This is a genomic window from Streptomyces diversicolor (genome assembly GCF_057537855.1).
The window spans coordinates 57,215-256,817 of the sequence record NZ_BAAJXA010000011.1 but is presented as its reverse complement, the minus strand read 5'-3'; the positions used below and the strand labels follow the sequence as shown (position 1 = coordinate 256,817).

Here is a 199,603-nt window from a genome sequence, read left to right as displayed (position 1 = left end):
CAAACCAAGCAATGACGCTCGTGATCATCCTGACGTAACATCGTCCAGAATAAGCGAAATCCTCAACCATTCCACCCCGGGAATTTTTATGTCGGCATTCTTGCAGTCCGCGATGGCGACAAACTCCCATCCTGCCGTGAAAGGCTCGCCCACACTCAACACGGTCCAAGGTCCTGCCATCGACCAACCGGCGGCGAGTACTCGGCACAGCATTTCACCTGGATGCTCCACCTGGCCCAGCAGAATCGGGAACCGCACATCCTGAAGCTTGGTGTCCTTCCAGTATTCTTTGCTGTTTCCCTCGCCGAGTCCCAGTGGAAACTCACGAACGATCCTTGAAATCAACCGGCTCAGCGCTCGTTCGTTTGAAACCCGAAGAAGAGCTTGAAGCTCGGCTACTCCACGCATTTACGCCCTCCATGGCCGTTCCATGCCTTGACCCGATGAGGGCAGCAGTCTATCCGCAGGCGTACGACTGCTGCCCTCATTGTGAGAATGGTCAGCTCACATGGGTGATGATCCCCTTAAGCGACACATTCAGGTGCCTGAGGGGCTTTCCACTCCCGGGTTTGAGCCACGCGTACTGGGTACGACCGTGCTTGCTCAATTGCACGTCCCACTCGAATGCCTCACCAGCAGTCCGAGACGGACCGCGTTCCCAGACATTCCCAAACTTGTCGATATAACCGCCGCCACTCGTTCGCGGCAGGCCGGAACCGACACTCACGCCACTCGGCGGCACATAACGGACACCGCCTTGCGTCGGCAGCTTGGCCTTCTTGATCAGACCCTTGAGCCCGGTCGTGGTGATGTCCTTGAGCCCTGCTACCGCCACATCCTCTGCGAGCCTCTTCCCGCCACCGGATACGGGAAAGGGCACCATGCTGGCATAAAGACCCACGTTGTAGGCGGGTGGGCAGGTGATCTGGGCGCCGGTCAGGTAGCCGAAGGCTCCGAAGGTCAGACCGTCAAGGAGCCCGATACCAGCGTTACCGAATGCCTCAGCGCCTGCTTTGGTGAGGTTGTCGGAGAGGGCTTTGGCCGACTGGACGGCCGGGGGTTTGGTGGCGGTTTCGCGGTCTTCCTGGGCGCAGTTGTTGTTCCAGCCGAAGTTGCCGGTGAAGAGGTCTTTCATCTGTGTCGTGATGCTGCACATGCCGCTGGGGTCGGTGCGGTTGGTCGGCATGTTCTCGACGTAGGCGTACGGCTGCGTGTAGGGGGTGGTCTCGTCCGGGACGTACGGGTCGCGGCTGGTGAAGCGGCCGGTGTCCGGGTCGTAGTTGCGGGCGCGGAGGTTGATGCTCGTGGCGACCGCGTCGTAGTCGTTCTTGATGGTCTGGTCGGTGTACTCACCGGTGAAACCGAAGTGATTGACTGGTGCGTCCGAGTCACCGATGTTCAGGTTTGTGGGGTTCTCGCCGAAGGGGCCGAAGGTGTACTCGGCCACGGTCCCGCCGGAGGAGTTGGTGATGTCGGTGACGGAACCCACGAGGTCGTGGTGGTGGTAGAAGGTGCCTTTGGGCTGTTTGGTGGACTCGATCTGGCCGAGTTCGTTGTAGGTGTAGTCGGCTGTCGACGTGGTGCCGGGGAAGGTTTCTGCGGCCAGCAGGGGCAGTTCGTTGTTGATGTCCCAGGTGTATGACGTGGTGCTGGTGCCCTTGACGGCGCTGGTGCGGTTGCCGTCGGCGTCGTAGCTGTAGGTGGTCGTCCCTTTCGACTTCAGCCGGTTCTCGGCGTCGTAGGTGAGGGTCTCGACTCCGTTAGCGGTCTGGTTGCCGTCGGTGTCGTAGGTGTAGGTCGTGGTGCCGGCGCCGGTGACTGTCTTGGTGAGTTGGTCCGCGGCGTCGTAGGAGTAATTCGTGGTGCCGCTCGGAGCGGTCCGGGTGAGGCGGTTGCCGACCTTGTCGTACGAGTAGGTGGTGGTGGGTGATCCGGCCGGGCAGGTGTCGGCTTGGGTGGACGAGGAGCAGTCGCTCTTCAGCCTTCCGGCGCTGTCGTAGGCGTAGTACTCGGACTGCGTCGCGGCCGTGCCGGTGTGGTCGACGCGTTGGGGCTGGCCGTCGGGGTTCAGGACGGCGTGCCAGGCGGCCAGCGTCGTGGTGCTGTTGGAAGTCTTGACGTCGGTGAGCCGGAGGCTGCGGTCGTAGGTCCTGGATTCGGTGTACCCGTTGGGCTGGGTGGTGCCGGTCAGCAGGCCCGGGAACGCGTGGCTGTATGTCGTTTTCAGCCCGTTGGTGGTGGCTGTGGCGCGGTCACCGTCGGAGTTGTAGGTGTACTTGGTCTGCTGGCCGTCCGGATAGGTGCGGCTGGTCAGTTGTCCGGCGTCGTCGTAGCCGTAGGCGAACTTCTTGCCGGCTGGCAGGCTTATGCTCGTCAGCCTGTCGTCGGCGTCATAGCCGAAGGTGCGTGTGCCCGTGGCGTCCGTGATCTGGTGGCGGTTGCCGACCGCGTCGTAGCCGATGGATATCGCCGGGGTGGAGTCGCTGTAGCGTGTGCCTGTGAGCCGGTTCAGGGCGTCGAAGGTGCTCGTGACAACCGTGCCGCGGGCGTTGGTCGTCTTGTCGAGGTTGCCGTCGGCGTCGTAGTGGTAGCCGACGGTGCGGTCGAGTGGATCGGTGACCGATGTCAGACGGTGCCCGGGATCGTAGGTGTAGATGGTGGTGTGCTGGTTGTCGTCGGTGCGGGTGTGTACATTGCCGGCCGTGTCGTAGCTGTAACTGGTGGTGCCGTTGTCCGGGGCGGTGACGGTCTTGACGCGTCCGAGGGAGTCATAGGCGTAGACCGTGCGACGACCACGCTCGTCCTGCGAAGCGGTCACCTGGTTGAGGTTGTTGTACTCGCGGATCTGCTGCTTGCCGTAGGGGTCGGTGACGCTGGTCTGGTTGCCCGCGGCGTCATAGTCGAATGTGGTGGTGTAGTCCGACGGCGTGTTGTTGGAGAAGTAGCCGCGCGGATCGGTCTCCGTTTCCAGCAGTCCGTCGTCGTTGTAGGACCACGTGGTCTTGCGTGAGAGATGGGACGCCTGTGAGGTGCGGTTGCCGTCGGCGTCGTAACCGTACGTGGTGACCTTGCCCAGCGGGTTGGTGATCGTCTCAAGGAGATCGGCGCGCGTATAGGTGTACTTGGTGACCTTGTTCAGCGCGTCGGTGACCTGGCTGACGTTGCCGTTCTCGTCGTAGTCCGTCGTCGTGACGTGGTTCAGCGCGTCGGTGACCTTGGTGGGCCGGTTGAAGTCGTCGTACGCAGTGGTGGTCAGCGCTCCGGTGGGATCGACGGTTTCGGTCAGGTTGCCATTGTCGTCATAGCCGTACGTGGTCGTGTACTTGCCCGAATCAGCCCCGTCGACGTTGCCGCGTGGGCTCGTCACAGATTGCAGACGGTTCTCACCGTCGTAGTCGTAGGTGGTGCGGCGGCCGGTTTCGTCCACTGCCGCTTTCTGATTTCCGCGGTCGTCATATTCCAGAGTGGCGAATTTTCCGTCCGGGTCTGTGGTCTTGCTCAGTTGGTTGGCTGCGTTGTACTCGTACGCTGTGACCCGGCCGAGCGCGTCCGTAACGCTCTTGACGTTCCCGTTGTCGTCGTACCCGTAGGTGGTCGTGTGCTGGGCCGGGTCGGTCACCTTCCACAGGCGTCCACGGGCGTCGTAGTCATAGGTAGTGGTGTACTTGTCCGGGTCGGCTCCCTGTACGTTGCCCCGGGGATCCGTCACCGTCTTCACGCGGCCGGCGTCGTCATAGCCATAGGTGGTCGTGTGGCCTTCGGGGCTCGTCTCCGCTTTCACCAGGCCCGCGTCGGTGTAACCGTAATGAGTGACGCCGCCGCCGGGTGCGGTTATGGTTTCGACCTGGCCGCCCGTCGTATAGGTGTAGTCCGTCTCGCCGGCCGGCCCGGTGATGGTCTTTACCCGGTCACTGCTGCCGTCGTAGCTGTATGCCGTGGTGTAGCCGCGGCCGTTCGTGTAGGACTTGAGGCGATCTGCGGAGTCGAAGTCGAAGGCCTGCGTGACACCGTCCGTGACCTGCGTCTTCAGGTTGCCGCGGTCATCGAATGTGCGTGAGGTCTCGTTTGCGTTGCCGTCGTACTCCGAGGTGAGGTTGAGTTTCCCGTCGTAGCCGCGGTCCGTTCCTCCGCCTTCGGGGCGGTAGGTCCGCATCAGAACGCCCGCCTCATAGACGTCCGTCCAAATGCCTTTTGCGGGGTCAGTCATACTGGACGCGCCGGAACCCTCAGGCGCACCGGTGGTGGGAGTCCATGTGAAGCTGTACTTGCCACCCAGGGCGTCAATCTGCTCGCGGATCCGACCGGTTGCCGCGTCGTAGGTGTTCCGGGTGACGGTGTTCCCGTTGGGGTCGATGACCGTGGTGAGGCGTCCGTCTAGGTAGCCGTACTGAATGGCCCCGCCGTCGAGACCGGTCACCGACGTGAGCTGGCCGCCGGTGTAGCCGTATGACACCTTCCTGCCATCAGCCAGCGTGACCGAGTCCAGACGCCCCGTCGCCGTGCCGACATCGAATTTCGCGGTCCGCCCCGCCGCATCGCTGATGGTCGCCAGTCTCCCACCGGAATAGCCCAAGGACAGCCCCCTGTCCGCTCCGTCCACCCACCCCGTCATACGACCGGAGGTGTCGAAGATGCGGCTCGTGTGATCGGAGTTGGTCACCGAGAACCCGTCACTGGTCGCAGCTAGTTCATAACGGACAGGGACAGGGGCCTCGTACGAGCCTTCGCTGTTCTTCGTGAACTTGACAGAAGCCCCGTCCGGTTCGACGAGCGTGACCGAATCCGCAGCCACGGTCAGGTGCGACTCGAAGGGGAGCTTCCACCCCCGCCCCAACAAGCCATCCGTGTCCGTGTCAGCCGACGAGTAGGAACGCGACAACGTCAGCGGCATTCCCTTGCCGGGTACGACCGCGTCAGTCACGGTCTCCGTGACGACACCCGTCGCGGTATTCACCGGATCGGCGATGAGCGTCTGGTAGAAACAGGTGCACCGGCCGGAGAGATCACCGTCGATGCCGGGGGTATGGACGGCAGGTGCCGCAGGGCTGGTGACAGCCGTCGTCCATGCGGTCGGAAGCCAGTACTCCCGGTATGTCAGCTTCTGCTGGTTGGGAACCTTGTACCAGTGATTGGTCATCTTCGTGGCAAAGGAGACCTTGGCGTAGTACGCCGTCCCGTCATTACCGGCCAGCACGCCGTCAGCCAGGGACCAGGTACAGGTCTTTGGAGCACTGCCGCCCAGCCAACTCAGGCAAAGGCTCGAAGTCTCCGCGCTTCGAGAGGTATCCCTGCTGGTCAGTCGTGTGGCCACCAACTTGTTGTCCGATGCCTGGTACAGATCCAGGCGCAGCATCTGCGGTATGGATGTCGTCCAGCCCGTCTCCAGATACCAGGTGGTGCGCCCAGGCCGGTAGTTCGGATACACATGGGGGTTGACCGGCAGGCTGGACGGCAGTGTTGTGACAACGCCGGCAGGATCGAGTTGGGACTCGTCGGCGACAATGTAGGTATCGCCCCACAACGCACCCTCGAAGGCGTCGTCGGCTTCAGTACTCCGAGGTGCCGGTTCGTCTGAAACCCCGAGGCTTTCAGCAGAAACTGCTGCCGGGTTCCCATGCCTTTCCGCCGTCGCCGTTGCCTTCTCGCTTGCCTGCAGCGCTTTGCGTACACGCCCGTCGTTGCGTAACTCCGGGCGTAATGCCGCGAGTTGGTCATCGCGTTGCACCTGCGCCTTACGCTGCTTGGCGGTCATCACCCTGGCAGGTTCCAGAGGAGCCGACGTTCTCTTGGCGATCGGCGTCTGCGCCCCGACATCAACTTCACCAGACCGACTTGGTACAGCACGCAGTGCACCGCTACACACCAGTGCCACCAGTAACGCATTGGTGACGACCAGACGAACTCCCCGCGCACGCTTCCGCACGAGCCCCTCCCTCGGCTGACGACCACGCCCCGACATAAGGCAATCCACCCCACCCGTCAGGGACACAACAAGAGAGGTCATAGCCTCATGTTGGAGCGGCCACACGTGACTATTGTCACGACAAAAACTGCGCAACCTTCACGCCACCCACACGGATGGCCTTCGATTTACGCGACTCAGAACGCGTAAGCGCAGCACCGCCTACTGACGTTGTAGGCATGGTGTCGTCAGGGTGAGGCCGGTGCCGGCAAGGCAACCATCGAGGAGATCGGGCCGGTACTGGACCTGCTGCAGTCCCCGCCGGAGGATGCGCATCAGCCGGGCGGGGTCGGTGATGGCGGTGTTGGCCTGGCAGTGCCTGCGGAGCAGGGCCCAGATGCTCTCGACCGTATTGGCCTGCGGCGCGAACGGAGGCAAGTAGTGGACCACGATCCAGTCCTGAGCGTTGATGAACGCACGTAAGTGGCGGTCGCATTGGAGGTCGGACAGACACCCCGTCCGCCGCCGCTCGCCTCCGAACGGCCCCGCTGGGCCCCCCCGGTGGGGCTGGTCAGGGGTTTTGCCAGGAGGCTGGGTCCGCTGCCAGGTGGTTCACCAGGGGTGGGAGGCGGGATGTGGCGAGGTCGGTCAGGGTGACGCCCTCCAGGATCTTGCGGACGTTCGCGCGCAGCGCGATCCACAGCGGCAGCAGGGGTTCGGCGGTGCCCGTGTAGGTGAGGCTCGACGGGCGTTCTCCGCGTACCGAGACGATCGGGCCGTCCACCGCCCGGATGACGTCCGCGACCGTGATCTCCGCCGGCTGCCTGGCCAGCCGGTACCCGCCGCCACCGCCGCGCCGGCTGGACACGATCCCGGCGCGCCGCAGATCGCCCAGGATGCCCTCAAGGAACTTGTGGGGGATGTCCTGTACAGAGGCGATTTCCTCTGCCTTCACCGGGCCGTTACCCTGCCGTACGGCCAACTCCAGCGCCGCCCGCACCGCGTAGTCCGCCCGTGCCGAGATCCTCATGGGTCCATTGTGGGGCGTACCGCCGGGGAGAATGGCCGGACCGCGCCCCCGTAGGACCGCCCGGGAGGAACCCCTTGGCGCTCAGCAGACGTACCTTCAGTGCCCTCGCGGGCTCCGCCGCGCTCGGCTTCGCCCTGGGCGGCAGCGGCGGCCCGGGGGCGCTCTCGGCGTACGCGGCGCGCAGTGTGCCGACCGGCCCCGCACCGGCCCCGCCGAGCGCGGACCGGCGCCGGCACACGGTCGGCTACGACCGTCACTCCCTGCTCGTGGACGGCAGACGCCTCGTGGTCTGGTCCGGCGAGATGCACCCGTTCCGGCTGCCGAGCCCGTCCCTGTGGCGGGACGTGCTGCAGAAGATGCGGGCGCACGGCCACAACACGGTGAGCGTCCCCGTCGCCTGGAACCACCACTCCCCCGCCCCCGGACGCTACGACTTCAGCGGCGTCCGCGACCTGGACCTGTTCCTGCGCACGGCCGCCGAGACCGGGCTGTACGTCATCCTGCGCCCCGGCCCGTACATCGACGCGGAGGTGGACGGCGGCGGCTTCCCCGGCTGGCTCACGGTCACCGACGGAACGGCGCGGACGGCGGATCCCGTCTATCTGTCGCATGTCGACGCGTGGTTCACGGCGGTGAACCGGATCGCCCGCCGGCACCAGTTCACCGACGGCGGCGGCACGGTCCTGCTGTACCAGATCGAGAACGAGTACGACGCCCGCGCGGACCAGCCGACCGCCCGCGCGTACATGTCCCACCTGTACCGGAAGGTGCGGGCGGACGGCATCGACGTACCGCTGTTCCACAACGACAGGGGCCCGAGCGGCCACTGGGTGGCGGGGTCGTTCGACACCGGCGGGGACAAGGGCGGCTGGCTGTACGGCTTCGACGACTTTGCCGAGCCGTCCGGGACCCCGCAGGACCGGGGGCGGTTCGGCACCGGCGGCAGGGCGGCCCGCGCCGGTGCGAGCCCGCGCACGCCGGGTTTCGTCGCGGGGTTCGGCGACGGCCGGTACGACCCGTGGGGCGGGGCCGCCTTCGACGGCAAGGGGTACGCCGAGGCGCGGCGCACCCGGGACGCGGCCTTCGAACGCCGCTTCCACCTCACGAACGTGGCCAACGGTCTGACCCTGCACAACGTCCGCATGGCGTTCGGCGGCACCTCGTGGGGCTGGCTGCCCGCACCGGTCGTCTACACGTCGTACGACTACGGGGCGGCCATCGACGAGGCCCGCAACGTCACCCCCAAGATCGCCCCGATGCACCAGCTGGGTCATCTCCTGCAACGGGTGCCGGACTTCGCCAGGCTGGACCGGGCGGCGGATGTGACCGCGAAGGGCCTCAAGGTCTACCACCTCACCAATCCGGACACCGGGTCCCATGTGTATGTGGCGCGCAACGACGGCGCCGAGGCGGTCACCACGACGCTGCCGACCGCGGCGGGCGGCGTGGAGGTCACCGTCCCGGCCCGGGACGCCCGGCTGCTGACCACCGGACTCTCCCTCGGCAGACGGACCTTGCGGTACAGCACCGTGCAGCCCATGTTCCGGCTCACCGCCGGCCGCCTGGACATCGCGCTGTTCACCGGGCCGCGCGGCGAGATGGCCCGCCTGGTGCTGGACTGCCCGAGCGAGCCGCTGGTCAACCGCCTGGACCCGGACGGCGCCTGGGTGTACGAGCGGGGCGCCCTGCATGTGTCCGTGCCGCTCGGCGAGGGCGGGCTCACCCGGGTGCTGGTCGAGCACGGCGAGAGCGAGACGCCGCTGCTGCTGCTGTTCGCCGACGAGGCGACCGCGCTGCGGCTGTTTCCGTACGACACCCCGTCCGGGACGGTGCTGGTGTACGGCCCCGCGCTGCTGCGCGAGGCCGTCCTGGACGGCTCCACGGTCCGGCTGACCGGCGACACCGTGCAGGAGACCGGCCTTGAGGTGTGGGGGCCGCGCGGGATCGACGCCGTGGAGTGGAACGGGCGCCCGGTGAGCACGCGCGTCACGCTGTCCGGCAGCCTGACGGCCGAGGCGCTGCTGCCGGGGGTGCCGGAGGTCACGCTGCCCGCGCTGGGCGGCTGGCGCCGGGCGGCGGAGAACCCCGAGTCCGCGCCGGAGTTCGACGACTCGGCGTGGCGGGTGGCCGACAAGCGGACGTCGCACAGCACGACGCCGGTGCCGAAGGGCGGGCCGGTCCTGTTCGCCGACGACTACGGCTTCCACTACGGCGACGTCTGGTACCGGGGGCACCTGACCGGCACGGCCGGCCTGGAGAAGGTGACCCTCGGCTACAGCACCGGCACCCAGGGCATGCTGATGGCCTGGCTGGACGGCGAGCCGCTGGGTGTGCACCGGATGCCGGTGCCGGACGAGAGCACGTCCGGCCGGGGCACCTGGACGGACACGGCGGTGTTCGCGCTGTCGGCGCTGCCCCGCCACCGGCGCGAGCGGCTGCGCCGCGGCCTTGCGGCGCCCGGCGGGCATGTGCTGTCCGTGCTGGTCCGGCGCATGCAGCACGACCGGGACGGCGGAGCCGCGGACACGCACAAGGCGGCACGCGGGCTGACCGGGGCGGGCTTCCAAGGGGCCGCGCCGACGGTGCGGTGGCGCATCCAGGGTGCGCCGGCGCCGGACGCGGCGCGCGGGCCGATGAACAACGGCGGGCTGTACGGGGAGCGGGAGGGCTGGCATCTGCCGGGGTTCGCGGACGGCGGCTGGCGTCCGGTCGAACTGCCGTACCGCGGCCGGGAGCAGGGCGTGGCCTGGTACCGGACCACGTTCCGGCTGACGGTGCCCGGCGGCGTCGACGCCTCGGTCGGTCTTGTCCTGGACGACGACCCGGCCCGCGCCTACCGCGTGCAGGTCTTCCTGAACGGCTGGAATCTGGGCCAGTACATCAACGACGTGGGCCCGCAGCACACCTTCGTGCTGCCGAACGGCATCCTGAACACCCGTGGCACCAACACCCTGGCACTGGCCGTGCTGTCCGACGGCACCACGGAATCGGGACCGGGCGAGGCACGCCTGACCCTCCTGGGCAGCGCGTCCGGCGGCACCCCGGTCACCCAGGTGGCCTCCCCGGGGAGCTGAGGTTCAGGCGATCAGCAGCCAAGTACACCCTCCCGCGCGGCACGTGACCAGAGGGCCTGTTGGCGGGCGTTGAAGCCCATGCGATTCCAGTGGAAGAGGACGTGCCGGGCCAGGACGCCACGGAGTCCCAGCCCTAGGCGCCCCTCACGCGCAGCGTCCGCGAGGGCGCGGCCTCCGTGTTCCATGCCGGTCACCCAGTTGCCCAGCGGTGTGAGCGGCCCGTCGGCGAGTGCGGGGCCGGTGTCGCGCAGGAGCAGTTGCCGCACTGCGTCCGCCAGGGCGCTGACCTTGTCGAGGGGTACGTCGTCGGCCAGTGGTCGTCTGGCCTCGACTTGTCCCCAGACATCGCCCTGTTCACCCCATTCCAGCCCCGCGGCCCGCAGGAACAGGGTGGTGACGAGCAGTGAGGTCGCCTTGGCATCGAGGCCGGTGGCCCCCACAGCAGCGTCCTGCTGGTAGTCGAGCACGCCGACGCTGTCCGTGTGGAAAATGGAGTGAGCGATCGTCATGCCGTCCACGCCGCCGAACGCGAGAGTCTCCGGCTCGTACAGCGACGGCCACCAGTCCTTCACGACGCCCCAGGACACGGCGCTGTCGAGGGCTTCGCCGACGTGGGTGATGGCGTCCTCGGCCGGCGTGTCCGGGCTGTGTTGAAGGCGTAACCGCCAACAGGGGTGCTTGCGCAGGAACCACCACGCTCCGACGTGCGCCCCGCGCAGGGACGGCAAGAGGTAGGCACGGAAGGCCCGTTCTGCGGTGGGATAGTCCGCGAACTGGATATACACCTGGTGCCAGTCCGCAGGGCACGTATCGAGTGCCGCCCGGCCGGCGGCGCGGTATCGCTCGACCGCATCGGCCAGCCGGCCGGAGGACATCCGTGCCTGGCGGGCCGCATCCGCGATCGGTTCTCCGCCGAGAACCGACAGGACGGCGTCCTCCACTGGACTGGCGTCGTAGGGATCCACCATGTCGTGTCCTCAGCTCAGGAGCAGGCAGGCGTCCCAGTCGGTCACTGGCTCGGCTCCTGGTTCGACGCTCTGGAAGGCCAGCATCGCCCCGGCCGCTCCTTCGAGAAGTCCGGGCTCATCCGGCGGGTCGACGGCGAGGAAACGCTGACGCAGCGACGGAAGCCGATCGGTGAACAGGTAGGGAACCTCTGCATCCTCGGCGACTCGCTGGACGGTTCGGAGGAGCCCACCGATGCCGTGGCACAGGCCACGGTTCGTGAGCTGGTCGAGCTGGGTCGGATCGTCCAAGCAGTACAGCAGGGCTCGCTCGGCCATCCGCTTCCGGTCCTCATCGCCCAGAGCGATGGCGGCGAGCTGCTGCGCGCGAACCAGGCCGGGCGTGCCGTAGCACCAGGATGGCGCGGCCGGGAGGGCGGGCGCAGGGCCCGCCGCGCTGATCCACCGGGGCCAGCGGGTCCCCCGGTGGTCGTTCAGCCGTATCCGGTCGAGCCAGCGGCAGATCCTCGCCATGGCGATGTCGTGGGCCTCGATGGCGATGCCGCGCCGTTTCGCCAGAGCGAGCAGGGCGAGGGGGCCGGCGATGCCGTGCGCGAGACCTGCGTTGGCGTGACCGCTGGGTGTGGCTGCCTCGTCGCTGGCAGGGGCGTGGCCGACCCACCAGCCCGGCCGCTGTTGCCCGTCGAGGCCGGTGACCGGTTCGGTGAGCCGGACCAGGTATTCCAGCACGCGCCTGAGTTCGTAGCCTTCCGGCTGTCGGCGCAGGAGAAGCGCGCCCAGGCCGGTCAGCCCCCGGAACAGGTCGTACTCGGCGAAGGAGGTGTAGCCGCCCCGGTCGATGCGTGCGTGGGCAGCGGCCAGACTGCGGCGTGTGTGCGCGGCCACGGTGCCATCAAGAGTGTGCAGGGCGCCGGCATACCGACCGCTGTCGGCGGCGGCCAGGTGCAGAACGTATGTCATCGCTGGGGCGCCCAAGAACAGGCTCGCCTCATCTCCGTCGATCAGCGGGCGGACGACGGCGAGTTCCCGGTGGACTGCCTGCCATGGGGTGAGGCCGCGGTGGGCGCGTTCGATGTGAAGGAGAGCAGTTCCGAGGGGGCCGTGCGCGAGGGACTGCCGGGCGGCGACGGCCGTATCGGTGATGGAAGGGGCGGCCGTCACCGTTCGGCTCCTTGGGTGCGAATGGTCCAGGACAGGGCGGCGGTACGAGCGAGGCGACGGCAGGCGGCTTCGGCGGCGGGGTCGATTCCGGCCGCACGGTTGTGGTGCATGTGCAGCAGGGACGGCAGCACCGTGGCCGGATCGGTGCGGGCCGCTTCGAGCTCCTGGCGGTAGTCAGCCAGGGCGCTGCGGCGCAGCGCCCATACCGCGGCCAAGTGATCACCGCGCGGGAGGTCCCGGACAGCGAGGTGGGTAGAGCCTGCATCAGCAAGCCGTACGGCCATGGCTTGCACGTCGCGAGGGACGGCGCCGCCCTCGCCCTTCAGGAAGTTGTTCGTCAGCCACGCCCATCCCGCTGCCGCAGACCCCAGGAAGGCGGTGGCAATGTCCACGATGCTGGCCGCGGTCAGGGCTGGACGGTAGCTGTCCGGGAGTGGGATGACGAGCTGCGCGAGCGCGGCGGCGGAGTCGGCTGCGAAGAACCGCTCTGCGGCCTCCAGAGTGGACCCGATGCCATAGCGCCCGGTCTCCGGGGTGTCGGTGTCCCACTGCACCCGCTGGATCAGGCCCTCGCTGCGCAGCTCGGCTGCCCAGGCGGCGATGCGCGAGGCGGCGTCGCCGAAGGCGTCCGGGGACGACATGCGCATGCGCAGCCGCAGGTGGCTGTCGGGGTCGGCATAGCGGACGAACCAGAAGTCCGGCCTCTCGGCTCCCCAGTTGATCAGCAACCGGGGGAGGTGGGTGGTCAAGACGTCCGCTGCGCGGTCGGCGTTGCCGTACAGCTTCACGTACACCCGCTCGGAGGCGCCCGGGAGGAGGTCGGTGTTCCGGCCTACGACGGCCGTCGGGCGGAAGCGCGGAGCGGGGGTGGCCTGCTGGTCGGAAGTGAACGGCATGGTGACCTCGTGGGCGCGCCCTATCCAACCGAACTCGCTCTCGGGGGGCGCTTCGTGCAGCACTACGGTTTTGTGGCGGTCCATCTCGGCCCGAAGAAGTTGTTGGTGGGCGGGGATGTCCAGGTCCAGGCGGAGCCGCTGGTCGTCGCTGCCGACGTACACGGTGCGGGGCACGCCGTAGCGGATCCGCCAGTCAGTGAACCGGAACACCCAGTTGCCATCACTCAAGTCGCGGGTGCGGAGCCGCCAGCGGGCGGCGGACAGGATGGTGCGGCCGACGCGCACTTCGGGCAGGAACGGCAGTCGTTCCGCAGCGCCCCAGGCGAAAGGGAGCAGGACGGCAGTGTGCGAGCGGTGCAGCTCACACACGAAACGGACCAGTGGGTGAGTGGCGCTGCTGAGTTCGACGGCGTTCATGACCGACGGCTCGATGAACTGGCCCGTGCTCAGCGACACCAGGTAGAGGCGTTGTGAGTCGGTGAGAACGCCGAGATCGTCCAGGTCGAGCGTGGCTCCGGGGTTGTTCTCGCCTACGGACAGGGCTTTCGCCACGACAGCCGGAGCCCGGCCGACGTTACGGGTCCGGAGCCGCAGCGGCGGGCTGGAGACCTGACCGCGAGCGGCGCCTGCGGTGAGCGACGGCAGGCTGGCGTACGCGGCAGTCATTCGGTCCCGGTCGGACTGCTCCAGCATGGTCAGGAAGCGGCCCGTGGTGGTGCCGGCCGCCAGGGACAGGCCGGCTGCGGTCAGCCTGAACCGGCCTTGGTCCAGGTCCTCGGTGGAGCGCGCCAACACGGTGAAGCACAGCTCGACGTGTGCGGGGACTTGGGTGGGATCGCCGAGGGAAAGGGCCTCCAGGTCCTCTTCGGTGAGGACGATCTCACGCTGATCGCCCAGGGCTGCGCCCTGGGCGAGGGCGAGCAGGTGTTCGTCACGGAGGCTCGTGGCCACCACTGGGCGCTTCAAGACCGTGCCTCGGTAGCTGCTGGGAAAGCCGATGCCCGTGTCCGGGTCGGTGAGGTCGCGCACGGGGACGATGGCGCCCATGCTGTAGCGCTCCAGGAATCGTGTCCGGTAGTCCTGCCACGCCGGCGTGCCGTTCGGGAACGGGGTGATGCGGGCGATGGTCTCCAGAGCGTGCACCGCCTCCTGGGGCACGGCCGCCGGCAGCACGACCTCGCAGTCCGGGCGCAGGTTGACCATCAGGCTGCGCCCGGTGGTGCCCGTGACGGCGTTCATCCGCGCGGTGGCCTGGGCGCGAAGAGCCCGTTGCTCTTGCTGCGGAGCGACGTCGTGGTGGGAAAGGAGGCCGTGAATGTGCCGCAGTTCCTCAGCTGTCTCGGACGCGACGCGGGCGTCGTCGAGTTGCGCGATCAGGTGTCCGAGTGGGTCATCGCACGTCATGGGGGCGTCGAGACTGGTCAACAGCACGCGATGCTCAACGAGGTTGCGCAGCATGCCGTCGACCACGGCGAGCGGGGCATCCGGGTACTCACTGTGCAGCTTGACCGCGATGTCCCCGACCGCGATCGGGGTACGGGCGAGGGCAAGTACCGCCTCAACGGCCGGTGTGCGCCGCAGCGTCGTCTCGGTGGGACCATCCGTGCCCGGCTGGTTGTGCACGCTGACCCGGGCGCCTCGCACGGTGCAGGTGGGATCGGCCACGACGATGAGGTGCCGCAGCACGTCCGGATCGCGTTCGAGGCTCGTGACGACGTCGTGAAGCCACACGGCGTCGGCCTGTGCGAAGGCCCGGTGGTCAGTTCCCCACCGCACGTGGGCGTTGCCGGCTATGCGTATGGGGGCGGGTCCGGCAAACAGCCCGAACGGCGTCGCTCGGTATCGCATCCGCAGCAGGTAGCGGGCCAGGGATGCGGCGGTGCGCTGGAGCGACTTCGGCCGCTGCCCCTCGTCGCTCAGCACCCTTCGGACGGAGTCGGCGAGGTGAGGTGCGGCAAACTCGATCGCTGCTGCTCGGGCATCGTCGGCCCAGACCTGGGTGATCCACTCGCGCCACTGTTCGATGTCCGTAGTGCTGTCACCGGCCGGCGAGGGCCAGGGAGGCAGCGGTGCTGCCAGCGGAAACACCGACGCCCTAATCATGCTCGCGTCAACTCCGTGATACATGGCCAAGCCTCCTTCTTGGTCTCGGTGGTGCGGGGCCGGGCCGACCGTCATGGGCTCGGCCCCGCACCTGGTGCGTCAGCCGCCGACGCAAGTGCTGTTGGAGCAGGCGGACTGGCAGGTGGAGCCGCAGCCATCGCCGGTGTCGTTCAGCAATGCGCCGACGATCGGGGCGGAGGCGACGGTCTCGATGTCGAGGTCGAAGTCCGAGTCTCCAACGACCGTGAAGTCCGTGGCGGCCTGCAGGGTGGTGCCGTTGATCTGCGGTGCCATCTCGTTCTCCTCGCTACAGGGGTGGGTGGATGTGCGTTGCTGACCTGGACGGGGTGCTGGAGGCGTCACGGCCAGGCGATCGTGACCCGCGTGTGCGGCCGGTCGATGATCCGCCCCGCGGGAAGCTGGTCGTCCGGGGTTCCGGCCGGATAGACCTCGATGCGCGCCCTGTCCTCGCGGTGGTCGCGGTCCCAAGACTGGATCTCCGAGAGCAGGCGCTCGGCGACCTTCTGACCCTGAGGTCCGTGGCCGACCGCGCCCAGCTCGAACCGGTCGGGATCGTCGGTGGCGCGGACGGTCCGGTAGGCGAAGCTGCCGCCGTCGACGAGGGTCGGCACGCCGAGCGGTGAGGCGGAGGCGACCAGGCCGCGCTGCCGGGCAGCGGGCTTCGCGGCCATCAGGGGGAGGTTGTCCAGGGCGGTCGTCAGCCACAGGTCCAGGTGCTCGTTGGACTCGTCACCCGCAAGGGTCACGCCGGACCAGGCCGTGGTGCGGGGCGTTTGCAGGGCGGCGCTCAGGGCTTCGGTGTCGGGTTCGGGGTGGCCGTCCAGCCGCAGGCCGATCTCTTCGCCCTCGGTGTCGTGGATGAGGGCCACGCGCATGCGGTTCTCGCCGGCGCCCTGCATCGGTACGAAGCCGCACAGCTCGAACCCGTCGCTGACCAGGCGCTCGCCGTCGCGTACGAGGGCGATGGTCCGGGTCATGCCGCGCATGCGCAGCGGGACGACGAGCCGGCCGCCTTCGGTGAGCTGGTGAATCCAGGCGGGCGGGATGTCGGCGGCCTGCACGGTGACGATGATCCGGTCGTACGGGGCGTGGGCCCCGTCGCCGTTCTCGCCGTCGGCGGTGACGACGGTGACGTTCCGGTAGCCGGTCGTCTTCAGGAAGTCCTTCGCGCGCTGGGTGACATCGGGGTCGATGTCCATCGTGACGACGTGGCCCTGCTCACCCACCAGCTCGGCGAGGTAGGCCGCGTTCACACCGCCGGAGCCGATCTCCAGGACGCTCATCCCCGACCGGATGTCGGCCTGTTCGATCTGCACGGCCTGGATGCGCGGGGCCGACACCGAGCTGATGTGTGCCGTTGGCGTCGGTCTTGGTGATCGCGGCCTGTTCGGGCTCGTAGACCTTGGCCATGTCCTGATCGGGAGTGGCCAGGTGGCGGGGAACCGAGCGGAACGCAGCCACGACGCGGGCGCTGCGCGCGGCGCGGAGTGCAATGAGCTGTTCCACCATCCTGTCGCGCAACTCCTGCTCGGACGCAGAGGGCTTGTTGCTGTTGTCAGTCGCCATGCTGGGGACGCTATCCACGAACGATCTCCTTCTCGGCGCCGTGCCGAGGCGGTTGGGGGGTGATGTTGACGCAGGCCGACGGGCCGGGGCGTGACAGACCTGCCTCGGGGCGGCATGGGCCTACGCGGCCATCAGGCGACCGCCGTCAGCTCCGCGACCCGGGTGAACTCCTCCTCCAGGCGGTCGCGTCCGAGGGCGGCGAACTCGCGGTCCAGGTCCGCCGGTGTCACGTCATGGAGTTCCACCATCGTGCGGGCGGCGCGGACCCAGGGAGCCCACTCCGACCCGTACTTCACCTGCTCCATGTGGCAGCCGGGGATGGGCTGGAGCGTCACGGGATGGTGAAGGGGACCGACGACTCCCCACGCGGGCACGCGTCTCGCCCAGGCCGCCACGAAGCGCCCACCCCGCAGGGCACGGCAGAGCTGGATGGAGATCCCGGCGCACGGTACGCAGACCGGCGGGCTCGTCGTACGCTCCCCCTCCCGGACCGCACCACAGGAGTCCCGCAGGAGAAACAGATGCGGACCGTGCGGGTCCGGCGGCATCCGAGCGCAGACCTGGCACATCATGTTCAGCATCGCGCGGCGCTGCCGGTACGGATGGACGTTCCGCAGCTGCGGGCTGCCCCGGCGCCGCTTCGGCCGCAGCGCGTACCGGGCCCACAGCACACCGAAACTGTCCCGGTCGTACGGGGTTTCATCCGCGTACGCGATCCCCGGGACCACGCGGCGGCGGACGATCGGACACGACAGCAGCCTTTCCTCACTCCATCCGGCGATGTACGGGACAACACCTGGCGGTGCCGGAGGCAACACGATCGAGAACCTTCCTTCGTCGGGATGCAAGTGACGGCCGGCACACCGCAGGGCATCACGGGGCCGGGAGCGCCGGACCGGGCCTGCCGGCGCCCGCGGGGAGAGCCGGGAACGGGAAACCGGCGGGCACCGGCCCTCCCCGGTCAGCTCTGCACCTAACGGGTCGTGGCTCCTCATGCGATCACCCGCGGGGTGCCCGTCAGGGCGTCCTGCTGCTTCACCGACGGCACCCGGTGCAGGTGCTGGGGATCGGTGAGGTGACCGGTGCCGTGCGGGAGCGTCACCCAGTACGGGCCCGGAGGGGAATTCAGGTCCAGGCGCGGCACTCCCACATAGTGGGCGTACGGGCGGGTACCGCCCAGGCACTCCGCTCCCGCCGCGGCGAGGTCGCCGGGCCACTCGCGGTCAGTACCGGGCGGCACCAGGACGTACAGGAACGGCCGGTAAGGGTCACAGAACATCGGACCCGTCACCCGCAGTTCGGCCAGTCGGCGGCGCAGCTGGGCGTGGCGGTCCGGGTCCACGCCGAGCGGTGTGTACGGCACGCGTGCGGCGTCCCACACGATGCCCGCGGTCAGCAGGGCGATGCCCTGCGTCGTCCACTCTTCACACGCCGCTTCGTGGAACGTGGCCGCCTGGTACAGCCAGGCTTCGGCCACCGCGCGGCGCTCCCGGTCCTCCCCGCGCAGTACGAGTACCGGGACCCGCGGCGCCGGGCTCCCGGTGGGCTTCACTGCGCCACTCCTTCGGCTGTGGACGGCGCAGTAGCCACCTCGGAAAGGAACGCCTGGTTGTCGCGCAGCCAATCCTCCAGATCCGAGGCGACGGGCGTCTGGGGGCACGCGGTGGCGACGATGCCCTTGGCCTGGCCGCTGGTGACCGCGTTCCTGGCAGCGGGCCAACCGCGGCGCTCCTGGAACGGGATGGTGGCCGGGCTCGGGTCGGTTACCTCCCCTATCACCACCCAGTCACGCGCGTCGGCGTAGCGGCGCAGCTGGGTCATGACGTCCCGCTCGTCCTGGCCGGGCTCGGGGCAGCCGTAGAGCACGACGGTTGCTCGGGAGGGAAAGCCACTCGCCGCGTCGGCGATGTTGCGGCGCCGGGAGAGGTCGCCGGGTGTCCTCGTCATGCCGGTAACCGTGCCGCTACACGCCGTGTTGGTACAGAAAGGAGGCGGACGACTATGAGAACCCGTCAGATTCCAAGTCGTCTGCCTCGCACCACACTTGACGGACGATCAGCCGCAAGTCGTCCGCTACATACCAATCAGTGGCTCACAGGGCTGTCTTCGACGTCGCCGGCAGGAAACCCTGGATGCCCGGAGACACCCCGATCAGCTCCGACACCCGCCGCAGCCTCGCCGTGGAAGCCTTCCCGACTTTCTGCACGATCACCCCCGGCAGGGTCTGGTGGCGTGCCCACTGCGGGGCGCTGCGCAGCGTCTCTTCCAGCGTGTCGAGGGACGCGTCCCACTGCTTCGCGTCGGCCTGCGCCATCGCTTTGTCCATCGCGTACCGGTTCCGTGCGGCTTCCGTCAGCGCCGACACGTCGGCGATGGAGTCGATGAGTTCCAGGGCCTTACCCGTCTGTCCAAGCGCGACGTTGATACCGACGGCCTGCGTCGTCGCGGACACCGGCCCGAACAGGGTTCCGTGCGCACGCACCTCCCGGCCCATCCGGGCGCCGGTGGCGTGGGACTGAGACAGGAAGTCCGCTGCCCGCGCCTTGTCACCCATCCGGGAGGCGACCACCGCGGCGAAGTTCACATGGCTGCCGTACGCCGTCAGTTCCTCCGGTGTCGCCTTGGAGAACCGGGGCTCAATGTCCGCCGCAGACTTCTCCGCCAGTGCCAGTGCCTCCGGCAGGCGGGCGTCCCGCAGGTACACCCACGACCGGCCCGACCCGACCAGGGCCACCCGCAGGTCGTCCGCGCCCCGCTCGGCCGCCTGCTGGGCGTGCCCGATCGCCGCGTACGCCAGGTCGCGAGCACCCATGAGGTTCGCCACGTACCCGGCGATGCGGTAGGCGTCGGAGAGCACCCCCCACGCCTGGGCTTGCTCCCCGTCGGGCTGCTGGTGCAGTCGGGCGGCGACCGCCGTCAGGAACGGTGCGACAAGCGCACCGGCCTGCACGTAACGGCCCCGCCAGTACAGGTCCCAGCACCGGTCGGTGGTCTCTTGCAGTTCCTCGAACGTGGCGGGCTCGGCCGTGTCAGGGAGGATGCCGGCGGCCGTGTCGTGGACGGCCCGCGACAGGTCGCGGATCACCGTGCGATCGCCCTGGTCCAACGCCCGGCGGGGTGCCTGCTGGCCGAGAATGACGGAGGTGTCCACGCTGAGCGCGTCGGCGATGGCAAGGAGAGTGGGCAGGGACAGTGCCTTGTCCTGCTCTGCTTTCTGAATGGTGACGATTGACAGGTCCGTCATCTCGGCAAGGTCGGACTGCCGGATCTCGCGGCCTCGGAGGATCTTGATTCGTTCACCCGTGCTGTAGTCGCTCCATTGGGGCATACCGGCTCCATTCCTAGCGTCCACTAGGTACGGTACCCCCGCTTTGCCGGGGGGAGACTGCGAAGCCCCTTACGCACGCATTACGTAAGGGGCTTTCGCATGCCCGGAGTTGGGCACGGCACGGAGCAGACCGGCGTGCCTGTGCGCATCGCCTGGCCGGACGGCGCCAGCCGCTGACCGGGCAAGAGCCGCGCGAGCAGCGCGTCGAGGTCGGATGCGTCCACACGGACCGACATGACTGAGCCGCACCCCGGGAGCGGTTGAAGGGCGACGCTCAGTCTCGGGACGGCAGCACGAGGACACTTCGGGAACGTTTGAGGTCGGGGCTTTCGCGCCGCGGCGGAATCCGCGATCGTTCCAGGTTGAACCACGCTCGTCCGATCACCTGACGCGAACACATCCGGGCGCGTAATCTCGGACGAGCCGCCGTCCGGCGGTGTGAAGGGGGAGGCGATGGACATCGCGGGCGCGCGGCAGCGGGCGGCCCGGATCGCCACGCGGCTGCGGAGCCTTCGGCCCGGCTCGGCCGAGCGCACGCTCGCCGCCGCGCTGGCCCGAGCGGTGCGCGCCAGACCCCGTCCGCCCTCCGACATCGGCGAGTTGTGCCGGGCCCTGTGCGAGGAGATGAGCGCACGGCGCGGCGGCCGGCCCGTCGAGCTGCGCTTCGAGCGGTTCCCCGACGAGATCGAAGTCACCGGCCTGTGGGTGGAGTTCGCCGACTTCGACCTGGTCATCGTCGAGGAGCGCGCCGAAGCCGTGCAGCAACTCGTCATCCTTGGGCATGAGTTGTGGCACATGCACGCCGGGCACCGGCACCACCGGCTGCCCGGCGCACAGGCGGCCCGCGCCCTCGCCGAGACACCGGGGCTGCGCGACGCGGCCCTGACGGTGGCCGCGCGCAACGGCTCCCGGGAGTCCGACGAGGCCGAGGCCGACGACTTCGGACACCGGCTGGCCGCCCTGTGCCGTCCCTGCGTCGCCGGCACCGGCGCCGTCCCGGACCCGCTCCAGCGGTCCCTCGGCTACCGCGGCCGCCGCGGAGCGCCCCGATGACCCCGCTGGCGCTGAACCCCTCGGGAATCCTCGGCGAGTTCTACATCTCCTTCTGGATTCCCACCGCGGTGCTGACCGCCGCCCTGCTGATCAAGCTGCCCACGATCATCCGGCTGTGGCGGGACCCGCTGCTGCGTGCCGTCGGCGGTCTGCTGCTGCTCGCCTGCGCGGTGTTCGTCTTCGTGACCCCGTCCACGATCGCCTGGACCAACCGGGTCACCGGCGTGCCCAACATCTCGGCGCCCTGGTGCTATTCGCTGCTCACCGCGTTCTGCGGCTCCTGCCTGCTGCTGATCATCGTCTGGCGGGGCGGCCTGTCGGAACGCTCGGCCGCCACGCGCCGCGCGATGCGCTGGGTGATCCGCGCCTACTGCGGGGTGATCGTGGCCCTGTGGGTGCTCTTCGCGCTCGCCGACGCGCCCGAGGAGCGGCTGCGGGACCTGGACACCTACTACGCCACCACCCCGTTCATGCGTGAGGAGATCCTGCTCTATCTGCTCGCGCACTTCGTGGCCTGCCTCATCACGTCCAGGCTGATCTGGAACTGGGTGCGCACCGAGGGCCTGGACGCCTGGCTGCGCTGGGGACTGAAGCTGCTCGGCGCCGGCTACGTACTGAACCTGATCTTCGACGGGTCCAAGCTGACCGCGGTCGCCGCCCGCTGGTTCGGGCACGACCTGGACTGGCTGAGCACCGACCTGGCGCCGCCGGTCGCCGCCCTGTCCGCCATCCTGATCGCGGTCGGCTTCATCCTGCCGCACGCCGGCCAGTATCTGCACGACCGCTGGCGGGTCCGGCTCGCCCACCATGAACTGCGCCCGCTGTACCAGCTGATGCGGACCGTCAGCGGCGACGGCGTGCGCTACGCCCTGCGCGCCACGCCCGAACTCAGGCTGACACGCCGGGAGACGTTCATCCGGGACGTACTGCTGCAACTGGCCCGGCGCATCGACGTGGACCTGGGCGCGCGGGCGTACGACACCGCCCTGGAGCTGGGCCACCCGCCCGCCCGGGCCAGGGCGCTGGCCTCCGCGGTGAGCATCCTGGACGCCGTCGGCCGGCAGCGCGCGCCCGACCCGTACGACACGGCCGCCGGGCCCGACACCACCCGTCTGCTCCAGGAGATCGGAGCGGTCTCCCGGGCCCTCCGCCACCCCGACCTGATCGAGGCGGTGCGCACGCGTGCCTCCGCCCCAGCAGAGAGCGTTCCCGCACATGAGTGATCGCAGCACCGCCGCCGTCGTCCTCGGCGGCTCCCTCGCCGGACTGCTCGCCGCCCGTGCGCTGACCTCGTTCGCCGACCGGGTCGTGGTGATCGAACGGGACACGCTGCCCGCCGGGCCCGAGCCGCGCAAGGGGCTGCCGCAGGCCCGGCATGTGCACCAGCTGTGGTCGGGCGGGGCCCGGGCGCTGGAGCGGCTGGTGCCGGGTGTCGGCGAACGGCTGCGGGCGGCCGGGGTGACCCGGCTGCCGGTGACCACGGACATGGTCGTGCTGTCGCCGCACGGCTGGTTCCGGCGCTGGGCCGAGTCGGCGTTCCTGCTGCCCGCGAGCCGCGACCTGCTGGACTGGGTGGTGCGTACCCGGATCCTCGCCGACCCGCGGATCGAACTGATCGAACGGGCCGAGGCGCTGGGTCCTGTGGGCACCGACACGGCCGTCACCGGGGCACGGATCCGGGACCGGGACGGAACCGAGCGCACCCTGCCCGCCGACCTCGTCGTCGACGCCACCGGGCGCGGCTCCCGCGCCACCCGGTGGCTGGCCTCGCTCGGCCTGCCCGCGCCCGAACGACGCGAGGTCAACCCCGGACTGGCGTACGCGACCCGCCTGTTCCGGGCGCCGGAACAGGCACGCGACGGCTTCCCGATCGTCAACGTGCAGGCGGATCCCCGGGGCCCGCGGCCCGGCCGGGGCGGTGTCCTCATGCCGATCGAGGACGGCAGGTGGATGGTCACCCTCCATGGCTGCCGGGGCCACGAACCCACCACCGACGCCGCCGACTTCCTCCGGTACGCCCGGGAAGAGCTGCGGCACCCGATCATCGCCGAGCTGCTGGCGCGGGCCGAACCGCTCGGCGAGGAGGTCGCGTTCACCAGGACCACGGCCAACCGCCGGCACTACTTCGAGCGGATGCCGATGTGGCCGGAGAACTTCGTGGTGCTCGGCGACGCGGTGTGCGCGCTCAACCCGGTGTACGGGCACGGCATGTCGGTGGCGGCCCAAGGGGCCCTCGCCCTGCGCGAAGTGATGGGCCGTCACGGACTGGGCACGCCCGGGCTCGCCCGGCGCGTCCAGCGGGCGGTGAGCCGGCCCGTGCGGGCGGCCTGGGACCTGTCGACCGGGGCGGACGTCTTCTACCCGGGGGCCACCGAGACCGGACCGACGCTGCGGGAGCGGATCACCGCGGCCTACGTGGGACGGCTGCTGCACACCGCGACGGGCAACGGGCGTATCGCGCGCCGGGTGACGGATGTGACGTCGCTGTCCCGCCAAGCGGGGGTGCTGCTGGCGCCTGGCGTGGTGGTCGCGGCGGTGGTGGGTCCCTTGAAACCGGCGTTGGGCGGGCCGCCGCTTACGGTGGACGAGTTGAAAGCGGTTGGGCTTCGCTGAGGGGGGCGTCATGCGTTGTCGGTCGTCTGCGGGTTTGTTGTGGCTTGTCGCGCCCACGCGGCGGAGCCGCATATCGACACAGCCCCGCGCCCCTTACGGGGCGTTGCGGCTGACGGACGTTTTAACCGTGAACGCGGGATGTGTGTCGGTCGTCTGCCGGTTTGTTGTGGCTTGTCGCGCCCACGCGGCGGAGCCGCATAGTGATACAGCCCCGCGCCCCTTTCGGGGCGCCTGGTGTCAACCGGCGAAGGAGGGTTGGGGCAGGCCCTCGCCTGCTGTCGGGATCACCAGGAGTGAACCCGACAGAGGGTGGGGGCTGTTCAGGCCCGTGCGGGCTGTGGTGATGTACAGGTCCGTCAGGGTCGTGCCGCCGAAGGCGCACGCCGTGGGGCGCGCCGTCGGTACGGTGAGTACGCGGTCCAGGACGCCGCCGGGCGTGTAGCGGCGTACCGCCGCGCCGTCCCACAGCGCCACCCACACACAGCCGTCGGCGTCGACCGTGAGGCCGTCGGGGAAGCCGGCGCCCTCCTCGATCTGCGCCAACGGGCGCCGGTCGACGGCCTGTTCGCCGTCGAAGTCGAAGACGTCGATGCGGCGCGTGGGACTGTCGACGTAGTACATCAGACGCCCGTCGGGGCTCCAGCCCGTGCCGTTGCTCACCGTGACGGACGGCAGGACCGTGCGGACCTCACCGGCGCCGGTGACCCGGGACAGCGTGCCGCCGCCCGCCGTCTCGTCGTAGCGCATCGTGCCCGCCCACAGCGCGCCGTCGGGCGCGACGGCGGCGTCGTTCGCGCGGCGGCCGGGCACCGGCTCGTGGTGCAGCCAGCGGAAGGCGCCGTCCGGGTCCAGCAGGCCGATACCGTCCCGGAGGTTCAGCACCAGGCCGCCGCCCGCGCGCGGCTTCACGGCGCCGACGTGCTGCTCGGTCGTGCGGACCGTACGGCGGCCGGATGCCGGATCGTAGCCGTGCACCCGCATGCCGAGGACGTCGATCCACAGCAGCCGGCCCGTCACCGGGTCCCAGGTCGGCCCCTCGCCGAGCGCCGCCTCGGCTTGCACCGCCACCTCGTACCCCGTCATGCCACGCTCCGATGTCCCAGGCGCTCCGACAGTTCGACCGCGCCCTTGGCGGCCAGGTGCGCCAGTTCGGCCAACCGCTCGTCGCTCCAGCGGATCATGGGCACGGAGATGGACAGCGCGGCGACCACCTGGCCGGTGCGGTCGCGGACCGGGGCCGCGACACAGCTGACGTCCGGATTGGACTCGCGGCTCTCCACCGCGATGCCGCGCTCCCGGATTCCCGCCAGTGCCGCGCGCAGCGCGCCGGGGTCCGTGATGCTGTTGGGGGTCATGGCGGCCAGCTCGGCGCCGTCCGGGATGCGCGCGGCCAGCTCCGGCTCGGGCAGCGAGGCCAGCAGCATCTTGCCGACCGAGGTGCAGTGGGCGGGCAGCCTGCGGCCGGCCGCGGACACCATGCGCACCGCGTGTGTGGAGTCGACCTTGGCGATGTAGATGACGTCCGTGCCGTCCAGGATCGCCACGTGCACGGTCTCGTCGCAGGTCTCGGCGACCGAGCGGGCGACCTGCTGGCCCTCGGCGGCCAGGTCCAGCTGCTCGGCGTAGCGGCTGCCGAGCTGGTAGGGCCGCACCCCGAGCCGGTACCGTCCGGGCTGTCCGGGTACGGGCACGATGTACTGGCGGGCGGCGAGCGTGGTGACCAGCTCGTGCACGGTGGTGCGCGGCAGCTGGAGCCTGCGCACGATGTCGGGGGCGGAGAGCGTGCCGTCCCCGTCGAGGAAGAGCTCAAGTATGTCGAGAGCCCGGGTCACGGCGGGTACGAGGCGTCCCATCCTCCGGCCCCCTCCCTTGTTCAGCGCCTGCGTTCGATATTTCAACAGACGATCGGCATGACGAACACAGGCTAGTCATGGAGGATTGCCCCGGCAATGGGTGCGTACCGGGCCGGTGGGCGACGATGGTGCCCATGCCGTCCTCCGCCAAGCGCCCCGCCGCCCCCTTCGGCCCGCTCGACTTCCAGCTGGTGCTGCTGCGCCGCATGGCCGACCACAACCCCGACCTGGTCGAGGACGCCCGGCGCGAGCTGGGCGTGTCCCTCGCGGACATGCGCGAGGCCAACAAGCGCTGGCAGGCGATGGTCCGCTCCCCCAGGGCACGCCCGGCGGCCTCCCGGTACCGCTCGGTGCTCGGCGCGCCCGAGTCGGAGGGCAAGCGCACCATCGGCGACCTGGAGTGCGCGGTGTGGCAGTGGCCCGTCCCGCTCTGGCCCGACCTGCGCTTCGAGGTGCTGGTCGCCGGCACGGGCGCGGTCTGGAACGAGTGGCTGGTCCGCGCGCCGGGCGCCGCGGCGCCGCGCCTCGCCCGCCTCGAAGACCTCACCCTCTGGTCGTGCACGGTCGACGAGGTGGCCCGCGCCTTCGCCCCGGCCCGGCCGCTGGAGGGCACGGCCCCCACCCGCTGGGGCCTCGCCTTCACGGCCCCCGACACGAGCGGAGCCCGCCGGGAGGTTGTCGCCGAGTTCACGTGGGGCTTGTTGCAGCGGGTTGCCGGCGGCGCCTTAGGGGAGACGCGCCGGTAATCGGTCGAGTGCGGGTGCGATGTGGCTGGTCGCGCCGTTCCCCGCGCCCCTTTCGGGGCGCGGGGAACGAGGCGGTGTTGTTCAGTTGCCCGCCGCCGCCAGGATCGCCGATGTCACCGTGGGCGTCGATGTTGGGTGCAGGAAGAGGAACAGGTTGGGTTCTATCAGCTCCAGTTCCATGACCTGGGGTGTCCCGTCCTCGGCGTCGACCAGGTCCACGCGCGCGTACAGCAGTTCGGGCGCGTCGGGTACGGCGGCCAACGCGCGCCCGGCGACGGCGAGTTCGGCCGGTGTCGGCTGCCACGGCTCCAGGTCGGGGTGGGCCACCTTCTCCGCGTCGTACGCGGTGCCGGGCGCCAGCACGGCCCGCTTGCGGCTGGCGTGCAGCAGCCGGCCGCCGAAGAACTGCAGGGCCCGCTCGCCGCCGACGTCGATGCCGCGGACGTAGGGCTGCACCATCGCGGTCAGTCCCTCCTCGTGCATGCGGGCCAGTTGCCGCAGCGCCGTGCCGCGCTCGCCGGGCGCGTACCGAGCGGCGTACCGGGCGCCCGCGCCGAAGGTCGGCTTGACGACGAAGTCCTGGTCGTCCGGGAGTTCGGCCGCCGATCCGGGCGCGACATAACGGGTCGGCACGACGGGCACGCCCGCCGCCGCGAGATCCCCCAGGTACCGCTTGTCGGTGTTCCAGCGCACGACGGCGGCCGGATTGGCCAGCCGTGTCGCCTTGCCGGCCCGCTCCGCCCACGCCACGAACTCCTCGGCCCGCCACGCGTAGTCCCAGGTGGACCGGATGACGACGAGGTCGAACCCGCTCCAGTCGACGCCGGGATCGTCCCAGTGCACGGCGGCGGCCTCGACGCCGGCGTCCGTCAGGGCGCGCAGCAGGACCGGCAGGTCGCGGTCCCGGTTCGGCTCGGTTCCGGGGTCGTAGGTGGCGAGTGCGATACGGGGCACGGCGGGCTCCCTCGGCGTACGTATGCGGCGGATGATCGGATCGCAGGCTAACCATCACGACACCGACCACGGCAACCGGTTTGACCTTCACCCTCGGTGAAGCCGCAGCATCGGTGGCGGGACGACGAGCACGGCGGCACCCGGGGGTGGGGCATGGAGATGCTGACGATCGGCGCCTTCGCGAGGGCCAGCCGGCTCTCGCCGAAGGCGCTGCGGCTCTACGACGAGCTGGACCTGCTGCGGCCCGCGCGGGTCGACCCGGACACCGGGTACCGGTACTACGCCGTCGAGCAGTTGGAGCGGGCCCGGCTGGTGGCCTGGCTGCGCCGGCTGGGCATGCCGCTCGCCGGGATCCGCGCGGTGTGCGCGCTGGAACCTGCCGCCGCCGCACGGGAGATCCGCGCCCACTGGGCGCGGGTGGAGGCCGAGACGGCCGCGCGCCGGGACCTCGCCGCGTTCCTCGTCGACCATCTGAGCGCAGCCCCGAGGAAGGACACCGTCATGCTGGAACTGCGTCATTGCGCCCGCTCCGACACCGGCCGGGTGCGGCCCGCCAACCAGGACACGGCGTACGCGGGCGCGCGTCTGCTCGCCGTGGCCGACGGGTACGGGCCCGCCGGGGCGCCGGCGAGCAGCGCCGCGGTGGAGGCGCTGAAGGTCCTGGAGAGCGCGGACGCGTCCGCGGGCAGCGTCCTGAACCTGCTGGAGGACGCCGTTCTGGGCGCGCACCAGGCCGTGCGGGACGCGGCCGGCGGCGCGGCGGAGGCCGGCACCACGCTGACCGCGCTGCTGCTGACCGGTTCACGGCTGGCCCTGGTGCACATCGGGGACTCACGCGCCTATCTGCTGCGCGACGGCGCCCTGTTCCGGATCACCCACGACCACACGGTGGTCCAGTCGCTGCTCGACGAGGGCCGGCTGACCCCTCAGGAGGCCACCGCGCATCCGCAGCGCGCCCTGCTCCTGAAGTCGCTCGGCGGTGACGCCGGCACCGCCCCCGATCTGAAGCTGCGCGACGCGCTGCCCGGCGACCGGTATCTGCTGTGCTCGGACGGCCTGTCCGGGGTCGTGGCGGACGAGCGGATCGCGTACGTGCTGGCCACGGCCGCGGCCCCCGACGCGGCGGTCGGCGCCCTGATCGGCGAGGCGAACGCCACCGGCGGCCCGGACAACGTCAGCTGCGTGGTCGCCGACGTGGTCGAGACGGCGGCCTGAGCCCGCCGCCGTGTCCCGCCGCGTTCCGCCGTGTCCCGCCGCTCCCGCCGCTCCCGCACCGCCCGCGTCTGCACCGGCGGTCCCATCCTCTACCGTCGGTGGCACAGGAACGTGCGGAGCGCTGTGCCGGTGCTCCCCGACGGGTAAGGAGTGCGCCGCGTGTCCCTTCTCTTTCCGGCCCTGGCGGGCGGTCCGGGCGAGCGCGTCGCCCTGCGGTTCGGCGAGCGGTCGCTGACGTACGCGCACCTGGGCGCCGCCGCGGGTGCCGTGGCCGCCCGTCTCCGGGGCGCGGGCCGGGTCGCCGTCTGGGCGACGCCGGAGCCGGAGACGGCCGTCGGGGTGGTGGGCGCGCTGCTCGCCGGGGTGGCCGCCGTACCGCTCAACCCGAAGTCCGGGGAGGGCGAACTCTCCCACATCCTCTCCGACAGCTCCCCTTCCCTGGTGCTGGCCGCGCCCGGCGTCCGGCTCCCCGCGCCCCTGGACGCGCTGACCCGGCTCGATGTGGACGCGCACGGCTGCGGCGAGGTTCCCGAGGACCGTGCGGCGGACGGCGACCCCGCGCTGGTCGTCTACACCTCCGGCACCACCGGCCCGCCCAAGGGCGCGGTGCTGCCCCGGCGCGCGCTCGCCGCCACCCTGGACGCGCTGGCCGACGCCTGGCGGTGGACCGCCGACGACGTCCTGGTGCACGGGCTGCCGCTGTTCCATGTGCACGGGCTGGTGCTGGGCGTCCTCGGCCCGCTGCGGCGCGGCGGCTCGGTGCGGCACCTGGGGCGGTTCGACACCCAGGGGGTGACCCGGGAGCTGAACGACGGCGCGACCATGCTCTTCGGGGTGCCGACCATGTACCACCGCATCGCCGAGGCACTGCCCGAGGACCCCGGGCTGGCCAAGGCGCTGGGCCGGGCCCGGCTGCTGGTCTCCGGCTCGGCCCCGCTGCCGGTGCACGACCACGAGCGGATCACGGCCGCGACCGGGCAGCGGGTGATCGAGCGGTACGGCATGACGGAGACGCTGATGAACACGAGCGTACGGGCCGACGGTGAGCGCCGCGCGGGCACGGTCGGGGTGCCGCTGCCGGGCGTGCAGCTGCGGCTGGTGGAGGAGGACGGCACGGTCCTCGCGGCGTACGACGGCGAGACCATCGGCGAGATCCAGGTGCGCGGCCCGAACCTGTTCACCGGGTACCTCAACCGGCCCGACGCCACCGCCGCCGCGTTCACCGCGGACGGCTGGTTCCGCACCGGCGACATGGCGGTGCGCGAGGCCGACGGCTATGTCCGCATCGTCGGCCGGAAGGCCACCGATCTGATCAAGAGCGGGGGTTACAAGATCGGCGCCGGGGAGGTCGAGAACGCGCTGCTGGAACATCCGGGGGTGAGCGAGGCGGCCGTCACCGGGGAGCCGGACGCGGATCTGGGCGAGCGGATCGTGGCCTGGATCGTGCCCGTGGATCCCCAGGCCCCGCCCGGAGCGGAGGAGTTGGCCGACCATGTGGCGCGTCGTCTGGCCCCGCACAAGCGGCCGCGGGTCGTCCGCCATCTGGACGCGCTGCCCCGCAACGAGCTGGGCAAGATCATGAAGCGTTCGCTTTAGCACCGTGCGCTCCGCGGGGAGGGCGGGGCTGTGGCGGCACCGTCGGCTACAGCACCGTTGCAGCGCCATGGTGGCTTCGGCGCCATCCTCGGCTGCCGCGCCGTCGTGGCTTGTCGCGCAGTTCCCCGCGCCCCTACGGGACGCGTGCCGCTCGGATGATCTCCTGCGTCACCGAGGCGCCTCGGTCGTCGTGGGCCGAGGCTCGTAGGGACACGTGGGTGGCTTTGCGGGGTACGGTCAGCGTGCCGTGCCAGGTGGGGCCGCGGTCCGCGGTGAGCCCGACCCGTTGCCAGGACGCGCCGTCGTCGTACGACACGTCGAGCGTGCCGCCGCCGAGACTCCCGGTGCCGGCCGCGTCCGCCACGTACGCGGCGCCGAGCCGCACCGGCACCCGGCCGGCGCGCACCCGCCCCGCGAGGTCGGTGTCGATGTCGAAGGAGAGGTTGATCAGCGGGAGGCGGGTCCAGCGGTCCTCGGGGGTGGCCGCCGACCGGAAGGTCCACTCGGCGTGGCCCCGGGTGGCCGGCATCCAGCGGTCCGCGTCCAGGGCGGTGTCGGTGACCACCCGGTAGGTGTGCTCGTCGGCGGGCGCGTCCCACACGTACGCGGCGGAGCCGTTGCGCCGGTCCACCCGGGTGCCGTCCAGGTACACCTCGGTGTACTGGGTCATGCCGGTGCCGTCGCTCCACACGTCGCCGAAGCCGGTGTGGTCGGGCCCGGAGTCGCCCCAGCCGGGGGTGTTGAACTGGAGCTGGTTGCCGGAGCGCTGCTGTCCGAAGCCAAGCCCGGTGCCCAGCCACGGATGCCACACCGGGCGGAACCAGTTCAGCGTGGGATGCGATCCGCCCGAGTAGCGGACGAGCCCGCTGCGTTCCTCCAGTGCCCCGCCGTCGACGGTCACCGACTCGTGCCACCGCTGTCCCGGCCCGGTGGACACGTAGTCCGTGCGCTCGGCCGGCAGGTCGACGCGCTCCTGGAAGCCGAGGCCGATCGGAAAGGCGTCGGTGAGCGAGTACCGGTACTCGCTGCCGTCGAGGGGCCTGACGGCATGGAACTTCACGTCCAGCGTGGCGAGTTGGCGGCGGGTCGGCGCGTAGGTCAGGTCCCGGTCCGGGACCGCGTCCCGGTGGCCCTCCGAAAGGTCGTACACATACGGCGAGTTGCGCGTCCCCGTCATGTCGACGCGGCCCGCCCGGCGCAGCTTCGCCGCGTCGGCGGCGTTCACCGTGGCGATCTGCAGCGGACGGTCGGCGTTGTCGTCCGTGCCCCACCAGGCCATCAGCCGTCCGGGCGCGTCGTCGGTGACGAACAGCGCCTCGGCGCCCGCGTCCTGGGCGGCCCGGGCTAGCGCGGCCGGGTCGGCGCCGTCGGCGAGCCGGGCGAGCACCGCCTTGCCGGCGACCCCGGTGACCGGGCCGTCGCCGACGTCCACCAGCGGCAGTCGGGTGCGGCCCTCGATCAGGGTGCCGCCGGACTGGACGGTGGCCTCCCCGATCCCCTTGACGTCGAGCTGCGGCTTGGCGAGCCGCCACACCGTGCGGTACTCGAAGCCGCCCTCGGTGACCGGGTCGGTGGGCGCGGCGAAGACGCTGTCGTACGTCAGCGGCACCTGGACCGCGCCGAACAGGTCGGCGCCGTTCGCCTGCCGGTCGTACTCCATGATCAGCTGGCGAATCTCGGCGCGCCGCGGGACCTTCGTGCGCAGCTCGCGCAATCTCCGTCCGTCCAGGGTGATTTCACGGTCCCGGTCCAGGACGACCTCGGGCGCGGCGAGGAAGCCGAGTCCGAGCGAGTCGGCGCCGTGGCCGCCGCGTACGTCCAGGAAGGAGGCCAGGGCGTACGTGCCCGGCTGGAGCCGCAGCTTCAGGGTGCCGGAGTCGCCGACGGAGGCGGGGAGGGCGTCGGCGCCCGCGGCGAGCCGCTGCACGGTGAGGTCGGCGGCGGCCGGCGCGCCGTCCCGATCCTTGACGTGCACGGTGAGCGTGTACCGCTCCTCCTCCTTGACCAGCCCGAACACGGTGTGCGCGACCGTGGTGCCGGCCGCGTCGACGGCCACGATCTGTCCGCTGGTGGTGCCGACCGGCGCGCCCGCGCCGTCACCGGTCACGGTGGTGGACGCGGTGCCGTGCGCGGGAACGGTGAGCGCGGTGTCGGCGAGCGAGACCACACCGTCCGGCGCGCCCCGCACGGAGAGCGTCAACTCGGCGTCGGTGTCGGCGGAGTTGGTGTAGGTCACCGTCTTGGTGACGGGTTCGTTCGCCGGGTACGGCCAGGCGTAGAAGCCGAGGTCGGCGCTGCCGGTGGCGGTCACCTCGGCCGTCACCGCGGCGGGCGCGCTGACCCGGCCCGCGCCCAGCACATAGGCGGACGCGTCGAGTTGCCGCGAGGTCGACATCAGCACGTCCTTGATCCGGGCGCCGCTCCAGTCGGGGTGCTCCTGCGCGAGCAGGGCGGCCACCCCGGCGACGTGCGGGGTCGCCATCGACGTACCGCTCATCGTGGTGTACGGGCCGCTGCCGGGGGCGAGCCCGGAGCGGGCGGCGAGGATGTCGACACCGGGCGCCGACAGGTCGGGCTTGAGGGCGTTGTCGCCGTACCGGGGTCCGGCGCTGGTGAAGTAGGCCGCCTGGTCGGCGGAGTCGACCGCGCCGACGGTCAGGGCCGCGTCGGCGGCGCCGGGCGATCCGATGGAGGAGGGCGCGCCGGTGTTGCCGGCCGCGACGACGAACAGGGCGCCGGTCTCCTTCGACAGGGTGTCGACGGCCTGGGACATCGGGTCGGTGCCGTCGGCGGGCTCGGTGGAGCCGAGGCTCATCGAGACGATCCTTGCGTCGACGTCCCGGGCCGCCCACTCCATGCCGGCGATGATCTGGGACTCGCTGCCCGAGCCCTGATCGCTGAGCACCTTGCCGACCGCCAGGGCGGCGTCGGGGGCGACGCCCTTCTCCCGGCCGCCCGAGGCCGCTCCGCTGCCGCCGACGGTGGAGGCGACGTGGGTGCCGTGGCCGTCGCGGTCGGCGACCTCCTGGCCGTCGACGAAGCTCTTGGCGGCGGTGACCCGGTCCTTGAGGTCGGGGTGGCTCAGATCGGCCCCGGTGTCCAGGACGGCGACGGTGACGCCCTTGCCGGTCAGCCCGGCGTCCCAGGCGGCCGGCGTGCCGATCTGGGCGTTGCTCTCGGCCATGTCGGCGGTGACCCGGCCGTCCAGCCAGACCTTGTCGATGCCGTCGCGCGCGGTGAACTCCCGCCAGAAAGTACGGCCCTTGCCGGCCCGGACGGCGGCGCCGCGCAGGCTCGGCAGGTCACGGGTCCGCTCGGTGCCGCGCGGTGTGGCCGCCCGTACGCCCTTGTCGTAGGTGACGATCAGCGGCAGCGCGTCGGTGCCGGCGTCGCCGAGCCCCTGCCGGATCAGCCCGCTGACGTCGAACAGCCGCCGGTCCAGGGTGCCGGCCCGCAGATAGGGCAGGGCCTCGTCGGGTACGACGGTGATGTCGCCGCCGCTGCGCTGGGTCCGTACCGCCCCGGTGGCGCCGGCCGGCCGCCGCACGGTGACCGTCTTCTTCCCCTGCCCTACGTCGGTGACGGTCACCCGGTCGCCGGTGACCAGGGTGACGGTGGTGGTGGCGTGCGGGGAACGCGGGGCCGCGGTGGCGGGGTTCGCGACCGCCGGTGCCGCCGGCAGCAGGGCGATCACGAGCCCGGCCGCCAGGAGGGTCGCCCCGCGTCTGACTGGTCCTCTGGTCATCCACGCCTCTTCTCGTTCGCGTGCGTCGAGTACGTACGTGCATGTCGAGCGCTGCCCAGCAGTGTCACGGACCGTGTGCCGCCTAGGAGTTACCCAAGCCGGGCGGAAACCTGCCCCGACACAAACCCGCCAACCCCTCGGGCAACCCCCGAACTCCGTTGCCCCGCCGACACGAACAGACCAAGCGGCCCAACTCCGGCGCCCCGCACACCCATCCCCCGAACCGGGACCAACTCCCCTGATTCTGCACGCCGATGACCCCGCACCACCCACGGCCACGGGGACACGGCCAAGGGGGCCCGGTAGGCGGCCCGGTAGGCACCACGCCCAACCCGACGGCCTCCCCAACCCACCCCATCCCCAAAAAAGCCCTCACCGGGAACGCACTCCCGGCCCGCCCCGCGCCACAGATCCTCTCGGGGGTGACCACCGGCCGGATCCCACCGACTGCCCCCCACCGGCAGCCCCTCCCCCTCGGGCCGCCCGCACGGACCACCTCCCGGAGCCCAGCACCGCCCCTCCCTCTCCTGTCACCCGATCGGCGCAATGTCACCCGTCCGGGCCCGTCGGCCGGTTACGGGTCGCGGGGTGGGGGGCCGTTCGGGGGTGACCCGGTTGGCCCTGTTCGGGAGGCGTGGGGGGCGCCGGGGGCGGAGGATACGTAAGAGGCCCGCCAACCGGCGGCACCGCCACGGCCTGCGCACTCGGGAGGATCTGCCGTGACCGTCAGTCTGGAGCAGTTGCGCCGCTGCCACTTCGCCGTCGATCTGGGCGCGGCCCGCACCCGCGTCTATGTGAAGGGCGCCGGCCTCGTCGTGGACCAGCCGTCCGCCGCCGCGGTGAACACCCGCACCGGCGCGCTCATCGCCGTGGGTGAGCTGGCGGAGAGGATGACGGGCCGTACCCCCGGTTACATCCGCGTCGTGCGGCCGGTCTCCGGCGGCACCGTCGTCGACATCGAGATGGCGCAGCGGATGCTGCGCCATCTCCTCGGCGACAAGATCCGCCGCGCGCTGCGCCGCAAGGCGCGGCTGCGCGCCGCCGCCTGCACCCCGCACGACGCCGATCCGCTGGCCCAGCGGGCGACGATCGAGACGCTCGCCGGCCTCGGCGCCCGCCGCGTCGAACTCGTGGACACCCTGATCGCCGCCGCCGTCGGCTGCGGTCTGCCCGTGGAACGCGCCCAGGGCACGATGATCGTCGTATGCGGTGCCGCCGCCACCCAGGTCGCCGTCCTCTCGCTGGGCTCGATCGTCACGGCGGAACGTATCCCGGTCGGCGGCGAGGCCGTCGACCATGCGATCGTGCAACACCTGCGGCACGCGCATGAGTTGGTGCTGCCCAGCCAGTCCGTACGACCGCTGCAACTGGCCCTGTCCGGCAACGGCCTGACCCCGCACGGCCCGGTGTCCACCGTGATCCACGGCCGGGACGTGGCCACCGGTCTCGCGCGCAGCGTGCGGATCGACACCGCCGCCGTGCGCGAGGCCATCCACACCCCGCTGACGGCCGTGCTCGACGGCATCGGCAAGGTGCTGCGGGACTGCCCGCCCGACCTGGTCGCCGACCTCGCCGACGTCGGGATCGTCATGGTCGGCGGTTCGGCGCTGCTGCCCGGCCTGGACGAGATGCTGCGGGAGGCGACCGGGATGCCGGTGAACATCGCCGAACGGCCCGACGTGTGCGCCGTCCAGGGCATCGGCGCGATGCTGGAGGGCAAGATCGAGCCGCTGGTCCTGGACCCGCTGGCCGCTTGAGCCGGGCCCGCGCCACGGCCGTATGACGGGCCGAGCATGATGCTGCCGCTCCAGGCGGAGGGGCGGCTCATCGGCACGCCGGCCCTCCCCCGCCGCCGCGGGGACCGTGCCTGCACGCCCGTGGAACGGCTGCTCGCCACCCGGTCCGCCGCGCACGCGGCCCTCGCCCCGGTGCCACCGCCCTGCGCCGGGCCCTGACCGCGGCGTCGAAACGCCGTGGCGTCACCCGCGTCGAGGTCACGGTGGCCGCGCGGGCGGCCCTGCCGTACGGCCGTGCCGCGGTACGGCTGACCGTCCACGACGACGGAGAGCCGACGGACGGCGAGAAAACGCACGGCGTGGAAACGCACCTCGGGGAAACGCACGGCGCGGAAACGCACGGCGGGGAGACGCACGGCGGGGAGACGGACGGTGCCGGGGGCACGACGGTGCCCTGGCAGTCACCGCTGTGAAGCGCCGGGCCGCTGCACTGTTCAGTACTGTTCAGTACGGCAGGATCCGCCCCGAAGGGGTCCTGCGGTCGATCTCCTGGCCGCGGGGGGCGGCGGGCCGACGGCTGACACGAACACGGATCCGGCGGTCCATGGCGCCCTCCTCATGCTTCCCAGTGCCTCGTCCTGATCGTCCTGCCCAGCCCGGCCCGTGCCCAAGCCCGTCGGACCCGAGATCGACGTGCGAGGGGGGAGCGCGCCGCGCACACGGGGGTGTGGAGGACGGCGCGGCCGACAGGGAAACACCTGGGGCACGACCACGCCCGTTCACCGGGGTGTCTGCCATGCCCCCCGCACTCCACACGGGAGACGCAGGGGGCACATCACGCCCACCCGCCTCCACACCGGCCCCCCGCCTTGGTCGCGACACGGCCGCGGAGGCCACACGGCACCGCCACCCGACGGGGGATGCCCCTTCAGCGACGGCTGGGGGGAACCATGAAGATCCGTACCGTCCCGTGCGCTGTCCTGCTCGCGCTCACCACCCTGACCACTACGAGGACAGCGGGGCCGGTGCCTCAGCCCAGGAGATGGGGAGTTGGATCCACGCCTACCGCGACACCCGTGCCTGGTCACGCATGTTCGGCCAGCAGGAGCGCGGCCACGCTCCCGGCCTCGGTGATCCTGCCGGATCGAACCGCCTCGACGGCATCTTCCAGCTTCCACCGCTGCACCGTCATACCGATCTCGGTCGCGTCACGCTGCGTGTGCCCCGGCCTGAGGCCCGAGGCAAGGACGAGATGGGTCCGTGCGGCCGTGGTCGCGGGAAGCGGGTCGATCACGCCGAGCAGTCGCGTCCGGCCCGCGACCAGTCCGGTCTCCTCTTCCAGTTCCCGAACAGCCGCCGCCCGCGGATCCTGGCCCCCGACACCGCCTCCGGGAAGGTGCAGGACCCGACGCTCCTGGAGATAGAAGTCGTCCTCGACCAGGACGACTTGGCCGTCGTCGTCAAGGGCGACCACCCGCACGGCGTCCTCGACGGCAACGTGCTCGTACGTGTCGGCAACACCGTCCGGTCGGAGCACCGAGTCGCGGTAGAGAGCCAGGAACGGTCCCTGATGCAACAGCTCCCTCGCCGCCCGCACCCACCCCATGCCATCCCTCCAGACACCAGACCGGCCACCACGCCCTGCCCCAGTATGCGAACCGCACGCTTCGGACGAGGGACCAGCCCGGGACCGTACGACGCGGCCGACGGGGGCCGGGGATGACCGCACGGGTGACTACCAGACGGGGGCTGTGCTCGTGGTGCGAGCGGTTCGCCGACGGCATCCAACTGATCCGGACAGACGACGCAGGCTCGGACTCGGCCACGCGTGGCCGGTACACCTGCGGCCCGTGCCGGACGAGGCACCACCCGGCCCCGCTCGCCGACCGCCCCGCCCCCACGCCCCGAGCCGCCGCCTGCGTTCAGGGGTCAGTGCAGGGCGTCGATGGCCTTCACGATCAGCGCGCGCGCCTCGGCCCCGTACACGGCCATGCTGCGCAGTTGCTCGAACGCCTTCAGGTAGAGGGCGATCTCCGACGGCTGGGTGACGTTCACCTCGGCGGAGAGCAGTTCGACGGATACCAGCGTGTCGTCGTGCACGTCGAACGTCTCCTGCGGCCACAGCACCCGCTCGCGCGTCCCTGTGGGGACGATGCCGAACGACACCTGCGGCAGGGCCCCGGCGGTCAGCAGGTAGCCCAGCTGGGCGGCCATCGCGTCCGCGTCGCCGAGCCGGTAGTGGAGCACGGACTCCTCGACGACGAACACGAAGCGATGCCCGGGTTCGTGAATGACCTGCGACCGTTCCAGACGCGCCGCTGCGGCCTCTGCCCCGTCGTCGGGAACTTCCAGGAAGCGGGCGTTCATAGACAGGAGTGCCTTTGCGTAGCCCTCTGTCTGAAGCAGGCCGGGAACCAGGACAGGGGAATAGACGCGCAGTAGTTCCGTCGTCCGGTACAGCTCGGTGTAGCTGTCCTGGAGTTTGGCGAGGCCCGTGCGGACCCGCTGCCGCCACTCACGGTAGAGAGATTCTGCGTGCTGGGAAGCTGCGATGAGATCTGCCGCCTGATCGACGGCCCCGGTGGCGCGGCACCACAGACGGATGTCTGTGGGCGAGGGCGGGGTGCGGGCGTTCTCGATCCGGGACGTCTTGGCGTGGTGCCAGCCGCATTGGGAGGCCAGCTCGGTGACCGTCAGACCGGCGTTTCGTCTCAGGTCCCGCAGCCGTCGCGCCACGTTCTCGCGGGCGCCCTGAGCTGAGGATGACGGAGAGATGGGCATGAGCTGGCCGTAGTGCTTTCTGTCAGTGGATCTCGTAGTGGTCGTGCGGGATGGCGCGCTCCCATACCGTTTCGAACGCGTCGGCGCACTGCTTGACGATGCTGGGTTCCGTCCGCAACTCCATGCCCGGATCTGCCCAGTTGCCGTCACCGGTGAAGTGGTTGAACAGGACGTGCGTCCCGTCGAAGATCCACAGGTCGACGCCGGGCAGCAGCAGGTCGACGGCCTGGCGGCGGGGCAGCCAGCGGACCTGTTCGCCGGCCGTGACGTTGACGACGGTCCCGGCGTGCTCGTAGCGGATGTAGTCGGTGACCGGCTCGGAGACGATCCGGGCGCGGCGCACGACGACGCCTCGGGCCACAGCACGGGAGATCATGTCGACCCAGGGCGCCCAGTACTCCGAGGCGGGGTCAGCGTCCCGCAGGCCGGTGGCCAGCCAGGCGTTGTAGTCGTCGGCCTCATCGCCGACGGCGTACTGGTCGCGCATCTCAAGGTGTACAGCGGAATGCTGTGCAGCCTCCATCAGGTCGTCAAAGCTGGGCACCTTCTGCGGCATTGCATGCCTCCCTCAGAATCTGGATCGCGCGGGCGGGGATGCGGATGACCGTCTCGTGGTCGGGGATACCAGGTGCGTGCCCCGGCGCCGGCGTCTGGACGCACTGGGCGCGGGTGGCGTCGTCGGCGATGTAGCTCTGGATCACGATGTCCGCGGTCTCCAGGTCCACCCAGGCGGTGGGTGACCCGTTCTTTCCGGTTTCGGGGTCGATCCCGACGAACTGTAGGGGCATGGTCCTCTCCGGATCGTCTTGGTGCGTCGCTGTGCACCAACTTCGTGCCGCGCCTGGACACCGTCAAGGGCGCGAACGAGCCACACAGCACGGTGAAGGCGTGTGCGCACATCCATGCACATCGCTGGCTGTGCCGCTGTGCACGCTCCTACCGTCGGCAGGCACGACGAAACCCCGGCGAGGCGGCGGAGCCTCCCGGGGCATGGCCAACGCCGCTGAGGAGCGTCGACATGGCAGAGACTACGCAGACCGAGGCCACCCCCGATAAGCCCACCGCCTACGGCTGGTGCACCTGGCACGAGGGCGCCGCCGACGGCATCCGGCTGATCAGCGCGATCGAGCAGGGCTCCGGGCCCGGGGTGAGCCTGTTCGCCTGCGGTCCGTGCCGCGACCTGTACGGCCTGGTCCCGCTCACCGACCGGTGAACCCCGGCTTCGCCAGCGCGGTCGAGATGCTGCCCATGCCCCGCCGGGAGTTCACGGCCGCGCAACTCGACGGCACCGCCTGCCCCTGGTGCGCACGACCATCCGAGATACCGCTGGGGCCACGGCTGCGGGTAGCCGAGGGGCGCCTGGACCGCTGGTTCCCGCACGCCTGCCTGCCATGCGCTCAGCGGGAGGCCGCACGCGTGCACGCGGTCCACGTGACCGTGTGCCCGCGCTGCACGCACCGCGACTACTGCCCCGACGCGCGCGCCCTACGCCGCCTCGCGCTGGCGTGAGACCGCCGCCCGCCCCTGGCCTGCGGGCGGCACCAGGCCCCGGCCGGACGCCGACCCGGCCGGGGCCGCTCCATGTCCGGCACCCAGAGAAGCCCCCCGCGCCCGCCGCTCGCCCATTGGAGCGGTACTCCCCCGACACGTCGGCGAGTTGCTTGGGGAGCCCCGGCCGTCGTGATCGTCTACGTCTCGGTTGAGCTTCGGCTGAGCTAGCGATCGTGAAGGCCGACGAAAGCCCCTCCAGCACGGAGGGGCCGGCGCTCTGCCGCAGGTGAAAACGTTCCTGCCTCGGTGGGGCGGGTGGGACTCGAACCCACGGCCGACGGATTATGAGTCCGCTGCTCTAACCGGCTGAGCTACCGCCCCATAGCGGCGTGTCGCGTACAAGTGTGCGCGCCGTCTGCCGCAGCATAGCCGCTCATACGATCTCCTGCCTCGGATGGTCGGCTCCGCATGACCTTGAGGACTCCACCCCGCGCCGGGTGGTTCCCGGGATGCGGCACGGACATGAAAAAGGACCCCTGCGGGGTCCTCGTTCAGCATGCTCCCCCGACTGGACTCGAACCAGTAACCTGCCGGTTAACAGCCGGCTGCTCTGCCAATTGAGCTACGGAGGACCGAGCTCCCCCGACTGGACTCGAACCAGTAACCTGCCGGTTAACAGCCGGCTGCTCTGCCAATTGAGCTACGGAGGAATGCCTCAGTGCATCGGACGTACCTCCCTGGGTATCCGCCAGGGGGCGCGCGCTCGCTGCGACACATACATTAGCGCAAGCAGGGGGGTGCTCCGCCAATCGGTACTCTCCTCGCGCCGATGTCGTACCAGCAGACCTACGCAAGGAAAGGGTGGCCGTCATGCGCTACCGGCTCACGTTCGTCGCCGGACTCGCCCTGGGCTACGTACTGGGGACGAGGGCCGGACGCGAGCGTTACGAGCAGCTGAAGAAGTCCGCTCTGCAGTTCGCGCAGAACCCGGCCGTCCGCAACACCGCGGAGACGGCGGCCCAGCAGGGGCGGCAGTTCGCCGGCCGGGCGCTGCACACCGTGAGCGACAAGGTCGGGGACCGCATGCCCGACTCGGTGGCCCACCGGGTGCGCACCCTGCGGGAGCGCACGGCCGGCGGCTCCGGCGGGGACGACTGGGGCACCAGCGCCCCGTAGTCGGCGCAGCCGGCGTGGCCGGCCGCTTCTCGGGTGCCCGGCCGGGCACCCGAGAAGCGATGAACCGCCCACGGCCAAAGCAGACGCCGCGATACGGCAGAATTTCGGTCATGGGGATAGTCGCCGGGTTGGACAGCTCGCCCGATTTCACTCGCATCGTCGTCTGCGACACGGACACGGGGGCCGTGCTCCGGCAGGGCTATGCGCCGCACCCCGTGGAGAGTCCCGGCGGCGGGCGCCCCTCCGACATCGACCCGCAGGCATGGCTGCTGTCCCTGGGCGAGGCGGCCGGCGGCGGATTGCTGGAGGGCGTGCAGGCGATCGGCGTCTCCGCGCAGCAGAACGCTCTGATCCCGCTCGACGGGCAGGGCAACACGGTGCGCCCGGCGCTGGTGGGCGGCGACAAGCGGGCGCAGGTCGCGGCGGCCGACCTGATCGACGCGCTCGGCGGCCGTGAGGCGTGGGCGCAGGCGGTGGGCTCGGTGCCGCAGGCCGCGCACCCGGTGACCAAGCTGCGCTGGCTCGCCCGCAGCGAACCCGAGAACGCGCTGCGCACGGCCCTGCTGCTACAGGCCCACGACTGGCTGGTGTGGCAGCTGCTCGGCCGGCCGGTGCGGCGGACCACCGACCGGGGCGGGGCCTCCGGGACCGGGTACTGGTCGGCGGCCACCGGCGCCTGGCGGCCCGATCTGATCGAGCTGGCGCTCGGTCACCAGGCCGTGCTGCCCGAGGTGATCGGCCCGGCCGACGCGGCCGGTACGACGCCGGAGGGGCTGCTGATCTCCGCCGGGACCGGGGAGACGATGGCCGCGGCCTTCGGGCTCGGTATCGGTCTCGGGGACGCCGTGGTGTCGCTGGGCGCGTCGGGCTCCGTGATGGCGGTGCACCCGGAGGCGCTGACCGACCAGTCCGGGATGATCACCTCGCTCGCCGACGCCACCGGCCTGCACCTGCCGGTCGTCACCACCCTGAACGCCGTACGGGCCCTGCGCGGCACCGCCGAGCTGCTCGGCCTGCCCGATCTGGAGGGGCTGTCCGAGCTGGCGATGAAGTCGACGCCGGGGTCGCACGGTCTGGTGCTGCTGCCCTATCTGGAGGGCGAGCGGACCCCGAACCTGCCGCACACCGCCGGGACCCTGGCGGGGCTGCGGCGCGAGTCGATGCGGCCGGAGCATCTGGCGCGGGCCGCCTTCGAGGGGATGCTGTGCTCTCTCGCGGACGCGCTGGACGTGCTGCGCGGGCGGGGCGTGGAGGTGCGCCGGATTTTTCTGCTGGGTCCCGCGGCCGAGCTGCCCGCGGTGCAGGCAGCGGCGCCCTCGCTGTTCGGCGCACAGGTCGTGGTGCCGCAGCCCGCCGACTACGCCGCGATCGGTGCCGCCCGGCAGGCCGCCTGGGCGCTGGGTGTCTCGCAGGGCTCGCTCGACCCGCGCACCCCGCCCGCCTGGCAGGGCGCGGCGGCGCAGGTGCTGGAGCCGGGGGACGATCTGGCCGTGGGTCAGGCGGTACGCCAGCAGTTCGTGTCGGTACGGGAACAGACCCATCCCGGGGCGTTCCAGGCATAGCGCTCCGCGGGAAGGGCGGTGGAACGTCGTCGGCCGGCTGTGGCACCATCGTGGCCGGTCGCGCAGTTCCCCGCGCCCCCTGTGGGGCGCTGCCCCACCGACGGGTTAATCAGTTGAGGTAACGCGGGTGGAGTGTCCGACGATAGGGGCCAAGGGCGCATCGACCGGCCCCCACTCGCCGACCCGAAGAGACCCAGCGTGCTCATACGACTTCTACGGACCTTTCTGAGGCCCTACAAGAAACCCATAGTTCTCCTGGTGCTGCTGCAACTCCTGCAGACGAGCGCCACTCTTTATCTGCCCACGCTCAACGCGGACATCATCGACAACGGCGTCGTGAAGGGTGACACGGGTTACATCCTGTCCTTCGGCGCGCTGATGATCGGCGTCTCCCTCGCCCAGGTCGTGTGCAACATCGGTGCCGTGTACTACGGCGCGAAGACCGCGTCCGCGCTCGGCCGGGACGTGCGGTCCGCCGTCTTCGACCGGGTGCAGTCCTTCTCCGCCCGTGAGGTGGGCCACTTCGGAGCGCCCTCGCTGATCACCCGTACGACCAATGACGTGCAGCAGGTCCAGATGCTGGTCCTGATGTCGTTCACGCTGATGGTGTCCGCGCCCATCATGTGTGTGGGCGGCATCATCCTCGCCCTCGGCCTGGACGTCCCGCTGTCCGCGGTACTGGTCGCGGTCGTACCGGTGCTGGGCATCAGCGTGACGCTGATCGTGCGCCGGCTGCGTCCGCTGTTCCGGTCCATGCAGGAGCGCCTCGACACGGTGAACCGGGTGCTGCGCGAGCAGATCACCGGCAACCGGGTCATCCGCGCCTTCGTCCGGGACACCTACGAGCAGGACCGGTTCCGCAAGGCCAACGGCGAGCTGACCGACATGCAGCTGGCCACCGGGCGGATGCTCGCGCTGATGTTCCCGATCGTGATGACCGTGGTGAACGTCTCCTCCATCGCGGTCGTGTGGTTCGGCGCCCACCGCATCGACAGCGGCGGCATGGCGATCGGCGACCTGACCGCGTTCCTCGCCTATCTGATGCAGATCGTGATGTCCGTGATGATGGCCACCTTCATGTTCATGATGGTGCCGCGCGCCGAGGTGTGCGCCGAGCGCATCCAGGACGTGCTGGGGACCGAGTCGTCCGTCGTGCCGCCGGCCGCGCCGGTCACCGAGCTGCGCCGGCACGGGCACCTGGAGATCCGCGGGGCCGGGTTCCGCTACCCGGGTGCCGAGGAGCCGGTGCTGAGGTCGGTCGACCTGGTGGCCCGGCCGGGCGAGACGACCGCCGTGATCGGCTCCACGGGCAGCGGCAAGTCGACGCTGCTCGGGCTGGTGCCGCGGCTGTTCGACGCCACCGAGGGCGAGGTGCTCGTGGACGGCGTGTCCGTGGCGAGCGTCGATCCGGCGCTGCTCGCCAGGACGGTCGGTCTGGTGCCGCAGAAGCCGTATCTGTTCGCCGGCACGGTCGCCACCAACCTTCGGTACGGCAATCCGGACGCCAGCGACGAGGAACTGTGGCAGGCGCTGGAGGTGGCGCAGGCCAAGGAGTTCGTGCGGCAGCTGGAGGGCGGCCTGGACGCGCCGATCGCGCAGGGCGGCACCAATGTCTCCGGCGGTCAGCGCCAGCGGCTGGCCATCGCCCGTACGCTCGTCCAGCGCCCGGAGATCTATCTCTTCGACGACTCCTTCTCCGCCCTCGACTACGCCACCGACGCGGCCCTGCGCGGCGCGCTCGCCCGGGAGACCGCCGAGGCCACCGTGGTGATCGTCGCCCAGCGGGTGGCGACCATCCGGGACGCCGACCGGATCGTGGTCCTGGACGAGGGCCGGGTCGTCGGCACCGGCCGGCACAACGAGCTGATGGCGGGCAACGAGACCTACCGGGAGATCGTGCTCTCCCAGCTCACGGAAGCGGAGGCTGCCTGATGGCCGGTCCCATGGGACGCATGATGGGCGGGGCCGGCCCGGACCAGCGGTCGATGGAGTTCACGAAGTCGGGCAAGCGGCTCATCGCCCAGTTCCGGCCCGAACGCCTCACGATCTACGGACTGCTGCTGTGCGTGGTCGTGAGCGTGGGCCTCAGCGTGATCGGCCCGAAGATCCTCGGCAGGGCCACCGACCTGGTGTTCGCGGGCATCATCGGCCGCCAGATGCCGGCCGGGGCCACCAAGGAGCAGGTGCTCCAGTCCATGCGCGAGCGCGGCGAGGGCGCCGTCGCGGACATGCTGAAGAGCACCGACTTCACCCCGGGCCAGGGCATCGACTTCGGCGCCGTCGGCAATGTCCTGCTGTTCGCGCTGGGCACCTTCCTGGTGGCCGGTCTGCTGATGGCGGTGGCGACCCGGCTGGTGAACCGGTCCGTCAACCGCACGATGTACCGGATGCGCGAGGACGTGCAGACGAAGCTGTCCCGGCTTCCGCTGTCGTACTTCGACAAGCGGCAGCGCGGCGAGGTGCTGTCCCGGGCCACCAACGACATCGACAACATCGGGCAGACGCTCCAGCAGTCGATGGGGCAGCTGATCAACTCGCTGCTCACCATCATCGGCGTGCTGGCGATGATGTTCTGGGTGTCGTGGCTGCTGGCACTGGTCGCGCTCGTCACGGTGCCGCTGTCGTTCGTCGTCGCCACCCGGGTCGGCAAGCGCTCCCAGCCGCACTTCGTGCAGCAGTGGCGCTCGACGGGCAAACTGAACGCGCACGTCGAGGAGATGTACACCGGGCACACCCTGGTGAAGGTGTTCGGCCGGCAGGAGGAGTCGGCGCGGCAGTTCGCCGAGCAGAACGAGGCGCTGTACGAGGCGGGGTTCAAGGCGCAGTTCAACAGCGGGATCATGCAGCCGCTGATGATGTTCGTCTCGAACCTCAACTATGTGCTGGTGGCGGTCGTCGGCGGTCTGCGGGTCGCCTCGGGCTCGCTGTCCATCGGTGATGTGCAGGCGTTCATCCAGTACTCGCGGCAGTTCTCGATGCCGCTGACCCAGGTCGCCTCGATGGCGAACCTGGTGCAGTCGGGTGTCGCCTCGGCCGAGCGGATCTTCGAACTCCTGGACGCGGAGGAGCAGGAGGCGGATCCGGTGCCCGGCGAGCGGCCGGCCAAGCTGCGCGGCCGGGTGGCGCTGGAGGGCGTGTCCTTCCGTTACGACCCGGACAAGCCGCTGATCGAGGACCTGTCGCTGAAGGTGGAGCCCGGCCATACGGTCGCGATCGTCGGCCCGACCGGTGCGGGCAAGACCACGCTGGTCAATCTGCTCATGCGGTTCTACGACGTGTCCGGCGGGCGCATCACCCTGGACGGCGTCGACATCGCGCGGATGTCCCGGGACGAACTGCGCTCCGGCATCGGCATGGTGCTCCAGGACACCTGGCTGTTCGGCGGCACGATCGCGGAGAACATCGCCTACGGCGCCGCGCGCGAGGTCACCCGGGGCGAGATCGAGGAGGCGGCGCGGGCGGCCCACGCCGACCGGTTCATCCGTACCCTGCCGGACGGGTACGACACGGTGATCGACGACGAGGGCAGCGGGGTCAGCGCCGGTGAGAAGCAGCTCATCACCATCGCGCGGGCGTTCCTGTCCGACCCGGTGATCCTGGTGCTCGACGAGGCGACCAGCTCCGTCGACACCCGCACCGAGGTGCTGATCCAGAAGGCGATGGCGAAGCTCCAGCACGGCAGGACCTCGTTCGTCATCGCCCACCGGCTCTCCACCATCCGGGACGCGGACACGATCCTCGTCATGGAGAACGGCGCGATCGTCGAACAGGGCGCGCACGCCGACCTGCTGGCGTCCGACGGCGCCTACGCCCGCCTGTACAAGGCCCAGTTCGCCCAGGCGGTCGCCGAGGTCGACTGACCGAGGCCGCCGCTCGGGACGCCGCCTGCGGATTCGGGATCCCGACCACGTCGCCCCGCCGGGCAGCCGCCCGGCGGGGCGACGTGCTGCCCGGTGCGGGCCCCGGGGTCCAGGCGCCGAGACGGACGAGGCCGATCGGCTGCCGTGAGCCGGTCCTGGGGGCGGGTCCCCGCGGGTCCGCGGTGCCGGCATCGGCGCAGGCCGGCGGCGTGGGTGGCGGGAGGGGGCGGGTTCCCTCGACGCCGTGGCGGGCCGCGTGTCGTCCCCGCCGACGGCCTCCCTTGAGGTGGATGGCCCCGGCGTCAGTCGAGGTAGCCGCGTAGTTGGTCGGCGAAGGCGTGGTCGCGGAGTTTGTTGAGGGTCTTGGACTCGATCTGCCGGATCCGTTCCCGGGTGACGCCGAAGATGCGCCCTATCTCCTCCAGCGTGCGGGGCCGCCCGTCGTCCAGCCCGTAGCGAAGCTGGACGACCTTGCGTTCGCGCTCCCCCAGCGTCGACAGCACCGCCTCCAGATGCTCCCTGAGCAGCAGGAACGCGGCCGACTCCACGGGGCTCGCGGCATCGCCGTCCTCGATGAGGTCACCGAGGGCGACATCGTCCTCCTCACCGACCGGCGCGTGCAGCGACACCGGCTCCTGGGCGAGCCGCAGCACCTCGCCGACCCGCTCGGGCGGCAGGTCGAGGTGGGCGGCGACCTCTTCCGCGGTGGGCTCGTGGCCGCGCTCCTGGAGCATGCGGCGCTGCACCCGCACGACCCGGTTGATGAGTTCCACTACATGCACGGGCACCCGGATGGTGCGGGCCTGGTCGGCGAGCGCACGGGACATGGCCTGCCGGATCCACCAGGTGGCGTACGTGGAGAACTTGTAGCCGCGGGCGTAGTCGAACTTCTCCACGGCCCGGATCAGACCGAGGTTGCCCTCCTGCACGAGGTCCAGCATGGTCAGTCCGCGGCCCACGTACCGCTTGGCGACGGACACCACGAGGCGCAGGTTGGCCTCGATGAGCCGGCGCTTGGCCATCCGGCCCAGCACGACCAGCCGGTCCAGGTCGAGGGCGAGCTGGCTGTCCAGGTCGGGGGTGCTGCCCAGCTTCTCCTCGGCGAAGAGTCCGGCCTCGACCCGGCGGGCGAGTTCGACCTCCTCGGCCGCGGTGAGCAGCGGGATACGGCCGATCTCGCGCAGGTACTGGCGGAACAGGTCCGAGGTGGGGCCGCCGGTCTCGGCGCGCGCGGCGGGCGGTTCGACGGGCTCCGGTGCCTCGACGGCAAGCGCCTCGGCGGGCGGCTCGGCGGGCCCGTCCGGCTCTGTCTCGGAGTGCGGCGCGACGCGGCTCCGCGGGGGCACGGCCACGATGACATCGGTCTCGGCGTCCGGCGCGTCCGGCGCGCTGATGTCGGTCTGGGCGAGGGTCTGGGTCTGCACGGGGGCGACCTCCAGGATGATCGCTGCCCGGGTGTGCGGCAGCGGTACGTCGGGGGCGGAGTCGACGGCCTCGCCGCTGTCCGTCCCGTACGAGATGAGCGGAACCGCGGGGACAGGGGACCCGTGGGGGACGGATCTGCCGCGCTCCGAGGACTCAGGCACCGCACCCCAGTGTGGGGTAAGACACATCACCGCCACGAGAGTCGTGCGATGACTTTTTGCGTCCGTTCCGTGACCACCCGATTACTCAGCTCGTTTGACCATCGGACTGACGGCCGGGGACACTGGGACCCGCTGAGTTAGGGCAGGATGAGGGCATGGGCGAGATCGAGGAACTGCGGCGGCGGCTTGAGGCGCTGGAGGCGCAGATGCACGATGTCGTGGAGCAGCAGGCCGCGACGCGGCACCTGGCCGTGAACTCGGATCGCGACGTGGCCGCGCTGCAGGAGCAGCGGCGGGCCGATGTCCAGTTGATGCAGGCTCTGCGGCAGACGCAGTTGGAGCACAGCAAGACGCTCACAGAGCACACCAAGACGCTCACGGAGCACAGCAAGTTGCTCGGTGCCCTGGTGTCCGGTCAGGTCGCGATGATGGAACAGATCGGGACGCTGACCGAGCAGGTCGGGGCCATCGCCGCGCACCTTGGCATCGAACCGCCCGAGGCGCCGCAGGGCTGACGGTCACAGCGCTGCCGCGCCGTGCACCTTCAGGGCCTGGTCGTACTGCTGGAGGACCCATAGTTCGTTGCGGGCGGCGGCCAGTTGGGCGGGGTCGCCGCCGGCCTCCAGGCGGCGCACGGTGATCTGGATCTCCTGGATCCGCCGCGCGACGGCCCGGCGGCGGACGGTCACGAGCTGTTCGCCCGCGTACGTCTCGTCGACCGTGCGGCGCATGATGGCCTCGACGGCCAGCTCCGTGACCATCGCGCGGACGGTGTCGTCCGGGGCCGCCTCCCGCACCCGGACCAGGAACTCCTGCGGGTCCTGTACGCCGTACTCGGCGCCGCCCGCCTCGATGACGGCCTCGCGGACGGCCGCGTACGGGGCGGCGGTGAACTCGTCGACGCCGTACGCGTCGAACGCCGGGGAGACCAACTCCGGGCGCTGGAGGGCGAGTTTCAGCAGTTCACGTTCCGTGGCGTACACCGGGTTACGGAGGTTGAGGGCGGGGCCGGCCCCGGTACGGCGCGGGGCCGCCGCCTCGTACTGCTGCGGGCCACGGGCCGGCGCCGGGGCCCGCCCGCCGCCGCCTCGCTCGCGCGCCCAACGCGCCAGCTGGGCCACCCGCTTGACCACGAACTGGGTGTCCAGGATGCCGAGCAGACCGGCCAGTTCGACCGCGACCTCGTGCTGCGCGCCGCTGTTCTTGATGCGGGCGACGACGGGCGCGGCCTCGTCCAGGGCGGCCGCGCGGCCCGCCGGCGTGTCCAGGTCGTAGCGGCCGACGATCTGGCGCAGCGCGAACTCGAAGAGCGGCGTGCGGGGTTCGGCCAGGTCGGCCACCGCCTCGTCGCCCTTGGCCAGGCGCAGCTCACAGGGGTCCATGCCGTCGGGCGCGATGGCGATGTATGTCTCGGCGGCGAACTTCTGGTCGTCCTCGAAGGCGCGCAGCGCGGCCTTCTGGCCCGCCGCGTCCCCGTCGAACGTGAAGATCACCCGTGCCGAGCCGTTGTCCATCAGCAGCCGGCGCAGGATCTTGATGTGGTCGCCGCCGAAGGCCGTACCGCAGGTGGCGATGGCCGTGGTGACCCCGGCCAGATGGCAGGCCATCACATCGGTGTAGCCCTCGACGACCACCGCGCGGCTGCTCTTGGCGATCTCCTTCTTCGCCAGGTCGATGCCGTAGAGGACCTGGCTCTTCTTGTAGATCGCCGTCTCGGGGGTGTTGAGGTACTTGGGGCCGTTGTCCGCCTCGTACAGCTTGCGCGCGCCGAAGCCGACGACCTCGCCGCCGATGTCCCGGATCGGCCACATCAGACGGCCCCGGAACCGGTCGATGGGGCCGCGGCGGCCCTCCTGGGAGAGGCCGGAGAGGATCAGTTCCTTGTCGGTGAAGCCCTTGCCGCGCAGATAGCGGGTGAGGTGGTCCCAGCCCTGGGGGCTGTAGCCGACGCCGAAGTGCACGGCCGCGGCCTGGTCGAAGCCGCGCTCGGCGAGGAAGATGCGGCCGGTCTCGGCCTCGGGGCTGGTGGCGAGCTGTTCCGCGTACCACTGCGCGGCGATCTTGTGGGCCTCGACCAGGCGGATGCGCTCGCCGCGCTGGTGCGCCGGGTTGTAGCCGCCCTCCTCGTAGCGCAGGGTGATGCCCGCCTGGGCGGCGAGGCGTTCGACCGCCTCGGAGAAGGAGAGGTGGTCGACCTTCATCACGAACGTGATGGTGTCGCCGCCCTCCTGGCAGCCGAAGCAGTGGAAGAGTCCCTTGCTCGGGCTGACCTGGAAGGACGGCGACTTCTCGTCGTGGAAGGGGCACAGTCCCTTGAGGTTGCCGCCGCCGGCGTTGCGCAACTGGAGGTACTCGGACACCACGGCGTCAATCGGGACAGCGTCCCGCACCGCCTTCACGTCCTCATCATTGATCCGCCCAGCCACGAGGTGATTCTACGGGGACTGTCACGCCCCAAAGGGGCGCGGGACTGTGCTCGACATGCGGCTCCGCCGCGCGGGCGCGACCAGCCACAGACAACCCGCACCCGCCGGACAACAGACGAAGGCAGACGCTTAGGCGAGCGGTCAAGCCAGCGCGGACAGCGCCACGCGCGGATCAGCCAACCGCTCCGTATCCACCCGCACCCCGGAGCGGATCAGCCGCTGGATCGGCCCTGTGACATCCCACACGTTCACATTCATCCCGGCCAGCACCCTCCCCTCCTTGACCCAGAACGCGATGAACTCCCGCTTGCCCGCGTCCCCGCGGATCACGACCTGGTCGTACGAGCCGGGCGGCGCCCAGCCGCTGTACTCCATGCCCAGGTCGTACTGGTCGGTGAAGAAGTAGGGCACGCGGTCGTAGACCTCGTCCCTGCCGAGCATCGAGCGGGCCGCGGCGGGGCCGCCGCCCAGCGCGTTGGCCCAGTGCTCCACCCGCAGCCGGGTGCCGAACAGCGCGAGCGGGAAGGACGCCACGTCACCGGCCGCGTAGATGTCGGGGTCGGAGGTGCGCAGCCGCTCGTCCACCACGATGCCGCCGCCGTGCGCCCGGTCGGCGATCTCCAGGCCCGCCGACTCGGCCAGCGCGGTGCGCGGGGCCGCGCCGATCGCGGCGAGGACGTCGTGCGCGGGGTGCTCCTCGCCGTCGTCGGTGCGGGCGGCGAGGACCATGCCGTCCTGGCCGACGATCTCGGTGAGGCGCACGCCGAAGCGGAAGCGGACCCCGTGTTCCCGGTGCAGCTCGGCGAAGAGGTTGCCCAGCTCGGGTCCGAGCACCCCGTGCAGCGGGGTCGGCGCGGTCTGTACGACGGTGACCTCGGCGCCGTACTGGCGGGCCGCCGCCGCGACCTCAAGGCCGATCCAGCCGGCGCCCGCGATCACGAGGTGGCCGTTGTCCCGGCCGAGCGCGGCGAGCACCCCCTTGAGCCGCTCGGCGTGCGCGATGCGGCGCAGGTGGTGGACGCCCGCGAGGTCGGTGCCGGGGATGTCGAGGCGGCGGGGCTCGGCGCCGGTGGCGAGGAGCAGCTTGTCGTAGTGGACGAGGGTGCCGTCGTCGCCGAAGCGGACGGTCTTGGCGGCGCGGTCGATCGCGTCGACCGTCTGGCCGAGGTGGAGTTCGACGTCGTTCTGCGCGTACCAGGCGGGTTCGTGCACGAAGACGCTGTCGCGCTCCTCCTTGCCGAGCAGATAGCCCTTGGACAGCGGCGGGCGCTCATAGGGGCGGTCCCGTTCGTCGCAGATCAGTATCACCCGGCCGGTGAAGCCCTCCGACCGCAGCGTCTCCGCCGCCTTGGCCCCGGCCAGGCCCCCTCCGACGATGACGAATGTCTGGTCCGCGTCGACCACGTGATGCCTCCTCGTAAGCGTGCCGCCACATGAGCCTCCCGCACGGAGCGTGGCGCGGGAAGGGGGAGTGACCCGATCAGGCCACGGAGGGTCACGTTCGTGTCACATGCGTCACATCAGTCTCACGTGTTCGTCACGTCCGTCCCGTCAGGCGCGCGTGCAACGAGCGCGCGGAGGCGTCGGTGAGCGAGGCGATCTGGTCGACGATCACCCGCTTGCGGGCGCTGTCGTCCGCCGCCGCCTCGAACAGGGCCCGGAACTGCGGGTCCAGGCCGTCGGGGGCCCGCGCGGTCAGCGCCTCGGCCAGTTCGGCGACCACGACGCGCTGGTCCGCGCGCAGCCGCTCCTGCTCGGCGCGCTGCATCACATACCGGTCGGCGACCGCCTTGAGGACCGCGCACTCCATCCGGGTCGGCCGGGGCACGACGAGTTCGGCGCCGTACCGGGTCAGCCGCCCGCTGCCGTGGGCCGCCCGGGTGGCGCCCTCGGCGGCCAGGCAGAACCGGCCGATGAGCTGGCTGGTGGCGTCCTTGAGCCGGGCCTGGGCGACCGCGGTGCCGTCGTAGCCGTGCGGCCACCACTCCTGGTCCTGGAGCCGGTCGAGGGCGGCGGCCAGTTCGGCGTGGTCGGTGTCCGCGGGTACGTACCGGCCGACGGCGACCTCGAACACCGACCGGCGTTCCGGTCCCGCCCGCAGACTGCCGGGGTCGATGTGGCCGGCGTGCAGGCCGTCCTCGACGTCGTGCACCGAGTACGCCACGTCGTCGGACCAGTCCATGACCTGGGCCTCGAAGCAGGTGCGGGTGCCGGGGGCCTCCTTGCGGACCCAGTCGAAGACCGGCCGGTCGTCCTCGTACACGCCGAACTTGGGCGAGGCGGGGTCGCTGGGGTGGGCGCCGCGCGGCCAGGGGTACTTGGTCGCCGCGTCGAGGACCGCGCGGGTGAGGTTCAGCCCGACGGAGCCCTCCGGGGTGAAGCGTTTGGGTTCGATGCGGGTGAGCAGTCGGAGGGACTGGGCGTTGCCCTCGAAGCCGCCGCAGTCCCGTGCGAACTCGTTGAGCGCCTGCTCCCCGTTGTGGCCGAACGGCGGGTGGCCCAGGTCGTGGGAGAGGCAGGCCGCCTCGACCAGATCGGGGTCGCAGCCGAGGGCGGCGCCCAGCTCGCGGCCGACCTGGGCGCACTCCAGGGAGTGGGTGAGCCGGGTGCGTGGGCTGGCGTCCCAGGCCGGGCCCATGGTGCCGGGCGTCACCACCTGGGTCTTGCCGGCCAGGCGGCGCAGCGCGGCGGAGTGCAGCACGCGCGCGCGGTCGCGCTGGAACGCGGTGCGGCCCGGGCGTTTGTCGGGTTCGGGGGCCCAGCGGTCGGCCGACGCCGGGTCGTAGCCGGCAGGGGGTGCGGGTGCCATGGTTAGACCGTAAGCGCCGACCGGCACATCCGGACGACGACGGGGCGCCCGCGCGTCTGCCGGGGAGTGTCGGGGCGGGTGCGTCATGGGCCCCGCCGGGTACCTCTGGATGCCGCTGGGTACCTCCGGGTCACCTCCCGCTGGGTACCTCCGCGTGACCCCCCGCCGGGTACCTCCGGGTGACCCCCTGAGGGGTAGCTCCGCGTGACCTCCCGCGGGGTAGCTCCACCGGCTGCCCCCCGAGGGGCACCTCCGGGCGACCCCCGCCGGGTAACTCCGGGTGACCTCCCGCGGGGTAGCTCCACCGGCTACCCCCCGAGAGGTAGCTCCTCCGGCTGACCTCCCGAGGGGTGCCTCCGGGCGACCCTCCGAGGGGTAGCTCCGGGTGACCCCCCGCCGGGTAGCTCCACCGGCTGCCCCCGAGGGGTAGCTCCTCCGGCTGACCTCCCGAGGGGTACCTCCGGGCGACCCTCCGAGGGGTAGCTCCGGTTGACCACCCGCCGGGTACCACCGGGTGACCACCCGAGGGGTACGTCTACGGTGTTACGCCGAGGCCAGTTCCGGGGTTGTGGTCGTCGGGGTCGCCAATGCCCGGTCGTAGCGGTGCAGGATCAGGTGGGCCAGCGCGGGATGGGCGCCGAGCGGGGCGGAGGCGATCCAGGGGGCCTGTCCGGCGCACTGGGTGGCGAACCGGCCGGGGGCCGTGAAGCAGGAGGCCACCGCGATCCGGTGCCGGCCGCGGTCGGCCAGCGCGCGCAGCGCCGCGGGCACGGTCGGTGCCGCGGCGGACGCGTAGGCGGGGACGACGGGCACGCCCAGGCGGTCGGCGAGGAGGCGGGCCGTACGACGGGTGTCGGCCGCCGAGTCGGGGTCCCGGGAACCGGCGGCGGCGAGCACGATCCCGCTGCGGCGGCGGACGGCCTCGGTCGTCCGGGTGCGCCAGCCTGCCTCGGCGAGCCGGGCGCACAGGGTGTCCACGAGCAGCGGGTGCGGGCCGAGCGGGTCGGCCACGCGCGCGTGCGGGGCCGCGGCGGCGACCGCCTCCGGGATGTCCCGCTTGACGTGGTGGCCGCGGGTGAGCAGCAGCGGGACGAGCACCGCCGGGGCGCCGCCGAGAGCGGCGAGGGTGTCGGGCAGCAGCGGCTCGTTCAGCTCGATGTGGCCGAGCCGGACCGGCACGGCGGGACGCAGCCGCCGTACCCGCTCCATGATCGCGCGTACGGTGTGCAGCGCGCGCGGGTCGCGGCTGCCGTGCGCCACGAGGACCAGGGCGGGCGGCCCCGGGCGGCGGCTGCCGCCGAGCGCGGTACGGCCGAGCCGACCGGCCAGTCGACCGCTGACGCTGTCCATGAGGTGCGCCGTGCTGTCGAGGCGGACACGGGACTCGTCGCGAGGGTGGTTCGACGCCGTCATGAACCGATCGTGACGGCAGCAGGTTGCGTGCCCGTTGCCTGCCGGTCACGGACGTTTTCCGGCGGATCACGCCACCGGGCCGCGCGCCGTGAGGCGAACCGGACCACCGCGTGCCGCGTCCTCCAGAGCGGGAACCGACCGGGGCGAGACTCCCCGGGGAGAAACGGGGGCACCGCATGAGGATCCGTCGGCCGCGTCTGCCGCGCACCCGGGCCGGGCAGCGGCGGCTGGTGCAGGCCGTGGTGGCCGGGTGCGTGCTGGCCCTGTCCCCGGCGACCTGGCTGCATCTGTCCACGGCCGACCGGCTGCGCGGCACCGCGGACGCGCCGCGCGCCGAGGTCGCGGTCGTCTTCGGCGCCGGCCTGTGGAACGGTGAGCCGTCGCCGTACCTGGCGCACCGGCTGGACGAGGCGACACGGCTGTACCGGGCGGGCCGGATCGAGGTCGTCCTCGTCACCGGCGACAACAGCCGGGAGGACTACGACGAGCCGGACGCGATGCGTACGTATCTGACGCGGCACGGCGTGCCCGACGGGCGCATCGTCAGCGACTACGCGGGCTTCGACACCTGGGACTCCTGCGTCCGGGCGAAGAAGATCTTCGGCGTCGACCGGGCCCTGCTGATCAGCCAGGACTTCCACATCCGGCGCGCGGTGGCGCTGTGCGAGGCGGCGGGCATCGACTCCTACGGCGTCGGCGTGGCCGACGAGCGCGACGTCACCTGGTACTACGGCGGCGTCCGCGAGATCTTCGCGGCGGGCAAGGCGGCCCTGGAGACGGCGTTCCGACCTGACCCCCACTTCCTCGGCCCGAAGGAACCCGGAGTGCACGAGGCACTGGCGAGCCGGCGGTGACACGAGCGGCCCAGGGCCTGAAGCAGCCCTTGCTACTCCCCCTCCCCGAAGGGCGCGGTCGGGTCCACGTCGAATCCGTCCGTGATCCGGAACATCAACTCCAGGGCATCGGACGGCTGGTTCCCGCGGTGGTCCGGGCCGGGCAGGGCCTGCTCGGTCCAGATGCACTTTCCTTTCGCCGTGTAGCGGCTGCCCCAGCGTTGCGAGAGCGCCGTGATCAGTTGCAGCCCGCGGCCGCCTTCGTCGGTGTCCGCGGCGCGGCGCATACGGGGCATCGTGAGGCTGCCGTCGAAGACCTCGCAGATCAGTTCGGCTCCGTGCAGCAGCCGCAGGCCGACCGGGCCCTTGGCGTGCCGTACGACGTTGCCCACCAGTTCGCTGGCCAGCAGTTCCGTGGTGAATGTCAGGTCGTCCAGGCCCCAGGCGGAAAGCTGCTCACGGACGTGGCGGCGGGCCAGACCGGCCGCCTTCGGGTCCTCGGTGAGCGGCCAGGAGGCCATCCTGTCCGCGTTCAGGGCGTGGAGGCGGGCGACGAGGAGCGCTGTGTCATCGGCCGCTTGGTGCTCGGCGGGGAGCAGGCCGGCCGTCAGACTGTCGCAGAGGCGCTCCAGATCCGCGTCGCTGCCATCCTCGTGGGCGGTACGCAGGAGCCTGGCCAGGTCCGCCATGCCCGCGTCCATGTCACGTTTCGCCGACTCGACGAGGCCGTCGGTGTAGAGCACGACCAGGGTGCCTTCGGGCAGCGTCAGCTCGACTGTCTGGAACGGCGGCTCGGCCGCACCCAGAGGCGGGTCGGGGCCCAGTTCCGGGAACCGCACGGTGCCGTCGGGGTGTACCAGGGCCGGGGGCGGGTGCCCGGCGTGGGTGATGGAGCAGACCTGGGTGGTGGAGTCGTAGAGCACGTACAGGCAGGTCACATACGACTCCTCGCCCATGCCGCCGACGATTTCGTTGAGGTGCCCCATGATTTCGTCGGGAGGCAGTTCGAGACCGGCCAGGGTGTGGACGGCCGTGCGCAGGCGGCCCATGGCGGCCGCCTCGGGCAGCCCGTGGCCCATGACGTCACCGACGACGAGGGCGACCTGGCCGCTGGAGAGCGGGATGACGTCGTACCAGTCGCCGCCCACGTCCATGCCCTGCCCTGCGGGGAGGTAACGGGCGGCGGTCACGCATGCGGGCAACTCGGGCAGGCCGGTGGGAAGCAGGCTGCGCTGGAGTTCGCGGGACCGGATGCGCTCGGCGTCGTAGAGCCGGGCCCGCTCCAGGGCCTGCGCGACGAGGGCGCTGATCGTGGTCAGCAATGAGCGCTCGTCGTCGCTGAGCCGATGCGGACGGTCCCAGGACACGACGCACACTCCGAAGGTGTAACCGGACGCCGTCAGCGGCAGGAACGCCCAGGCCTGCTTGTGGGCGATGCCGGGCAGGTCGGTGTGATCAGGCGAGTACGCGGCGTATTCCTGCGGCGAGGACAGGAACGCCGGTGTTCCGGACCGGATCACATTCCAGGCCGGGCTGGTGCTCGCTGTGGTGCGGCTGTTCAGGAGGTCGAGGAAGTCGTCCGCGTAGCCGACGGCTCCGACACCGATGAGCCGCTTTCCTTCGATGGCCTGCACCATGAGTCCGGCGGCGTCGAACGGTGGCAGTACCCACTGTGCGACCGCGTCCACCACGTCCTGTGATGTCGTCGCCTTGGAGAGCGCCGCGGTCAGCTCCGTGATCCGGGCCGCTCGCTCGGACGCGGCACGCTCGGCCGCCCGGCGCTCCTCCTGCATACGCAGTTTCTCGGTGACGTCCGTCAGGTAGAGGACGCAGCCTACGGGCCCCGGGACCAGCCGCAGCCGGTAGCGACGCCCCGTGTCCCGCAGGCGTACGTCAAAGCTGGCGGGCTGCTCCCCGGCGGCGGCCTTCCGACAGCGACGCTCCAGGCCCTTGATCCACCGCGCGGGCAGATCCCACAGCACACGCCCGAAAAGCTCCTCCTGGGAGAACCCCAGCACATGTTCCGCTTCCAGGTTGGTGAAGATGATGCGCCATTCGGCGTCCACCGCCAGGAAACCGTCGCTCATCTGACGAAGGGCCCGGCTGAGCGCGTCCCGAGCGGAAGGCGACTCGCTGCTCTCCCATCGCACGCCGACCATCCGGAACGGCCGGCCCCGGTCGTCGTACGTGGGCAGACCGCGGGCCCGCGACCAGGCGTACGTGCCGTCCAGACGCCGTACCCGGTAAGCGGCCTCGTACACCGAGTGGTCGCGGATCGCCCGCTGCGCCTCCGCCAGTGTGGGTGCCAGGTCGTCGGGGTGGAGAACGTGCATCCAGTCCTGGACCTCTACGGTGTAATCGGCAGGTCTGCTGCCGTAGAACTCCATCATCGCCGCGTCCCAGATCAGCTCACCGGTCTGGAGGTTCCAGTCCCACCAGCCGACCCTGAGCCCTGGCACTCCCTGCCAGGGCTGCTCGCTGTCGGGCTCCTTCGGCGCGGATTCGGCCATCTTCGGAGCCTGGGACATGCGCTCCTCGGCCCATGCGACGACGGTCCGGAGGAAGTCCCAGTGCTCCGGGGTGGGCTCGCTCCGGTCGCCGGTCAGAACGGAGAGGGTGCCCACGATCTGGCCCCCGCCGGACACCGGCAGGGCGGCCAGGCCTGTGCCGGACCCTGGGGCGTCGGCGGCTTCGCCGGGGGGCAGCGGCAGCCATACAGCGGTGCCCCGGCGCAGGGCACGCGCCGGGGCAAGCGGGCTCTGCTGGTCGATGATCTCCCAGGGGCGGGTGAGGGCGGGTGGCAGACCGACGGCCGACGCCAGACACAAAGAGGACGCAGGAACACAGAGATGGACCATTCCACCCAGAGCGCGCAGCTCACCCACGGCGTGCTGGAGCGCCAGCCGGAAGACTTCGTTCTCCGGAACTCCGAGAGCCACCGTACTGAGCAAAGTCAGTCGCGGGTTCACACCGCAAACTTTACGCTCGGCTCCGGCGCCCGGGCGCCCCGTGAGCCGGGGCCCGGCGAGTGCTCCGGGGCCCCGCGTGGCCTGCGTACTCCCCGTGCGGTCAGGTGAGGGCTCCGGGGTGAGCGCCATCGGCACGATGGCGGCGGCGCACCAGTCGGCGCCGGGCCGGCGGCGGGTGTGACGCGGCGGAAACGGCCGGTCCCTCCCCGTGGTGTCGGGGAGGGACCGGCCGGTGTGTCCAGAGAGGCTGTGCCGGGGCGGGCTAGAGAACGGCTCCCGCGCTGTTCCGGCGGCGGATCAGGAGGAAGCCGCCGAGGGCCGCCGCGGCGGCCGCGCCACCGATGGCCGGGTCGATGACCGGGATCCCGGGGACCTCGGTCTTGACGCAGGAGTCGTTGTTGTCGGGGTTGGGGTCGGGCTCCGTACCCGTGACCTTGACGCAGTTGTTCAGCACGACCGTCTGCGCGGGGAAGGGAGCCTTGGCACGGACGGTGATGGTGTGGCTCTCACCGACGGCCAGCGGCCCGCCGGAGCAGGTCAGTTTGCCGGCGGCGATACCGCAGTCCGCGTTGGAGGTCTTGGCGTCGGTGATCCCCTCGGGCAGCGGGTCCGTCACCGTCCAGCGCGTGGCGGTGTTCGGCCCGTTGTTGGTGACCATGATCTGGTACTCGATGTCCTCGCCCGGACCCACCTTGGCCGGGCCGATCTTGATCACGGACAGGTCGGCCTGCGGGTTCACGAAGCCGAAGTCGGCGCCGTGGTCGTTCTGGCCCGCGCCCTTCGGGGTGACCTGGACGGCCGGGAAGGGGTTGCCGGACGTCTCACCGCTGGAGTCGATCTGGTCGTTGCCGCCCTGGTTCGGGCGGGTCGGCTTCCAGCCGTCCAGGACGCCACCGGCCTGGTAGTCGGCCGGGTTGTCCATCTTCACGGTGTACGTCTTGCCGTACTGGAAGTCCTCCGGCTTGACGTTCTTGGTCACGGTCGAGTCGAAGTAGTACTCGCCCCGCTCGTTGGTGACCGCCGTACCGATCTTGTTGCCGGCCGCGTCGTACAGGTTGACCGTGGCACCCACCACCGGTTCCTCACCGGGGTCCTGGATACCGTCCTGGTCAGCGTCCTTCCAGACCCGGTTGCCGATCTGCAGCGGCGCCTCGTCGCAGAGGACTTCCAGGTCGCCCATACCGCGCGCCTTGCCGAAGTCGTCGTTCAAGAAGAGGCCGTCCCCGTTGATGGCGCTGGTGCCGTTGTCCCGGTCCACCCACCGCACACCGCTGCCCGTCTTCTGGATCGGGTCCATCGCGGTGAACGGGAGCCTGTCCTCCACCGCGGAGAACGCCACACCACCCGTGCTGATCTCCTGGTGGCCACCGTCTACGGTGGCCATGTAGTCACCGGGGTAGAACTCCAGGACGTTCAAGCCCTCTCCGCCCGAGACCTCGGGGCCGGTGTTGTTGCTCTTGCAGCCGCCGTTGCCGTCCAGGACGAACATGTGGTTCCCGCCACGGCACGCCCGGTTGATGTCACCGCCGTTGACCGCGGTGGTCGCCGGCCAGGTGGCCGAGGTATCCGGCAACCGCCAGCCGCTGCGGTCGGCGAAACGGTCGGCGAAGCCGACGACCATGTCACCGTTGATCTCGAAGTTGATGTCGGTCAGCTCCGGCTCCGGGTTCTGGATCACCTCACCCGTGCACGCCTTGCCGTCCTGGGTCATGGGCCGGATGTTGGTCCAGGGATACCAGCTCGGGCCACCGCACGGGATGTGTGAGTACCCGCCGCGGGGGAAGTTCAGCGGCTGGTCCATGACCGTGCCGGTGAACTGGCCCGTGACCGGGTCGAAGACCTGCACGACCGCCCGCATGTCGGCCTTGCTGCCGGTCGACTGCGCCGAACACACACCGCCGACATACACCTTGCCCTCATGCAGACCCAGACCGAAGGGACGCCAGTCCCCCGGCGCGGCACACCCCGGGTCCTTGATCGGGTAGGACGCCTTCGGAGCGGCGGCGGTGGACTGCGTGGCGTCGTAACGGTAGAGCCTGCGGTCGTGCAGGTTGACGACGTACAGGTCCTTGCCGTCCGCGCTGACGTCCAGGTCGCCCAGCGACTCCTTGCCCACCACCGGACCGAACGCCTCGTCCATCCCGGCTTCCACACTCATGTTGTGCTGGGTGCTGCCGGGGTTGGGGACCTTGGTGAACACCACGGTCTGCTTGGTGTTCGGGTCGGTCCGGTAGATCGCACCCGCCTCGCCGGGACCGTACTTCGCCCCTCGCTTGGCATAGGCCGCGGAGAAGACCTGCTTGGTCACCCGGTTGACGCCGACACCCCAGACCGTGCCCGTCTGCCCGTTGTTCGCCAGGTCCGAGACAAGATCCGGATTCACCACGGCGTCGCCGCGCGTGCCGAACGGGAACGACGTCAGCGTGCGCTTGCTGTCCGGGGACGCACTACCGGGCGGAATGGAGGCGTTCTGACAGGCCGTGAACAGCATGGCGTTCTTCTGGCAGTAGTCCTCCGGGGACCAGAACGAGGTGGTGATCTCCACGTTCTTGCCACCCGACAGGTCCACGAACTCCACGTTCGACGACAGCACCGTCGGATCGATCAGGTTGGGCCGCGCCGAGGCGAACCCGGGGAAGAGCACCTTCGGGTCGGGGTTCTTCACCTCGACCCGGTACTTGCCGCCGCCCAGGCTGTTGCCCGGCGTCAGCTTCACCGTGCCGTCCGCCTGCGTCGTACCGGTGACCGACCGCCCGGCGTCGTCGGTCAGTACGACCGTGACCCCGGCCATGCCCGGTTCGAGCACCTGGTCCCACTTGCCGTTCGCGTTCACCTCACGCACGACCCGGACGGTCGCGTCACCGTCCCCGGAGTCGGCCACCGCCGGGGACACCGCCGTGACCACCCCCGTCGCCGCGAGCGACGCCGATAACGCGGCCGACAGGGCCAAGGACATACCGCCGGACCATCGCCGGCGCTGCCACTGATCCACTACCCGTTCCTTTCCTTGCCAATAGATGGACGTCCGGGGCGAGCCCGCTCGCACACCGGGACGCACCTATAGGAATCTTCACGGGCCTCTCACATGACGAGCGGATAAGCCGAACGGACGAGTTCACCGGCTCGCGAGGGCGCGGAGCTGTGCTACGGTCTCGGTGTTGCAGTTGTGGTACCCATGAACCCATGTGCGCCTGACGGGAATGTTTCTCCTGCAGGCGCATTGTTCGTTTCCGGCATCTCCGGATGGGGCCTCTGCCTACAGAAGGAGAGTGACATGGCACAGGGAACCGTGAAGTGGTTCAACGCCGAAAAGGGTTTCGGGTTCATCGAGCAGGACGGCGGCGGCCCCGACGTCTTCGCTCACTACTCGAACATCCAGAGCCAGGGCTTCCGTGAGCTTCAGGAGGGCCAGCGGGTCTCGTTCGACGTCACGCAGGGCCAGAAGGGCCCGCAGGCGGAGAACATCGTCCCCGCCTGATCGCCGGACGCGTATCCGCTCTCACCGGGGTCCGCACCGTCATGGTGCGGACCTCGGTTTGTGCTGTTTTCAGGAAGGCAGATCACTGCATGTCCCGCAGACCCCAGAAGCCGAACCGGCGCGCCTCCTCGCCCCGGCCGTCCGCGTCATCGCCCCGGCCGTCCGCGTCGTCACCGAGGGAGTTCCGGCTGCCGGAAAGCACGACACCCGCGCTCCCCGCCGTCGAGGACTTCGCCGGTCTCGACATGCCCGCGGGGCTGCTGACGACCCTGACCGCACAGGGCGTGACCACCCCCTTCCCCATCCAGGCCGCCACCCTGCCCAACTCGCTCGCCGGCCGTGACGTGCTCGCCCGGGGACGCACCGGTTCCGGCAAGACCCTGGCGTTCGGGCTCGCGCTGCTGGCCCGTACGGCGGGGCTGCGCGCGGAGCCCAAGGCGCCCCTCGCCCTGGTGCTGGTGCCCACCCGTGAACTCGCCCAGCAGGTGACGGACGCGCTGACCCCGTACGCGGCAGCGGTGAACCTGCGGCTGGCCACCGTGGTCGGCGGGCTGTCCATCACCAAGCAGGCCGGTGCGCTGCGGCGCGGCGCCGAGGTGGTCGTGGCGAGCCCCGGACGACTCAACGACCTCGTGGAGCGCGGGGACTGCGTGCTCGACCACGTACGCATCACCGTGCTGGACGAAGCCGACCAGATGACCGACATGGGTTTCCTGCCACAGATCACCAAGCTGATCCGGCAAGTACGGCCCGACGGGCAGCGCATGCTCTTCTCGGCGACCCTGGACCGCACCATCGACCGCCTGGTGCAGCAGTTCCTGACCGACCCCGTGGTGCACTCCGTCGACCCGTCTGCGGGGGCGGTGACCACCATGGAACACCATGTGCTGCACCTCCAGGACGAGACCGACAAGAAGGCGGTCACCACGCGTATCGCGGCCCGTGACGGCCGGGTCATCCTCTTCCTCGACACCAAGAGGTCGGCCGACCGGCTCGCCAAGCGCCTGCTGGCCGTCGGCGTCCGCGCGGCGGCACTGCACGGGGGCCGCTCCCAGCCGCAGCGCAACCGCACCCTGGAGCAGTTCAAGAACGGCCAGGTCACCGCGCTGGTGGCGACGAACGTCGCGGCCCGTGGCATACACATCGACGACCTCGACCTCGTGGTGAACGTCGATCCGCCGGCCGACCACAAGGACTACCTCCACCGGGGTGGCCGCACGGCGCGCGCCGGCGGTTCCGGCAGCGTGGTCACGCTGGTCCTGCCCGAGCAGAAACGGGACGTCACCCGGCTCATGTCGGACGCGGGCATCCGGCCGCGGACGGCCCGCATCACATCGAGCGACGCGGAACTCGCCACCATCACCGGCGCCCGTGAGCCGTCCGGCGTGGCCGTCACCATCGAGGTCCCCCAGCCGCCGGCCCCGGCGCCCCGCCCCGCCCGCAAAACCAACACCGAGCCCGGCAGACGATCCGGGCGCCGCCGCGGCGCCGGGTCCCCGGCGACGGGCGCTGCCACGGGCACGGGGGGCCAGGGCTCCGACCGCCGGTCCGCGACGACAGCCTCTGGCGGTGCAGCCGGGACGAGAGCCTCCGCCGGTGCCGCTGGCGCGACAGCCTCCGCCGGTACGTCCGCGACCGGCGGACGTCGCGCTCCCCGCCGGACGGGATCGAGCGGCGCCACCGGGGCGACAGCCTCGACCGGCACCTCCACGACCAGCGCGCGTCGCGCTCCTCGCCGGACGGCATCGGGCGGAGCCGCGGGCGGGGCCACCGGGGCGAAGGACCGTGGCTCCGACCGCCAGTCCGCGGCCGGTACGGCGACCGGCGCCACCTCCGCCAAGACCGCCCGCGGATCCGGCCGCCGCGCCTCCGCCTCCTAGACCGGGGCCGGGCAACGTCGGACCGCACGGGGGCGGGGGCGAGCTGGACTGCGCGGGGGTGGTCAGGTGGCGTACTCCGGTTCGTGCAGCGCCGCCTTGCGGACGAGATCGGCGGCGTCGCCCAGGTCCAGTCCGTCGAGGTACGTCCTGAGCGCTTGTACGGTGTCGGCCAGTCGGTCGGTGAGTGTGGGACTCAACAGGTCGCGGGGCGCGATGGCGCGCCGGAAATCCTGCTCTTCGATCGCGCGGGCCACGAGCTTTTCCGCGAGCCACAGGGGAGTGCGCTCGCGGATGGCATAGGTGAGGTGGACGCTGTCCTCGGTGTGGCCCAGGGCGTGGGGGTTGTGCACCCAGCCTCTCGGCAACAGCAGGGTCTGCCCGGCCTCAAGGTCGATCGACAGGTCGGGCCCGGCATCCTCCCAGCCCGGGACGAAGTCGGGCTGCCAGACCCTAAACGACTCCTGGTACTCGCGCATGGGGGCTTCGTACATCGGTTTCCACAACTGCCACGTCTTGGCGCCGGCGATCTGTACGACGAGCGCCATCTGCTGGTCCCAGTGGTGCAGCAGCCCCTGTTCACCGGCCGGGGTGAGGAAGGCATGGACGTAGTTGCTGTAGCCGGTCTCCCGCTGGATGGCCTTGGACATGGTCGCGAAGGCCGGGATGACGCGCTGGAGGTTGCCCAGACGGATGGTGTGGCCGTCGGTGTAGAGCGTGCGGAGTTTGACGGGGTCGGTACGCCCGTCGGTTTTGAAGGCCTCCCGGTTGGCGGGGCCGGCCTTCATGACCGCGACCTCGGCGGCTGGGACGCATCCCGTGTCGATCCACTCGTGCAGGGAGCGGACGGTGACGATGCTGTCGAGTGCCGTGCGCCCGCGCGCGTACACGCGGGGCTCGGTGGGCCAGTCGGCCAGCAGGCCGGCCAGCTCCTGCGGGGGCAGCAGCAGGTTCAGCGACATCTGATCTCCTCGTCATTGAGGGAGCAGGGGGCACTTCAGGTCCGGGTGGAAGAGGTTCGGGCAGCACACGACGGCCAGTGAGAGGAGGCTGCGCGTCTGGGTGTAGTGGACCCAGGTGACGTCGACTCCCCGGGGGAGGACATCGGCGGCGTAGGCGAGTTTTCCGTCAAGGCTGATGTAGGCCTGCCTGCCGTCGATTCGCTCGTACGGCGGGTGGTCGGTGTACCCGCGCTTCAGCCATGTGAGTGCCTCGGCGGCGTCCGTCCAGGTGCGGTCGGTCGCGGTCTGTCCTTCCTTGGCCAGCCAGTGGCCGGTCATCAGCGGCGGCAGGCTGGACGTGGCGAACTCGCCGCCGGCCTCTTGATAGCGGGTGGCGAAGTCCGCGTCGGGTCGTGGCCGCACAGGGTGCGGCGGCCTCCTGTTGCCCTCCTTCGCGTAGTGGCCGGGCGAGCCGAGCCAGGGACCGAAGCCGTGCCAGTGCCCGGCCCACGTCTGACTGGTGACCTTGGGTTCCTCTGGTGCGATGGTGGTCATGCGTCCTCCGGACGGGCCGACCCGCCGATGCGGGGCGGCCCGTGGTGTGCGGTGAGGTGGGCGGTCAGGCTAGAGCGTCAGACCCCGGGCGCGGGCCCAGCGGACGGCGAACGTGTCCAGCTCCGCCCCGGTCATGCGCAGCTCGCGCCCGGAGCCCTCGGGCTTGGAGTCGGTGACGGCGAAGGCGTCCGTACCGGCCAGTCGGGTGGTGGTCACGCACGTCTCGTTGTCGCCGCCGAGGTTGCCGCCGCACCACGTGCGTGCGGAGGCGTCGGCGGCTGCGGGCAACTCGTAGAGGTTGGTCCTGGCCATGGCTGACCTCCGGTGATCCTGTTCGGAGAAGCGGTCTCCGTGCCGTGGTACGCCCGCCTCGCCGTTCGTCCCGTACGGGGCTGGGCGGGGCGGAGGTCTTCTCACACCCTCCGACGGTAGAAACCCGTTCAGGGAGCCCGCTACGGAGTTGCACCGAATTACACGGCAGTTGTAGCCGCAGGCCATGGCCAATACGTACTCTTGACCGCGTGACTCATAGGCAAGACGGTGGTGTAAATCGCTGCAACCGACTAGCGCGGGAGGCAAGCCACCGATGACCATTCACTTCGTCGGGATCGATCCCGAGACGGACGAGGACGGATGCCCCACCGTCTGGGTGGACCCGGACACGGAAGACCTGCTGATCCAGAGCTACCGAGCCGACGAGGAGACGACCGCGGCCTGCGACGCTTTGTCCCCGGCCCGAGCGCCCATCCCACCTGGGGAAACCATCATCAGGATCCCGGTCCGCATGATCCCGATTCTCAGGAAGGCATGCGATGAACTCGGTCCCGGAGTTCGCTGAACTCCTCGCCGCCACCACCAAGTCGGCCGTCCACCTGGAGATGCGGGACGCCTACTACAGCAACCCCCGCTTCGAGGCATGGCAGGACGGCGAACGTATCGACTGGGACGACCGGGCCTCCTGGTGGCGTCCCTTCCACGGGGACATCGCCAACGCGGTCGACCGCGGCGTGACCATCCGCCGCGCCCGGATCATCTCCGAGCCGGTCACCGACTACATCCGCTGGGAGCATTACCAGACCCGCGCCAATCTGGAGGCCGGCGAGCATGTGCGCTGGCTGCCGCGGAGTCAGGCCTGGGACCTTCTCCTGCCCGGTAGCGACCTGTGGATCTTTGACGAGCGTCTGATGCGTGTTCACCACTTCTCCGGTGACGGCGAGTGGATCAGCAAGGAACTGTGCGACGACGCTACCGTGGTCGACCAGCACGCGGCTGCGTTCGAACGGATCTGGGAGCGGGCCGTCCCGCACGACCAGTACGAGGTCAAGTAACCAGGACATGGTCCCATTCCCCACGTCCAGCCTGCAGGAAGCGCGCGCAGCTGTCGCGGCACGGCTGAGGGAGCTGCGCCTGGACGCAGGCATCACCAGCAAGGAACTTGCTCGCCTGGCGGGCTGGTCCGTGGCCAAGTCCTCCAGGATCGAGAACGCCGTAACCGCCCCGTCCGATGCCGACATACGCGCCTGGTGCACAGCGTGCGGGGCCGACGACCAGGCGCCCGACATCATCGCGTCCAACCGGCAGGCCGACTCCATGTACCTGCAATGGAAGCGGCTCCAGCGCACCGGCATGAAACAACTGGCAGAGACGTCCGCCAAGCTGTACGAGCGCACCCGTACGTTCCGCGTGTACGCCTCCCACGTCATGCCCGGTTACCTTCAGAGACCCGGTTACGCCACCGCGCTCATGGGCACCATCGCGGGATTCCGCGGCACCCCGGACGACGTCAGCGAAGCGGTCGCCGTGCGCATGCGACGCGCCCGGGTCCTACAAGAAGGCGACCACCGGTTTGCGACTCTGATCGAGGAGCACGTCCTCAACCACCGCATAGGCGACAAGGACGTCATGGCCGGACAGCTCGGCCACCTGCTTGCCGCGATGACCTTGCCATCCATGTCGCTGGGCATCATCCCGGTCGGCACCTCCAGGGAAGGTGCCATGTGGCCTCTTGAGCAGTTCACCGTCTTCGACGAGACACGGATCCATGTGGAACTGCTTGCGGCGAAGGTGACCGTCACAGCACCCGGCGAACTGGACATCTACCTGCGAGCGTTCGCCCGGCTTGCGGAGTTGGCCGTGTACGGGGCCGAGGCGCGGGCGTTGATCCTCAAGGCGATCGCAGCGCTGACCTGACTCTGAACGCGGGAGTGTGGCCCCGCCCTCCCGCCGGGCGGGAAGAGCGGGGCCGGGTGCGTGCGCTCAGGTGGTGCGGAACCCTCCGGTCTTTACGCCGGTCACGAATGAGGTGAAGGCGTGGGCCGGGAGGTCCAGCACCGGGCCGTTCGGGTCCTTGGAGTCACGGACGGGGACCAGGCCGCGCGAGGCGACGAGGTTGGCGGCGACCTCGACGCACTGGCCGCCGTTGTTGCTGTAGGAGGACGTGAACCAACGGGGGGATTCGGTCGTCACAGGGTGTCCTTCGTGGTGCCGAACCGCCCGGTCTTGACACCGGCCACGAATGACGTGAACGCGTGGGCCGGGAGGTCCAGCACCGGGCCGTTCGGGTCCTTGGAGTCACGGACGGGGACCAGGCCGCGCGAGGCGACAAGGTTTGTGGCGACCTCGACGCACTGGCCGCCGTTTTCGCTGTAGGAGGACGTGATCCAACGCGGGTTCTCGGTCGTCACTGGATGCCCTTTCCTGGCTGGCTGATCATGGCCACTGATTCCGCCTGCGAGCAGGCTTCGGCCTGTAGTTGATGGTAGGCCGTCAGTATGGGTAGTACGAACGTGCTGTCGCGTTCGAGATGACCCCGATGGGCGGACTCGGCGTACGACACCAGCGAGCGGTCCGGCAACGTCAGCAGCGTCACCGGCAGGCTGAACGGACGACGGGACCCCATGCTGAACGGCGCGACCTGGAGCACCGTCGTGGGCAGTTCGGCGAACTCGGCGAGACGCGCCAACTGGGCCTTCATGACGGCGGGTTCGCCGATGGGCCGACGGATGCAGCTCTCGTCCAGCACCACGAAGATCAAGGGCGGCGGCGTCCGGACGAGCGACGCTTGCCGCGCCGCAACGAGCGCCACTCGCTCATCTGCCTGTTCAGTGGTGATAGTCCCCCGCTTTACGTCGCTCTGAGCGAGCACTGCCGCGTACTCCGGTGTCTGGAGCAGTCCCGGGATGACACCGACCTCATACAGCCGGATCTCCGCCGCGCGTCCCTCGTGCTCGACGAACTGCGGAAAGCCCTCCAGCAGTGCCGTCTGCCGTACCGCGCTGCCCTGGCGTTCGAGTTGGCTGCCCGTGCCCAGCGCTCTGTCCGCACTCCGCGCGAAGTGCGGAGTTGGAGATCGGCGACCGGTTTCGACCGCTGAAATATGCGTCCCGGAATAGCCCATCCGTTCGGCCAGCTCGTCCTGGGTCCAGCCGCGCTCGTCTCTCAGCGTGCGCAGACGCTGACCAAAAGCGGCCTTTGGTGACTTTTCCGGGTCCAGTTCTTTTCGGTTCACCGGCGACGCCTAACTATCCGTGCAAATAGCGCAGGTTGAAGACGGCTCAACCGTAGTCCACGCTGAACCCGCTTGGTAGTGGAATCACTACGGAGAGGAGTGGTCGTGTCCGGTAACAACGACCCCGCCGAGCGGCAGCAAACCCCCCACCTTCCCACCCCCGGCACGCTGATGGTGGACGCCGACCAACGGGTCGGAGAGTTCCGCGGCGAGGCGTACGGGTTCTGGTTCCTGCGCCCCGTAACAGGCGGCAAGGAATGGTCCGTTGTCCCCGAGGACGTACAACCGGCAGGCCCAGCGGAGCGCTTGCGCGCTGAGACGGCCCGTGCGAACGCGCGAAGCCGGGGTGAGGTGCTGTGACCGGGCCGACCCGCCGCGGCGAACCGGTCTCGCGCCGCCCGACCCCGTCGGTGAGGGCCGCAGCGCGTGAGGCGGCGCGCGCGGACAAGGACGCGATCATCGAGCGGTACCGGGCGCGCGAGCCGGTGCGCCGGATCGCCGACGCGTACGGCGTGACCGCGAGCTGGCTGGCCCTTCGGCTGGACGAATGGGGCGTACCGCGTCGGCAACATCACGAGGCACACTTGCACCGCCGGCCCGTCCAACGCCTGTTCCGCGGGCGTGAGGAGCGCCGGAGCGGGGACGAAGTGCGGGCAGCACAGGCCGAGTTCACGAAGAGCCGTACGAGCGTGACCGCGCGCTACCGCGATGGCGAATCCGTCGCGTCCCTCGCCCGGTCGTTCCACGTCAGCCACGCGTGGGCCGCGGAACGGCTGGACGAGTGGGGCGTGGACCGCCGGGCCCGGCCCGCCACGCGTGTCTGCGCGCGCTGTCTGCGGGAGACGACCGAGGCGGTGCTCGTGGAGTGGATCGACACCGGAAGCGGACCCGGGGTCGAGGTGTGGACGTGCCCGGAGCACGTGAAGGGATACAACCCGGACGAGAAGGGCCCCCGGCGCTGAGCCTCCGGGCCGCGGTGAGGCGCTGGAAAACCGGTGGAGCGGTGCCGCTGGGCGCCGTTACCGTGCTGCCGGACCAAGTCGTCTGGGCAAGGACGTGCCGTTGTACACCTCGTGAGACTCCCCGAGCGCTGATCTGTCGCGCGTCGCACCTGTGCGCCGCGCTGCTTCTTGCTGCGGACTTCTCACTGAAACCGGTGTACTTCTGTGCTCACCACCTGGGTCGTCATGCCCACCTGCCTGCCGCTCGTTCGCCGCCGCTGCCATGTGTGCGCGTCCGAACGCTTCCGGGCGAACGGCAAGTTCCGCGTCAACGCACACCACAAGCTCATCGACGCCTGGCTCCTCGCGCTCTGTGCCGCCTGCGGGGAAACCACGAAGCTCACGGTCCTGGAGCGGATGAACGTACGCTCCGTACGACCCGAGCTGCTGGACCGGCTGCACGACAACGACCTCGCCCTGGCAGCCGAGTTGCTTCAGGACCCGGCAGTACGGCGCCGCAACCGCATCGCCCTCGACTGGGACGGCGCCTGGCGCCTCGCCACCAGCGGACCGGATGACCTGGACCGCGAGGTGATCGACGTCTCGGTCCGCTTCGCGGCGCGGATCCCCGTCCGGCCGCTGCGGCTGATCGCGGAAGGCTGCGCCCTTTCGCGGACCGAGGTCGAGAGACTGCTCACGGAGGGGAATCTCGTCTCGGCGGTCCGCCTGACCGGCAAGCTCTCCGACGACTTCACCTTCACCCTCAAGCGCTGAGCCCTCCCAAGGACCAGGGCCTGTCCGACCCGAGACCGCGACGGTTCGCGAGACGCTGGACGAGACGGGCGTGCACTGTGCTGTACGGCGAAGTCTCGGTGAGCGCGTCCATCCGGTGACGGGCGTGCAGTGCGTGTACTTCCTCTGCGAGTACCTGGCAGGGGACGCGACGAACAGCGACGTGGTTGAGAACGTAGATGTGACCTGGGTACCGAAGAATGCTGTGGGCCGCTTCCTTGCCGCCGACACGATCTACCCGCCGATCCTGGCGGCACTGGAGGAAGACGCATGACCGAGCAGACGACAGAAGAGCGACCGGGCATCGCAGCCGCGGTCGTGGTCCAGGATGGTGCCGTGCTCATGGTCCGTCGCCGCGTTGCGGAAGGCCAGCTGTCGTGGCAGTTCCCGGCGGGCGAGATCGAGCAAGGTGAGAGCCCTGAGCAAGCAGCCGTGCGCGAGACGTTCGAAGAGGTCGGCATGAACGTGACCGTGCTGAAGCTCCTCGGAGAACGAGTCCACCCCACAACAGGCCGAAGCATGTCGTACGTGGCCTGTGCCGTGGAGTCCGGGACTCCTCACGTCGCGGACGAGGAAGAACTTGCTGAACTTGCGTGGGTCCAGCATGCCCAGATTCCCGAGTACGTGCCGTACGGCCTCTTCGATCCGGTGCAGGCTTATCTCGACACCGCGCTGATCAGGTAGTCTTCCCGTTTTGCCCCGTCGCCAACTCAGGCTGCCCGATACGCGAGCCCCGTTTGGGCTGCCAATGTGTCAACGAGGAAAAGTCCTCGCCCGTTTTCGTCCGTCGGCTCGGCCTGGATGGGGTTCGCAACCACCTCTCCGGTGAGTAACCACTGGTAGGCCACCACGGCGGTGGCGGGACGCGCCCCGGCAAGGGCGGGGAAGAGCGCAGCGCCCCCTTGAACGGGCCTGTCCGGCACGAACCGCCGGACAGGCCCTGGCGGGAGCGCGGAGGAGCCCGGTCAGCGGGTGTTCAGCGCGCGCCGCGCCGCGTTGATGACTCCCTGGGCGTCAGCCCCGTACACCGCGGACTCCTGCAAGGTCTTCCAGACCCGCAGATAGGTGGCGATGCTGGCGACGTCGTCGACCCACAGCTCGGCGTGCCAGTCCTCGACGACGACAAGGCGTTCGTCAAGGACCCAGAACCCGTTTGCGGCCGGCACTTTCAGCGACGCCCTGAAGGGGATGATCCCGAGTTCCACGGTGTCCAGGCCGATCACCCCCGCGAGCCGATCGAGTTGGGCAGCGAGGACCGACGGCGGACACACCAGTGCGTGCAGGGCCGCCTCCCACACCAGCGCATGGAACCTACGGCCGGCCGCGTAGAGCCACTCCTGACGACGCATCCGAGCCCGGACGGCTTCGTCGGTGTCGCGCGTCGACCCGTGCAACTCCGCGTACCGCAGGAAGATCACACGTGCGTAGTCCGCGGTCTGAAGCATGCCGGGGATGACCGACTCTTCCCACGCGCGGATGACGGTGGACCGGCCGACTTCGAGGTTCCAGCCGTCCTGTACGGGCCGGTGGCCGGCGGCGAGCTGGCGGCGCCACGAACGGATGTGGGACTCGAAGCCCCGCAGGCGCGCGTCCAGTTCCTCGAATGCCTCCGGCCGGCCGACGCCTTCAGCCCATGCGCGCAAGTCGTCGGTGGTTGCGGTCTGCCGGCCGCCCTCCAGTTTGTACACCTTGGAGTGCGGCCAGCCCAGCCGCTCGGCGAGCTGAGTGCCGGTGAGCCGCCCTTCCGGGGCCTGGAGACGTAGTTCCCTCAGGCGTGTTCCCAGGGCCTCCCGAGCCTGCTGGTAGTCCGTGCTCACCGGTGCCTGTCTAGCCCTTCGCGTCCAGCTGCGCCGAGAACTGGTCGTACGGGATGGACGCGTGCACGGCGGCGTCCCGCACCTGGCAGTAGCGCAGCACCTCGGCGGGCTCGGTGATGACCTCGACGTCGTGGAAGGCGTCCCGCTCGTCGAAGCGGAGGATCGCCACCACGCGGCTGTCGAACACCCAGAAGTCCTCTGCGGGAAGGTGAACCCGCTCGGCGTCCTCGCGCCACAGGTTCCGTACGTCCTCACCCGTGGCCGCGTTGACCCGCGCGTAGGACAGGAGGAACAGCTGGCCCTCGGTCGGCGGATTGTCGACGACGCGCACCCGTCCCACGTACTTCCGGCTCGTGGTCTGCTTCCGGATGTTCGCGCACCAGTCGCTGTCGAGGTCCATCGGGGCCGTGCCGGTGGCAAGGAACTCGGCGTACCCGAGGTCCGCACGGTCCGAGGCGTAGCCGCGGCGGGTCTCAAGGTGCCAGGCCGAGTGCTCGAACGTCTCGAAGAGCCGGCCGAACTCCTCCGGATCGATCAGCTCGGGCACGCGCGTCATGCTCTTGGGGCCGTGGTTGACGAGAAGTTCACGCGGGACAGCCACCGCGGCGTCATCAGGGCCGAAGTGCTGCAACTGGCGCAAATCCGCGGGATCGGTGAGCGGCTTGCCCTGGACGATGACTTCACCGGAGTCGAGGTCTTCGTGGATGGCCGGGCATGCGCCGTTCTTGCTGTCAGTGCCGTTGAACCGCAGCCTTCGTGCCATGTCGCCTCCTCGGACGGGGGGGGTGGTCGCCACCAGCATCACCGTGGGCACGGGCCCCTTTCTACAGCGTGTCGCCCCCTGCATGAGACCACATGAGAACATTCGGCCAGACTTCGAGAACATTCGAGAACACTGCGTGGCCGCTGCCAACGAACCGTCCCTACCGTTCTGTTCATGGCCCAAAAACCCGAACGGTACGACGCCGTACGCGTCGATCCGTTGACGGCGGTCGCGTCTCTGCGAGCAGCACTCGGCCAGGCCGGGAGCGGGCCACGCCCGACCCAACCCTGGACAGGCGAAGCGCCAACGGGTCGTCCAACTGAATCGGACCGAACCAAGGAGCATCCGTTGTTCGTTCACTCCGATCGACTCCCGACGTCCGCACCGCTTCCGTCCGGCGCCCGCACCGTCACCCCGTGGGGGGTGAGCCGCATGGCGCCCTACCCGACGATGGCTCCTGGCTACACGCGCGCCGAGCTGGACCCGGTCACTCAGACCACCCGGTTCTTCAGCAGCACCGGGCAGGTCGTGGAAATGCCGGGTCACGGCACGAGCACCGGCACCGCCCCGGCCACCGGCACCAGCCCTGACGGGCAGGGGCAGGGCAACACGGACAGCGACCAAGGAAGCGACAGCGACCAGTGAGCGACCCGCGTCCGGTGTTGGTCGTCACCAGCCTGCACGACCCCACCGCCGACGTGGTGATCCGCGAGCTGCACGACCGGGGCGTCCCGGTCGTGCGGCTCGACTCGGGGGACTTCCCCGCATCACTGTCGGTGGAAGCCGAGATCACCGGTGACGGTCTCCAGGGCCGTATCTCCACCCCGTCCCGCACAGCCGACCTTGCCGACGTCCGTTCGCTCTATTACCGACGTCCCAGTGGCTTTGCCTTCCCGCACCTGAGCGAACAGGACGCGCGGTTCGCGGTCACTCAGGCCCGGTACGGACTGGGCGGGGTTCTGGCCTCACTGCCCGGGTGCCGGTACGTCAACCACCCGCACCGCGTGGGAGACGCCGAGTTCAAACCGTCCGGTCTGGCCGCCGCCATCGGGGCTGGCTTCCACGTGCCACCCAGCCTCATCACCTCAAGCCCGGACGCTGCGAGGGCCTTCATCAAGCGGCACGCCGCGGTCATCTACAAACCGCTGTGGAACCCCGTGTACCTGATCGACGGCGTCTCATCCGTCGTCAAGGTCGCCGAGGTCACCCCCGAGGACATCGACGATCGAGTGGCCGGGACGGCGCACCTGTTCCAGCAGCTCGTGCCTAAGACGGCCGATGTACGGGTGACCGTCATCGGCTCCCGTGTCTTCTGTGTCCGAATCGACAGCGACCTCTTGGACTGGCGCACCGACTACAGCCGGCTGAGCTACACGCCTGTCGAACCGCCGCCGGGCATCGAGCAGGCCCTTCACCGCTACCTGGACCACTTCGGACTCGTCTTCGGCGCTTTCGACTTCTGTGTCGGTGAAGACGGGCGATGGTGGTTCCTGGAGTGCAACCCGTCCGGCCAGTGGTACTGGCTGGAGCCCGAGACAGGTCTGCCCATGTGCTCCGCGCTGGTGGGCCTTCTGGAGAGGACGACGTGAGCGATCAGCGCCTGTTGCACAAGCAGCTCATCGACGCACTGACCGCCGGCGGCAGCCTGCGCACCGAGCCCTGGAAGCGCGCGGCCGAGGCGGTGCCGCGGCACGAGTTCCTGCACGGTGGCTTCTTCCGCCGCGTCGAGGGTGCTGAGCCCACCGCGTGGGCGCCCGTCCTGGAAGACGACGCGGGATGGCTCGAAGCCTGCTACGCCGATGAGTCGCTGGTGACCCAGATCGCCGGCACGATCGTGCCCTCGGACATCCGTGGCCAGATCATGCGCCAGCCGACCAGTTCCAGCACCTCGCCCTCCCTCGTGCTGCGCATGCTGGAAGACCTCCGGATCGAGGACGGGCTGCGGGTGCTGGAGGTCGGGACGGGCACCGGATACTCCACCGGCGTGCTCTGCCGGCGGCTGGGCGAGGAGAACGTCACCTCGATCGAGTACGACGAGGACGTGGCCACGCGAGCACGCGCCGCCCTCGCTCGGCTGGGCATCTGGCCCACGCTCGTCACCGGTGACGGCCTGCTCGGCCACGCCGAGGGAGCACCGTACGACAGGGTGATCGCCACGTGCGGTGTGCGCACGGTGCCGTCGGCGTGGGTCGAGCAGACCCGGCCGGGTGGGATGATCCTGGCCACCGTGGGCGGCTGGCTCGGAGCCTTTGAGCTGGCGCGGATGACGGTCCACGAGGACGGGACGGCGTCGGGGCCGGTGCTGGGCGGGCAGGTCGGCTTCATGCTCGCGCGCCCGCAGCTGCCGCCGCCGCTCGGTGTCCTGCCGGACCTCGGCGCGGGCACGGAGCGTGAGGCCGTCGTCGGGGCCGACGCCCTGGACGACTGGACGACGCGGTTCGTCGTGCAGGCCGCCGTCCCGGACGCGCAGCGCGTGACCCTTCAGCAGGACGGGCGGCAGCAGCACGTTCTCGTCGACGTCGAGTCCGGCTCCTGGGCCGCGCTGTACGAGGAGAACGGCCGTTGGATCGTGCGGCAGGGCGGTGAGGTCGCGCTCTGGGACGCGGCCGAGGAGCAGCTGGGGCGCTGGCGCGCCGCCGGAAGCCCGGCTGAGTTCACGATCACCGTCAGTGCGGACGGGCAGTCCTGCCAGTGGTAGGCGGCCGCCTCACAGGGGGGCGGGCGGCGGGGGGAGGGTGTGGTCGCGGGGGTGTAACCCGGTGCCCGCACGGGACGTAACACGGTCGACGCACGCTGGGCCGCATGGAGATCGTCTCGACGCCCACCCACTGCCCGTACTGCGCCCTGCAGTGCGGGATGCGTCTGTCGCCGGTGCCGGGGGGTGTCGAGGTGACCGAGCGCGCGGACTTCCCGGTGAACCGGGGGGCGCTGTGCGGCAAGGGCCGTACGGCGCCCGCGCTGCTCGCGTCGGGCCTGCGGCTGACGTCCCCGCTGGTGCGTGCGGGCGGGACGCTCGTGCCGGCCGGCTGGGACGAGGCGCTGGACCGGATCGCCGCGGGCCTGTCCGCGGCGCGCAGCGGGTACGGCGCCGACGCCGTCGGAGTGTTCGGCGGGGGCGGGCTGACCAACGAGAAGGCGTACGCGCTCGGCAAGTTCGCGCGCGTCGTCCTCGGCACCTCGCAGATCGACTACAACGGCCGCTTCTGCATGTCGTCCGCGGCGGCGGCCGGCACCCGCGCCTTCGGACTCGACCGGGGGCTGCCCTTCCCGCTGGAGGACATCCCGCGCACCGGCTGTCTGATCCTGGTCGGCTCCAACCTCGCCGAGACCATGCCGCCCGCGCTGCGCTACCTCACCGAACTGCGGGAGAACGGCGGCACGTTGATCGTCGTCGACCCGCGCCGCACCCGCACCGCCGAGCAGGCCGACCTGCACCTGGCGCCCCGGCCCGGCACCGATCTCGCGCTGGCGCTCGGCCTGCTGCACCTGGTGGTCGCGGAGGGCCGCACGGACGAGACGTACATCCGGGAGCGCACGACCGGCTGGACGGAGGCACGGGCGGCGGCGATGGCCCACTGGCCGGAGCACGTGGAACGGATCACCGGGGTGCCGGTCCCCCAACTCCGGGAGGCGGTACGGCTGTTCTGCGAGCCGGAGGCGGCGATGGTGCTCACGGCGCGGGGGCCGGAACAGCAGTCAAAGGGCACCGACACGGTGGGCGCCTGGATCAACCTGTGCCTGGCGACCGGGCGGGCGGGCCGGCCGCTGTCCGGGTACGGCTGTCTGACCGGGCAGGGCAACGGGCAGGGCGGGCGCGAACACGGCCAGAAGGCCGACCAGTTGCCCGGCTACCGCAAGCTCACGGACCCGGCGGCGCGGCGGCATGTCGCGCAGGTGTGGGGCGTCGACCCGGACACGCTGCCGGGGCCTGGCCGCAGCGCGTACGAACTCCTCGACGCCCTCGGCACGGACGTGCGCGCGCTGCTGCTGATGGGGTCCAACCCGGTGGTGTCGGCGCCGCGCGCGGCCCACATCGAGGGCCGGCTCCGGTCGCTGGACTTCCTGGCCGTGGCGGACGTCGTGCTCTCGGAGACGGCGGCGCTCGCGGACGTCGTCCTGCCGGTCACCCAGTGGGCCGAGGAGACGGGCACGACGACCAGTCTGGAGGGCCGGGTGCTGCTGCGGCGGCGGGCCCTCGACCCGCCGGACGGGGTACGCAGCGACCTGGAGGTACTGCACGGGCTCGCCGACCGGCTCGGCGTGCACAAGGGTTTCCCGACGGACCCCGAGGAGGTCTTCGACGAACTGCGCCGAGCGAGCGCGGGCGGCCCGGCGGACTACTCGGGCATCACCTACGACCGCCTGGCACGCGAGAACGGAGTGTTCTGGCCCTGCCCGGAGCCGACCTCTGCGGCGGGCACGCCGACGACTCCCAGCACGGCGGCCACGGCAAGCCCGGCGAGTACGGCGACGACTCCCAGCCCCGTCGCTGCGGCAAGCACGGCGGGTGCGGCGACGACTCCCAGCCCCATCGCTGCGGCAAGCACGGCGGGTACGGCGACCGCGAAAGCCCCGGCCGGGGCCCACCCTGGTACCCCCCGGTTGTTTCTCGATCGGTTTGCCACCGGGGACGGGCGGGCCCGGTTCGTGGCTGTGGCGCATCGGCCGGCCGCCGAGGAGCCCGACGCGGAGTATCCGGTGCTGCTGACCACCGGGCGGGTCGTGGCGCAGTACCAGTCCGGCGCCCAGACCCGGCGGGTGGCCGAGCTGAACGCCGCCGCGCCCGGCCCGTACGTCGAACTGCATCCGCGGCTCGCGGCACGGCTGGGCGCGGCCGACGGCGACCCGGTGGCGGTGGTGTCCCGGCGCGGGCGCGCCGTGGCGCCCGCGCGGATCACGGCCGCCATCCGGCCGGACACCGTGTTCATGCCGTTCCACTGGCCCGGCGAGGGCCGCGCGAACACGCTCACCAACCCGGCGCTCGACCCCACCTCCCGGATGCCCGAGTTCAAGGTCTGCGCGGTGCGCCTGGAGCGCGCGGAGCCCTGACGTCCCGGGCCGGCCAGGCGCCGTCCGCGATCAGCCGGCCGTGGGTCCGCAGCCGGGCGGCGACCGCGGGTGCGGCCAGGTACACCCAGGCGCGGACGGTGCCGCCGTCGCCGCGCAGGACGTCCCGGCCGACGCGTTCGTACAGGCTGCGCGGGTCGCCCGGCACGTACTCCTCCAACCGGTCCAGTTCGGCGAGGAGCCGCCCGTAGTCCTCGGGCCGCGCGGTGACCAGGTCGCCGTGCACGACTCCGTCCGGTGCCGCGACGGCGTACGGGTAGCCGGGGCCGTCGTACAGCACCGCGCCGGTGAGGCGGCCGGACTCCACCCAGGCGGTACGGCCGCGCAGATACCGGTCGTGGTGGCGTGCGCCGGGGCGGAGGGTGCCGTAGACGAAGAACGGGAGCGCCGGGGTCGTCACGGCACCGATTCTCCACCCCCGGCGCCCCCTCCCACAGCCCCGCGTGCCGCCGTCCCGGACCCGGCGGATCGCGGGGGCCGGCCCCGGCCGGGTGGGTCACCCGTTCTCACGCCCTGGGCGGGCCGCCGTTCGTGTGCTCTTCCGGTGTGGCGCGGCGCACGCCCTTGACCTGCCGGAACGCCGGCCCCGGCGGGGGCAACTCGCGGCCCGTACGACACCCGTTCACCGCAGTTCTGACGGCCTTTCAGGGAGCGGGGCGGGCCGCGCGGGCTTTACCTCGGTAGGGCAGGGACGCGACCGACTCGGCGGCACAGCGGGTGCCGCGGGCCGCGGCCCCTGGGACGCGAGGGAGCACGATGCGACGCACAGCCCGCACGCTGACCGGTACCGCGCTCGCCGTCGCGGCAGCGGGTCTCGCCACCACGCCCGCCCACGGGGCCCGCCCCACCGACGCGGCGGCCCACCCACGCGGCGCTCCGGGCGCCACGGCGGCGGCCGGCACCCTGGAGGTGTACCCGTCCACCGCGATTCCGGGCGGGCAGGTCACGGTGAACACCAAGGCGTGCGGCGGCACCGCGGCGGGCGACGCCACCGCGGTCGGCGCCGGCACCTTCACCCTGGCGCCCAGCTCCCACGAGGGCGACGCGATCGGCCAGTTCCGGGTGCCGCCGAGCGCGCAGCCGGGGACGTACGAGATCGTCGCCCGGTGCGCCGACGGCGACCGGCAGGTGACGGGCGACCTCGTGGTGACGCTGTCCGGGGCGCACGGGCAGGTGCAACCGCACGGAAGCGTGAAGACGGGGGTCGGCGGCGCGCTCGGCTCCGACCCCGTGCAGACCGCGGCAGGCGTGGCGGCCCTGGCTGTCGCCGCCGCGGGCGGTACCTGGCTCCTGCATCGCCGGGCGAGAGGCGACGGGATCTGACGGACACCCTCCGCTGTCCGTCCGCCGGTACCGCACATCCCCTCCCCCTCCGGGTCCGACGCCCCTCGCGGCCCGGAGGGGGGTACGGGGTTCCGTTTCCCGGGGGTTCCGCGAGGCCCGGGGCTCCGGGAGGCCGGGAGGTTCGTATGCGCAGGATCGGGGACACCGCGATAGCCGCGGTCACCGTGGTCGCCTTCGGCTCCGGCGTCTGGCTGCTGGGCACCGCCCAGCTGTCCGCGCCGCCGCAGCCCGCCGCCGCGGAGAGCCGCCCGGATCCGGCCGAGGAGCGGCCCCCGGCGCCCGCGCTGCCGCCGTCCCCGCCCACCCGGATCCGCATCCCCTCGATCCGGGTCGACGCGCCGATGACGGGCCTCGGCCTGACACCGTCCGGCAGCCTCGACGCGCCGCCGACCGGCGACAAGAACCTGGCCGGCTGGTACGAGGCCGGCACCGCGCCCGGCGAGAAGGGCACCGCGATCGTCGCCGGACACGTCGACAACTCCGAGGGCCCGGCCGTCTTCTACGCCCTCGGCGCGGTGAAACGGGGCGCCGCCGTGGAACTGGACCGGCGGGACGGCAGCGTGGCGGTGTTCACCGTGGACGCGGTCGAGGTGTACCGGGCGAGCGACTTTCCCGACGACACGGTGTACGGCGCCGCCGAGCGCCCGGAGCTGCGGGTCATCACCTGCGGCGGGGGCTACTCGAAGGCCACGGGCTATCAGGGCAACGTGGTCGTCTTCGCCCATCTGACCGGCAGCCGCTGAGCCGCCCACGGCCGCTAAGCCGACCTCAGCCGCTAAGCCGCCCGCGGCCGGCAGGCGGCCGCGCGGCCCGGCGGCTCACGCCAGCCACTGCTGGTACGCCAGGTTCGCGACCAGTGCGAACACCACCGTCAGCAGTACCACCCGGACAAAACCGCTGCCCCGCTTCAGCGCGGTGCGCGCCCCCAGCATGCCGCCCGCCAGATTGAACACCGCCAACAGCACGGCGAGCCGCCACAACACCGCCCCCTGCCAGGCGAACGTGACCAGCGCGCCCGCGTTGGTGCAGCAGTTGACGATCTTGGCGGTGGCGGATGCGGTGACCAGGTCGAGGTGGAGGACCGCGGTGAGGGCGAGAACGAGGAAGGTGCCGGTGCCCGGTCCGACCAGGCCGTCGTAGAAGCCGATGCCGAGGCCGGCCAGGCCGATGGCCGCGAGGATCCGGCGGGGGGAGGCGGGGCCGGGGGCGGGCGCGGTGCCGAAGGTCGGGCGCAGGATCACGAAGGCCGCGACGGCGAGCAGCACCACCATGATCACCGGCTTGAGCACATCGGTGCTCATCCCTGCCGCGAAGAACGCCCCGGCCGAGGAGCCCGCCAGCGCGGCGAGACCGATGCGGACCGCGGTGCGTACGTCCACGGGGGCGCGGCGGGTGTAGGTCACCGCCGCGCCCGCGGTGCCGACGATGGCGACCGCCTTGTTGGTGCCGAGCGCGGTGGCCGCGGGGGTGCCTGCGGGCAGGCCGAGCAGGAGGGTCGGGAGCAGGAGCAGGCCGCCGCCGCCCACCACCGCGTCGATCCAGCCGGCCGTGAGGGCGGCCAGGCAGAGCAGGGCGAGAACGGTCAGCGGTATGTCGGGCATGATCGTGACTCTATGGGGAGCTGCCCCCAGGTCCCCGCGGGGGGCGGCGGTTGTCTTTCGGGTGCGGCAGCGTTGGGGGTGTTCGCGCAGTTCCCCGCGCCCCTATCGGGCGCATCGGTCGTCGGGTGGGTGCGGGCGCGTGGGGGTTTCTCGCGCAGTTCCCCGCGCCCCTATCGGGGCGCAGCCCCGCTTGTCCTGTCCGGGTCCCTCACACCGGTGACGCGGGCCCGTTGAGGGCAGCGTTCCGTGGGGGAAACAGGGGGGATGCCGTTGGGTAACGTCCGCGTCGGACGCTGCGTGGCATGACCTCGGACATGCGTGTGGTGGTGATCGGCGCCGGCCTCGCGGGCGAACGGCTCACCCGTCGGCTCGCCGAGCTGGGCGCGTCCGCGCTGCTCGTCGGCGAGGAGGAGCACCCCCCGTACAACCGGGTCCTGCTCGCGGAGGTGCTGGCCGGCCGGTACGGCCCCGAGGTGATCGCCCTGCCGGCGCCCGCGCGTCTCGTGCGCGCCCGGGTCACCGGCATCGACCGCGCCACGCGGCTGGTGCGCTGCGCGGACGGCTCGGAGATCGCATACGACACGCTCGTGCTGGCCACCGGCTCCAACCCCGTGCTGCCGCCGCTGCGCGGCCTGTTCGGGGCGGGCGGGCACGAACTCCCCGAGGGCGTCCACGCGTTCCGCACCATGGACGACTGCCTGGGCCTGGCCAAGGCGCTGCGGCCGGGCGTGCGGGCGGTCGTCGTCGGGGGCGGGCTGCTCGGTGTGTCGGCGGCCCGTGCGCTCGCCGTGCGCGGCGCCCAGGTGGTCCTCGCCCAGCAGGCCGAACGGCTCATGGAGCGCCAGCTCGACCCGAACGCGTCCCGGCTCGTGCTGCGTCACCTGACAGACCTGGGCGTCGAGGTGCACACCGAGTGCCGGGTGCGGGACGTGCGCTCGGCCGGCGGCGCCGTCCGCTCGGTGGAACTGGCCGACGGATACGCCCTGGACGCCGATCTCGTGGTCCTCGCCTGCGGGGTACGCCCGCGCGTGGGGCTCGCCGCTGACGCGGGACTCGCCGTCCACCGGGGCGTCCTCGTCGACGACGAACTGCGCACGTCCGACCCGCACATCCGCGCCGTCGGAGACTGCGTCCAGCACGCCGGCACGGTGTACGGGCTGGCCGCCCCCGCCCTCGAACAGGCCGAGGCGCTGGCCGGGTTGCTCACCGGACGGCCCGACGCGAAGTACACCGGCACCCGTTCGCTGACCCGGCTCACCTTGGCCGGCGGCGGCTCACCCTTCGACCTCGCCGCGTTCGGCGAGATGGAGCCGCGCCCCGGCGACGACGTCGTACAGCTCGCCGACGCCACCCGCGGCACCTACCGCAAGGTCGTCGTCCGCGACGACCGCCTGGTCGGCGGGGTCCTGGTCGGCGAACTCGGCACCGTCGGCGCGCTCGCCCGCGCCTGGGAGGGAGCAGAGCCGCTCCCCGACGACGGCCCGCTGCTCCATCTGCTCACCAACGACGGAGGCTCCTGATGTCCACGACCGCACCCGTTGGGGGCCGCCCCCGCCCCACGATCGTGCTCGTCGGCCACGGCATGGTCGGCCAGCGCTTCCTCGAAGCGCTCGCCGAGCGCTCTCTTACCGCCACGCACCGCGTGGTCGTGCTGTGCGAAGAGCCGCGTCCGGCCTACGACCGGGTCCAGCTCACCTCGTACTTCTCGGGACGTACGCCCGAGGAACTGTCCCTGACCGACATGGAGTTCATCACCGGCCACGGCATCGAACTGCACGTGGGCGACCCGGCGCGGCGCATCGACCGGGCGGCCCGCACGGTCACGGCCCGCTCCGGTCTGACGGTCGGCTACGACGTCCTCGTTCTGGCCACCGGCTCCTCCCCCTTCGTGCCGCCCGTCCCCGGCAGGGACGCCGAGGGCTGCTTCGTCTACCGCACCATCGAGGACCTGCTCGCGATCGAGGAGTACGCGAAGTCCCGGGCGACGACGGGTGCGGTGGTAGGCGGCGGGCTGCTCGGTCTGGAGGCCGCGGGCGCGCTCAAGGGCCTCGGACTCACCAGCCACATCGTGGAGTTCGCGCCGCGGCTGATGCCGGTGCAGGTCGACGAGGGCGGCGGCGCCGCGCTGCTGCGCACCATCGAGGACATGGGCCTGGCCGTGCACACCGGCGTGGGCACGCAGGAGATCGTCGTCGGCGCGGACGGCGCCGTCACCGGCATGAAACTGTCCGACGGCTCCGAACTCGCCGCGGATCTGGTGGTGTTCAGCGCCGGTGTGCGCCCCCGCGACCAGCTAGCCCGGGACGCGGGCCTCGCGGTCGGCGAACGCGGCGGGATCACCGTGGACGAGCGCTGCCGTACCGTCACCGACCCGCGTGTGTTCGCGATCGGCGAGTGCGCGCAGGCCGTCGACGGCCGGGTGTACGGCCTGGTCGCGCCGGGCTACGAGCAGGCGACGACGGCCGCCGCCGCCATCGCCGAGGACGAGTCGGAGCAGCCGGCGTTCACCGGCGCCGACCTGTCGACCAAGCTGAAGCTGCTCGGCGTGGACGTGGCGTCCTTCGGCGACGCGCACGGCACGGCCGCGGACTGCCTGGACGTCGTCTACTCCGACTCCCGGTCCGGGCTGTACAAGAAGCTGGTCATCGGCCGCGACGGCACGCTGCTCGGGGGCATCCTGGTCGGCGACGCGGAGGCGTACGGCACGCTGCGCGCGCTGACCGGCACAGTACCGCCCGTCCCGCCGGAGCGGCTGGTGCTGCCGGCCGACGCGGCGGCCCCGGCTGCGCTCGGCCCGTCCGCGCTGCCCGACGAGGCGGTGATCTGCTCCTGCCACAACGTCACCAAGGGCACGATCCGCGGCGCGGTGACCGAGCACTCCTGCACCAGCGTGCCCGAGGTGAAGAAGTGCACCCGGGCCGGTACGGGCTGCGGCAGCTGCGTCAAGGTGCTCGGCCAGCTGGTCACCGCCGAGCTGGAGGCGAGCGGCGTCGAGGTCGACAAGGGCCTGTGCGGCTGCTTCGCGCACACCCGCGAGGAGCTGTACGAGATCGTCCTCGCGCTGCGCATCACCTCCTACCGGGACCTGCTGGACCGCTACGGCCGGGAAGCCGCACGGGGCGGCGACGGCTGCGAGACCTGCAAGCCCACCGTCGCCTCGATCATCGCCTCCCTCGCGCCCAGCATCGGCGCGGACGGCTATGTCCTCGACGGCGAGCAGGCGGCGCTCCAGGACACCAACGACCACTTCCTCGCCAACCTCCAGAAGAACGGCTCGTACTCGGTCGTGCCGCGCATCCCCGGCGGTGAGATCACCCCGGAGAAGCTGATCGTGATCGGCGAGATCGCCCGCGACTTCGGCCTCTACACAAAGATCACCGGCGGGCAGCGCATCGACATGTTCGGCGCGCGGGTCGAGCAACTGCCGCTGATCTGGACCCGGTTGGTGGACGCCGGCTTCGAGTCCGGGCACGCCTACGGCAAGGCGCTGCGCACGGTGAAATCCTGCGTGGGCCGGACCTGGTGCCGCTACGGCGTCCAGGACTCCGTCCGCATGGCGATCGACCTGGAGCTGCGCTACCGGGGACTGCGCGCGCCGCACAAGCTGAAGTCCGCGGTGTCCGGGTGCGCCCGCGAATGCGCCGAGGCCCAGTCGAAGGACTTCGGTGTCATCGCCACCGCGAGCGGCTGGAACCTCTACGTCGGCGGCAACGGCGGCGCGACCCCGCGCCACGCGGATCTGCTCGCCCAGGACCTGAGCGACGCCGAACTGATCCGGCTGATCGACCGTTTCCTGATGTTCTACATCCGCACGGCCGACCGCCTGGAACGCACCAGCGTGTGGCTCGACCGGATCCCGGGCGGCCTGGACCACGTACGGGACGTGGTGGTGCACGACTCGCTCGGCATCTGCGCGGAACTGGAGTCCCTGATGGCGGCCCATGTGGCGCACTACCGCGACGAATGGGCGGAGACCATCAACAACCCGGAGAAGCTGGCCCGGTTCGTGTCCTTCGTGAACGCCCCGGACACCCCCGACCCGGTCGTCGGCTTCGTCCCCGAACGCGACCAGATCAAGCCCGATCTGCCGCTGCTGTCCATCGGCATGCGGCGTACACCGGCACTGGAAGACGCCCTGGAAGGAAGCTCCCAGCGATGACCCTGGCACCGGAGACCACCGACCTGAAGGTCCAACTGCGGCTCGCGGAGGGCTGGTTCACGGTCTGTGACATCAGTCTGCTGACCCCGGGCCGCGGGGTGGCGGCGCTGCTGCCCGACGGCCGCCAGGTGGCCGTCTTCCGCGACCGGGCGGGCCGGCTGTACGGCATCGACAACCGTGATCCGTTCGGCGGCGCGGCCGTCCTCTCCCGCGGCCTGACCGGCACCCACGAGGGACGCCCCTACGTCGCCTCCCCGCTGCTGAAGCAGCGCTTCGACCTGACGTCCGGACAGTGCCTGGACGACACATCGGTCCGCGTGACGACATACAAGGTACGCACCGCTTGACGTGCTCCCTGGCCTAAAGTCCGGGGATTCCGGCCTGGGTCGTCCGACCCTTCCGGGGGCTTCCTGCTTCACCGCGCTCGCCGCACGTCCACTCCCGGACGTGCAGGGGCTTGGGGCCGTCCCGGAATCCGCAAACCGAGCAGACCTGAGAGGACGGGAAGACCCGGTCCACCTTGGCGAAGGTGCGGCCGTGCAGAGCCGCCTTGTACTCCAGCATGCCGACGAACGCGGACCATCCCGCGTCGTACACGGACTTGGCGAGCCGGCTGCGCCCGAGACCGGACACCGCGAGGTCTTCCACGTACACCGCTTGATTGTCGCGGATGATCTGCGTGGATGCCTTGTGGTGCCAGTCCCGGCGCCGGTCGGCGACCTTGGCGTGCTGGCGTGCGACCTTGATGCGGGCCCTGGCCCGGTTCCTCGATCCCCTGGCCTTGCGGGACAGCTCCCGCTGAAGACGCTTGAGCTTCCTCTCGGCCCGGCGCAGAAAGCGCGGGGCACTGATCTTCGTCCCGTCGGACAGGACCGCGAACGCGGACAGGCCGAGGTCGATGCCGGACTCCGCTTCCACCTGCGGGAGGATGTCCGGCTCGGTGTCCACGACGAAGCTGAGGAAGTACCGGCCCGAACTGTCTTTGGTGACGGTCAGGGACGTGGGCGCGGCCGGAAGCCGGCGGGACCACGTGACCTTGAGGCTGCCGACCTTGGCCACGTACACCGTGCCGTCGCCCTTCAGGGAGAAGGCGTTGCTGTTGAGGCGGATCGACTGCCGGGTGTCCTTCTTCGACTTGTACCAGGGCGGGCCGGCCTTGTGGCCCTGCCGCTTGCCCTTGAGACTGTCGAAGAAGTTCTTGTAGGCGGCATCCAGATCCCGCAGGGACTGTTGCAGGACAACCGCTGACACGTCGGCGAGCCAGGCCCGTTCCTCGGTGCGCTTGGCCTGGGTGATGCGAAGCCGGGACAGCTCGGCCGACGTCACGTACGGCAGCCCTGCCGCGTGTGCTTCCTTCCGGTCGCGCAGGCAGTCGTTCCACACCACCCGGGCACACCCGAACGCACTCGCCAGCGCACGGCGCTGGGCGGCGTCCGGGTAGGCCCGGAAGTTGTAGCGGAGCTGCATGGCCAAGACCCTATCCACCACTGGTCGCATGGATGAGCAAAACGGACTACAAGCGGGGCAGGCACGTCGTCTCGGCGATGCATGTGCACGTGGTCTTCGTGACGAAGTACCGCCCGGAGCTGAAGGAGTTCAACGGCGAACGCGATCATGTCCACCTCCCGGTGCACCGCCCGCCCGAGGTCGCCGTCTCGAAGCCGGTCAACAGCCTCAAGGGCGTGTCCGCCCGCCGGATACGGGGCGGCGCCCTCGCACTGGGTGTACGGCTGGCTCCCCTGTCTGGGAAGTCAGCCGCTCTCCATGTCGGCGTGGAGTCCGGAGCAGAGCAGGTTGAATGCCCGGGCTGCCGCTGTGGCGACACTGTCGCGGACATGGGTGGGTGGTTCGCCGGACAAGATTCGTCGTTGCAGTTCGCGCAAGGCGGCCCGGTGTGTGCCAGCGATGGCTCCTGCGAGGAGCGTGAGCGTCAGGTGGTCGCCCTGGTTCGGTCCGGTGGCGGTGTTCGGCGGGTGTTCGGCCAGGGCGGTCGCCAGCGCGGCCTCGGCGCGTTCGCTGATCTCGCGTCCGCGTGCACGCAGTGCGGCGCTGTCGTCGATGACCTGCCAGAAGCGGGGCGCGTCGGGGTGGAGCCCGAGTGCGGGGTCGTCGTGCCGCAGGGCGTCCAGCAGGTCGTCGCGGATGGTCTCCACTGGGCAGGCGCTGGGTGCGCGGTCGCGTACCAGCGCGGCGAGATGGCCCTCTACTTCCGCCTGGCGATCGAAGAAGAGGTCTTCCTTGGTGGGGAAGTAGTTGAACACGGTGTTGGTGGAGACGCCTGCGTGGCGTGCCACCTCGGCGACCGTGACCTGGTCGAAGCCGTGCTCCAGGAAGAGGGGCAGGGCTGCGTCGGCGATCGCCGTGCGGGTCTGCTGCTTCTTGGTCTCTCGAAGGCCCATACCCAGATGATAGTGTCACCACAAATTTGCAGTGACACCAAGATTTCTGGGGTGAGGTAAGCATGACCTTGCACTTCGGTATCTATCCCGGTGGGATCCTGGGCGACGAGCAGGGCATCGTCCACCCGGTCCGCCCGGATGTGCCGGACCGCATCATCGAGGCGCTTGACGCGCTCCAAGGCGACAGGGCCAGCCTGTCGGTGCGCGCCTACCGCTCATTCGCCGCGACCATGACGCCGCTGGAACCGCCCACGCCCGCCGATCCCGCGACGTATCTGCAACGGGGTCGCAAGCTGGACCTCGTGCTGCAATTCCGAGAGCCATCCGGCGAGTTGGAGGGATGGCCGGAGTTCGTCCGCGAGGCCGTCCGCACCGGTGGGCCGCACCTGGCATCCGTCCAGATCTGCGAAGAGCCCAACGCCGACCTGCCCGTGGTCGACGGCAGCATTCCCAACGTTCTGAACGCGCTCGTCGAGGGGGTTGTCGCGGCCAAGCAGGAGGCCCGGGGCCTGGGCCGCAGCGTGGCGGTCGGCTTCAACGCCGTGCCGACCTTCAATCCAGCCGACACCTTCTGGTCCGAGCTCGGCGCCCTGGCCGACGACCGCTTCCGGCAAAGCCTGGACTACGTCGGCCTGGACTTCTTCCCGGACGTGTTCCGTCCCCTCCCCACCGACCAGTTGGCGGAAGCGGTCACCGCCGTCCTCACCGCATTCCGGCGCACCGACCTGCGAACGGCCGGCATCCCCGACAGCGTCGCGATCCGCGTCTGCGAGAACGGCTGGCCCACCGGCCCGGGCCGCGGCGAGCAGCGGCAGGCCGCGGTCCTCGAAACCGTCGTACGGACCGTCGCCGCCCTCTCCGCCGACCTCAACATCGACGGATACTCGTTCTTTGCCCTGCGAGACGCCGACAGCACCGCCGAGGGCCTCTTCCACCGCTTCGGCCTGCTGCGCGACGACTACACCCCCAAGGAAGCCTTCGACACATACCGGCGCCTCATCAACGAACTGGGCAGTCCCTCGGTCGCGCCGCGCTGATCATCGGAGTTCGCGTACGCCCTTTCCGTGTCGGAGCGATCGGAGGGCTCGTTGGCTGATCTCAGCGGCGTAGGTGTTCCAGTCGCCATCACGAACACCTCGGACGATCACGAGCCGCTGGTCACCGGAGATTGCTTGATCGGATCCCGTAGCGTCTCGCGCACCCTCGGATTGTTGCGTACGAGCTGCGGCGACGTGCGCTCAGCTGGGCGCAGCTCCGCGGTAGTTCTCATCCGAGCTGAGATCATCCGCGAGTGCCTGGGCCGGTCCTGGTGGCGGGCCGCCGCGACAGCGGGCCGCAGGTGAATCACCCCCAGCAAACTCGGTGCCGCAGGGTCGTTGTCGGGGATCTGAGACGAGAGCCAAGCGCGGCCGTATTGCCCAGCTCCAAAGCGTCGTCGTACCGACCAATGGCCAGTTGGGCGGTCCATGCCCGACCGCGCGGCGGACGCCACGAGTGGGTCGTCAGACGCGTCTGCGGCACGCATCGCGCGCTCTGCAGCGAGCCGCGACATATCCGATTCGCCGATCTTGGCAGTCTGCGCAGATGGTGGAAGGAGGGACGGCGCCCCCGCACAGGGTGCCGTCCCTCCTTCTGGTGGGCCGGAGACGCTGTCGATCGGTGAGGGTCGGGGACCGGCGGCGGCTCCGGGGCCGGGGCGGGGCGGTGAGGGACGCCGCCCCGCGGGATCGTGGTCAGCGGTGGTCGCTGCCCGCCGACTGGGTGGCGGCGCGGCCGGCCTCCAGCCGGGCGACCGGGATGCGGAACGGGGAGCAGGAGACGTAGTCCAGACCCACCTCGTGGAAGAAGTGGACCGACTCCGGGTCGCCGCCGTGCTCGCCGCACACGCCGAGCTTCAGGTCCGGGCGGGTGGCGCGGCCCGCCTTCGCCGCCGACTGCACCAGGGAGCCGACGCCGTCCTTGTCGATGGTCTCGAACGGGCTGACGCCGAAGATGCCCTTCTCCAGATAGGCGGTGAAGAAGGACGCCTCGACGTCGTCGCGGCTGAAGCCCCACACCGTCTGGGTGAGGTCGTTGGTGCCGAAGGAGAAGAACTCCGCGGCCTCGGCGATCTGGCCCGCGGTCAGCGCGGCACGGGGCAGTTCGATCATGGTGCCGATCGCCAGCTTCAGCCCGGTGCCGGTCGCCTGCTCCACCTCGGCGATGACCCGGTCGGCCTCCTCGCGGACGATCTCCAGCTCCTGGACGGTGCCGACGAGCGGGATCATGATCTCGGCGCGAGGGTCGCCCTTGGCGTTACAGCGTTCGGCCGCGGCCTCGGCGATCGCCCGGACCTGCATGCTGAACAGGCCGGGGATGACCAGGCCGAGGCGGACGCCGCGCAGGCCCAGCATGGGGTTCTGCTCGTGCAGCCGGTGCACCGCCTGGAGCAGCCGCAGTTCGTTCTCGTGCGGCTCCTGCCGGGCCTCCGCGAGCGCCACGCGCACCGACAGTTCGGTGATGTCGGGCAGGAACTCGTGCAGCGGCGGGTCGAGCAGCCGGACCGTCACCGGCAGCCCGTCCATCGCCTCGAACAGCTCGACGAAGTCCCGCTTCTGGAGCGGCAGGAGCTGCTTCAGCGACTCCTCGCGCTCCGCCTCCGTATCGGCCAGGATCAGCCGCTCCACCAGCTCGCGCCGGTCACCGAGGAACATGTGCTCGGTGCGGCACAGGCCGATGCCCTGGGCGCCGAAGCGCCGGGCCCGCAGCGCGTCCTCCGCGTTGTCGGCGTTGGCGCGCACCCGCAGCCGGCGCTTGCGGTCGGCGAACGCCATGATCCGGTGTACGGCCTCGACCAGTTCGTCGGCGTCGTCGGCGCCCGCGTGCATCCGGCCCTCGAAGTACTCCACGACCGGGGACGGCACCACCGGGACCTCGCCCAGGTACACCTTGCCGCTGGAGCCGTCGATGGAGATCACGTCGCCCTCCTCGACGACATGCCCGCCCGGCACCGTCATCCGGCGCCGCTTGGTGTCGACCTCCAGGTCCTCCGCGCCGCAGACACAGGTCTTGCCCATGCCGCGCGCGACCACGGCCGCGTGCGAGGTCTTGCCGCCGCGGGAGGTCAGGATGCCCTCGGCCGCGATCATGCCGTCCAGGTCGTCGGGGTTGGTCTCGCGGCGGACGAGGATGACCTTCTCGCCCGAGCGGGACCACTTGACGGCGGTGTAGGAGTCGAAGACCGCCTTGCCGACCGCGGCGCCGGGCGAGGCGGCGATGCCCCGGCCGACCTGGTCCGCCTTGGCGTGCTCGTCGAACCGCGGGAACATCAGCTGGGCGAGCTGGGCGCCGGTGACCCGCTGTAGCGCCTCGGTCTCGTCGATCAGGCCCTGGTCCACCAGCTGGGTGGCGATGCGGAAGGCGGCGCCCGCGGTGCGCTTGCCGACGCGGGTCTGCAGCATCCACAGCTGGCCGCGTTCGATGGTGAACTCGATGTCGCAGAGGTCCTTGTAGTGGTTCTCCAGGACCTCCATGATCTCCAGGAGCCGGTCGTACGACGGCTTGTCGATGTTCTCCAGCTCGGCCAGGGCCACGGTGTTGCGGATGCCCGCGACGACGTCCTCGCCCTGCGCGTTCTGCAGGTAGTCGCCGTAGACGCCCTGGTGGCCGCTTGCCGGGTCGCGGGTGAAGGCGACTCCGGTGCCCGAGTCGGGGCCGAGGTTGCCGAAGACCATGGAGCAGATGTTGACGGCGGTGCCGAGGTCGTGCGGGATGCGCTCCTGACGGCGGTAGAGCCTGGCCCGGTCGCCGTTCCAGGACTCGAAGACCGCCTTGATGGCGAGGTCCATCTGCTCGCGCGGGTCCTGCGGGAAGTCGCGGCCCGTCTCCTTCTTGACGATCTTCTTGAAGGTGCCGACGACGTTCTTCAGGTCCGCCGCGGCCAGTTCGGTGTCGTCCGTTACCTGCTTGGCCTCCTTGGCCTTGTCGAGGGCGTCCTCGAAGTGGTCGCCGTCGATGCCGAGGACGGTCTTGCCGAACATCTGGATGAGCCGCCGGTAGGAGTCCCAGGCGAACCGCTCGTCTCCGGCCTGCTCCGCGAGACCCCGCACGGACTCGTCGGACAGGCCGATGTTCAGGACGGTGTCCATCATGCCCGGCATCGAGAACTTCGCCCCGGAACGGACGGACACGAGGAGGGGGTTGTCGGCCTGTCCGAGCTTCTTGCCCATGGCCGTTTCGAGGGCTTCGAGGTGCGCACTCACCTCGTCACGCAGTGCCGCCGGCTCCTCGCCGCTGTCGAGGTAGACCTTGCATGCCTCGGTGGTGATGGTGAAGCCCGGGGGGACCGGAAGGCCCAGATTGGTCATCTCGGCGAGGTTCGCACCCTTGCCACCCAGGAGGTCCTTGAGGTCCTTGTTGCCCTCGGTGAAGTCATAGACGAACTTCACGCTCTCAACGCTTGCGCCCGACGCGGGTACCTGAGGATCTTTGTTTTCCGACACGGGACTCGACTCCTTGAGGCCGCGGTGGCTGCCCTGACGGCGAGGAACATACCCAGATCGAAGGCACCTGGGTACGTCCACTCGCGCGTCATACGCCCGTAACCAGCCGTCCGCCACGGGATCGAAAGTCAAGGATGGGCAAGCTTCGGGCAGCCGACGTTTTCACTTCTTGAACGGACGGAGGCCCTGTACGCCTCACATCGTGCTCATACGAGCGGGTCCTAGCACGTCTGATTTCGCGCGCTGAACGACCAAGGGGTGGCACCGAGTGCCACCCCTTGGAGAAGTGCAGCCGTCCATGATCCGCTCATCTGAGCGCAACCCATATCAAGGGTGGCGAGAATCACGCTGCCACACCCAACCAAATCCCACCATGCGGACGACGACAGAGAGACGCGAGGAACTACGCAACCAGCCACAACAACGCGACAGCCAACGACGACGAGCGACCCCCCAAGGGGCGCGGGGAACTGCGCGACCAGCCACAACGAAGCCGCACCCAAAAGACGGCAGAAGTCCCCGAAGGGGGCGCGGGGAACTGCGCGACCGGCCAAAACGACACCGCACCCAAAGAACGTGCCGTAACTCCAGCGCACCCGCTCCAGCCACGCGGCCAGCGCAGCGCCCGTCACAGCCCAAGCGCCAGCAACCGTTCCTCCACACGATCCGGTGCATACAGGTACTCCACGACCAACGCCCCCGCACCGATCAGCCCCGCCCGCTCACCCAGCCGCGAGGTGACCACCTCCAGATGGGCGGTGGAACGCGGCAGCGCCCGCTGATACAGCAGCTCACGCACGCCGGTCAGGAACGGCGTCCCGGCCAGGTCCCCGGCAACCATCAGCACGCCAGGATTGAGCAGCGTGACGACCGTCGCCAGCACGTCCCCGACCCGCCGCCCCGCCTCCCGCGCCAGCGCCGTCGCCTCCGGATGCCCCGCGGCCAGCAGACCCCGCACGTCGGAGCCGGAGGCCGCCGGCACCCCGGCCTCGGTCAGCCGCCGGGCCACCGCACCCCCGCTGGCGACGGCCGCCAGGCACCCGTACGAGCCGCACCGGCACAGCGCGTCCGCGCCCACCCGGATGTGCCCGATGTCCCCGGCGCCGCCGTCGATGCCCCGGTAGATCGAGCCGCCCACCACGACCCCGGCGCCGATACCGGTGGACACCTTGACGAGGACGAAGGCCGAGCAGTCCGGGTGCCCGGTGCGCTGTTCGCCGTACGCCATGAGGTTCGCGTCGTTGTCCACGAGCACCGGCACCGCCGGCGCGCCGGTGTGCTCGGTGAAGGCGCGGGAGAGGCGGCCTCTGATGTCGTAGCCGTCCCAGCCGGGCATGATCGGCGGCTGCATCACCCGCCCGGTCACCCGGTCCACCGGGCCCGGCACGGCGATCCCTATGCCGCACACCTCGGCCGCCCGGTGCCCGGCCCCGGCCAGCAGGTCGGCGAACCAGCCGCCCAGCTCGCCCAGGACGGACTCGGGCCCGTCCTCGATGACCAGGGTGCCGGCCCGCTCGGCGAGCAGGTCGCCGGTGAGCGAGAGGACGGCGGCGCGGGCGTGCCGGGTGTCCAGGTCGGCGGCGAGGACCACCGCGTGCGAGTCGTCGAACTCCAGGGTGATGGAGGGCCGCCCGCCGAGCGGCGAGTCGACCGGGCCGCCGGCCCCCTCGCGCAGCCAGCCCGCGCGGAACAGCCGGTCGAGGCGCTGGCCGACGGTGGCCCGGGACAGCCCGGTGGCCTGCTGGAGGGCGCCGCGCGTGGTCGCGCGCCCGCTGCGCACCAGTTCGAGCAGATCCCCGGCGCCGGCCTGGCTGCGTCCCGTCATGCGCACCCCCTTGTGTTCCTCAAGCCTGCATTACATAGTGAGTTTTGCGTGTTAAGTAGACGTAACCCTAAGCTGGCTACAGCCGAACCAGGCCGGCCGGACGTCTTCGGGGAGCCCCGAGTGGATCGCACTGCCCAGCTCACCGCCCACCGCACGGAGCACCAGGTCGTATACGATCCACCGCCCCCGACCGGGCCACTGCACGTCAGAGCCGTGCGGGTGCTGGAGGGCAACTGGACCGGCAGGTCCACGGTGCCCTCGCCCCGGCTGTATCCGCACCAGTGGTCCTGGGACTCGGCGTTCATCGCGATCGGCCTGCGGCACGTCTCGCCGTTACGGGCCCAGACGGAGCTGGAGACGCTGCTGGCCGCCCAGTGGGCGGACGGGCGCGTCCCGCACATCGTCTTCAACCCCTCCGTACCGCTCGACGCCTACTTCCCGAGCCCCGACTTCTGGCGCTCCTCGACCGCGGGGCGCGCCGCGGGCGCCCCGCGCACCGTACAGACCTCCGGCATCGTGCAGCCACCGGTACACGCGCTGGCGGCCTGGCTGGTGCACCGCGCCGACCCCGGGCTGTCCCGGGCCCGCGGCTTCCTCGCCCGGGTCTACCCGCGGCTCGCGGCCTGGCACCGCTATCTGCTGCACCGGCGGGACCTGGGCGGCGGCGGCCTCGCGTCCGTCATACACCCCTGGGAGCAGGGCATGGACAACAGCCCCTGCTGGGACGCTCCGCTCGCCAGGATCACGCCCGCCCCGGCCCGCTCCTTCCGCCGCGCCGACCTCGCGCACGGCGCGCCCGAGGACCGGCCGACCGACCTGGACTACGGGCGGTACGTGCGGCTCGCGACCGACTACCGTGACCGCGCATACGCCGACGGGCTGGGAGAGTTCGCGGTGGAGGACCCGGCGTTCAACGCGCTGCTCGCGGCCTCCGAGCACGCGCTGGCCCGGATCGCCGAGGAACTGGGCGCGGCCGGCACGGCACGGCACGCCCGCGCGGAACGCCTGACGGCCGCCCTGGTGGAGCGGCTGTGGGACCCGGCGCGCGGCATGTTCTTCTGCCGGGACGTGCGCGGCGAGGGGCTGATCCCGGAGCGCGGCGTCTCCGGGCTGATCCCGCTGCTGCTGCCCGGCCTGCCGCCGGACGTCGCCGCGACGCTGGTGCGCACCCTCACCGGCCCGCACTTCGGGCTCGGCGCCGCCACCCGTCTCGTGCCGAGCTACGACCTCCTCGGCGCGGCCTTCGACCCGCACCGCTACTGGCGCGGTCCGGCCTGGTTCAACACCGGCTGGCTGCTGGAGCGCGGGCTGCGGGCGCACGGCGAGCGGGCGCGGGCCGGCGCGCTGCGGGCGGCGCTGCTGGAGACGGCCGGTGCGACGGGGTTCGCCGAGTACGTCGACCCGTACACCGGCGAGCCCTGCGGCGCGCTCGGCTTCAGCTGGACCGCCGCGCTCACCCTCGATCTGCTCGGCGGCGAGGCACGCACGGCGGATGAGGCGGCCAGGGCAGACGAGGCGGGCGCGGCGGCCGGGAGAGTCAAGCGAGGCGAGCAGAACAGACGGGTCAAGACAGGCAAGGCAGATAAGGCAGATAAGGCAGACAAGAGGGGCAAGGGAGGGGACCGGGGATGACGGACCGGCAGCACCTGCTCGTGTACGGCACGACGTTCGCCGCCGTGGGTGACGGAGGCGACATCAGCGGCGTCCGGGGCGGCACCCTGCCGGACGGGTTGTTCGTCCGCGACGCCCGGCACCTCAGCCGCTGGCAGCTCACCCTGGACGGGGCGGTGCCCGAAGCGCTCAGCCCGGTCGCGGACGGCGACGGGGCGCGCTGTGTGCTCGTCCCGCGCGGCGGCCGGCAGGAGCCGCCCGCGCACACCCTCTTCCGGGAACAGGCCGTCGGCGACGGCTCGTTCGTGGAATCGCTCCGAGTCACCAGCAACCGGCCGGTGCCGACCACGGTACGGCTGGCGATCACCGCGGACGCCGACTTCACCGACCAGTTCGAAGTGCGCCCCGACCACCGCACGTACCACAAGGCCGGCGCAGTGCGCTCCCGGCATGTGCTCGACGACGGCGTGGAGTTCACCTACCGGCGCGGCGAGTGGCGGTCCTGTACGAGCATCACGGCGGACCCGGCACCGGACGGCGTCGAGGAGACCGGCACCGGCGCCCGCCGCCTGGTGTGGACCCTGGAGCTGGCACCGCACGGCACGGCGGACCTCTTGCTGCGGGTGATGGCCCGCCCGCACGGCGAGAAGCGCGCACGGCGCGTGCCGCGCTCCCCTGCCGCCGTGAACGAGCAACTTCTCGCGCTGGAAGGCGAGTTCGTGGAGGGCGTGGCCTTCCCGACCGGCTGGCCCGAGCTGGCGGCGGCCTGCGCCCGGGGGCTCGCCGACCTCGCCGCGCTCCAGGTGCCGGCGACCGGACCGGACGGCGAGGATCTGCGGGTGCCGGCCGCGGGCGCGCCCTGGTTCCTGACCCTGCTCGGCCGGGACGCCCTGCTGACCGCCCTGTTCGCGCTCCCCTACCGTCCCCGGCTGGCCGCGGCCACGCTGCCCGCGCTCGCCGCCACCCAGGCGACGGGGACCACACCGGACGCGGTGGCCCAGCCCGGCAAGATCGTGCACGAGGTGCGGCACGGCGAGCTGGCCTACTTCGGGCAGGTGCCCTACGGCCGCTACTACGGCTCGGTGGACGCGACGCCGCTGTTCCTCGTACTGCTCGGGGCGTACGTCGAGCGGACCGGCGACACGGCCATGGCCCACCGTCTGGAACGGTACGCGCGAGCGGCGATCGGCTGGATGCTGGACCACGGCGGGCTGACCTCGCGCGGCTACCTCGTCTACCGCACCGACCGGGGCGGGCTCGCCAACCAGAACTGGAAGGACTCCCCCGGCGCCATCTGCTCGGCCGACGGCGCCCGTCCGAACGGGCCGGTGACGGCGGCGGGGGCCCAGGGCTACGCGTACGACGCGCTGCGCCGCACGGCGTGGGTCGCGCGCACGGTGTGGCGGGACGAGACGTACGCGGCCCTGCTCGAACAGGCGGCGGCCGATCTGCGGGACCGCTTCCAGCGGGACTTCTGGATGCGGGAGCGCTCCTTCCCTGCCCTGGCGCTGGACGGCGAGGGCCGGCCGGTGGACGCGCTGGCCTCGGACGCCGGGCACCTGCTGTGGTCCGGGCTGCTGGACAAGGAGTACGGCGAGCAGGTGGGGCGCAGGCTGCTGGAACCGGACTTCTTCTCCGGCTGGGGCGTCCGCACGCTGGCCTCCGGCCAGGGGGCCTACCATCCGCTGTCCTACCACCGCGGGGCGGTCTGGCCGCACGACAACGCGCTGATCGCCCTGGGCCTGGCCCGCTACGGCCTGCACGACGAGGCCCGCACGGTCGCCCACGGCCTGGTCGAGGCGGCCACCGCGACCGGACACCGGCTGCCGGAAGCACTCGCGGGCTACGCCCGCACCCGCCACCCGGAACCGGTCCCCCACCCCCACGCCTGCGTACGAGAATCCCGCTCAGCAGCAACACCCCTGGCCCTGCTCACCGCGGTAGGCGGGGCGTAGAGGAACGACCGGGCTCAGCTGCCGAGTGAGCGGGGCTTGGCGGAGAGGGTGGCGGGCGCCGCCGAGGGGTCGGCGGGGCGTAGCCGCGGGCTTGGTGGGGCGCAGCCGACGGATCGGCGGGGCGTGGCCGACGAGTCGGCAGGCCGCAGCCGAGGGAGTGGCGGGCCCGTAGCCGACGGAACGGCGGGGCACAGGCGCCGGGCTGGCGGAGCGTGGCCGCCGGATTCGCAGGCGTGGCCGCTGGGCTCGCGGGGCGTGCCGCCGGGTCGGCAGGCCGTGGCCGACGGGTGGGTGGGGTGTTTGCCTGGTGTTTGCCGGGGGCCGTGAACGGGGGCGGGCGCGGGGCCGTACGGGATGGCGGCGGGCCAGGCGGGCCGGGAACTCCCGGTCCAGCCCAGCCTCCCCAGCGTGGCCCGCCGCCCAGCACGGGCCGCGCGCGAAAGGACCCCCGGGTTGCCTCAGCACATAAGCACACCCCACGCACCGGCACCCTCCGGAGCCCCGGAGCCCGAGCCCAACACACCGCCGAACGCACAGTCCACGGAACCGCCACAACCCGAGACCGGCACGAAGGCGTCAAGGATCGAGGGCGGAGCCGGGGGCGAACAGGGGGGACCCGGGGCCGAGTCGAGAGGCCGGGGCGAGACCGAGCACCGTGTCGAGTCCGAAGCCGGGGCAGGAAGAGAGTCGAGGGGCGGGGACGGGCCCGAGCCCCCTGCCGAAGACCGGCCCGAGACCCAAGCCCAGGGCGGACACATCGGGGCCGAGCCCGACTCAAAGACCGGGGACAAACCCACGCCCCGGACCGAGGGCCGGCCCGAAGCTGAGGCCGGGGGCGAATCGGCGGGCGGGGGCGGAAGCGAGCGCCGGGCCGAGTCCGAAGCCGGGGCCGGGGCAAGCGTCGGGGACGAAACCGAGACCCCAGCCCAGCCCCGGGTCGAGGCTGGGGCGCGGGGCGGGAACGCCGCCGAGGCCCCTGCCGAAGCGCGGTCCGAGACCCGAGCCCGGGACGGGCAGGGCGGAGATGGAAACGAGCCGAGCACCGAGCCCGAGACCCCTCCCGGAATAGGACCCGAGGCCCGAGGCCGGGGCGGGCAGGCCGCGGCCGGGGGCGAGACCGAGGCCGCTGCCGGAACAGGACCCGAGGCCCGAGGCCGGGGCGGGCAGGCCGCAGCCGGGGGCGCATCGGCGGGTGGGGGCGCGATCGAGGCCGTCGGCGAAGTCCGGCCCGGGAGCGAAGGCACGGGCGGGCAGGCCGCGGCCGGGGGTGCATCGGCGGGTGGGGGCGCGATCGAGGCCGTCGGCGAAGACCGGCCCGAGAGCGAAGGCACGGGCGGGCAGGCCGCAGCCGGGGGTGCGTCGACGGGCGGGGGCGGGATCGAGCGTCGTAGGGTGGGCGGCGTCGTTTCGCGGTGGGGGCGCGGGATACGGGGGTGGCGGGCGGAGCACCCCGGCGCGGAGCGGGCGGTGTCCGTCGGGGTGTCCCTGTTCTGCTGTGTGCTGGTGGTGGGGGCGTTGGTGTTGCCGAACACCGTCGTCGGGTTCGGGCCCATGAAGTTCCTGCGGATACCCGGCGAGGCCGTCATCGGCGCCGCCCTGGCCCTGGCGCTGCCGCGCAGGCCGCGCATGGCGCTCGCCGGTCTCGCCGGCGCCGCACTCGCCGCGCTGACCGTGCTGAACCTCCTCGACATGGGCTTCAACCAGTACCTCGGCCGCAGCTTCAACCTCGTCCTCGACTGGAGCCTGCTCACCGACGCCCAGGCATACCTGGAGGACTCCCTCGGCCGCACCGCCACCCTCGCCGCCACGGCCGGCGTCGTCGTCCTGGTCCTGCTGCTGTTCGTGCTGCTCACCCTGGCCACGATCCGCCTGGCCAACCTGCTGGCCCGGCACGGCGGCCGGGCCACCAGGGGCGCCCTGATCGCCGCCGTCGCCTGGATCACCTGCACCGCCTTCGGCGTGCAGATCGCCGGCGTGCCGATCGCGTCGGACCGTACCGCCACGGCCGTGCAGGTCCAGGCCCGCCGGGTGGCGGACACCCTCAGGGACGAGGCGGAGTTCCGGAAGGTGGCCAGGTCGGACGCCTTCGGGAACACGCCGCCGGACCAGTTGCTGACCGATCTGCGCGGCAAGGACGTGATCTTCACGTTCGTCGAGAGCTACGGCCGCAGCGCGATCGAGGACCCGATCATCGCGCCCGGCGTCGACAAGTCCCTCACCGAGAACACCACGGCCCTGGCGAAGGCCGGCTTCCACGCGAAGACCGGCTGGCTGACCTCGGCGACGTACGGCGGCAACAGCTGGCTCGGCCACTCCACCACCATGTCGGGTCTGTGGGTCAACAGCCAGCAGCGCTACCGCACCGTCATGGCCAGCGACCACCTCAGCCTCACCAGGGCCTTCCAGAAGACCGGCGCCTGGGACACGGTCGGCGTCATGCCGGGCGTGCAGAAGGGCTGGCCCGAACAGCGCTACTACGGCCTGGACAAGGTCTACAACGCCTTCCAACTGGGCTACCAGGGGCCGAAGTTCAGCTGGTCGACGATGCCCGACCAGTACGCGCTGGAACAGTTCCAGCAGCGGGTGCACGGCAGGCACCGCGACAAGCCGCTGATGTCGGAGATCATCCTGACCTCCAGCCACCAGCCCTGGGCGCCGGTGCCGAAGCTGGTCGACTGGGACCGGATCGGGGACGGCTCGGTCTTCCGGGACATCGAGGCGGCGGGCAGCAGGCCGGCCGACGTCATCGCCGACACCACGAGGTCCCGTGAGGAGTACGGCAAGTCGATCCAGTACTCGGTGACCGCCCTGACCCAGTGGCTGGAGCGCTACGGCACCGACGACACGGTGCTGGTCTTCCTCGGCGACCACCAGCCCATCGCCCGGGTCAGCGGCAACCACGCCAGCCGTGACGTGCCGATCTCCGTCGTCGCCAAGGACCCCAAGGTCCTGGACAAGATCGCGAGTTGGGGCTGGAGCGACGGACTGCGCCCGGCGCACGACGCCCCGGTCTGGAAGATGAGCGCCTTCCGCGACCACTTCCTGACGGCCTACGGCTCAACCCCCCACCCAAAGAACAACTGACCGTCCCGAGAATAGGGCGCCGTGTCGGACGGGTGGGCGGGAGTGTCGAGAGGGGGGTCAGCCGCCTGAGGTGTCCAGTTCGGCTTCGGCGGTGATGCCCGTGCAGTCGTACGGGTCCGTCAGCCAGCCGTCCGGCAGGACCACCCGGTTGTTGCCCGAGGTACGGCCACGGGGACCGTCGGCGCCTGCGGGCCAGGGCTGGTCGAGGTCCAACTCGTCCAGGCCGGAGCGGAGTTCGGCGAGGGACGAGGTGATCGCCAGGCGCTTGCGCATCTCCGAGCCGACCGCGAACCCCTTGAGGTACCAGGCGACATGCTTACGGAAGTCGATCACGCCCCGCGCCTCGTCGCCGATCCACTCGCCGAGCAGGCGCGCATGCCGGACCATGACGTCGGCGACCTCGCGCAGGGTCGGCCGCATGATGTCCCGCGTACGCCCCTCGAAGGCCGCGACCAGGTCCGCGAACAGCCACGGCCGGCCGAGGCAGCCGCGCCCCACGACCACCCCGTCGCAGCCGGTCTCGCGCACCATCCGCAGCGCGTCCTCGGCCGACCAGATGTCGCCGTTGCCGAGCACCGGGATCTCCGGCACATGTTCCTTGAGCCGGGCGATGGCCGCCCAGTCCGCCGTGCCGCCGTAGTGCTGGGCGGCGGTGCGGCCGTGCAGCGCGATGGCGGTGACGCCCTCCTCGACCGCGATCCGTCCGGCGTCGAGGTAGGTGAGGTGGTCGTCGTCGATGCCCTTGCGCATCTTCATGGTCACCGGCAGGTCGCCCGCGCCGGAGACCGCCTCGCGCAGGATGGCCCGCAGCAGATGGCGCTTGTACGGCAGGGCCGAGCCGCCGCCCTTGCGCGTCACCTTGGGCACCGGGCAGCCGAAGTTCAGGTCGATGTGGTCGGCCAGGTCCTCCTCCGCGATCATGCGGACGGCCTTGCCCACGGTGGCCGGGTCGACGCCGTACAGCTGGATGGAGCGCGGCTTCTCCGTCGCGTCGAAGTGGACCAGCTGCATGGTCTTCTCGTTGCGTTCGACCAGCGCCCTGGTCGTGATCATCTCGCTGACGAACAGCCCCTTGAGGCCGCCCGCTCCCGCCGTCGAGCCGCCTTCGGCGAAGGACCGGCACAGCGTACGGAAGGGCGCGTTGGTGATCCCGGCCATGGGGGCGAGCACGACGGGCGGCTGCACGGTGTGCGGGCCGATCCGCAGGGGGGACACGGGGGTGGTCGACGGCGTGGGCATGGCCCCATTGTCCCGTATTCCGGCGGATGCTCGTCCGCGCCTGTGGACAACCGGGACCATGACCATGACCACCCCTGTACCAGTCATTAGTTAGACGCACTATCGATACGAGCGTACGATGGAGGCCATGCCTCAGCTCAGTCCCCGCCGACGTTCGCTGGTCCTGGCGATCTGCTGTATGAGCCTGCTGATCGTGAGCCTGGACAACACGGTCCTGAACGTCGCCCTCCCGTCGATGCAGCGCGAACTGCACACCACCACCTCCGGGCTCCAGTGGACCATCGACGCGTACACACTGGTGCTGGCCTCACTGCTGATGCTGGCCGGCTCCACCGCCGACCGGATCGGCCGCAAACGGGTCTTCATGGCCGGCCTCGTGGTGTTCACCGTCGGCTCACTGCTGTGCTCCCTCGCACCGAACCTGGAATCGCTGGTCGCCTTCCGCATGGTCCAGGCGGTCGGCGGTTCGATGCTCAACCCGGTCGCCATGTCGATCATCACCAACACCTTCACCGACCCGCGTGAACGCGCCCGCGCCATCGGCGCCTGGGGCGCCGTGGTCGGCATATCCATGGCCGCGGGACCCCTCGTCGGCGGCCTGCTCGTGGAGGCCGTCGACTGGCGCGCGATCTTCTGGATCAACATCCCGATCGGCCTCGCCGCCCTGCTGCTCACCCTGCGCTACATCCCCGAGTCCCGCGCCCCCCACCCCCGCCGCCCCGACCCGGTCGGCCAACTGCTGGTGATCGCCCTGTTCGGCGCGCTGACCTACGCCATCATCGAGGCGCCCCACTCCGGCGCCGGCACGGTGCTGCCCTTCGCCGCCATCGCCCTGATCGCCCTGCTGGGCCTGCTGCGGTACGAGCCACGACGCCCGGAACCCCTCATCGACCTGCGGTTCTTCCGTTCCGCACCGTTCAGTGGTGCCACGGTCATCGCCATCAGCGCGTTCGCCGCGCTCGGCGGGTTCCTGTTCCTGTCCACGCTGTACCTGCAGAGCGTACGCGGCCTCGACGCGTTGCACGCCGGCCTGTGGATGCTGCCCATGGCGGTGCCCACCTTCCTGTGCGCGCCGCTGTCCGGGCGGCTCGTCGGCAGCCGGGGGCCGCGGCTGCCGCTGGTGATCGCGGGCGCCGCGATGACCGCGGGCAGCGTGCTGTTCGCCGCGTTCGACGCGGAGACCTCGGACCTCAGCCGGCTCGCCGGATACGTTCTGTTCGGCATCGGGTTCGGCTTCGTGAACGCGCCGATCACCAACACCGCGGTCTCGGGCATGCCGCGGGCCCAGGCCGGGGTCGCGGCCGCCGTCGCCTCCACCAGCCGGCAGCTCGGGCAGACGCTCGGGGTCGCGGTGATCGGGTCCGTACTCGCGGCCGGGGTCGGCGCGGCCGCGTTCGCACCGGCCTTCGTCGACGCGGCGCGGCCGGGGTGGTGGATCCTCACGGCGTGCGGGGGCGCCGTGTTCGTTCTCGGCGTGGTGAGCAGTGGGCGGTGGGCTCGGGGGACTGCCGAGCGGGTCGCCTCGCGGCTGGCGTCGACGGGGGCGCTCCGCTTGGTGGGCGGGGCTTCTGCGGATGCCGGTCGGTTGCCGGGGCGGCGGGGTTGACCTGCCCTTCGGGGAATCAGCGGCTCGGAGAATCAGCAGCTCGGGGAATCAGCCGTCCGTCGGCTAACCCGCCGTCGTGGTTCCCCGCGGGCCCCTGCCGGGGGCATCGGCCGACCCTCGACTGCGGCGCCGTCGTGGTTCCTCGCGCCGTTCCCCGCGGGCCCCTGCCGGGGACTCGGCCGGCCCTCGACTGCCGCGCCATCGTGGCTAGTCGCGCAGTTCCCCGCGCCCCCTGCGGGGGCAACTGTCGACCCTCGGCTGACGCGCCGTCGTGGCTGAGCGCGCAGTTCCCCGCGCCCCCTGCGGGGGCACCTGACGGCCCTCGGCTGACGCGCCGTCGTGGCTGAGCGCGCAGTTCCCCGCGCCCCCTGCGGGGGCACCTGACGGCCCTCGGCTGACCCACCGTCGTGGCTGAGCGCGCCGGTCACCGTGCCCCCTGCGGGGGCGGCTGTGGGGGGGTCATTTCGTATAGGTGTTGTAGGCGGGTTCGGGTTTGTTCGTCCTTGGGGGTGTAGGTGACCATGCGGGGGCCCGACTGGGGGGCCAGCCACAGGTCTGTGTGGTCCAGGGTCAGGAGGCCGACGTGGGGGTTGAGGAACTGTTTCGTCTTGCTGCGGCTGCTGACGACCTCGTACCGCTCCCAGTGCTCGCGGAACTCCTCGGACTCCGCCATCAGCCGTTTGACCAGCAGCTTCCAGGCGGGCTCGCCCAGGTGTCCGGCCATCGCGGCGCGCAGCTTCGCGGCCATCAGCCGCATGGTCTCGTCGAGGTGGACGATCGTGGAGCGCCAGCCGGGGTCGGTGTAGACGAGGAGTATGCAGTTGCGGTCCTCGGGCGGCACCGCGTCCAGATCGCCCATGAGGCGGGCGTAGGTGCGGTTGTAGGCGAGGATGTCGTACCGGCTGTTCTGGATGCACGCGGGGACGGGCTCCAGCCCGCGCAGCATCTCACGCAGCGCCGGGGTGATGCTCGGGCAGCTCGCGGCGGGCGTCGGGTCGACGGAGCCGGCGAGCTGGAAGAGATGGGCGCGCTCGCCCGGGTCGAGCAGCAGGGTGCGGGCGAGCGCGTCGAGGACCTGGACGGAGACCTGGATGTCCCGGGCCTGCTCCAGCCAGGTGTACCAGGTGACGCCGACCGCGGAGAGCTGGGCGACCTCCTCGCGGCGCAGCCCGGGCGTGCGGCGGCGCACACCGCGCGGCAGCCCCACCTGCTCCGGGGTGATCCGCTCACGGCGGCTGCGCAGGAACGCGGCCAGTTCGTGCCGGCGGATCTCCGCGCCCCGGGCGGGCGGGGCGTACGTCTCCTGTGCCATGCTCGTCATGCCTCCAGCCTGCCGTCGTACGGATCCTGTTGCCAGGTAGTCCCGCTACCAGGATAAGAACACTCTGGTACCACCCTGAGCGTGCCCGCAGGCTCGGCGTCATGACCGAAACCGTCACGACCCCGATCGTCCGGTCCCCGTCGGCGCCACCGGCGCTCGGCGGCCTGGGACTGTTCACCGTCCTGCTGGCCGCGGCGCTGCCGCTCGTCGACTTCTTCATCGTCAACGTGGCCCTGCCCACCATCGGCACGGACCTCGCCGCGGGCGAGGCGCTGCTCGAACTGGTCGTCGCCGGGTACGGTCTCGCCTACGCCGTGCTGCTCGTCCTCGGCGGGCGGCTCGGCGACCTGTTCGGCCGCCGGCGGCTCTTCCTCGGCGGCATGGCCGCCTTCGGCCTGACCTCGCTGGCGTGCGGGCTCGCGCCCGACGCCTGGAGCCTGGTCGCGGCGCGGGTCGCGCAGGGCGCCTCGGCCGCCGCGATGCTCCCGCAGGTGCTCGCCACCATCCAGGCGTCCACCACGGGCGCGCGCCGCGCGAAGGCCATGAGCCTGTACGGCGCCACGGCCGGCCTGTCCATGGTGGCGGGCCAGATCCTCGGCGGGGTGCTGGTCGCCGCCGACATCGCGGGCACCGGCTGGCGCTCGGTGTTCCTGGTCAACGTGCCGGTCGTACTCGTCGGCCTGCTGCTGGCCACCCGTACCGTCCCGGAGACCCGCTCCCAGCATCCCGAACCCGTCGACGGAGCGGGCACGGTACTGCTCGCGGTGTCCCTGCTGACGCTGCTCGCCCCGCTCACCGAGGGCCGGGCCGCGGGCTGGCCGCTGTGGACCTGGCTGTCGCTGGCCGCGTTCCCGTGCGCGGCCTGGGCGTTCGCCGCGGTGGAACGCCGGGCCGACCGCCGGGGCCGTACGCCACTGGTGCCGCCGACTCTGCTCGCGCTGCCCTCGCTGCGCCGCGGCCTCGTGCTGCTCGTGCCGTTCTCGATCGGCTTCAGCGGCTTCATGTTCGTGATCGCGGTGGCCCTGCAGAGCGGTGCGCGGCTCGGTCCGGTGCAGGCCGGGCTGGCGCTGGCCCCGATGGCGGTGGCGTTCTTCCTCGCGTCCCTGGCCGGACCGCGCCTGGTGGCCCGGCACGGCAGCCGGGTGGTCACCGCGGGCGCGCTGGTGCAGGGGGTCGGGGTGGCGCTGCTCGCGCTGACCGCCTGGCGGGACTGGCCGCACCTGGGCTTCGTGGAACTGCTGCCCGGTGCCGCGATCGCCGGGGCCGGGCAGGCGCTGCAACTCCCGGTCGTGATGCGGCTCGTGCTGTCCGAGGTGCCGGCCGCCCGCGCGGGGGTCGGCGGCGGGGTGATGGTCACCACCCAGCAGTCGGCGCTGGCGCTGGGCGTGGCCACACTGGGCACCCTGTTCCTGTCGCTGGTCCCGCACCAGGGCATGCGGGACGCCCTGGTCATCACGCTCCTTGCGCAGCTGGCCGGGGTGGTCCTGACCGGGCTGCTCAGCCTGCGGCTGCCCCGGACGATGGGCTGAGCGGGCCGGGCCCGCAGGACACGGCTTGGCCAACTCGCCGTGAAGGACGCCCTGTTGATGTTGGTCTTCCTGCACACTCCTTGCTGCACGAGCCGGACAGCCCTCCTCGTGGACGGACGCTGGAGACGTCATGCAGCAGAGCAACACGAGCAAGGTGAGCCGCTGGGACCAGCACGGCCGGGAACACGTGGTCAGGGTGGAGCGCACGGGAGTGCAGCGCACGATCAGGTGTGACACCTGCGGCTGGCGGCAAAGGGCGCAGTTCCTGCCCTGGCTGAAGGCGGCCGACCATCTGGCCGAGGCCCACCAGGCGACGGTGGACCCCGCCAACTCCCCGCCCACGCCCTGACGTACGCCGTGCGGGGTGTCCGGCGGGGTTCTGCCCGCCGGCGTCAGCGGGAAGGCGAGGTCAGCGTGAAGGCGAGGTCAGCGTGAAGGTGAGCCGAGGCCGCGCAGCAGCAGGTCGACGAGCGCGGTGAACTCGTCCTCGATGCCCGGCCGCTCCCACTCCCGCGCATGGGCGGGATCGTGGAAGCGGCCGGTGGCGTGGAAGACGGCGCGGGCGGCGGTGGCGGGGTCGGCCACGGTGAAGTGGCCGGAGGCGACCCCGTCCTGGACTATGCGGGTCAGCTGGGCGGTCAGATCGGCGAGGTGTGCGGCGACCGCTTCGCCGTTCTCGTCGGTCAGCACCGTGTAGGTGGCGAACAGTTCGGGGTCCAGGCCCGCCTTGCGGCGCTTGGCGGCGAACAGCGCGGCGAGCCAGTCACGCAGCCGTGCCTCCGGGTCGCCGTCCGCGGCGGCGATGCCGGCCAGCAGCTCCGAGGTGCGGTCCAGCCAGCGCTTGGTGACCGCCTCCCGCAGCGCGGCCTTGGTGCGGAAGTGCCGGTAGACGGTGCCATGGCTGACGCCGAGCGCGCGTGCCACGTCCACCACGGTGGCCTTCGCCGGGCCGTGGCGGCGCAGCACCTCCTCGGTCGCCTCAAGGATGCGCTCGCTGGTCAGGGTCTCGCCGGTCGCTGCCATGGCCTAGACCGTACCCGGCCCGGCGCTCACTGCTCGGTGCCGAGGTATGCCATCTGCGCCGCCGGGTAGCGGGTGCCGGCCGCCGCGTCCGCCGGTACGGCCTGCTCGATCGCCGCCAGGTCGGCCGCCTCCAGCGTCACGTCGAGGGCGCCCAGCGACTCGGTCAGCCGCTCCCGGGTACGGGCGCCGACCAGCGGCACGATGTCCTCGCCGCGCGAGAGCACCCAGGCGATGGCGATCTGCGCGACGCTGACGCCCTTGCGCTCGGCGATCTGCCGCAGCGCCTCGACGAGGTCGAGGTTGTGCCGCAGGTTGTCGCCCTGGAAGCGGGGCGAGTGGGCACGGAAGTCGTGCGCGCCGAGCTGCCGTTCCCGGGTGAAGTGACCGGAGATCAGGCCCCGCGCGAGCACGCCGTACGCGGTGATGCCGATGCCCAGTTCGCGGGTGGTCGGCAGGATCTCCCGCTCGATGTCACGGGTGATGATCGCGTACTCGATCTGCAGGTCGGAGATCGGGGCGGTGGCCGCGGCCCGGCGGATGGTGTCGGGGCCGACCTCGCTCAGGCCGACGTGCCGGACGTAGCCCTTCTCGATCAGTTCGGCGATGGCGCCGACGGTCTCCTCGATCGGTACGTCCGGGTCGAGGCGCGCGATGCGGTAGATGTCGATGTGGTCGACGCCGAGGCGCTGGAGCGAGTAGGCGGCGAAGTTCTTCACGGCGGCGGGCCGGCCGTCGTATCCGCTCCAGTTGCCGTCCGGGTCGCGCAGCGCGCCGAACTTCACGCTGACCAGCGCCTGTTCGCGGCGGGCCGGGGGCGCGGTACGCAGCGCATCGCCGACCAGCATCTCGTTGTGGCCCATGGCGTAGAAGTCGCCGGTGTCCAGCAGGGTCACGCCGGCCTCCAGGGCGGCGTGCACGGTGGCGATGGACTCGGCCCGGTCCGCCTCACCGTACATCGCGGACATGCCCATGCAGCCGAGGCCGAGGGCCGAGGTCTGGGGGCCGGTGGTTCCGAGGGTTCGGGTGTGCGTCGTCATGCCCTCCACCCTGGCATGACAGCTGACAGATTTCAATATCTGTCAGCTGTCATCTGTCCGTCCGCCGATCGCGTCCCCTGGCTCTTCGTTTTTGGTCCAGACCTATTGACGAGAGGTCTGGACCAGAAGCACTGTCATGCCTACGACACCTCACCGCACCCCCACCGGGAGGCCCCGCATGACCCGCCGTGTCCGCCGCCGACTCCGGCTGCTCGCCGCCGCGCTGACCGCGGCCGTCCTCGTCCCGCTCTCGGTCGCCGCCGCCCCCACCGCGTCCGCGACCGACACCTGCGCCGTCAAGTCCCGTCCGGCCGGGAAGGTCCTCCAGGGCTACTGGGAGAACTGGGACGGCTCCGCCAACGGCGTGCACCCGCCCTTCGGCTGGACCCCCATCACCGACTCCCGCATCCAGACCCACGGCTACAACGTGATCAACGCGGCCTTCCCGGTCATCCGCTCCGACGGCACCGCGCTGTGGGAGGACGGCATGGACGCCGGAGTGAAGGTGGCCACGCCGGCGGAGATGTGCGCGGCCAAGGCGGCCGGCCAGACGATCCTGCTCTCCATCGGCGGCGCGACCGCGGGCATCGACCTCAGCTCGACCGCGGTGGCCGACCGGTTCGTCGCGACGATCGTGCCGATCCTGAAGACCTACAATTTCGACGGCATCGACATCGACATCGAGACCGGTCTGGTCGGCAGCGGCTCCATCGGCCGGCTCTCCACGTCCCAGGCCAACCTGATCCGCATCATCGACGGGATCCTGGCCCAGATGCCCTCGAACTTCGGTCTGACCATGGCCCCGGAGACCGCCTACGTCACCGGCGGCAGCGTCACCTACGGCTCGATCTGGGGCGCCTATCTGCCCGTCATCAAGAAGTACGCCGACAACGGGCGCCTGTGGTGGCTCAACATGCAGTACTACAACGGCAGCATGTACGGCTGCTCCGGGGACTCGTACGCGGCGGGCACGGTGGCGGGCTTCACCGCGCAGACCGACTGCCTCAACCGGGGCCTGGTGGTGCAGGGCACGACGATCAAGGTGCCCTACGACAAGCAGGTGCCGGGCCTGCCCGCGCAGTCCGGGGCGGGCGGCGGTTACCTGTCACCGTCGCTGGTCTCCCAGGCATGGCAGCACTACGGCTCCTCGCTCAAGGGCCTGATGACCTGGTCGATCAACTGGGACGGCGCGAAGAACTGGACCTTCGGCGACAACGTGAAAACCCTCCAGTCCCGCTGACCCCACCCCACCCGGCGCCCGAGGCCAAGACAGCCAGACCGATACGGGCTCCGGGGACAGCGCCCCGAAGGGGCGCGGGGAACTGCGCGACCAGCCACGACGGCGCCGCAGACAACCCACGGCGGCAGGACAGAACGCCGGGCGGGCACTCTCAGCCCGTCCGGCGTTCGAGGACGGCGCCGTTCGGGCCGATGCGGGGGTCGGGGGCGGCAGCCCCCAGGGGGCGGTGGTCCCCCGGGGCCGCGATGCCCACGGGACGGCAGCTCCCGGGCGGCGGCAAACCCCCGGCAGGGGCTAGCTGCCCAGGAGGCGGCCGGCCAGGTAGCCCTCGATCTGGTCCAGCGACACGCGCTCCTGCTTCATCGAGTCCCGCTCACGGACCGTCACCGCGTCGTCCTCCAGCGTGTCGAAGTCGACCGTCACGCAGTACGGCGTGCCGATCTCGTCCTGGCGCCGGTAGCGGCGGCCGATGGCGCCGGCGTCGTCGAACTCGATGTTCCAGTGCTGGCGCAGCGCCTGGGCGAGGCCCTTGGCCTTCGGGGACAGCTCCGGGTTGCGGGACAGCGGGAGCACGGCGACCTTCACCGGGGCGAGCCGGTGGTCGAGCCGCAGCACCGTGCGCTTCTCCATCTTGCCCTTGGCGTTGGGCGCCTCGTCCTCGACGTACGCGTCGAGCAGGAAGGCGAGCATCGCGCGCCCGACACCGGCCGCCGGCTCGATGACGTACGGCGTCCAGCGCTCGCCAGCCTCCTGGTCGAAGTAGGACAGGTCCTGGCCGGACGCCTTGGAGTGGGCGCCCAGGTCGTAGTCGGTGCGGTTGGCGACGCCCTCCAGCTCGCCCCACTCGTTGCCGCCGAAGTTGAAGCGGTACTCGATGTCGGCCGTGCGCTTGGAGTAGTGGGAGAGCTTCTCCTTCGGGTGCTCGTACCAGCGCATGTTCTCCTCACGCAGGCCGAGGCCGGTGTACCAGCTCCAGCGCTGCTCCATCCAGTACTCCTGCCACTTCTCGTCCTCGCCCGGCTTGACGAAGAACTCCATCTCCATCTGCTCGAACTCGCGCGTGCGGAAGATGAAGTTGCCCGGCGTGATCTCGTTGCGGAAGGACTTGCCCATCTGGGCGATGCCGAACGGCGGCTTGCGGCGCGAGGTGGTCTGCACCTGGGCGAAGTTGGTGAAGATGCCCTGGGCGGTCTCCGGGCGCAGATAGGCGACCGAGCCGGAGTCCTGGGTCGGACCGAGGTGGGTGGACAGCAGGCCCGAGAACTGCTTGGGCTCGGTGAACTGGCCCTTGTTGCCGCAGTTGGGGCAGTTGACGTCCGCGAGGCCGTTCTCCGGCATGCGGCCGTGCTTGGCCTCGTACGCCTCCTCCAGATGGTCCGCGCGGAACCGCTTGTGGCAGGCGGTGCACTCGGTCAGCGGGTCCGTGAAGGTCGCGACGTGGCCGGAGGCCACCCAGACCTCGGGGGCCAGGATGACGGACGAGTCGAGACCGACCACGTCCTCGCGCGACGTCACCATGTAGCGCCACCACTGGCGCTTGATGTTCTCCTTGAGCTCGACACCCAGGGGCCCGTAGTCCCAGGCGGCACGCTGGCCGCCGTAGATCTCACTGCAGGGGAATACGAAGCCACGGCGCTTGCTCAGGCTGACGATGGTGTCGATCTTGTCGGCGGCCACGGTGCTCTCTTCATTACGACGACGGGCGACGAAGCGAGATGCTTCCAGCGAATGCCTCAGGTTACCGGCGCAGGCTCCCCCTCGACCAAATCGGTGGGCCCCCCAGCACCGCAGGGGAGCTTGTTGACAACCGTTTCCATATTTGGTGAAAATGACTGTCATGAACGTACGACGACGACTCATACCCGCCGCCGCGGCGACCGCGGCCACCGCCCTCGGCATAGCCACCCTCTCCGCCTGCTCCAGCGACAGCGCGGCGGCGGGTGACACCGGCAAGTTCGACGTCGTCGCGTCGTTCTACCCCATGGCCTTCCTCGCCGAGCAGATCGGCGGCGACCACGTCCACGTCACCAGTCTCACCCAGCCCGGCCAGGAACCGCACGACCTGGAGATCAGCGCCAAGCAGACCGCGCAGCTCCAGGAGTCCGACGCGGTCCTCTACCTCAAGAACCTCCAGCCCTCCGTGGACGACGCCGTCGCCCAGTCCGAGATCAAGACGAAGATCGACGCCGCCTCCCTGACCACCCTGGAGGAGCACGGCAACGAGGTCGGCGGGCACGCGGCCGAGCACGACACCCACGAGGGCGAGGAGTCCGGCGGCAAGGACCCGCACATCTGGCTCGACCCGGTGCGCTACGCCGAGGTCGCCCAGGGCGTCGGCACGGCATTCCAGAAGGCCGACCCGGACCACGCGGCCGACTACAAGAAGAACACCGCGGCCCTGGTCAAGAGGCTCGACGGCCTCGACAAGCAGTTCAAGGACGGCCTGGCGAACACCAGGACCAAGGTCTTCATCACCACGCACGCCGCCTTCGGCTACCTCGCCGAGCGCTACGGCCTGACCGAGGAGGCCATCAACGGCCTCGACCCCGAGTCGGAGCCCAGCGCCGCCCGGGTCAAGGACCTTGAGAAGATGGCCGAGGCCGACGGCGTCACCACCGTGTTCTACGAGACGCTCGTCAGCGACAAGACCGCGAAGACCATCGCCCGGGACGCACGGCTGAAGACCGACGTCCTCGACCCGATCGAGGGCATCACGGACCACTCCCGGGGCGACGACTACTTCTCGGTCCAGGAAGCGAACCTCAAGGCGCTGCAGACCGCCTTGGGCAGCAAGTGATCGTTCCGATCGTTACGGAGGACGGCATGGGCGTCGACGACGTCAAGGACGAGCCCGTCATATCGATGCGCGGCGTCCATGCCGAGCTGGGCTCGCGCCCCGTCCTGCGCGGCATCGACCTCACCGTGCACCGCGGTGAGGTCGTCGCGCTGCTCGGCGCGAACGGGTCGGGCAAGTCGACCGCGATCCGCGCCGTCATCGGGCAAGTACCGCTCGCCGCCGGGCGGATCGAACTGTTCGGCACCGACCGGGAGCGGTTCCGGGACTGGCGGCGCGTGGGCTACGTACCGCAGCGGACCACCGCGGCCGGCGGGGTGCCCGCGACGGTCACCGAGATCGTCGCCTCCGGGCGGCTCTCCCGCACCCGGTTCGGGCTGTTCGGCCGGGCCGACCGCGCGGCCGTGCGCCACGCCCTGGACCTCGTCGGCATGGCCGACCGGGCGAAGGACTCCGTCAACGCCCTCTCCGGCGGCCAGCACCAGCGGGTCCTGATCGCCCGCGCCCTGGTCGCCGAACCCGAACTGCTGATCATGGACGAGCCGATGGCGGGCGTCGACCTGGCCAGCCAGGAAGTGCTCGCCCGAACGCTCCGCGACCAGGTCGCCCAGGGCACCACGGTCCTGCTGGTGCTGCACGAACTCGGCCCGCTTGAGCCCCTGATCGACCGGGCGGTCGTGCTGCGCGACGGCTGTGTGCTGCACGACGGTCCACCGCCGCGCGCGGTCGGTCAACATGCCCTGCCGGGCCACGACCATGTGCACCCGCACGCACCCGCGGGCGCCGATCCGATCCGCACGGGACTGCTGAGCTGATGGACTTCCTCGACTACGCCTTCATGCAGCGGGCCCTGCTCGCCGCCGTCCTGGTCGGCATCACCGCCCCCGCCATCGGCATCTACCTCGTCCAGCGCCGCCAGGCCCTGATGGGCGACGGCATCGGCCACGTCGCGATGACGGGCGTCGGCCTCGGCTTCCTGCTGTCCACCTCGCCGGTGTGGATGGCCACCGCCGTCTCCGTGCTCGGCGCGGTCCTCATGGAGCTGATCCGCTGGTACGGCCGCACCCGCGGCGACATCGCCCTCGCCATGCTCTTCTACGGCGGCATGGCCGGCGGTGTCATGTTCATCAACCTCGCGCCGACCGGCTCCACGGCGAACCTGACGTCGTACCTGTTCGGCTCGCTGTCGACCGTGTCGCAGTCCGACGTCACGGCGATCTGCCTGCTGGCCGCGTTCGTGGTCCTGGTCACGCTGGGGCTGCGCCGCCAGCTGTTCGCGGTCAGCCAGGACGAGGAGTTCGCCCGGGTCACCGGGCTGCCGGTACGGGCGCTGAACCTGGTGACGGCGATCACCGCAGCGGTGACCGTGACCGTCGCCATGCGCGTGGTCGGCCTGCTGCTGGTGAGCGCGCTGATGGTGGTCCCGGTGGCCGCCGCCCAGCAGCTCAGCCGGAGTTTCGCGGCCACCTTCGCGATCGCCGTCGCCCTCGGCGTCACCGTGACGATCGGCGGCACGATCACGTCGTACTACCAGGACGTGCCGCCGGGCGCGACCATCGTGCTGCTGACGATCGCCGCGTTCGTGCTGCTGACGGCGCTGGCCACGCCGCTGGCCCGGCGCCGCGCCCGGGCGCTCGCCGCCGCGCAGCCGCCCGGGGACCCCGCGGAGTGCTCGATTCCGGTCGCCCGGGGGGCCGGCGACGAAGTCGGTGTCTGACCGGGCGCGGGCCCAACTGGCACAATGGCCCGGCAGACGCAGAACTGTGAGGAGGCAACCCGTGACGACCGCTGGACCGCCCGTGAAGGGCCGCTCGACCCGTCAGCGGGCCGCCGTCGCGGCGGCCCTGAACGAGGTCGACGAGTTCCGCAGCGCGCAGGAACTCCACGACATGCTGAAGCACAAGGGCGACTCGGTCGGCCTGACCACGGTCTACCGCACCCTCCAGTCCCTCGCCGACGCCGGTGAGGTCGATGTCCTGCGCACCTCCGACGGCGAGTCGGTGTACCGGCGCTGCTCCAGCGGCGAACACCATCACCACCTCGTGTGCCGTGCCTGCGGCAAGGCGGTCGAGGTGGAAGGGCCCGCGGTGGAGAAGTGGGCGGAGGGGATCGCCGCGGAGCACGGGTTTGTGAATGTGGCGCATACGGTGGAGGTTTTTGGGACCTGTGCGGAGTGCGCCGCTGGTTGAGCCGGTGGGTACGCGCCGTTGTGGGTGCGGATTTGATGCCGGGTGCGGGTTCGTCGTGGCTTGGCGCGCAGTTCCCCGCGCCCCTTGGGGATTGCGCTCAGCCGCGCTGGGTTGGTGAGGTGGGTTTGGCGCGGCTGGGCGCCGTTGGGGTGCGGGTTCGGTGCCGGGTGCGGGTTCGTTGTGGTTGCTCGCGCAGTTCCCCGCGCCCCTAGGGGCGGTTGTAGCAGCGTTTTAGTTCTGTTAGGTCGTAGAACTTGCTGGTCTTGGTGAGGGGGTGGCAGGTGGGTTTGAAGGGGGTTTCTTTTTCGTTGTAGAGCATGCGGATCAGGTAGCGGTTGCCCTTTTTGAAGACGTCCCATTGGATGTTGGCGCCCAGTGATGCCACGGACGCGCCCCGCCAGGGGTTGTTCGCGTAGGTGTACGGCTGCCCCGGCGTCGCCGGCTTCGTGCTGCCCGGCAGGCCCAGCAGCGCGGCCAGCGGGATGATCTCCTCGGCGTGGGTGAACCGCAGCTCCGCGCCGAGGTCGCCGGTGCCGTTCCGCTTGGCCTCGACCTGGGCGAAGAAGTCATCGAGGAGGACGTCGGCCATCCGGTAGGTGATGTCGCTGTCGGCGAAGCCCGGGCCCTTCTCGTAGAAGTCCTCGGCGTCTCCGAGATAGCCGAACCAGGCCGCGTCCTTCGCGGAGATGAAGCGGTCCATCCCCCAGCCCCTGCCGCCGGGGCTCTCCTCGCTCATCGCGGGGGCGATGGCGTACAGGTTGTAGACGGCCTCGGCCGCGGTGACCGCGTCGGCGGTCGAGGCGAACTCGCCGGCCTCGATCCGCTGGACGAAGGCGGGCCGGAACAGCCGCTCCAGCACCCGGCGGGCCGCGCGGTCGGTCGCGGGCTGTCCGGTGATGCCCTTGAGGGTGGCGGCGAGCCGCTGGTCGTTCTCGATGTAGTCGCGGTAGGCGGCCCCGCCCGCGGCCTTGTGGAAGTAGAGCAGGTCCTTGTCGGTGCGGGTGGGTCCGATGAGCGGCCGCAGCGCCGGTTCGGCGTCGGCGAGCGCCCCTGCGAACCGGTCACCGCTGTCGACGGCCCGCCCCTGCCCGGAGCTGACCACGTCGATCTTCTCGCCGTTCTTCGCGATCGAGGCGAACAGCCCCGGCAGCCGCCGTTCGAGCCGTACGGCGGTGTCCCGCATCTCCCGCTCGCCGCGCCCGCTCAGCTCGCCGTAGCCGACCTCGGCCATGGCGTCCAGCAGTGCGCGCACGGTCGGCCCGAACTCCTCGCCCTTCCGGGTGAGTTGGCCCTCGGCCGCGGCCCGGTCCCACAGGGCGAGGATCAGGTCGCCGTCCTCGCTGTCGGAGGCGGCGCGGGAGCCGTGCCGGGAGACGTTCTCGGTGAAGACGGGGGTGAAGCCGGCCGGGGGCCGCTGGTAGGTGCCGGGATTCTGCTGCGGGGCGTACGGCGCCTTCGTGCCGTAGCCCTCCCGGTGCGGCAGGCCGTCTGCGGCCTGCGCGGGCAGCGCGGCGGCCAGCAGGGCGCACAGCGCGAGCGCGGGGGCGATGCGTTTCATGGGCGGTCCGTTTCGTTCAGGCGACGCGGAAGACCGGGTGATCTTCCGCATCGTCGGCCGCCGGTGTGAACGCGCCGTGGCTAGGAGGTGGCCTGTGTTCCCTGTGTCTCCCCGCCCGTCTCTCCGTCCGTCTCCGCCTGCGGCTCTCCTTCCGTCCTTCCTTCCATGGCCAGCAGTTGTTCGTTCGGGATCGCGCCGCCGAAGCGCCGGTCGCGGGAGGCGAACTCGACACAGGCGCGCCACAGGTCACGGCGGTCGAAGTCGGGCCACAGCACGTCCTGGAAGACCATCTCGGCATAAGCGCTCTGCCAGATCAGGTAGTTGGAGGTGCGCTGCTCGCCGCTCGGGCGCAGGAACAGGTCGACGTCCGGCATGTCCGGGTAGTAGAGGTACTTCTGGATGGTCTTCTCGGTGACCTTGCCGGGGTCGAGCCGGCCGGCCCGCACATCCTCGGCCAGCGCCCGTGCCGCGTCGGCCAGTTCGGCCCGGCCGCCGTAGTTCATGCAGAAGTACAGGGTGAGCAGGTCGTTGCCCTTGGTCTGTTCCTGGGCGACCTGGAGTTCCTTGGCGACCGACTTCCACAGCCGGGGCATGCGCCCCACCCAGCGCACCCGGATGCCGATGGCGTCGAGTTCGTCGCGGGTCTTGCGGATGAAGTCGCGGTTGAAGTTCATCAGGAAGCGGACCTCGTCGGGCGAGCGCTTCCAGTTCTCGGTGGAGAAGGCGTACAGGGAGATGTTGCGGACGCCGATCTCGACCGCGCCCTGGAGCACGTCAAGCACCCGCTCCGCGCCGACCTTGTGCCCCTCGGTCCTGGGCAGCCCGCGCTCCTTGGCCCAGCGCCCGTTGCCGTCCATGACGATGGCCACGTGCTCGGGGACCAGTTCGCCGGGGAGCTTCGGGGCGCGGGCACCGGACGGGTGCGGCTCCGGCGCCCTGTACTCGCGCCGCTGGCGCCCCAGAATCCCGCGTACGACCATGTGCTTCTCGTCTCCCTACTAACGGTGTCCGCGCCGCCGGCGCCGACACCGTGCCTATGACTTTTCCACGTACCGGAGTGAGCGCAGCCCGCGCTCCAGGTGCCAGTGCAGGTAGGCCGACACCAGCCCGTTCCCCTCCCGGACGTACCGCGGCTCGCACGCGTCCGCGGTCCCCCAGTCTCCCGTAAGCAGCGCGCCGAGGAGGACGAGGGCCTGCGGCGAGGGTACGACGCTGCCGGGGACCCGGCAGTCCGCGCACAGGGAACCGCCGGACGCGACCGAGAAGAACCGGTTCGGCCCGGGCATGCCGCACTTCGCGCAGTCGCCGAAGCTGGGGGCGTAGCCGTTGACGGCGAGGGAGCGCAGCAGGAAGGCGTCGAGGACGAGGTGGGGGGCGTGCTCCCCGCGGGCCAGCGTGCGCAGCGCGCCGACGAGCAGCAGGTACTGCTGTACGGCGGGTTCGCCCTCGTGGTCGGTGAACCGCTCGGCGGTCTCCAGCATCGCCGTCCCGGCGGTGTAGCGGGCGTAGTCGGTGACGATGCCGCCACCGTAGGGTGCGATGGTCTCACTCTGTGTGCACAGCGGGAGCCCGCGGCCGACGAGTTCGCTGCCGCGCGCGAAGAATTGCACGTCGACGTGGGAGAACGGTTCCAGCCGTGCCCCGAACTTGGATTTCGTGCGCCGTACGCCGCGGGCCACGGCCCGCACCCGTCCGTGGCCGCGGGTGAGCAGCGAGATGATCCGGTCCGCCTCGCCCAGTTTCTGGGTGCGCAGCACGATGCCGTCGTCGCGGAACAGAGTCATGGGGTCATTCTCCCGCATGCGGTTGGTGCGCGGTGCGGTGCTCTCAGTGTGCGGTGCTCTCGGTGTGCGGTGCGGGTGTGGGTGCGGTGAGCTGTGGTGGGCGTTCAGCCGGGGGCTTGCAGCCCCCCTGCCCCCGCAATCGGTTTGGGGCTCCCGGGCGCCGTGCGCGGGCGCGGGTGCGTTGTGGCTAGTCGCGCAGTTCCCCGCGCCCCTGACGGGGCACGACCCCACCGCCGTGCGCAAGCGCGAGTGCGATGTGGCTGGGCGCGCAGTTCCCCGCGCCCCTGACGGGGCACGACCCCACCGCCGTGCGCAAGCGCGAGTGCGATGTGGCTGGGCGCGTAGGTCCCCGCGGCCCTGACGGGGCGCGGCCCCGCCGGCGTGTGCCTTTCACGTTGTGTACTGGTAGCCGGCGTTGGTGGTGCCGCCGGGGGTGTGGACTGTGACGGCTGCCGTGCCGGGGGTGCCCGCGGGTGCTACGGCCACCACGTTGGTGTCGGAGACCGTGACGAACTCGGTGGGCGTGCCGCCGACCGTGACGCTGTCGGTGTACGTCAGGTTGCTGCCGGTGATGGTGATGCTGTTTCCGCCGGCGGCCGGCCCCTGGTTGGGGCTGAGACCGGAGACGACCGGCTGTGCGACGTAGGTGTAGTAGGGGTCGCCGACCCCGGGAAGGCTGGTGCCGCCCGGCGTGGTGACGGTGACGGTGACGGTTCCGGAACCGAACGGGGCCGGCGCGGTGATCTGGCCGTCCGAGACGACGGTGACGCCGGAGGCCGCGCGGGAGCCGAAGCGTACGGCGCCGGCGAGGGTCAGATTGCTGCCCGTGATGGTCACCGTGTTGCCGCCCAGGGTCGGCCCCAGAGCGGGGAAGACGCTGTCCACGCTCGGCAGGGGGACGTAGAAATAGGCCACCGGGGTGCTGGTCCCTCCGTTCGTGGTGACGGTGAGATTGACGGCACCCGCCGAGCCCGCGGGGGCCAGGACGGTCATCTGGGTGCCGGAGTTGCCGGTGACGGTGGCGCTGTGGCCGCCGAACACGACGGCGGCGCCGGAGAGCGCGGTGCCGGTGAGCGTGACGGTGTTCCCGCCGGCGGCGGGGCCCTGGGCCGGGGTGATCGAGCTGATGACCGGGGCGGGCAGATAGGTGAAGGTCACGCTGTTGCTGGTGCCGGCGGGGCTGGTGACGGTGACGGCGGTCGAGCCCGAACCGGCGGGTGTCGTACAGGAGATGGTGGTGTCGCTGAGCGTGCTGAACTGTGCCGGGTTCGTGCCGAACCTGACCGCCGTCGCACCGGTGAAGCCGCTGCCGGTGAGCGTGACGGGCGTACCGCCCGCGGCCGGTCCCTGGGTGGGGCTGAGGCCGGTGATGGTCGGCGCCATGGGTGCTCCTTTCCACGTGCCGGAGCGGGGGCCGCCGTGCCCCGGCCAGGAGCCGGGTCGGGGCACGGCGGCCGGTGCGCTCCCGAGGAGGTGCCCAGGGCGGCCGGCGCGGAGGGAAGGGGCGATCGGCGGCCCTGGGCGGGTGGGGTCAGGCGCCGGTGAACACGTCGCCGGCGACGATCGCGCTGGTGCCGCCGGGGGTGATGACCTGGAGGTCGTAGGTCGTGCCCGCGGTGAGGCCGGCGGGGACGACGACGATCAGCTGGGTCTCGGAGACGGAGGTGAAGCTGCTGGCCGGGATCGCGGCGCCGCCGGCGGTCGGCGTGAAGGTCGCGTTGACCACGTTGTCGAAGCAGGTGCCCGTGACGGTGACGTTCGTTCCGGCGGGCCCGGTGGCCGGGCTGAGGCTGGTCACCGCGGGAGCGTTGAAGTAGACGAACTGGTCGGCGACGCTCGTGGTGCTGGTTCCGCCCGGGGTGGTGACGGTGACGTCGACGGTGTCCTGGCAGCCGGTGAAGGCGCCGTGCGCGGGCGCGGTGACGGTGATCTCGCTGTCGTTGACCACGGTCAGCCCGGTGCCCGCGCCGATGGCGCCGAAGGTCACCGCCGTGGCGTTCAGGAAGCCGCTGCCGCTGACGGTGATGGTGCCGGGGCTGGCCGGGCCCGCGGTGGGTGTCACGGCCGCGACGGCCGGGGTGGCCGCGTAGAAGAACGGCAGGGAGTTGGTGGTCGACGTGCCGGCCGTGACGTTGATGTTGTACTGCCCGGCACACAACGACGGGATGGTGCAGGTGATCTGGGTGCTGCTGACGACGGTGGCGGGGGCCGACTTGTTGCCGAAGTTGACCCTGGTGGCCGTCGACAGGGCGGTTCCGTTGATCGTCATGAGCTGTCCGGCGGAGCCGGGGTTGCCCGTGCTGATCGAGGTGATGGTTGCCATGTTGATTCCTTTCGCGGTTGGCCGCGTGATCGGGCGGTGATGGCATGGGCCGAACTGTCTTGCCGGCCATGGGTGTTCAGGCGGACTGGGCATGCCGGCCCGTCCGGGCGGTGGAACGGTGCGGTGCCCGGCGTCGGCGCATGCTCGTGCGGGCCGGGAATGCGGGGGCGGATGCGCGGAGCGTGGGCGGGAAGTGCCCCGCATGCCTGGCTTCCGCGGCCTCAACGGAACGGCGGCTCGTCCCGAGCCGGTTCAACGGTGAGGAGGTGACGGGGAAAGAAGAACGGAAGAAAGGGAGAGGGGGGCGCCGAAGGCGCGGGGTCATCGACTTCAGCCAGTGCTGAGCGTGACCATGAGACTCAGTCAATCTGTCAAAACTCAGTAATCCATCTGAGTGACCGTCACCGCAAGAGCGGGGCAGTCGATTCGCTCATTCGGAGCAGCGCACGGCCGCCTGCACCACAGGCGTACCACCTGCGCGAACGGCCCGGAAAAATGCTCCGGCGCACCTAAGTCTGAAAATATTACTGCGTTTCCCGATGTCCGGCCGAACGCGAAAAGCGGTCCGTCCCGCCCACCGGACAGGTGGGCGGCACAGACCGCTTGCTCTTGTGTTCTTCGCTCGGGATCGGATCGGGGATCAGATCGGCTGGCAGAGCGACACGACGTTGACCGTGGCGGCGTCGGCGCCGGGATTGGTGACGGTGATGGTCCAGGCGTTGCCCGGAGTGCTCGTGAGCGTCTGTACCAGACCCGACCCCGACACCTGGCTCTCCCCGCCGCTGACGGCGATGAAGGACCCGAGGGTGCTGCAGTCACCTCCCTGGAGCGTCATCGTGCCGCCGGCGGGGATCGTCTGCGGGTTCAGGGGCGAGTCCAGCGCCTGCGTCAGCGTGGTACCGCCGGGGCCCGTCGGACCGGTGGGGCCGGTGGGACCGGCGACACCGTCGGAACCGGTGGGGCCGGTCGGACCCGTGGCACCGACGGCGCCGCCGGCACCCGTCGGACCGGTCGGACCCGTCACACCGTCGGCGCCCGTGGGTCCGGTGGGACCCGTCACACCGGCCAGCCCGGCCGCACCCGTGGGACCGGTGGGGCCCGTCGCGCCGTCCAGACCGGCCGCGCCCGTCGGACCGGTCGCACCCGTCGCACCGTTCAGACCGGTCTCGCCCGTGGGACCCGTCGGACCCGTCACACCATCGGCGCCCGTGGGACCGGTGGGACCCGTCACACCGGCCAGCCCGGCCGCACCCGTCGGACCGGTGGGGCCCGTCGCACCGTCCAGACCGGCCGCACCGGTCGGACCGGTCGCACCCGTCGCACCGTCCAGACCGGCCGCGCCCGTGGGACCCGTCGCACCCGTCGCACCGATGGCGCCATCGGCACCCGTGGGACCGGTGGCGCCCGTCGCGCCGTTCAGACCGGCGGCACCCGTCGGGCCGGTCACGCCGTTCAAACCGGCCGCACCCGTCGGACCCGTGGCACCGTTCAAACCGGCCGCACCGGTGGGACCGGTAGCCCCGTTCAAACCGGCCGCACCCGTCGCGCCGGTCGGGCCGGTCGCGCCCGTAGCGCCGTTCAGACCAGCCGCACCGGTCGGGCCGGTGGCTCCGGTCGCGCCGTTCAACCCAGCGGCACCGGTCGGACCCGTAGCCCCGTTCAAACCAGCGGCACCGGTCGGACCCGTAGCCCCGTTCAGCCCAGCCGCGCCGGTGGGACCCGTAGCCCCGTTCAGACCAGCCGCGCCCGTCGGACCCGTAGCCCCGTTCAACCCAGCCGCGCCCGTCGGACCCGTCGCGCCAGTGGCGCCATGCAAACCGGCCGCGCCGGTCGGACCCGTCGCACCGGTCGCACCGGTCGCACCGGTCGGGCCGGTGGGGCCGATCTGGCCGTCGCAGTACGGGACGCCGGTCGCGGCGACCCAGCGGGCGGTCACCCAGCCGGGGCGGTCCGCCAGTTGGTACCAGACGGTGTTGCCGTCCACCGGAGTGCCCACGTCCCAGCACAGGATGCTGACGCTCGCCCCGAACGGGAACGAGCCCAGGACCGCAGAGTCGGTCGAGGGCTGCTCACGGATGTTCACGCCCGTGGTCGCGGTCACCGTCCCCGTGACCGCGGCCCGTACGAGCCGCTGATGTCTGTTCACCCCCGCTCCCTTGGCGAACCGCGCCGCCTGCGAGGCGGCGGCCTGGGCGTTCGCCCGGCCCTCCGCCGACTGCGCCTGTGCGGCGACGGGGCCGCACAGGCCCCAGGTAAGGCCGAGGCTCACGGCCCCGAGTGCCAGCGACGAGACGCCCCTGGCCTTGACAGCCCCATGCACCAAAACCCACCGTGCCTTTCCTGACGAAGTGTGAGGGATGAGGTGCGAACAGCAAACGCCACATTCCGTCAAGAACATAAGAAAACTTGGCCCTAGTGACTCAAAAGCGGCACAGGGATCGTCCGGGGGGCTCGCAAATAGTCTGCTAATAGGCCCCCGAGGACTCGCTCACCCCACTCCGCGTGACCGATGCGCCGCGCGTGCCTCGATGCCGCGGAAGTGGACGGCCATCGCGTGCTGCGCGCCCGCGCCGTCCCGGGCGCGCAGCGCGGTGACGATGTCGCGGTGCCGGCGGACGGTGACCTCGGGCGCCGGGTCGTCTCGCCAGCCGCGGGCGCCGGAGACCCGGCGGAACACCGTCCAGAACGCGCCCAGGAGCTGCGGCACGAGGGCGTTGCCGAGCGGTACGTACAGCAACTCGTGGAAGCGGCGGTCCAGTTCGGGGCAGGGGCGGCCGGCCAGGACCGCCGCCTCCATCCGGGAGACCACCGACTCCAGCCGGTCCAGGTCCGCTTCGGTCACCGTCGCCGCCACCCGGCGGATCAGCCCCTCCTCCAGCACCTCGCGGACCTGAAGGACCTCGGCCAGGGCGCCGGGGTCGTCGTCGTGCCGGGTCAGCGTGCGGAAGGTGAGGCCGTCGACCAGCGGGGCGAGGGAGGCCCGGCCGACGTAGCTGCCGTAGCCGTGCCGGATCTCCACGATGTCCAGGGCCTGGAGCGCCTTGAGTGCTTCGCGGACGGAGTTGCGGCTGACGCGGAGGCGGCCCATCAGCTCCGTCTCGGTGGGCAGCGGCGCACCGGGCCGCAGCCCGCGGTCGAGGATCAGCTGGACGACCGCGCGCTGTATCCGGTTGTTCCCGGGCTCCCCTGCGGGCATGCGCCGCATGCTACGCACAGGGGACGTCCCACGTCCCATCTCCCGGTGTCACCAGCGCCAACTCCCGCCATTTCGCTGCGTCATTGGTGCGACCTGTGGCGGCTACGCCATTCGTGTGCGATCCCTTGACCGGTCCCACTGGCACTCCTATGGTCACGCTGACCGGCCGGACGTAGGACGTCGTATCTCCTCTGCCGTATCCCTCCACCCGCCTGTGCGAACCCTGTTCCGGACCCCCTGGAGGAAACCGTGCGCGACGACATGACCCACGAGGTGCCGGCCCCGCACCGCCGGTCGTTCCTGAAGTACGGCGGCGCGCTGGGTGCGGCCGCCGCGCTCTCCCCGTCGCTCGCGGCCTGTTCGGCCGGGCCCGAGTCCACGAACGACACCGGCGGCGGGGACGGCCGGAACCGCACGCTGACCGCGGTGATCGGCTACGGCAACGACGGCAGCTGGGACCCGACGCAGACGGCGTCCGCGTTCTGCATGGCCGCCAACCATCACATCTACGAGGGGCTGCTGGACACCGATCCGATCTCCCGTGACCCTTATCCCGCGCTGGCCACCCGGGCGCCGGCCGATCCGAACGCCACCACGTGGCGGTTCACGCTGCGGCCGGGCGCCCGATTCCACGACGGCAAGCCGGTGACGGCCGATGACGTGGTCTTCGTCTTCGACCGGATCCTGGACCCGGGCACCCAGACCGTCGCCAAGGGCTTCTTCGAGAGCTGGTTGCGGGAGGTCCGCAAGGTCGACGCGCGGAACGTCGAGCTGGTGCTCAAGTTCCCCTTCCCGGACGGGCTCTCCCGGCTCACCCTCGCCAAGATCATGCCGGAGCATGTCTTCTCGCGGCCCGGTGCGTGGGACGACGCGATCAGGGGGAAGGCGATCGGCTCGGGGCCGTACCGGCAGACCGCGCACCACCCGAAGTCGAACACCACCTTCGAGGCGTTCGCCGACTACAACGGTCCGCGCAGGCCCGCGTTCCAGAAGATGAACTGGCTGACCATCGTCGACGCCGCCCCGCGCGTGGCGAAGATCTCCGGAGCCGGCGCCGGGGCGCAGATCGCCGACAACATCCCGTACGCCGCCGTCCCCCGGCTGGAGCGGGACGGGCTGAGCGTCGCGGGCGGTGCCGGGATGAACAACCTGTTCCTGATGTTCAACACCGCGCGCAAACCGTTCGACGACGTACGGGTCCGGCAGGCGCTGCACTACGCCATCGACAGCCGGAAGATGGTCGAGGTCGCGCTGAAGGGGCACGGGACGCCGTCGTCGTCCTTCCTCAATGAGGGCAACCCCGCCTACCGGCGGGCGAAGACGGTGTACGACCACGACCCGGCCAAGGCGAGGGCGCTGCTGGCGGCGGCCGGGGTGCGGAACCTGAAGATCGACGTCCTCGCGGTGAACGTCAGCTGGATCGTGGACTGTCTGCCGACCATCAAGGCGTCCTGGGACGCGATCGGTGTGCGGACGACGCTGTCCCCGCAGGAGACCACGGCCGTGTTCACCAAGATGGACCAGAAGCAGGACTACCAGGTCGTCGCCGCCGCCTCGAACCCCAACCAGTTCGGCCTCGACGCCGACCTGATCATGCACTACAACTACGGTCCTGCCAACCTGTGGATGCGCTACACCCGGTGGGCCGACGACCCGGTGGCCAGACAGCTGTTCAAGGACATGGACCGGGCGACCCGGGAGCCGGACCCGGACCGGAAGACGGCGATGGTCCAGGACTACATCGACGTCGTCGCCGAGCAGGCCGTGCTCTATCCGGTCGTGCACAACGAGCTGATGACCGCCTGGGACCCGAAGCGGCTCACCGGCATAAGGGCACAGCCGTATCCCGGCATCAACCTCCTCCAGGCCAAGTGGGTCTGACGGCATGACGGCCGTCGTCCGTATCCTGCTGCACCGCATCGCGCTGCTGGTGCCGCTGCTCCTCGGCATCGTGCTCTTCGTGTTCCTGGTGATGCGGTTCTCCGACGTCGACCCGGCGTCCGCGTTCTTCCAGGGGGCCAACCCGACACCCGGGCAGCTGCACGACTTCCGGGAACGCAACGGGCTGCTCGACCCGCTCCCGGTGCGCTACGTCCGCTTCGTCGGCGATCTGCTCCACGGCGACCTGGGCACCAGCGCGCTGACCCGGACACCGGTCGTCGACCAGGTCACCACCGCACTGCCGCTCACCCTCCAGCTGACCTTCCTCGGCCTCGGCCTCGCGGTGCTGCTGGCGCTGGCCGGCGGGGTCACGGCGGCCATCCACCGGGACCGGCTGCCCGACCAGGTCATCCGGGTCCTGTCCCTGACCGGGGTAGCGGCCCCCGGGTTCTGGCTCGCGCTGCTGATGATCCAGTACCTGTCGGTGGACCGGGGCTGGTTCCCGACCGGCGGCTACGTCAACCCGGCGGACTCCCTCACCGGCTGGCTGCGCACCATGGCGCTGCCCGCCCTCGCGCTGTCACTGCCGGTGGCCGCGCAGCTCACCCGGATCGTGCGGACGGCCGTCGTGGAGGAACTGGACAAGGACTATGTGCGCACGGCGATCGGCAGCGGGCTGCCGCCCCGGGTGGTGGTCGGCCGGAACGTGCTGCGCAACGCGCTGATCAACCCGCTGACGGTGCTCGGGCTGCGGGTCGGCTATCTGCTGGGCGGCGCGGTGGTCATCGAGACGATCTTCGCGCTGCCCGGCATGGGCAAGCTGATGATCGACGCGGTGCAGAACGGCGACCCGGCGGTGGTCCAGGGGGTGGTGCTGACGACGGCCGCCGGGTTCGTGGTGGTCAACCTGGTCATCGACGTCCTCTATCTGCTCGTCAACCCGCGGCTGAGGGAGGCCGCCTGATGCTCACCCGCAAGAGCCTCACCGCGCGGCTGTCCCGGCCCGGTGCCCGGCCGCGCGGCCCGCGCCGACTGCCCGCCCTGTCTAAGGCGGCCGTCTGCTTCCTGGCCGTCGTCGTCCTCGCGGCCCTGCTGGCGCCACTCCTCGCCCCCGACGACCCGCTGGACCAGCAGACACCGGTCGGCGGCACCGGGCATCCCTCCGCCGAGCACTGGATGGGCCAGGACAGCCTCGGCCGGGACATCCTGAGCCGGCTGATGTACGGCGCGCGCTGGTCCCTCGCCATCGGACTCGGCGCCACCGCGCTCGCCCTCGTCGTGGGCGCGCTGCTCGGGGCGCTCGCGGCCACCTCCCGCAAGGCGGTGGACGAGACGCTGATGCGCTGCCTCGACGTGGTGATGGCCTTTCCCGGCATCGCGCTCGCCGCGGTGCTCGTCGCCGTGTTCGGCGGTGGCATCGCCGTACTGATCTGCGCGATCGCCTTCCTGTTCACCCCGCCGGTGGCCCGGGTGGTGCGGGCGAACGTCCTCGACCAGTACGGCGAGGACTATGTGACGGCGGAACGGGTCATCGGCGCCCGCACGCCGCACATCGTGCTGCGGCACGTCGCCGTCAACTGCGCGGCCCCGGTGCTGGTGTTCTGCACCGTGCAGGTCGCCGAGGCGATCGTCTTCGAGGCGTCGCTGTCGTTCATCGGCGCGGGCGTGCGGCCGCCGGACCCGTCGTGGGGCAGCGTCATCGCGGACGGCAAGAACATGGTGCTGACCGGCGGCTGGTGGGCGACCGTCTTCCCCGGGCTGCTGATGCTGGTCACCGTGCTGTCCCTGAACGTCCTCGCCGAGGGCGTCTCGGACGCCTGGGCTGCCCCCGCGGCCCGCGCGGTGGACGTGCGGGGGGACGACGACCGGCCGGCGGTGCCGGAACCCGGCGGCGAGCTGCTGCCGCTGCCCCGACTGGCCGATGCCGCCCGGCGGTTGCGGGCCCGGGCGCGTCCGCTGCCCGACCCGGGCGGGCAGCCGGTGCTCGCGGTGGAGAACCTGGCCATCGGGTTCCCGGACCGGCACGCGGGTGTCGACGTGGTCGACGGGATCAGCTTCGAGGTGCGGCCCGGCGAGGTCCTGGGCCTGGTCGGCGAGTCGGGCTGCGGCAAGTCGCTGACCGCGCTCGCGATCATGGGGTTGCCGCCCAGGGGTGCCCGGGTCGCCGGTCGGATCCGGTTCGGCCGGCGGGACCTGCTCGCCGAGCCGACGCGCGTGCGGCGCAGGCTGCTCGGCCATGAGATGGCGATGGTCTACCAGGACGCACTGTCCTCGCTGAACCCGGCGATGACCGTCCGCGCCCAGCTGAAGCAGCTGGTGCGGCGCGGTGGCCGGCGCGGCGCCGCCGAGCTGCTGACCCTGGTCGGGCTCGACCCGGAGCGCACCCTGCGCAGCTATCCGCACGAACTCTCCGGCGGTCAGCGCCAACGCGTCCTGATCGCCATGGCGCTGTCCCGTGATCCGAAGCTGATCGTCGCCGACGAGCCGACGACCGCCCTGGACGTGACCGTGCAGGCGCAGATCATGGAGCTGCTGCTGCGGCTGCGGGCCGAACTGGGCTTCGCGCTGATCCTGGTCTCGCACGACCTGGCGCTGGTCGCGGACGTCACCGACCGGGTGGCGGTGATGTACGGCGGGCAGATCGTGGAGACCGGCGTGACCGCGGACCTGGTGGCGGCGCCCGCCCACCCCTACACGCGCGGGCTGCTGGGCAGCGTGCTGTCGCTGGAGTCGGCGGCCGAGCGGCTGACCCAGATCAGCGGGGTCGTCCCGGCACCGGCCGACTTCCCGGCGGGCTGCCGGTTCACGGCCCGCTGCCCGCGGGCCGGCGGGCTGTGCCGGACGACGGCACCGGACCCGCGGGGCACCCCCACCCACACCGCAGCCTGCCACCACCCCGCCCTCGACCTGACGACAACCCAAAGCGAGGCGGTCACGTGAACACGCTGAGCGCTCCGCTGGATGCGCCGCGCCATGCCGTCGATTGTCCGCGGCACCGTCGTGGCCGGTCGCGCAGTTCCCCGCGCCCCCTCGGGGCGTCACCGACCTGCCGATTCACGACCCACTGCCCGCGGGCCGGCGGGCTGTGCCGGACGACGGCACCGGACCCGCGGGGCACACCCACCCACACCGCAGCCTGCCACCACCCCGCCCTCGACCTGACGACAACCCAAAGCGAGGCGGTCACGTGAACACGCTGAGCGCTCCGCTGGATGCGCCGCGCCATGCCGTCGATTGTCCGCGGCACCGTCGTGGCCGGTCGCGCAGTTCCCCGCGCCCCCTCGGGGCGTCACCGACCTGCCGATTCACGGCCCGCTGCCCGCGGGCCGGCGGGCTGTGCCGGACGACGGCGCCGGACCCGCGGGGCACACCCACCCACACCGCGGCCTGCCACCACCCCGCCCTCGACCTGACGACAACCGAGAACGAGGCGGTCACGTGAATGCACTCGTCGCGCTGCACAACGTCCACGTCACCCACCGAGCCCGCACCGGGGGCCTCCTCGCCCGCGACCGCATCCGCGCCCTCACCGCAGCCGACCTCACCGTCACCCCCGCCGAAACCACCGGCATCGTCGGCGAATCCGGCTGCGGCAAGTCGACGCTGGCGAAGGTCCTGGTGGGGGTGGTGCGGCCGACCTCGGGCACGGTGTCCTTCAAGGGCCGCGACCTGTGGTCCATGCCGGCCGCCGAACGCCGGGCCACGGTGGGCGCGAGCACCGGAATGGTGTTCCAGGACCCGTCGACCGCCCTGAACCGGCGGCTTCCGGTGCGGCGCATCCTGCGGGACCCGCTGGACGTGCACGCACGGGGGTCAAGGGCCGCGCGCGAGGAGCGGGTGCGCGAGCTGATGGCCCTGGTGGGTCTCCCCCGGGCCCTCGGCGACGCCCTGCCCGGCCAGCTCTCCGGCGGCCAGCGGCAGCGCGTCGCCATCGCACGCGCGCTGGCCCTCGACCCGGATCTGGTGGTCGCCGACGAGCCGACGAGCGCGCTGGACGTGTCCGTACGCGCGCAGATCCTCAATCTGCTGCTGGACCTGCGGGAGCGGCTGGGTCTCGCGCTGGTCTTCGTCTCCCACGACATCCAGACGGTGCGCCGGATGAGCGACCGGGTGATCACCGTGTACCTCGGCCGGATCGTCGAGGAGTGCCCGGCGGACCGGGTCACCGACCGGGCCAGGCACCCGTACACACGGGCCCTGTTCTCCGCGACGCCCGGCCTGCTCGACCCGATCGACCCGATTCCGCTGGCCGGCCCCGTGCCGTCGGCGACCCGGCCGCCGAGCGGCTGCCCGTTCCGTACCCGCTGCTGGCGCGCGGACGACCGCTGCGCCGCGGTCATGCCGGACTTTTCGGCCGCGTCGCACCCGGCACATCGCTACCGTTGTCATCATCCTGTGGAGGAGGACCAGTCGACCCGCGACCTCGTGCGCCAGAGTCTTCCCAGGGAGCCGCCATGACCTTCCCCGCCCCGAACGGCCCGACCGGGGTGTCCGGTGTCGTACCGCCCGTGTGCACTCCCCTGACACCGCAGGGCGAGGTCGACGTCCCCTCGCTGCTCCGGCTCGTCGACCATCTGGTGGAGGCGGGCGTGCACGGCCTGTTCGTGCTCGGCTCGACCTCGGAGGCCGCGTATCTCACCGACCGGCAGCGGCGGCAGGTGGTGCAGGAGGTCACGGGGCATGTGGCGGGCCGGCTGCCGGTGCTGGCCGGGGCGATCGACATGACGACGCCCCGGGTGCTCGACCATGTCGCGGCGGTGACCGCGGCGGGCGCCGACGCGGTCGTCGTCACCGCGCCCTTCTACGCCCGCACCCACCCCGCGGAGATCGCCCGCCACTTCCGGCTGGTCGCGCGGCGCAGCACGGTTCCGGTCATCGCCTACGACATCCCGGTCGCCGTGCACTCCAAGCTGCCCGCGGGACTGGTGCTGGAGCTGGCCCGGGACGGGGTGCTGGCCGGGCTGAAGGACTCCAGCGGTGACCTGGGCGGCTTCCGCGAGGTCGTGACGGGCGCACGGGGCCTGGCCGGCCGTGCGGGGTTCTCCGTGCTCACCGGTTCCGAGGTGGTCGTGGACGCGGCGCTCGCGCTGGGCGCCGACGGGGCCGTGCCCGGCCTGGCCAATGTCGACCCGCACGGCTACGTCCGTCTGTACCGGCTGTGCCGGGCCGGCGACTGGGCGGGCGCCCGCGCGGAACAGGAGCGGCTGTGCGCCCTGTTCGGCATGGTCGGTGTGGGCGATCCGGCACGGATGGGCGGCGGTTCGTCGGCGATCGGCGCGTTCAAGACGGCCCTGCACCTGCGCGGAATCATCACGTCCCCGACCACCGCCGCCCCCCAGACCCCGCTGTCCCCACCAGAAACAGAACAGGTGGGCAAATACCTGGCAGCAGCGGGCCTGCTTTAAGAACACGCAGAACTTAGAGCGCGCCCCAAAGACAAAGGGGCGCGGGGCTGCATCGATGTGCGGCTCCGCCGCGCGGGCGCGACCAGCCCCAACGCACCCGCAGCCAAAAAACCGCCTACGTCACCCGCAACCGACGAAACTCGATCCGCTCATAGGCGGAAGCCGCACCCGTCTCGTAGAGAACACCCACCGTACCGGCGTCGAGCTGGACGAGGTCGGAGTACCCGGCCTTGTCCCGGGACAGCGTCCGAGCCTTGGTGAACGTCGCCCCGCCGTCCACGCTGCGCCACACGGCCATCACCGCGCGAGCGGTAGGCACGGACGGCGCGGAGAACAGCAGCGGTGCGTGCCGGCCGTGCGGTTGCAGGACGGATGCCTCGACGACCGGGACGTCGTTCAGGGTGGGCTGGACGGCGTAGGGCCGGTCGAGGCTCTGCCCGCCGTCGCTCGAATAGCTGTCGAGGCGGTTGCCCGGGCTGCTGCCCTTCTGGTCACGGGAGCTGAAGTAGAGCCTGCCGTCGGGGAGTTGCGCGGCCGTCGACTCGTTGGAGTTGGTCTGGCCGTCGTAGGAGTCGTCGACGAAGCCCAGCCGCCAGGTGCGTCCGCCGTCGTCGCTGTAGAACGCGTGGCCGCCGTAGTACTTGGGCTCCTGGCCGGTGTCGCTGGATCCGGGCGGCGGGGCCGCGGAGTGGTTGGCGGGGACGACCAGCCGGCCCGCGTGCGGGCCGCGCGTCAGGGCCACGGCGTGGCCGGGTCCGGTGGCGTACCAGCGCCAGCCGGTCGGCTTCACATCGGCCGTGATCTCCCGCGGCGGCGAGAAGTGCCGGCCGTCGTCCACGCTGCGCTGCACGAAGACCCGGCGGCCCTGCTCCGGTGTCACCTCGCCCCGTATGATCTGCGCCTCGGTGACGGCACCGCTGTTGTACGAGGTGACCAGCACGATCGCGCCGGTGGCCGGGTCGACCACCGGGGCCGGGTTGCCGCGGGTGTCGCCGTGCCCCGCGGCGACCACCGAGAGCGGTCCCCAGGTGCAGCCGCCGTCGGTGGAGCGGCGCAGAACGACGTCAATGGCACCGCTGTCGCCCACACCGTCGTGCCGGCCCTCGGCGAAGGCGAGCACGGTACCCGCGCGGGTCCTGACGGCGGCCGGGATGCGGTAGGTGTCGTAGCCGCCGCGGCCCGACGCGTACGGCACGGAGGAGGCGCAGCCGGGCCTGGCGACGGCGCTCGGGGTGGCCGCGGCGGCGAGCACCGCGGCGGCGAGAAGAACACGGCTCAGGAGAGTCATCGGCTCTCATTATGGGCCGTCCGCCAAGCGCTCCGCTGGACATGCCGCGCTATGCCGTCGGTCGTCCGCGGCACCGTCGTGGCTGGTCGTGCCCGCGCGGCGGAGCCGCATATCAAGACAGCCCCGCGCCCCTTCGGGGCGCTGTCGAACCGCAGCGGACTCCACTGGACCCGCTCAGGGCGATGCGGGGCCGCCCGGGCCCCCGGACGGACCGGCCGCCGGTGACGCGGGCCGGGTCCGTCAGGACGGCGTGCGGGCCGCTGCCAGGAGGCGGGACACGTCGTCGGAGCAGATCGTCAGGGCCGCACCGACCGTGGCGAGGACATCACGCTCGGCAGGAGTGTACGGGCCGTCCGCCAGGGCGATGCGGGCCGCCTGGAGCAGGATGGACTCCCGGCCGCCGGGTGTGAGGTGCGGGGCGAGCGGGTCCAGGGCCTCGTGCAGCTCTATCGCCAGGCTCGCGCCGGCCGGCTGCTCGAAGACCCGGCCGGTGTCCGCGGCCAGCGCCTCGACCAGCGCGCCGAGCTGGTCCTCGGTGCAGTCGGCGAACCCGGCGGCACGGACCGTGCTGGCGGCGGCGGCCAGGGACGTACGGGCGCAGGCGCCGCCCGCGGCCAGCACCGCGAGGGCGACGGTGTGCACGGCGTCGCGGAGCATCGCGGAGAAACGCGAGGTGGTCGGGTGGTCCAGGACATCGGTGCCGTAGTGGTGACGGCAGGCCGCGCACTCGACGACGGGCCCTGTGGTGCCGCGCGGCAGGACGGGCACGCCCAGCAGGATGAAGCGGCGGCGGCCGGTGAGCCGCTGGTAGTTGCGGTCGCCCCCGCACCCGGGGCAGAAGAACTCACCGTCCCCGACGGGTGTCCACGCGGTGCGGGTGCCCATGACGCGGGCAAGCCTGGTGGCACGGCCGTCTCGTCCCCGTACTGGCAGCACGTCGCACCTCCGAAACTCTGCGGCAACATCGCCGCGTGTGCGTGATGTTAGCCACATCGGCGATGTGGAGTCAGTACCCCGTACGAGACCTTCCCGTTACCTGCGCGTCAAAGTGGCCGGTAAACGACGTGGGCCCGGCCGTCGTACACAACGGCCGGACCCGGGAAAGCGCCGGTCAGCGGCGTCAGCGGGCCGCGCGGTTCACGGCGGAGACGACGGCCTTCAGCGACGCACGCGTCGTGTTCGCGTCGATTCCGATTCCCCACAGGACCTTGTCGTCGATCGCGCACTCGATGTACGAGGCGGCCTGCGCGGAGGCGCCCTCGCTCATCGTGTGCTCCTGGTAGTCGAGCAGGCGTACGTCGACGCCGATGGAGTGCAGCGCGTCGAAGAAGGCCGAGATCGGACCGTTGCCGGAGCCGGTCAGCACGGTGTCCTCGCCGTCGACCGTGGCCTCCACGGTGAGCATGTCCACACCGTCCGTGTCGGTGGTGGACTGGCCGGTCCTGACCTGGATACGGCCCCAGGGGTTGTCCGGGTTGGGCAGGTACTCGTCGCGGAAGGTGGCCCAGATCTCACCGGGGGTGACCTCGCCGCCCTCGGTGTCCGTCTTCGCCTGGATGATCTTCGAGAACTCGATCTGCATCCGGCGCGGCAGGTCCAGCTTGTGGTCGTTCTTCAGGACGTAGGCGATGCCGCCCTTGCCGGACTGCGAGTTGACGCGGATGACGGCCTCGTAGGAGCGGCCGACGTCCTTGGGGTCGATCGGCAGGTACGGCACGGCCCACTCGATGTCGTCGACGGTGACGCCCTTGGCCTTCGCGTCGGCCGCCATGGCGTCGAAGCCCTTCTTGATGGCGTCCTGGTGGGAGCCGGAGAAGGACGTGTAGACCAGGTCGCCCACGTACGGGTGGCGCGGGTGGACCTCCATCTGGTTGCAGTACTCCCACGTGCGACGGATCTCGTCGATGTCGGAGAAGTCGATCTGCGGGTCGACGCCCTGCGAGAACAGGTTCATGCCCAGGGTGACCAGGTCGACGTTGCCGGTGCGCTCGCCCTGCCCGAACAGGCAGCCCTCGATGCGGTCGGCGCCGGCCATCAGCGCCAGCTCGGCGGCGGCGACGGCGGTGCCACGGTCGTTGTGCGGGTGCACGGACAGGCAGACGTGCTCGCGGCGGGACAGGTTGCGGTGCATCCACTCGAAGCGGTCCGCGTGCGTCGACGGGGTCGAACGCTCCACCGTGGCGGGCAGGTTGAGGATGATCTCGCGGCCCGGGCCGGGCTGCCAGACGTCCATGACCGCCTCGCAGACCTCCAGCGCGAAGTCCAGCTCGGTGTCGGTGAAGATCTCCGGGCTGTACTGGTAGCCGAACTCCGTCTCGGGGCCGAGCAGCTTCTCGGCGTACTCCACCACCAGGCGGGTGCCGTCGACGGCGATCTGCTTGATGTCGTCCTTGGAGCCGCGGAAGACGACCCGGCGGAAGACCGGGGCGGTGGCGTTGTAGAGGTGGACGGTGGCGCGCCTCGCGCCCTTCAGGGACTCCACGGTCCGCTCGATCAGGTCCTCGCGGGCCTGGGTCAGCACGGAGATCGTGACGTCGTCCGGGATCGCGCCCTCTTCCTCGATGATCGAGCGCACGAAATCGAAGTCGGTCTGGCCGGAGGCGGGGAAGCCGACCTCGATCTCCTTGTAGCCCATCTTGACCAGCTGGTCGAACATGCGGCGCTTGCGCTCGGGCGACATCGGGTCGATCAGGGCCTGGTTGCCGTCCCGCAGGTCGGTGGAGAGCCAGCGCGGGGCGACGGTGATCCGCCGGTCGGGCCAGGTCCGGTCGGGGATGTCTACCTGCTCGTACCGGCCGTACTTGTGGATCGGCATGGAACTGGGCTGCTGGCGGTTGGCCATGATGGCGTGGGCTCCTCGAAGATGTCCGGTCGTGTCCGGTGTCCGGAAGGACGGCCGACGACGCAACGCCAAGCTCCGCGGGGAGGGAGTCGGCCTCGACTACAGGCCCTCGCCGCGGCAGCTAAGGAGAAGCAGCCCGAAACGCATGATGCTCCGCAGCCTAGCCGAGCCGCGCCGGACGCGCGGGCCCGTATCAGTATGCGGGACCAGGAGAACAAACGAGACAAAAAGTGCGGCATACCACGGTGCGTGAACGAGCCGGCCGCTTGTCACGCTATTTCCCCCATCACGGTTGCCAGTAGTGACATCGCGGTCACTCAGTGCAATGGTGCGGTCATGACGACGAACGGGGGCTTCGAGCCCGTCTTCTGCACCATCGTCCCGCCGCACGTCCTCGACCGGCTCGCCCAGCACGAGGACTCCGCGCTGTCCGGCCCGGCCCGCCGGACCCTGGAGCGCGACGCCTACGAGCGCACCCACCGCCGGCTGACCACGGTCATCGGGGCGCCGGCCGTCGCCCCGCCCGCGGGCGCCGCCGCCGACCGTCCGCGGCGCACCGTCTACGACGCCGAGCACCGGCAGGACCTGCCCGGCACGAAGGTCCGCGAGGAGGGCTCCGAACCCGGCACGGACGCCACCGTCAACCGCGCCTACGCGGGTCTCGGCGCCACCTTCGAGCTGTATCTGAAGGCGTACGGCCGCGCTTCGATCGACGGCTCCGGACTGCCCCTGGACGCCACCGTGCACTTCGGCGAGGGCTACGACAACGCCTTCTGGAACGGCGAGCAGATGGTGTTCGGCGACGGGGACGGCGAGGTCTTCCTCGACTTCACCATCCCGGTGGACGTCATCGGCCACGAGTTGACCCACGGGGTCACCCAGCACACCGCGAACCTCACCTACTTCGGCCAGCCCGGCGCGCTCAACGAGTCCGTCTCCGATGTGTTCGGCTCGCTGATCAAGCAGTACACGCTGGGGCAGACCGCCGCCGAGGCCGACTGGCTGATCGGCGCCGGGCTGCTCGCGCCGCGCGTCACCGGCACGGCGCTGCGCTCGATGAAGGCCCCGGGCACGGCGTACGACGACGACGTCCTCGGCAAGGACCCGCAGCCGGCGACCATGGCCGGCTATGTGAAGACCGGCCGCGACAACGGCGGCGTGCACATCAACTCCGGTATCCCCAACCACGCGTTCTACCTGCTGGCCACCGCGCTCGGCGGGCACGCCTGGGAACGGGCCGGGCAGATCTGGTACGACGTGCTGACCGGCGGCGAACTGTCCGCCCAGGCCGGCTTCGAGGACTTCGCGAAGCTGACGGTCGCGGCGGCCCGGGCCCGCTACCGCGAGGGCGAGGAACACCGGGCCGTGGCGAAGGCGTGGCAGCAGGTCGGGGTGCGGGCGGGCTAGGTCCGTACTACACAGGGACCATGCGGATTCAGGTGAGGCGCACGGGCGGGTTCGCGGGCATCGAGCGGCACGCCGAGGTGAACACCGCGGGGCGGGCCGACGCGTCCGAGTGGCGGTCCCTGGCCGAGCGGGCGGTCGCCGCCGGCCGGGACGTGCCGTCGGCCGGCGTGCCGGACGGTTTCCACTACGAGATCACGGTGGACGGGAGGACGGTGTACGCGGCGGATCCTTGTCTGACGGAGGAGCAGCGGGTGTTGATCTCACGGGTCCTCAAAGAAGGCGCGTAAGCGCTCCGCTGGGTCAGCCGAAGAACCGGCCGTCGGTTGTCTGCGGACGGGTTGTGGCTGGGGGTGCGCGGGTGGCTCGGTCGTTGGTCGGCTGCGGGTGGGTTGTGGCTGGTCGCGCAGTTCCCCGCGCCCCTATCGGGGCGCTGTGGGCAACGTCTGTTTATTTGTTGGGCGTTGACTTTGGGGTGGTGGGTGCGGATTATCGCGGGCATGGTGGCTCGTGATCCCTTGCCTCGGTTTCCGGGTGGGTTTTTGTGGGGCGTGTCCACCTCGGCGCACCAGATCGAGGGGGCGGCCGACGTGCGCGAGCCCTCCGTGTGGGACGTGTTCACGGCTGAGCCGGGGCGGGTGAAGGACGGCTCCACCGCGGCGGTGGCCTGCGACCACTACCACCGCTACCGCGAGGACGTGGCGCTGCTGTCCGGCCTGGGCGTGGACGCGTACCGTTTCTCGGTCTCCTGGCCGCGGGTCGACTCCCCCGGCGGCCTCGACTTCTACGACCGTCTCGTGGACGAGCTGTGCGCGGCCGGCGTGCGCCCCGTCCCGACCCTCTTCCACTGGGACCTGCCCGCCCGCCTGGACTGGCTGGACCGCGACACCGCGCACCGTTTCGCCGCGTACGTGTCGGCGGTGGCCGCCCGGCTCGGCGACCGTGTGACCAAGTGGATCACTCTGAACGAGCCCGCCGAACACACCTTGCTCGGGCATGCGTTGGGCGCCCACGCCCCCGGCAGGCGTCTCCTCTTCGACGCCCTGCCGGTCGCCCACCACCAGCTCCTCGCCCACGGCCTCGCGGTACGGGCGCTGCGCGCGGCCGGCGCCGCCGACATCGGCATCGCCAACTCCCACGGCCCGACCTGGCCGGCCTCCGCCGCGCCGGAGGACACCGCGGCGGCCGACTTCTACGACGTCCTGCTGAACCGCCTGTTCGCCGACCCCCTGCTCCTCGGCCGATACCCGGACGGCATGGCCGAGTTGATGCCGGGCGACGTCGACGCCGATCTCCGGGTCATCGCCGAACCGCTCGACTGGTACGGCGTCAACTACTACGCCCCGACCCGGGTGGGCGCCCCGCAGCAGACGGAGTCCGAGTTCGGCGGGGTGCCGATCCCGGCCGAACTCCCCTTCTCGCTCAGGGAGATCGAGGGACGCCCGGTGACGGACTTCGGCTGGCCGGTCGTCCCGGAGGGCCTGACGGAGCTGCTGACCGCGTTCCGTGACCGGTACGGCGACCGGCTCCCGCCGGTGGTGATCACCGAGAACGGCTGCTCGTACGACGGCGTCGACGACCACGACCGGATCGCCTACCTGGACGGCCACATCAGGGCGCTGCACCGGGCGATCGAGGCGGGCGTGGACGTGCGCGGCTACTTCGTCTGGTCGCTGCTGGACAACTTCGAGTGGGCCGAGGGCTATGCCCGCCGCTTCGGCCTGGTCCACGTCGACCACGCGACACAGCGCCGCACCCCGAAGGCGTCGTACGGCTGGTTCCGGGACGTGCTGCGGGCCCAGAGGTGACCCGGCGCGGCTTTGGCCGTCACCCGGCCAGCCCCGACCGTACGGACGCGGCGGCCCGCTCGGGCTGGTCCCCGGCGGCGACGGCGAAGTCCCGCAGCAGTCCGCCGAGGACGTCGTCCGGGCCGTAGCGGCCCAGGATGTAACCGGCGCGGGCGAGTTGGGCGAGCCCGTGCATCTGCGCGAACAGCTGGCGTACGAGGAGATCGGCGTCCGCGTCGGCGTGGAACCGGCCGGCGCCGGCGCACCGGCGGATGGCGTCGCGCGGGAAGCGCAGCAGGGCGACGCCCATGGACCGGTCGGCCTCGCTCAGTTCGAAGCCGGCGAGCGCGGAGCCGCCGAACAGCACGGCGTACACATGGGGTTCGGCGCGGGCGAAGTCCTGGTAGGCGCGGCAGAGTCCGGCCAGTTCACGGACGGGGTCGGCGTCGGGTGTGACGGCGGGCGGTACCTCCCGCACCCGGGCGAGGAACCGGTCGACGCCCTCCTTCATGACCTCGCGCACCAGTTCCGGCATGGACCCGAAGTGGGTGTACACGGCCATGGTGGAGGCGCCGACGGCCCGGACGAGCCGCCGTGCGCTGAGCGCGCCGGGCCCTTCCTCGGCGAGGACGCGGGCGGCCTCGTCGAGCAGGCGGCGGCGGAGGGTGGGGCCGCCGCGTCCTGGCGCCGCCGGATCCGGGTTCTGGGTTGACACGAGCCGAGCATAACGCTGTTATAGACATAACAGCGTTATGGACGGGGGCTCGGCGCATGCGCGGGACGGGTACACGAACGCGACCGGTACGACTGCCGGAGGCGGCGGGGGACGACACGGGAACCACGGAGGGCACGGAGCCCGCGCTGCGGCTCGCGGTGCTCGGGGACTCGGTGGCGGCGGGCGTGGGCGCGCCGAACCACCGGGAGGCGCTCACCGGCCAGACGGCGCAGGCCCTGACGGCGATGACCGGACGGGCGGTGTCCTGGCGGGTGGCGGCGAAGGCGGGCGCGACGCTCTCGGACGTGCGGCGCGGTCTGCTGCCGGGTCTGACCGATCCGACGACCCGTTGGCGCCCGCATCTGGTCCTGGTGGTGGCCGGCACCAACGACGCGCTGCGGCTGCGCCGGCCGAGCGCGTTCCGCCGGGACGCCGAGTCCCTGATCCGCGACCTACGCCTGCGGCTCGGCGAGGACGTCCCGGTGGTCTTCGCGGGCCTGCCGAGGATCGACGGCCTGGCCGCCCTGCCGCGCGGGCGGCGCCTGCCGATGTCGCTCTACGTCCGCGCGCTGGACCACGAACTGAAGACGGCGGCCACGAGGGGAGTCGCCGTCTTCCATCTTCCCTCCGGGGGCCCGCCGGACCTCCCCGGCGACTGGCTGGCCGCCGACCGGTTCCACCCGTCGCCGGCGGGCTGTCGCGCCTGGGGCCGGGTCCTCGCCTCCCGCCTGGCCACGCTCGCGGAGACGGTCTGCCCGCCGCCCACGGCAGACGCCTGAACGACGCCGCCCGCGGGCCGCGGATCAAGTACCTTGGCCACGGCATAGGCGCCACAAGTGCTGCACACGTGACGGGGGTTGCGGGATGGTGGGGCATCGGCCCGCGGACTGGCATCCGCTGGATCTTGACAAGGACCCGACACCGGGGGATCCGCAGCGGGTGCGTTCCCTGGCGAAGCAGTTGCACGACTTCGCGGACGACGTGTCCGACGCGCTGCGTCTGGTCAAGGGCATGGCGGGCGAGGACACGCTGCTTCAGTGGGCGGGCAAGTCGGCCGAGGCATTCAAGGAGCAGTTCGGGGACGTCCCGAAGGACCTGAAGAAGCTGAGGACGTCGTACGCGATGTGCGGCGACGCCCTCGCCGGTTTCTGGCCGGAGCTGGAGCGGGCGCAGGCGCTCGCGGACCGGGCCCTGGCCAGGGCGAAGGAGGCGCAGTCCGACCTGGCTTCGGCCAAGTCCCGTCTGGCGTCGGCCGATTCCTGGGTGACCCGGGCCGGCAAGGAGGCCGACAAGTACAAGGACGACCCGACCGGCCGGGGCAGTGACGGGGGTGAGCCGGACGAGGCGAAGGTCCGTGCCGCGGCCCGGGACGTGCGGAACGCCCGGTCGGCGCACGAGAAGGCGCAGTCGGACGTCACCACCGCCCAGAGCGCGCTGGACGCGGCGAAGAAGATGGCCGCGGACGCGCGGGCGATGCGCGACGAGGCGGCGCGCGAGGCGAAGTCGAGGATCGACGAGGCGTCGGACGCGGGGATCCAGAACCGGTCGTGGTGGCAGGACATCGGCCACTGGTTCGAGAACAACTGGGACACCATCGTCGCGGTCTGCAAGGTGGTCGTCGCGGTCGTCGGGATCATCGCGATGATCATCGGCGGGCCGATCCTCGGTGCGATCGTCCTGATCGCGGCCCTCGTCGTCCTCGCCGACACCCTCTACAAATACTCCCAGGGCAAGGCGTCCCTGTGGGACGTCGCCTTCGCGGCCCTGGACTGCATACCCGGCGGCAAGGGCATCACCAGCTTCGGCAAACTCGCCAAGGGCCTGAAGGGCCTGGGCAAGGGCGGCCTGAAGAGCATGGCGCTGGGGCTCAAGGGGATGGGACCGCGCCTGAAGGGCCTGGGCCGCTCGATGAAGAACCTGTTCACGTGCGGCGATCCGATCGACATGGCCACCGGCCAGATGGTCATGTCGATCACGGACGTCTCCCTGCCGGGCGTCCTGCCGCTCGTCCTGGAGCGCAGCCACCGCACGGGCGTCACGTCCGGCGGCTGGTTCGGCGCGGACTGGACGTCCACGCTGGACCAACGGCTGCTCCTTGATGACGACGGCATCCGATGCGTCGCGGCCGACGGCACCGTGCTGTACTACGCGGTCCCGGAGCCGAGCGAGCCGATGCGGCCGGTCCTCGGCCCCGACTGGCCGCTGAGCTGGGACGGTTCACCCGACGGCGGATTCACGCTGTGGCAGCCGGAGAGCGGCACGACCCTGCGGTTCCGGCAGGTTCCCGGCGGCCGGGCCGCCGAACTCCCGTTGGCCGAGGTACGGGACCGCAACGGCAATACCATCGGCGTACGCCACGCGGCGGACGGCTCCCCCTGCGAGCTGGTGCACCACGGCGGGTACCGCGTGGGTATCAGCACGGCGGACGGCCGGGTGACCGCCCTGCGTCTGCTGAGCGACCCCGACCGGCCGACGCTGCGGACGTACGAGTACGACGGGCAGGGCCGCCTCACCGCAGTCGTGGACTCCTCCTCCGTACCCCAGCGGTACGACTACGACGACCAGGGACGGATCACGGGCTGGCGCAGCAGGACCGGCGACCGGTACCGCTACGCGTACGACGAGCGGGGCCGCTGTGTCCGCACGGGCGGTGCCGACGGCGTACTCGCGTACTCCTACGCGTACGACGACGACACGCGCACGACCGTCGCCACGGACTCGCTCGGCCACTCGATCACGTACACCTTCAACGAGGACCTGCGTCCGCTGCGCGAGACCGATCCGTCGGGGCACACGACCACCCGCGACTGGGACGAGCACGGCCGCCTCGTGGCACTGACCGACCCGCTGGGTCACACCACCCGCCTCGGTCACGACGGCGACGGCAACATCACTCGGGTCACGCGCCCGGACGGAGCGGTCGTACACACCGAGTACGACGAGTTCGGCCAGGTCACCAAGGTGACACAGCCGGACGGCAGCACATGGGAGTCGGTGTACGACGACCGGGGCAACCGCGTGGCGGTCGTCGACCCGCTGGGCGCCACCACACGCTTCACCTTCGACGGCACAGGCGGTCTGACCGGCATTGTCGACCCACTGGGCGAGCGGCTGCAGACCATCGTCAACGATGCCGCGGGACTGGTGGTGCGCACCACGGACGCACTCGGAGCGACCGACCGGTTGGTCCGGGACACCTTCGGCCGTATCACCGAACTCACCGACGCCTTCGGGGCGGTCACCCGGGTCGGCTGGACCCCCGAGGGCCAGATCGCCTGGCGGCGGCTGCCGAACGGCACCACGGAGCACTGGTCGTACGACGCCGAGGGCAACCCGGTGGAGTACCGCTCCTCCGACGGCCGCCACACCCGGTACGAGAACACCCACTTCGACCTCTGCACCCTGCGGGCGGACGCGGACGGCACCCTGGAGCGGTTCGCGTACGACACCGAGCTCAGACTGCGCAGCGTCACCAACGCGGCCGGACAGACCTGGAGTTACGCCTACGACGGGGTCGGCCGGCTGATATCCGAGACCGACTTCGACGGCCGCACGCTCGGCTACCGCTACGACCCGGCGGGCCGGCTCGTCGAGCGGACCAACGGGGCCGGGGAGTCCACCCGGTTCCGCCACGACGCCGTCGGCAACGTCGTGGCCATGGAGACCGACGGCGGCACCACCACATACGCGTACGACCCGCTGGGCAGGCTCGTCGCGGCGCGCAACACCGAGGTCGAACTGCACCGGGAGTACGACGCGACGGGCCGGCTGCTCGCCGAGTCGTGGAACGGCCACGCGGTCAGCTCCGGATACGACGCGGCCGGCCGCCGCACGGCACGCAGGACGCCGAGCGGCGCGGTCACCCGGTGGGCGTACGCACGCGAGCGGCGGTCGGTCGTACAGCGGATCGGGGAGCACGACGTCACCTTCCGGTACGACATCGCCGGCCGTGAGACGGAACGGGTGCTGGGAGACGCCGCGCGTCTGACCCACGCGTGGGACACGGACCGGCTGCGGACCACACAGCGCGTGGTGACCGCGGCGGGCCGTACCGAACGGCGCGTCTTCCAGCACCGCACCGACGGCGGCCTCACCTCGGTGGCCGACTCCCGGCACGGCGAGCGGACCTTCACGCTCGACCGGTCGGGGCGGGTGACGGCCGTACGGGGGGCGGCGGGCTGGGAGGAGACCTACCGGTACGACGTCCTGGGGAACCTCACCGACTTCGCCACCTCGGCGCCGGTCGGCGACGAGGACGCCGGGCCCGGCGAACGCGGCTACTCGGGCACCCTCATCGAACGGGCCGGCCGCACCCGCTACCGCCACGACGGCCAGGGACGCGTCGTACGGAAGATCACCAAGCTGCTGTCCGGCGGCCGGCGGGAATGGCGTTTCACCTGGAACGCCGAGGACCAGCTGACGGACGTCCTGACCCCGGACGGCCGTCACTGGCACTACGTCTACGACCCGGTCGGCAGGCGGGTGGCGAAGCAACTGCGCGCGGACGACGGGTCCGTCGCCGAGGAGGTGCGGTTCTTCTGGGACGAGGACGACCTCGCCGAACAGTCGGACGGAACCGTCAGCACGGTGTGGGACTGGGCGGAGGGGCCGGCCCCCGTCGCGCAGCGCGTCCGCATGTCCCACGGGGTCGGGCCCGGCACACCGCAGGACGAGATCGACGAGCGGTTCTACGCCATCGTCACCGACCTTCTGGGCACGCCGACGGAGCTGCTGGACGCGCGGGGCGATGTCGTCTGGGCCGGGTCGTCCACGATCTGGGGCGTCCCCGTCGCCGACCCGGACGTCGTCTCCCGCGTCGACTGTCCGCTGCGGTTCCCCGGCCAGTACCTCGACCCGGAGACGGGCCTCCACTACAACCACCACCGGTACTACGAGCCGGGCACCGCGCGCTACCTCAGCCCCGACCCCCTGGGCCGCACCCCGTCCCCCAACCACCACGCCTATGTGAAGAACCCCCTCCAGTGGAAAGACCCACTGGGCCTGAAGGCACCGTGCGTCGTGGATCTCTACCACGGGACGCTGGGCCAGCACGCCGACAGCATCCTGGCGAAGGGCGTCGACACCACCGTGTCGACCCGCAAGATGGACTTCGGCCGGGGCGGGTTCTATGTCACCAACGACCCGCAGCAGGCCCTGAAATGGGCGAAGAAGCTGGCGAACGACTCGGGCGGCGTACCCGCGGTCATCCACTTCAAGGTCCCCAAGGCCGAACTGGACGGGCTGCGCAGCAAGATATTCAACGGGCCCGGGGACGACGTGGCAGAGTTCATCCGGCACCATCGAAACGGCGGTGCCATGCACAACTACGAGCTGGTCGAGGGGCCCATGCTGCGCAACCTCAGGGGCTTCCTGCGCCAAGGCGAGCCGCCGGTGCTGAACGGGCACCAGATCGCGCTCTTCGGGGACCGCGCGGGCCAGCTGTTCACCAACTCAATTCATCGACGAGTAGGACCACCCACAGCATGACCGCAGAATTCGTCATGGACCTCGATGACGGTATGACCGAGTACTTCCGGGAGATCGCGGCCGAGATGGTGTCGCGCTTCGGTATCTCTCGCGCGGAGGCCGTCGCCCGGATCAACGAGCGATACCACGATGCGGAGATCTCCGCCTACCCCGATCTCATGTGCCATGAGTTCCCGGAATTCTGGTCCTACGGCCTGTACTACTACCCGGACCCCTCCGGCCGCCTCCCCACGGGCGACGAGGACGACGACGCGAACTTCGACTTCACCCGCCTCACCATCCGCCCCGCACCCCCGAAGAACTCACCGTTCTGGACACTTGAGGAATGAACCGAGCCCCGCGACGGACTCTTGAGCCGGGTCGCGGCGCATGGGGCAGGAATTGACGTGATCGTACTCCCCGAACTACTCAGCGAGCTGCTGGATCAGGTCGACCGGAATCGTGCGGCACATCTGGCGCTGGACTTCGCGCAGCATGTTCTCGACACCCTCCAGGAGCGGATCGAGGGGCCCGTACGGGACGCGTGCCGTGAGTACTTCGCGGCCGCCCACGAAGCGATCGATCTCGGCGTGGCCGGCCCTCGGTTGCTCAAGGCCCACGAACGGCTCTACAAGACCGCCGAGCGATGGGAGGGCAACCGGCACCTTCTGGCCTTGGGAGCCGGACTGGCGATGCAGGCCGTGCGGGTCGGCTGTCAGCGAATGATGGAGGAGGCCCGTGCTCACATGCTGCGCAGCTCCTTGATCACCGTTCAGGACATCGCACGCGAGAGCCAGACGGAGATCGGCCGCTGGTACGCCGAGCAGATCCCGGACGAGGGCGAGAACCGGCGGCAGGCCGCACGCGAGGCCCGCTGGGAGGAGACCCGATGGCAGGTCCAGCACGCCATCGCCACCGAACCCGCCCCGCACAGGGCCAGGACGGAGCGGCCGAGTCGATGACGGGCAGCCACGGACACGAGTAGGGCCTCCCACAGCATGACCGGAGAATTCGTTATGGACCTCGATGACGGCATGGTCGAGTACTTCCGCGACATGGCGGATGTGCTCGTGGAGAGATGCGGCATCTCTCGCGCGGAGGCCGTGGCCAGGCTCAATGAACGTTATGCGGGCAAAGAAATGAGCCCCCTTGAGCAGGGCCTCATGGGACATGAGTTCCCCGAATTCTGGGCCTACGGGGTGTACTACTACCCGGACGAAAAGGGCCGCCTTCCCGTCGGCGACGCAGTCGCGGACGCCGACATCGACTTCGCCCGCCTCCGGGTCCGCCCCGCACCACCGAAGGACTCGCCCTTCTGGACGCTTGAGGAGTGAGCCCGGTCCTCGGGTGGGGCCTCTTGGTCAGAAGCCTAGTTTGCGGAGTTGTTTTGGGTCGCGTTGCCAGTCCTTCGCCACCTTTACATGCAGGTCCAAGAACACCGGCGTGCCCAGCAGCGCCTCGATCTGCTTGCGGGACTTGATGCCGACGTCCTTCAGGCGCTTGCCCTTGGGGCCGATGACGATGCCCTTCTGGCTGGAGCGTTCGATGTAGAGGTTGGCGTGGATGTCCAGCAGCGGCCGGTCCGCGGGCCGGTCCTCGCGCGGCAGCATCTCCTCGACGACCACGGCGATGGAGTGCGGCAACTCGTCCCGTACCCCCTCCAGCGCGGCCTCGCGGATCAGCTCGGCCACCATGACCTGCTCGGGCTCGTCCGTGAGGTCGCCCTCGGGATACAGCGCGGGCCCCTCGGGCAGCATCGGGATCAGCAGATCGGCGAGGAGTTCCACCTGCCTGTCGCCGACCGCCGACACCGGGACGATCTCCGCCCACTCGATGCCCAGCTCCTTGCCCAGCGCGTCGACGGCGATCAGCTGCTCGGCGAGTGCCTTGGAGTCCACCAGGTCGGTCTTGGTGACGACGGCGACCTTCGGCGTCTTCTTGATCCCGGCCAGCTCCTTCGCGATGAAGCGGTCGCCGGGGCCGATCCTCTGGTCCGCGGGCAGGCAGAAGCCGATCACGTCCACCTCGGCCCACGTGGTGCGCACCACATCGTTCAGCCGCTCCCCCAGCAGGGTGCGCGGCTTGTGCAGGCCGGGGGTGTCGACCAGGATCAGCTGGGCCTCGGGGCGGTGCACGATGCCCCGTACCGTGTGCCGGGTGGTCTGCGGCCGGTTCGAGGTGATCGCCACCTTCTGCCCGACCAGCGCGTTCGTGAGGGTGGACTTGCCCGCGTTGGGGCGGCCCACGAAGCAGGCGAAGCCGGCACGGTGTACGGCCTCGGCCGACTGCTCGGATGACTGGGTACGAACGCTCATGCCGCCCATTGTCCCTGATCCCGAACCCGGCCCGTACCGCCCGCGGCGGGCACCGGCACCTGCCCACGTAACGGTGGGTCACCGAACCGTCACCCCGCACGGGCAGGCGCGGGCGCGGGCCGGCGGTGTGCGCGGGTCCGTGCCCGGATCAGCAGGGTCACGCCGGTGGCGGCCGCGGCGGCAGCCAGCGTCAGCACCAGCCAGGGAAGCGCCAGGAACGGGGCGCTCGCCGACTGCCGTGTACCGGTGGCGTGTGCCGTCAACGTGACCTTGCCCCAGTCGAGTTGGGGCGCGTCGCGCCACGGCGCGGTGAGCCGGACGCGCTGCCCGGGCAGCAGTTCCGCGGGGAGCCCGGTCAGGTGGCGGCTCAGCAGCGTACGGCCGAACAGCCCCCGTATCCCGAGTTCCACCCGCGGATCAAGGGTGACGTTGCCGGTGTTGTGCAGGGTGTAGGAGATGACCGCGGTGCTGTCGCCGAGGCCGGGAACGAGCGGCTGGTGATGGCTGATACGGACCCGCTCGACAGCCAGCGCGGGCAGCGCGGGCCCGCTCACCCGCAGATAGACCCGGGCGCCGACGGCCCGGCGCACGCCGAGCGCAACCGAACCGACGCCGGGCTCGATCCGCTCGTCGATCGCCACGAGCGCGCCGGGGTGGTCGCCCGGTTCGGCGTCGGCAGGCACCCGCAGGGTGAAGGGCACCGTGACGGTGCCGTGACCGGGAACGGTGATCCGGGACCTCGCGGGCCGCGCCCACGCGCCGATCCCCCGCATCCGCTCGCCGGGCGACCGCACGGCGAAGCCGCCGTCCCGTGCGGTGTTGTAGGCGTCGGCCGCGTACAGCCGGAAGGTGCGGGGCTCGGCGGTCTTGTTGGCGACGACCACCTTGTCCGCGATGTGCTGACCGGGGTCGGCGGAGAGAAGGAAGTACGGCCGTGCGGCGACACGCGAGGAGACGGGGTGGACGGACCAGCTGCCGTTGTCGGCGGCCCGCGCGGGCGTGACCGCGAGGCCGAGGAGCAGCCAGCACAGGCTCAGCAGGAGGGCGTACGGCTTGCGCATGGGTGCGGACCCCCACGGGCGTAGGTCGTGGCGGTCGGGCGGGTGCGGCCCCCGTGCGGGCGGGCGCCCGGCCGCCGGAGTCGGGCACGGTCAGGTGAGGGTGAGCGTGAGCACGCCGGAGTAGCCGCCCGGAGGCGTGAACGCCGGCACGTCCAGGGACAGCCCGGCGTCGACGGTGAACTCACCGCCGGTCAGCGTGCCGTCCGGGGCCTGGGCCAGCGTGGCCCCGGAAGCGCCCACCGGGCCCGCCGAACCGGCCCCGCAGGTGCTCGGGCTGCCCGGCTTCGTCGCGCAGGCGGGACGCCAGCTCAGCTTCCCCGCGTCGATCCGGCCGCCGGGGCCGGTGAAGTCGGTGACCTTGCCGGTCAGGGACCAGCCGGCGGGTCCGCCGCGGAAGTCCTTGACGGTCACCGTCCGCAGCTCGCCCGTGGCGGCGCCGCCCCGGCCGAACTCGACCGCCGACAGCGCGACGGAGTCCCCGGCCTGGGACATGGACAGGGTGCCCGCCTTGACGGTGGTGGTCAGCTTCTGGCTGCCGTCGGGGACGGGCGTGGTGTCGTCGACGACGTAGGCCGCGGGTCCGGCACCCAGGTCGGCGTTCCACGCGTCGCCCTCGTAGGCCACGATCCCGGTGGTGGCCGGGTCGTTGACGACGAGGGAACCGCTGAAGGAACCCCGGGCGTCGGCGGTCGCGGTCGCCGTGTCCGCGGTCTGTGCGGCCCCGGACCGCCCGGCCAGGGTGACGCGCGCGCCCGGTGTGAAGTCGCTGCCGCTCACGGTGACCCGGTCACCCGGCTTGCCCGATGCCGAACTCAGGGAGATGGCACGGGAGTTGGTGGGGGTGCCGGTGGTCGCCGTGATGGTCTGGGACACCGGGGCGGGCGGGTTGGTGACCGTGCAGGGGGTGTCCAGTTCGAGGATGTAGCTGGTGTGGATGTTGTAGTCGCCGGGTGCGAGGGTGATCGCACCGGGCGTGGTGACGGTGAACGTCCCGGTCATGGAGAACGACGGGAAGGCGCCCCTCCCCGGCACCGGCGGGTTCTTCTTCGGCCCCGCCACCGTGATGCTGCCGCTCTGCGCGCCGCCGAGGGTGACCTTCCCGGTCGGGGTCATGATGTCGGCCGGCAGCGCGAGGTCGGTGGGGTTGCCCGCGGCGGCCGTGACCACCGTGTAGGTCACGGTGACGGTGTCGCCGACCTTGGGGCTTGCGTCGTCCACCGAGATGTTCGCGGTGGTGGTGCCGTCGATGGGCGGCAGGCCCGCGATCGCGGGCGGGATGCAGTGGGTGGCGAAGTCCACGTCGCTGCCCGTGGCGCCGGCCGGGCAGGCCAGGGCGCCGCCCGCGGTGACCGCGAGCGCGGTCGCGCCGAGCAGGGCCGCCCAGCGCCACCGGGTGGATCTTCGGAGTGTCGAACCCATGGGCCCCCTCCTGAGGGTTGCGGGCGCAGCGGCTCGGCTGCGCCGACAGGGGGCCATTGATGTGGAGGCCGCGTGAGAAGTCAATGGAGATGCGGCAGGAAAACTGACGGAGCATCAGCTTCCCTGCCGCGGCCGTGCGTCGGACCGGCTCCCGGTCAGTTGAACACGAACGGGCCCGGCGACTGGTTGCCGGTCGCCGTACAGGTGATGGTGATGCCGAAGATCGTCATCTGCAGTGAGCCGCCGTGCGCCTCCAGGCTGTCGCCGGAGGCCACGGTGCCGTTGAGCGGGCCGACGGTGACCGGGTCACCGGCGGCCATGGCGGGGTTCTTCTTACCGCTGAAGACGGTGCTGCCGCCGCCCGCCTTGACCATCGTGAGCTTGGAGGTGATCGAGTCCGCCGACAGCGCCAGCGGTGCGGTGACCGCGGTGGACTTGAGGGTCAAGGTGGCCGAGGTGCCGTTCTGGGTGGCGGTGAGCGTGGCCGCGCCGCCGCCGAAGATCCCGCAGTCGGCGGTGATCGTCGCCGTCTGCGGGGTGACGGCCAGGGCTGCGGGCGCGAAGGCCAGCCCGGTGACCGCGAGGGCCCCGACCGCCAGTGCCGCACCGGTTGCTGTTCGCTTGCCTCTCATGGGAATCCGGCTCCCTTCCCGATGTGTGGGAATGCCATGTGGGGATGGACGGGAGGTACGCCCCGACGGACACCCCCGGACCAGGTGGGTGCGGACACCCTGCCGGGGGCTGAAACTGACGGTCCGTCGGAACTCGCGCTTCCATTGACACGCAAGGCCCAGACCCCGACAAGGCAAATTTCCAGCCGATTCCCAGGCCACAAGCACCTACCGGACAAACCGCGCCCCGCAAGGGGCGCGGGGAACTGCGCGACCAGCCACAACGCACCCGCAGTGAACGACGGCGCGCCGCGGGGGTTCAGTCGGCGGACAGGGTCAGTCGGAGTTCACCGTCGGCGCCAGCCACCAGCACCGGCGTGCCCGCGCCACCGAGATCCCGTACGGCGGCCAAGTCCTCCGCGGCCACACCCTCCGCGTCGGTCACCACAGCCGCCGCCTCAAGGGACTTCGCCCCGGACGCCACCGCCATCGCCACGGCCGTCCGCAGCGCGCTGAGCCGCAGGGAGTCGAGTGCGACGGTCCCGGCGACATAGGTGCGCCCGGTCTCGTCCCGTACCGCCGCGCCCTCGGGCACGCCGTTGCGGGCCCGTGCGGAACGGGCCAGGGTGACGATCTTGCGGTCCTCGGGGTCGAGCCCGTTGCTGTCGGTCATGCCCCCGAGCATACGAAGCCCCGCGCACCCGGCCGCCCCCGGGCGGCGAACGGCGTCAGGGGCGGTCCAGGCGGAGCCGTTCGGCGCGCGGCAGTCCCGCGACGACCAGGTCGTACGAGTCCTCGATCAGCTCGTGGACCAGACGGTCCGGGAGTTCCCCGTCGACCGTGACGGTGTTCCAGTGCCGCTTGTTCATGTGCCAGCCCGGGACGATCAGGCCCGGATGCTCGCCGCGCAGCCGCACCGCGTCCTCCGGATCGCACTTGAGGTTCACCGTCAGCGGCGTGGCACCCAGGTTGGTCAGCGCGAACAGCTTGCCCAGCACCTTGAAGACGGAGGTCTCGGGGTTGAACGGGAAGTCCTCCACGCTCGCGTTGAAGGACAGGCAGACGTCACGCAGCTCCTGCGGCGTCACTCGGCATCCTTCTCGACGGGCGCCCCGACCGCGGCGACCGGCTCCACCAGCACCGTCACGATCTTGTTCCGGCGTCCGGCCGCGGCCTCCGCCGTCAGCCGCAGCTCCCGGCCGTCCGGCAGCTCCACGACCGATGTGGCACCCGCGATCGGCACCCGGCCCAGCGCCTTGGCGAGCAGCCCGCCGACGGTCTCCACGTCCTCGTCGTCGTACTCCTCAAGCCCGTACAGCTCGCCGAGGTCGGTGATGTCGAGGCGGGCGGTGACCCGGTAGCGGTCGTCGCCCAGCTCCTCCACGGGCGGCAGCTCACGGTCGTACTCGTCGGTGATCTCCCCGACGATCTCCTCCAGGATGTCCTCGATGGTGACGATGCCGGCCGTGCCGCCGTACTCGTCGATGACGACCGCGACGTGGTTGCGTTCCTTCTGCATCTCGCGCAGCAGGTCCCCCGCGTTCTTCGTGTCGGGCACGAACACGGCGGGCCGCATGGCCGTCGACACCACGTCGTTCTCCGCGTCACGGCTGATGTGCGTCTTGCGGACCAGGTCCTTCAGATACACGATCCCGACGATGTCGTCCTCGCTCTCCCCGGTGACCGGGATACGCGAGAAACCGGACCTGAGGGCCAGGGTCAGGGCCTGGCGGATCGTCTTGTAGCGCTCGATGACGATCAGGTCGGTCCGCGGGACCATGACCTCCCGCACCAGGGTGTCGCCCAGTTCGAAGACCGAGTGCACCATGCGGCGCTCCTCGTCCTCGATGAGCGATTCCTGCTCGGCCAGGTCGACCAGCGCGCGCAGCTCCGCCTCGGAGGCGAACGGGCCGCGGCGGAAGCCCTTGCCCGGGGTGAGGGCGTTGCCGATGAGGATGAGCAGCGACGGGATCGGGCCCATCACCCGGGCCAGCGGCACCAGCACATACGCCGCCGCGGTGGCCGTGTTGAGGGGGTGCTGCCGGCCGATGGTGCGCGGCGAGACGCCGACGGCGACGTACGACACGAGGACCATGACGGCCATCGCGATGAGCAGCGCCTCGGCGGTGGAGCCGGGGAACTCCTCCAGGCAGGCGTAGGTGACCAGCGCCGCCGCCGCCATCTCGCAGGCGACGCGGACCAGCAGCGCGACGTTGAGGTAGCGGGTGGGGTCGGCGGCGACCTGGGCCAGCTTGGCGCTGCCGCGGCGGCCGGACTTCACCGCCTCCTCGGCGCGGAAGCTGGAGACGCGCGCGAGACCCGCCTCCGCGCAGGCGGCGAGCCAGGCGACGACGATCAGCGCGATCGCGCCGAGAACGATCTGCGGACTCATGCGGACCCGCTTACGAGACCGTGGGCGCCGGGGACGGGCCGGCCAGGCCCTTCTCCGCGCGCCAGCCGTCCACGATGGCCGCCTGCAGGCCGAACATCTCGGCCCGCTCGTCGGCCTCCTCGTGGTCGTAGCCGAGCAGGTGCAGCACCCCGTGGACGGTGAGCAACTGAAGCTCCTCGTCCATGGAGTGCTGCGTCGGGGCCTCGGCCCCCTGCTTCGCGGCGACCTCCGGGCACAGCACGATGTCGCCGAGGAGTCCCTGCGGGGGCTCGTCGTCGTCCTTGGCGGGCGGCCGCAGCTCGTCCATCGGGAAGGACATGACATCGGTCGGGCCCGTGAGGTCCATCCACTGGATGTGCAGCTGCTCCATGGCGTCGGCGTCCACGACGATCACCGAGAGCTCGGAGAGCGGGTGGATGCGCATCCGCGCGAGCGCGTAGCGGGCGATGTCGAGGATCGCCTGCTCGTCTACCTCGGTGCCGGATTCGTTGTTGACGTCGATCGACATGCTCGTGCTGGTCTACTTCCCCTTGTGCGCGTGGCCGGCCTTGCCGCGGGCGCCCTTGTGGGTGCCGTTCTCGGTGCCGTGCCTGCTGTCGTACTTCTCGTACGCGTCGACGATACGGCCCACCAGCTTGTGCCGTACCACATCGCGGGAGGACAGCCGGGAGAAGTGGACGTCCTCCACGCCGTCCAGGATGTCCTGCACCTGGCGCAGACCGGACTTGGTGCCGTCCGGCAGGTCGACCTGGGTCACATCGCCCGTGATCACGATCTTCGAATCGAAGCCGAGCCGGGTGAGGAACATCTTCATCTGCTCGGGGCTGGTGTTCTGCGCCTCGTCCAGGATGATGAAGGCGTCGTTGAGAGTCCTTCCACGCATGTAGGCCAGCGGGGCGACCTCGATGGTGCCGGCCGCCATCAGGCGGGGGATCGAGTCCGGGTCGATCATGTCGTGCAGGGCGTCGTAGAGCGGGCGCAGGTAGGGGTCGATCTTCTCGTAGAGCGTGCCCGGCAGGAAGCCGAGGCGTTCGCCTGCCTCGACCGCGGGGCGGGTCAGGATGATGCGGTTGACCTGCTTGGACTGCAGGGCCTGCACCGCCTTGGCCATGGCGAGGTAGGTCTTGCCGGTGCCGGCGGGGCCGATGCCGAAGACGATCGTGTGCTTGTCGATCGCGTCGACGTAGCGCTTCTGGTTGAGCGTCTTGGGGCGGATCGTGCGGCCGCGCGAGGACAGGATGTTCTGCGTCAGCACCTGGGCCGGGGTCTCCTGGCCGTCGCTCTCCCCGTTCTCGCTCGCCTTGAGCATGGCGATCGAGCGTTCCACTGCGTCCTCCGTCATCGGCTGCCCGGTGCGGAGCACCAGCATCATCTCGTCGAACACGCGCTGGATGAGGGCGACTTCACCGGGGTCGCCGACCGCGCTGATCTCATTGCCCCGGACGTGGATGTCGGCCGCCGGGAAGGCCGTCTCGATCACGCGCAGGAGGGAGTCGCCGGAACCCAGCACGGTGACCATCGGGTGCTGGGCGGGGACCGTGAACTGTGCTCTCGCCTGCTCCTGCGCGGGGGTGTGAGCTGTGGGTGTCTGAGTCATGGGCCGGCGCTTAAGGCCTGCGGTTCCTCCTCTTCACGGCCGCGTAGCTGAGGGCGGCCTCGCGCTTCCAAGAGTACGACGGTGCACCGACAACACCGTAGGGCTTTTCGCCCACGCACCACATGCCTGCCGCCCGAACCCACCCCGCCCCGGCTCCCCCGAACCGCCCTCGCCCCGCGGCCCCAGGACGCCCACCGGTCTACTCCGAACGGGTGAGCGACTCGGTTCCCCCGCGACGACCGGACCCGGGGAAGGGTCCCGGGACAGGGCGGGTCCGGGTCGGTCCGCGCGGGACGGACTCGGCGAGAGTCGACGCAAGGACGTCGGCCGGGCTCGGGAGAGCCTGGGCACAGGACGGAGGCCGACCCGGTTCGGGAGCCCTGACACAGGGCGCCGACGGGCCCGGGGAGAGACCGGGCACAAGGCGCAGGCCGGGCTCGGGACAGCCCGGAACGGCTTCGCCTGCGACAGCCCAGGGGCGGGCCGCCGCCCCCAGTGGACCGGACCGGTGCGGAAGCCTCCCGGACGGGCCCACAGGCCGGGACAGGAACGGTCTCGCGGTTCCTCGGGGCGAGGCCATGGCCCGCGATCCAGCCGCCTCGACGCTGTGCGGGCGGGCAGGGCGGCGCTTGGCGCCGGGGTGGGCTGGCCCCGGTCCGAGACCCGTCGGCGCCGTCACCGCGCTGTGCGCGGCCGACGTGCTCGCCCGCCGCTGCCCGTCGTGGGCTGGGACTGCCGCCTCACGGCGGTGCGGCGGCGGCTCTCGCCCGGTTCTCCTCGGTGTCCCGGGGCCGTGGGCGGTTCTCGGGCGCCGAGCTGTTGTCGGCCGGCCCCCGGTAGACCGGGTGCGGCGGGGGTCAGGTCGAGCGGCGGAAGCCGATGGTGGGGACCGCTCGGCGGCGGGGCCACGACCGTGCGGGTTCCTCCGGTACCAGGCGCTCCAGGAACGCGTACCGGCGCAGCGCCGTCGGGTCCTGGCCGTCGACCGACTGCACCCTGCGCCACCACGATCCGATCTCCGACCAGCCGGGCGCCGACAGGGACCCGCCGAACTCCTGGACGGACAGCGCCGCGGTGAGCCCAGCGAAGGCCAGCCGGTCGGCCAGCGGCCAGCCCGCCAGGGTGCCGGTGACGAAGCCCGCCACGAAGACATCGCCGGCACCCGTCGGATCAAGGGCCTCCACGGCGATCGCGGGAACCTCCGCGGTCTCCTCGGTCCGCCGGTCCACCGCGTACGCGCCCTCCGCACCGAGCGTGACCACGGCGAGCGGTACGTGTTCGGTCAGCGCGTGCGCCGCCGACCGGGGGCAGCGGGCGCCGGTGTAGCGCATCGCCTCCTCGGCGTTCGGCAGGAACGCCTCGCAGTGCTCCAGATCGGTCAGCCCGGACAGGTCCCAGGCGCCCGTGTCGTCCCAGCCGACGTCCGCGAAGACGCGGGTGCCCTCGCGGGCGGCCTGGGCGATCCAGGGGGCGGGCGCGCCCGGCGTCAGCGACGCGACCGCGGCACGCGCGCGTGGCGGGCAGTCCGGTGCGGGTTCCTCGGGCGGCGGTTCGTGCCCGTGGGAGACCATCGTGCGCTCGTCGTCGTACGCCATCGAGACGGTCACCGGGGAGTGCCAGCCGGGTACGGTGCGCGACGCGGACAGATCGATGCCCTCGCCCTGGGCGAGGGCGTCCCAGCAGTACTCGCCGTAGTGGTCGTCGCCGAACGCCGCGGCGAGGGAGGTGCGCAGGCCGAGCCGGGCCAGGGCCGTGGCCATGTTGGCGACCCCGCCGGGGCTCGATCCCATGCCGCGCGCCCAGGACTCCGTTCCGCGCACGGGGGCCGCGTCGAGGCCGGTGAAGATGATGTCCAGGAAGACGGTGCCCGTCAGGTAGACGTCCCAGGGTGGGTCGCCGGGGGCGCGCAGGACGGCCAGCGGGTCGACGTTGACCTGGCCGTGCTGGGGCTGGGTGAGGTGCTCCGGTTCCTCTCCGGCAATCGTGTGAGACGCGGTCACGGTGCGCTCCCTGACGTGGTGCGGATCAGGCCAGTGTGCCTTGCGCTCCGCTGGGGTGGGGGGTGGCACGCTGCTCAGCCCCGTGTCGGCGTGCGGGCCATGCCCGGTGCGGGGTCCGTTGAGTGCGGGTGCGTTGTGGCTGATCGCGCAGTTCCCCGCGCCCCCTGCGGGCGCGCTGACCTGCCCCGTGTCGACAGGCGGACCGTGCCTGGAGCGGGGTGGCCGGCCTGGTTCGTTGGGTGCGGGTGCGTTGTGGTTGAGCGCGCCGTTCCCCGCGCCCCCTACGGGGCGCGCTGCCCTGCCCCGTGTTGGCAGGTGGGGTGTTACCAGCGGGGGGTGGTGGGGGTGGTCCACTGGGGGTGGGCGGCTCGCATCGCGGCCGCGTCGTCGCGATCCCTGAGCGTGCCGTCGTCGGCGGCCCAGCGGCGGTGCAGGAACTCCAGGCGGTCCCGGTCGAGTGCGATGCCGAGGCCGGGCGCGTCCGAGACGGCGACCTTGCCGCCGGTGAAGGTGAGGCGTTCGGTGAGGACGTCCTCCGACTGCCAGGGGTAGTGGGAGTCGCAGGCGTGGTGGAGGCCCGGGACGGTGGCCGCCACGTGGGTCATGGCGGCCAGGCTGATCCCCAGGTGGGTGTTGGAGTGCATGGAGACGCCGACACCGAAGGCGCGGCAGACGGCGGCCAGTTGCTGGGTGTTGCGCAGCCCGCCCCAGTAGTGGTGGTCGGAGAGCACCACCTGGACGGCGCCCGTGGTGAAGGCTTCCTGGATCTCGGCGAACGTCGTCACGCACATGTTGGTGGCCAGCGGGACGGGGGTGCCCGCGGCGACCTCGGCCATCGCGGGCGTGCCGAGGGTGGGGTCCTCCAGGTATTCGAGGACGTCGGCGAGTTCCTTCGCCACCTTCAGCGAGGTCGCCACGGACCAGGCGCCGTTGGGGTCGAGCCGCAGCGGGTGCCCGGGGAAGGCCCGGGCCAGCGCGCGGACGGCGGCCGTCTCCTCGTCGGGCGGGAAGACGCCGCCCTTGAGCTTGAAGGAGGTGAAGCCGTACCGCTCCTTGAACAGGCGTGCCTGTGCGACGATCCCGGCCGGGTCGAGGGCGGCACCCCAGTCGTCCCGTTCGCAGGCCACACCCTCGGGATGGCCGGCCCACTTGTAGAAGAGGTACGCGCTGTACTCGACGGCGTCGCGCACCTTGCCGCCGAGCAGCGCGTGCACGGGCAGGCCGAGCGCCTTGCCGAGGGCGTCGAGGCAGGCGACCTCGAACCCGGAGACGATGGACAGCCGCAGCTTGTCGGCGCTCTGCACGCCGCGCAGCCCGCCGACGTCGACGGCGTGGCTGACCCGGGACGAGTCCACGGCGATCTCGTCGGCGACCGTGAACAGGCCGTTGAGGTCGGACACCTGACGTCCTGTCAGCCGCTCGGCGAACGGCCGGGCCAGCTCCAGGTACTTGGTGTCCCCGTACGTCTCGCCGATGCCCGTGACGCCGTCCGCGGTCAGCACCTCGATGATCAGACGGGGCGTGTAGGGCTGGTGCACGCCCTGCGTGTTCAGCAGCGGCGGGTCGGCGACCAGGATCGGGGTCAGCCGTACGTCGGTGATGGTCAGGTCACGGGTCACAGGGCGGCACCCTCATCCATATATGAAGACAGAGGTTATGGAGGTGAACCACAGGCGTCAACGGTCCCGAGAGGATGCTGGATCGTGGCCGTCACGCTGCCGCCCCCAGCCCCACCCAGACCCCGCTGTGGAAAACCGCTACGCGAAGGTGTACGCGTCCACCTCCGCCAAGTACCTCGCGCGGCGCTCCTCGTCGTCCTCCAGGAACGACGCCAGGAAGGAGTTGCGGGCCAGCTCGCGCAGCCGGTCCTCGGTCAGGTCAAGCGCCTCACGCACCGCGTCGAAGGTGTCGCCGACGTAGCCGCCGAAGTAGGCCGGATCGTCGGAGTTGAGCGTGCACATCAGCCCGGCGTCCAGCATCGCGGGCAGCGGGTGCTCCGTCAGGGTGTGCACCGCGCGCAGCCGCACGTTGGACAGCGGGCACACGGTCAGCGGGACGCGTTCCCGCACCAGCCGTTCGACCAGCGCCGGGTCCTCCAGGCAGCGCAGCCCGTGGTCGACGCGCTCGGCACCGAGCACGTCCAGCGCCTCGGCGATGTACTCCGGCGGCCCCTCCTCGCCGGCGTGCGCCACCCGCCGCAGCCCGAGCGCCGCGGCGGCCTCGTACACCTCGCGGAACTTCACCGGCGGATGCCCGGCCTCGGCCGAGTCCAGGCCGACACCGGTGATCCGGTCGAGGTGCGGCCGGGCCGCCTCCAGGGTGCGCAGCGCCGACTCGGCGGACTCGTCCCGCAGGAAGCACATGATCAGCCGGGTGGAGACGCCGTGGTTCTGCTCGCTGCTGCCGAGCGCACGCCACAGCCCCTCGACGACCGTGTCCATCGCCACTCCCCGGGCGAGGTGTGCCTGCGGGTCGAAGAAGACCTCCGCGTGCCGCACGCCCTGGGCTGCGGCGCGGGCCAGATAGGCGTCGGCGAGGTCCGCGAAGTCACGCTCGGTGCGCAGCACGGCCATGAGTTCGTAGTACAGGTCGAGGAAGGACCGCAGGTCCTCGAACCGGTACGCCGTACGCAGTTCCTCGGTGTCCGCGTACGGGAGTTGCACGCCGTTGCGCTCGGCCAGCCGGAACGCCAGCTCGGGCTCCAGGGTGCCTTCGATATGGAGGTGCAGTTCGGCTTTGGGGATGGGCATCAAAGCATCGTACGGCCGTTTCACCTGCGCTTCGGAAACGGCACCCTCAGCAGGTCGTGCGCCACCGTCAGCTCGCCCTCGAAGCCCGCGGCCCGCGCCTGCCGCTCGAACTCCTCCGAGCCCGGGTAGCGCTGGCTGAAGTGGGTGAGCACCAGGTGCCGCACGCCGGCGTCCCGCGCCGCGCGGGCGGCCTGACCTGCGGTCAGATGGCCGTACTCCGTGGCCAGTTCGGTGTCCTCGTCAAGGAACGTGGACTCGATGACGAGCAGATCGCAGCCCTCGGCGAGCGCGTGCACCCCCTCGCACAGCCGGGTGTCCATGACGAACCCGAAGCGCTGCCCGCGGCGCGCCTCGCTGACCTCGTCGAGCGACACACCCCGCAGGACGCCCTCGCGCTGCAACCGCCCGATGTCCGGCCCGGCGATGCCGTGCGCGGCCAGCCGTTCCGGCAGCATGCGGCGCCCGTCGGGCTCGATCAGACGGTAGCCGTACGACTCCACCGGGTGCGACAGCCCGCGCGCCTCCAGGGTGTAGGCGGGGGTCACCGCGAGGGTGCCGTCGCGGTCCACCGGCGCCTCGGTGAGCGCGACGGTCTCGCGGTAGGCGGTGGCGTACCGCAGCCGGTCGAAGAAGCGCTGTCCGGAGCGCGGGTAGTGGGCGGTGACCTGGTGCGGCACCCGGTCCAGGTTGATCCGCTGGATCACGCCGGCCAGGCCCAGCGAGTGGTCCCCGTGGAAGTGTGTGACGCAGATCCGGTTCAGGTCGTGGGCGGCGACCCCGGCCCGCAGCATCTGGCGCTGGGTGCCCTCGCCGGGGTCGAACAGGATCCCCTCGCCGTCCCAGCGCAGCAGGTAGCCGTTGTGGTTGCGGTGCCGGGTGGGCACCTGGCTCGCGGTGCCGAGCACCACCAGTTCACGGACGGACATGGCGCCCTATCCGGGGGGCCACTGCAAGCCGCGACCGCCGAGGATGTGCGCGTGGGCGTGCCAGACCGTCTGCCCGGCGCCGCTGCCGGTGTTGAAGACGATGCGGTAGCTCTCCAGCTTGTCCTCGTCGGCGACGGCCTGGGCCTCGCGCAGCACGTCCGCGGCGAGCGACGGGGCGGCGGTGGCCAGGACGGCCGCGTCGCGGTAGTGCGCCTTGGGGATCACCAGGACATGGGTGGGCGCCTGGGGGTTGATGTCCCGGAAGGCGACCGTGGTCGTGGTCTCCCGGACGATCGTCGCCGGGATCTGTCCCGCGACGATCTTGCAGAACAGACAGTCGTCCTGCGGCGCACCGTCCGCTCGCTCCCCTGCCATGTGTGCCTCCTGACACCGGATGATCGCGTACGCCAGCATGGTAGCGAGACCACCCCCCACAACCGCGCCCCAAAGAAACCCGAGGAACCGCAACCAACCCGCACCCAAAAGACGACGGCTGACCCCCCAAGGGGCGCGGGGAACTGCGCGATCAGCCACAACAAACCCGCACCCAAAAGACGGCGGATGTCCCCGAAGGGGGGCGCGGGGAACTGCGCAACCAGCCACAACAAACCCGCACCCAAAAGACGACGGATGTCCCCGAAGGGGGGCGCGGGGAACTGCGCAACCAGCCACAACAAACCCGCACCCAAAAGACGACGGATGTCCCCGAAGGGGGGCGCGGGGAACTGCGCGACCAACCACAACGAACCCGCACCCAAAAGACGACGGATGTCCCCGAAGGGGGGCGCGGGGAACTGCGCAACCAGCCACAACAAACCCGCACCCAAAGAACGAACCCGCACTCAAAGAACGGCACATCCCCGAAGGGTCACGGCAAGGTCGGTGGAACCTTGGCGGGGTTGGACTCCAGCGCGGCCAAGGCCAGGGCCACCGCCTCGTCCAGTTGGGGATCGCGCCCGGCCGCCCAGTCCTGGGGCCGGTGCACCACCTCCACGTCCGGGTCCACCCCGTGGTTCTCCACGCCCCACCCGTAACCCTCCAGCCAGAACGCGTACTTGGGCTGGGTGATCCGGGTGCCGTCGACCAGGTGGTAGCGGTTGTCGATGCCGATGACGCCGCCCCAGGTGCGGGTGCCGACCACCGGCCCGATGCCGAGCGCCTTGATCGCCGCGTTGACGATGTCGCCGTCGGAGCCGGAGAACTCGTTGGCGACGGCCACCACGGGCCCGCGGGGCGCGTCCAGCGGATAGCTGAGCGGCCGCATGCCGCGCGGCACGTCCCAGCCGACGATCCGCCGGGCCAGCTTCTCCACGACGAGCTGCGAGGTGTGCCCGCCCCGGTTCTCCCGTACGTCCACGACCAGCCCCTCGCGGGCCACCTCGATCCGCAGGTCGCGGTGGATCTGCGCCCAGCCCGGCGCCTGCATGTCCGGCACGTGCAGATAGCCGAGCCGGCCGCCGGAGCGCTCATGGACGTACGCCCGCCGGTCGGCGACCCAGGCGTGGTAGCGCAGCGGCTCCTCGTCGTCGAGCGGAACGACGACGGTGTGCCGCAGATCGCCGCCGCCGGCCGGCGAGACGGTCAGCTCGACCGGCTGCCCGGCCGTACCGACGAGCAGCGGGCCGGGGCCGCTCACCGGGTCGACCGGCCGGCCGCCGACCGCGACGATCGCGTCCCCGGCGCGCACCGCGGCGCCGGGCGCGGCCAGCGGGGAGCGGGCGCGGGGGTCGGAGGTCTCCGCGGGCAGGATCCGGTCGATACGCCAACCGCCGTCCGGGTGCCGGGAGATGTCGGCGCCGAGCAGGCCCTGGCGGGCGCCGGAGCCGTAGCCGCCGCGGGGTATCACATAGGCGTGCGAGGCGCCGAGTTCGCCCTGCACCTCCCACAGCAGGTCGACCAGGTCGTCGTGGGTGGCGACCCGGGCGAGGACGGGGCGGTAGCGGTCGAGGACGCCCGCCCAGTCGACCCCGCCCAGGTCGGGCCGCCAGAACTGGTCGCGCATGATCCGTCCGGCCTCGTCGTACATCTGCCGCCACTCGGCGACCGGGTCCACGGTCTGCCGGACCCGGGCGAGGTCGACGGTGAGGCTGGTGTCGCCGTCGTCGTCATGGGCGGCCCGCCGGTCGCTGGGCACCACCCTCAGGCGCTCGTCGGTGCGCAGCAGGACGCGTTTGCCGTCGCCGCTGACCTCGAAGTGGTCGGCGTCGACGGCCAGGTGCTCGATGCGCTGCTGGACGAGGTCGTAGCGCTCCAGCTCGGTCTTGGGGTCCGGGTCGTCGGGCGTGGCCCGGGACGCGCCGAGGACGCCGCGCACCGGGTGGCGCAGCCACAGCACGCCGTCCTTCGCGGCGCGCAGGTTGGAGTAGCGGGCGGCCTCGACGGGGAACGGGACGATCCGGTCGGCCAGGCCCTCCAGGTCGATACGGGTCGCGGGGGTGCCCTCGCTGTCGGGTGTCTCCTCCCGGTCGGGGGTCTCGAACGGCCGCCCGTGCCGCTGCGGTCCGAACGGGGACGGCGTGGTCGCGGCCAGCGTGATCAGGTGCGGGCGGTCGCCGACCACGAAGGCCAGGTCGAGGACGTGCTCGTCGTACACCGGGTCGAAGGACCGGTTGGACAGGAAGGCGAGGTGTTTGCCGTCGAGGGTGAAGGCGGGCGCGTAGTCCTGGAAGCGCAGCGGGGTCGCCTCGGTGACCGACAGATCGGTGGTGTGGGCGAGCCGGAGCTGGCACAGCGGGTGCGGGCCGGGGTGTGACCAGGCGAGCCAGGCCGAGTCGGGCGAGAAGGCGAGCCCGGACACGTCGCCGTCCGCGCTGCGGTCGACCTCGCGCACCTCGCCGGTCTCCCGTTCGACGAGCAGCAGCCGGCCGTCGTGCGCGGCGACGGCGGCCCGGCTGCCGTCGGGTGCCATGGCCAGCTCCAGGACCCGGCCCAGCTGTCCCGCAGCGAGCCGGCGGGGCACGGCGCCGGGCACGGTGCCGGTCGCGGGGGCGAACTCCAGGGCGTCCTCGCCCTCGGCGTCGGTCACCCACACCACCCACTCCTCGCCGTCCGCGCGGAAGGTGCGCGGCAGCCGGGCCCGCACGCCGGACTGCGCGGCGAGGGCGCGGCTGGGGCCGGAGCGGTGGGTGACCCAGTGCACGGCACCGCGCACACAGACCGCGCTGCCGCGCGCGGTGTGGTCGGGGGACGCGGCCCCGAACCAGCGGGCCGCGTTCAGCGGGTAGGGCTGGAGGTCCAGGCCCGGACCGCCAAGGCGCAGGTCGAGGCGGAGCGGCTGCGCGCCGTCCAGGTCGTCGAGGAGCCACAGTTCGCCGGCGCTGGAGTAGACGACCCGGCTGCCGTCGGAGGCGGCGTGCCGGGCGTAGAAGCCGTCGAGCGGGGTGTGCCGGCGCAGTTCGGAACCGTCGGCGAGGGAGGAGTACAGGGCTCCGGTGCCCTCGTGGTCGGAGAGGAAAGCGATCCGGTCCCCCACCCACATCGGGCACTCGATGTTGCCGTCCAGCTCCTCGTGCAGCCGGACGAACTCCCCGGTGCCCTGCGCGTCGTCCGCCGCGTCGGGGGCGTTACCGTCGATCCACAACTTGCCCGCCGTACCGCCCCGGTAGCGCTTCCACCAGGCGGCCTCCCGGCCCATCGTCGCGGACAGCAGCACGGTGCGCGGCCCGAACGCCACGTCGCCGACGGGCCCGTACGGCAGGGTGGTCGCGGGTCCGCCGTCGAGCGGCACGGCCCGTGCCCAGCTGCGGCGCAGGCTGGGCTGGCCGTGTGTGCTGAGCGCGAGGACCCGGCCGTCCGGGGTCCAGCCGCGCACCTGGGTGCGCCAGCTCCCCCAGTACGTCAGGCGCCGCGCGGGTCCGCCGTCGACCGAGGCGACATGCACCTCGGGGGCGCCGTCGCGGGTGGAGGTCCAGGCGACGGCGGTGCCGTCGGGCGAGATGCGCGGCTGGGTCACCGGCACGTTGTCCGCGCTGAGCCGCCAGGCCCGGCCGCCGTCCAGGGGGGCGAGCCAGACGTCGTCCTCGGCGGTGAAGGCGACCAGATCGCCGCGCAGATGGGGAAATCGCAGATACGAAGAGGCTCGGGGGAGGCCGGCCGAACCCGCCGCGCTCACCGCGCCCGTCGATGTGGACTCAGTCACCCGATCACCCTATGCAGCGCGGGCCGCGGATGGACCCGGTTCGGATCACTTGCCCGCGACGGGACGGCAGGAGGGGTCCGTCTGGCACCACAGGGTGCGGGTGACGGTCACCGTGACGGTGGGGGCGGGCCGCGGCACGCTCGGGGGCCGGTAGCTGGCGGGCGGGGTGTAGGCCGGCCCGGGGGTGGCGTCGCAGTCACCCAGGCCGTTGACGTGGAACCGCTCCTTGCCGTCCACCGTGGCGAGCAGGTCGCCGCGGACGCAGGCGCCGTCGACGGCCTTGGTGACACGGCCCTTGACGGTGATGTCCTTCCCGTCCTCGGTGCGGCCCCGGCAGTCGACGGAGATGATCGTGCTCGCGGTGGACGAGGGCGGCCGGCCGGTCGCCGTGCCGCCGTCGCCGCCGGTGCAGCTGAGCCAGCTCACGTCGACGTGCTGCCGTTCGAGCCGTGCCGTCGCGGTCCTGTCGGTGGTGTACGCGACGGTCGCGGTGTTCAGGCCGCCCGGCTCGCAGGCCACCGCGCCGCCCACGGCCAGCACCGCGAGCCCCGCAACGGCCGTCAGCCGCGCCCCGCGGGGCCGGGGCCGAATCCACCTGAATACCCCCATGAAGGGCAGACTGCCACCGCCCCGCCCACCGCGACAGACCACAACCGGCCAGTCACCTGTACGTGTGAGCGGCCCCGCGGACGGGCCGACGACCGGTACGGCTCGCGAACTCCTCTGCGAGCCCACCCGGAGAGACGCCGACGGACGTCAGGACCAGCGACCGGTACGGTCCGGCAACGGTTGGCATGAGCCCCTCCCATGAGCCGGCTGACGGGCCGTCGATCGATGCCCGGGGGCGGCCCTGCCAACTCTTCGCGCCAGCCCGGCCCGGGAAGGGACCGACGGCCGTAGGAACCAGCGGCCGGTGAGGCCCGGCGGCTCTTCGCGCGAGCCCCGCCCGGGAGGCAGCCGGTGGGCTGTCGGCCAGTGGCGAGCGCGGCCCGAAGGCTATTCGTGGGAGCCCGGTCCGGGAAGGGGCCGGCGAGGTGTCAGGACCAGCGGCCGGCGCGGTCCGGCACCTGTTTGCGTGAGCCACACCCGGGAGACGGCCGACGGTCCGTCGACCAGAGCCCGATGCAACCCTGCCAACTCTTCGCGCCAGCCCGGCCCGGGAAGGGACCGACGGCCGTAGGAACCAGCGGCCGGTGAGGCCCGGCGGCTCTTCGCGCGAGCCCCGCCCGGGGGGGGCGGCCGGTGGGTTGTCGGCCAGTGGCGAGCGCGGCCCGGAGGCTGTTCGTGGGAGCCCGGTCCCGGAAGGGGTCGGCGGGGCGTCAGGTCCAGCGGGTGGTGTGGGACAGGAGGGCGGATGCGGCGGCGGTTCCGGCGGTCGATGTGCGCAGCACCGTGCGTCCGAGGACGTACGGCCGCGCGCCCGCCTCGGCGAAGAGCGCCAACTCCTCGGGCGAGATGCCGCCTTCGGGCCCCACGACCAGCACGATGTCGCCCTCGGCGGGGAGTTCGGCGGTGGCCAGCGGCTCGCTGCCCAGGTCGCGGTCCTCGTGCAGCACGACCGCGAGGTCGGCGTCGGCGAGCAGCGCGGCGACCTGCCGGGTGGTGGCCGCGTCCGCGATCTCCGGGAAGCGCACCCGGCGGGACTGCTTGCCGGCCTCGCGGGCGGTGGCGCGCCACTTGGCGAGCGCCTTCGCGCCCCGGTCGCCCTTCCACTGGGTGATGCAGCGGGCCGCCTGCCAGGGCACGACGGCGTCGACGCCGACCTCGGTCATCATCTCCACGGCCAGCTCGCCCCGGTCGCCCTTGGGCAGCGCCTGGACGACGGTGATCCGGGGCTGCTCCACGGGCTCCTCGACCACGCTCTCCAGGTCCATGAGGACGAGGCGGTCCTTGCCCTCGGTGGCCTTGACCACGCCCTCGGTCCAGCGCCCGCGTCCGTCGGTGAGCACGACGTCCTCGCCGGGCCGCAGCCGCTTCACGGACACCGCGTGCCGGCCCTCCGGCCCGTCGAGCACGAACTCCCCGCCGGACCCGCCCACTTCGTCCAGTGAGTCGACGACGAACACCGGCGCCGTCATCGCGTGTCGCCCCCGGCCGACAGCGCCGTCCTGGCCGCGTCGAGTTCGGCCGCCAGGGTGCGCACGAGCTGCCCGGCGGGCAGGTCACGGGCCATCCGGTGCCCCTGGCCCGCCCACAGCGCCATGCCCTGCGCGTCACCGGCCTTGGCGGCGGCCTTGCGCAGCGGCGAGGTCAGGTGGTGGACCTCCGGGTAGGCGGCGGGGGCGTACGGGCCGTGCTCGCGCAGGAACCGGTTGACCAGGCCGCGGGCCGGCCGGCCGGAGAACGCCCGGGTCAGCTCCGTACGGACGAACAGGGGGTTGGTCAGGGCCTGCTTGTGCAGGGCGGACGCGCCGGACTCGGGGGTGGCGAGGAACGCGGTGCCCAGCTGGGCGGCGTCCGCGCCGGCCGCGAGGACCGCGGCGATCTGGCTGCCGCGCATGATGCCGCCGGCGGCGACGATCGGGATGCCCACGGTCTCGCGGACCTGCGCGACGAGGGCGAGCAGCCCGAGGCCGGAGCCGTCGTTCTCCGGGATGTCGCGGTGGGTGCCCTGGTGGCCGCCGGCCTCGATGCCCTGGGCGATCACCGCGTCGGCGCCGGCCCGCTCGACGGCCAGGGCCTCCTCCGCGGTGGTCGCGGTGACCAGGGTGAAGGTGCCGGCCCGGCGCAGCGAGTCGATGGCCTCCCGGCTCGGGACGCCGAAGTGGAACGACACCACCGGCACGGGGTTGTCGAGCAGCACGGCCAGCTTGGCCTCGTAGCCGTCGTCCCGGCCGCTGTCCGGGTCGCCGAGTTCGGCCCCGTACCAGCCGGTCTCGCCGGCCAGTTGGTGCGCGTACACCTCGACGGCCGCCGCGTCGGCATGTTCCGGCTGCGGCAGGAAAACGTTCACCCCGAAGGGGCGGCCGGTCAGCCCCCGCAACTGCTTGATCTCCTGATACATGCCGTCGGCGGTCTTGTACCCGGCGGCGAGGAACCCCAGCCCGCCCGCCTCGGACACGGCGGCGGCGAGCTGCGGGACGGCGACACCGCCCGCCATGGGGGCCTGCACGATCGGATGTGGGCAGAGATCGGTCAGTGGGGATGACATGACCGCATGTTGTCACGTCCTGCGCACAAGTCCGAAACCGGCCTCCGCTTGGCATACTCCCCCGGCAACCGACGCCCCAGCACCCTCGGAAGGCACCCGTCACCCGGCGGAACAGCAGCCGTCACCCCGGGTCCGAAAGCGCCCGCCCCGGGGGCCGCACCGGGCCCCCGGCAAGCCGGCGTCAGCGGCCGTTGAACGCGTCCTTCAGCCGCGAGAACAGACCCTGCTGTCCCGGCTGGAACTGGCCCTGGGGGCGTTCCTCGCCGCGCAGCTTGGACAGTTCGCGCAGCAGGCGGTCCTGCTCGGGGTCGAGCTTGGTCGGTGTCTGCACCTCGACATGCACGATGAGGTCGCCCCGGCCGCCGCCCCGCAGATGGGTCACGCCCCGGGTGTGCAGCGGGATCGACTGGCCGGACTGGGTGCCCGGACGGATGTCGACCTCCTCCAGGCCGTCCAGCGTCTCCAGCGGCACCTTCGTGCCGAGGGCCGCCGCGGTCATCGGGATCGTCACCGTGCAGTGCAGATCGTCGCCGCGGCGCTGGAAGGTGGGGTGCGGCAGCTCGTGGATCTCGACGTACAGATCGCCGGCGGGCCCGCCGCCGGGGCCGACCTCGCCCTCGCCGGCGAGCTGGATGCGGGTGCCGTTGTCGACACCGGCCGGGATCTTCACCGTCAGGGTCCGGCGCGAACGCACCCGGCCGTCGCCCGCGCACTCCGGGCACGGCGTCGGCACGACCGTGCCGAAGCCCTGGCACTGCGGGCACGGGCGCGAGGTCATGACCTGGCCCAGGAAGGACCGCGTCACCTGCGACACCTCACCGCGCCCGCGGCACATGTCACACGTCTGGGCCGTGGTGCCCGGCGCCGCGCCCTCGCCGTTGCAGGTCTTGCAGACGACGGCCGTGTCGACCTGGATGTCCTTCGTCGTACCGAAGGCCGCCTCGTCCAGCTCGACCTCGATACGGATCATGGCGTCCTGGCCGCGCCGGGTGCGCGAGCGCGGCCCGCGCTGCGACGCCGTGCCGAAGAACGCGTCCATGATGTCGGAGAAGTTGCCGAAGCCGCCGGCCCCGAAGCCGCCCGCGCCGGCGCCGCCGGACTGCGAGAGGGGATCGCCGCCGAGGTCGTAGACCTGCTTCTTCTGCGGGTCCGACAGCACCTCGTAGGCGGCGTTGATCTCCTTGAAGCGCTCCTGCGTCTTCGGATCGGGGTTGACGTCCGGGTGCAGCTCGCGCGCGAGCCGCCGGAATGCCTTCTTGATCTCATCCTGCGACGCGTCGCGGCGCACGCCGAGAACGGCGTAATAGTCCGTGGCCACCTACGACTCCGCCAGGATCTGTCCGACGTACCGTGCCACTGCGCGTACCGCTCCCATCGTTCCCGGGTAATCCATGCGGGTCGGTCCGACCACGCCGAGCTTGGCGACTGCCTCGCCGCCCGAACCGTAGCCGACCGACACCACGGACGTGGAGTTGAGTCCCTCATGGGCGTTCTCATGGCCGATACGCACCATCACGCCCGGATCCTTGGCCTCGCCCAGCAGCTTGAGGAGCACCACCTGCTCCTCAAGCGCCTCCAGGACCGGCCGGATCGTGAGGGGAAAGTCATGTCCGAAGCGGGTCAGATTGGCGGTGCCGCCGATCATCAGCCGCTCCTCGTTCTCCTCGACCAGTGTCTCCAGGAGGGTGGAGAGCACCGCCGAGACCGTACCGCGGTCCTCGGCCTCGAAGGCATCCGGCAGATCCTCGACCAGGTTCGGCACGTCCGTGAAGCGGCGGCCCGCGACCCGGCTGTTGAGCCGCGCACGCAGATCCGCCAGGGACGTCTCGCCGAACGGCACCGGGCAGTCGACCATCCGCTGCTCGACCCGGCCGGTGTCCGTGATCAGCACGAGCATCACGCGCGCGGGGGCGAGCGAGAGCAGTTCCACATGCCGCACGGTCGAGCGGGTCAGGGACGGGTACTGCACGATGGCGACCTGCCGGGTCAGCTGCGCGAGCAGCCGCACCGTCCGCGTCACGACGTCGTCGAGGTCGACGGCGCCGTCGAGGAAGTTCTGGATGGCGCGCCGCTCGGGCGCGGTCATCGGCTTGACGCCGGCCAGCTTGTCCACGAACAGCCGGTAGCCCTTGTCGGTGGGGATCCGCCCCGCGCTGGTGTGCGGCTGGGCGATGAACCCCTCGTCCTCCAGGGCGGCCATGTCGTTACGGACCGTGGCCGGGGAGACGCCGAGGTTGTGCCGCTCGGTGAGCGCCTTGGAACCCACCGGCTCCTCGGTGCCGACATAGTCCTGGACGATGGCACGCAGCACCTGGAGCCTGCGTTCGCTCAGCATCGCGCGTCCACCTCCAGCAAGTCGTCCCCGCGGCCCTTCGGGTCCTTCGCCTGGCACTCTGAGCAGGCGAGTGCCAGCTTCCCCGCCCCAGTGTACGGCCGTGGGGTACACCCCGGGCAAGGCCGGTCCCGGCGGATCGTGCCCGGCGGCTCCCGGCGCTGAGCAGGTCCAGTGAAGTCCGCTGCGGTTCGACAGCGCCCCGAAGGGGCGCGGGGCTGTACTGATATGCGGCTCCGCCGCGCGGGCGCGACCAGCCACGACGGTGCCGCAGACGACCGACGGCATATCGCGGCATGCCCAGCGGAGCGCTTAGCGTCGCCGTATGACGGCGACTTGGGAAGAGACGGGCTGGGAGCGGTTGGCGCCCGGGGTGGGGCGGTGCCGGCTGCCGGGCTGGGACTGTACGGCCGGACTGGTCCTCGGGGCGAGCGCGGCGCTCGTCGTGGACGCCGGGTCGAGCCTCGCGGAGGGCGCCCGGCTGCGCGCGGCGGCCGAGCGGATCGCCGGCCGCGGTGTGACCCATCTCGCGCTCACCCATCCCCACTTCGACCATGTCTTCGGCGCCGCGGAGTTCGCGGGGGCCGAGGTGTACGCCGCGGCCGGCATGGACGCGGTGTTCGCCCGTGAGCGGGACGGACTGCGCCGGGACGCGGTCCGCAACGGCCTGGACGCACGGCTCGCGGCCGAGGCGGCGCGCGCCCTGGCCCGGCCCGGCCACCCGGTCAGCGGCGAGCGGGCGCTGGACCTGGGCGGCGGCCGGCGGGTGCTGCTGGCGGACGTGGGCCCCGGTCACACCGCCCATGACCTGGCGGTGCTGGTCCCCGGCGAGCCGGCGGTCGTCTTCTGCGGCGATCTGGTCGAGGAGTCAGGGGAGCCGCAGGCGGGCCCCGACGCCGTACCGTCCCGCTGGCCCGCCGCCGTCGACCGGCTGCTCGCCCTGGGCGGCCCGGACGCGCTGTACGTGCCCGGTCACGGGGCGGTGGTGGACGCGGCGTTCGTCCGCGGGCAGCGGGACGCGCTGGCCGCGCGTTTCGGCGTGTCGTGATCGTCCGCTCGCGCTTTCTCCTATCGTCATCCGAATGCGCCAGTACTCACCGGACCTGACCCCGCCGTGGAAGAAGCCCCGGCCCGTCCCCGAGGTCCCGGCCGATCCCGGCCTGGTGGTGGAGGAGCCCGGCAGCGGCTTCTGCGGCGCGGTGATCCGCTGCGAGGCGGGCACGGTCACCCTGGAGGACCGCTTCGGCAAGCACCGTGTCTTCCCGCTGGAGCCGGGCGGCTTCCTGCTGGAGGGCCGGACGGTGACGCTGGTGCGCCCGGCGGCGGCTCCGGTACGGCCCACCCGTACGGCGTCAGGTTCGGTCGCCGTCCCCGGCGCACGCGCGCGCGTGGCCCGCGCCGGGCGGATCTACGTCGAGGGCCGGCACGACGCGGAACTGGTCGAGAGGGTGTGGGGCGACGATCTGCGCGTCGAGGGCGTCGTCGTGGAGTACCTGGAGGGCGTGGACGACCTGCCGGCCATCGTGGCCTCGTTCGCGCCGGGTCCGGACGCGCGGCTCGGCGTCCTGGTGGACCATCTGGTCCCCGGCACCAAGGAGTGGCGCATCGCCGAGTCGGTGACCAGCGAGCACGCGCTGGTCGTCGGTCACCCCTACATCGACATCTGGGAGGCGGTCAAGCCGTCGTCCCTGGGCATCGCCGGATGGCCGAAAGTGCCGCATGGCCAGGACTGGAAGACGGGCGTGTGCCGGGCGCTCGGCTGGCCGGACAACACGGGCGCGGCGTGGCAGCAGATCCTGTCGCGCGTACGGTCCTACAAGGACCTGGAGCCGGAACTGCTGGGCCGGGTGGAAGAACTGATCGACTTCGTCACGGCCGCCGGTGACGTCTGACGGGGGCCTCCGCGTCCGCCGGGATCAGTCCACCAGGTCCCGTACCACCGCGTCCGCCAGCAACCGCCCCCGCAGCGTGAGCACCGCGCGCCCCGTCTCGTACGGCTCCCGCTCCAGCAGCCCGTCCGTCAGTGCCCGGCGCGAGGCCGCGAGGCCCGCCTCCCGGAGGAGGTCGAGGGGTACGCCCTCGCGCAGCCGCAGTTCCAGCAGGATCCGCTCCACACGGCGGTCCTCTTCGGACAGGATCTCCCGACCGGCGCCGGGCGTGCGGCCCGCGGCCAGGGCCGCCGCGTACGCCCCCGGATGCTTCACGTTCCACCAGCGCACCCCACCCACGTGGGAGTGCGCGCCGGGGCCCGCGCCCCACCAGTCGGCGCCGCGCCAGTACAGCTCGTTGTGCAGGCAGCGGCCGGCCGCCGACGTGGCCCAGTTGGACACCTCGTACCAGTCGAAGCCCGCCGCGGCCAGGGTCTCCTCCGCGATCAGATAGCGGTCCGCGTGGACGTCGTCGTCGGTCATCGGGATCTCGCCGCGGCGGATGCGGCGGGCGAGTTGCGTGCCCTCCTCGACGATCAGGGCGTACGCGCTGATGTGGTCGGGGCCCGCGCCGAGCGCCGCGTCGAGCGATGCCCGCCAGTCGTCGTCCGACTCCCCCGGCGTGCCGTAGATCAGGTCCAGGTTCACATGCTCGAACCCCGCCGCCCGCGCCTCCGCGAGGCACGCCTGCGGGCGGCCCGGGGTGTGGGTGCGGTCGAGGATCTTCAGCACGTGCCGCCGGGCGCTCTGCATGCCGAAGGAGATCCGGTTGAAGCCGCCCTCCCGCAGGGTGGCGAGATAGGCCGGGTCGACGGACTCGGGGTTCGCCTCCGTCGTGATCTCCGCGTCCGCGGCGAGCCCGAACTCGGCGCGGATCGCGCCCAGCATCCGCACCAGGTCGTCGGCGGCCAGCAGGGTCGGCGTGCCGCCGCCGACGAAGACCGTGCGCACCTCGCGGGGGTCGTCGCCGAGCACCTTGCGGGCCAGGCGGATCTCGTCCACCAGGGTGTCCGCGTAGTTCTCCCGGGAGGCGAGCACTCCGCCCGTGCCGCGCAGTTCGGTGGCGGTGTAGGTGTTGAAGTCGCAGTATCCGCAGCGGGTCGCGCAGTACGGGACGTGCAGATAGAACCCGAGGGGCCGGCCGGCGGCCCCCAGGAGCGCGGACGCGGGCAACGCGCCGTCACCGGGCACGGGCTCACCATCGGGAAGAGCGGAAGGCATACCCCCATTCTCCAGCACCCCACCACCACGCCTGCCGCGGTGTCATGTGGCTGCCGCGCCGTCGTGGAACAGTCGCTCCCCCAAGTTCTCGGCTCCGCTCGAACAGGGAGGACCCCCATCGCGGCGGAGCCGCACATCGACACCTTCCCGCACCGAGGCCAGTCGCCTCCCGGTCCCCGCTCGGCCCTACGACTCCGCACCGGGCCATCATCTCCGGATCTCCGCACCGAGGCCGATGACCCCACGCCCCCACCCGGGCCGACAGCCCAGGGCCCCCGCCGGGGCCTTTGGCTCCGCGATCCCCGCCCGGGCCCGTGGCCCCGCGACCGGGCGACATCGCGCCGGAGCCTCCGCCCGGGCCCGTGGCCCACGCCCCCACCCGAGCCTCCCGCCCCGGCCGCCGCCGGTCGATACCCGAGCCCATGCCCCCACGACACCCCACCCGGCCCGGTCACCTCCGAGTTCCCGTACCGAGGCCGGGCGCCCCGCGATTGCCCAGCCCTTTCCCTCGCGGTCCCCGTCCTGGCCTGCGGTTCCCCGTTCAAGCGTCGGTGTGTCCCCCAGCCGGCCCGGGGTCGGTCCGTCGGCGGGCGGGCGTGCCGCACAGCCGCTCGGGCCGGTCGGTCATTCCGTCTGGAGTACCAGTAAGGCGAGGTCGTCTTCCGGGGGCTGGTCGCCGAAGTCGTGCACCAGCCTTCTGATGCGCTCCGCGATCAGCTCGGCGCTCAGCCCGGCGCAGTCGGCCAGCGCCCGCGCGAGCCCGTCGCCGTCGTCGAGCTGGCGTGAGCCGCAGCGGCGCTCGGTCACCCCGTCGGTGACGCACAGCAGGCTGTCGCCCGGCCGCAGCTCGATGGTGTCGCTGGTGTACGTGGCGTCCTCGATGACACCGAGCAGCGTCTGCGGCTGCGCCGCCGTACGGACGTCGCCGTCGGGCCGCAGGACCAGCGGCAGCGGATGACCGGCCGAGGCGAGGGTGCAACGGACGCCGCCGTCGAAGGGGACCAGTTCGCCGTAGAGGAGGGACAGGAATCGGTTCTGCGGGCCGTCACCGGGCCCCGCGGGCCGGGCACCGGCCGCGACCAGCGCGCGGGCCGCCGCGTCCGCGGCCTCCGTCGCGTCGTCCAGCAGGAGCTGGTTGAGCCGGTCGAGGACGTCGGCGACCTGGTAGCCCTCGCGGGCCAGCAGCCGCAGCCAGGGGCGGGCCAGGCCGATCACCACGGCGGCCTCGGGGCCCTTGCCCTGCACGTCGCCGACCGCGAAGCACCAGCGGCCGTCGCCGGCCGGGAACAGGTCGTAGAAGTCGCCGCTCGGTCCGCCCTGGTCGCACGGCTCGTAGACGAGCGCGCTGCGCATCCCCGGGATCTCGGCGACCGCGCCGGGCAGCAGCCCGCGCTGGAGGACGGCGCTGATGGTGGCCTGCCGCGCGTACTGGCGGGCCGCGCCGATGGCGAGGGCCACGCGGCGGGCCAGGTCCTCGACGAGTCCGGTGATCTCGTCGGGGAAGCGGTCGAGGCCGGACCGCCCGATGACCAGTGTGCCCAGCGGCCGGCCGCCCGCGATCAGCCGGTAGGCGAGCGCCGCGCCGTCGCCGGACCACGGTCCGAGGGCTTCGGCGGGCCACGGGTAGGGCTCGGGTCCGGAGCGCAGGCCCTCCCGGGGGCGTGGCGGCTCCTTCTCCAGCCTGCGGCGCAGTTCCTCGATGTGGTTCTCGCTGGCGTGCCAGACGCGGGACAGCCGCGGTCCGGCCAGGCCGGTGCCGTCCGCCCAGCCGCCGCGGACGGTGGACTCGTCCTCCAGCCACACCGCGCACCAGTCGGCGAGCCGGGGCACGATCAGCTGCCCGGTGAGCGCGGCGACCAGGCCCTCGTCGAGCTGCCCGGCGAGCAGGTCGGACGCCTCGGCCAGGAAGGACAGCGCGCCGCGGCCGAGCCAGTCGCGGCCCCGCCCGGCCCGGTGGGGCTCGGGCGCGAGGACCTCGGCGACGGCCAGTTCGCGTACTTCGGTGTACGTCTCGAACCCGTCGGGCGCCGGCCCTTCCTGTGCGTAAAGCCGCGCCCACACCGTCTTGGCGCCCCTGCGGTAGGTGACCCCCCAGGACTCGGCGAGCGTGGCGACGAGGCGCAGTCCCCGCCCGTACTCCGGGACCTCGTACGGCGATTCGGCCACGCTGTCGCGCGGCGCGCGCGAGGGGTGGCGGTCGCCGACCTCGACGACGACGGCGCCGTCGTCCTCCAGCCGGCAGACCAGTTCCACCGCGGTGCCCGCGTGGACGACGGCGTTGGTGACGAGTTCACTGACCACGATCATCACGTCGTCGGCGAGCCGCGCACAGGTCATGCGGCCGAGTTCGGCCCACTCCGCGAGCGCGCTGCCCACCAGCGCCCGGGCGGCGCTGGGCGCGAGGGGGCTGCCGGGCAGGGTCGCGCGCGACCGGGTGCGCGGGTCCGCGCCCTCCTGCGCGCCTTCGTGCGCGGGCGCGATCGGATGCGCGGACGGCTCGAAGCCATGGGAAACGGTCTCCCATTGCATCGGTATGGCCCCCATTGCCAGCTCCCCGAGCGGTTCGGTCGGTCAGGCCTCGGGCAGTCCTCAGCCGTTGCGGACAGGGTGACAGACGGATCGCGTCCATATGCACCGAGTTACCGAACTGGCCCGCCTTGCGGGAGAACCGTGCTACGGATGCGACGGGTGTGCTCGAAGTCGGACAGAAACGGCCACAACCGCGAAGGGGGCGGGACACCGAGCGTCCACGCCCCCTCCGCGGGCCGCTGCCGCGCGCGCCCCCACCCGAGCCGCCCGCCCCCGGCCGCCCGCCGGTCCGCACCGGAGCCCATGACCCCCATGACACCCCACCCCGGGCCGGTCACTTCCGAGTTCCCGCACCGAGGCCACCGGCCCCACGATCCCCCACCCAAGCCAGTCGCCTCCCGTGCCCCGCCCGGGGCCCGCGGCGCGGGGGCCGGCGCACGGGCTATGCCTCGCGCGTGCCGTCGTACATCTCGTCGATCAGATGCTTGTACTCCCGTTCCACCACGGGCCGCTTCAGCTTCAGGCTCGGCGTGATCTCACCGTGCTCGACGTCCAGGTCGCGGGGCAGCAGCCGGAACTTCTTGATGGTCTGCCACCGCTGCAGCCCCTCGTTCAGCTCCTTGACATACCCGTCGATGAGGGCGACCGTCGCGGGCGCGGCCACGACATCGGCGTACGACTTGTCCGCCAGGCCGTTCTCCTTCGCCCACTCCAGGATGGCGGCCTCGTCGAGGGCGATGAGCGCGGTGCAGAAGTTCCGGTCGGCGCCGTGCACGAGGATGTTGGAGACGTACGGGCAGACCGCCTTGAACTGGCCCTCGACCTCGGCGGGCGCGATGTACTTGCCGCCGGACGTCTTGATCAGGTCCTTCTTGCGGTCGGTGATGCGCAGATAGCCGTCGGGGGACAGCTCGCCGATGTCGCCCGTGTGGAACCAGCCGTCGGGCTCCAGCACCTCGGCGGTCTTCTCGGGCAGGTTGTGGTAGCCCTGCATGATGCCGGGGCCGCGCAGCAGGATCTCGCCGTCCTCCGCGATCCGCACCTCCGTGCCGGGCAGCGGCTTGCCGACCGTGCCGGTGCGGTATGCCTCGCCGGGGTTGACGAAGGAGGCCGCCGATGACTCGGTGAGGCCGTAGCCCTCCAGGATGTGGATGCCTGCGCCGGCGAAGAAGTAGCCGATCTCCGGCGCGAGCGCGGCCGAACCGGACACGCAGGCACGCAGCCTGCCGCCGAATGCCTCGCGGATCTTGGCGTAGACGAGCGCGTCGGCGACCTTGTGCCTGGCGGTCAGGCCGAACGGCGCGCCGGCGGTGCCGGTGCGCCGGAAGGTGTCCTGGCTGGCCTTGGCGTACTCCCGGGCGACCTGGGCCGCCCACTGGAAGATCCGGTACTTGGCGGCGCCGCCGGCGCGGGCCTTGGCCGCGACGCCGTTGTAGACCTTCTCGAAGATGCGCGGCACGGCGGCCATATACGTCGGCTGCACGACCGGCAGATTCTCGATGATCTTGTCGACGCGGCCGTCCACCGCGGTGACATGACCGACCTCGATCTGGCCGGAGGTGAGCACCTTGCCGAAGACGTGCGCCAGCGGCAGCCACAGGTACTGCACGTCCTCGGCGCCGATCAGCCCGGTCGCGGCGATCGCCTTCGCCATGTACGACCAGTTGTCGTGCGGCAGCCGCACGCCCTTGGGGCGGCCGGTGGTGCCGGAGGTGTAGATGAGGGTGGCCAGCTGGTCGCCGGCGATCGCCGCGACCCGGTCCTTGACCAGCTCGGGGTTCTTCTCCAGACGGTCGGCGCCGCGCTGCTCCAGCTCGGCCAGGGTGAGCACCTTGTCGCCGGTCTCGACGCCGGCCGCGTCCAGCACCACCACATGGGTGAGGTCGGGCAGTTCGGCGCGCTTCTCCTCCACCTTGGCGAGCTGGGCGGCGTCCTCGGCGATCAGGACCCGGCTCCCGGAGTCGGAGAGGATGAACGCCGACTCGTCGGCGTTGGTCTGCGGATAGACGGTCGTGGTGGCGGCGCCGGCGCACAGGATGCCGAGGTCGGCGAGGATCCACTCGACCCGGGTCGAGGAGGCGAGCGCGACCCGCTGCTCGGGCTCGATGCCCAGCTCGATCAGGCCCGCGGCGATCGCGTAGACCCGTTCGGCCGCCTGCGCCCAGCTCAGCGACTTCCACTCGTCCGGGCCCTGGCCTGCGGGGGGCACCGGGTAGCGGTATGCCTCGGCGTCCGGTGTGGCCGCGACGCGCTCCAGGAACAGGTTCGCCACGGACGGCGGACGGTTCTCGATCAGTGTCTGTGTGTCGCTCACGACATCCTCCGGGGCCCGCGACGGTGCGGCTGGCTCAGTGCGTCTTGGTGCACCCGCGGGCCGCGCGTCCGGGCCGCCGCCCGGCGTTGTTTAACCCGCGAGTAACTATCGAGCAGAGATCAGGGTAGAGCCCGGTCCGCCGACGCGTAAGGGGCGGCGGCCTGTCACTTCCTACAGAGAGCGACCTTACGCACGCGTAGGGGCCCGCCGCACTTTCACACGACGGACCCCCGTTGGTCCCGGTTTGCCGGCGGACCCGGCCGCGGCCGGGGTTACTTCTTGCCCTTGCCCGACCCCGCGCTGTCATCGCTGGACAGCACGGCGATGAACGCCTCCTGCGGAACCTCCACGGAACCCACCATCTTCATCCGCTTCTTGCCTTCCTTCTGCTTCTCCAGCAGCTTCCGCTTACGGGAGATGTCACCGCCGTAGCACTTGGCGAGGACGTCCTTGCGGATGGCGCGGATGGTCTCGCGGGCGATGACCCGGGAGCCGATGGCCGCCTGCACCGGCACCTCGAAGTTCTGCCGCGGGATCAGCTCCTTGAGCTTGGCGACCAGCCGCACCCCGTACGCGTACGCCTGGTCCTTGTGGGTGATCGCCGAGAAGGCGTCGACCTTGTCGCCGTGCAGCAGGATGTCGACCTTCACCAGGGAACTGCTCTGCTCGCCGGTGGGCTCGTAGTCGAGCGAGGCATAGCCGCGGGTCTTGGACTTCAGCTGGTCGAAGAAGTCGAAGACGATCTCCGCGAGCGGCAGCGTGTAGCGGATCTCGACGCGGTCCTCGGACAGATAGTCCATGCCGAGCAGGGTGCCGCGCCGGGTCTGGCACAGCTCCATGATCGCGCCGATGAACTCGGTGGGCGCGAGGATCGTGGCCCGTACGACCGGCTCGTACACCTCCTCGATCTTGCCCTCGGGGAACTCGCTCGGGTTGGTCACGACATGCTCGGAGCCGTCCTCCATGATCACGCGGTAGACCACGTTGGGGGCGGTGGCGATCAGATCGAGCCCGAACTCGCGCTCCAGGCGCTCCCGGATCACGTCGAGGTGCAGCAGGCCGAGGAAGCCGACGCGGAAGCCGAAGCCGAGGGCGGCCGAGGTCTCCGGCTCATAGACCAGCGCGGCGTCGTTGAGCTGCAGCTTGTCCAGGGCCTCGCGCAGGTCGGGATAGTCGGAGCCGTCCAGCGGATAAAGGCCCGAGAAGACCATCGGCTTCGGGTCCTTGTAGCCGCCCAGCGCCTCGGTGGCGCCCTTGGACTGGCTGGTGATCGTGTCACCGACCTTGGACTGGCGGACGTCCTTCACGCCGGTGATGAGATAGCCCACCTCGCCCACGCCGAGCCCGTCGGCCGGCAGCATCTCGGGCGAGTTGACGCCGATCTCCAGCAGCTCGTGGGTGGCGCCGGTGGACATCATCCGGATCCGCTCGCGCTTGTTGAGCTGACCGTCGACGACCCGGACGTAGGTCACGACACCGCGGTAGGAGTCGTAGACCGAGTCGAAGATCATGGCGCGGGCGGGAGCGTCCTCGACGCCGACCGGGGCCGGGATCTCGGCGACCACCTTGTCCAGCAGCGCCTCCACGCCGAGGCCGGTCTTGGCGGAGACCTTCAGCACGTCGCCGGGCTCGCAGCCGACCAGGTTCGCCAGTTCCTCGGAGAACTTCTCCGGCTGCGCGGCCGGCAGGTCGATCTTGTTCAGCACCGGGATGATCGTGAGGTCGTTCTCCATCGCCAGATACAGGTTGGCGAGGGTCTGCGCCTCGATGCCCTGGGCGGCGTCCACGAGGAGGATGGTCCCCTCACAGGCGGCGAGCGACCGTGAGACCTCGTACGTGAAGTCGACGTGCCCAGGGGTGTCGATCATGTTGAGGATGTGCGTGTTGCCCGGGTCGTGGCTCGGGGCCCACGGCAGACGCACCGCCTGGGACTTGATCGTGATGCCACGCTCACGCTCGATGTCCATGCGGTCGAGATACTGAGCACGCATCTGCCGCTGCTCGACCACGCCGGTCAGCTGGAGCATCCGGTCGGCGAGCGTGGACTTGCCGTGGTCGATGTGCGCGATGATGCAGAAGTTGCGGATCAGAGCCGGGGCGGTACGGCTCGGCTCGGGCACATTGTTAGGGGTCGCGGGCACGCAGGGTCCTGTCTCTTGAGGCGCCTTATGCCTCGGGTCGGATCGATACGTAGCCTCCATGGTCCCACGGGCGGGGACCGTGCACGGGTTTGGGCTGGCCGCGGGGCCACTGGTACCGTGAGTGGCTGTGCCTCATGCCCGCTCGGCGCGGGGCACGTCCCAAGAGATCATCGGTACGGGACCCGTTGGGGGCCCGTACCAGAACCTGAAAAGGCTCATTCGTGGCGAACATCAAGTCCCAGATCAAGCGGATCAAGACCAACGAGAAGGCCCGGCTGCGCAACAAGGCCGTCAAGTCCTCCCTGAAGACCGCGATCCGCAAGGCCCGCGAGGCCGCTGCCGCGGGTGACGTCGAGAAGGCCACCGAGTACCAGCGCGCCGCCGCGCGCCAGCTCGACAAGGCCGTCTCCAAGGGCGTCATCCACAAGAACCAGGCCGCCAACAAGAAGTCGGCCCTGGCCACCAAGGTCGCGTCCCTCAAGGGCTGAGTCAGCCCCGACTTGACCGCCGGAAGGACCAAGAGCGGGCCCTCTCTCATCCGCCCCCGACCGGCACCCCGAGTTCCGTACGCGGCCTGCGTTCGCCACGCGGGTACGGACTCAAGCTGCTCGATCCGTGGGCCCCGCCGCCCCGCCCTTCCCCAGGGCCGGACGGCGGGGCCTCCGGCTGTCCGGGATGGGCCAAGCGCTCTGTCGGATCGGCACAGCCCCGCGCCCCTTCGGGGCGCTGTCGAAACGCGAGGGTCTTCGCCGGGCCTGCTCAGCCGCGGCCTCTTGAGCGTGCCGCTCGGGCGATGGTCACCACCGCTTTCTCCAACGCGTACTCGGGATCGTCCCCGCCTCCCTTCACTCCGGCGTCCGCCTCGGCCACCGCCCGCAGGGCCGCCGCCACCCCGTCGGGCGTCCACCCGCGCATCTGCTGCCGCACCCGGTCGATCTTCCACGGCGGCATCCCCAGCTCCCGGGCGAGGTCGGCGGGCCGCCCGCCCCGCGCCGACGACAGCTTTCCGATCGCCCGCACGCCCTGCGCCAGCGCACTGGTGATCAGCACCGGAGCGACCCCGGTCGCCAGCGACCAGCGCAGCGCCTCCAGCGCCTCCGCCGTACGCCCCTCGACGGCCCGGTCCGCCACCGTGAAGCTCGACGCCTCGGCCCGGCCCGTGTAGTACCGCCCGACGACGGCCTCGTCGATCGTCCCCTCGACGTCCGCGACCAACTGCGCCGCCGCGGACGCCAGTTCCCGCAGATCGCTGCCGATCGCGTCGACCAGCGCCTGGCACGCCTCGGGCGTCGCCGACCGGCCGAGGGTGCGGAACTCGCCTCGTACGAAGGCGAGTCGGTCCGCCGGCTTGGTCATCTTCGGGCAGGCCACCTCCCGCGCCCCCGCCTTGCGCGCGGCGTCGAGCAGCCCCTTGCCCTTGGCTGCGCCCGCGTGCAGCAGCACGAGCGTGATCTCCTCGGCCGGCGCCCCCAGATATGCCTTCACGTCCTTGATGGTGTCGGCCGAAAGATCCTGCGCGTTGCGTACGACCACGACCTTGCGCTCCGCGAAGAGCGACGGGCTGGTCAGCTCGGCGAGCGTGCCGGGCTGTAGCTGGTCCGGTGTCAGGTCACGTACGTCCGTGTCGGCGTCGGCGGCCCGGGCGGCGGCCACCACCTCCCGCACGGCACGGTCGAGCAGGAGGTCCTCCTGGCCCACGGCAAGCGTCACCGGGGCGAGAGGGTCGTCTTGAGCGGTCTTTCTGGCCATCGCACCAAGCATCGCACGCACCACTGACAACGCGGACGTAGAGCGGCTTCAGAGGCGCCAGGCACCGAAGCCGGGGGCGTGGGTGGCGAGGCCGGGGCGTGGGCGGCGGAGCCGGATATGGGAGGGCCAGGAGCGTAGGCCAGGAGTGCAGGCGGCGGGGCCGGTGCAGGCGGCGGGGGGTCGGGTGCCGGGCCTGGGTCGAAGCGGCGGGGGCCGGATGTCGGATTCGGGGCGCCAGGAGCTGATGCAGGGACGGCGGAAAACGGGACCGGGTACCAGGAGCCCAGGCCAAGACGGCGGAAGGCGGACCCCCGAGGCCGAGGCCAAGGCTGCGGGGCCGGGGCCTGATGCCTGGTGTGGGGTGCCGGAGGCCGAAATGGGGGGCCGATGCCGTCGGTTCTGGGTGCCGGGGCGCAGACGCCACCGGGGCCCGGTGGCGGACGTCTGGGCACAAGTGCCGTGGGAACCAGGTGTCGGGAATCAGGGCGCGACTGCCGTTCGAACCGGGTGTCTGGAGCCGTCGGTGGCGACGCCGCCGGTCGGTGTCGAGAAGCGGCGGGAGGCGCCAGTGGTGTCAGGGGTGGGCGTCGTAGGCCGGTGGGGGTTGTCAACGCGTCGCGTGCGGCAAGCCCCGGGGGCTACGGCTCCTCGCGCCAGCCGTCCCACTGTGCCGCGAGCGTGTCCAGTTCCGCCGGGTCCAGCCGGTTCTCCGCGTCCCGCAGAACGACGAGCCACTGCGCGTCCTCGGCGTCGTCCTCGCCGGCCAGTGCGTCCCGCACCAGCTGAGGCTCCTCCGCGACGGCGAACCGTTCCGCGAGCGCCTGCGCCACCTCCCGCGCGGCATCGCGGTCGGGCAGCACCAGCACATGTCTCACATCGCTCACGGAGCCATTGTCCGGCAGCCCGGCCCCACCGGAGCACCGGGGCGCACGTCAGCTCTTGGGCACGAGCTGCACATCCAGGTCGATCTTGATGCTGGGCCCGACCACGGCGATGCCCCGCGCCAGCATCGTCTGCCAGCTCACGGTGAAGTCGTCCCGGTGCAGTTCCGTCCTGGCCCGGCAGGCGGCCCGCACCTCGCCCTCCATCCCGTTGCCGAGCCCGAGGTATTCGGTGTCGAGGGTGACCGTACGCGTCACACCGTGCAGCGACAGCGCGCCGGTGACGGCCCATCGGCTGCCGCCCCGGTGCACACACCGCTCGCTGTAGAACTCCAGCGTCGGAAAGCGCTGCACGTCGAGGAAGTCCGCCGAGCGCAGATGGTCGTCGCGCATCCGCACGTTCGTGTCGATGGACGCCGCGTCGATCACCACGTGCATCGCGGACTGCTCCACCGGATCGGCGATCCGCACCGCCCCGGCGAAGGTGTTGAACCGCCCGTGGATCCGGGCCAGTCCGATGTGCCGCGCGGTGAAGCCGATCGAGGAATGCGTCGGTTCGATCTCCCAGTCGCCCGGCGCCGGCAGATCCGGTCCCGGGGCCACCTGGAGCGTCACATCGCCCAGCGAGGCCAGCGAGTTCTCGCCGACCAGCGTGGTCGCCCGGTAGGGCGCGTAGCCCTCCGCGGAGACCGCGAGCCGGTACTCGCCGGCCGGCACCGTCGTCACGAACGACCCGTAGGGGTCCGTTCCGCCGGTGACCACCGTGCGCCCCATGGCGTCGCTGACCGCGAACTCCGCGTGCGCGACCGGTTCGTGGACCGGGTCGAGGACGCGGCAGCTGAGCACTCCCGCGTCGGGTGGGGTCTTGACCGCCGCGAGCGGGCTCGCCCGGTGCACCCGGTTGGTTCGGTTTCCCAGCCAGCGGCCGAACATCTACGACACCTCTGTGCGCCTCGACATCAAACAGTTGCCGAAGAAGCATTCGATCACTGATGCGGCTTTCGAGGCAACACGCGCCCACATCGCGGGAATCCAGCACATGTGATGGGACTGCGTACAACTGACATCAACTGACCGTCTGTGAACCGAATTAGCCAAGCAGGTTCCTATTTCGCACAGTCAACCCACAGGGAAACTCCCCTCGCCCTGCGGGGGTCTGGTGACCAGACAGGACCGTACGAAGTCCTGGACGACCGGGTCGGTGTCGTCGGCGGGGGCCCAGGCGACGGCGACCCGGCTGGGGCTGACGCCGCTGACCGGGCGGTAGACGATGCCCGGGCGTGCGTAGTAACGGGCGGCGGACTCCGGGGCGAGGGCGATGCCGTAGCCGTTGGCGATCGCGCTGAGCCAGTCGTCGGGCCGGTCGGTGACGGCGCCGATGCGGACCGGGTGGCCCTCGCGTTCGTCGGCGGCCAGCCAGTAGTCACGCCAGGCACCGGATTCCGGGGGTGCCGCCACGAACGGCTCGTCCCACAGGTCCCGGAAGGGGATCGGATCGCGCCCGCTGAGGGGGTGTCCCGCGGGCAGCGCGATCCAGCGCGGCTCGCTGAAGAGCACCGCGAGCCGCAGGTCGTCCTGTCCCGGGAAGGGCAGCCGCAGCAGGGCGACGTCCGTGTCGCCGTCGGCGAGCCCCGCGGTCGGGTCCGACCAGGCGGCCTGTCGCATGTCGGCCCGCCAGCCCGGCCGGCGGCGGGCGAACTCCGCGACGATGCGCTGGGTCGCCTCGTTGGCGGCGCTGGCCATGAAGCCGACCCGCAGAACACGGGCCGCCCGGTCGGCCGTGCCCTTGGTCTCCCGCAGCAGCCGGTCCCAGTCGGCCAGCAGCGCCGGAGCGCGCGCCGCCAGGGTGCGGCCCGGCGCGGTGAGGCTCATCCCGGCCCGGGACCGGGTGAACAGCCGTACCCCGAGCCGGGTCTCCAACTGCTTGATCTGCTTGGTCAGGGCCGGCTGGGAGAGGAACAGGCGCTCCGCCGCACGCGTCAGGCTCCCCGTGTCCGCCACGGCGACGAAGGAGCGCAGCAGCCGGGTGTCCACATCCATTCTTTCAGGTTATAGATGCAGGTATTGGACGCCAAACCGGAGATCTACAAGGCTGGTCGCGACAAGCGGGCAGGGGTCGGGCCGCCGGCCTCCGCGCCACCGGCGCCCCGGCCCGCCCTCACGATGTGCTCGGCCTACAGGGGAGGCATACATGTCCACCGCCTATGTGATCGTCACCGTCGTCGCGATCGCGGCCAACGCCGGGATCGCCCTCGCGGACCTCCTGGGGGCCGGGTTCGTCCTCGCCAACTCGGCCGAGGTGGGTCTGCCGCGGCCCTGGCTCCCGTGGCTCGCCGCGGCCAAGGCCGCCGGGGCGGCCGGACTGCTGCTCGGGCTTCTCGGCGCCCGGCCCCTCGGCGTGGCATCGGCGGTGGGACTCGTGCTGTTCTTCGTCGGCGCCGTCGCCGCACACGTCCGCCTGCGCGTCTACCACAACATCGCCTTCCCCCTCGGCTACCTCGCCCTCGCCGCCACCGCCCTCGCCCTCGCCGTCAGCCACTGAGCGCTCCGCTGGAAATGCCGCGATCTGCCGTCGGTCGTCCGCGGCACCGTCATGGCTGGTCGCTCCCCCAAGTTCTCGGCTCCGCTCGAACAGGGGGGACCCCATCGCGGCCAAGCCGCATATCGACACAGCCCCGCGCCCCTTCGGGGCGCTGTCGCACCGCAGCGGACTTCACTGGGCCTGCTCAGCGCCCGAGGACCGCGCCTCCCGGGCATCGGCGCTCGCCGGATTCGTCAGGATCGCGCTCGCGACGACGTCGAAGAGATGACCGGCGCGTGGCGCGAGCGCGGGCTGATCGCCGAGCCACGCGAGCATGGCCACCAGCGCGAAGAGATCGGCGCCGTCGATATCGCTCCGCGCCACGCCCGCCGCCTGGGCGCGGTCCAGGAGCCGCGCACCTGCCGCGCGCAGGGTGACGCACGAAGCGTGGAGCGCGGATTCGGTGTCCTCGATGGCGGCCGCCATCAGCACGGTCACGCCTCGGTACTCGGTTGTCCACGCGACGCAGTCCCGCAGCCACGAGACGAGAGCGTCCTCGGGCGTGCTCGACGTTTCGAGTTCGGCCGCCTTCGCCGTCAGCTCGTCGAAGTTCGTGCGGAGCAGGGCGTCGAGCAGCGCCTCGCGCGTCGGGAAGTGACGGAACAGCGTCGCGAGCCCCACGCCGGCCCTGCGTGCGATGTCCCGCAGGGAGGTGTCGGCGCCCTGCTCGGCGATGACGGCGCCCGCAACGGCGAGCAGGTGGTCGTGGTTCTTCCTGGCGTCGGCCCGCATCTGTCCCTCTCGGCTGTCCGGCTTGAGCGATCGGCTTGACTCACCGGATCAGTGATCCGTATTCTCGGATCACTGATCCGGATAATTTGGATCACTGATCCGTTAAGCGTAATCCCACGGCGGGGACAGGAGAAGGCGATGCCGACCCACACGATGAGGGCGATCCGGTTGCATGAGCACGGCGGCCCCGAGGTGCTGCGCTACGACGAGGTGCCGATCCCCGAACCGGGGCCGGGCGAGGTGCTCGTTCGCGTGCACGCGGTCGGTGTCAATCCTCCGGACTGGTACCTGCGCGGCGGGCTGACCAGGATGCCCGGGTCGGAATCGACGGTCAGCCTGCCGGTGATTCCGGGGACGGACGTGTCCGGCGTCGTCGAGGCCGTCGCCGCGGACGTGGACGGCCTCGCCGTAGGTGATGAAGTCTTCGGCCTTCTGCGTTTTCCCAGCTTCGACGGCAGCGCATACGCCGAGTACGTGGCCGCGCCCGCGGCGGACCTCGCTCGCAAGCCGGCCGGCATCGACCACGTGCACGCCGCCGGGGCGCCCATGGCAGGGCTGACGGCGTGGCAGTTCCTGATCGAGCTGGGACACGATCACCCGTCGCCCTTCCAGGCGGCGCCGCATCGCCCGACGGCGCTCGACGCCGGCACGACGGTGCTCATCAACGGCGCCGCGGGCGGCGTGGGGCACTTCGCCGTTCAGCTGGCGAAATGGAAGGGCGCACGGGTCATCGCGGTGGCGTCGGGCGGGCATGAGGCGTTCCTGCGCGAACTCGGCGCCGACCAGTTCATCGACTACACCAAGAGCCGGCCCGAAGAGCTCGTGCACGATGTCGACCTCGTGCTCGACACCGTCGGTGGCCCGCACAGCAGTCGCTTCCTGCGCACGCTCAAGCGCGGCGGCGCCCAGTTCCCCGTGTTTCCCGGGGACTTCGACGAAGAGGAGACCGCGAAGCTGGGCGTCACGGTCTCAAGCGCCCAGGTCCGCTCGAACGGCGCGCAGCTCGCCGAACTGGGTCGCCTGCTCGACGCGGGCACGGTGCGCGTCGCGGTGGACAGCATGTTCCCGCTCGCACAGGCCCGAGCGGCCCACGAACGCGCCGCCCGAGGCCACATCCAGGGCAAGATCGCACTCACCGCCGCCTAGAACGCCCTTGGGGCACCGCTGCCTTTGGGTACCGCGAGGCAAGAAGGAAGAAGCCGGTCGAAGAACCCACTCCGACCGGCTCCCATGTCCCGCGTCCCCGTCAGCTGTACACCACCCAGAGCTGCACGTCGATGGGCCTGTTGTCATAGCACCACCAGCTCAGCCACCGGCCGTGGAACTCCCCGTTGGCGCCCACGCTGGTGCACTCGGACAGGGTCGAGTACCTGCCATAGAGCACCGCCGGCCCCGGCGCCTTCAGAAAGTCCCGTGTGGTGGTCACGTGGCCCGCAGCCGATATGGCCGTGGAGGTGGGTGCCGCGGACGATTCGGTCGCGGTGGTGGCGAGCCCCGCCCCGACGGTGGCCATGACGACGGCCGCACTCGCGAACAGACGCTTCATGTACAACTCCCCTGGTCAAAAGTCGTAGCGGCGAGACCTCACCGCCCTGGACCGCCACTCCAAAGTGCCTGCCCGGCCTTGGCCAAACCTTGAAAGAAACTTGCTCCGGGCATGCGCATTCGCCCACCCACAGCGCGGCGGTCGCTTCTCTGCGCGACGGTCCCAGGCGCCCGGTCGAACCGGTCGTAGCCCGGCTGCCCGGGACGCGGAGCCCGTACGTGGTCGCCGGCGGTGCGGATAACCGGTGGTCACGGGTGAGCGCGTCCAGCACAGTGGGGCCATGACGATCTCCGGAGCCCCGTTCATGCCTGGCATCGAGCTGTCTGAGGTCTTCTACGAGGAGGCGGTGGAGCCGATCCTCCGGGATGCGTTTCCCGGGCTGCGACACGCGGCCGCTCGGATCGGCAGCGGTTCTGAAGTGCTGGGCTTCGACACACCGCGGTCCGCAGATCATGAGTGGGGCCCGCGGCTGGAGATCTTCCTGACGGCCGAGGACAAGGCGCAGCACGGTGCCGCGATCCGCCGCACCTTGGCTCATGAGCTGCCGAAGCACGTTCGGGGCTGGCCCACCCACTTCGAGGAGAGCGACGATCCACTGGATCCCGTCGGGCGTATGCAGGTGACCGACGGCCCGGTCAACCATCGCGTGGCCGTGTACGACGTGGACGGATGGTTTTCCGCGCGGCTCGGAGTGCGTTCCGCCGGTGCGGAGCTGACCACTCCTGAATGGCTGGCAATGCCGCAGCAGCGGCTCGCCGAGGCCACGGGTGGGGCGGTGTTCCATGACGGGCTCGGTACTCTCACCGACGTCCGGCGGCGGCTGGAGTGGTATCCGGGCCAGGTATGGCGGTATCTGCTGGCCTGCCAGTGGCAACGCATCTCGCAGGAAGAAGCGTTCGTGGGACGCTGCGCGGAAGTCGGTGACGACATCGGGTCGGCCGTCGTAGCCGCTCGTCTGGTGCGTGATCTGATGCGCCTCTGCCTGCTGCTGGAGCGCCGCTACGCCCCCTACGGCAAGTGGCTCGGCAGCGCCTTCAACCAACTCCCTTCGGCGAAGTCGCTCAAGCCGACTCTTCGTGCCGCGCTGGCGGCGACAGACCACCGGACCCGTGAGGCGCACCTGTGCGACGCCTATGAGTCCGTCGCTGCCTTGCAGAACGCGTCCGGACTCAACACGCCGGTGGACCCGAGGCGGCGGCCCTACCACTCGCGCCCGTTCCAGGTGCTGCGCGCCGAACGTTTCGCGCAGGCTCTCGCGGCGACGGTCACGGACCCGGATCTTCGGACGTCGGCACTTGTGGGAAGCGTGGACCAGTGGGCAGACAGCACTGACCTGCTCAACCGGCCCCAGGCCCTGCAGGCCGCGGCACGCGCTCTCACATCAGAGTGAAGTTAGATCAGCTCCCTTCGCCGAGCCGGATCAGCTCCCTTCGCCGAGCCGGAACAAGCACATCCGGGCCGCTCAGCCGTGGGTCACCCGCAGGGTGGCGGGCGGGGCTCCTGAGCCGGTGACCGCGAGGGGCCCGTCCCGGTCCGTGCGGAGCACCGTCGCGCCCATCGACCGCAGCGCCGCCATGGTCACGGGTGCCGGGTGGCCGTACGGGTTGTCCGCACCGCAGGAGATGAGCGCCACCCGTGGGGACACGACGCGTATCAACTCCGGGTCCTGATGGGCCGAGCCATGATGGGCGACCTTGAGGACGTCCACGCCGGCCAGTCCGGCCACCGCCGGGGATCCGAGCAGCGCCCGCTGGGCCGTCGGTTCCAGGTCGCCGAGCAGCAGCAGCCGCAGCCCGGCCGACCGTACGAGCAGGGTGACGCTCGCGTCGTTGGGACCGTCCGGCTCCGGTCCTGGGCGCGGCCACAGCACCTGCCAGGCGAGCGGTCCGGTGCGTCGCTGTTCCCCGGCGACGGCACGGGTCACCGGAATGTGCCGCCCCGCTGCCTCCCTCCTGACGAACTCCGCCTGCTCGGCGGGCTCTTCATAGCCCGTCGTCTCGATCGCGGCCACCGAGCGCCCACGCAGCACACCGGGCAGACCCGCGACATGGTCGGCATGGAAGTGGGTGAGCACGAGGAGCGGGATGCGGGTGATGCCGAGGTCCCGCAGACAGCGGTCGACGAGCGTCGCATCGGGCCCCGCGTCCACGACCACCGCGCTGCCCTCCCCCGCCGCGAGCACCGTCGCGTCCCCCTGTCCCACGTCGCACATCGCGTACCGCCAGCCGGGCGGCGGCCAGCCCGTAATCACCCGGGTCAGCGGCGCCGGGCGCACCACCAGCAGCAGGAGCAGCAGCGCACACACTCCGCACCACCACGGGCGCCGGGCCAGCCGCCGCCCGACGAAGACCAGGGCGACCGTGAGCGCGGCCAGCAGCAGCGCACCCGTCCAGCCGCCCGGCCAGTCCACCCCCGCGCCGGGCAACGCGGCCCCGGTCCGCGCGACCCTCGCGATCCACTCGGCCGGCCAACGGGCGCACCAGGCCAGTGCCTTCGCCACCGGCATCGCCGGCGGCGCGAGGGCCAGCGCCGCGAACCCCAGGACCGTGGCGGGTGCGATCGCGATCTCGGCGAGCAGGTTGCACGGCACCGCCACCAGGCTCACCCGCGCCGACAGCACCGCGACGACCGGCGCGCACACGGCCTGCGCGGCGGCGGCCGCGGCCAGCGCCTCCGCCGCCCGCCGCGGCACCCCGCGCCGGCGCAACGCCGCGCTCCATCCGGGAGCGAGCACCAGCAGCGCGCCGGTGGCCAGCACCGACAGCAGGAATCCGTAACTGCGGGCCAGCCACGGGTCGTAGAGCACCAGCAGCAGTACGGCCGTCGCCAGCGCCGGGATCAGCGACCGGCGGCGGCCGGTGGCCAGGGCGAGCAGCGCCACGCTTCCGCAGGCCGCCGCCCGCAGCACGCTCGGATCGGGTCGGCACACGACGACGAAACCGAGCGTGAGCGCCCCCGCGAGCAGCGCCGTGGCCCGCAGCGAGAGCCCGAGGCGCGGGGCGATCCCGCGGCGTTCGACGTGCCCGGCCACGCCGGGCGGTCCGACGAGCAGGACGAGCAGGATGGTGAGGTTGCTGCCGGAGACCGCCAGCGTGTGCGTCAGGTCCGTCGCCTTGAACGCCTCGTCCAGTTCCGGGGTGATCCGTGAGGTGTCCCCGACGACCAGGCCGGGCAGCAGCGCCCGTGCGTCGCCGGGCAGTTCGTCGGTCGCCGCGCGCAGTCCGGCCCGCAGCCGGCCGGCCAGCCGCTGCGGCCCGTTCGGCTCGCCCACGACCTCGGGCACGGCCTCCTTCGTCACGCGCAGCACCGCGGCGAGCCCGTCGCCGCCCGTCAGCGCGGGCGCCAGTCGCGCACCCAGCCGCAGCCGAGTGGAGGGCAGCAGCGCCAGCCAGGCCGACCGCGCACCGCGCGGGCCCGCGCCGGTGGTGGCTGACGGTTCCGGGACGCCCGTCCGAGCCGGCCCGTGGCTGTGCGTCCGAGCCGGTGCCGGGACGTCCGCGTCGACCGTCATCAGCACCGGCGCCCGCGTCGTCACGGCCGTCCCGTCGGCGCGTTCCACCCGCCGTACCTCGGCGCGGGCCAGCACGGTGGCCGGGGCGGTGCGATCGCCGCGCACCCGTGGTCTGCTGAGCCAGGGGTCGGAGCCGAGCCGGACCTCCACCGTCACCGTGGCGTACCGGCGGGCCAGTTCGGGCACCGGTCCGCGGCGCGTGTCCGCCCCGTGCAGCCCGGCGGACGCGGCCGCCGCGGCGACGCACAGCAGTACGGCGGCGACCGAGGCGCGCGGCCAGGTCCACCACTCGGGCGCGCGCGCCATCCGCCGTGGTCCCGTGGGCGGGCCCTTCGTCCGCCGGGTCGCACGGCGCCGGCCGGCACCGGTTCCGCGGGTCAGGAGCAGCAGGGCCGCTCCCATCAGAGCGCCGGCCGCGACACCGGCGGTCCACGACGGCGGCGCGTCCAGGGCCAGCGCCGCCGTCGCCCAGGCCGCCAGCGCGGGCGGCACGAGACGCAGGTCCGCCGGCCCCTCCTGGCGGGGGTGCGCGGCGCCGAGCCGGCGTCCGGAGGCGGCGTGCACGGCTGGGCGGCCGGCCCGGCCCGCCGACGAAACCCCTCCCGTCCCGGCGGCCCGGGGCACAGAGGTCTCGGACCCGGCCGGCTCGGGCGCGATGGGCTCAGGCGCGGTGGACTCAGGCGCGATGGACTCAGGAACTGTCCGCTCGGGCGGGGTCCGCTCGGGCGGGGCGCACTCGGGAGCCGTCCGCTCGGGCGAGGTCGGTCGGTGGCTCATGGCTGGACCAGGTTCCTCAGGTCGGCGAAGCGCCGGTCGCCGATCCCGTTGACCTCGCGGAGTTCGTCCACCGAGCGGAACCCGCCGTGCTGCGTGCGGTAGTCGATGATGTGCTGGGCCAGCACGGGGCCCACGCCCGGCAGGGTGTCGAGCTGGTCCACGGTGGCCGAGTTCAGGGAGACGGGGGTCGCGGGGCCGGCCGCCCCCGCGACGGCGCCCGCCCGGCCGGGCACGGACGCCCCACCTGCTGCGGGGCCGGCCGCCGCGGCGGGAGCGCCGACCACGATCTGCTCGCCGTCCACGAGGAAGCGGGCCCGGTTGAGGCCGTCGGTGTCGGTTCCCGGACGCACGCCGCCCGCTGCGGTCAGCGCATCGACGACCCGCGAACCCGAGGGCAGCCGATGGATTCCGGGCTTGCGCACCTTGCCGCTGACGTCGACCACGATCTCCGCGCCCGCCGTCCCCGGAGCGGCCCCGGCCGAGCCGCCCGCGCCGATACCACCGCCGTGCCCCGGCTTCTCGCCGTCCTCATCCGCCGCGCCTTCCTCCCCCGCGTTCTCCGCCGCGAACGGGGCCTCCGCCCGCACCACTTGGGGTGCGCGCACCGACTGGGTGCGGCCGGCCCAGAAGTGCAGCACGGCGAACACCGCGACCGCGGCGACCAGCACCGCGAGCGCGATCGCACCGCGTCGCTCCAGCCCGCACCTGGCCTGCAACCACAGCGGCATACGCTCCCGCAAGGCGGTCCCCGCGCGCTCCCGCCAGCCCGGCACGGCGGACCCGATCGGGACGCCCGCCCGGAGGGAGTCCCCCTCATCCCGGCCGTCCAGGTGGTCCGGGCCGTCCGGGTCATCCGGGTCGCCCGCGTCCGGCGGCGCGGCCATGGCTGCCGTACGCGCCGGACTCGGCCCCGGCGCCCCGCCGGTCCCAGCCGCCGGCGCCTTCGCCGCCGCCGTACGCCCAGGGAAGGGTGCGCCCGGCGGGCCGTGGCCCGACTGCCGGCGTTCGCCCATCTCCCGGCGTTCGCCGGGCGCACGGTCCTTCTCCGGTTCCTGGCGTGCTCCGTGCGCCGGGTATCGGATCCGCACCCGCTCCCGTGGTTCCCCGGTGTGCTCGCCGAAGAGGAGTTCCGCGCGGCGGCGCAGTTCCTCCGCCGGTGCGTGGCGGTGGCGTGGTGGACGGCGGACGGGTGGGCGGCGGTGCCGGGTGCGGCCGTCGGAGGCGGGGCCGCGGCCCGGGCCGCTGGTCGCGGTCGTGATGCGTGAGCGTGATCGAAGTGACATGCGACGAGGATCGGGCATTCCGCCACTTCGCGATGATCTTGGTCAATTCCCGGGGACTACCGCCCGGTTGTGGAAAACCCCGTCACCCACACGAGTGTCACAGCCCGCGCCGGCATGTCACGGACCTCACCGCGGTGAGACGACGGCGCCCAGCAGCCCGGGCCCGGTGTGCGCGCCGATCACCGCCCCGACCTCGCTCACATGCAGCTCGGCCAGCCCCGGCACCCGCGTCCGCAGCCGATCGGCCAGGGCCGATGCCCGGTCGGGGGCGGCGAGATGATGAACGGCGATGTCGACGTCGGCGCCGCCCGCACGGTCGGCGACGATCTCCTCAAGGCGGGCGATCGCCTTCGACGCCGTACGCACCTTCTCCAGCGGTTCGATCCGGCCGCCCTCCAGTTGCAGCAGCGGCTTCACGGCGAGTGCGGAGCCCAACAGGGCCTGCGCGGCGCCGATACGGCCGCCGCGACGCAGATAGTCGAGCGTGTCGACGTAGAAGTAGGCGCAGGTGCCCGCGGCCCGTTTCTCGGCCGCCGTGACCGCCTCGTCCACGGTGCCGCCCGCCTCCGCCGCCTCGGCCGCGGCGAGCGCGCAGAAGCCGAGGGCCATCGCGACCATCCCGGTGTCCACCACCCGCACCGGCACGGGTGCCTCGCGGGCCGCGGCGACCGCCGCGTCGTACGTGCCCGACAACTCGGCGGACAGATGCAGCGAGACGATGCCGGCGGCGCCGGACTCGGCGACCCTGCGATAGGTTTCCGCGAACATCGCCGGGCTCGGGCGTGAGGTGGTGACGGGGCGTCGCTTCTGCAGTGCCTGGGCCAGGAAGCGGGTCGAGACCTCGGTGCCCTCTTCGAGCGCCTGGTCGCCGAGGACGACGGTCAGGGGTACCGCGGTGATGCCGTGCCGATCCATCGTCAGGGGCGGCAGGTAGGCCGTTGAATCGGTGACGATCGCGACATGGCGGGACATGAGCTGGAGGTTACCTGGCGTATCGCCCGCACTGCAGCCCGACCCCTCCGGCCTCGGCCGGAACCGGCGGGTTCAGGTGGTGCTCTCGGGCCGGGGCTTCTTCTGCCAGGGGTAGGCCGGACGCGGGCCCGGCGGGGTGATGGCGGGCCGGTTCGGTTCCGCGGCCGGTTCGGACCGCGGGGTCTGGGGCCAGGTCTGCGGGCCGTGGCCACCGTCGGCCGCGGGGGCGTCGGGCCATGAGGGCGCCGGGGTGCCCGACTGCCGGCCCGGGTGCGGCGGTGCGGCGGAAGGGTCCGGTTCGTCATGCTGCCAGTGCCGCAACGCGCCGGTCTCGACGTCGATCTGTGCGCTCAGCGCGTCCAGGTCGTCGTCGGTGAAGCGGTGGGCACGGTCCCGGGCGGCCCAGCGCAGCGAGTCCGCGGACCGGGTGATCCGTTCGGTGCGGCCGCGCAGTTCGGGCAGGCGCGCGGCGAGTTCGGCCCGGTCCGGCTCGGACTCCAGGCGCTTGAGTTCGGCGTCCAGTTCATGGCCGTGTGCGCTCAGCCGCTCGAAGAGTCCGAGGGACTCCTTCAGCGACGCGTCCTCCACCACGCCCGCGTGCAGGGCGTCCCGCGTGGCCCGCATCGAGGTGCGCAGGTCGAGCCGGAGCTTGGCGATCTCGCTGGCCGGGCCGAGCTGGGCGAAGGACTTGGCGCGCAGGGTGTGGTCCTCGACGGTGCGGCGGGCCTGGGTGACCGTGCGGTCGACGCCCCGTTTGGCCGCGCCGATCACCTTGATCGTGGCGTACCCGCCGAGGACGACGAAGAGCAGGAAGAGCACGGCGAACACTGTGATCACTGTTTCCACGACGCTCCTCCTCCGGCCTCACGGCGCTACCCGCCCCGCTCCTCCACGGTAAACGCAGCGAGCAGGCCCGGGGTTCCGAAAAACCCCGAACCTGCCCGTAGGGGATGCCCCGGAGGCGGTGACCGGCGCGTTCAGGCGGGGACGATGTTCACCAGCTTGGGCGCGCGCACGATCACCTTGCGGACATCGGCGCCGTCCAGCGCGGCGACGACCTTCTCGTCGGCCAGCGCCACCTTCTCCAGTTCCTCCTCGGAGATGGACGGCGGGACCTCCAGGCGGGCCTTGACCTTGCCCTTGACCTGAACGACGCAGGTCACGGTCTCGTCGACGACGTAGGCGGGATCGGCGACCGGGAAGTCGCGGTGCACGACGGAGTCGGTGTGGCCCAGGCGGTGCCACAGTTCCTCGGCGATGTGCGGGGCCAGCGGGGCGATCATCAGCACCAGCGGCTCGGCGATGGTGCGCGGGACCGCTCCGCCCGTCTTGGTCAGGTGGTTGTTCAGCTCCGTGACCTTGGCGATGGCGGTGTTGAAGCGCATGCCCTCCAGGTCCTGGCGCACGCCGTCGATCGCCTTGTGCAGGGCGCGCAGCGTGTCCTCGTCGGGCTCGGCCGCGGTGACGGTGACCTCGCCGGTGGTCTCGTCGACGATGTTGCGCCACAGCCGCTGCAGCAGCCGGAACTGGCCGACCACCGCGCGCGTGTCCCAGGGCCGGGACACGTCCAGGGGGCCCATCGCCATCTCGTACAGGCGCAGCGTGTCGGCGCCGTACTCGGCGCAGATCTCGTCGGGGGTCACCGCGTTCTTCAGGGACTTGCCCATCTTGCCCAGCAGGCGGGTGACCTTCTCGCCCCGGTAGTAGTAGGCGCCGTCGCGCTCCTCCACCTCGGCGGCCGGCACCGCGATGCCCCGGCCGTCCCGGTAGACGTATGCCTGGATCATGCCCTGGTTGAACAGCTTGTGGAACGGCTCGGCCGAGGAGACATGTCCCAGGTCGTACAGGACCTTGGACCAGAAACGGGCGTACAGCAGGTGCAGCACGGCGTGCTCGGCGCCGCCGACGTACAGGTCGACGCCGCCGTGCGGCATGCCCTCGCGCGGGCCCATCCAGTAGCGCTCGATCTCGGGGTCGACCAGCTGCCGGTCGTTGTGCGGGTCCAGGTAGCGCAGCTCGTACCAGCAGGAGCCGGCCCAGTTGGGCATGGTGTTGGTCTCGCGGCGGTACTTCTTCGGTCCGTCGCCCAGGTCCAGGGTGACGTCGACCCACTCCTCGTTGCGCGACAGCGGCGTCTCGGGCTGGGTGTCGGCGTCGTCCGGGTCGAAGGTGCGCGGCGAGTAGTCCTCGACCTCGGGCAGTTCCAGGGGCAGCATCGACTCGGGCAGCGCGTGGGCGATGCCGTCCTCGTCGTAGACGATCGGGAAGGGTTCGCCCCAGTAGCGCTGGCGGCTGAACAGCCAGTCGCGCAGGCGGAAGTTGACGGTGCCCTCGCCGATGCCCCGGCGTTCCAGCCATTCGGTGACGCGTGCCTTGGCGTCGGCGACGGGCAGGCCGTCCAGGGAGATGTCGTCGTTCGAGGAGTTGATGATCTTCGCGTCGTACGACGCGAAGGCGTCCTCCCACGTCGAGGTGTCGGTGCCGCGGCCGTCGGTCGGCTCGACGATGCAGGTGATCGGCAGCTCGAAGGCCCGCGCGAACTCGAAGTCGCGCTGGTCGCCCGCCGGTACGGCCATGATCGCGCCGGTGCCGTAGCCCATCAGGACGTAGTCGGCGATGAAGACGGGGATCCGCTCGCCGTTGACCGGGTTGGTGGCGAAGGCGCCGGTGAAGACGCCGGTCTTGTCCTTGGCCTCGGCCTGCCGCTCGACGTCCGACTTGGAGGCGGCCTGGGCGCGGTAGGCGGCGACGGCCTCGGCGGGGGTCGCGTGGCCGCCGGTCCACACCTCGTGGGTGCCCTCGGGCCAGGTGGCGGGGGTGAACTTCTCGACCAGCGGGTGCTCGGGCGCCAGCACCATGTAGGTCGCGCCGAACAGGGTGTCCGGGCGCGTGGTGAAGACCGTGATGTGCTCGCCGTCGATCGGGAAGTCGACGCGGGCGCCTTCGGAGCGGCCGATCCAGTTGCGCTGCTGCAGCTTGATGGCCTCGGGCCAGTCCAGCTCGTCCAGGTCCGCCAGCAGCCGGTCGGCGTACGCGGTGATGCGCATGTTCCACTGGCGCAGCTTGGCCTTGAAGACCGGGAAGTTGCCGCGTTCGGAGCGGCCGTCGGCGGTGACCTCCTCGTTGGCCAGCACGGTGCCCAGGCCGGGGCACCAGTTGACGGGCGCGTCGGAGGCGTAGGCCAGCCGGAAGCCGCCCAGTACGTCGGCGCGCTCGGTGGCGGTCAGCTCCTGCCACGCGCGCGTGTGGCCCGGCACGGCGCGCTCACCGGACTCGAACTGGGCGATCAGCTGGGCGATCGGGCGGGCCTTGCCGGCCTCGTCGTCGTACCAGGAGTTGAAGATCTGCAGGAAGATCCACTGGGTCCACTTGTAGTAGTCCGGGTCGATCGTGGCGAACGACCGGCGCTTGTCGTGGCCCAGGCCCAGCCGGCGCAGCTGGGACTTCATGTTCGCGATGTTGGCCTCGGTGGACACGCGCGGATGCGTGCCGGTCTGCACGGCGTACTGCTCGGCGGGCAGGCCGAAGGCGTCGAAGCCCAGGGTGTGCAGGACGTTGTGGCCGGTCATCCGCTGGAAGCGGGCGAACACGTCGGTGGCGATGTAGCCCAGGGGGTGGCCGACGTGCAGGCCCGCACCGGAGGGGTACGGGAACATGTCCATGATGAACTTCTTGGGCCTGGCGACCGTCGCGGGGTCGCCGGCCAGGTCACCCGTCGGGTTCGGCGCGGCGTAGGTGCCCTCGGCGTCCCAGAAGTCCTGCCAGCGTGCCTCGATCTCGGCGGCCATGGCGGCCGTGTAGCGGTTCGGCGCTGCCTCCGCCGACGCGGCGGCAGCGGCAGCGGGGTTCGTCTCGCTCATGATCCTCAAAGCTCCATCGGTCGTCTCTGCCTGCGGAAACGAAAAATCCCCTCGCACAGGAGGGGATGCCGCGCCGATGCCGACCACGGTACTCACCGGCGGTCGGGACTGATCAGCGCGGCCCGCTAAGCAGAAGGCGTACGGCACGCATGGCGTCAGGGTACCGCAGGGCTTGAGCAAGCCGCGACGCGCTTCCGTATGCCTGGTTGACCCGACGAGCACGGAATGAGGTTCACGTATTACTTCGCGTAACAGTCGCTAACGGACGTCACAACAGTCGCATTGTCCTTTGATAACAACGCAATAACTCAAACCTCGTACTGATCGGTATGACGCCGCTTAGAGTGCGGCAGCGGGACCGCTCACCCGGACTGCTCGGAGTTACCCCCCATGAACCCTCGTCGTAGTAACAGTTCCCTCCCCAAACCGGGCCGGTCGGCCTATGGGGTGGCGACCGCCGTCGTCCTGCTCCTCATACCCGTGGTCGTGCTGCTCGGAGGCAACTGGCTCCAGGAATTCCTCAACTTCGGCGCGGGAGTCCTGTCCCTCGTCTGCCTGACCTCCTCGGTGATCTGGGGTCTCGTCGCCCAGGACCGGCTCATCCTCAACACCCGGCAGCGGATCGTCGCCCAGGGCATCCACCGCGTGACCGCCGTCGCGTCGATCGCCTTCCTCCTGGTGCACATCACGATCAAGCTGGCCCTGGACCACACGGTCCTGATCGCCGCCGTGATCCCCTTCAGCCTCGGCGTCACGGGCAGCGCCGGGCTGATCGGCCTCGGCTCCCTGGCCGCCCTGCTCATGATCTTCGTGGGAGTCACCGGCGCGCTCCGCAACCAGTTCGCGTCCCCGGCCCCGGTCGCGGCGCGCTGGCGTGCCATGCACATGCTGGCCTACCCCGCCCTGTGCGCGGCCCTGATCCACGGCCTGTTCGCGGGCCGCCCGGCCAAGACGTTCTTCATGGTGTCCTACGAACTGTGCCTGGCCGGGGTGATGGCCGCCCTCGCGTTGCGCGCGGCGCCGCGCCCCTTCAAGCGCAAGGTCGCCGACCGGATCGTCGCCGTACTCGGCAGCGAGGAGCGCGGCGCGGGCCGCGACGACCTGGAGGCGAGCCGGGCCCGCCTGAGCGAGGGCGGCGCCACGCTGCCCGGCTACGAGAAGCAGTCCGCGTACGCCGACGCCACCGCCTCCGCGCGACGCGCCCCGGCACCGCAGTACGACGCCCAGGCCGCTCCCGGCGCCCCGGACGCCCCGGCCGGCTTCGCGGCCGCCTACCGGGCCGTCTCGACGCCGCAGCGGCCCCAGCAGCCCTTCGCGGCCGACCAGACCGCACGCATGGACCTGCCGCCCGATCTGCGGGCCACGGAGGCGATACCGCGCACGGACGCCCCGTCGAGCACGTCGGGCAGCTGGCCGATCCCGTCCCCGCCGCCGGTCGGCGAGGCGCCCCCGTCGGCGTACGACCCGCTCCAGGACACCGGATACAACATCCCGGTCTACGGCAATCCGGGCACCGGCGGCTACGCCGGCAGTGACGTGTACGACACCGGTGAGACGAACACCCGCTACGGCACGTACAACCGCAATGACACGTACAACAGCGGTCCCGCCACTGAACCATTGCCCGGCGCGTCGTTCGACGCACCGGGTTCGGGCGAACCTTGGAACACGCCTTCCGGAGGCTACAGGTGAACGAGGCCCTGCCCGACGTCCCAGAAGTCCGCGTGGTCGGCCTTCCCCAGCTCACGTCGGGCTTCGACCTTGTCGAACGGCTCGATCTGCCCATGCATCTGAAGGTGCACGGGCCGCTCGAACCCATGGGCGGCGAGCAGCTCGCGCAGCTCGCCGAACGCATCAACCTGAAGGGCCGCGGCGGCGCGGGCTTCCCCTTCCACAAGAAGCTGCGCTCGGTCGCCGAATCGGCGATCAAGCGCGGCGTTCGGCCGGTCGTCGTCGTCAACGGAAGCGAGGACGAACCGGCCTGCCGCAAGGACACCGTGCTCATCAACCGTGCCCCGCACCTGATCCTGGACGGGGCGCTGCTGTGCGCCGAGGCGCTGGGCGCCCGCACACTCGTGGTGGGCGTCACCCGTGAGTCCACCCAGCGCTCCATGGAGGCCGCCCTCGCCGAGCGCGGCCTCAGCAACAGCCGGCGTTCGGCGCTGCGCGCGAGCGTGCAGCGCAACCCGGTCCGCATGGTCACCGGCGCCGCCGCGTCGCTGATCCGCTCCATCGACGGGGGCCCGGCGATCCCGCCCGGCCGCAAGATCAGCGCCTCGCTGAGCGGCGTCGGCGGCGCGCCCACCCTGCTGTCCAACGCCGAGACGTTCGCCCAGCTGGCGATCGCCGCCCGCATCGGTCCCGACCGCTACGGCAACACCGGCCTGTACGACGAGCCGGGCACCGTCATGCTGACCGTCTCCGGCGCGGTCGCCCGCCCCATGGTGATCGAGGTCCCCACGGGCGTGCCCCTGCGCTACGTCCTGCAACTGGCGGGCGCCCCGCCGGTACCGCAGGGCGTGTTGACCGGCGGCTACCACGGCAAGTGGATCGACGCGGCCACCGTCAACGAGGCGGTCGTCTCGCGCAACTCCCTGG

At 71.4% G+C, this 199,603-nt stretch carries 161 protein-coding genes, 3 tRNA genes and 4 pseudogenes (1 of these 168 only partly in view); 71 read left to right on the top strand and 97 right to left on the bottom strand.

Annotation, left to right across the window (positions count from 1 at the left end; all coding sequences use genetic code 11):
* Window positions 1-24: 24 nt before the first annotated feature.
* The 4 genes from AC27LF_RS15940 to AC27LF_RS15925 all read right to left on the bottom strand — a co-directional run bounded on the left by AC27LF_RS15940 (window position 25) and on the right by AC27LF_RS15925 (window position 6,932).
* Window positions 25-408 (bottom strand): hypothetical protein, encoded by a 384-nt coding sequence (locus AC27LF_RS15940; RefSeq protein ID WP_479659008.1) that lies wholly within the window; start codon window positions 406-408, stop codon window positions 25-27.
* A gap of 91 nt (window positions 409-499) precedes the next feature.
* On the bottom strand, window positions 500-5,752 hold the full coding sequence (locus tag AC27LF_RS15935) for a polymorphic toxin type 17 domain-containing protein (RefSeq protein ID WP_479659007.1): 5,253 nt from the start codon (window positions 5,750-5,752) through the stop codon (window positions 500-502).
* Window positions 5,753-6,124: 372 nt separating this feature from the next.
* Window positions 6,125-6,412 carry a transposase gene (locus AC27LF_RS15930; protein WP_479659014.1) on the bottom strand — a complete coding sequence of 96 codons (288 nt, stop codon included), beginning with the start codon at window positions 6,410-6,412 and terminating at the stop codon, window positions 6,125-6,127.
* Window positions 6,413-6,473: 61 nt separating this feature from the next.
* A complete protein-coding gene (locus AC27LF_RS15925; protein WP_479659006.1) occupies window positions 6,474-6,932 on the bottom strand; it encodes an RrF2 family transcriptional regulator in 459 nt (152 codons plus the stop codon).
* 74 nt (window positions 6,933-7,006) lie between these two features.
* Here AC27LF_RS15925 and AC27LF_RS15920 point away from each other — a divergent pair, with 74 nt between their 5' ends.
* On the top strand, window positions 7,007-10,006 hold the full coding sequence (locus AC27LF_RS15920) for a glycoside hydrolase family 35 protein (RefSeq protein WP_479659005.1): 3,000 nt from the start codon (window positions 7,007-7,009) through the stop codon (window positions 10,004-10,006).
* An 11-nt stretch (window positions 10,007-10,017) separates the two neighbouring features.
* Here the strand turns inward: AC27LF_RS15920 and AC27LF_RS15915 are convergent, their stop codons facing one another.
* The 9 genes from AC27LF_RS15915 to AC27LF_RS15875 all read right to left on the bottom strand — a co-directional run bounded on the left by AC27LF_RS15915 (window position 10,018) and on the right by AC27LF_RS15875 (window position 20,046).
* Window positions 10,018-10,971: a thiopeptide-type bacteriocin biosynthesis protein gene (locus AC27LF_RS15915; RefSeq protein WP_487231271.1), complete on the bottom strand. Its 954-nt coding sequence runs from the start codon at window positions 10,969-10,971 to the stop codon at window positions 10,018-10,020.
* Window positions 10,972-10,983: 12 nt separating this feature from the next.
* Window positions 10,984-12,132, bottom strand: coding sequence for a lanthionine synthetase C family protein (locus AC27LF_RS15910; RefSeq protein ID WP_479659003.1), 1,149 nt, complete (start codon window positions 12,130-12,132; stop codon window positions 10,984-10,986).
* Entirely contained in the window at window positions 12,129-15,155 is a 3,027-nt protein-coding gene (locus AC27LF_RS15905) for a lantibiotic dehydratase (RefSeq protein WP_479659002.1), read from the bottom strand. Before AC27LF_RS15905 ends, AC27LF_RS15910 begins: the two co-directional genes overlap by 4 nt.
* A gap of 75 nt (window positions 15,156-15,230) precedes the next feature.
* Window positions 15,231-15,425, bottom strand: coding sequence for an FxLD family lanthipeptide (locus AC27LF_RS15900; protein ID WP_479659001.1), 195 nt, complete (start codon window positions 15,423-15,425; stop codon window positions 15,231-15,233).
* 65 nt (window positions 15,426-15,490) lie between these two features.
* On the bottom strand, window positions 15,491-16,492 hold the full coding sequence (gene fxlM / locus AC27LF_RS15895) for a methyltransferase, FxLD system (RefSeq protein ID WP_479659000.1): 1,002 nt from the start codon (window positions 16,490-16,492) through the stop codon (window positions 15,491-15,493).
* A gap of 357 nt (window positions 16,493-16,849) precedes the next feature.
* Entirely contained in the window at window positions 16,850-17,446 is a 597-nt protein-coding gene (locus AC27LF_RS15890) for a hypothetical protein (protein ID WP_479658999.1), read from the bottom strand.
* A gap of 263 nt (window positions 17,447-17,709) precedes the next feature.
* Window positions 17,710-18,270, bottom strand: coding sequence for a hypothetical protein (locus AC27LF_RS15885; protein WP_479658998.1), 561 nt, complete (start codon window positions 18,268-18,270; stop codon window positions 17,710-17,712).
* Window positions 18,267-18,665: a hypothetical protein gene (locus AC27LF_RS15880; protein ID WP_479658997.1), complete on the bottom strand. Its 399-nt coding sequence runs from the start codon at window positions 18,663-18,665 to the stop codon at window positions 18,267-18,269. The genes AC27LF_RS15885 and AC27LF_RS15880 overlap by 4 nt, the downstream gene beginning before the upstream one ends.
* A 145-nt stretch (window positions 18,666-18,810) precedes the next feature.
* Entirely contained in the window at window positions 18,811-20,046 is a 1,236-nt protein-coding gene (locus AC27LF_RS15875; RefSeq protein WP_479658996.1) for a helix-turn-helix domain-containing protein, read from the bottom strand.
* A gap of 453 nt (window positions 20,047-20,499) precedes the next feature.
* Between AC27LF_RS15875 and AC27LF_RS15870 the strand changes: the two genes are divergently transcribed.
* Genes AC27LF_RS15870 through AC27LF_RS15860 form a run of 3 tightly spaced genes read left to right on the top strand, consistent with a single transcriptional unit; the run spans window position 20,500 to window position 23,712 of the window.
* Entirely contained in the window at window positions 20,500-21,099 is a 600-nt protein-coding gene (locus tag AC27LF_RS15870; RefSeq protein WP_479658995.1) for a toxin-antitoxin system, toxin component family protein, read from the top strand.
* Window positions 21,096-22,322 carry an MAB_1171c family putative transporter gene (locus AC27LF_RS15865; RefSeq protein ID WP_479658994.1) on the top strand — a complete coding sequence of 409 codons (1,227 nt, stop codon included), beginning with the start codon at window positions 21,096-21,098 and terminating at the stop codon, window positions 22,320-22,322. The genes AC27LF_RS15870 and AC27LF_RS15865 overlap by 4 nt, the downstream gene beginning before the upstream one ends.
* Entirely contained in the window at window positions 22,315-23,712 is a 1,398-nt protein-coding gene (locus AC27LF_RS15860; protein ID WP_479658993.1) for an FAD-dependent oxidoreductase, read from the top strand. The genes AC27LF_RS15865 and AC27LF_RS15860 overlap by 8 nt, the downstream gene beginning before the upstream one ends.
* A gap of 237 nt (window positions 23,713-23,949) precedes the next feature.
* Here AC27LF_RS15860 and AC27LF_RS15855 read toward each other — a convergent pair whose 3' ends face one another.
* Both AC27LF_RS15855 and AC27LF_RS15850 read right to left on the bottom strand, forming a co-directional pair.
* Window positions 23,950-24,795 (bottom strand): SMP-30/gluconolactonase/LRE family protein, encoded by an 846-nt coding sequence (locus AC27LF_RS15855; protein WP_479658992.1) that lies wholly within the window; start codon window positions 24,793-24,795, stop codon window positions 23,950-23,952.
* A complete protein-coding gene (locus AC27LF_RS15850; RefSeq protein ID WP_479658991.1) occupies window positions 24,792-25,565 on the bottom strand; it encodes an IclR family transcriptional regulator in 774 nt (257 codons plus the stop codon). The genes AC27LF_RS15855 and AC27LF_RS15850 overlap by 4 nt, the downstream gene beginning before the upstream one ends.
* A 125-nt stretch (window positions 25,566-25,690) precedes the next feature.
* Between AC27LF_RS15850 and AC27LF_RS15845 the strand changes: the two genes are divergently transcribed.
* Window positions 25,691-26,311: a hypothetical protein gene (locus tag AC27LF_RS15845; RefSeq protein ID WP_479658990.1), complete on the top strand. Its 621-nt coding sequence runs from the start codon at window positions 25,691-25,693 to the stop codon at window positions 26,309-26,311.
* 81 nt (window positions 26,312-26,392) lie between these two features.
* Here the strand turns inward: AC27LF_RS15845 and AC27LF_RS15840 are convergent, their stop codons facing one another.
* Window positions 26,393-27,265, bottom strand: coding sequence for an ATP-grasp domain-containing protein (locus AC27LF_RS15840; RefSeq protein WP_479658989.1), 873 nt, complete (start codon window positions 27,263-27,265; stop codon window positions 26,393-26,395).
* A gap of 153 nt (window positions 27,266-27,418) precedes the next feature.
* Here AC27LF_RS15840 and AC27LF_RS15835 point away from each other — a divergent pair, with 153 nt between their 5' ends.
* Window positions 27,419-28,480, top strand: a complete 1,062-nt coding sequence (locus AC27LF_RS15835) for a MerR family transcriptional regulator (RefSeq protein WP_479659013.1) — start codon at window positions 27,419-27,421, stop codon at window positions 28,478-28,480.
* Between the two features lie 159 nt (window positions 28,481-28,639).
* Window positions 28,640-30,076 carry an acyl-CoA synthetase gene (locus AC27LF_RS15830; RefSeq protein ID WP_479658988.1) on the top strand — a complete coding sequence of 479 codons (1,437 nt, stop codon included), beginning with the start codon at window positions 28,640-28,642 and terminating at the stop codon, window positions 30,074-30,076.
* Between the two features lie 133 nt (window positions 30,077-30,209).
* Here AC27LF_RS15830 and AC27LF_RS15825 read toward each other — a convergent pair whose 3' ends face one another.
* Window positions 30,210-33,821, bottom strand: a complete 3,612-nt coding sequence (locus AC27LF_RS15825) for a S8 family serine peptidase (protein ID WP_479658987.1) — start codon at window positions 33,819-33,821, stop codon at window positions 30,210-30,212.
* A gap of 719 nt (window positions 33,822-34,540) precedes the next feature.
* Here AC27LF_RS15825 and AC27LF_RS15820 point away from each other — a divergent pair.
* From AC27LF_RS15820 to AC27LF_RS15810, 3 genes and pseudogenes are all read left to right on the top strand, one after another.
* The gene (locus AC27LF_RS15820) at window positions 34,541-35,578 is read left to right on the top strand and encodes a rod shape-determining protein (RefSeq protein ID WP_479658986.1); all 1,038 of its coding nucleotides are present in this window, start codon (window positions 34,541-34,543) and stop codon (window positions 35,576-35,578) included.
* Between the two features lie 27 nt (window positions 35,579-35,605).
* A pseudogene (locus AC27LF_RS15815) lies at window positions 35,606-35,752 on the top strand (histidine kinase); the annotation flags it as partial.
* 68 nt (window positions 35,753-35,820) lie between these two features.
* Window positions 35,821-36,030, top strand: a complete 210-nt coding sequence (locus AC27LF_RS15810; protein WP_479658985.1) for a hypothetical protein — start codon at window positions 35,821-35,823, stop codon at window positions 36,028-36,030.
* A 611-nt stretch (window positions 36,031-36,641) separates the two neighbouring features.
* Here the strand turns inward: AC27LF_RS15810 and AC27LF_RS15805 are convergent.
* The 4 genes from AC27LF_RS15805 to AC27LF_RS15790 form a co-directional block, all read right to left on the bottom strand.
* On the bottom strand, window positions 36,642-37,133 hold the full coding sequence (locus AC27LF_RS15805; RefSeq protein ID WP_479658984.1) for an NUDIX domain-containing protein: 492 nt from the start codon (window positions 37,131-37,133) through the stop codon (window positions 36,642-36,644).
* A 353-nt stretch (window positions 37,134-37,486) separates the two neighbouring features.
* Entirely contained in the window at window positions 37,487-38,338 is an 852-nt protein-coding gene (locus tag AC27LF_RS15800) for a helix-turn-helix domain-containing protein (protein WP_479658983.1), read from the bottom strand.
* 22 nt (window positions 38,339-38,360) lie between these two features.
* Window positions 38,361-38,894 carry a DUF6879 family protein gene (locus AC27LF_RS15795; protein ID WP_479658982.1) on the bottom strand — a complete coding sequence of 178 codons (534 nt, stop codon included), beginning with the start codon at window positions 38,892-38,894 and terminating at the stop codon, window positions 38,361-38,363.
* Window positions 38,869-39,126, bottom strand: coding sequence for a hypothetical protein (locus AC27LF_RS15790; protein ID WP_479658981.1), 258 nt, complete (start codon window positions 39,124-39,126; stop codon window positions 38,869-38,871). Before AC27LF_RS15790 ends, AC27LF_RS15795 begins: the two co-directional genes overlap by 26 nt.
* Before the next feature lie 230 nt (window positions 39,127-39,356).
* Between AC27LF_RS15790 and AC27LF_RS15785 the strand changes: the two genes are divergently transcribed.
* Window positions 39,357-39,551: a hypothetical protein gene (locus AC27LF_RS15785; RefSeq protein WP_479658980.1), complete on the top strand. Its 195-nt coding sequence runs from the start codon at window positions 39,357-39,359 to the stop codon at window positions 39,549-39,551.
* On the top strand, window positions 39,548-39,847 hold the full coding sequence (locus tag AC27LF_RS15780; RefSeq protein WP_479658979.1) for a hypothetical protein: 300 nt from the start codon (window positions 39,548-39,550) through the stop codon (window positions 39,845-39,847). The genes AC27LF_RS15785 and AC27LF_RS15780 overlap by 4 nt, the downstream gene beginning before the upstream one ends.
* 289 nt (window positions 39,848-40,136) lie before the next feature.
* Here the strand turns inward: AC27LF_RS15780 and AC27LF_RS15775 are convergent.
* The 3 genes from AC27LF_RS15775 to AC27LF_RS15765 form a co-directional block, all read right to left on the bottom strand.
* A tRNA-Ile gene (locus AC27LF_RS15775) sits at window positions 40,137-40,210 on the bottom strand.
* 178 nt (window positions 40,211-40,388) lie between these two features.
* A tRNA-Asn gene (locus AC27LF_RS15770) sits at window positions 40,389-40,461 on the bottom strand.
* 5 nt (window positions 40,462-40,466) lie between these two features.
* Window positions 40,467-40,539, bottom strand: a tRNA-Asn gene (locus AC27LF_RS15765).
* A gap of 160 nt (window positions 40,540-40,699) precedes the next feature.
* Here AC27LF_RS15765 and AC27LF_RS15760 point away from each other — a divergent pair.
* The 4 genes from AC27LF_RS15760 to AC27LF_RS15745 all read left to right on the top strand — a co-directional run bounded on the left by AC27LF_RS15760 (window position 40,700) and on the right by AC27LF_RS15745 (window position 46,427).
* Window positions 40,700-41,005, top strand: a complete 306-nt coding sequence (locus tag AC27LF_RS15760) for a YtxH domain-containing protein (protein ID WP_404033422.1) — start codon at window positions 40,700-40,702, stop codon at window positions 41,003-41,005.
* A gap of 110 nt (window positions 41,006-41,115) precedes the next feature.
* Entirely contained in the window at window positions 41,116-42,567 is a 1,452-nt protein-coding gene (locus AC27LF_RS15755) for an FGGY family carbohydrate kinase (protein WP_479658978.1), read from the top strand.
* Between the two features lie 198 nt (window positions 42,568-42,765).
* Window positions 42,766-44,499, top strand: coding sequence for an ABC transporter ATP-binding protein (locus tag AC27LF_RS15750; RefSeq protein ID WP_479658977.1), 1,734 nt, complete (start codon window positions 42,766-42,768; stop codon window positions 44,497-44,499).
* Window positions 44,499-46,427 carry an ABC transporter ATP-binding protein gene (locus AC27LF_RS15745; protein WP_479658976.1) on the top strand — a complete coding sequence of 643 codons (1,929 nt, stop codon included), beginning with the start codon at window positions 44,499-44,501 and terminating at the stop codon, window positions 46,425-46,427. Before AC27LF_RS15750 ends, AC27LF_RS15745 begins: the two co-directional genes overlap by 1 nt.
* A gap of 302 nt (window positions 46,428-46,729) precedes the next feature.
* On the opposite strand, the gene AC27LF_RS15740 is transcribed toward AC27LF_RS15745, so the two are convergent.
* The gene (locus tag AC27LF_RS15740; protein WP_479658975.1) at window positions 46,730-48,013 is read right to left on the bottom strand and encodes an RNA polymerase sigma factor; all 1,284 of its coding nucleotides are present in this window, start codon (window positions 48,011-48,013) and stop codon (window positions 46,730-46,732) included.
* Between the two features lie 155 nt (window positions 48,014-48,168).
* On the opposite strand from AC27LF_RS15740, the gene AC27LF_RS15735 reads away from it, so the two are divergent.
* Window positions 48,169-48,528, top strand: a complete 360-nt coding sequence (locus AC27LF_RS15735; RefSeq protein WP_479658974.1) for a hypothetical protein — start codon at window positions 48,169-48,171, stop codon at window positions 48,526-48,528.
* Between the two features lie 3 nt (window positions 48,529-48,531).
* On the opposite strand, the gene dnaG is transcribed toward AC27LF_RS15735, so the two are convergent.
* From dnaG to AC27LF_RS15715, 4 genes are all read right to left on the bottom strand, one after another.
* A complete protein-coding gene (gene dnaG / locus AC27LF_RS15730) occupies window positions 48,532-50,439 on the bottom strand; it encodes a DNA primase (protein WP_479658973.1) in 1,908 nt (635 codons plus the stop codon).
* Between the two features lie 141 nt (window positions 50,440-50,580).
* The gene (locus tag AC27LF_RS15725) at window positions 50,581-51,843 is read right to left on the bottom strand and encodes an NAD(P)/FAD-dependent oxidoreductase (RefSeq protein ID WP_479658972.1); all 1,263 of its coding nucleotides are present in this window, start codon (window positions 51,841-51,843) and stop codon (window positions 50,581-50,583) included.
* 133 nt (window positions 51,844-51,976) lie between these two features.
* Window positions 51,977-53,248 (bottom strand): deoxyguanosinetriphosphate triphosphohydrolase, encoded by a 1,272-nt coding sequence (locus AC27LF_RS15720; protein WP_479658971.1) that lies wholly within the window; start codon window positions 53,246-53,248, stop codon window positions 51,977-51,979.
* Window positions 53,249-53,791: 543 nt separating this feature from the next.
* Window positions 53,792-54,661 (bottom strand): sirohydrochlorin chelatase, encoded by an 870-nt coding sequence (locus AC27LF_RS15715; RefSeq protein ID WP_479658970.1) that lies wholly within the window; start codon window positions 54,659-54,661, stop codon window positions 53,792-53,794.
* A 176-nt stretch (window positions 54,662-54,837) separates the two neighbouring features.
* Between AC27LF_RS15715 and AC27LF_RS15710 the strand changes: the two genes are divergently transcribed.
* Window positions 54,838-55,515, top strand: coding sequence for a SanA/YdcF family protein (locus tag AC27LF_RS15710; RefSeq protein WP_479658969.1), 678 nt, complete (start codon window positions 54,838-54,840; stop codon window positions 55,513-55,515).
* A 32-nt stretch (window positions 55,516-55,547) separates the two neighbouring features.
* Here AC27LF_RS15710 and AC27LF_RS15705 read toward each other — a convergent pair whose 3' ends face one another.
* Together AC27LF_RS15705 and AC27LF_RS15700 are read right to left on the bottom strand one after the other, a co-directional pair.
* Window positions 55,548-58,463: an ATP-binding SpoIIE family protein phosphatase gene (locus AC27LF_RS15705; protein WP_479658968.1), complete on the bottom strand. Its 2,916-nt coding sequence runs from the start codon at window positions 58,461-58,463 to the stop codon at window positions 55,548-55,550.
* Between the two features lie 262 nt (window positions 58,464-58,725).
* A complete protein-coding gene (locus AC27LF_RS15700; protein ID WP_479658967.1) occupies window positions 58,726-61,419 on the bottom strand; it encodes an SdrD B-like domain-containing protein in 2,694 nt (897 codons plus the stop codon).
* Window positions 61,420-61,737: 318 nt separating this feature from the next.
* Here AC27LF_RS15700 and AC27LF_RS15695 point away from each other — a divergent pair, with 318 nt between their 5' ends.
* Window positions 61,738-61,941 carry a cold-shock protein gene (locus tag AC27LF_RS15695; RefSeq protein WP_059194910.1) on the top strand — a complete coding sequence of 68 codons (204 nt, stop codon included), beginning with the start codon at window positions 61,738-61,740 and terminating at the stop codon, window positions 61,939-61,941.
* A gap of 89 nt (window positions 61,942-62,030) precedes the next feature.
* The gene (locus AC27LF_RS15690) at window positions 62,031-63,821 is read left to right on the top strand and encodes a DEAD/DEAH box helicase (protein ID WP_479662980.1); all 1,791 of its coding nucleotides are present in this window, start codon (window positions 62,031-62,033) and stop codon (window positions 63,819-63,821) included.
* 62 nt (window positions 63,822-63,883) lie between these two features.
* Here the strand turns inward: AC27LF_RS15690 and AC27LF_RS15685 are convergent, their stop codons facing one another.
* From AC27LF_RS15685 to AC27LF_RS15675, 3 genes are all read right to left on the bottom strand, one after another.
* Window positions 63,884-64,780, bottom strand: coding sequence for a JmjC domain-containing protein (locus tag AC27LF_RS15685; RefSeq protein ID WP_479658965.1), 897 nt, complete (start codon window positions 64,778-64,780; stop codon window positions 63,884-63,886).
* 12 nt (window positions 64,781-64,792) lie between these two features.
* Window positions 64,793-65,314 carry a hypothetical protein gene (locus AC27LF_RS15680; protein ID WP_479658964.1) on the bottom strand — a complete coding sequence of 174 codons (522 nt, stop codon included), beginning with the start codon at window positions 65,312-65,314 and terminating at the stop codon, window positions 64,793-64,795.
* A 69-nt stretch (window positions 65,315-65,383) separates the two neighbouring features.
* On the bottom strand, window positions 65,384-65,626 hold the full coding sequence (locus AC27LF_RS15675; RefSeq protein ID WP_479658963.1) for a DUF397 domain-containing protein: 243 nt from the start codon (window positions 65,624-65,626) through the stop codon (window positions 65,384-65,386).
* Window positions 65,627-65,900: 274 nt separating this feature from the next.
* On the opposite strand from AC27LF_RS15675, the gene AC27LF_RS15670 reads away from it, so the two are divergent.
* The 3 genes from AC27LF_RS15670 to AC27LF_RS15660 are packed head-to-tail and all read left to right on the top strand — an operon-like array spanning window position 65,901 to window position 67,504.
* The gene (locus AC27LF_RS15670; RefSeq protein WP_479658962.1) at window positions 65,901-66,152 is read left to right on the top strand and encodes a hypothetical protein; all 252 of its coding nucleotides are present in this window, start codon (window positions 65,901-65,903) and stop codon (window positions 66,150-66,152) included.
* On the top strand, window positions 66,127-66,642 hold the full coding sequence (locus AC27LF_RS15665; protein ID WP_479658961.1) for a DUF6879 family protein: 516 nt from the start codon (window positions 66,127-66,129) through the stop codon (window positions 66,640-66,642). Before AC27LF_RS15670 ends, AC27LF_RS15665 begins: the two co-directional genes overlap by 26 nt.
* 7 nt (window positions 66,643-66,649) lie before the next feature.
* Entirely contained in the window at window positions 66,650-67,504 is an 855-nt protein-coding gene (locus AC27LF_RS15660; RefSeq protein WP_479658960.1) for a helix-turn-helix domain-containing protein, read from the top strand.
* Between the two features lie 66 nt (window positions 67,505-67,570).
* Here the strand turns inward: AC27LF_RS15660 and AC27LF_RS15655 are convergent, their stop codons facing one another.
* The 3 genes from AC27LF_RS15655 to AC27LF_RS15645 are packed head-to-tail and all read right to left on the bottom strand — an operon-like array spanning window position 67,571 to window position 68,822.
* Window positions 67,571-67,780 carry a DUF397 domain-containing protein gene (locus AC27LF_RS15655; protein WP_479658959.1) on the bottom strand — a complete coding sequence of 70 codons (210 nt, stop codon included), beginning with the start codon at window positions 67,778-67,780 and terminating at the stop codon, window positions 67,571-67,573.
* Window positions 67,777-67,998: a DUF397 domain-containing protein gene (locus AC27LF_RS15650; RefSeq protein WP_479658958.1), complete on the bottom strand. Its 222-nt coding sequence runs from the start codon at window positions 67,996-67,998 to the stop codon at window positions 67,777-67,779. Before AC27LF_RS15650 ends, AC27LF_RS15655 begins: the two co-directional genes overlap by 4 nt.
* Window positions 67,995-68,822 carry a helix-turn-helix domain-containing protein gene (locus AC27LF_RS15645; RefSeq protein ID WP_479658957.1) on the bottom strand — a complete coding sequence of 276 codons (828 nt, stop codon included), beginning with the start codon at window positions 68,820-68,822 and terminating at the stop codon, window positions 67,995-67,997. The genes AC27LF_RS15650 and AC27LF_RS15645 overlap by 4 nt, the downstream gene beginning before the upstream one ends.
* Window positions 68,823-68,927: 105 nt before the next feature.
* Here AC27LF_RS15645 and AC27LF_RS15640 point away from each other — a divergent pair, with 105 nt between their 5' ends.
* From AC27LF_RS15640 to AC27LF_RS15620, 5 genes and pseudogenes are all read left to right on the top strand, one after another.
* Window positions 68,928-69,182 (top strand): hypothetical protein, encoded by a 255-nt coding sequence (locus tag AC27LF_RS15640; RefSeq protein ID WP_479658956.1) that lies wholly within the window; start codon window positions 68,928-68,930, stop codon window positions 69,180-69,182.
* Window positions 69,179-69,784, top strand: coding sequence for a hypothetical protein (locus AC27LF_RS15635; RefSeq protein ID WP_479658955.1), 606 nt, complete (start codon window positions 69,179-69,181; stop codon window positions 69,782-69,784). The genes AC27LF_RS15640 and AC27LF_RS15635 overlap by 4 nt, the downstream gene beginning before the upstream one ends.
* A 204-nt stretch (window positions 69,785-69,988) precedes the next feature.
* Window positions 69,989-70,537: a DUF1062 domain-containing protein gene (locus AC27LF_RS15630; RefSeq protein ID WP_479658954.1), complete on the top strand. Its 549-nt coding sequence runs from the start codon at window positions 69,989-69,991 to the stop codon at window positions 70,535-70,537.
* A 25-nt stretch (window positions 70,538-70,562) separates the two neighbouring features.
* Window positions 70,563-70,829: pseudogene (locus AC27LF_RS15625) on the top strand (NUDIX hydrolase); the annotation flags it as partial.
* Complete coding sequence (locus tag AC27LF_RS15620; protein WP_479658953.1) at window positions 70,826-71,239, top strand: NUDIX hydrolase; 414 nt, start codon at window positions 70,826-70,828, stop codon at window positions 71,237-71,239. The pseudogene AC27LF_RS15625 and the gene AC27LF_RS15620, both read left to right, overlap by 4 nt.
* A 281-nt stretch (window positions 71,240-71,520) precedes the next feature.
* Here the strand turns inward: AC27LF_RS15620 and AC27LF_RS15615 are convergent, their stop codons facing one another.
* Together AC27LF_RS15615 and AC27LF_RS15610 are read right to left on the bottom strand one after the other, a co-directional pair.
* Window positions 71,521-72,372 carry a helix-turn-helix domain-containing protein gene (locus tag AC27LF_RS15615; protein ID WP_479658952.1) on the bottom strand — a complete coding sequence of 284 codons (852 nt, stop codon included), beginning with the start codon at window positions 72,370-72,372 and terminating at the stop codon, window positions 71,521-71,523.
* A gap of 10 nt (window positions 72,373-72,382) precedes the next feature.
* The gene (locus AC27LF_RS15610; protein WP_479658951.1) at window positions 72,383-73,135 is read right to left on the bottom strand and encodes a DUF6879 family protein; all 753 of its coding nucleotides are present in this window, start codon (window positions 73,133-73,135) and stop codon (window positions 72,383-72,385) included.
* 174 nt (window positions 73,136-73,309) lie between these two features.
* Here AC27LF_RS15610 and tgmA point away from each other — a divergent pair, with 174 nt between their 5' ends.
* The 4 genes from tgmA to AC27LF_RS15590 all read left to right on the top strand — a co-directional run bounded on the left by tgmA (window position 73,310) and on the right by AC27LF_RS15590 (window position 78,184).
* The gene (tgmA, locus tag AC27LF_RS15605) at window positions 73,310-73,780 is read left to right on the top strand and encodes a putative ATP-grasp-modified RiPP (protein WP_479658950.1); all 471 of its coding nucleotides are present in this window, start codon (window positions 73,310-73,312) and stop codon (window positions 73,778-73,780) included.
* Window positions 73,777-74,724, top strand: a complete 948-nt coding sequence (tgmB, locus tag AC27LF_RS15600) for an ATP-grasp ribosomal peptide maturase (RefSeq protein ID WP_479658949.1) — start codon at window positions 73,777-73,779, stop codon at window positions 74,722-74,724. Before tgmA ends, tgmB begins: the two co-directional genes overlap by 4 nt.
* Window positions 74,721-75,833: an ATP-grasp peptide maturase system methyltransferase gene (gene tgmC / locus AC27LF_RS15595; RefSeq protein ID WP_479658948.1), complete on the top strand. Its 1,113-nt coding sequence runs from the start codon at window positions 74,721-74,723 to the stop codon at window positions 75,831-75,833. Before tgmB ends, tgmC begins: the two co-directional genes overlap by 4 nt.
* Window positions 75,834-75,937: 104 nt before the next feature.
* Complete coding sequence (locus AC27LF_RS15590; protein WP_479658947.1) at window positions 75,938-78,184, top strand: molybdopterin oxidoreductase family protein; 2,247 nt, start codon at window positions 75,938-75,940, stop codon at window positions 78,182-78,184.
* On the opposite strand, the gene AC27LF_RS15585 is transcribed toward AC27LF_RS15590, so the two are convergent.
* Window positions 78,144-78,602: a gamma-glutamylcyclotransferase family protein gene (locus tag AC27LF_RS15585; protein WP_479658946.1), complete on the bottom strand. Its 459-nt coding sequence runs from the start codon at window positions 78,600-78,602 to the stop codon at window positions 78,144-78,146. The genes AC27LF_RS15590 and AC27LF_RS15585 overlap by 41 nt on opposite strands.
* Before the next feature lie 356 nt (window positions 78,603-78,958).
* Here AC27LF_RS15585 and AC27LF_RS15580 point away from each other — a divergent pair, with 356 nt between their 5' ends.
* Complete coding sequence (locus AC27LF_RS15580; protein WP_479658945.1) at window positions 78,959-79,525, top strand: hypothetical protein; 567 nt, start codon at window positions 78,959-78,961, stop codon at window positions 79,523-79,525.
* 146 nt (window positions 79,526-79,671) lie between these two features.
* Window positions 79,672-80,289 carry a class F sortase gene (locus AC27LF_RS15575; RefSeq protein ID WP_479658944.1) on the top strand — a complete coding sequence of 206 codons (618 nt, stop codon included), beginning with the start codon at window positions 79,672-79,674 and terminating at the stop codon, window positions 80,287-80,289.
* A 75-nt stretch (window positions 80,290-80,364) separates the two neighbouring features.
* Here the strand turns inward: AC27LF_RS15575 and AC27LF_RS15570 are convergent, their stop codons facing one another.
* Window positions 80,365-81,147, bottom strand: coding sequence for a sulfite exporter TauE/SafE family protein (locus AC27LF_RS15570; protein ID WP_479658943.1), 783 nt, complete (start codon window positions 81,145-81,147; stop codon window positions 80,365-80,367).
* Between the two features lie 302 nt (window positions 81,148-81,449).
* On the opposite strand from AC27LF_RS15570, the gene AC27LF_RS15565 reads away from it, so the two are divergent.
* The 3 genes from AC27LF_RS15565 to nirD are packed head-to-tail and all read left to right on the top strand — an operon-like array spanning window position 81,450 to window position 85,653.
* Window positions 81,450-82,667: an NAD(P)/FAD-dependent oxidoreductase gene (locus AC27LF_RS15565; RefSeq protein WP_479658942.1), complete on the top strand. Its 1,218-nt coding sequence runs from the start codon at window positions 81,450-81,452 to the stop codon at window positions 82,665-82,667.
* A complete protein-coding gene (gene nirB, locus AC27LF_RS15560; RefSeq protein WP_479658941.1) occupies window positions 82,667-85,306 on the top strand; it encodes a nitrite reductase large subunit NirB in 2,640 nt (879 codons plus the stop codon). Before AC27LF_RS15565 ends, nirB begins: the two co-directional genes overlap by 1 nt.
* Window positions 85,303-85,653, top strand: a complete 351-nt coding sequence (gene nirD, locus AC27LF_RS15555) for a nitrite reductase small subunit NirD (protein ID WP_479658940.1) — start codon at window positions 85,303-85,305, stop codon at window positions 85,651-85,653. The genes nirB and nirD overlap by 4 nt, the downstream gene beginning before the upstream one ends.
* Window positions 85,654-85,666: 13 nt before the next feature.
* On the opposite strand, the gene AC27LF_RS15550 is transcribed toward nirD, so the two are convergent.
* A complete protein-coding gene (locus AC27LF_RS15550; protein WP_479658939.1) occupies window positions 85,667-86,773 on the bottom strand; it encodes an RNA-guided endonuclease InsQ/TnpB family protein in 1,107 nt (368 codons plus the stop codon).
* A 32-nt stretch (window positions 86,774-86,805) separates the two neighbouring features.
* Between AC27LF_RS15550 and AC27LF_RS15545 the strand changes: the two are divergent.
* Window positions 86,806-87,009 (top strand): annotated as a pseudogene (locus tag AC27LF_RS15545) (transposase); the annotation flags it as partial.
* Between the two features lie 48 nt (window positions 87,010-87,057).
* On the opposite strand, the gene AC27LF_RS15540 reads toward AC27LF_RS15545, so the two are convergent.
* Complete coding sequence (locus AC27LF_RS15540) at window positions 87,058-87,705, bottom strand: TetR/AcrR family transcriptional regulator (RefSeq protein ID WP_479658938.1); 648 nt, start codon at window positions 87,703-87,705, stop codon at window positions 87,058-87,060.
* 62 nt (window positions 87,706-87,767) lie between these two features.
* Between AC27LF_RS15540 and AC27LF_RS15535 the strand changes: the two genes are divergently transcribed.
* On the top strand, window positions 87,768-88,742 hold the full coding sequence (locus AC27LF_RS15535; protein ID WP_479658937.1) for a hypothetical protein: 975 nt from the start codon (window positions 87,768-87,770) through the stop codon (window positions 88,740-88,742).
* A gap of 696 nt (window positions 88,743-89,438) precedes the next feature.
* Here AC27LF_RS15535 and ppdK read toward each other — a convergent pair.
* Together ppdK and AC27LF_RS15525 are read right to left on the bottom strand one after the other, a co-directional pair.
* Window positions 89,439-92,186 carry a pyruvate, phosphate dikinase gene (gene ppdK, locus AC27LF_RS15530; protein WP_479658936.1) on the bottom strand — a complete coding sequence of 916 codons (2,748 nt, stop codon included), beginning with the start codon at window positions 92,184-92,186 and terminating at the stop codon, window positions 89,439-89,441.
* Window positions 92,187-92,814: 628 nt separating this feature from the next.
* Window positions 92,815-94,011 carry an ROK family protein gene (locus AC27LF_RS15525; RefSeq protein ID WP_479658935.1) on the bottom strand — a complete coding sequence of 399 codons (1,197 nt, stop codon included), beginning with the start codon at window positions 94,009-94,011 and terminating at the stop codon, window positions 92,815-92,817.
* A gap of 120 nt (window positions 94,012-94,131) precedes the next feature.
* Here AC27LF_RS15525 and AC27LF_RS15520 point away from each other — a divergent pair, with 120 nt between their 5' ends.
* The 3 genes from AC27LF_RS15520 (at window position 94,132) to AC27LF_RS15510 (ending at window position 100,661) form a co-directional block, all read left to right on the top strand.
* The gene (locus tag AC27LF_RS15520) at window positions 94,132-95,643 is read left to right on the top strand and encodes an MGH1-like glycoside hydrolase domain-containing protein (RefSeq protein WP_479658934.1); all 1,512 of its coding nucleotides are present in this window, start codon (window positions 94,132-94,134) and stop codon (window positions 95,641-95,643) included.
* Window positions 95,640-97,577 carry an amylo-alpha-1,6-glucosidase gene (locus AC27LF_RS15515; protein ID WP_479658933.1) on the top strand — a complete coding sequence of 646 codons (1,938 nt, stop codon included), beginning with the start codon at window positions 95,640-95,642 and terminating at the stop codon, window positions 97,575-97,577. The genes AC27LF_RS15520 and AC27LF_RS15515 overlap by 4 nt, the downstream gene beginning before the upstream one ends.
* Before the next feature lie 1,467 nt (window positions 97,578-99,044).
* The gene (locus AC27LF_RS15510; RefSeq protein ID WP_479658932.1) at window positions 99,045-100,661 is read left to right on the top strand and encodes an alkaline phosphatase family protein; all 1,617 of its coding nucleotides are present in this window, start codon (window positions 99,045-99,047) and stop codon (window positions 100,659-100,661) included.
* Window positions 100,662-100,718: 57 nt separating this feature from the next.
* On the opposite strand, the gene dusB is transcribed toward AC27LF_RS15510, so the two are convergent.
* A complete protein-coding gene (gene dusB, locus AC27LF_RS15505) occupies window positions 100,719-101,900 on the bottom strand; it encodes a tRNA dihydrouridine synthase DusB (RefSeq protein ID WP_479658931.1) in 1,182 nt (393 codons plus the stop codon).
* A gap of 127 nt (window positions 101,901-102,027) precedes the next feature.
* Between dusB and AC27LF_RS15500 the strand changes: the two genes are divergently transcribed.
* Entirely contained in the window at window positions 102,028-103,506 is a 1,479-nt protein-coding gene (locus tag AC27LF_RS15500) for an MFS transporter (protein ID WP_479658930.1), read from the top strand.
* A 424-nt stretch (window positions 103,507-103,930) separates the two neighbouring features.
* Here the strand turns inward: AC27LF_RS15500 and AC27LF_RS15495 are convergent, their stop codons facing one another.
* A complete protein-coding gene (locus AC27LF_RS15495; RefSeq protein ID WP_479658929.1) occupies window positions 103,931-104,827 on the bottom strand; it encodes a helix-turn-helix transcriptional regulator in 897 nt (298 codons plus the stop codon).
* Window positions 104,828-104,928: 101 nt separating this feature from the next.
* Between AC27LF_RS15495 and AC27LF_RS15490 the strand changes: the two genes are divergently transcribed.
* Together AC27LF_RS15490 and AC27LF_RS15485 are read left to right on the top strand one after the other, a co-directional pair.
* Window positions 104,929-106,356 (top strand): MFS transporter, encoded by a 1,428-nt coding sequence (locus AC27LF_RS15490; protein WP_479658928.1) that lies wholly within the window; start codon window positions 104,929-104,931, stop codon window positions 106,354-106,356.
* Between the two features lie 130 nt (window positions 106,357-106,486).
* Window positions 106,487-106,705 carry a hypothetical protein gene (locus AC27LF_RS15485; protein ID WP_479658927.1) on the top strand — a complete coding sequence of 73 codons (219 nt, stop codon included), beginning with the start codon at window positions 106,487-106,489 and terminating at the stop codon, window positions 106,703-106,705.
* A gap of 77 nt (window positions 106,706-106,782) precedes the next feature.
* Here AC27LF_RS15485 and AC27LF_RS15480 read toward each other — a convergent pair whose 3' ends face one another.
* Window positions 106,783-107,379, bottom strand: a complete 597-nt coding sequence (locus AC27LF_RS15480) for a TetR/AcrR family transcriptional regulator (protein WP_479658926.1) — start codon at window positions 107,377-107,379, stop codon at window positions 106,783-106,785.
* Between the two features lie 26 nt (window positions 107,380-107,405).
* On the bottom strand, window positions 107,406-108,416 hold the full coding sequence (locus AC27LF_RS15475; protein WP_479658925.1) for an aldo/keto reductase: 1,011 nt from the start codon (window positions 108,414-108,416) through the stop codon (window positions 107,406-107,408).
* 178 nt (window positions 108,417-108,594) lie between these two features.
* Here AC27LF_RS15475 and AC27LF_RS15470 point away from each other — a divergent pair, with 178 nt between their 5' ends.
* Window positions 108,595-109,656, top strand: coding sequence for a chitinase (locus AC27LF_RS15470; protein WP_479658924.1), 1,062 nt, complete (start codon window positions 108,595-108,597; stop codon window positions 109,654-109,656).
* A gap of 294 nt (window positions 109,657-109,950) precedes the next feature.
* Here the strand turns inward: AC27LF_RS15470 and AC27LF_RS15465 are convergent, their stop codons facing one another.
* Window positions 109,951-111,333 carry a glycine--tRNA ligase gene (locus AC27LF_RS15465; protein WP_479658923.1) on the bottom strand — a complete coding sequence of 461 codons (1,383 nt, stop codon included), beginning with the start codon at window positions 111,331-111,333 and terminating at the stop codon, window positions 109,951-109,953.
* A gap of 160 nt (window positions 111,334-111,493) precedes the next feature.
* On the opposite strand from AC27LF_RS15465, the gene AC27LF_RS15460 reads away from it, so the two are divergent.
* From AC27LF_RS15460 to AC27LF_RS15445, 4 genes are all read left to right on the top strand, one after another.
* Window positions 111,494-112,453 (top strand): metal ABC transporter substrate-binding protein, encoded by a 960-nt coding sequence (locus AC27LF_RS15460; protein WP_479658922.1) that lies wholly within the window; start codon window positions 111,494-111,496, stop codon window positions 112,451-112,453.
* Between the two features lie 26 nt (window positions 112,454-112,479).
* Window positions 112,480-113,265: a metal ABC transporter ATP-binding protein gene (locus AC27LF_RS15455; RefSeq protein ID WP_479658921.1), complete on the top strand. Its 786-nt coding sequence runs from the start codon at window positions 112,480-112,482 to the stop codon at window positions 113,263-113,265.
* Window positions 113,265-114,167: a metal ABC transporter permease gene (locus AC27LF_RS15450; protein ID WP_479658920.1), complete on the top strand. Its 903-nt coding sequence runs from the start codon at window positions 113,265-113,267 to the stop codon at window positions 114,165-114,167. Before AC27LF_RS15455 ends, AC27LF_RS15450 begins: the two co-directional genes overlap by 1 nt.
* A gap of 61 nt (window positions 114,168-114,228) precedes the next feature.
* A complete protein-coding gene (locus tag AC27LF_RS15445) occupies window positions 114,229-114,639 on the top strand; it encodes a Fur family transcriptional regulator (protein ID WP_479658919.1) in 411 nt (136 codons plus the stop codon).
* Window positions 114,640-114,847: 208 nt separating this feature from the next.
* Here AC27LF_RS15445 and AC27LF_RS15440 read toward each other — a convergent pair whose 3' ends face one another.
* From AC27LF_RS15440 to AC27LF_RS15405, 8 genes and pseudogenes are all read right to left on the bottom strand, one after another.
* Entirely contained in the window at window positions 114,848-116,197 is a 1,350-nt protein-coding gene (locus tag AC27LF_RS15440) for a histidine-type phosphatase (protein ID WP_479658918.1), read from the bottom strand.
* Between the two features lie 80 nt (window positions 116,198-116,277).
* On the bottom strand, window positions 116,278-117,177 hold the full coding sequence (locus AC27LF_RS15435; protein ID WP_479658917.1) for an isoprenyl transferase: 900 nt from the start codon (window positions 117,175-117,177) through the stop codon (window positions 116,278-116,280).
* 54 nt (window positions 117,178-117,231) lie between these two features.
* Window positions 117,232-117,981, bottom strand: coding sequence for a DNA repair protein RecO (recO, locus tag AC27LF_RS15430; RefSeq protein WP_479658916.1), 750 nt, complete (start codon window positions 117,979-117,981; stop codon window positions 117,232-117,234).
* Window positions 117,982-118,371: 390 nt separating this feature from the next.
* Complete coding sequence (locus AC27LF_RS15425) at window positions 118,372-119,364, bottom strand: IPT/TIG domain-containing protein (RefSeq protein WP_479658915.1); 993 nt, start codon at window positions 119,362-119,364, stop codon at window positions 118,372-118,374.
* A 148-nt stretch (window positions 119,365-119,512) separates the two neighbouring features.
* Window positions 119,513-120,304: an IPT/TIG domain-containing protein gene (locus AC27LF_RS15420; protein ID WP_479658914.1), complete on the bottom strand. Its 792-nt coding sequence runs from the start codon at window positions 120,302-120,304 to the stop codon at window positions 119,513-119,515.
* Window positions 120,305-120,944: 640 nt separating this feature from the next.
* On the bottom strand, window positions 120,945-121,751 hold the full coding sequence (locus tag AC27LF_RS15415; protein ID WP_479659012.1) for a collagen-like domain-containing protein: 807 nt from the start codon (window positions 121,749-121,751) through the stop codon (window positions 120,945-120,947).
* Window positions 121,752-122,282: 531 nt separating this feature from the next.
* A pseudogene (locus tag AC27LF_RS15410) lies at window positions 122,283-122,702 on the bottom strand (SH3 domain-containing protein); the annotation flags it as partial.
* A gap of 90 nt (window positions 122,703-122,792) precedes the next feature.
* Complete coding sequence (locus tag AC27LF_RS15405) at window positions 122,793-123,509, bottom strand: FadR/GntR family transcriptional regulator (RefSeq protein WP_479659011.1); 717 nt, start codon at window positions 123,507-123,509, stop codon at window positions 122,793-122,795.
* Window positions 123,510-123,761: 252 nt separating this feature from the next.
* Here AC27LF_RS15405 and AC27LF_RS15400 point away from each other — a divergent pair, with 252 nt between their 5' ends.
* From AC27LF_RS15400 to AC27LF_RS15380, 5 genes are all read left to right on the top strand, one after another.
* Complete coding sequence (locus tag AC27LF_RS15400; protein WP_479659010.1) at window positions 123,762-125,381, top strand: ABC transporter substrate-binding protein; 1,620 nt, start codon at window positions 123,762-123,764, stop codon at window positions 125,379-125,381.
* Between the two features lie 4 nt (window positions 125,382-125,385).
* Window positions 125,386-126,345 carry an ABC transporter permease gene (locus tag AC27LF_RS15395; RefSeq protein ID WP_479658913.1) on the top strand — a complete coding sequence of 320 codons (960 nt, stop codon included), beginning with the start codon at window positions 125,386-125,388 and terminating at the stop codon, window positions 126,343-126,345.
* On the top strand, window positions 126,345-128,321 hold the full coding sequence (locus tag AC27LF_RS15390; RefSeq protein ID WP_479658912.1) for a dipeptide/oligopeptide/nickel ABC transporter permease/ATP-binding protein: 1,977 nt from the start codon (window positions 126,345-126,347) through the stop codon (window positions 128,319-128,321). The genes AC27LF_RS15395 and AC27LF_RS15390 overlap by 1 nt, the downstream gene beginning before the upstream one ends.
* 498 nt (window positions 128,322-128,819) lie before the next feature.
* Window positions 128,820-129,839, top strand: a complete 1,020-nt coding sequence (locus AC27LF_RS15385; RefSeq protein WP_479658911.1) for an ABC transporter ATP-binding protein — start codon at window positions 128,820-128,822, stop codon at window positions 129,837-129,839.
* On the top strand, window positions 129,836-130,786 hold the full coding sequence (locus AC27LF_RS15380) for a dihydrodipicolinate synthase family protein (RefSeq protein ID WP_479658910.1): 951 nt from the start codon (window positions 129,836-129,838) through the stop codon (window positions 130,784-130,786). Before AC27LF_RS15385 ends, AC27LF_RS15380 begins: the two co-directional genes overlap by 4 nt.
* A 115-nt stretch (window positions 130,787-130,901) precedes the next feature.
* Here AC27LF_RS15380 and AC27LF_RS15375 read toward each other — a convergent pair whose 3' ends face one another.
* From AC27LF_RS15375 to leuA, 3 genes are all read right to left on the bottom strand, one after another.
* Window positions 130,902-132,074, bottom strand: a complete 1,173-nt coding sequence (locus tag AC27LF_RS15375) for a sialidase family protein (RefSeq protein ID WP_479658909.1) — start codon at window positions 132,072-132,074, stop codon at window positions 130,902-130,904.
* A gap of 240 nt (window positions 132,075-132,314) precedes the next feature.
* A complete protein-coding gene (locus tag AC27LF_RS15370; protein WP_479658908.1) occupies window positions 132,315-133,010 on the bottom strand; it encodes a tellurite resistance TerB family protein in 696 nt (231 codons plus the stop codon).
* Window positions 133,011-133,194: 184 nt separating this feature from the next.
* Window positions 133,195-134,916, bottom strand: a complete 1,722-nt coding sequence (gene leuA, locus AC27LF_RS15365; RefSeq protein ID WP_479658907.1) for a 2-isopropylmalate synthase — start codon at window positions 134,914-134,916, stop codon at window positions 133,195-133,197.
* A gap of 336 nt (window positions 134,917-135,252) precedes the next feature.
* Between leuA and AC27LF_RS15360 the strand changes: the two genes are divergently transcribed.
* The 3 genes from AC27LF_RS15360 (at window position 135,253) to AC27LF_RS15350 (ending at window position 138,128) form a co-directional block, all read left to right on the top strand.
* Window positions 135,253-136,323, top strand: coding sequence for a M4 family metallopeptidase (locus AC27LF_RS15360; protein WP_479658906.1), 1,071 nt, complete (start codon window positions 135,253-135,255; stop codon window positions 136,321-136,323).
* Between the two features lie 20 nt (window positions 136,324-136,343).
* Complete coding sequence (locus AC27LF_RS15355) at window positions 136,344-136,610, top strand: protealysin inhibitor emfourin (protein WP_479658905.1); 267 nt, start codon at window positions 136,344-136,346, stop codon at window positions 136,608-136,610.
* Between the two features lie 210 nt (window positions 136,611-136,820).
* A complete protein-coding gene (locus AC27LF_RS15350; protein WP_479658904.1) occupies window positions 136,821-138,128 on the top strand; it encodes a GH1 family beta-glucosidase in 1,308 nt (435 codons plus the stop codon).
* Window positions 138,129-138,147: 19 nt separating this feature from the next.
* Here AC27LF_RS15350 and AC27LF_RS15345 read toward each other — a convergent pair whose 3' ends face one another.
* On the bottom strand, window positions 138,148-138,822 hold the full coding sequence (locus AC27LF_RS15345) for a TetR/AcrR family transcriptional regulator (RefSeq protein ID WP_479658903.1): 675 nt from the start codon (window positions 138,820-138,822) through the stop codon (window positions 138,148-138,150).
* A 56-nt stretch (window positions 138,823-138,878) separates the two neighbouring features.
* On the opposite strand from AC27LF_RS15345, the gene AC27LF_RS15340 reads away from it, so the two are divergent.
* From AC27LF_RS15340 to AC27LF_RS15320, 5 genes are all read left to right on the top strand, one after another.
* The gene (locus tag AC27LF_RS15340) at window positions 138,879-139,601 is read left to right on the top strand and encodes an SGNH/GDSL hydrolase family protein (protein ID WP_479658902.1); all 723 of its coding nucleotides are present in this window, start codon (window positions 138,879-138,881) and stop codon (window positions 139,599-139,601) included.
* An 85-nt stretch (window positions 139,602-139,686) separates the two neighbouring features.
* A complete protein-coding gene (locus tag AC27LF_RS15335) occupies window positions 139,687-144,309 on the top strand; it encodes an RHS repeat-associated core domain-containing protein (RefSeq protein ID WP_479658901.1) in 4,623 nt (1,540 codons plus the stop codon).
* Window positions 144,306-144,638: a hypothetical protein gene (locus AC27LF_RS15330; RefSeq protein WP_479658900.1), complete on the top strand. Its 333-nt coding sequence runs from the start codon at window positions 144,306-144,308 to the stop codon at window positions 144,636-144,638. Before AC27LF_RS15335 ends, AC27LF_RS15330 begins: the two co-directional genes overlap by 4 nt.
* 57 nt (window positions 144,639-144,695) lie before the next feature.
* Window positions 144,696-145,250 carry a hypothetical protein gene (locus AC27LF_RS15325; protein WP_479658899.1) on the top strand — a complete coding sequence of 185 codons (555 nt, stop codon included), beginning with the start codon at window positions 144,696-144,698 and terminating at the stop codon, window positions 145,248-145,250.
* Between the two features lie 36 nt (window positions 145,251-145,286).
* A complete protein-coding gene (locus AC27LF_RS15320; protein WP_479662979.1) occupies window positions 145,287-145,622 on the top strand; it encodes a hypothetical protein in 336 nt (111 codons plus the stop codon).
* Between the two features lie 27 nt (window positions 145,623-145,649).
* Here AC27LF_RS15320 and era read toward each other — a convergent pair whose 3' ends face one another.
* The 20 genes from era to hrcA form a co-directional block, all read right to left on the bottom strand.
* Complete coding sequence (era, locus tag AC27LF_RS15315; RefSeq protein ID WP_479658897.1) at window positions 145,650-146,603, bottom strand: GTPase Era; 954 nt, start codon at window positions 146,601-146,603, stop codon at window positions 145,650-145,652.
* An 89-nt stretch (window positions 146,604-146,692) separates the two neighbouring features.
* Window positions 146,693-147,664, bottom strand: coding sequence for a DUF916 domain-containing protein (locus tag AC27LF_RS15310; protein ID WP_479658896.1), 972 nt, complete (start codon window positions 147,662-147,664; stop codon window positions 146,693-146,695).
* Window positions 147,665-147,754: 90 nt separating this feature from the next.
* Window positions 147,755-149,083 carry a WxL domain-containing protein gene (locus tag AC27LF_RS15305; RefSeq protein ID WP_479658895.1) on the bottom strand — a complete coding sequence of 443 codons (1,329 nt, stop codon included), beginning with the start codon at window positions 149,081-149,083 and terminating at the stop codon, window positions 147,755-147,757.
* A 155-nt stretch (window positions 149,084-149,238) separates the two neighbouring features.
* Window positions 149,239-149,715, bottom strand: coding sequence for a hypothetical protein (locus AC27LF_RS15300; protein WP_479658894.1), 477 nt, complete (start codon window positions 149,713-149,715; stop codon window positions 149,239-149,241).
* Window positions 149,716-150,013: 298 nt separating this feature from the next.
* Complete coding sequence (locus AC27LF_RS15295; protein ID WP_479658893.1) at window positions 150,014-150,367, bottom strand: cytidine deaminase; 354 nt, start codon at window positions 150,365-150,367, stop codon at window positions 150,014-150,016.
* Between the two features lie 55 nt (window positions 150,368-150,422).
* Window positions 150,423-150,782, bottom strand: a complete 360-nt coding sequence (locus AC27LF_RS15290) for an MmcQ/YjbR family DNA-binding protein (RefSeq protein ID WP_479658892.1) — start codon at window positions 150,780-150,782, stop codon at window positions 150,423-150,425.
* Complete coding sequence (locus AC27LF_RS15285) at window positions 150,779-152,086, bottom strand: hemolysin family protein (protein ID WP_479658891.1); 1,308 nt, start codon at window positions 152,084-152,086, stop codon at window positions 150,779-150,781. The genes AC27LF_RS15290 and AC27LF_RS15285 overlap by 4 nt, the downstream gene beginning before the upstream one ends.
* 10 nt (window positions 152,087-152,096) lie before the next feature.
* Entirely contained in the window at window positions 152,097-152,594 is a 498-nt protein-coding gene (ybeY, locus tag AC27LF_RS15280) for an rRNA maturation RNase YbeY (RefSeq protein WP_404033318.1), read from the bottom strand.
* Between the two features lie 12 nt (window positions 152,595-152,606).
* A complete protein-coding gene (locus AC27LF_RS15275) occupies window positions 152,607-153,683 on the bottom strand; it encodes a PhoH family protein (protein WP_479658890.1) in 1,077 nt (358 codons plus the stop codon).
* An 857-nt stretch (window positions 153,684-154,540) separates the two neighbouring features.
* Window positions 154,541-155,665, bottom strand: a complete 1,125-nt coding sequence (locus AC27LF_RS15270; protein WP_479659009.1) for a carbohydrate kinase family protein — start codon at window positions 155,663-155,665, stop codon at window positions 154,541-154,543.
* A 341-nt stretch (window positions 155,666-156,006) separates the two neighbouring features.
* Window positions 156,007-157,302 carry a glucarate dehydratase family protein gene (locus tag AC27LF_RS15265; protein ID WP_479660126.1) on the bottom strand — a complete coding sequence of 432 codons (1,296 nt, stop codon included), beginning with the start codon at window positions 157,300-157,302 and terminating at the stop codon, window positions 156,007-156,009.
* A 138-nt stretch (window positions 157,303-157,440) separates the two neighbouring features.
* Window positions 157,441-158,433, bottom strand: a complete 993-nt coding sequence (locus AC27LF_RS15260) for an adenosine deaminase (RefSeq protein ID WP_479660127.1) — start codon at window positions 158,431-158,433, stop codon at window positions 157,441-157,443.
* 20 nt (window positions 158,434-158,453) lie between these two features.
* On the bottom strand, window positions 158,454-159,359 hold the full coding sequence (locus AC27LF_RS15255; protein WP_479660128.1) for a ribonuclease Z: 906 nt from the start codon (window positions 159,357-159,359) through the stop codon (window positions 158,454-158,456).
* Window positions 159,360-159,365: 6 nt separating this feature from the next.
* Window positions 159,366-159,734, bottom strand: a complete 369-nt coding sequence (locus AC27LF_RS15250) for a histidine triad nucleotide-binding protein (protein WP_479660129.1) — start codon at window positions 159,732-159,734, stop codon at window positions 159,366-159,368.
* Window positions 159,735-160,227: 493 nt separating this feature from the next.
* On the bottom strand, window positions 160,228-163,497 hold the full coding sequence (locus tag AC27LF_RS15245; RefSeq protein WP_479660130.1) for a S41 family peptidase: 3,270 nt from the start codon (window positions 163,495-163,497) through the stop codon (window positions 160,228-160,230).
* A gap of 45 nt (window positions 163,498-163,542) precedes the next feature.
* Window positions 163,543-164,106 (bottom strand): hypothetical protein, encoded by a 564-nt coding sequence (locus tag AC27LF_RS15240; RefSeq protein ID WP_479660131.1) that lies wholly within the window; start codon window positions 164,104-164,106, stop codon window positions 163,543-163,545.
* 710 nt (window positions 164,107-164,816) lie between these two features.
* Window positions 164,817-165,575, bottom strand: a complete 759-nt coding sequence (locus AC27LF_RS15235) for a 16S rRNA (uracil(1498)-N(3))-methyltransferase (RefSeq protein WP_479660132.1) — start codon at window positions 165,573-165,575, stop codon at window positions 164,817-164,819.
* A complete protein-coding gene (locus AC27LF_RS15230) occupies window positions 165,572-166,648 on the bottom strand; it encodes a nitronate monooxygenase (protein ID WP_479660133.1) in 1,077 nt (358 codons plus the stop codon). Before AC27LF_RS15230 ends, AC27LF_RS15235 begins: the two co-directional genes overlap by 4 nt.
* A 181-nt stretch (window positions 166,649-166,829) precedes the next feature.
* Window positions 166,830-167,966, bottom strand: a complete 1,137-nt coding sequence (gene dnaJ, locus AC27LF_RS15225) for a molecular chaperone DnaJ (RefSeq protein WP_479660134.1) — start codon at window positions 167,964-167,966, stop codon at window positions 166,830-166,832.
* Complete coding sequence (gene hrcA / locus AC27LF_RS15220; RefSeq protein ID WP_404033288.1) at window positions 167,967-168,983, bottom strand: heat-inducible transcriptional repressor HrcA; 1,017 nt, start codon at window positions 168,981-168,983, stop codon at window positions 167,967-167,969.
* A 322-nt stretch (window positions 168,984-169,305) separates the two neighbouring features.
* On the opposite strand from hrcA, the gene AC27LF_RS15215 reads away from it, so the two are divergent.
* Window positions 169,306-170,028, top strand: a complete 723-nt coding sequence (locus AC27LF_RS15215; protein ID WP_479660135.1) for an MBL fold metallo-hydrolase — start codon at window positions 169,306-169,308, stop codon at window positions 170,026-170,028.
* Between the two features lie 34 nt (window positions 170,029-170,062).
* Complete coding sequence (locus AC27LF_RS15210) at window positions 170,063-170,872, top strand: DUF3097 domain-containing protein (protein ID WP_479660136.1); 810 nt, start codon at window positions 170,063-170,065, stop codon at window positions 170,870-170,872.
* Window positions 170,873-170,896: 24 nt separating this feature from the next.
* Here AC27LF_RS15210 and hemW read toward each other — a convergent pair whose 3' ends face one another.
* From hemW to lepA, 4 genes are all read right to left on the bottom strand, one after another.
* On the bottom strand, window positions 170,897-172,129 hold the full coding sequence (hemW, locus tag AC27LF_RS15205) for a radical SAM family heme chaperone HemW (protein WP_479660137.1): 1,233 nt from the start codon (window positions 172,127-172,129) through the stop codon (window positions 170,897-170,899).
* 624 nt (window positions 172,130-172,753) lie between these two features.
* The gene (locus AC27LF_RS15200; RefSeq protein WP_479660138.1) at window positions 172,754-174,673 is read right to left on the bottom strand and encodes a SpoIIE family protein phosphatase; all 1,920 of its coding nucleotides are present in this window, start codon (window positions 174,671-174,673) and stop codon (window positions 172,754-172,756) included.
* Between the two features lie 427 nt (window positions 174,674-175,100).
* Window positions 175,101-176,972: an AMP-dependent synthetase/ligase gene (locus AC27LF_RS15195; RefSeq protein WP_479660139.1), complete on the bottom strand. Its 1,872-nt coding sequence runs from the start codon at window positions 176,970-176,972 to the stop codon at window positions 175,101-175,103.
* 272 nt (window positions 176,973-177,244) lie between these two features.
* Window positions 177,245-179,113: a translation elongation factor 4 gene (gene lepA, locus AC27LF_RS15190; protein WP_479660140.1), complete on the bottom strand. Its 1,869-nt coding sequence runs from the start codon at window positions 179,111-179,113 to the stop codon at window positions 177,245-177,247.
* A 221-nt stretch (window positions 179,114-179,334) separates the two neighbouring features.
* Here lepA and rpsT point away from each other — a divergent pair, with 221 nt between their 5' ends.
* Window positions 179,335-179,601: a 30S ribosomal protein S20 gene (gene rpsT, locus AC27LF_RS15185; RefSeq protein ID WP_030172934.1), complete on the top strand. Its 267-nt coding sequence runs from the start codon at window positions 179,335-179,337 to the stop codon at window positions 179,599-179,601.
* A 271-nt stretch (window positions 179,602-179,872) separates the two neighbouring features.
* On the opposite strand, the gene holA is transcribed toward rpsT, so the two are convergent.
* The 4 genes from holA to AC27LF_RS15165 all read right to left on the bottom strand — a co-directional run bounded on the left by holA (window position 179,873) and on the right by AC27LF_RS15165 (window position 183,783).
* Window positions 179,873-180,862, bottom strand: coding sequence for a DNA polymerase III subunit delta (gene holA, locus AC27LF_RS15180; protein WP_479660141.1), 990 nt, complete (start codon window positions 180,860-180,862; stop codon window positions 179,873-179,875).
* 638 nt (window positions 180,863-181,500) lie between these two features.
* Window positions 181,501-181,746 carry a hypothetical protein gene (locus tag AC27LF_RS15175; protein WP_479660142.1) on the bottom strand — a complete coding sequence of 82 codons (246 nt, stop codon included), beginning with the start codon at window positions 181,744-181,746 and terminating at the stop codon, window positions 181,501-181,503.
* Window positions 181,747-181,794: 48 nt separating this feature from the next.
* Window positions 181,795-182,676, bottom strand: coding sequence for a YceI family protein (locus AC27LF_RS15170; protein ID WP_479660143.1), 882 nt, complete (start codon window positions 182,674-182,676; stop codon window positions 181,795-181,797).
* 186 nt (window positions 182,677-182,862) lie between these two features.
* Window positions 182,863-183,783, bottom strand: coding sequence for a LysR family transcriptional regulator (locus AC27LF_RS15165; protein ID WP_479660144.1), 921 nt, complete (start codon window positions 183,781-183,783; stop codon window positions 182,863-182,865).
* A gap of 151 nt (window positions 183,784-183,934) precedes the next feature.
* On the opposite strand from AC27LF_RS15165, the gene AC27LF_RS15160 reads away from it, so the two are divergent.
* Window positions 183,935-184,285, top strand: a complete 351-nt coding sequence (locus tag AC27LF_RS15160; protein WP_479660145.1) for a DoxX family protein — start codon at window positions 183,935-183,937, stop codon at window positions 184,283-184,285.
* 171 nt (window positions 184,286-184,456) lie between these two features.
* Here the strand turns inward: AC27LF_RS15160 and AC27LF_RS15155 are convergent, their stop codons facing one another.
* Complete coding sequence (locus AC27LF_RS15155) at window positions 184,457-185,056, bottom strand: TetR/AcrR family transcriptional regulator (protein ID WP_479660146.1); 600 nt, start codon at window positions 185,054-185,056, stop codon at window positions 184,457-184,459.
* Window positions 185,057-185,194: 138 nt separating this feature from the next.
* On the opposite strand from AC27LF_RS15155, the gene AC27LF_RS15150 reads away from it, so the two are divergent.
* Window positions 185,195-186,202: an NADP-dependent oxidoreductase gene (locus tag AC27LF_RS15150; RefSeq protein ID WP_479660194.1), complete on the top strand. Its 1,008-nt coding sequence runs from the start codon at window positions 185,195-185,197 to the stop codon at window positions 186,200-186,202.
* Between the two features lie 100 nt (window positions 186,203-186,302).
* On the opposite strand, the gene AC27LF_RS15145 is transcribed toward AC27LF_RS15150, so the two are convergent.
* Entirely contained in the window at window positions 186,303-186,602 is a 300-nt protein-coding gene (locus AC27LF_RS15145; RefSeq protein WP_479660147.1) for a hypothetical protein, read from the bottom strand.
* A 280-nt stretch (window positions 186,603-186,882) separates the two neighbouring features.
* On the opposite strand from AC27LF_RS15145, the gene AC27LF_RS15140 reads away from it, so the two are divergent.
* Window positions 186,883-187,992, top strand: coding sequence for a DUF4037 domain-containing protein (locus tag AC27LF_RS15140; RefSeq protein WP_479660148.1), 1,110 nt, complete (start codon window positions 186,883-186,885; stop codon window positions 187,990-187,992).
* Between the two features lie 72 nt (window positions 187,993-188,064).
* Here AC27LF_RS15140 and AC27LF_RS15135 read toward each other — a convergent pair whose 3' ends face one another.
* The 5 genes from AC27LF_RS15135 to leuS form a co-directional block, all read right to left on the bottom strand.
* Window positions 188,065-190,677 carry a ComEC/Rec2 family competence protein gene (locus AC27LF_RS15135; RefSeq protein ID WP_479660195.1) on the bottom strand — a complete coding sequence of 871 codons (2,613 nt, stop codon included), beginning with the start codon at window positions 190,675-190,677 and terminating at the stop codon, window positions 188,065-188,067.
* 209 nt (window positions 190,678-190,886) lie between these two features.
* The gene (locus AC27LF_RS15130) at window positions 190,887-191,774 is read right to left on the bottom strand and encodes a ComEA family DNA-binding protein (protein ID WP_479660196.1); all 888 of its coding nucleotides are present in this window, start codon (window positions 191,772-191,774) and stop codon (window positions 190,887-190,889) included.
* A gap of 525 nt (window positions 191,775-192,299) precedes the next feature.
* Complete coding sequence (locus tag AC27LF_RS15125; RefSeq protein ID WP_479660149.1) at window positions 192,300-193,145, bottom strand: DegV family protein; 846 nt, start codon at window positions 193,143-193,145, stop codon at window positions 192,300-192,302.
* A gap of 72 nt (window positions 193,146-193,217) precedes the next feature.
* A complete protein-coding gene (locus AC27LF_RS15120) occupies window positions 193,218-193,991 on the bottom strand; it encodes a hypothetical protein (protein WP_479660150.1) in 774 nt (257 codons plus the stop codon).
* 131 nt (window positions 193,992-194,122) lie between these two features.
* On the bottom strand, window positions 194,123-197,005 hold the full coding sequence (gene leuS, locus AC27LF_RS15115) for a leucine--tRNA ligase (RefSeq protein WP_479660152.1): 2,883 nt from the start codon (window positions 197,003-197,005) through the stop codon (window positions 194,123-194,125).
* Window positions 197,006-197,395: 390 nt separating this feature from the next.
* Here leuS and AC27LF_RS15110 point away from each other — a divergent pair, with 390 nt between their 5' ends.
* A complete protein-coding gene (locus AC27LF_RS15110; RefSeq protein WP_479660154.1) occupies window positions 197,396-198,697 on the top strand; it encodes a ferric reductase-like transmembrane domain-containing protein in 1,302 nt (433 codons plus the stop codon).
* A protein-coding gene (locus AC27LF_RS15105; RefSeq protein WP_479660155.1) for an NADH-ubiquinone oxidoreductase-F iron-sulfur binding region domain-containing protein crosses the window boundary here: on the top strand, window positions 198,694-199,603 show its 5' portion. The gene runs 701 nt beyond the window's last position; the window shows 910 of its 1,611 coding nt (coding positions 1-910); its start codon is at window positions 198,694-198,696; the stop codon falls past the right edge of the window. The genes AC27LF_RS15110 and AC27LF_RS15105 overlap by 4 nt, the downstream gene beginning before the upstream one ends.

Excerpts from the sequence above, each read along its gene's own strand:
- holA (WP_479660141.1), bottom strand. The coding sequence starts at position 180,862 with ATGGCCAGAAAGACCGCTCAAGACGACCCTCTCGCCCCGGTGACGCTT.
- AC27LF_RS15340 (WP_479658902.1), top strand. The coding sequence starts at position 138,879 with ATGCGCGGGACGGGTACACGAACGCGACCGGTACGACTGCCGGAGGCG.
- AC27LF_RS15660 (WP_479658960.1), top strand. The coding sequence starts at position 66,650 with ATGGTCCCATTCCCCACGTCCAGCCTGCAGGAAGCGCGCGCAGCTGTC.
- AC27LF_RS15870 (WP_479658995.1), top strand. The coding sequence starts at position 20,500 with ATGGACATCGCGGGCGCGCGGCAGCGGGCGGCCCGGATCGCCACGCGG.
- AC27LF_RS15825 (WP_479658987.1), bottom strand. The coding sequence starts at position 33,821 with ATGACCAGAGGACCAGTCAGACGCGGGGCGACCCTCCTGGCGGCCGGG.
- AC27LF_RS15295 (WP_479658893.1), bottom strand. The coding sequence starts at position 150,367 with ATGACCGACAGCAACGGGCTCGACCCCGAGGACCGCAAGATCGTCACC.
- AC27LF_RS15200 (WP_479660138.1), bottom strand. The coding sequence starts at position 174,673 with ATGGGGGCCATACCGATGCAATGGGAGACCGTTTCCCATGGCTTCGAG.
- AC27LF_RS15350 (WP_479658904.1), top strand. The coding sequence starts at position 136,821 with ATGGTGGCTCGTGATCCCTTGCCTCGGTTTCCGGGTGGGTTTTTGTGG.
- AC27LF_RS15230 (WP_479660133.1), bottom strand. The coding sequence starts at position 166,648 with ATGTCATCCCCACTGACCGATCTCTGCCCACATCCGATCGTGCAGGCC.
- AC27LF_RS15905 (WP_479659002.1), bottom strand. The coding sequence starts at position 15,155 with ATGTATCACGGAGTTGACGCGAGCATGATTAGGGCGTCGGTGTTTCCG.
- nirB (WP_479658941.1), top strand. The coding sequence starts at position 82,667 with ATGTCCACGACCGCACCCGTTGGGGGCCGCCCCCGCCCCACGATCGTG.
- ybeY (WP_404033318.1), bottom strand. The coding sequence starts at position 152,594 with ATGTCGATCGACGTCAACAACGAATCCGGCACCGAGGTAGACGAGCAG.
- AC27LF_RS15855 (WP_479658992.1), bottom strand. The coding sequence starts at position 24,795 with ATGACGGGGTACGAGGTGGCGGTGCAAGCCGAGGCGGCGCTCGGCGAG.
- AC27LF_RS15880 (WP_479658997.1), bottom strand. The coding sequence starts at position 18,665 with ATGACGAGGACACCCGGCGACCTCTCCCGGCGCCGCAACATCGCCGAC.
- AC27LF_RS15470 (WP_479658924.1), top strand. The coding sequence starts at position 108,595 with ATGACCCGCCGTGTCCGCCGCCGACTCCGGCTGCTCGCCGCCGCGCTG.
- AC27LF_RS15330 (WP_479658900.1), top strand. The coding sequence starts at position 144,306 with ATGACCGCAGAATTCGTCATGGACCTCGATGACGGTATGACCGAGTAC.
- leuS (WP_479660152.1), bottom strand. The coding sequence starts at position 197,005 with ATGAGCGAGACGAACCCCGCTGCCGCTGCCGCCGCGTCGGCGGAGGCA.
- AC27LF_RS15395 (WP_479658913.1), top strand. The coding sequence starts at position 125,386 with ATGACGGCCGTCGTCCGTATCCTGCTGCACCGCATCGCGCTGCTGGTG.
- AC27LF_RS15275 (WP_479658890.1), bottom strand. The coding sequence starts at position 153,683 with ATGACTCAGACACCCACAGCTCACACCCCCGCGCAGGAGCAGGCGAGA.
- AC27LF_RS15845 (WP_479658990.1), top strand. The coding sequence starts at position 25,691 with ATGGTGCCCATGCCGTCCTCCGCCAAGCGCCCCGCCGCCCCCTTCGGC.
- AC27LF_RS15475 (WP_479658925.1), bottom strand. The coding sequence starts at position 108,416 with ATGACGACGCACACCCGAACCCTCGGAACCACCGGCCCCCAGACCTCG.
- AC27LF_RS15320 (WP_479662979.1), top strand. The coding sequence starts at position 145,287 with ATGACCGGAGAATTCGTTATGGACCTCGATGACGGCATGGTCGAGTAC.
- AC27LF_RS15405 (WP_479659011.1), bottom strand. The coding sequence starts at position 123,509 with ATGCGGCGCATGCCCGCAGGGGAGCCCGGGAACAACCGGATACAGCGC.
- AC27LF_RS15165 (WP_479660144.1), bottom strand. The coding sequence starts at position 183,783 with ATGGATGTGGACACCCGGCTGCTGCGCTCCTTCGTCGCCGTGGCGGAC.
- AC27LF_RS15155 (WP_479660146.1), bottom strand. The coding sequence starts at position 185,056 with ATGCGGGCCGACGCCAGGAAGAACCACGACCACCTGCTCGCCGTTGCG.
- AC27LF_RS15680 (WP_479658964.1), bottom strand. The coding sequence starts at position 65,314 with ATGACCACCATCGCACCAGAGGAACCCAAGGTCACCAGTCAGACGTGG.
- AC27LF_RS15140 (WP_479660148.1), top strand. The coding sequence starts at position 186,883 with ATGACGATCTCCGGAGCCCCGTTCATGCCTGGCATCGAGCTGTCTGAG.
- AC27LF_RS15500 (WP_479658930.1), top strand. The coding sequence starts at position 102,028 with ATGCCTCAGCTCAGTCCCCGCCGACGTTCGCTGGTCCTGGCGATCTGC.
- AC27LF_RS15455 (WP_479658921.1), top strand. The coding sequence starts at position 112,480 with ATGGGCGTCGACGACGTCAAGGACGAGCCCGTCATATCGATGCGCGGC.
- AC27LF_RS15720 (WP_479658971.1), bottom strand. The coding sequence starts at position 53,248 with ATGGCACCCGCACCCCCTGCCGGCTACGACCCGGCGTCGGCCGACCGC.
- AC27LF_RS15940 (WP_479659008.1), bottom strand. The coding sequence starts at position 408 with ATGCGTGGAGTAGCCGAGCTTCAAGCTCTTCTTCGGGTTTCAAACGAA.
- AC27LF_RS15550 (WP_479658939.1), bottom strand. The coding sequence starts at position 86,773 with ATGCAGCTCCGCTACAACTTCCGGGCCTACCCGGACGCCGCCCAGCGC.
- AC27LF_RS15380 (WP_479658910.1), top strand. The coding sequence starts at position 129,836 with ATGACCTTCCCCGCCCCGAACGGCCCGACCGGGGTGTCCGGTGTCGTA.
- AC27LF_RS15580 (WP_479658945.1), top strand. The coding sequence starts at position 78,959 with ATGCGACGCACAGCCCGCACGCTGACCGGTACCGCGCTCGCCGTCGCG.
- AC27LF_RS15670 (WP_479658962.1), top strand. The coding sequence starts at position 65,901 with ATGACCATTCACTTCGTCGGGATCGATCCCGAGACGGACGAGGACGGA.
- hemW (WP_479660137.1), bottom strand. The coding sequence starts at position 172,129 with ATGCCTTCCGCTCTTCCCGATGGTGAGCCCGTGCCCGGTGACGGCGCG.
- AC27LF_RS15590 (WP_479658947.1), top strand. The coding sequence starts at position 75,938 with ATGGAGATCGTCTCGACGCCCACCCACTGCCCGTACTGCGCCCTGCAG.
- AC27LF_RS15800 (WP_479658983.1), bottom strand. The coding sequence starts at position 38,338 with ATGCCCATCTCTCCGTCATCCTCAGCTCAGGGCGCCCGCGAGAACGTG.
- AC27LF_RS15480 (WP_479658926.1), bottom strand. The coding sequence starts at position 107,379 with ATGGCAGCGACCGGCGAGACCCTGACCAGCGAGCGCATCCTTGAGGCG.
- AC27LF_RS15210 (WP_479660136.1), top strand. The coding sequence starts at position 170,063 with ATGCGCCAGTACTCACCGGACCTGACCCCGCCGTGGAAGAAGCCCCGG.
- AC27LF_RS15360 (WP_479658906.1), top strand. The coding sequence starts at position 135,253 with ATGACGACGAACGGGGGCTTCGAGCCCGTCTTCTGCACCATCGTCCCG.
- AC27LF_RS15260 (WP_479660127.1), bottom strand. The coding sequence starts at position 158,433 with ATGCCCATCCCCAAAGCCGAACTGCACCTCCATATCGAAGGCACCCTG.
- AC27LF_RS15735 (WP_479658974.1), top strand. The coding sequence starts at position 48,169 with ATGGGCGAGATCGAGGAACTGCGGCGGCGGCTTGAGGCGCTGGAGGCG.
- AC27LF_RS15790 (WP_479658981.1), bottom strand. The coding sequence starts at position 39,126 with ATGCCCCTACAGTTCGTCGGGATCGACCCCGAAACCGGAAAGAACGGG.
- AC27LF_RS15565 (WP_479658942.1), top strand. The coding sequence starts at position 81,450 with ATGACCTCGGACATGCGTGTGGTGGTGATCGGCGCCGGCCTCGCGGGC.
- AC27LF_RS15610 (WP_479658951.1), bottom strand. The coding sequence starts at position 73,135 with ATGGCACGAAGGCTGCGGTTCAACGGCACTGACAGCAAGAACGGCGCA.
- AC27LF_RS15540 (WP_479658938.1), bottom strand. The coding sequence starts at position 87,705 with ATGGGCCTTCGAGAGACCAAGAAGCAGCAGACCCGCACGGCGATCGCC.
- AC27LF_RS15440 (WP_479658918.1), bottom strand. The coding sequence starts at position 116,197 with ATGAAACGCATCGCCCCCGCGCTCGCGCTGTGCGCCCTGCTGGCCGCC.
- AC27LF_RS15515 (WP_479658933.1), top strand. The coding sequence starts at position 95,640 with ATGACGGACCGGCAGCACCTGCTCGTGTACGGCACGACGTTCGCCGCC.
- AC27LF_RS15675 (WP_479658963.1), bottom strand. The coding sequence starts at position 65,626 with ATGGCCAGGACCAACCTCTACGAGTTGCCCGCAGCCGCCGACGCCTCC.
- AC27LF_RS15375 (WP_479658909.1), bottom strand. The coding sequence starts at position 132,074 with ATGACTCTCCTGAGCCGTGTTCTTCTCGCCGCCGCGGTGCTCGCCGCC.
- AC27LF_RS15700 (WP_479658967.1), bottom strand. The coding sequence starts at position 61,419 with ATGTCCTTGGCCCTGTCGGCCGCGTTATCGGCGTCGCTCGCGGCGACG.
- AC27LF_RS15865 (WP_479658994.1), top strand. The coding sequence starts at position 21,096 with ATGACCCCGCTGGCGCTGAACCCCTCGGGAATCCTCGGCGAGTTCTAC.
- AC27LF_RS15875 (WP_479658996.1), bottom strand. The coding sequence starts at position 20,046 with ATGCCCCAATGGAGCGACTACAGCACGGGTGAACGAATCAAGATCCTC.
- AC27LF_RS15145 (WP_479660147.1), bottom strand. The coding sequence starts at position 186,602 with ATGAAGCGTCTGTTCGCGAGTGCGGCCGTCGTCATGGCCACCGTCGGG.
- AC27LF_RS15795 (WP_479658982.1), bottom strand. The coding sequence starts at position 38,894 with ATGCCGCAGAAGGTGCCCAGCTTTGACGACCTGATGGAGGCTGCACAG.
- AC27LF_RS15235 (WP_479660132.1), bottom strand. The coding sequence starts at position 165,575 with ATGACGGCGCCGGTGTTCGTCGTCGACTCACTGGACGAAGTGGGCGGG.
- AC27LF_RS15835 (WP_479659013.1), top strand. The coding sequence starts at position 27,419 with ATGGAGATGCTGACGATCGGCGCCTTCGCGAGGGCCAGCCGGCTCTCG.
- nirD (WP_479658940.1), top strand. The coding sequence starts at position 85,303 with ATGACCCTGGCACCGGAGACCACCGACCTGAAGGTCCAACTGCGGCTC.
- AC27LF_RS15310 (WP_479658896.1), bottom strand. The coding sequence starts at position 147,664 with ATGCGCAAGCCGTACGCCCTCCTGCTGAGCCTGTGCTGGCTGCTCCTC.
- AC27LF_RS15250 (WP_479660129.1), bottom strand. The coding sequence starts at position 159,734 with ATGGCAGGGGAGCGAGCGGACGGTGCGCCGCAGGACGACTGTCTGTTC.
- AC27LF_RS15685 (WP_479658965.1), bottom strand. The coding sequence starts at position 64,780 with ATGTCGCTGAACCTGCTGCTGCCCCCGCAGGAGCTGGCCGGCCTGCTG.
- AC27LF_RS15570 (WP_479658943.1), bottom strand. The coding sequence starts at position 81,147 with ATGCCCGACATACCGCTGACCGTTCTCGCCCTGCTCTGCCTGGCCGCC.
- AC27LF_RS15420 (WP_479658914.1), bottom strand. The coding sequence starts at position 120,304 with ATGGCAACCATCACCTCGATCAGCACGGGCAACCCCGGCTCCGCCGGA.
- tgmA (WP_479658950.1), top strand. The coding sequence starts at position 73,310 with ATGGCCCAAAAACCCGAACGGTACGACGCCGTACGCGTCGATCCGTTG.
- AC27LF_RS15240 (WP_479660131.1), bottom strand. The coding sequence starts at position 164,106 with ATGGGGGTATTCAGGTGGATTCGGCCCCGGCCCCGCGGGGCGCGGCTG.
- AC27LF_RS15665 (WP_479658961.1), top strand. The coding sequence starts at position 66,127 with ATGAACTCGGTCCCGGAGTTCGCTGAACTCCTCGCCGCCACCACCAAG.
- AC27LF_RS15745 (WP_479658976.1), top strand. The coding sequence starts at position 44,499 with ATGGCCGGTCCCATGGGACGCATGATGGGCGGGGCCGGCCCGGACCAG.
- AC27LF_RS15710 (WP_479658969.1), top strand. The coding sequence starts at position 54,838 with ATGAGGATCCGTCGGCCGCGTCTGCCGCGCACCCGGGCCGGGCAGCGG.
- AC27LF_RS15460 (WP_479658922.1), top strand. The coding sequence starts at position 111,494 with ATGAACGTACGACGACGACTCATACCCGCCGCCGCGGCGACCGCGGCC.
- AC27LF_RS15300 (WP_479658894.1), bottom strand. The coding sequence starts at position 149,715 with ATGAGAGGCAAGCGAACAGCAACCGGTGCGGCACTGGCGGTCGGGGCC.
- AC27LF_RS15935 (WP_479659007.1), bottom strand. The coding sequence starts at position 5,752 with ATGACCGCCAAGCAGCGTAAGGCGCAGGTGCAACGCGATGACCAACTC.
- recO (WP_479658916.1), bottom strand. The coding sequence starts at position 117,981 with ATGACTCTGTTCCGCGACGACGGCATCGTGCTGCGCACCCAGAAACTG.
- AC27LF_RS15215 (WP_479660135.1), top strand. The coding sequence starts at position 169,306 with ATGACGGCGACTTGGGAAGAGACGGGCTGGGAGCGGTTGGCGCCCGGG.
- era (WP_479658897.1), bottom strand. The coding sequence starts at position 146,603 with ATGAGCGTTCGTACCCAGTCATCCGAGCAGTCGGCCGAGGCCGTACAC.
- AC27LF_RS15925 (WP_479659006.1), bottom strand. The coding sequence starts at position 6,932 with ATGAGGATCTCGGCACGGGCGGACTACGCGGTGCGGGCGGCGCTGGAG.
- AC27LF_RS15130 (WP_479660196.1), bottom strand. The coding sequence starts at position 191,774 with ATGGCCGCGCCGCCGGACGCGGGCGACCCGGATGACCCGGACGGCCCG.
- dusB (WP_479658931.1), bottom strand. The coding sequence starts at position 101,900 with ATGCCCACGCCGTCGACCACCCCCGTGTCCCCCCTGCGGATCGGCCCG.
- AC27LF_RS15435 (WP_479658917.1), bottom strand. The coding sequence starts at position 117,177 with ATGGTCGTACGCGGGATTCTGGGGCGCCAGCGGCGCGAGTACAGGGCG.
- AC27LF_RS15755 (WP_479658978.1), top strand. The coding sequence starts at position 41,116 with ATGGGGATAGTCGCCGGGTTGGACAGCTCGCCCGATTTCACTCGCATC.
- AC27LF_RS15900 (WP_479659001.1), bottom strand. The coding sequence starts at position 15,425 with ATGGCACCGCAGATCAACGGCACCACCCTGCAGGCCGCCACGGACTTC.
- AC27LF_RS15785 (WP_479658980.1), top strand. The coding sequence starts at position 39,357 with ATGGCAGAGACTACGCAGACCGAGGCCACCCCCGATAAGCCCACCGCC.
- AC27LF_RS15485 (WP_479658927.1), top strand. The coding sequence starts at position 106,487 with ATGCAGCAGAGCAACACGAGCAAGGTGAGCCGCTGGGACCAGCACGGC.
- AC27LF_RS15125 (WP_479660149.1), bottom strand. The coding sequence starts at position 193,145 with ATGTCCCGCCATGTCGCGATCGTCACCGATTCAACGGCCTACCTGCCG.
- AC27LF_RS15450 (WP_479658920.1), top strand. The coding sequence starts at position 113,265 with ATGGACTTCCTCGACTACGCCTTCATGCAGCGGGCCCTGCTCGCCGCC.
- AC27LF_RS15110 (WP_479660154.1), top strand. The coding sequence starts at position 197,396 with ATGAACCCTCGTCGTAGTAACAGTTCCCTCCCCAAACCGGGCCGGTCG.
- AC27LF_RS15490 (WP_479658928.1), top strand. The coding sequence starts at position 104,929 with ATGACCGAAACCGTCACGACCCCGATCGTCCGGTCCCCGTCGGCGCCA.
- AC27LF_RS15575 (WP_479658944.1), top strand. The coding sequence starts at position 79,672 with ATGCGCAGGATCGGGGACACCGCGATAGCCGCGGTCACCGTGGTCGCC.
- AC27LF_RS15620 (WP_479658953.1), top strand. The coding sequence starts at position 70,826 with ATGACCGAGCAGACGACAGAAGAGCGACCGGGCATCGCAGCCGCGGTC.
- AC27LF_RS15335 (WP_479658901.1), top strand. The coding sequence starts at position 139,687 with ATGGTGGGGCATCGGCCCGCGGACTGGCATCCGCTGGATCTTGACAAG.
- AC27LF_RS15400 (WP_479659010.1), top strand. The coding sequence starts at position 123,762 with ATGACCCACGAGGTGCCGGCCCCGCACCGCCGGTCGTTCCTGAAGTAC.
- AC27LF_RS15715 (WP_479658970.1), bottom strand. The coding sequence starts at position 54,661 with ATGACGGCGTCGAACCACCCTCGCGACGAGTCCCGTGTCCGCCTCGAC.
- AC27LF_RS15690 (WP_479662980.1), top strand. The coding sequence starts at position 62,031 with ATGTCCCGCAGACCCCAGAAGCCGAACCGGCGCGCCTCCTCGCCCCGG.
- leuA (WP_479658907.1), bottom strand. The coding sequence starts at position 134,916 with ATGGCCAACCGCCAGCAGCCCAGTTCCATGCCGATCCACAAGTACGGC.
- AC27LF_RS15760 (WP_404033422.1), top strand. The coding sequence starts at position 40,700 with ATGCGCTACCGGCTCACGTTCGTCGCCGGACTCGCCCTGGGCTACGTA.
- AC27LF_RS15535 (WP_479658937.1), top strand. The coding sequence starts at position 87,768 with ATGACCTTGCACTTCGGTATCTATCCCGGTGGGATCCTGGGCGACGAG.
- AC27LF_RS15390 (WP_479658912.1), top strand. The coding sequence starts at position 126,345 with ATGCTCACCCGCAAGAGCCTCACCGCGCGGCTGTCCCGGCCCGGTGCC.
- AC27LF_RS15150 (WP_479660194.1), top strand. The coding sequence starts at position 185,195 with ATGCCGACCCACACGATGAGGGCGATCCGGTTGCATGAGCACGGCGGC.
- AC27LF_RS15525 (WP_479658935.1), bottom strand. The coding sequence starts at position 94,011 with ATGACGGGACGCAGCCAGGCCGGCGCCGGGGATCTGCTCGAACTGGTG.
- AC27LF_RS15425 (WP_479658915.1), bottom strand. The coding sequence starts at position 119,364 with ATGGCGCCGACCATCACCGGCCTCAGCCCCACCCAGGGACCGGCCGCG.
- AC27LF_RS15255 (WP_479660128.1), bottom strand. The coding sequence starts at position 159,359 with ATGTCCGTCCGTGAACTGGTGGTGCTCGGCACCGCGAGCCAGGTGCCC.
- AC27LF_RS15285 (WP_479658891.1), bottom strand. The coding sequence starts at position 152,086 with ATGAGTCCGCAGATCGTTCTCGGCGCGATCGCGCTGATCGTCGTCGCC.
- hrcA (WP_404033288.1), bottom strand. The coding sequence starts at position 168,983 with ATGCTGAGCGAACGCAGGCTCCAGGTGCTGCGTGCCATCGTCCAGGAC.
- AC27LF_RS15170 (WP_479660143.1), bottom strand. The coding sequence starts at position 182,676 with ATGTTCGGCCGCTGGCTGGGAAACCGAACCAACCGGGTGCACCGGGCG.
- AC27LF_RS15160 (WP_479660145.1), top strand. The coding sequence starts at position 183,935 with ATGTCCACCGCCTATGTGATCGTCACCGTCGTCGCGATCGCGGCCAAC.
- AC27LF_RS15860 (WP_479658993.1), top strand. The coding sequence starts at position 22,315 with ATGAGTGATCGCAGCACCGCCGCCGTCGTCCTCGGCGGCTCCCTCGCC.
- AC27LF_RS15495 (WP_479658929.1), bottom strand. The coding sequence starts at position 104,827 with ATGACGAGCATGGCACAGGAGACGTACGCCCCGCCCGCCCGGGGCGCG.
- AC27LF_RS15850 (WP_479658991.1), bottom strand. The coding sequence starts at position 25,565 with ATGGGACGCCTCGTACCCGCCGTGACCCGGGCTCTCGACATACTTGAG.
- AC27LF_RS15355 (WP_479658905.1), top strand. The coding sequence starts at position 136,344 with ATGCGGATTCAGGTGAGGCGCACGGGCGGGTTCGCGGGCATCGAGCGG.
- AC27LF_RS15305 (WP_479658895.1), bottom strand. The coding sequence starts at position 149,083 with ATGGGTTCGACACTCCGAAGATCCACCCGGTGGCGCTGGGCGGCCCTG.
- AC27LF_RS15695 (WP_059194910.1), top strand. The coding sequence starts at position 61,738 with ATGGCACAGGGAACCGTGAAGTGGTTCAACGCCGAAAAGGGTTTCGGG.